This window comes from Actinoplanes sp. L3-i22 (genome assembly GCF_019704555.1).
GTDB lineage: Bacteria > Actinomycetota > Actinomycetes > Mycobacteriales > Micromonosporaceae > Actinoplanes.
In genome coordinates, this window is the sequence record NZ_AP024745.1 from 2,683,735 (window position 1) to 2,914,420 (window position 230,686).

Sequence of the window (230,686 nt, forward strand, 5' to 3'; positions counted from 1 at the left end):
TTGCGCGGTTTGCGCCGGGGCGGCTCGGTCGATCCGTGCCGCATCACCTGCAGCCAGACGCCGAGCTCGTCGCGGATCTGCTCGGGCAGATCGGCGGTGTTGACGCTGAACCAAGTTACGATCGCGGGCTGCCGGTCCTCGTCGAGCAGCCCGGCGTCGGCCAGCACGTCGGCGACCACGGCGGCGGAGTGTTTGATTCGCGACAGCAGCGCGACGTCGCTGCGCCGGATCGGCGCGCCCGGGGTGTCCTGGATGCCCGGCAAGATCCGCATGGCGCGGCGGACTCGCTCGATCTTGCTGCGCCGCCAGCCGTAACGTTGCGCGTGCTCGGCGACGAACGCAAGCAGCGCCGCTTCCCGGCCCGGGTGCGGAGGCGGCGGGAACCCGTTGCGCAGTCCCGCTTGCAGATCCCGGGCGGTGTCGAATAGCACGAGCTGGCGGTGCCCGACCGGGGTCAACAGCCGCATGTTCGGCGGCACGGTCTTCTTCACGTACTCGCGTTTGCCGGTGCCGTCCTGGTGCCACAGCCCGGCGATGAACAACTGTTGGCCGTTGCGGTTGGCCTCGGCCAGGCCGACATCACCGACCCGGCGCCCCAGCGCGTGGGCGAACAGGCTGCGCTGGCGGTGACACAATCGGCACGAGCCGTCCTCGTAGAGCGCCACGGTCTGTCCGCAGTTCGCGCACGCGGCGACGGTGCGGGTCGCGGTGCGCGCGGCAGGCCGAACACGTCCAGCCGTAGGTGCGGGTGACACCCCAGGCATGGCAGTCGGGGCAGGCGTCGATGATGACCCGCCGTTGGGCCAGCGGCCCGGCCAGTTTCCAGGCCGGGGAGCGTTGCCCGGGCGCGTGTGGATGACACCGGGCGCACAGGCCCGACATGTAGTAATCCACTGTGGACGCACACCTATAGCACGGCGGGGCGGTGACCGGACCGCCCGGCCAGCAGACGAAGCAGTACGGGATCTCCGGCATCGCCGGTGGCCGTACCCCGCAAACCGTGCACGGCTTCAACCGGCCATTCATGCCGGCGGGATCGAGGTGTGCCGCCCCAGCTGCGGGCTCAGCGTGCTCGAACTCCCGGAGGCGGTGTTGGTCTGCTGCGGACGGCGTGCGGCGACTTTCTCCGGCTCGCAGAGCAGCAGGTCGGCCGGGGTGCAGCCGAGCACCGAGCAAATCACGTCCAGATCGTCCAGCCGGATCGAGGTCGGGGTGCCGGTCCACAACGCTGACATCTTGCCCGCGCTGATCTCCAGACCGGCCTCCGCCAGCCGGCGGCGCATCTCGGTCGACTTCCAGATCCCCGTCTGCGCCGCGCGCATCCGCAGGTTCCACTGCATCCCATCACCCCTCAAGCGGTCCCAGCCGGGCAGCGGTCCGGGCGTTACTGGCGTTCCACGCCTGGGTCACGTGCTCGACCGGAACGTGGATGTACCGGGTCGTCGTCGACAACCACGAGTGGCCCAGGACCTCCTGGATCGCCTTCACATCCAAACCGTTGGCGTACAACGACGACGCGCAAAAATGCCGCAGCACGTGCGGCGTCAACCGGCCGTTCCAGGACGGCAGGCCACGCTGCACCGCAGCGGCCAGGCCGTCGCGCAGCGTCTGCTTGCCTGCCCGCGGGCAGCAGCCGGTCAACGGATCTGGGCTGCGCTCGGCCGGTAGCAGCGGCGCATCTGGGTTGGTGTAGTCCGGTCCGAACTGATGCCGGACCTCGACCATCCACCAGTCCAGCAACTCGCGGACCGAGTTGATGGCCGGGACCAGCCGCGTCTTCACCCCGCGCCCACGGCTGCCCTTGCCGAAGCGGATACCCACACAGCCGTACTCGCCCAGATCCCGGCGCCAGTCCCGGATGTCCAGCATGCAGCTCTCGTTGATGCGCAACCCGATCCGCCGCCACAACGAGGCCGCCAGATAGTCGCGTGCCGCAGGCAGGAACTTGCGCGCCTGCGGCAGCCACAACCGCCACGCCGCGAACAACGTCTCGACCTCGTCCGCCGACGGCGGTACCCGGGCCGAGCCGTAATCGGCCTGCGCCGGCCGGTTGAACTCGTCGATCACCTGCTCGACCACGACATCCGTCAACCGGTGGATGTCGCCCTGATACCGAACGACAAGGAAATCGAAGAAATGCGCCAACGCCCACGCCTTGTGCTGCACCGTCAACCGGGCCAGCCCCGACCGGCGCGCCGCAGCCAGGAACCGGTCCGCGTCACTCGGCCGAGCCGTCCACACCGGACGCCCCAGAAACCGGATGAACTCGAACAACACCGACCGGTCCGACGCCACTGTGCTGTCCACCGACCCGACACCCACCGCCGCGAGCAAGTACTGATCCACCAACTCCTGCTCGAAATCCTCGGCCTCGGTCTGGGACGACAGACGCCGCGGCGCGCCGAGCGACCGCACCACCGCCAGGCCCATAACCACCCCAGATCTCCGAAACCGACCGTTTATCGTGAATCACGGCGGCTATTCAGGAATCCCGACCAACTGTCAACAGTCGATCTCGATGGCAACGCATCGACCTGGTCAGCCACGACGGCCGGGGAACAGAACAAACCCCCGAAGGAACTCCGTGCAGTTCTGATAACCGGGATCGGCGAGGTGACCGCGTGAGCACCGCCCCGACCTGGCCCATCGACCTCGCGCACTGGGTTGTCGCCCGGACGTGGCTCGGCCTGGTGGCCGCCGTGCTGACCGTGGCCGGGGTGTTCGGCAACGACCAACTCCTCACCTGGCGGCACCGCCGCTTCGTCACCGGCGCCCGCTGGGTGACGATCGCCGCACCGCCGGAGGTCACCGCCGAGGCCGCCGCCGCGTTCTGGACCACCCTCGTCGGCGTGCTCACCCCATCGGTGTGGCGGCGCAGGATCTTCGGCTACCCGCACGTCGGCTGGGAGTACACCTGGACCGGCCGCGCCCTGGCCATCCGAGTCTGGGTGCCCGGCACCGTGCCGCCCGGCGCAGTAGAAGCGGCTGTCCGCGCGGCGTGGCCCGCCGCGACCATGACAGTCGAGGACGCGGACGCACCGATCCCGGCGAGGGCAGGCGAGCAGGCGGGCGGGGCACACTGGCCGCAGCACGCCGACGTGCTGCCGCTGCGCGTCGAGCACGACGCGGACCCGTTGCGGGCGCTGCTGTCGGCCGGGGCCGAGGTCTGGCACCGCGAGTACGCGTGCGTGCAAGTCCTGGCCCGGCCCGCGTCCGCCCGCCGGGTGCGGGCGGCCCGCCAGTCGGCAGCCAGCACCACCGGCGGCCACCCGGGCGGGCGGCCCGATCCGGCGACCCGCGCCGCCGCTGGCGCGGCCCGGCTGGCGATCGAGCCGCTGCTCTGGTTCCTCGAGATATTCCTTCCTGGCCCGTCCCGGACCCGCATCCCAGCGCACACCACGGCCGGGCGGGCGGCCGACAGAGATCCCGTGGCCGGGGCCGAGGCCCGCACGGTGGTGGACAAGGCCGTACGGGTACCGCACTTCGAGATCGCGGTCCGGTTCGCCGTCGCCGCCCAGCCGGACCGAACGCCGCCCACACCGGAACGGGCCACGCAGATCCAGCGACGGCTTGCCGGGCTGAGCCACACGATCGCCTCGGCCGCCGCCGCGTACACCGGCCCGAACCGGCTGCGCCGGATGAAGATGGCGCACCCGGTCGCCACCCTCGCCGGACGGCGGCTGCGGCGCGGCTTCCTGGCCACGGTGCCGGAGCTCGCGGCCCTCGCCGCGCTCCCGCAGGACCTGGCGGTGCCGGGCCTGGACCGGGCTCGGGCCAAGGCCGTGCCGGCCCCGGTGCAGGTGCCCGCCGGCGGCCGCGGCGTGAAGATGCTGGGCCGCTCGCAGGTCGGGCACCACAAAGTCGGGCTCAAGGTCACCGACGCGCGGCAGCACATGCACGTGGTCGGCAAGACTGGCGTCGGCAAATCGACGCTGCTGCTGAACCTGATCCTCGGCGACATCAAGGCCGGTCGCGGGACGGTGGTCATCGACCCGCGCGGGGACCTGATCACCGACATCCTCGACCGGCTCCCCGCCTCGGCCGCCGACCGGATCGTCATCATCGACCCTGACCAGGAGAACCCGGCGTGTTTCAACCCCCTCGATGACCAGGGCGATCCCCACCTGGCGGTGGACAACCTGGTCGGGATCTTCGCGAAGATCTTCGCCGGGCAGTGGGGGCCACGCATGGACGACACCATGCGCGTCGCCTGTCTGACGTTGATGCGGCACGCGAAACCCACCCTGAGCCTGGTCCCGTCGTTGCTACAGGACAAACAGTTCAGGGGCCGGTTCACCCACGGCCTCGACGATCCGGACGGGCTCGGCGGGTTCTGGCTCTGGTACGACGGCATCAACGAACAGTTCCGCGGCCAGGTGATCGCACCGGTCCTCGCCAGGTTGAGGGCGTTCCTGCTCAGGGACTTCGTCAGAGGCGTGATCGGCAACGCCCACAGCTCGTTCGACATGGGCAAGATCCTCGATGGCGGAGTGCTGCTGTGCCGGCTACCCAAAGGCCAGCTCGGCGAGGAAACCAGCCGGATCCTGGGCTCGCTGATCGTCGCTCGAGTCTGGCAGGCCGCCATCGCCCGCGCCGCCATCCCTGAGGACCAGCGCCGAGACGCCAGCCTCTACCTCGATGAGGTGCAGAACTTCCTCACGCTGCCCGGCAGCGTCGGGGACATGCTGGCCGAAGCACGTGGGTACCGGCTCGGCCTGATCATGGCTCACCAGGACCTTGCCCAGCTCCCGAAGGACATCGCCGCGGCCGTGTCGGCGAACGCCCGGTCGAAGGTGTTCTTCAACGTCGACCCGGCCGACGCGCGGGAACTGTCGCGGCACACCAAACCCGAGGTGGACGAGCACGACCTCGCCCACCTCGACATGTTCACCGCCACCGCGCGGCTGCTGGTCGGCAACCGTGAGCTTCCCGCGTTCACGTTCATCACCAACCCGCCCGCCGCACCGGACGGAGACCCGACCGCGATCCGGCTGGCGTGCGCCGCCGCGAACACTCCCGCCGGGGAGGAACCGCCGATGCAGCAGCTCGCCCGCACGGTGATGAAGCGGCGGATGGCCGACCGCGACCGCTGACCAGCGGTGCGTTCGGGGGCTCGTCCGGGTGCGGCATCGGGGGCTCGTTTGGGGGTGTCTGCGAAACGAGCCCCCAGACGAGCCCCTGTCCGTGGTCTGTCAGGTCCGTGACCTGCCCGGACACCGGCGGCGGCTGTCCCGCAGCCAAGATCGACATGTCCAGACTCCCTACAGGGTGTCCTCTCCACCAGGGGGTGATCACTATGCCGTTCTCGCGTACGGCCAGTCTGCTGGCCATCTATCCCCACATCACCCCTCGTGATCGTCTGCTTCTTCAGCTCCTGGACGACCACCAGGTTCTGACCACCGGCCAGATCCACCGGATGCTGTTCACCGCCCGACGGACCTGCCAGCTACGCCTCAACGAACTGGCCGCCCTGGATCTGATCGAGCGATTCCGGTTCTCGCGCGTCGGTGGCGGCAGCCAGCCCTGGCACTGGACGCTCGGCCACAACGGGCACCGCTTCCAGGCCGCCGCCCACGAACGGCCGGAGCCCACACCGAGGGCCAGCAACCAGACGGTGCAACGGCTGTCGGCGAACCCGAACCTGCCGCACCTCGTGCTGGCCAACGAATTCTTCGTCCAGCTCACAGGGCACGCCCGCCGGCACCCGGATACGCGGCTCGACCGGTGGTGGTCCGAGCAGGTCACCACCAAGCAGTTCCGGACCATCACCGCCGACGGGCACGGCCTCTGGACCGCCGGCCCCGTCACGATGGGCTTCTTCCTGGAAGCCGACACCGGCAGCGAGCCGCTCGGCCGCCTGGTCGCGAAACTCGACCGGTACGCCAAACTCATCCGCCGCGGCGGCCCGCAATACCCGGTGCTGTTCTGGCTGGGCACCGAGCAACGCGAAGAACATCTGCACCGGCAACTGCCCGGCCAGCACACCACCGTCCCGGTCGCGACCTCCGTACACGCCAGCGCGCCCGCCGCCCGCGTGTGGCTGCCGCGCGGCGCCACCGGCCGAGTCGATCTGGCCGAACTGCCGAGTGACCACGGCCAGCCGGTCGCGGACAACCCCAACTACGACGATGACGGCGTCTTCGTCCTCTGACAGCCGCTGACAGCTCCACGGCCGAACCTGTCAGCCCAGCTCAACGCCATGATCGCGATTCCTGACAGGAGCGACGCTGTCAGGTCACGAAGCTACGGTGCAGCTTCTTCTTTCTTTGTTCGCACCGCCGCCCGTCTGGCCCCTCTGCGGACTGCCCGCGCCCAGCCAGTTCACCCACAGCCCACCGTCCTGGTCGGCTCGTGATCTGCGCCTCGCGCACCTCTCGGCAGCCTTTCCGCCGGCCCAGACGCCGCGATCCGGTGGCACCACTCCCGCATCACCCCAACCCCTGAACCGCTTCGCGAAGGGAGCACCCCCGCCATGCCCACGAACATCCCGCTCACCAACACGATCGTCACCGTCTGCTTCAACCCCGGCGACGACGCCGACTGGTTCGCCGCCAGCGAGAAGGTCAACGACCTGATGCAGGTCAACGGCACCCCGGCCCGCCGGTTCCGGGTCCGGCACCGCCAATTCATCGGCTGGCTGACCCGTTTCTTCGGCTACTACCTGCTAGACGCCGTCCGCAAGTTCGGCGCTATCACCCTCGCCGCCGGAGGCCGCAAGAGCCGGCTCGACCTCCCCGGCATGTCGCAGGTCGCCGCGAACGACGCGATCGCCCGCTGGCGTGCGTGGAACATGCACATCAACGCCACCACTGCGAACGCCCGTACCTGGGAGGACTTCCTCGTCCTGCACCACACCGCCCCGAAGAAGGTCACCCTGGCCGAGGCGCGTCGTCGCTTCGAGCAGCAGCCGCGTGTACTCGCGATGCTCGCCTACGCCGGCGGGGATGTCTTCGACCCTTACGAGTTGTCGCTCTACCAGGCCGGTGAGGCGACCTACGCCGGACTTTACTGGCGCGTCGCGCTCATCGGCGACGCGCTGATCACCACCGACGGACGCGTCATGCAGGCCAATGGGGACTCGGTCGCCGACCGGTTCCGGTTCCTCAATGACGCCTGCGCCTACCTGCGCAGTCTCAACAATCGTGCACGGCTCTGCGCCGTCACCATCGCATAGCCGCACACCCACCCCGCACGCCTCGAAGACCGGTCACAGCCCCGCTGCGACCGGTCTTCGGCGTGCCCGCGACCCCCGGAAGGAGACCCCCATGCAATACCTCGACTTGGTCGAGAAGTGGATCGTCCGGACCACCGGCCGAACCCTCGACCAGCACGCCACCGAACCGATCCCGGCCGCCGCACATCTCCCCGCCGCCGCCGACCAACTGCGCGCCGCACGCGAACACCTCATGACGGACGTGGGCGCCCTGCGCACTGAGCTCATCAACGGCGACGATCTGACCGGCTCGGCCCAGTCAGTGACGAACGCGCTGGCCACGGTGGCCCTCGCCGCCAGCGACTACGAGTGCGCCCGGGTGAACATCGACTACCTCGTCGGCGACCCCGACCGCACGGCGTACGTCGCCACGAACCCGGCACAGCCGGTGCGGCGGCGCTACGTCAATCCCGGCGACACCGTCCTGATCGTGTTGCCCCACAGCGAGTACCTGCGCGGGCGGCAGATCGCCGGACGAACCGTCCGGGCGCAGATCAACAAGACCGATGTCGAACTCGACCTTGATGAGTACCCCGGCCCGATCTGTCTCACCTACCCGCTCGCCGGGATCTATTACGACACCGTCGAGCGCCGCTTCTACCACGTGCGCGCCATCGGCAAGCGGAGGGTCACCCGCAAGAGGAAGGCCTCCCGTAAGCGGTGGGATTCCGGCCGCTGAACGACCGGTGCGGCATTACACCCCGATCACCGGGCCGCGTACGCACATTCGCTGCGACGGCGCTGCTCTGCGCGCTCGTCCGGAAGCCGCTGCTGCTCGTCCCGGCGCACCACCCGCTCAGCACAGTCCGTGCCGGGCTCACCCCTTGTTCCCGAGAAAGGGAAACCCATGGAAAACCTGTCCCTGCCTCCTGCGACGCAGGCTGTCCTGAAGGCGTTAGTCGAAGCCGGCCAGGCCAACGTCCACGAGCTGATGGAACGGTCCCGGCAAGGCCCGCTCGACCACCGACAAGGCAATCAAGACCCTGACCGACGGCGGGCTGATCGTCGCCGTCGACACCGGCACTGACCCGGCCGAGGGCACGCCCACCCGGTGGACCCTGTCGGAGACCGCTGCCGCCGCGCTGGACGCGGCCGACCTCAGTGACCAGGTCACCGCCGGCACTGACGAGCCCGACGACCCGGACCTCGACGCCGCCGACCCGCCGGACGATGGTGACGCCGAACAGACCAGCGGCGAAGACGCCAGCACAACCCCGGAAACTGGCGACCCCGACGACGAGGTCCCCGCCAGGCAGGAGGCGTCCGGCCAGGACGCACCCGACGACGATGACGATGACGACACCGGAGCTCCGGCCAAGGAGCAACCGCGGTCGACCATCGTCACGCCGACCCGTCCCGGCGATCGCAAGGTGATGGCGATCAAAGGAGTCCTGGCCGACTACCCCGACGGCGCGACCATCGAGGTGATCGTCGCCGAAAGCGGCATCAGTGACGCGACGACCATTCGGCTGCTCGCCGCAATGGAGCAGGCCGACGCCGCCCGCCGCAAGCCGGGCATGGGCGCGCGGTGGATCGCCGGACCGACCAAGGCGTCCGAGGTCGACCCGAACCCGGAGCCGCCGCGCTGCGCACTGTGCTTCCAGGTCATCCGCGGCGTCACCACCATCCCGGAGGCTGCGGCGGCGGTGCAGAGCCTGATCCGCCCGGACGGAACCCTGCACATCGTCGGCCCGGACGACGAGGTCCACACCGTGAAACTGCCGACCCGGCTGGCCCCGCGCACGCTGAACAACACCCCGAGCACCATGACGCAGCGCAGCGATGCGACCGCCAACGCCGACGGCAACCAGCCCTTCGGCCGCGGCGAACTGGAGAAGCTGACCGTCGCGGAGCTAGCCGCCAACCCCGGCCGGCCCATGACTCCGCAGGAGATCGCCACCGCGATCAGCGCGCAGCTCAACGGCCGCATCGTGAGCTCCGGCGCGGTCCGCAACAACTGCACCAAGGCCGCCGCCGCGAGCATCATCCTGATGGTCTCCGAGGCGCCGCTGACCTTCGTCTTCCCGAAGCCCATCGTCAGCGAAGACGCGGCAGAGGCAGACGCCGAGCCGTCCGACGGTGACAGCGGCGACGGCGACACCAGCGGCGACGACGGAGCCGAGCAGAGCGCCAGCGACCAGGACGCCAGCGACACCCAGCAGTCCTGACCGTTTCCCATCCTCGCGGGGCCGAGCGCAATGCGCTCGGCCCCGCACCCGTTTGCACCAGGAGTGACAGCTATGACCGACTTCCACGAAGCCGATTCAGGCGCCCCGCCCGACAGACCCGAAGTAGTCAGCAGCACCGGACAACGCCACACGTCGGCGGGCGGCCGCTCGCGGCAGCCGTACGACCAGCTCGACAACGAGTCGGCGCAGCTGATGAGAGCCGTGGCCGAATACGGAACCATCACCCCGGAACAACTGGCCGTACGCACGGGGCTACCGCTGCGCATCGTGCTGCGGCGTTTGCCGCTGCTTGAGGTGGCGGACCTGGTGCACCGCCGCGATGGCGGTGTGGCTCTGACAAGGGGCGACGGCCGGGCTGATACGGCGATGTCCGACCTGGTCAGCGCCTACTGCGCCGCCAACCCCGGCCAGCCGCTGAAGCCGTACGAGATCGCCCGGGGCATCACGGCCGTGACCGGGCGTCACTTCGGCACCATCGCCATCCGCAGCTGCTGCCTGCTGCTGGCATCCGCTGGTCGCCTCGTCCAGGTTGCCGACGCGCCGATCGCGTTCGCCTTCCCGGCCGCCGGCACGCCGGCCGACGAAGACGACATCCCGCAGTCCTGACCACTCACGCATTCCATCGCGGGGCCGAGCGTCTGCTCGGCCCCGCACCTGTATCTGGAAGGAGAACCCCTATGCCACACGAACTCGAGAGGTTCGCCGACGGCACGACCGCGTTCGCCAGTGCCCGCCTGTCGGCCTGGCACCGGCTGGGCACCGTCACCCAAGACACCATGAAGGCCGAAGAGATCATGGCCGCCGCCAAGCTCGGCGACTGGGGCGTGCGGACCATCCGTACGGTCGGCATCGACATCGTCGACGGCGTCGAGGTGCAGATCCCCGCCGACAACAAGCAGATGACCGTGCGCCGCAACCCGGTCACCGGGACCACGGAGTATCTGGGCATCGTCGGCACCGACTACACCGTGGTTCAGAACGAGCAGTGCGCCGAGATGCTCGACCAACTCGTGGACCAGGTCGGCGGCGGCCACTTCGAGACCGCCGGCAGCCTACGGCGCGGCAAGAGCGTGTTTGTCACGCTCAAGCTGCCCGACGCGATGACCATCGCAGGAGTCGACCGGATGGACCTCTATTTGATCGGCACCACCAGCCACGACGGGACCGCGGCGCTGCGGGTGGACGCCAGCCCGATCCGGGTCGTGTGCGCCAACACCCAGCGGGCCGCGTTCGAGCACGCCGTCGGGCACTACACCTTCCGGCACACCTCGAACGTCAACTCCCAGATCAGCCAGGCTCGCGAAGCTCTCGGGCTGATGTGGAAATACATCGACACCTTTGAGAAGGCCGCTGAGCGGATGCTGAACACGACGCTGACCACGCGCGAGTTCGAGAAGATCGTCGGCCAGGTGTTCCCCGTCAAGGACGACGCGTCCGAGACCACACAGCGCAACGCCAAGCAGCGGCTCGGCACGCTGAAGTACCTGATCACTGAGGCCGACACCCAGAAGGCCATCCGCGGCAGCCGGTGGGCCGGATACCAGGCCATCACCGAGTACCTGGACCACTTCCAGCCCGCCAAGGACGACCTGGTTCGCGCCAACCGTGTGGTGACCGGCACCACCGGCGGCCTCAAACTGGTCGCCTTCGACCTGCTGAAGGTCTAGCCACCGCTACCGACTCACCGTGTCGGCTCGTGCCAGAAACGGCAACGAACCGACGAGGCATCACCTCTTACGCCCACGGCCCATTCCCTGCCCGGGTGGTTCCGTCGGTGAGTTCGGGATCCCGGATTTGAACGTCTAGAAGGAGGCATGCGCCTATGTACGACGGAAACAAAATCAATGCCGGTTGGGGAAACGCCTGGCCGACGGGCAACGACGTCACCAATCCCGAGCATGAGTACAGCCCGGTACTGCAAGCACCGGTGGCGAATCTGCTCGGCCACCCCTGGTACCTGGAATGCGGCTCGCCCGCCGGAGACTACGTCACCTGGCTCAACCTGCCGGGCGGCAGCCGCGTCGGAATCAGCCCGCATCCCGCTGAAGACGGCTGCATGCGGTGGGCCATCAGTATCAATGACGAGAACGGCAACGCCATCTACGCGGAGCACGAACTGCTCATCACCACCACGCCTGAGGACGTCGCCTCCCGGGTCCGCGCGGTGATGAACGAGCACGGCATCACCCAGCCCTGACGACACGTCATCCCGCCACGCGAGCCGACCGCGTGCCCACGCAGACCAAGTCCGACCTGCTGAAGGTCTGACCACTCCTACCCATTCACCCGCCCGGGGCATGTTGGCCCGGCGTGGGCCAACATGCCCCGGCTCGCACCGGAACGGACACGAGCCGATGACCACCCCGCACCTGCTCCATCCCCGCGATCCGCGCCAAGCGGTCTGCGGGATAGCCGCCGACCAGGTCCTCCGATGGGAGACCGACGACCCGCCCCGCGGCCACACCTGCGAGGAATGCCTCACTGACTACGAGGAGGCCGCCCGGCCGGACGACGCCAACCACCCGATCGGCGACGCGACCCTCATCGACACCCTCCGGCGCATCGCCGCCGACCGCCAGATACTCAAGGTCGACGGCGTCCTGATCGATGCCTGGTCCGCCAGCGTCACCGTCCTCATCTGGGATCAGCTGCGCGACGACAAACGGCAGCGCCTCCTGACTTTGCCGTCGCACGAACTAATCCTGCGGTGCGTGTGCATCTACACCACGCTCACCGCCAGGGGAAACGCGCGATGACCGACCGGCAGCCGCAGTGGTTCCACTTCGGGCCGTTGGTTTTCGACATCGACGCCGCGCTGGCGCTGATCGCACACGCGCCCCGCGATACCCGTCCCCTCGACGTCACGGCGTGGGCCACCGGGTATGGCCTCAACCGCCTCGACGACCCCGACCGCACCACGGTCAATCTCATCGGCCCCACCTCCGACAGCCTCGACCGGCTCTACGCGATGAGCACCGACCTGACCAACCCGGTACTGCTCGGCCTGGTCCGCATCGGCGACACGCCGCCTGCCGGACTGCTGATCGACGGTGTGCACCGGCTCTACCACGCCTGGCGCAAAGGCGTGCCGCACCTGCAGGCCTATCTGCTCACCGCCGAGGAGACCCTCCACATCCAGCAAGACAGGCTCCTCGGTCCCGGCGGCACCAGCTTCATCCGGCCATTGGCCTGACCCACCGCTCCATCAAGCACCTGCTGCGATCATCGGCGCTCGTCATCGCTAGCCCTCGCATCTGATCTCGACCGCTCATGGTGGGCCGCCCACGTGGGCGGCCCACGCCCTTTTTGTGTTTCACGACCAGAGGAGAACAGCCATGTATCGCACCCCTCGCCCCGCTTACGACCTCGCTTGTGACGGCAATTGCCCAGCCCATCACAGCCAGCCGCGTTCGACCTACAACAATCCCCGCTGCCACTGCCTCGCCACCTGCGCCAGCCAGCCAATGACCCTGCTCGCTCCGCAGATCGACGGCGCCCTGTTCCTCGACCGCGATGACACGCTCTGGTACGTGCCCGGTCTTCAGCCCGGTCACTGGGACTGGCGCCGCGCCGCCCCCGTACCCGCGGGCTTTCCGCTCTGCGAGGCCGGCGACCGGATTACCGATCTCCTCAGCGAAGCGAACACCGGGCTGTTCCCGTTCGCCGACCGCCTCTGACCAACCGCACCCCTTCGCCTCGGCCGGCCGGCTCACGTGCGCAGCCCGGCCTTTTTGTCTTCGCGGAAAGGCATCGCCTATGACTAGAGCAGTCATCGCCATCGTCGCCGTCGCCATCGTCGCCTGTCTCGGGCTGCCCATGCTGCTGATGTCCGCCGTCATGGGCGGGGGCTCCGGCCCCTGCGGCCCCGTTGCCGCCCCGGCCACCGCCGCCTCCGGGCAACCGGCGGCCGCCGGGCAGTGGGACACCGAACAACTCGCCATCGCCGCGACCATCGTCGAGGTCGGGGCCACCAAAGGTGTCGGCGCCTGGGGGCAGGCCATCGCGGTCGCGGTCGCCATGCAGGAATCCCGGCTGCGGAACCTGCCCTACCTCGGGGACGCCAACGATCACGACTCGATCGGCGTTTTCCAGCAGCGCCCGAGCCAAGGATGGGGAACTCCCGAGCAACTGGCCGAACCCGCCTACCAGGCAGGCAAGTTCTACGACAAGCTCAAGACGGTGCCCGGCTGGCAGACAATGCCCCTCACTGAGGCAGCCCAGGCAGTCCAGATCTCGGCGTACCCAGACGCATACGCGAAGTGGACCACCGACGCGATGCGCATCGTCGAGCAGTACGGCACCGAGGAGATCGCGCTCGACTGCTCGACCCTGGCGTTCGGCAGCGCCGAACCGGCGCCCCGCAACCCGGACGGCTCCTGGCCCGAAGAGACCTGCTCCATCATCCCCGACCCGACGACCGGCACTGGCTGCGTGACCCCGCGCCTGCTCCACCTCGTCCAGCAGGCCAGCGCCGCCGGCTTTCCGAAACCCGGGTGCTTCCGCGTCGATGACCACGGCGAACACCCACGAGGCCGCGCCTGCGACTGGATGATGACCTCCGGTGGCGAAGCCACCGGCGCGCAGAGAGCCCGAGGCGACGCGATGGCAGCATGGGCCGTCGCCAACGCGACCCGCCTCGGCATCATTTACGTCATCTGGTTCCGCCTGATCTGGACCCCAGAGCAGGGCTGGCACGCCTACAACAACCCATACGGCGGAAACGACCCCTCCGGCTGGCATACCAACCACGTACATATAAGCGTGTTCTGAACCAGCAACAGTTCACAGTCTTTGACTTACCGAGAAGCGGACGGCCTGATAGATGTCATAATGATATATACAAGGTCACTATCCGGTCTTGACGTAACCGTGCGTGCGAGGGGCGAGTGAGCGGGATTACGCCTTCTTCTTTTTGTTTCTGCTGGCGTACTCATCGCGAGCCTTGGTGATCTGCATTGGCGTAAGATTGTCCAAATACTTGATCATCTCGGACGACCACTTGACCAGTGAGACGTTGTCATCCTTCCAGCAGTATCGAGGATTTTCTTTAAGCTTATGGGAGTGCACCACGGCGTCAAACTCGTAGGCCGACAGTTTCGCTGCCAGCTTCGGCAGCACGTCCTTCCTTCGGAAAGGATGCGATGCATTCGGGTCGACTCGGCGATGAACGATAAAAGCATCGGCGCGATCCTCGGAGGTGACTCCAGCGACAATATCGGCTTTGTCAATCTTTTTGACCGAGTTTAGGGAAACATCGAATACCGTACAGAGGCGCCCCGTATCTACACCGCTTGCGCCAAGCTCGTCCGTCTTCTCCTGCATAAACGTGAGGAAGTCCTGGACCGCGCGGGTCTGGTCCGATGCCGTGCCCTTTCCCCTCATGAATTTCACCGGATCAACCGCCCCCGACATGCCCAATGGCATAATGCGCCAACCCATCTCGTCGCCAATATCGCGACCGAACACGGCTTCAGCGACGTCACGAAAGTTGATGATTGAGGTCTGCGACAGAGAGTAGATGACGGCACCAAAAGATCGGTTGTTATAGAAGTGGATCGCCTGATCTCGGTACACGGAGATCAGTTCGATATTTGCATCAACGGCACCGAAGGGAATCTTCTTGGGCCACAGGGGGGTGTGCGCAGCCCTCCAGAAGGCATCACGGCAGGTCAGAGTTCGATACGGCTCCCCGCGCTTCTTGGGGTAGTAAATGCGACCACCACTCTTGGAGACGATCGCCTTCAGTAGAAGTTCCCAAGAGTTGATCAGCAGAATGACGAACACTTCGTCACGGTAGGCGAAGCGCGGTTTATTGTAGATCTCAATCGCACCCAGCATTGCCGACATGGCGTTGCCGAGTAGTCGACGCCACGAGCCTCGAACGTTCACGACGTAGAAGCCTAGCCGAGGGGCAGATTGTCGGCGTGCCGATTTACGGGCAGGATGCCTCAACGGGGCGGAGTCGAAGATTGTCTATGGCCGGCGTGTGTGGTGACGACATTGGCACCCAGGCGTGCCTGCCTGCGGTGACGGCGCGTTGAGCGGCAGGTGGAGGTCAGCAGGGAGTCGGGCACCAAGCGGCTGAGGTCCAGCCGGGCCACCACGGGAACGACCTCTTGACCGCATCACCGGCGTGAAACGCAAAGTTGACTGTAGCCGGCGCAGACGCCTGCTGCGGCAACATCTATCACCGTGGCCCTCGGTGGCTCAGACGGCTGTTCGCAGGCCCTACCGAGGGCGAGAGCGCGAAGGCCGACGGCCAGTGGAGCCGACCCATTCACGCCATTGGAATATCCGCACTGACCCGGTAAACCGGCAACAATTAACACGCACCTATTTGGCGATTACGGTGCACTTGATCAAGTGTCTGGTCCACTGGCGTTCGCCCGTCAGAATTCAGACTTTGTATACCCGGAATATTGGCATCAAATTGTGTCCCGCCAGACCGGGATCTAACGCGATCGAACCTGATGTGATCCACCCACGCGACTACAGCAACGTTGCAGCTCGTCGACGGCCGCTGATTTCGGGACTGGGCGCTTCTAAGTCCGTTCTGTCGTATCTGTGTCCGGCGCGGTATCTGTGTACTTGGCCGTCTCCGCTCGTTGGCGAGTAATGAAGATTGTGGCGAGGGCAACCAAGTCGACCGTGCCTAGAATAGTACCGCTGATCTCGTGGTTCTGAGATATAAGCCAACCAGAGGTTATAAGGAACGCCAGCGAGAGAAGGAACGCGCTGACGATCCCTGCCCAAGCCAGGTACGCCTCCTGGCGGTCGAGCCACATTATGTGAGCCTCTTGCGGGCTGATGTGGGCAGCATTTGCGGACGCAGGTTGTGCACGCCGGCTGATCCCTTTTTGTGACGGTCTGCTCTCTGCCGCATCCGAGGTTTTGGTCATGAGAACCGCCTGCGCTCAGGGTGTGCAGGGAGTCGATGTGCCCGGAAGCGTATGTTCTGAGATCTTCGCTGCAGGTCTTCCACGGTGGAGCTCCGGCGCAGGCGAAAGGCGGTCGCGGAAAGGTCGAGCGTTCGCGCAGCCCCGCCAAGAATGCCCCACAGCACCCCGCGATACCTTGCTCTCTCGACCTTGCGTAGCGATTCGGCGTTGTTCTCGAAGACATCCGCCAGCGGCGTCGGCCGGTTCGGTTCAACCAGCTCTTCTTCACTTGTGCGGCGGGACCGGAGGGCCAGTGCGCGGGTAAGCAGCGTGTCGGCGAAACGGCGCTGGTCCGCAGTCAGGAGCGGGGCAGCGGCATAGAGATCTGTAATGATTGAGTCGATGTCGACCGTCCGGTCCTCGCTGATCGACACATAATCAAGCCACACGGTCGCCCGGATCCACTGGGCTTCGGCCCGGAGGTCGGGTGGGCTGACCGGGTGTGCGATTAGGTGGCCGGCCGCGGCCACTGTCGCCTTGAGGTCGCCTGGGTCGTGACGCTCATTGAAGCGGCGGTGGTGGGTTGCCGCCACGAGGTAGTGGAAATTCGGCTGGATCGTCGAGGGCAGACCGGCCGCGTCGACCGTGGCTAGTGCCGCGATGGCGGCATCCAGTTCCTCGACCGTCGGCGCGGCGGCGGAGTTGACGGTCGCGTCGGCGTATGAAAGTGCCAGCAGTGGATATCCCGATTCCTCACCCCAGGCGGTGCGCAGGATCTCGAGAGCCCGCCGATGGTGGTGCGCGTCTCCCCCGGCTCGGAACCGCTCCTCATAGAGGGAGCCGAGCCGCAACCACAGTGACGACCGTTCCGGCCAACCGGCCTGGGTTGCGGCCTGGAGGGCCTGCTCGGCCGCAGCGAAGTCGGCGGGCCGGTGGTACTTGATGTAACGGCCGATGAGCCGGTCGCCGAGGCTAACAACGGCAGCAGCCCATTCCGGCGATCCCGACGGGAGGCGCCGGGTCGCCTCGGTCATGATGTCGACGGCGCTATCGAGGTCGCCCGGCGCGTCCCGCAGCTGCAGCGCCTCGGCGACGAGATTGCGCACATTGATCTCCAGGCTGGGGTCGCTTCCCTTTATTCGCCGCAGCCGATCCAGGGCCTGTTGGCCGGCTGCCAGTGCCTGATCCAGGTCGTCGGGCGCGGAAGTACGCCCCGGGATTAGCGTGGACTGGATGTGCCGGAGAAAATGTAGCCACGCTCGGACAAAGAGTGCCGCCGCCTCGCCCTCGCCCTCGTCGAGCGGTGTCAGGTGCTCGATGGCCTCATCGATCACCGCGGGTGGCGTGTCCCGGCCAAGGTTTTCGAGGTTCCTGCCCCAGTCGTAGTCCACGTTAACCCTGGCACAACCCTGGTTGATGTCTCATCCTCACGCTCCGATCGAGGCTTCACCCGTCAGCGACAATTCCCGTTCAGCGTGGCAGTCGAACATTCTAACGCGGCCAACCTCCAGGCCGCGGCTACAGACAGCTCGCTTACGACTACCAGAAGTCTGATCTGACGAGCCGTCGGCCGCCCGGCCCGACCCATTCACAGCGTTGGAATATTTACACTTCCCCGGCAAAAGGACTGAGCCGTAGGTGATGGCCCGTCTGGTTCTGCTTGTGAGTTCTCACGAACATTCGGGCGGGGCGGGCCGACGAGGCGGCAGACTGCCCGGTCAGCGGCAGCGGGACGCGACGAGCCGGCAACGGCTTCGACCGCCCCGGTCCCCAGCGGTCGACCGCAGATGCACGCGGCGTTCCGGTGACGGTCATTTGTCATCCAGGCTAGTGCGCAGTTTGTGGGACAGCTCGATCGTGTCCTCGCGGGGCTCGGCGTCGAGGTCGGCGAGGGCCTTGGTGAGGGCGCGCAACAGAGTGCGGATGCCGTCAGCGTCGCGGAGCGCGTGGCGGGCGTGCATTGCTTTGGTGTAGAGCGCCTCGTTGTAGCGGTCCAGGCCGATGGCCTTGTCGAGCAGCTCGGACGCGGCTTGCGGGTCGCCGTCGATCAGGTCGTCGGCCAGCAGCAGGTGAGCTTCGGTGCCCCAGCGGCGTACGGTCTCGCGGTGGGGTTGGATCCATTCGTAGTCTTGGCCTTCGGCGAGCGGTGCAGAGGATAGATGGCAGGCGGCGGATAGTAGTTGCCGGCGGCGCGGCTCGGTGGCGATGGTGGCTTTGCGCATGAGGTCACGCAGGGTCCACACGTCTACGTCGACGGTTGCTGGATCGAGCCGATATCGTCCGGCCGATTTGACGACGTAGGCGTTCTTCGTCTCCGCGGCGCCGGCGCGGCCGAGGACGTGTCGCAGGTTCGAGGCGTTGGTGTGAACGCGCTGGTCGGCCTGGCTGACGCGGGCGTCGGGTTCGAGGTACTCGCCGATCTCGCGTGTGCTGGCGCCGTCGGGGTGGACGGCGAGGTAAACGGCCAGTTCGAGGGCTTTGGCTCGGAGTGGCCGGCCTTCGGCGGTGATGTCTTCGATGTGGGGTGGGCCGAGTATCCGCAGTCGTGCCCGGCCCTCAGCGGGCGATGCCACCCGGTCGGCGCGAGCAATGGCTTCGGCAGTCTCGGTGTGCTCAGTGGTTTCGGTGCGGCTGGTGTGCAGCGGCACGACGGTGACCAGGTTCGCCGGGGTGGCGATGACGGGCAGTTCGCCGGTCTGGGCTTCGCGCAGCGTGGTCAGGATTTGGATCGTCGGGTCCGGCTCAAGGACGGGCACCCGTGCCGGTACCGGTTCGACGGGCTGCCCGGAGACGAGCGTGGTGTGCCCGTCGTCGGTGATCTCGACGGTGGCGCCGTGAACCCATTCGCCGAGCAGCAGCGCCGACACCTGCAGCCCTTCGCCCAAGGCGAGGGCGACCTTGGCGCGCATTCGGGCACCGGCGGTCGGGGCCTTGGCGATGAGCACGACTGGCGGCAGCGCCTCCTCATCGGGTGCGGTACGCCGTAGTTCGTCGAGGTCGCTGAGGGCGTGCTCGTCGAGGATGCGGCTGCGGTGCAGCAGCCGGGCCTCGATTGCGGTGAGAGCGTCGTCGATCGTGTCGGCCACGTGCAGTCGCGGCCAGGGGCCGAGCTCTATCCCGTCCGGGCCGAGCAGATTAAGCAGCGTGGCGGCGTCGACGATGACCTCGGCCCGGATGTCGGGGTGGTGCGGGTCGCCGGAAGCCAGCACGCTGATGAGGGCGGCGCGGGCGGCTGCGGGTGCACCGGGGCCGACGAGGCCGGTGCCGCCGGGCGGGAGCGGCGCAAGGTCGGGCAGTCCCGGCGGGTCGGTGACGGGCGGCGTGCGCTCAGGGTTACGGTGCAGCTCACGGCTCAGTGTGGCCACCGGCCGGGGAAGCTCGGTTGGCGGGTCGCTATCGGGTTCGCCGGTGAAGCGGCGGCGGCGTTGCCGCCAGACCAGCAGCGAGGCGGAGCTGATCGCAGAGGCTAGCATCCACGAGACCCAGTTCCACGGCGAGAGTTGCACGCCGTGGACGTCGCTCGTTGCGGCCGGCGGTGCGGCCTCCGACGACGGCGGGGCCGCCGCTGATGAGGCCGCCTCGCCGGAGCGGGGCCCGGGCGCCGTAGAAGCCGTAGCGGACGGGCCCGGTGTCGAGGTCGCTGACGGGGCCGGTACCGCGGCGGTCGCCGACTTGCTCGGCGCGGCAGAGGCCGAATTGCCGGGGCCGGCTCCCGGGGCGTGGTTGACCGCGCTCGGCGCGGAGGTCGGTGATCCGGAGGTCGAGCCGGTGGACGGTGACGGCGTCGTTGCCGGGGCGCTCGCAGCCGGTTCCGTGCTGCTAGGCGTGGCTGGTGCGGTCGTTGGCGGCGGCTTCACGGATGGTCGATGGGTCGTTGACCGCGGTTTTGTGGCTTCCGGTTGGCGGGCGTCGGAGGGCAATCTCATTTTCCAGCCGGGGTAGATGAGGTCGCAGTCGGTGAGTTTCGCCCCGTCGGCCTGATGCCGATGCTTATTGAGATGGCAGATCTCGGGCCAGCGATCCGGGTCTCCTAGCCACTGCCGGGAGATCTTGGACAGGGTGTCTCCCCGCTTCACCTGGTACTCGTAGCTGACGTCACCGACCAGGACCGTTACCGTTCCTCCTTGCCGCAAGCTGCTTCCACCCGGCTGCTCAGTACCGGACACGGCTGCGCCCGCCGCTGGAAGGTGTCCGGGTTGGGCGCTGCTGTGGGGAGTCGTGACGAACGCGACCACAGCGGTGCCTGCCAAGCCGAATAGCAGTCGGTGTAGCGGAGCAGGCAGTCGCCACCGCGGGAAGCGACGTCCGGCGACCACCGTGAGAAGGCTGCCGAACAGCAGGATCATCAGAATTGCCCAGAGCAGCCACAGTCCAGCACCGGCCGCTGCGGCGGCGACTTCCGAAGTGCTCTCCGACCGTTGGCTTCCGAAGAATCCGGCCAGAGTGTCCCGTGACGGCATCAGGTCCGCCGGGCTGCCGAAGACGAGCACCAGCAACACCGGCGGCACCAGAGTTAGCGCAAGCACGCCCAGCAATGCACGCAGGACCGTAGCGACGCGCCGGCCACCCCGCTTCGCGGCATTCTGCCGAGGCGCTGCCGGAGTCCACACCGTGGGTTGCCGAGCAATTATGGCTGCTTTGCGCTGTACCGGGTCGAGCCGTTCGCCGTCGTCACTCATAGCCCGCCCTAAAGATCTCACCGAGCATCGATCTCTACCGGTCCGGTAAGGGCCACGGCCATAACTTTTATGAGTGTCTATCACCATCCGAAGAACGTGTCCGCGGGATCACTGTGCGTCGATCACTTTGAGACACTGCCCGGCATGGCCGTGAATGATCTTCATCTGGCTGTAGAGATTGGTGCTTGGTGGACCGCAGCGGTCTACGCGTGTGGCAACACCACACAGCCCCTCTACTTCGACGGACAGCCCCGCCTCCCCAGCGGCATCTACCAGTCGGAAAGTGGCGGACTGCTGACCGGAGTCCCCGCTTTGACGGCCGGCATGAATGATCCCGCCGGGTATCAGCCACATCCCATGGCGACGCTCCAAACTCCCGCCGCGCCCGATGGTGACATCGATCCCCTCGCAGCGGTTGCAGACGTCCTCGCCCACGTGGCAAACCTTGCGGCGGGACAAACCGGAAGCCCGGTCACCGCACTGACGCTCATCACCGACCGCGCCTGGGGTCCCCGCGCTCGGCAACGGCTGCAACAAGCCGCCATCAGCGCTGGCCTGCCCGACCCGCATGTCGTCACCGCAGCGGCAGCAGCCGCAAGCGTGGTCCAATCCGGGACAGAAGGGCCCGGACCGTATGTCGCGGTCGGAACTGGCGGCCTCGAGATGGCGATCTTGGACTGCGTGACCGGATATCACCAACTGGCACACCTGCCGATCCACGACTCCAGCGCCGAGAGCATCGATCGGGCCCTCGCCCAAGTGGCTGCTGAACGTGCTGCGGCAGACTCCGAAGTCCTGTTGGGGGACTGGCGCGTGATGCGCGAGATCCGGCTTGCTCGGAGCAGTCTCGCTGACCAGCCTCGGACGTCGATACTGCTTCCCGAGCCCTACCAAGCCGTGCTGCTGACCCGTTCTGACATTCACGCCGCCGCAGCGCCGTATTTTGACGACATCGAAGAGACGGTAAAACAGCTGGTCGCAGAGGCAGAACTCGAAGTCTCTGAGATAGGTGCCGTAGTGCTGGTCGGTGATGATGCCGTTATCCCTGAGTTGGAAGCGGCTCTCACGACAGCAGGACTTCCGCTTGCTGTCGTACTGCGAGACCCGCATGTGATCTCGTACGGGGCCTTGCAGCTGACACAGCCCTTGTACGCCGCGTCGCGCGGAACCGCTGCCACCGTCCGACTGCCACGAACGCGGCTAACGCTGGCCAACCTCGCTCGCGTTGCCGTTCTCGCCGCCTGCTCGGTCGCCCTGCTATGGCAAACGATCGAAACGGCGATCACCTGGAAGACGGGCAGCACCGTCACCGCCGTCTACCTGCCCCGAGAAAACATCGCCTTCGCGGCAGCTCTCGCGGCGCTAACCGGCTGGGCGGCAGCTCAACTCACGCCAACCACTTGGATTCTCTCCTCGCACGCCGACGACAACATCACCACCGGCGCACTCCTGCGCCGCGGTTACCTCGGCGCTGCCTCCCTCAGCCTTGCCCTCGCCGGCCTGTGGGGTCTCGGCATCGGCATCGGCGTGCACTACACCCCCGATCCCTACATCAAGATCACCATCCTCACCGCCGCCCCCTTCGCCGCTGCCGCCGCCATCATCGCGCTCACCGCGCATCGCATCCCAGCCTCGGCCCTTCCATCATGGCTCCAGCGTGTATCTCCGCCCGCACCGGCGATCGCTTTGGCCGCCGCCGGTGTCTTCGTCGAACAACTGGCTTTCTCTACCTCACCAACATATTTGTTCGATATGGCCGGGCTCTTCCAATCTGCGGGCGCCGCGATGCTCGGCGCGGGAACCGCTTTCACGGCAACCCGCCAACCATTGCTTCGCGGAATTGCAGCCGTTATCCTCGGCAGCGGATATGCCCTGGTTACCGGCTTCTTCACGGCCCGGTACCTAACCATCGCCTATATCGGTGTCCTCATCTGGTGGGCAATCATCACCACCGCCGCCACCGTCATGGCGAGCACCTCGCTCGGCGGATGGCTTAGACGCTGGCTAACTCCACCCGAATAGGCTGCGCTACTGCCGAAATGACGACACCTCGTCGCTAGCACCGAGAGTTGGCTGACCGCCTCACGGAGTATGGCCAAGCCTCTACTTGGGGTGTTTGTAGTAAACATGTCGCCGATGGCCCGGGGTAATCCCCGGGCCATTTTATGCCCAAAGGGCCGCGAGGAGGAAACATGCAAACTGTGATGCCGAAAGAAACGACTGCGGTAGGGGCCTTATTCAATCCCTTCGAATGGGCATGCTGCCTGAAGTGCCGCATCTTTGACCAGCGACAAGTTCTTTATGGCTGAAAGCGAACGTACCCGCCAGCCTGACGGAAGTCGGAAATCGAGCAGGCTTGACGCAAATGATATAAATGAATCGGAATGTCGAAAAACTGCCGGGCTAGATTCCGGCGACCGGGTGCACGTTTTTGTCCCTGATGATTGCCCGGATATTAGTGGTGCTGCAGCACGTGCGTTGCTGTCCTTGTTGGCCAAAGTCCGCCAGTCCGCAGAATCGGAAGAAAGTTTCGGGAGTTGAAAGCTTTATGAATGAATCCAGCGCTGAAACCAGGTTCGCTTTCTATGGCCGTGTCTCAACGGAGGACAACCAAGACCCCACGTCATCACGGGGATGGCAAATGACCCGGGCGAGCGCGCTTATCGATCCTCGCGGCGGCCGAATCGTGAAGGAGTTCTTCGACGTCGGGCAGAGCCGATCCTTGCCTTGGCAACGCCGCGAACAAGCGCAACTGCTGCTGGCTGAACTGCGGAACCCAAACCGTGGCTTCGGCGATGTGGTGATCGGTGAGCCCCAGCGAGCTTTTTATGGCAACCAGTTCGGCATGACCATGCCGGTTTTTGCGCACTTCCAGGTCCAGTTGTGGGTGCCGGAGATCGGCGGGCCCATCGACCCTGACAACGAGGCCCACGAACTGGTCATGCAGGTCTATGGCGGCATGAGCAAGGGGGAGCGCAGCCGCATCAAGCTTCGGGTGCGTACCGCAATGGCCGCACAGACAGAGTTGGAGGGTCGCTACCTCGGTGGTCGGCCGCCGTATGGTTACCAAGTAGTCGACCTTGGTCCTCACCCGAATCCAAGCAAGGCTTCTGTGGGACGCATGCTGCGCGGCCTAGTGCGTGACCCGAACACCGCACCGGTTGTCGAGGCCATCTTCGATTACTTTCTCCGAGGCTACGGGATTTTTGCGATCGCGGAACTCCTGACGGGTTCCGGGTTCCCTTCGCCGTCGGCATACGATCGAGCAAGAAACAAGCACCGGAGCGGTATCGCCTGGTCGAAGCAAGCGGTGCGGACCATTCTTACCAACCCTCGCTACACCGGATATCAGGTGTGGAACAAGCAACGTACAGATGAGGTCTTGCTCGATGTGGACGACGTGGCACTCGGACATAAGAGCATCATGCGCTGGAATCCGAACGATAAATGGGTTTTTTCCAGGAAGCCAAGTCACGAGGCCATAGTCTCCCGCGAAATGTTCGATGAAGTGCACGAGCTCCTCAAATCCAGGGCTCGATACAGCACTCCGCACCAAAAACATCGCACGCGACACCCGTACGTGTTTCGAGGCTGCGTCTATTGCGCGGCGTGCGAGCGCCGAATGCAGGGCCAGCACAGCAACAGTCTGGTGTACTACCGGTGCCGCTTTCCTAAAGAGTATGCAATCGCCAATCGAGTCGATCACCCGGACAACGTCTACCTCCGCGAAGACGTCGTGACCGGGCCGATCGACGCGTGGCTCGCTTCTGCCTTCTCGGCTACTAACTTGAATCACACCGTCAGCGCCCTCGTTGACGCCCAGGCGCCGGATGTCGCGGAGGTGGGCGCCGGTCAGGTTCAGCGGGCAATCGCGGCGTGTGATGCCAAGCTCGGGCAATATCGAGCTGCACTTGAAGCCGGCTCCGACCCTGTGCTTGTCACGGAGTGGATCACGGAGACGCAGACTGAACGTTCTCGCCTTGAGCGGCAGCTGGCGGATGCGGCCGCGCCGACGCGCCGTATGGGGATCGCTGAGGTCCGCGCGCTTGTCGAGTCACTCGGGGACGTCGGGGCCGTCTTGCGGCGGGCCAGCCCGGAGGATAAGGCTCAGGTCTATCGGGAGATGGGTCTGCGGTTGACCTATGCCCCGGAAACCAAAACGGTGCGTGCTGATGTCGATCTCAGCACACACCGTAGGGATTTGGTACGTGTCCGGAGGGGGACTTGAACCCCCACGCCCGATAAAGGGCACTAGCACCTCAAGCTAGCGCGTCTGCCATTCCGCCACCCGGACTTGCTCATACAGCTTAGCGGCACCCGTTCCCCCGCTGTTTGCCGGGGGTTTCGGCTGCCTTGTCGGCCGCACAGGAGAGAACAGTACACGGCCCCCGGAGTGCCCTGCAGCAGGGGTGGGTGGCCGGACATTGCGGGGCATAGCCGGGCGGAAGGGGATCCGGCCTGGTTTTGCGGGGGCGTACCGGGCAGCATGGCGGGGTGTCCCACCCCTCCCCGTTGACCCCGGCCCTGGAAAGGGCGCACTCGCTGGTCGCCGCTGGTGATCTGGCGGGGGCGGCCGAGCTGCTGGAACGTGCGATCGAAATCGGTCAGGCGACGCTCAGTCAGGATGATCCTGATGTGCTTGCCACGCAACGGGAGCTGGCGTCGCTGCGGCAGCAGCTGGGGGATCCGGCGGCGGCGCGCGGGGTGTTGGAGGCGGCGCACGCGGCGGGGCAGTTCAGTCTGGGCGACGATGACCCGCTGATGCTGCAGATCTCCTACGACCTCGGGGTGGTCGCCGAGGAGCTGGGGAATCGGGACGAGGCGCGGATCGCGTTCGGCCGGGTGGCGGATTTCGGGCCGATGATGCTCGGGCCGGGGCACTGGGCGGTCACCAGGGCGCAGGCCTATCTCGGACAGGACCCGACATCTCCGGTACGGATCGAGCCCGCGCACCAGGTGACGCAGAGTGGCCTGACCTTCCCGCCGCCGGACAACCATCCCACCGTCCTGTCGCCGACGATTCCCCAGCCCGGCCGGCAGCTTCCCCCGCCGCCACCGATCAGCCGGCCACCGGTCGCACCGCAGGACAGCCCGCACCGGGGTAACCCGTGGGCGTCACCACAGCGGCCCGCCCCGGTGGAGCAGGTGAATCCCGAGGCCCAACTTCCGCCGCCGCCCGCCGGGCTGTCGGGGCCACTGAACCCGCGGTCCGACGCCGATCCAGCGTCGAGCCCGGCGAAGAACGAGACGCAGGACACGTTCCGCCCGGAGTCCCCCTGGGGCCCGGCGCCGCGGATCGCCAAGGAGCCCGCGGAGACGCCGTTCCACCAGGTCAAGCCGGGAGTCTTCGGCATGCCCGAGCGGCCGGACACCGAGGCGGCCCCCGCGCTCTACCACCGCGGCGCGAACGATTCCGTGGTCGTCCACCGCCCCGACCCGGTGATCATGCCGCTGTCCCCGCCGCAGGCGCCCGCGCCGGAGGCGCGACCGGATTCGATCACCCCAGGCGATCCGGCTGCGGCTCAGACCAATGTCGCCGTACGGCCCGAGCCCACCCCCGTGCCCCGACCAGAATCGGTCACGCCGGGCGTGTCGCCCCCGCTCGAAGAAGCGACCACGACGCTCCCCACGGTCGAGCCCCGAAACGCTCCGCAGCAGCCGGCCGAGTCAGAAATGCCCGCGAACCAGGACCATCCGGAACCCGACGCCTTCACCGCGTGGCCCGATTTCAACCGCTGGCCCGGCGAGCCCCAGCCCACTCCAGTCACCCCGCCGGAACCGCTGTATCAGCCCGTCGAGCAGCCGTATCAGCCCGTCGAGCAGCCGTATCAGCCCGTTGAGCAGCAGGAACATCCGACCGTCTACCGGCAGCCGACGGATTCCGGATACCAGCAGCAGGGCGGAAACGCCGGCGTCTACCAGCGCCCCACCGAGAGCGCGGAGATCGTCCCCCGGACCACCTATCTCCCGACCGAGCACGCCGGCGTCTACCAGCCCCAGCCGCCCGCTCCCCACCCCGGCGTCTACCACCAGGCCACGGACGGAACCTGGCAGGGCACTCCGAACCAGATTTCACCCCAAGACCTTTCACCCCCATCGCCGTACGGCGAAAGCTCGAACCGCAAGCGAGGCATGGCGCTCTTCGCCGTGATCGCCGCCACGCTCGCCGCCGTGGTCGCGGTCGCCGCGATGGTCTTCACCCTGGCGCAACGCACCCATAAGGGTGAGGGCGACGACCCGCAGCCGGGCTCCCCGACGCTCGCCGGCGCCCCGCCCGGCGACGTGAAACTGTCCGATCTGGGCAGCAAGATCGACGTGTCCTGGAGCGACCCGACCGACGCCACGGTGAGCTTCATGGTCACCATGGCGCACCCGGGTGAGCAGTTGAAACCGGTCAGCACGGTGGGCCCGGGCAAGACCTCGCGGCGCATCGAGGGGCTCAGCCCGGCACTCGACTACTGCTTCGCGGTGGTGGCCGTTTACGGCACCAACAAGTTCGCCACGTCCCCGCAGGTGTGCACCGACCGCGGGAAAAAGTGATCTAGCTCGTTGTCCACAGGCGGGAACGGTGGGTATCGACGCTCGCCGCGATCCCGGTATGGTGGCCTGCGTCCTTGGCACGCCAGGCTTCATCAACGGGGAGGACGACCGCTGTGAGCAGCACGGACGTCGCGCCGGAAGGCGCACGTAAGCGTCGGTTACCCAGTCGTGGCTATCTGGTCACGATGGGTACGGTGCTGGCGCTCGCCGGCGGTCTCGGCCTGACCGTGCTCGGTCTCGCGAAGGCGGACGAGGCGGTGGCCAGCTTCGACGCGGCCTCGTGGGTGTGGAGCCGGTCCAAGGGCGAGGTCTCCCGGGTCAACGGCGTGACGGCGAAGATCGACACCCGGGTCGACGTGGGTCAGGCCCGCGGGCACAACCTGGAGGTCAGCCAGAGCGACCGGTTCGTCATCCTGCGCGACGTCAACACCGGCGCGATCGGCTCGATGGACCTGACCGACCTGCAGACGTTCTGGAACCAGCAGTTGTCGCCGGGCATCGGCGTGAGTGTCGCCCTGCACGACAACTCGGCGTTCGTGGTGGATTCGGTGCAGGGCAAGGTGCAGCAGGTCGATCCGGCCAGCCTGCAGGCGATCGGCCAGCCGGTCAGCTTCCCGCCGGGCATCAGCGGCGGCGACTTCGACGGCAAGGGTCGCTTGTGGATCGTGGCGCCGACCGAGGGCACGGTCACCGCGATCGCGCCGGTGGTGGCGCCCAAGACCGGCAGCCCGTCCGGCGACCCGCAGCTGGTCCGCACCGAGCAGGTCGGCGGCGCCAGTCACGACTTCCGGCTGACCACTCTGGACAACGGGGTCGCGATCCTGGACCGGACGACGAACGAGTTGTTCCGGGTCGGTGACACCCCCACCACGCACACGGTCCTCCCGCTGACCGGGCCGGGCACGCTGGCGCCGCACACCGACGGCAGCACCGTCGCGGTCACCGTGCCGGAGACGCGCCAGGTCGTCGGCGTCGACCCGCAGGGCAACATCAAGGCGAAGTTCACCGTCCCCGGTGGCACGTCCCAGCTGCAGCCCGCGGTCTCGTGGGAGGGCTTCTACTACGCGGCGGACGCCGACGGCGGCACGGTGCACGTCTTCGACCAGGCCGGCCAGCCGCAGAAGCCGGTCACCTTCAAGCGTCCCGGCGGCTCGCTCGAGCTCGAGGTCCGGGAGAACTACCTGTTCATCAACGCGCCCGGCTCGCCGATCGCCCAGGTGGTCGACAACCAGCACGGCGTCCGCCCGGTCGACAAGTACGCGGACGACGTGCTCGGCGGTGACCCGCCGGACGTGAAGACGCCGCCGGTCACCCCGCCGAAGAAGCGCAAGCCGAACAAGCCGGTGGTCGCCAAGCCCGGCGCGCCGCGCAACGTGCGGGCCGCGGCCGGCAACGCCGAGGCCCGGGTCACCTGGCAGGCCGCGCCGGACAACGGCGCCCCGATCACGAAGTACGTGGTGACCGGCAACAACCAGACGTTCGACGTCGGGGCGGACCAGCGGGCGCTGACCGTGACCGGGCTGACCAACGGCGAGACGTACACGTTCCAGGTGCACGCGGTGAACGCCAAGGGCAACGGGCCGGACCGGGCGAGCAATCCGGTCAAGCCGACGTCCGAGGTGCCCGATCCGCCGGGTACACCGGTCGCCGAGGCGAAGACCGACGGTACGGTGACGGTGACCTGGCCGGCGGCGAACGGGCAGGGCCTGGCCATCGACCGGTACACGGTGACCGCGGTCAGCGAGGGCGGCAGCGCCCCGATCGGCGACGCGAAGGAGGCGTCGCTGACGATCGCGGCCGGTCAGCTCGAGTTCGGTAAGCAGTACGCGTTCACCGTCGTCTCGATCAACGAGCGCGGCGCCGGGTCGAAGTCGTCCGCGGTCAGCAACAGCGTCGTCCCGTTCACCAAGCCCGACAAGCCGGAGAACGTCAAGGCCACCACGGTCGGCGACAAGGCCGGCGCGATCCACGTGACCTGGACGGCGCCCGCCGAGAACGGCCGGACGATCAGCAAGTACGTGGTGAAGGGCGGCGACAAGTCGGTCGACGTCACCGCCGCCGAGGCCGACCTCACCGGCTTCGGCAACGGGGAGAACGTCGCCGTGCAGGTGGTCGCGGTGAACGAGGGTGGCGAGAGCGACCCCGGGACCGCGACGGCCCGGACCCTGGCCCCGCCCACCATTACTCTCGGAGCGGTCGCCACGACCTTCAACACGGCGAGCCTGACGCCCACCGTGGACGCCGGTGGCGCCGGCACCGCGGATTGCTCGGTGTCCACGTCGGACGGGACCCCGGAGGGGACCTGTAAGGGTCTGAAGGTCACCGAGCTGATGGCGAACACCACCTACAGCTTCAAGGTGACCGCGAAGAACGCGGCCGGCACGGTCACCAAGACCGTCAACGGGAAGACCGACCTGCTCGGCGGCACCGCGACCTGCATCAACGGCAGCAGCGGCGACCAGAAGACGTATTGCGACGCCGACGTCGACGGCCGCAACGGCAACGAGATCTTCAAGGTCACCCGGCAGGTCGACAGTCAGCAGGCGGGCTGGGTGCCCAACGGGCGGCACCTCGACGCCTACTGCAAGGCGACCGGCGAGGAGGTGTACGCGTTCGTCTACAACGACAACAAGCGCAGCACCACCTGGATCCAGGTCAACTACGCGGGGAAGACCTACATCCCGCTGGCGTGGTTCAACCTCGACGGCGGCGACGTCAACCTGAAGTACCTGCCGAGCTGCTGATGAGGATCCCGTGACTCCCGAGCCGCTGCCCCCGTCGTACGTCACCGGCTTCGCCCAGGTCGCCCAGCAGCTCGCCGACCGGATCGGCACGGTCGTGCTCGGCAAGCCGGAGGTGGTCCGGCTGACCCTGACCGCGCTCTTCGCCCAGGGCCACGTGCTGCTCGAGGACGTGCCCGGGGTCGGCAAGACCACCCTGGCCCGGGCGTTGGCGGCGTCGGTCCGCGGCCAGTGGCGGCGCATCCAGTTCACGCCGGACCTGCTGCCCTCGGACGTCTCCGGCGTCACGATCTTCAACCAGGCGAGCCGCGCGTTCGAGTTCCACCCCGGCCCGGTGTTCGCGAACATCGTGATCGCCGACGAGATCAACCGGGCGTCGCCGAAGACCCAGTCGGCGCTGCTCGAGGTGATGGAGGAGCGGCGGGTCACCGTCGACGGCGTGCCGCACCCGGTGCCGCAGCCGTTCCTGGTCGTCGCCACCCAGAACCCGGTCGAGATGGACGGGACGTACCGGCTGCCCGAGGCCCAGCTGGACCGCTTCCTGGTGAAGCTGTCGGTCGGGTACCCGGACGAGGAGGTCGAGATCGAGGTGCTGCGCGGCGCCGCGGGCCGCTCGCCGGACACCCTGGAGCCGGTCACCGACACCGGCACGATCGGCGAGATGGTCAAGATGGCGCTGCAGGTGCACGTCGCCGACCCGCTCTACGCGTACGCGGTGCGCCTCGCCGCCGCGACCCGCAACCACCCGCAGGTCCGGGTCGGGGTCAGCCCGCGTGGCGTGATCGCGCTGACCCGCGCGGCGTGTGCCTACGCGCTGATCAACGGCCGTGGCTACGTCCTCCCGGAGGACCTGAAGACCCTGGTCGAGCCGGTCTTCGCGCACCGCGTCCTGCTGTCCGCCGACGCCCAGCTGCGCGGCGTGACCGCGACCGAGGTGCTCGCCGACGCCATCAACTCGGTGGCGGTGCCGCTGCCGGCGAGCGCGTGACCGCTCGCGGCCTCGGCCTGCTGGTCGCGGCGGCGGGCCTGCTGGCGGCCGGCTTCGCGTACGGCTATCCGGATCTCGCCCTGCTCGGCGCGGTCGCGCTGGTCGCGGCCGGCTGCGCGTTGGTCTTCGCCTACTGGCGCCCGCAGCTGGGCGTGCACCGGATCGCCGAGCCGGACCGGGTGGCCCGCGGCGAGCCGGCCCGGATGCGGCTCACCGTCAGCAACACCAGCCGGCTCCGGGCGGCCAGCATGATCGCCACCGACCGGTGCGGCGGCACGTCGGTGCCGGTCCCGCTGCTGCGCCTGCGCCCCGGCATGGACACCACGGTGGAGTACCCGGTGCCCACCACCCGTCGCGGCATCGTGCCGATCGGCCCGCTGCGGGTCACCCGCGGCGACCCGCTCGGCCTGGTCACCCTGAACCGGACGTACGGCGAGGTCGCCCACGTCTGGGTCCACCCCCGCATCCACCTGCTGCGCGCCACGCCGGCCGGGATGGCGCGCAGCCTCGACGGCCGCACCGACAAGGTCCCGCAGGGCACGATCACGTTCGACGCGCTGCGCGAGTACGTGATCGGCGACGAACTGCGGCGCGTGCACTGGCGCAGCTCGGCGAAGGTCGGCGAGCTGATGGTCCGCGAGCAGCTGGACACCTCCGAGCCGACGATCGTGGTGCTGCTCGACGACCGGGCGCGGGCCTACCCGGACCCGGAGGCGTTCGAGTCGGCGTGCGAGGCGGCCGCGTCGATCGTCGCCGCCGCGGCCCGCGAGGACCTGCCGGTCGGGCTGCACCTGGTCTCGGGCGTGACGACCGGGCCGTACCTGGACGTGCTCACCGAGGCCGGGCTGACCGAGGGGGACCTGGACGCGACGCTGCGGCGGCTGCGGGCGCAGCGGCTCGGCGACACCCTGGTGTTCCTGACCGGCCCGGGCGGGCGCGGTGACCTGGGCACGGTCAGCTCGCTGCGCGGGACGTACCCGGTGGTGCTCGCTGCCCTGCTCGGCGACCGCGACGGCGCCCCGGTCGCGGCCGGCGAACGGCTGATCGTGATCGAGGCCGTCGACGGCGCCGAGTTCGCCGGCGCGTGGGACGGGGTGCGCGGATGGTGAGCCGGCTGCGTGCGGTCGTCGTCCCGGCCGCGCTGATCGGGATGCTCGCGCTGTCCGGCCTGGCGCTGGGCCGGATCTACGCCGACGGCCTGCTGTTCCAACTGGTCGCGGGCGCCGCGATCGGCTCGGTCGGCGCGGGGCTCGCGACCCGGCGGTTGCCGTCCTGGAGCGCGGCCCCGGTCTCCACGGTGCTGCTGATCGCGTACGTCGGAATCGGTCTTGAAATTGCCGCCAGGCACGCCTCGGTGACCACGGCGTTTCCCGCCATGGTCCGGGATGCGCTGGTCAACGGCATTCCGCGGCTGCTCACCGCGATGATCCCGGTGGAGTCCACACCGGACACCGTGGTCGTGCCGGTGATCGCGACCTGGCTGGCCGGGCTGGCCGCGGTCGAGGTCGGCGTGCGCGCCCGGCGGGTGCTGCTCGGCTCGCTGACGCCGGTGCTGCTCTACGCGGGCGCGCTGTACGTGGTCGGGCCGAACGAGGGCGCCGCCGCCGGGGTGACGCTCGGATTCGCCGCGCTGGTGATCATCGCGCTCGCCGTCTCGGTGCCACGAGCCGCGCCGGGTGGCGATGGTCCGGGTCCGGCGACACCTGGGCGGAATCGGGCACTGGTCGGCAGTGCCGCCGGCCTGGTCGCGGTGCTCGGACTGGCCGCCGTGGTCGGGCCGTGGATCAGTGGCCAGGTCGTCGCGGCGCCGGTCGACCCGCGGCAGTACGTCGAGCCTCCGCAGGTCGACAGCCTCGACGAGAGCCCGCTCAACCGGATCTCCGGCTGGCTGCTCGCGCCCCGGCAGCAGCTCTTCGCCTACCGGCCGGAGACACCGCCCGACGGCCGGTCGAAAACGGTCAAGATCCGGCTCGCGGTGCTCTCCGACTACGACGGGGTGACCTGGAAGGTCGGCGGCCTCTACCGCAACGCCGGCCGGGTGCTCCCGGACCAGCCTTCGCTTGCGGGGGCGGCGATTTCCGACGTACGGCAACAGATCGTGATCGCCGGGCTGACCGGTCGCCTGCTGCCGGGCATGGCGACCCCGACCGCGGTGTCCGGGGCGCGCGTGGCCTACGACGCGGGCACCGGCACCCTGATCCGTCCCGAGGGTCTGACCAGCGGATTGACGTACACGGTCACGTCCCGCGTGCAGACCCCGGACCTGAACATGCTGCCCGGCGCGCAGTCCCCGTCCGGCGACGCGGTGGTGCGTTATCTGACCGTCGGCGCCGGCGCGCCCGAGACCGTGCAGCGGCTCGCCGAGCACCTCGCGGACGGTAACGGCGGGTCGTATGATCGGGCGCTCGCGATCCAGGAGTGGCTCGCCGAGCACTACCGGGAGACCGCGGACGCGCCGAGCGGGCACGCGTACCCGAATCTCGCCTTCTTCCTCTTCGGACCGCGCGGCCAGGGTGGGCAGGAGGGCACGTCCGAGCAGTTCGCGGCGTCGTTCGCGCTGCTCGCCCGGCTGACCGGGCTGCCCAGCCGGGTGGTGGTCGGGTTCGACGCGCCGGCCGCCGGTGGGGACGTCCTCGGCGGGAACGCGGTGGCCTGGCCCGAGGTGCTCTTCGACGGTCTGGGCTGGGTGGCGTTCGATCCGACGCCGACCACCGACGACCCGACGCCGGTCGAGCAGGACTTTCAGCCGAAGCCGACCACGCCGCCGACGACCGCGCCGCAGAACAGCACGCCGGCGGAGACGCCCTCGTCGGTGGCGCCGCTCGCCGCCGCGGCCGGGGACAACGGGGGCGGGGTGTCGGCGGGCGTGGTGGCCGGTGGGACGACCGGGGTGCTGCTGGTCCTGCTGGTGGTGGTGGCTTTTGTGGTGGCGCATCTGCGGCGCGGATTGCGACGGCGGCGACTGTACGACGGTGGGCCCGATCAGCGGATCACCGGTGCGTGGCTGGAGTTCACCGACGCGTTGCGGCTGGCCGGGCAGCCGGTGCCGGAGCATCTGTCGGCGACCGAGATGGCGTTGTACGCGGCGGAGCCGCCCGCGCCGCGCCGCAGCGGGTTGTTGCGCCGGGCGATTCCGGGGCAATTCGCACCGGCCGCGCGCTCGCTCTCGACCAGTGCCGATTCGGTGGGCCCGATCGCGGTACTCGAAGCGGGCGAGGCGAAAAGCGGAGCGGGCGCGGCAGGCGCAGAGAAAATGGCGGCGGGCGTGGCGGGCGTGGCGGGCGTGGCGGGCGTGGCGGGCGTGGCGGGCGTGGCGGGCGTGGCGGGCGTGGCGGGCGTGGCGGGCGTGGCGGGCGTGGCGGGCGTGGCGGGCGTGGCGGGCGTGGCGGAAGGCGCGGGCGAACACGCCGCGGCGCCGTTGCCGCCGCTCGACCAGCTGGTTGACGCGCTCAACACCGTCGGGTTCGCGCCGGGTGCGGCCGATGCCGGCCAGGCCGACCGGGCCGGGGCGCAGGCCCTCGCCTACACCGCGGCGCTGCGCGAACGGCGCTCCCGATGGCGCCGGATCTGGTGGAACGTCCACCCCGGACCGCTGCGATGGCACCGCTGACAGCCGGTTAACGACTCGGACCGCCCGACATTCCACCTGGTCACCCTCGGGGTGGGAAGCTGGTGTGTCGAAGATCCGATGTGCGGGCCGCCGCGTCTCGACCTTGGATAGTGATCCACGCCCGGATGCTGATCATGGCGTCCACGTACGGGGAGTGGACCACTCATGCAGAGCGCCGAATCCAAGTCGGTACGCCCGCGCCACATCGGCGCCGCCCTGGGAGCGGCGTTGTTGATCACCGTCGCCGGGTGCACCGGTGACGACGAGAAGCCGTTCGCGGGGGAGCTCCAGCCGCCCGGCGCGATCTGGCCGACCCTGGAGCCGCCGCACCCGGACGTGGCCGACGACGGCGGCCTCCAGCAGGAGCCCGGCACCGACACCCAGCAGGACCAGGCCGGCGCCGGCCAGGCCGGGAACGGTCAGGGCGGAAACAACGGCGCCGGCGGAATCGGCAACGCCCTCGGCGGCACGTCATCCGAAGGCGGCACGTCATCCGAAGGCGGCACCTCGTCCGGAGGCGGCACCTCGTCCGGAGGCGGCACCTCGTCCGGAGGTGGCACCTGGTCCGGTGGCGGCACCTGGTCCGGTGGCGGTTCGTCGACGGGGAACGGCGCGTCGACCGGGAACGGCTCCGCGTCCGGAAACGGTCACGCGGCGCAGGGCGACGGCCCGCGCGCCCTCGGCCCGAGCGGCAACGCCGTCACCGCCCCCGGCACCGGGTCCCACCAGGGCCTCGGGATGAACGGCACCGTGGTCGACACCCCGCGCGTGGTCGGCCCCACCGGCGGCGCCGTCGGCGGCCCGGGTCTCGGTGGCGCCACCCCCGCCCCGGTCCAACCGGCCACCGGCGGCCAAGCGCCCGTGCGGACCCAGCCGATCGTCGCCCACAACCCGCCGGCGCAGAACCCGCCCGCCCAGAACCCGCCGGCCCACACCACCCCGGCGCACAACGCACCGGCCCAGAACGTGCCGGCCCAGAACGCCCCGGCGCAGAACCCGCCGGCCGCCGCGCACAACCCGCCGGCCGACAACCCGCCCCCGGTCGAGCCGCCGGACGCCGCCGACCACTCGGCGACGCAGCCGGACCGCCCCGCGAACTCCCAGGACGACCGCCCGAGCCGGCATCGTCCCGCGTTCCAGCACCACACCACCCGGCACCGCCCGGCCTGGGTCCGCGACCTGGACCGGCCCACGTCCACGAACCACGGCCGGGACCGGTCCACCGCCACCGACCAGGACTGCCGGGACATCACCGACACCACGCTCGCCACCGGTTGGCTCAGCGGCTCGCAGCTCTGCCTCGACACCGACCAGAGCGACCTCGACTCGCAGGTCTACCTGCTCAATCACCCCAGCATGCCGATCGCGATGCCGCGGTCCGCGGACTGGCACGCGCTCCAGGCACTCGACCGGGACTCGTTCCCGTTCGGCGACGGTTCCGGGCGCGGCGACGGCTCCGGACGATGGGGCGACGGCTTCGGGCAGTGGGGTGACGACGGCTTCGAGCCGGGCGACGACGGTCACGAGCAGTGGGGTGACGACGGCTTCGAGGTCGGCAACGGCGGGTTCGGGCTGGGCGACGGCTTCGACGACATCGGCTTCGGCCGTCGCACGGGCGGCGGCCACGAGCGCCCGCGCCACAGGACGACACACCGTCACGAGGCGCAGCGTCACGAGGCGGACCGTCACGAGGCCGACCGTCACGAGACGGACCGTCACGAGGCGCAGCAGACCGCCCGGCACCAGAAGCCCCAGGACCTGGACGAAACAGACGCCCAGGGCAACGCCGACAACAGCGAAGCCCGCGAAAGCGACAAATCGCGAGACAACGTCGAAGCGCAGGACAGCAGCGAAACGCACGAGGAGAACCAGGCCACCGCCGCCACCGACACCCCGGACGACGACGGCGTAGCGATCGACGACGACACCACAGAAGTCTGACCGCTGAGCTGCCGCCCGGAGACCCCGGGCGGCAGCAAAAAACGCAGCAAAACGCAGCAAAAAACGCAGCAAAAATGCGGCAAGAACTCAGGCCAGGTGCGACAGCACCAGCCCGATAGCCCGCTCGATCGCGGCCCGGGACGTGTCGTTGTCGTCCTTCATGTCGAACGAGTGATGCCCGTCCGGCAGGTCCACGATCTCCAGGTTCGCCTTGGCCGCGGCCGCCACGAAGGCCTCCACCGCCCCGGCGAACGCCGGGTTCTCCTGCCCGACCCGGGTCAGCACGATCGGCAGGTCCCCGGCGTCGGCGACGGCCGTGATCGGGTCGAACCGCGGATCCGCCGGCCACCCCGGGAGCGGCGCCAGCACCGGATAGCTCATCGCCACCACCCGCAGCCAGGACGGCGGTTCCCGGAACCAGTCGGCCGCGAACAGCCCGGACCCGGAGTAGAACCAGAGCGCCAGCCGGTTCTCGTCCACCCGCGGGTCACTGCGCAGGGTCTCCAGCGCCGCTTCGACGTTGGCGGCGCCGGTCGCGTACTCCGCGGGGCTGTAGAGACGGTGATCGACGACGGCGCCGATCGCTCCACGGGCGGCGGCGAGCCGGGCGTACCCCTGGAAGACCGGCCAATCGGTCTGGATGGGCCGCACCTCGGCGGGAAGCGGCCCGCCCGGCACGACGAGGATCGCCGGCCGCGGCGCGGCGAGGTCGTCGGGCAGGTACAGATCCAGGAACTCGTGCCGCTCGGGCGTGCGGGCCTCGACGGGAAGAACAAAGGGCTTCAGGAAGTCCATCGACGGATTTTAACGGTTCTCAGTTCTCGGTGGGGGCGGGCGATGAGACAGGGGTGGAGCAGGAGCGTCTGCGGGCGCTGCACGAGTACCGGCTGCGGGACACCCCGCCGGACGACGAGTTGCGTGCCCTGCTCCGGGTCGCGGCGTCGATTGCCGGGGTGGCGTCGGCCAGTCTCAACCTGCTCGACGAGCACCGGCAGTACCAGCTGATCCGGATCGGCGGCGCCCCGGTCGAGTGTGCCCGCGAGGACTCGATGTGCGGCGTGCGGTTCACCGAGGAGACGTTCGTGCACGTGCCGGACGCCCGCGCCGACCCCCGCTACCGGCGCAATCCCTGGGTCACCGGCGAGCTGGGCCGGCTCCGCTTCTACGCCTCGGCGCCGCTGATCACGCCGCGGGGGCACGCGCTCGGCACGCTCTGCGTCTTCGACGAGGAGCCGCACGAGCTGGCCGCCGCCCAGCGGGCCCAGCTCACCGACCTGGCCGGGATCGTGATCGCGTTCTTCGAGCGGCGCCGGCAGGCCTGGCTCACCGCCGAGCTGGCCGAGGCCGCGACCGTGAAGCAGCAGTGGAGCGACACGCTGGTCGACACGATCGACGCCGCGGTGATCGCCTGCGACGCCCGGTACCGGGTGACGTTGTGGAACCGGGCGGCCCGGGAGTGGCACGGGCGCGACGGTGACGGCGACCGGACGTCGCCCGGCATCGCCCGCCGGTTCGGGCTGTTCGAGCCGGACGGCGTCACCCCGATCCCCGACGAGGACCTGCCGCTGCAGGTGGCGCTCCGCGACGGCGTGGTGCTCACCGGCCGGGAGATGGTGATCCGCCGCCCGGTCGGTGACCCGGTGAACGTGCTGGTCAATGCGAGTCCGCTGCGCGGTCCGGACGGCGAGCGGGTGGGCGCGGTCCTGGCCCAGTCCGACGTGACCGCGGACCGCCTGCGCCGCCGGGCGATCGAGGAGGCCCGGGAGCGGCTCGCCGTGGCGAACGCCGAGCTGGAGCGCTCGAACGCGGACCTGACGAACTTCGCCGCCGCGGTCAGCCACGACCTGATCGCCCCGCTCGCCGCGGTCGGCGGCTATCTGGAGCTGCTGGCCGAGGAGGGCTTCGCGGCGGCGGCGGCCGGCTCGGCGGAGGTGATCCGGATGCGTGACCTGATCGACGGGCTCCTGACGGACGCGCTCACCAGGCGTTCTTCAGGATCGGCCGTGGGCCGCCGATAGGGGAGAGGTGAACTCGGTCGCGCAGCTGGTGGACCAGCGGGAGGTGCGGCGCCTCGCCGCGCTGCACGAGTACCGGCTCCTCGACTCGCCGGCCGGCGACGAGCTGGAGGCCGTGGTCCGGGTCGCGGCGACGGTGGCCGGCGTGCCGACCGCCACGCTGAACCTGATCGACGAGAACCGGCAGTGTCAGCTGACCACGGTCGGTTTCGCCGGCGGCGTCTCGGCGCGCTCCGACTCGATGTGCGCGATCCGGTTCCTGACCGGCGAGTTCACCTATGTCCCGGACGCCAGCGCCGACCCGACCTTCCGGGCCAATCCGTGGGTCACCGGCACCCTCGCGAACGTGCGCTTCTACGCCTCGGCGCCGCTGATCACCCCGGACGGCTACGCCCTCGGCTCGCTCTGCGTCTTCCACGACCGGCCCGGGACGCTGAACGACGATCAGATCGACCGGCTCAAGGATCTCGCGCAGGTGATCGTGGCGCTCTTCGAGCGACGCCGCCAGGCCCGGATCAACGCGGAACTGGCCGCGATCTCCGAGGCCCGGCAGCGGTGGACCGACACGCTGCTGGAGACGATCGACGTGGCCGTGGTCGCCTGCGACCGGAGCGGCCATCTCACCCTGTTCAACCGGACCGCGCGGGAGTGGCACGGCCTGGACGCCGACCCGAGCATCGACCCGCGGGACTACTCGGACCGCTACGCGCTGTTCGAGACCGACGACGAGACCCCGCTGACGCCCGACCGGATCCCGCTGATGCGCGCGCTGCACGAGGGCTCGGTCACCAACGCGGAGATCATCATCCGGCGACGCAGCGGCGAGCCGATGCACGTCACCGCCAGCGGCCGGGCGCTGATCTCGCCGGACGGCACCCCGCTCGGAGCGGTCATCGCGATGAACGACGTGACCACCGACCGGGCCCAGCAGCGGGTGATCGAAACCGCCCGCCGCGAGCTGGCCACCGCGAACGAGGACCTGCGCCGCTCGAACGCCGACCTGACCAACTTCGCCGGCGCGGTCAGCCACGACCTGGTCGCCCCGCTCGGCGCGGTCGGCGGTTACCTGGAGCTGCTCGAGGACGTCGTCGACGGCCAGCCCCGGGGCTGGGTCGACGCCGCCTCCCGCGCGGTCACCCGGATGCGCGACCTGATCGGTTCGCTGCTCCGATATGCCCAGGCCGGCAGCGCCCCGATCCGCCGGGTCATGGCCGGCCTCGGCGACATCTTCGACAACGCGGTCGCCGACCTGCACGCCGAGATCACCGCCGCGGGCGCCTCGGTGACCGCGCCGGATCCGCTGCCGGAGGTCTCCTGCGACCCGGTGCTGGCCCGCCAGCTCCTCCAGAACCTGATCGCCAACGCGATCAAATACCGACATCCGGACCGTATTCCGCACGTCGAGGTAACCGCTGCCCGGGACGACAAGGGCTGGGCGATAACGGTCACCGACAACGGCGTGGGCATCCCGCCGGAACAACGCGACCGGGTCTTCGACATGTTCATCCGCGTCGAGGGCACGTCCGCCGCCGGCCACGGCATCGGCCTGTCCAGCTGCATGCGCATCGTCGACCGCCACGGCGGCACCATCCGCGTCGCCGAAAACCCGGCCGGCGGCACCCGCGTCATCTTCACCCTCCCCGACCAAAACCCATAAACCCTATTTGGTACGACCTGGGCCCACGCCCGCCGAGCCCCCCGGCCTCCCGGCCCACTCCGGGCCGACACCCCGCATCCGGGCTGGGTGCGGTGGAGACCTGGCCCGCCCACCGTCGCGGCGCCGGGCTCCGGCCTCCCCACCCGGCCGCCGGAACGGGCCGGGCGCGCTGACCGATCACGGCGCGCGGAGCATCATCGGATGATCGTGACGGCTCAGGCCGTACCGTAATCGGATTTTGAAAAAGATGGCGCCGGGGAAACCCGGCGCCATCGAGCGAGCCTGTGGAACAGCGGACCTAGAAGAGCTGGGTGCGGCCGGCGTAGCCGTTGGCGACGCGGATGCCCGGGTTGAGGCCGGTGCCCTTGCCGCGGTAGAGCCAGAGGCCGCCGGTGCTGGTCTGCACCGCGAGCAGGTCGGGGTAGCCGTCGCGGTCGAAGTCGCCGATGCCGACGAAGTCGCGCAGGCCGGACCCGGAGCCGATCCGGACGCTGGTCTGGAAGCCGCCGGACTTGCCCTTGTACAGCGACAGCGCGCCGGTGCTGGTCACCTTGACCACCAGGTCCTGGTAGCCGTCGCGGTTGAAGTCGCCCACGCCGACGAACTCGCTGCGGTTGTTCCAGTTGCCCTTCGCGACGACCTTGCGGGTGCCGAACTTCGCGCCCTTGGCCCCGGGGTACAGGTACAGGTAGCCGTTGCTGATCTGCTGGGCCAGCAGGTCCGGGTAGCCGTCCTTGTTGAAGTCGCCGATCGCGGTGAACTCGCGCAGCGAGCGCATGTCCTTGTAGAGCAGCTTGCGGGTGCCGAGCTTGCCGGTGCTCTTGCCGGGATAGAAGTAGACCGCGCCGGTCGACTTCTGCCGGGCGATGATGTCCTGGATGCCGTCGCGGTTCAGGTCCATCCGGACGATCTGGTCGTACCCGGAGAAGCTGCCGATCAGCGTCGCGGTGCTGGACACGACCGTGCCGTTGCCGGCGAACGAGTAGAGCTTCGAGCTGCTCTTGGTCTTGGCGAGGACGTCCGACCAGCCGTTGCGGTTCCAGTCGCCCTGCTTGGTCGCCGGCATCACCCGGAAGTCCAGGTAGTCGGTGTCGATGTTGATGGTGACACCGCCGTACGTCTCGGTGTGCCCGCCCTGGTACTGCTTCATCCGGCGGTGCCCGGCCCAGTAGGTCGCCGGGATCGCGGTGTCGTCGACGGTGGCCTTGTTGTCCCAGCGGGCGAAGTCGATGTAGTCCGGCCGCGAGTACCCGGACTTGTTGTAGACCGCGACCTGGTCGGCGATGCCGGAGCCGGCGCTGCTGTAGAAGCCGGACGCGTACCCGAGCGCGTGCAGGCGGTTCGTCCACGCGCCCAGGAACGCGACCACGCCGGCCTGGCAGGTGGCGTCCGAGCTGTCGTACGCCTCCATGTCGTAGATCAGCACGCTGTTCGGCGACAGGCCGAGCGACTTCGCCTGGACGACCGCGTCGGTGGCCGCCGTGACGCCCTGCGAGGCCGCGGACGCGTTGACGATCAGGGTCTTCTTGGTGACCTTGGTGCAGCTGGCCTGCGGACCGACGTAGAGCGGGATCAGGTGCCAGCCCCGGTCGATCTGCTCCTTCACCCACGCCGCGGTCAGGTTCGGCTGGGCGCAGCCGCGGCTCACGCCGCCGATGTAGATGCCGGCCGCGCGGTACGGCGACGACTTCAGCCAGGTGGCCATGGTCGCGCTGGACGGGGCGGTGCAGGCGTCGAAGCCGTACCCGGTGAAGTTGCCCGGCTGCGGGGCCAGGGCCGTCGCCGCGCCGGCGGTGTTCATGAACGCCAGCGGGGTCAGCGACAGCACCAGCACGACCAGGCCGGCCAGGCGCTTGCGGTACTGCACGAACCAACGGGAACTCATCCGGTGACGCCCGGCACGGGGCGCATCGCTCATCGGGAACCTATTCGTCGACGTGGTCGCGCGGCACAGAGAAGTGGCACAGAGCAGTGCCACAGAGAAGTGGCACAGAGAACTTGTGGATCGAATCAGGACGATGCGATCCTGCCAAGATCTGTTCGGCTGATCATGGTCCGGCCGAAGGGATGAGCTCGGTGACCTGTCCCACTTCGCCGCCCCGGCCCGGCCCGCGTCGCCCGCCGCTCAGTTCCGGCGGTGGCTGACCGATCGGGCTGGTGACCAAGCGATCGGCCAGTTGATTCAGGGTGCGCTCATGCCGAGTTTGTCTTTTGTTCACCATCCGCGGCCTACGCTTCGCCGATGACGGCCCCGAGCCTGCTTCCCGCGTCTGGATCTCCGGCTGAAACGTTTCCGGAGGGCCCGCTCAGCACCGCCGCGCGGATGTTCGCCGAATCCCTGATCGGTGGCATGGGCAACCGCTGGCTGCACACCACCGGGGTCGCCGAGCGCGCCGCCGGTCTGGCCGGCCCGCTCGGCGTCGACGGTGACCTGCTCACCGCCGCGGCCTGGCTGCACGACATCGGCTACGCCGAGGCCACCATCGGGACCGGCTTCCACCCGCTGGACGGCGCCGACCACCTGACCCGCAACGGCTGGCCGGTCCGCGTGGCCGGCCTGGTGGCCTACCACTCCGGCGCCCGGTTCATCGCGGCCGCTCGTGGCCTGAGCGAGCTGCTGGCGGCCTACCCGGACGAGCGCACGGTCCTGGCGGACGCCCTGACCTACGCCGACCAGACCGTCGGGCCGGACGGCGCCCGCGTCGACCCGGCCGGACGCTACGCCGAGATGCTGCTGCGGCACGGCCCGTGCTCGTGGAACGCCCGCGTCGACGCCGATCGCGGCCCCTACCTGCGTGGCATCGCCCACCGCATCGAATACCTGCTGTCCTTCGCCGCCTGAACCGGCCTTTCCGGTCCGGCCGGGCGATCAATGGCAGCTCTACCTGCGGGCCGAGGGCCGAGGCTACGTCGGCTTCGACTTCTCCGGCTGAACCGAGGGCTGAGCCCGAGGCTGATCCCGAAGATCATGGAGAAAGAGCGACAGGGCATCGAAGTACGGCTGTAGCGAGCTGATCTCCACATACTCGTCCGCGCCGTGCTGACCGTCGCCGGACGGCCCGAAGATGACCGCGCCGACACCGTGCGGGAAGTAGAAGCGACTGTCCGCCGACCCGTGCTTGCGCAGCAGCTCCCCGGACCCCCCGACCGCCCGCGCCGCCGCCCGCAACGCCACCACCTGCGGACTGTCCGGATCCGCCCGGTGCGGCGTCCCCACCGAGTCGACCACCACCGCCAGCCCGGTGATGCTCCGCAGGTGCGCCGCGATCTCCCCGGCCGACCGGCCGGTCAGGTCCCGGTCCTCGGGCGGATACCGGATGTCCAGCCGGGCGACCGCGTCCGCCGGCACCTGGTTGTCCGCCTCGTTCGACGTCTCCACCCGGGCCAGGTTCACGGTCGTGGTCCAGGCCTCCTCGGCCGGCACCGGGTAGCGGTCCATCAGCCGCTGGATCCCGGCGAGCAGCGTCAGCAGCGCGTTGGACCCCAGCCAGGGGTACGCCGCGTGCGCCGTCTGCCCGGACGCGATCACCCGAGCCCGGACCAGGCCCTTGGACTCGGTCACGACGCGCAGCCCGCTCTGCTCCCCGACGATCACGAAGTCCCCGCGCACGCCCCACCCGACCTGATGACCCGTCCCGTCGAAGCCGCCCACCTCCTCGTCGGTGACCAGCTGCAGCGCGATCGGGTACGGCAGCTCCTCCGCCAGCGTCCGGAACACGGTGGCCAGCACGAGCGCCGCCACCTTCATGTCGTGCGCGCCCCGCCCGTACAGCCGGTCACCCTCCCGGCGCGCCCGGAACTGCTCCGGCGTACCGGGAACGACATCGAGGTGACCGTTCAGGATCACCCGGGGCTGCCCCGGCCGGTCCGGGTGCGTGACCAGTACGCTGGGCTTGCCCCGCGACTCGAACCGGCGGATCTCGAAACCCGGCCCGACCACGTCGAGCGCGAGGCCGAGGGCCCGGTGCAGCTCACCGGGCCGATCGGCGGTGGACCGGATCCCGATCAGCGCTTCGGCCGGCGCGAGCAACTCATCCATGCACGCAAACTAGCGGGGAAGCCGCTCGCCCGCCTCCACGGCGATCGGCAGTCTGTTCCCGGCCGGCGGCAGCGGGCAGGTCGCGAACTCGGTGTACGCGCACGGCAGGTTCGTCGCCCGGTTGAAGTCCAGCACCACGGCCCCGTCCGGGTCCGGCGCCGGGATGGCCAGGCTGCGGTTGGCGGCGTACGTCGTCACCCCGGAAGTCGCGTCGGTGAACAACACGAAGAGTGACCCGGGGGTGCCGCCGTTGAACGCGGTCAGCGCCAGATCCTGCCCGCCGACGCTGAACTCGACCTTCCCCGGTGACTCGTAGACGTGCTCGAGCCCCTCGGAGACCGAGCCGACGGTCACCGGCACGGGCGCCTCGAACGGTAAAAATGTGCCGTTCACCGCCCACTTCTCGGTCGCCGGGTAGGCCGGCGTGCCGGTGTACTGCGCCAGCGTCTCGTGCGACGGGTGCCGCGGCCGCAGCACGTCGAAGCCGCCGCGCCGGGCGATCTCCAGCTTGGCGTCGCCGTAACCCACCGTGATGTCACCGCGCTCCGGGATCGGCTCGAACCGGTGCTCGCCGGCCCCGATGCCGTCCAGCGACTCGCCGTCGGCGAGCGTCACGAGCACGCCCTCCGGCCCGGTGCTCCACTCGCCGGGCGCGTCCGGGAAGCGCTGCGGCGTCGCGTCGAGCCAGTGCAGCCCGGTGATCGCCAGGAACCCGTGCGGATCGGCCCGCCGCTTCTCGTGCCCGTCGTGCCACCGCGCCCACTGCTCTTCAAAGCTGCTCATATATCGACCCTAATCCCTACTCTGGGGATGGGTTATGGCGTGACCATGTGACATCTGCTAATTTCCTTCGCAGGTCATGAGTGTCAGCGCGTAGCCCCGGCTTGCTGACCGGCAACCCTTGCGTTCGCGATGGGGTGCCCCGGGTGAGGACCGGGCCGTCGTCGCTCGACGCCGGCAAGCGCGGGCCCGGTGGGGTCCCTGACCTCAGCGGAGGTATGCCATGTCGGCTCTCGACATCGTCGGCGACGACCTGAAGACCGAACTTCCCACCGGCGAGACGGTACGTTTCGCCCACCTCGACTACGCGGCGTCCGCCCCGTGCGTCGAGGCCGCGGCCCAGGCGGTGGCCGAGCTCCTGCCGCGCTACGGCAGCGTGCACCGGGGGACCGGGGTACGGTCGCAGACCTCGACGGTGGCCTACGAGGTGGCCCGGGACGTGGTGGCCGAGTTCGTCGGCGCCCGCGCGGACGATCAGGTGATCTTCACGCGGAACACCACGGACGCGCTCAACCTGCTGGCCCGGGCCCTGCCGGCGGGCACCACCACGATCCTGTTCGACGGTGAGCACCACGCGAACCTGCTGCCCTGGCCGAATCCGCTCCGCCTGCCGGCCCCGGAATCAGCTTATGAGGCGATAAAGTCCCTCAAAGATGCGCTCAGCGTGACAAAAGGGACGCGGGTCCTGACCGTCACGGGCGCGAGCAACGTCACCGGCGAGATCTGGCCGGTGCGGGAACTCGCCGATATCGCGCACGCTCACGGCGTACGCGTAATTGTCGATGCCGCACAGCTCGCGCCGCACCGGCCGGCGAACCTGGACCACCTCGGCGCTGATTTTCTGGCCTTTTCCGGTCACAAGCTGTACGCGCCGTTCGGCGCCGGCGTCCTCGTCGGTCGCGCCGACTGGTTGGACGCGGCCGAGCCCTACCTGTACGGCGGCGGCGCCAGCGCGACCGTCGGCGACCGCCCCGGCGAGCTGACCTGGGCCACCGGCCCGGCCCGGCACGAGGGCGGCACCCCGAACCTGCTGGGCGCCGCCGCGATCGCCGCGGTGTGCGCGGCCCTGCTGGTCGCCGACCGGGACGCTCTGCACCGCCACGAGCAGGACCTGCTGGCCCGGCTGCGCGGGAGCCTGCCCGACGGCGTACGGGAAATGAGCCTTTTCGGTCCGGACCACCCGCGGGTCGGCATCGTCTCGCTGGCCCTGCCCGGCCATGATCCGGCCCGGGTGGCGCACCGGCTGGGCCGCGAGTTCGGCATCGGCGTCCGCGCCGGCCAGTTCTGCGCCCATCCGCTGGTGCGGCGGCTCACCAAAAGCGACGCGACAGCGACCTGCGAAAGCGGACAAAACGCTCTCTTGAGGGCAAGTTTCGGGCTGGGCAGCACGACCGAGGACGTCGACCGCTTCACCGCGGCCCTCGGCGAAATACTCCGCTCCTGACCGGCAACCACCGGGAACCTGCATCCGCCGCCGAACGATCCGATCAAGCGGATCGTGAGGACCTGGCTGACTTGGCTGCGGGACCGCCTGCCCACCGGCGGCGGCCTGCGCGACGAGGACTGGACGACACGGCATCGACTGCTGACCGTGTTGCTCGGCGTCGTCGTGCTCGTGGTGACCGTGTTCGGCGCGGTTCGCCCGGATCAGGGCACCACCCTGCTCTGGACCGATCTGCTGATCCTGCCCTGCATCGTGGCCGGCACCCTGCTCAGGGGCCGCCGGACGCGCTCGGTGGCGGTCGCGCTCGGCTTCACCGTGGCGTGCGCCGGCTTCGTCTCGCTGAGCAACGGCCTGACCGAGGCGCACTTCTCGTTCTTCGTCGCGGTCGCCGCGCTCGCCCTGTACCGGGACTGGGCGCCGTTCGGCGCGTTCCTGGTCGCCACCACCCTGCACCACGGGGTGTTCGGGCTGCTGACCGGCACGCACACCTACGACCACCACTCGGCGCAGGCGCACCCGCTGGTCTGGGCCGGGCTGCACGGTTTCGCGGTGCTGCTGGCGGCCGGCTTCCAGGTCGTGCAGTGGGGGCTGACCGAGGCCGAGGAGCGGCGCGCCGCCGACAACCTGGAGGAGAGCCAGGCCCAGCTCAGCGTCGCGTTCGACGAGACGCCGGTGCCGATGGCGATGTTCGCGCCGGACGGCCTGGTGCTGCGCTGCAACGCCGCCTACCGGCACTGGCTGCGCCTGCCCGACGAGCTTCCGGCCGGTTTCTCGGTACGGGACGTGCCGCTCGTCGCCGTGGATCCGGCCGAGGGCAGCGCCTTCCCGCGGATGTCGGCGTCGGTCGAGCCGCTCACCCTGACCCGGCAGTACCGGCGCACCGACGACGGCTCGCTGATCTGGGTCGAGCTGCACAGCACCCCGCTCTACGACAAGCAGGGCACCCTGCGGTTCATCTTCGCGCACTGCCTGGACGTCACCGGCGTCCGCAACCACGAGGAGGAGCTGCGCCGCCAGGTCCGGCACGACTCGCTGACCGGGCTGCTGTCCCGCAAGGCGTTCGAGAGCGACCTGTGCGCGCTGCTCCAGGGCCGGACCCCGGTCAGCGTCATCTACCTGGACGTGGACCGGTTCAAGTCGGTCAACGACGGCTCCGGGCACGCCACCGGGGACGACGTGCTGCGCGCGCTGGCCGCCCGGCTGACCCGGGCGGTTCCGGCCGGTGCGCTGCTGGCCCGGATCGGTGGCGACGAGTTCGTCGCCGCGGTGTCCGGCCCGCCCTCCGCCGGCCTGCGGGTCGGCCAGGAGATCCTGGCCTCGATGGGTGAGCCGCTGCTGGTCGGCGGCAACCAGCTGCCGATCTCGGTCAGCATCGGCGTCGCGTCCGAGCACGGCGCCGAGCACTCCGACGACGTGGTGCTGGCCGCGGACACCGCGATGTACACGGCCAAGCGCGCCGGCGGCAACCGGCTCGAGGTGTTCACCGAGGACATGCGGGTGTCGGTGCACGAGCGGCTGGCCGCCGAGGCCCGCCTGCGCCAGGCGCTCGCCGGGCACCTGCCGTGGACGCTGCCGCTCTGGTTCCAGCCGGTGGTCTCGACGGTCACCGGGCAGATCGTCGGGGCCGAGGCGCTGTGCCGGATGCGGACCCCGGACGGGCGGATCCTCAGCCCGTACCACTTCATCGGCGCCGCCGAGGAGACCGGGATGATCGTGCCGCTCGGCGAGCACGTGCTGCGCTCCGCGATCGACCACCTGATCTACTGGTCCGGGCACCTGGGCTACGTGTCGGTCAACGTCAGCCCGCGCCAGCTGGCCGAGCCGGACTTCGTGCCGATGCTGGCCGACCTGCTCGCCGCGCACCCCGGGCTGGACCCGTCCCGCCTGGTCCTGGAGATCACCGAGACCGCGCTGCTGGCCTCGTCGGTCGACGTGTCCGAGCGCCTGGCCACCCTCAAGCGGCTCGGCGTGCGGATCGCGCTGGACGACTTCGGCACCGGCTACAGCTCGCTCACCTGGCTCAAGTCGGTCCCGGCCGACATCGTCAAGCTGGATCGCTCGTTCGTGGCCGGTCTCGCGGTGGACCAGCGCAAGTCGTCGATCATCCAGGCGGTGCTCTGGCTCGCCCAGTCGCTGGGCATGTCCACGATCGCCGAAGGGGTCGAGGAGATCGACGACTGGGCTGCTCTGCAGGCCGCCGGCTGCCCCGCCGTACAGGGCTATTTCTTCAGTGAGCCGCGCCCCCCGGAGGAGTTCCAGGAGATGTTGATCAACCGGAAGTGTGTCACTCCTCTGGCGCAGTTCACCTGATTGAAACCACACGCGGGATCCTGGGCGGTTAGAGTCCCGGAATCCTGGACAACGTTGATCCCTTCATCGGCACCGCGGCGACCGACCTGCCTCGCGCACACGGTCTGGCCGCCACTTGGTGGTGGCCCAAGCCGCAGGTGGGTAACACCCACCCCGGCGCGACCTCGCCCCTGGGCATGGTCTCCGCCTGCGCCTACTCAGGCGCCTACCCCACCGGTTACGGCCGGTACGCGAAGAACACCGAGGGCGTGCCCGAGGAGATGTTCGAGCGGACCGAGGCCTCCGGCTTCACCCACTTCCAGCAGTCCGGGACGGGGGCGATCCGCAAGTACTACAACTACGTGCGGGTCACCCCGATGGTCCAGCCGCTGGACGATCTCGGCCAGTCCTGGGCACTGCACGACGAACGTGCCGAGCCCGGGTACTACGCCGCGAACCTCGACACCGGGGTGCGTTGTGAGATCACCGTGGGGGAGAAGGTCGCCGTCCACCGGTACACCTTCCCGGACCATCACAGCGCCCGGGTCGTCATCGACCTGTCGTGCGGTGGCCTCGCGATAGATCTGGGCCGCACGGTTCCGCTGCGTGCCCAGGTGGAGAGCATGGGCCACGGCACCGCGCAGGGCACCGTGGTGATGGAGGGCGTGCCGCTCTCCGTGCACCTGGAGGCGGACACCCCGGGCTGGCGGCAGATGCTCTGGTACGACCGGCGCCTGATCCCGGGCGGCACCCGGCTCGACTTCGACAGCATCCGGCACACCACGCTGCGCCCGTTCGGCCTGCTGTTCATGGGCTCGGCCCGGGCCGGGCAGACCATCGAGGTCCGGATGGGCTTCTCGCTGCGCGGCTGCGAGCAGGCCAAGCAGAACCTGCACCGGGAGTGCGGCACGTCCGAGCCGGCCTTCGAGAAGGTCCGGGCCGGCACCAAGCACCGGTGGCGCGACCACATCGACCGGGTGCAGGTCGAGGGCGGCACGCCGGCCCGGCGCACGGTGATGTCGACCGCGCTCTACCACTCGCTGATCAAGCCGTGCTTCGCCGACGACGAGAGTCCGTTCTGGCCGAACTCCGGGGCGTACGCGTTCGACATCTGCACCATGTGGGACATCTACAAGACGCAGATCCCGCTGCTGCAGGCGATCGCCCCGGACCGGGCCATGGACCTGCTCGAGTCGCTGATCCGGGTCTGCGAGGAGGAGGGCAACTTCCCGATCGGGTACCGGATGGCCCGCGGCGCCGACCGGTTCTTCCGGCAGGCCTCGGCGCTGGCGCACACCGCGATCGCGGACGCGCACGCGCTCGGCCGGTCCGGCGTGGACTGGGGCTGGGCGCTCGTGCACATGGTCGACGACCTGCGCCGGATGTACGGCGAGGACTTCTTCGAGCACGGCCTGGTGCACCCGATCACGCACACGCTGGACCTCGCGTACGCGCACCACGCCACCGCCAAGGTGGCCCGCGCGCTCAACGACCGCAAGCTCGCCGACGACCTGGAGCGCCGCAGCCACCAGTGGGTGAACGCGTTCGACCCGTCCACCGGCCTGCTGCGCGACTCGGAGTTCTACGAGGGTGGCAAGTGGAACTACTCGTTCCGGCTGCTGCACGACATGGCGGCCCGGATCGAGCTGTCCGGCGGGGACAAGGGCTTCATCGACAAACTGGACCGATTCTTCGGCTATGGCGCCGAACCGGTCAAACAGCCGGGAATCAGTCCGCAACCGGCGGAGATGGCGCTCGGCTACGCCCTGAACCGCTTCGAGGGCCTGAACAACGAGCCGGACATGGAGGCTCCCTGGGCCTACCACTACGCCGGCCGGCCCGACCGCACCGCCGAGATCGTGCACGCGGCGCTCACCTGGCAGTTCGGCACGGGTCCCGGCGGCCTGCCGGGCAACGACGACTCGGGTGGCCTGAGCGCCTGGTACGTCTGGGCGTCCCTGGGCCTGTTCCCGGTCGCCGGGCAGAGCCTCTTCCTGGTGAACGCGCCCGCTTTCGCCCGCTCGGCGCTGCAGGTCGGCGACGAGGAGTTCATCATCGAGACCAGCGGGCACCGCGAGACGCCGATCGGTGTCGACGGTCTCGACCGTGACCCGCCGCCCCAGTACGTTCAATCCGCCACCCTCAACGGCAAACCGCTGCACTCGGCGCACCTCTCCGCGACCGACGTGCACCGCGGGGGCCGGCTGCACCTCAAGCTCGGTCCCGAACCATCGACGTGGGGACACGGGATCCGCCCGCCGTCCCACTCCTTCACCCTCTCCACACCCCCTGCGACATCGAAGGAATGACCATGAGCCGTCCTACACGGAGACTCGTGATCGCGGTCCGCGCCGACCCGGTTATCTGCGGACACTCAGGTGAGGCCCGCAACCTCGCCGAAGTCGCCCTGCTCAGGGGCTTCGACGACGTGCGCCTGCTCACCTGGCCGATCCCCACGCTGCAGGCGGCCGGCCTGCCGCTGAAGCCGCTGGACCGGTTGTTGCCGTACAGCGAAGGAATCACCGTCGAACGCCCGGAGGCGGTCGGCGACTACCGCGTGCCGGACGGCCGGCATCTGGCCGGCCTCACCGGCCGCCTCGTCGAGCTGCTCAGCGACGGCGTCCCGACCGTGTGCCTGTCGATGTACCTGGTCCCGCACACCCAGGTGATCAACGACGCGGTCAACTCGGCCCGCGCCGCCGGGTTCAACCCGCAGGTCCACACGATCGCCAAGGCGGTCGGCTCGGACGTCACCAACGTGATCCGCTCGTGCCTGCGGGAGGGCCGGGTCGGCGCCGCCACCGTCCTGATGACCACGTTCCTGGCCAGCGACGAGGTGGTCGCGGTCTCGGAGTACACCAAGGACGAGATCATCGCGTCGGCCGAGGAGGTCGACCGGCACTGCGGCACGACCTTCGCCGAGCAGTGCCGGGCGCGGGTCGCGGTGAGCTACCCGCCGATCGACTCGTCGGCGTTCCTCGACCTGGACGACGACACCATCGACGCGGCGCTGCAGAAGCGCGGCCTCGAACGCGGGAAGTACATCCTCTTCCTGTCCCGGGTGGCCCGGGCCAAGGGCATCTACGACCTGGTCATCGCGTACGGCCAGATGCGTTGCCGGGACGACGTCCCGCTGGTCATCGCCGGCAACGGCCCCGCGCTGGAGCACGTGCGGGCGATGGCCAAGGAGGACGAGCGGATCATCTTCCTGAACGATGTGGACGACGACGAGAAGCCGCTGCTGATGGCCGGGTGCGCGGCCTACGCGCTGCCGACCAAGCCGGAGCCGGACTTCGTCGAGACGTTCGGCATCGCGCTGGCCGAGAAGATGCTGGCCGGCGGCGGGCCGATCGTGACGACGCTGACCGGCGGCACCGGCGAGGCGGTCGGCGACACCGCGATCATCGTCGAGGCCGGCGACATCAACGCCCTGGCCGAGGCACTCGACCGGGTCATCCTCGACATGCCCGAGGCGGAGAAGCGGGTGATGGAGGCGCGGGCCCGCGAGCACGCGATGTCCTTCGACCGGGTCGCCGTCTTCGACGACCTGTTCTGACCTTTCGAGGAGGGGCGGTGGTCGAGGCCGCCCCTCACTCCCTCTTCGCCGTGCTCACCCTGGGCGATTGCGGAGGTACGGCGTTTCCGACGGCTCCCTTGGTGAGCAGGTCGTCCAGCTTGGCGTAGCCCTCGTTGACGCCCGTCTCCATCCCGCTGCGCAGCCAGGCGTCCCGGCCCTCGAAGCTGTCCACCAGCGACTGCGCGTGCAGCCGGGTGCGGCCGTCGCCGAGGTCCTCGAAGGTCAGCGTCTCCAGGGCGACCCCCAGGGGTGCGCCCTCGAACGTGAACGTCTGCACGATCCGCTCCGGGCCGACCTCGTGGAAGCAGCCCCGGAACCCGAACTCCTCCTCGCCGCGCACGGCGGCGTACCGCCACGAGCCGCCGCTCGTCGCGTCCCAGTGGTCGATCCGGACGGTCGTCGAGTCCGGCCCGCACCACTGGGCGAACAGTTCCGGGTCGGTGTGCGCCCGGAGCAGCTGCTCCGGCGTACCGGTGAAGTCCCGGGTGATCCGGATGATCGGCAGGTCCTTGTCCGCCTCGATCTTCGCCTCGCTCATGGTCCTCAGCTCCTCTGCTCGTTCGGTTCTCCGGTGTCCCGCATGGTCCGCAGCACCGCGTCCAGGCGCTGGTAGCGCTCCTCGGCGCGGCGCCGGTACTGCTCGATCCAGCCACCGACCTCGTCGAACACGTCGGGCTCCAGCCGCACCGACCGCGGTTGCGGCCCCGGCGGGCGGCTCACCAGGCCGGCCTCCTCGAGCACCTTGAGGTGCTTGTAGATCGCCTGGAGCGACATCCGGTACGGCTCGGCGAGCTGGTTGACCGTCGCGTCCCCATCGGCCAGCCGGGCCACCATGTCCCGCCGCGTGGGGTCGGCCAGGGCCGCGAACACCCGCGACAACTCATCCGCCGGCATCGCGTTCCTCGTTTCAACTCATCGGTTGAAAGAAACGGTAGGCGGACCGCGCGAGGATGTCAACCAATTCGTTGAAAGAGCAGGTCAATGCTCGGACAGTACCGCCACCATGGCGGCGCGGGTGGAGACGTCCAGCTTGGCGAAGATCCGTCGCAGATGGGTGGAGACGGTCCACGGGCTGACCGCGAGCTTGCCGGCGATCGCGCTGGTGGTGAGCCCCATCGCGACCATGTGCGCCACCTCCCGCTCCCGGGTGGTCAGCCGGGACACGCCCTTGTTGCCCTGCGTGCCGCGGCGGGTGAGCAGGCACCGCACGCCGTCGATCTCCAGGTCGAGCAGCACCTGCCGGTCCGGCGTGTCCCCGGCCGGCGGCTCCTGGCACTGCCGCAGCAGATGGGCGCCCTCGGCCAGCCGGCGCACCAGGCGGCGCAGCTCGAACTGGATCTCGGACGGCGCCAGCAGCACGAGCTCGGGACTCGGATCCGCCTCTGGCCCCGCCTTCCCATCAAGTGTTTCGCCGATCGGATCGTCCGTGGTTTCAACGGCAGTCATCTGGGTATACCCCCTCACCTGGCGAGCCGGATAGGAGCGGCGGAGCGGGACGGAGCCCGTGCCCGCAGCGTATTCCCGGTACGCCCCAGGGGTGTCGCACGATCGAGCGACCCTTGTCAGCGCTCCCCTCATGTGGGTGCCCTTGACGGGCGACCTCGTCACGGGCAGCACCGCCGCGGACGCCGCCACGGGTGACTGTCCGGAGTCGTCCGGCGCGCCGAGACTGCCGGTACATGACCACTCTGACGACCACCCTCAGTCCGTCCCTGCATGCCGAGCACCGCGTCACGCACGCCCTGGTCGAGTACTCCGAGCTGCTGATATGTCCGCTGGACGAGATCCAGCGGCGGGTCGCGCGGGAGCTGGAGCGCAACCCCGCCCTGGACGCCCCGGACCCGGGAGGGCCCGCGCGCGGCGGCCGGAGCCCGGTGACCGCCGCCGGCGGGGCCCGTCCGCCCGGCCCGGCAAGTGACCGGTATCTGTCAATGGACGTGGTTGATCCGGGATCGGTCGCCGACGCCGTCGTACTGACCGACGCCGCCGCGCGCCTCGACGAGCCGGACCGGGCGCTGGCCGCCTGGATCCTCGGCGATCTCGACTCGCGCGGGTTCCTGGAGGGCGGCGCCGCCGGGGTGGCCGACCGGCTGGGCCTCCCGGCGGAACGGGTCACCCGGGTCGTCGAGGCGCTGCGCGCGGCCGGCCCGCCCGGGCTGTGCGCCGCCGACGCCGTCGAATGCCTGCTGCTGCAGCTGGCCCGGTACGAGCGGGCCGGGCAGGCGCCGCCGCTGGCCCGGCGGCTCATCCGCGAGCACCTGGCCGACCTGGGCGGCGACTCGGTCCGGCGGCTGGCCGCCACGGTCGGCGCCCCGGTGCCGGAGGTGCGGGCGGCGCGGGACTTCATCCGGACCCGGCTGCGGCCGTGGGCGGCCCTCGACGACCCGGCGCCCGCGGTGACCGTGGCCGCCACCGACCTGGTGGTGCGGTTCGCCGGCGACGGCACCGACGAGCTCGAGGTGGAGATCGTCGGCGATCCGGCGAGCCGGCTGCGCGTCGACCCGCTCTGGGCCCGGCTGGCCGAGGGGCCGGTGCTGCCCGCGCCGCAACGCCGGACCGTGCGCGAGCACGCCCGGCAGGCCCGGTCGTTCCTGGCCGCGCTGCAGGAGCGCGCCGACACCCTGCGGCGCATCGCCGGGTACGCCGCCGGGCGACAGCGCCGCTACCTGCGCGAGGGCGCCGCCGCACACCTGCCGCTGACCCGGGCCGAGGTGGCCGACGCCCTGAATCTGCACGAGTCCACGGTGAGCCGGGCGGTGAGCGGCAAGCGACTGCGACTGCCGGACGGCCGGGTCGTGCCGTTCAGCGCGCTGTTCGGCGCGACCGGGTCGGTGCACACCGTCCTGAAAGCGGTGATCGCCGCCGAGCAGCGCCCGCTCTCCGACGCCGATCTCGCCGCTGAGCTGCACCGGCGCGGCCATCCGGTGGCCCGCCGCACGGTCGCCAAGTACCGGCGGGAACTGGGCATCCCGGCCCACGGCCGCCGAAGCTGACTTCGCCGGCGGCCGCCGCGGCACGAAGCGCGGTTCGCGTCCCGGCGCCCGCGACCGGCCCGTCACCAGGCCCGCACCGGCTGGCACGGAACTTGCCACGGAGTGGCGAGAGACATCCACCCCGCACAGGCGAGGAGACCGCCGATGCACAACCTGGACCGCACACTCTTCGAGACCGGTGCGCAGGAGACCGGTGAGTACGAGTCGGAGCAAGAGGACTTCTTCGGCATCCTCGGATCGATGCTCAAGGGCGAGAGCGCCCCGACGGGCGAGTACGAGTACGGCTACGAGAGCGAGGACGAGGGGGAGCTCGAGTCGGCCGCCCGGCTGCTGGAGGTTCGTGACGAGGCCGAACTGGACCGCTTCCTCGGAGATCTGTTCAACCGCGCGGTGGGCGCGGCCAAGAGCGCGGCGGGCGCGGCCCGCAACTTCGCCGGCTCGCCGACCGGGAAGGCGCTCGGCGGCATCGTCAAGAAGGCGACCAAGGAAGCCCTGCCGGTGATCGGTGGTGGCATCGGTGGCTGGCTGTCGCCGGACTACGCCGGCGCCGGCACCCGGGCCGGCACGGCCATCGGCGACCTGCTCGGGCTGGAGCTCGAGGGACTGTCGAACGAGGACCGCGAGTTCGAGACCGCGCGCGCCCTGATCCGGTTCGCGCAGGCCGCCTGCCGCAACGCGGCGCAGGCCCCGCCCGGCGCGCAGCCCCGCGAGGTCGCCCACAAGGCCGCGGTCGCCGCCGCCCGTCAGCACGCTCCCGGCCTGCTGGCGAACGCTCCCGCCACCGCTGGCTCGACCACCTCCACCCCCACTGCCGCCAACGGCGGCCGCCCGGCGCAGCCCGGCGCGAAACGATCGGCGGCCCGCTCCGGGCGCTGGATCCGGCAAGGCAACTCGATCCTGATCCTCGAGAACTGAAAGGCGAGAAGACCATGACCACGTACGAGACGAGCAGCGAGTGGGAGACGCCGGAGCTGGAGTTCGGCGAGGCCGAGGGGGAGTCCCAGTACGAGTCGGAGAGTCAGTCCGAGGGCTTCCTGGGCGGCCTGCTGAGCTCGGTGCTGGGCGGTGAGATGGCCGAGTCGGAGAGCCCGCTCTCCGAGATCCAGGAGATGGAGGCGGCCAACGCGCTGCTGGAGACGCAGAGCGAGGAGGAGCTGGAGCAGTTCCTGGGCAGCCTGGTCAAGAAGGTCGCCTCGGGCGTCGGCGGCTTCCTGCGCTCGGGCACCGGCCAGGCGCTGACCGGCGCGCTCAAGAACGTCGCGAAGAAGGCGCTGCCGATGGTCGGCGGGGCGCTCGGCTCGTTCGTCGCCCCCGGCGTCGGCACCGCGATCGGCTCGAAGCTCGGCGGCCTGGCCTCGAACCTGTTCGAGACCGAGTTCGAGAACATGAGCGAGCAGGAGGCCGAGTTCGAGGCCGCCCGCCGGTACGTGCGCTTCGCCAGCTCCGCCGCCGCGAACGCCGCCAAGGCCCCGCGCAACGCACCGCCGCAGGCCGTGGCCCGGGCCGCCGTGGTCACCGCGGCCCGCAAACACGCGCCCGGCCTGGTGCGGGGCACGCCCTACCAGTCCGCCCAGTCCGCCCAGTCGTCGCGGCAGTCCGGCAGCGGCTCGGCGCGGCGGTCCGGCGGCCAGGGCGGGCAGGGCGGCCAGAGCGGACGGGGCCACGGCGGCCGGCGGCGCTCGACCAGCTCGACTAGTTCGGCCTACGGCTACTCGGTGGAGGGCCCGTCCTTCGTCTTCGACGACGGTTACCAGTCCGGCGACGACGGCTACGGCGAGGACCAGGGTTACTACGACGAGCCGGTGCGTCGCCGCCGCCGGGCGCAGAGCGGCCGCTGGGTCCGCCGCGGCCACAAGATCATGATTCTCGGGTCCTGACCATGAGCGGCATGGCCATCGCCTCAGGGCTCATCGAACAGGAGGCCCGTGCGCTGCTGACGCGGCTGGCCCGGGTGCGCCCGTTCGCCCTGCACGAGACGATGGTGCCGGCGGCCGCCCTGGCCCCGGCCGCCCAGGTGCGCATCGAGCGGTTCCTCATCGACGGCCGCGCGGATCTCGGGTGCCAGGTCGTGAACTTCCTGCGGTGGATGCGCGGACCGGGCCGGCAGGCGCCGGTGCCCGAGAAGCAGCGGCGCCTGACGCTCATCCGGTTGCGTTTCAACGACGTACTGTCGCAATTTGATCTTTTTACCGAAGTGATCACCCAACGCAGCGAGCACGAGACCGGAGTCTGGCTGTCCGGGCTGGACGTGCTGGCCCGGGACGCGCTCGGCCTGCCCGGCGACTACTTCGAGCCGCCGCCGGTGATCTGCTACCTGGCCCGCGGGCCGGGCGCGGCGATCCGGCGGGCCCGGACCCGCCTGCCCGGCGGCGACGAGAACCCGGTGGCCATCATCCGGGTGCCCCGCGAACGCATGGTCGGCCACGGCATCGGCGCGTCGCTCGTGCACGAGGTCGGGCACCAGGGGGCGGCCCTGCTGGACCTGGTCACGTCGCTGCGGCCGGCCCTGGCAAGTGCCCGCGACACCGGCCGTGGCCCGCACCGGGCGGCCTGGCCGTGGTTCGAACGCTGGATCTCCGAGGTGGTCGCCGACCTCTGGGCGGTGTCCCAGCTGGGCATCGGCGCGCCGCTGGGACTGATCGGCGTGGTCAGCCTGCCCCGCTGGTTCGTCTTCCGGTTCGGCGGCGAGGACCCGCACCCGGTGCCGTGGATCCGGGTGCTGCTGAGCTGCGCGCTCGGCGACGCGCTCTACCCGGACCCGCAGTGGCGGGCGCTCGCCGAGGGCTGGCGGGCGATGTATCCGATCGACGGCGTGGAGGCCGGGCAGCGGACGACGCTGGACCAGCTGACCGCCGCGCTGCCCGCCTTCGCCGACGTGCTGCTCGGGCACCGGCCGGCGGCGCTGCACGGGGCCCGCCTGGGTGACGTCCTGCGCCGCCCGGACCGTGGCGCCGGCGCGCTGCTGCACACCTTCGACACCTGGCGCGCCGATCCCGGTCTGCTGTACACGACGGCGCCGTCGATCACCTTCGCCGTGCTGGGCCAGGCCCGCGCGGCCGGCCGGCTGACCCCGGAACGCGAGAGCCGGATGGTCGGTGAGCTGCTCACCCAGTGGGCGCTGCGCAGCACTCTCGACACGTCGGCGATCTGCGCCGACCGCAACCTGACCCCCGCGCTTCCGGCGCGGGTACCCCTGTCCATCACCTGACCCGCCGGAGGCGCGGACGCCATGGCGTACCAAGGAACCTACGACTACCACACCATCTGCGAACACAAGCGTCCGGTCGTGGCCGGCACGGTGGTGAACTTCGCCATCGACCCCGAACCGGACTCCCGCAACTTCACCTTCGAGTGGCAGGTCGAGGGGCCGTTCACCGGCATGGTGCAGCGGTACCCGGGCCGCCGGACCTTCGACTGGGACACCGACGGGCTGCGGGCCGGCACGTACCGGATCTCCGCCCGGCTCTCCCCGGTCCTCACCGAGACGAGCTCCGAGAACGGCGCCGGTGACGGCGTCACCGGCACCTACGGCCTGTCCGGCTCGACCGGCAGCCGCGGCTTCTCGGCCGTGTCGGTGTCCACCCCGCCGACCGGGACCACGACGCCGCCCGGCGACTCGGAGACCGAGCCGTGGAGCATCCAGCTGACCCCGGCGCCGGCCGGCCAGGACGGGCCGCTGCCGGTCAGCCTGCAGCGCACCGCCAACGTCGAGACCATCGACCAGGCGCTGTGGGTGATCATCCGGGACCGGACCAACGCGATCGGCTTCCGGCCCTACAAGTCGTTCATCGACGACGTGATGGGCGCCGACAAGGTCAGCGCCAACGGCTTCGAGGTCGGCCCGCTGCCGTTCCGTGGCGGCGACGCCTACGCGCTGCTGAAGTTCGCCACCGACGCGTTCATCATGCAGGAGGTCGGCGTGCTCGACCCGCTCGGCGTGGTCCGGGCCGGCCTGGTCCAGCCCTCGGCGCTGGCCCGGCTCAACTCCGACCTGGCCCTGGAGAGCCTCTCGGACCAGCTCGACGACCCCACCCAGGCCGAGGCGCTGCGGACCCAGGAGGAGCGCCGGCTCGGCCGGCCGTTCAACCTCAACGAGCTGCGCCGGCTGCGGGACAGCTACTTCGTGGCGCTCAAGGACGAGATCCCGGACCCGCGGGTGCTGCCGTACCTGCGGATCATCCGGGAGCGGCTGGCCGACATCCCGCTCAAGCCGCCGGGATCGGTGCCGGACCGGTCGTACGGCATCCTGCGGTCGCACCTGACCGCGCCGCTGGCGATCGAGCTGTTCTGGTCGTACTGGCTGGAAGAGGGCATGCTCGCGCAGACCATGAACGCGGTCCTCGCCCGGTTCGAGAACCGCCGGATCCGCGCCGACGGCCGGCCGGACCCGCTCACCCGCTACGACATCGACCCGCTGCGGCCACTGTCCAACATCTTCTGGGGCTTCGCGCAGGACGAGGTGCACCGGCTCACCGTCCGGCGGCGGCATCTCGAGTACGAGCACGAGTACGGCCTGCCGCTGCACGGTCGCGCGCTGCGGGACGCGCCCCGGCCGGTGGACCGCCGGTCGCGGTTCCTGGAGTCGCTGCACAACCTGCTCTACCTGTGCCACGACTACTTCCGCCAGGACGACGACACCACGATCATCGCCGACGGGTTCCCGATCCTCAACGCGCTGCGCGAGACCCACCTGCTGCTGGCCGAGGGGGCACACAACCAGTTCGGCGACCTGCCGTCGACCGCGCGCTCCGAGATGATGGTCATGCAGTGGCTGCTGGCCCGGCCGGAGATGCGCGACTTCCTCGGCGGGCGGACCATGGTGCCGTACGAGGAGGCGTGGATGGACCGCGTCGACTCGATGAAGTCCATGCAGGACTGGACGGACGTGAGCATCACCCACTTCCGGGACATGGCGGTCTTCGGCGAACAGCTGCTGGTCTCCATCCGGTACGGCAACTGGAGCGTCGAGAACGACCCGCAGACCGCCGCGAACTGGGCCCGCTACTGGCGCGCCGAGATCCAGCGGTACGTGCACGCGTACCGGGCCGCGACCAGCGTGGACCTGACCGAGGAGATCGACGCCACCCCGCCGGCCGTGCTACTGCGCCGGCGCCTGGGTGACGGCGACCGCCCGCAGTTGGACGGCTCGCGCCGCCCGGCCCTGGACGGCTCCCGGCGCCCCGCGCTGCCGAGCCGGCGGCAAGGCGACCAGATGGCCTCGCGGGTGCGCTCGTCGGCGGGCGAACTGGAGCACGGGTGAACGTCGTCGACTTCACGTCGGCGCTCTACCTGGACCTGCGGCACCCGAGCCGCTGCCTGGCACCCTGGCAGCGGCTCACCACCGGGGTCCCGGCCGCGCTGGCGGAGGCCCCGGCCGTCGCGGCACTGTCGGCCGGGCTGGCCCGCCTGCTCGGCCGGCCGGCCGCCACTCCGGCCCGGTCCAGCCTGCATGCGCTGGTGGATGTGGTGGGGGCGCTCGGGGACGGGGCCACGGTCTGGTGTGACTCGGGCGCGTATCCGATCGCCGGGTGGGCGGCGCGGGCGGCTGGGCACGTGCCGCGCCGATTCGCCCACCACGACCCGACCGACCTGGCCCGGCAGCTTGCCGACCTTGCCCGGTCGGCCCCCGGTCGGCCGGCGGCCCTCAACCAGCCGGCGGCCCCCGACCAGCCGGCGGCCCTCAACCAGCCGCCGGACCCCGACCGGCCGGCGGCCTCCAACCAGCCGCTGGCCGCCGGCCTCGCCCGGCCCGGGGCCCCCGACCAGCCGCTGGCTGACGACCTTGCCTGGCCGTGGGGCGCCGGCCTCGCTGACCCTGCCCAGTCGTTGGCCGTCGGCCTCCGTCGGCAGCCCGCCGCCGGTGGCGGCCGGCCGCTTGTGCTGTGCGACGGCTACTGTCCCGGCTGCGGGCGGGTCGCGCCGATCGACGAATACCTGCGGGTGGTCCGCCAGGCCGGGGGCCTGGTGATCGTCGACGACACCCAGGCGGTCGGCGTACTCGGCCGGCCCGGCGGCGCCGGCACCCCCGCCTGGCTGGGCATTTCCGGGCCCGGCCTGGTGACGGTGGCGTCGCTGGCCAAAGGCTTGGGCGTGCCGATGGCGGTGGTGGGCGGCGACCCGCACGTCATCGCCCGGATCCGCGCCCGGGGCCCGGCCCGGCAGCACGGCAGCGCGCCGTCGGCGGCCGATCTGGCGGCCACGGCGTACGCCCTGAAGTGCAATGCCGCCGAGGGCGACCGCCGCCGGGAACGGCTGACGACCTCGGTGCGCCGCCTGCGCTCGACGCTGGCCGCTCGGGGCATCCGGCTCACCGGCGGTCTCTTCCCGGTGCAGTCCACCCCGGCGGGATCCCCGGCGGCCGCCGCGGCGCTCACCTCGGCGCTGCTCAGACGCGGTGTCCGGGCCGTCGCGCACCGACCGCAGTGCCGCCCCGGCACAGCCGCGGTCAGCCTGCTGATCACCGCGGCCCACACCACCGCGGACATCGACCGCGCCGCCACCGCCCTCGCCGCCGAACTACCCGCAGTCCGTAACGGACACAGCGGCCTCCTGGCGGGGGTCCGCTCATGAACACCGACCGAGCGGTGCACTCCGGCGCGGGCACCGATCAGGCCGCCGTCGCCCTTGCCGCTGAACTGCCCGCAGTCCGTAACGGACTCAGCGGCCTCCTGGCGGGAGCACGCTCATGAACGCCGGTCGGGAGGCGCTGCGGCGCCGGGTGTGCGCCGCGGTCGACGCGCACGCCCGCGAGCTGATCGCCTTCTCCCATGAGTTGCACGACCACCCGGAGACGGCCTACCGGGAGCATCGCGCGGCGGCGGCGCTGGCCGACCGGCTGCGCCGCGGCGGCCTGGCCGTCACCGCGCCGGCCTACCGGCTGCCCACGGCGGTGGCCGGGCACGCCGGCTCGCACGGGCCCCGGGTCGTGATCTGCTGCGAATACGACGCGCTGCCCGGCCTGGGTCACGCGTGCGGTCACAACGTGGTCGCCGCCGCCGGCCTCGGCGCGGGTCTGGCACTCGCGCCACTGGCCGCCGCCATCGGTGGACGGATCACCGTGCTGGGCACCCCGGCCGAGGAGGGCGGCGGCGGCAAGATCCTGATGGCCGGCCGCGGCGCGTTCGACGACGCCGCAGCCGCGATGCTGGTGCACCCCGGCCCGTACGAGACGGTCCGGCCACACATCAGCGCGATGACCGGCCTGCAGGCGGTCCTGCTCGGCCGCCCCGCGCACGCGAGCATGTTTCCCGAGCTCGGCGTCAACGCCCTCGACGCGCTGGTGCTGGGCTATCTCGGCGTATCCGCGCTGCGTCAGCACCTGAGCGGCACCGAGCGGGTGCACGGCGTGATCCGCGACGGCGGCCGCACGCCCAGTGTCGTACCGTCCCGCGCCTCGGCGGTATTCCTGGCCCGGGCCGCCACGATCGAGCAGGCCCACGCGCTGCGGCAGCGGGTGATCGCCTGCCTGGAGGGCGGCGCGCACGCCGTCGGCGCCCGGCTGGCCGTACGCACGCTATGGCCCGAGTACCGGGAGATGTGGCACAACCTCCCACTGGCCGCCGCGTTCACCGCCAACCTGCACCGGCTCGGCCGCTCACCGCTCCCGCCGGAACAGGTCCCGGCCAGCCGGTCCGGCTCGACCGACCTCGGCGACGTCAGCCAGTTGGTGCCGGCGGTGCACCCCAAACTCGCCATCAGCCCTCCGAACATCGCACAGCACACCCCCGAGTTCGCCCGCTGGGCAATCGCGCCGACAGCCGACCGAGCCGTACTCGACGGCGCCAAGGCCCTGGCCCTGACCGCCGTCGACATCTGGCTCGACGCACGCCTGCGCGCAGCCATGCACACCGCCTTCGGCCCAGAGCCGGCAAGCGCTCCCGACCCGGGTCCGGTCGGGGCTTTCGGCCCGGGGCTGGTCAGCGCTTTCGGCCCGGGGCCGGTCGACGACTTCATGCCGGGGCCGGTCGGCGTCTTCGCGTCGGCGTCGGTCAGCCCGAGTCCGCGACCGCTGACAGTGCCGCCCGGGCGTCGCGCCATCCCGCGCGGCGCAGTTGCAGCGCCCGCTCCGTGACGCCGAGGCGGGCGGCGGCCTGGCGCAGGTTCCCGCCCGCCTCGTCCAGCGCCACCCGCACGGCCGCGTCCGCGACCGCCTCGCGCAACTCCCGCAGGCCCATCCCGGATCCCAGCGCCCGCTGCACCACGTCGTCGAGGCCCCGCCCGCCGCTCTCGTCCGGCCCGTCCAGCGGCCGTTCCTCCTCCGGAACGTCACCGGCGGTGATCGGGCCCGGCCCGACGTGGCGGCTGCTGAGCCGATGCGCCAGCTGCCGCAGATCCCGCACGTTGCCCGGATAATCGCGGTGCACGAGCAGGTCACGCACCAGCGGATCCAGGCCCGGCGGCGTACCGTCCGGATTCAGCTCGGCCAGGAAGTGCTCGGCCAGCGGCAGCGTGTCGCCGGGCCGTTCCCGCAACGCCGGCAGGCGCAGCGTGGTCGCCGCGATCCGGTAGTAGAAGTCGCGGCGGAACCGACCGGCCGCCTGCTCGGCGACGAGATCCCGGTTCGTGGCGCAGACCAGCCGGAACCGGGTCGGCTGCCAGCGATTGCTGCCGACCCGTTTGAAGGTGCCCTCCTGCACGACCCGCAGCAGCTCCGACTGCAACTCCAGCGGCAGCTCACCGACCTCGTCGAGAAACAACGTCCCACCGTTGGCCAGCGCGAAGGCTCCGTCGCGAGCCACCGCCGCCCCGGTGAACGCGCCGCGCTCGTGGCCGAAGAACTCACTGCCCGACAGCGTCGGCACCACCGTGGTGCAGTCCACGATGACCAGCGCGGCGCGGCCCGGCCTCGGGTCCAGCTCGTGCACCAGCCGGGCCAGCAGCTCCTTGCCGGTGCCGCTCTCGCCGATCAGCAGCACCGGCGCGGTCGTGTACCGCGCCACCTCCACCACCCGGCGCAACACGGCCCGCCACGAGCGGCTACGCCCGATCAGCCGCCCGGCGATGGCCGGGCTGTCGAGCAGCGTGTCGACCTCGGCCCAGCGGGTGAGGCGCGCGACGACGTCGTCCGCCCGGTCGGGGTGCCAGCCGAGCACGTCCGCGGCGCCCGCGTGCAGCATCCGCCAGGCGTCGCCGGCGGCCGGCTCATGTCCGGGAGCCGACAGCACGAGCAACCGGGTCCGGCCGCCGTCGCTGAGCCGGGTCACCGCCGCGACCGCCTCGGTCATCGGCGCGGACGGGTCCAGCACCAGCACCCCGGGTATGCCGTCGCCCGGCTCGGTCCGCGTCACACCGCTCGCCACCAGGGCACTCTCGATGTCCGCCGGAACCGCGCCGCCGGCGACGGCGAACCACGCGCTGACCCCCACCAGGCCAGTCTCGTCCGGGCGGCGTGGGCCGGGAAGTGACGCCTTCACGCGTCCGCGTACATGCGTCGCACATTCTGACGACTGGTGGGGGTGACACGAACGGGTTACACCGGATGAGAGACCGGCGGCGCGGGCCGCTCGGCGCTCGGTGCCGGGGCGATGTCTCCCGGGCCGGCGCCGATGGGGGTCCACGCGGGCCGGCCGGTCCAGGCGAGGGGATGCCCTCGTGACCGGCCCTGGTGGAGGGCGGTCGGCCGGAGCGCTCCAGGGCGCCTCGAACCCGACGACCAACCAACCGGAGCAATGATCATGAATATTTTCGTCACCGAACCCCGAGATGTCACCTATAGGGAGGTGAAAGCAGCCGAGGAGATCGAGGCCGACTCGTTCGGCTCCGGCCCGCTGCCGGCGGACGTCATCAACGACTCCGGCAACGACCTGAGTGAGCGCGAGGTGAGCAAGATCGCGACCCGGCTGGACGATCCGGGGCTGGCGCCCCGGGTCCAGCTGCTGCTGAGCCGGGAGCGCATCTTCGGCACGTTCCTGACCAGCCTCGTCGCGGCGTTCCCCACCGCCGGCAAACGCAGCGTCGAGGAGAGCGCGGACTATGTGCTCGACCAGCTGGAGAACAGCGAACTGCTGGAGGAACTGGACAACAAGGTGTCCTACGCGGCGCCGGTCATTCCGGGCTCGCCCTGCGACGTCGGCGACATCGAACGGGGCAACCTGAAGGTCCCGCAGATCAGCACCGGCATCGACCGGGCGCTGATCGACGCCGCGGCGGACCTGGCCGACATCACCACGGTCGGCGACGCCATGGGCGTCTTCGCGGCTCGCACGGCGCTGGTCGACCGGTGGGCGGCCGGCGACTTCCGCTTCGCCGGCAAGGAGGTCAACCGATTCCTCTACTGCTTCCTGCGTGATCGGACGGACCTGACCGACGACACGCGGCACCGCGTGCAGGCCAGAGTCTTCGGCACACCGGGCGTGCCGGCGGGCACCGACGTCAACACGGCGTTCCCGGTGGCTTTCCAGCGGTTGCTGTCCGCCCTGGTGCGTTTCGACCAGGACAGCCGCACCAGCCAGTCCGGCAAGGAGCCGAGCCGGGCGCAGGCCAACATCGCGGCCGAGGAGGTTCGTTACAACCTCGATCAGGCGGTGACCGGGGTGACCGAACTCGAGATCAGCGACCTGCGCGCCGAGCTGACCCGGGCGCTGTTCGTGCTCGAGGACGACGAGGTGATCCAACAGGTCGCCGGCGGCGACCCGGACGGCATCTGGGCGGTGGTGAACCGGCTGCTCGACCGGAGCGGCTCCACCTCCCGTGACCTGGTCGCGCAGTTCGCGGCGCTGAAGGCCCGCCGGGACATCTTCGCCTTCCTCCGGTACGAGCCGGGCGGCGGCGGGCCGGGGGAGAACGCGGCCTTCGCCGCCGCGGTCGAGGCCGCCGTGACGCTGGAGACCATCGAGTCGGTCCCACGCCCCGCGCAGCTCGCCGGGGCGATGAACGGCCAGTCCGATTACACGGTCGACCGGCTCACCACGATGAGCCACTGACCCGAGCCGGTCCGGCGGCGGTTGCCGTCGGACCGGTGGCCCGACGCGCCGGCTTTGAACGGGCAGCTGGCCTACCGGCCACACGGGCTCGGTGAGGCCGGCCCTAGACACGGAGCACCAGCTTGCCGCCGGCGTGACCGGTCGCGCTCCGCTCCTGTGCCCGGCCCGCCTCGGCGAGCGGGAACGCCTCCGCCACGGTGAGCCGCAGTGTGCCCGCGGCAGCCAGCCCGGCCAGCTCACTCAGCGCGCCGGCACTCGGCTGCGACCCGCCGGAGAAGGTAACGCCCAGCTCCCCGGCGGTCGGGTCGGCGATCGTGACGATCCGCTCCGTCGTGCCACCGCGCACCTCGATCGAAGCGGGCAGCGCGCCGTGGCCGGCCGCGTCGAAGACCGCGTCCACCCCCTGCGGCGCGAGCTCGCGGACCCGGGCGACGAGACCGTCCCCATACGCCACCGGGGTTACGCCCAGCGATCGCAGGAAGTCGTGGTTGGCCGGAGCGGCGGTGCCGATGACGGTCACGCCCGCTGCCACGGCGAGCTGCACGGCGACGCTCGCGACCGCGCCAGCGGCCCCGTGCACGAGCAGGGTCTCGCCCGCCTTGACGCCGAGCAGCTCCAGCACCCGCTGCGACGTCTCGCCGGCGACCGGGAGCGCCGCCGCCTCGTCCCAACCCAGGCTCGCGGGCTTGCGCGCGGCCACGGTGGCCAGCGCATACTCCGCATACGCCCCGGTGTCGGTGAGGGCGACCACCTCGTCGCCGGCGCGCAGGCCGGTGACGCCCGGCCCCACCCGGTCGACCACGCCCGCCGCCTCCAGACCGGGGACGGCCGGGAACGTGACCGGGAACGCCTGCCGCATCACCCCGCTCCGGATCTTGAAGTCGAGCTGATTCAGCCCGGCGGTGCGCACCCGGATCCGCACCTGACCCGGGCCCGGCTCCGGAGTTTCGACCTCGGCGACCCGCAGCACCTCGGGCCCGCCGTAGTTCTCGAAGACGATCGCCTTCATGATCCCCACCTCTTCCGTTCGGCTCGTACAGCCAGATTGCCCCGGCCGGCGGGCGCTGTGGAGAGGACTGCTTTGTCTAGGATCGCCACTCCCTGGTTACGCCCGAAGCCGGCCGTTCTGCCTAGGATCGGCAGTCCCTGGCTACGCCCGGCGGCGCGAGCCACGATGGGTGCCATGGACCGACGCGAGCTCGCTGACTTCATCCGCCGCTCCCGGCAACGGCTCCGGCCGCAGGATGTCGGGCTGACCGCCGGGCCGCGCCGCCGCACGCCCGGGCTGAGGCGCGAGGAGACGGCGCAGCTGGCCGGCATGTCCGCCGACTATCTGATGCGCCTCGAACAGGCGCGCAGCCCCCAGCCCTCCACCCAGCTGCTCGGCGCGCTCGCCCACGCGCTGCGGCTCGACGAGGACGAGCGCGACCATCTATACCTGCTGGCCGGCCACCGCCCACCGGCCGGCCGTCTCGCCGGCAATCTGATCCGCCCGGCCCTGCGCACTCTGCTCGATCAACTGGTCGCCTCCCCCGCGCAGATCGTCACCGACCTCGGCGACGTGCTGGCGCAGAATCCGCTGGCCGACACCCTGTTCGGCGACATCTGCCCGGTCGGCCCGCACGACCACGAGCAGGATCACAACATCGTCTGGCGCTGGTTCAACGACCCGCGGATGCGCGCCTCGATCCCGGCCGAGGACCACGAATACTGCAGTCGGCTCTATGTCGCCGACCTGCGCGCCACGGTCGCCCGCCGTGGCACCGATCCGGTCGCCGCCGCCCTGGTCCAGCGCCTGCGCGACAGCAGCACCGAGTTTGCCGAGGTGTGGGACCGGCACGAGGTCGCCGTCCGCCGCAACAGCCGCATACGCCTGCAGCATCCGACCGTCGGCATCCTGGAGCTCGACTTCGAGATGCTGCTGACCCCGACCGACGACCAGCGCCTGATCCTGCTCACCGCCCCACCCGGCACCCCCACCGCGGAATATCTGGACCTGCTCAGAGTGGTCGGCCATGAGACCTTCCAACTCTCCTGAAAACCGTCCGCCCGGTGCGAGGCCGCTGCCGGCCAATCTCAACCCCTTCGCCGGTACGGCGGAAGAAAGATCCCCACCCGCACCAGTCCCGCGCCCCAACGGCAGGCCCACATCGGGCCCGGCCCGAGACGGGCCGCGCATGCCGTAACGGCCGCGCCGCCCCGGGTCGCGCCGCGCTGGGCTGCGCCGGGCCGGGTCGCGCCGCGCTGCGCCGGGCCGGGTCGCGCCGCGCCGCGCCGGGCCGCGCCGCGCCGCGCCGCGCCGGGCCGCGCCGCGCCGCGCCGCGCCGGGCCGGGCCGGGCCGGGCCGCGCCGGGCCGCGCCGGGCCGCGGTGCGCCGGGTCGCGTCGGGCTGGGCCGGGCCGGGCCGCGGTGCGCCGGGTCGCGCCGGGCTGGGCCGGGCCGGGCTGCGGTGCGCCGGGTCGCGCCGGGCTGGGCCGGGCTGGGCAGGTTGGTGTGGGGTGTTCGGGGTGGGAGGAGAGGGGTCTGGAGAGGACGGTGGGGGCTGTTAGGGTGACGGCAAGGTCATGAGTGCCAGCGTCAAGCCCCGGCTTGCTGGCCGGCAACCCTCCAGTTCGTGGGTGGGGTGCCCCGGGTGATGACCGGACCTGGCGCGCCGTGTGCCGGGTAAGCCGCGGAAGGGGTTCCTGCTGTGCTGCTCAACAAACTCGACGCGCCGGTTCTGGACGGGCGCCTGGTGCGCCTTGAGCCGTTGGAGCGACGGCACGCCGAGGATCTCGCCGTCGCGGCGGAGGAGGATCGTGCCGGCTACCGGTTCACCTGGGTGCCCACGGCGGGTGAGATGGACGGTTACCTCGACGCGCAGCTTGCCCGGGCCGCGGCGGGCGTGCTCCGGCCGTATGCGCAGATCTTGAAAGAGAGTGGCCGGGCGGTGGGCGTTACCGCGTTCTGGGAGCCGCGGCCCTGGCCGGACCGGGCAGAGCTCTACGCGGTCGAGGTCGGGTTCACCTGGCTGGGGGCGTCGGCGCAGGGTACCGGGGTCAACACCGAGGCGAAGTTTCTGCTGTTCCGGCATGCGTTCGAGCAGTGGAACGCGATCCGCGTCGATCTGAAGACCGACGCCCGCAATGCTCGCTCGCGGGCGGCGATCGAGCGCGTCGGGGCCCGTTTCGAGGGGGTGCTGCGGTGCTGGTCGCGGTCCTGGGCCCCGGGTGAGGACGGCCTGCTGCGGGACTCCGCGATCTTTTCGATCATCGCCTCGGAGTGGCCGCACGCTCGTGCCCACCTGGAGTCCCGCCTGCACCGCTGGTGAGGCCATCGCCACGCTGAGCTACCTGGAGGGCCCCGCGATCGCTTGCGCCGAGCCGCGTCGGGCTGCGCCGAGCCGGGCTGCGCCGCGCCGAGCCGGGCTGCGCCGCGCCGCGCCGGGCTGCGCCGCGCCGCGCCGGGCTGCGCCGCGCCGCGCCGGGCTGCGCCGGGCTGCGCCGGGCTGCGCCGGGCTGCGCCGGGCTGCGCCGGGCTGCGCCGGGCTGCGCCGGGCTGCGCCGGGCTGCGCCGGGCTGCGCCGGGCTGCGCCGGGCTGCGCCGGGCTGCGCCGGGCTGCGCCGGGCTGCGCCGGGCTGCGCCGGGCTGCGCCGGGCTGCGCCGGGCTGCGCCGGGCTGCGCCGGGCTGCGCCGGGCCGGGCTGGGCTGGGCCGCGCCGGGCTCGGCCGGGCTGCGCCGCGCCGGGCTCGGCCGGGCTGCGCCGCGCCGGGCTGGGCCGGGCTGGGCTGGGCCGGGCTGGGCTGGGCTGGGCCGGGCTGCGCTGCGCCGGGCTGGTCCGGCTGGGTCGCACCGCGCCGGGCCGGGGCGCCGGGGCGATGGCAGGACCCTCGGCGGCGCGGGCTACAGCGGCTTGAGATAGATCCGGTAGTCGGCCGGGCCGGCCAGCAACGGTGCGAGCTGGGGATACTGCTCCTCCAGGTGCCCGACCCGGTCCACCCGGTACCCGAGCCGCGTGTACCACTCGTGCAGGAACTCCTTGGCCGGCAGCACCCACCCCCGCGGCACCAGCAGCTCCAGCCGCATCGTCCGATCGCCGGCGGAGCGGCAGAAGTCCTCCGCCCAGCGGATCAGCCCGCCCCCGATGCCTTCCCCGCGACGCCCCGGGTCGGCGGCCAGCATCCCGAACTCGCCGATCCCGCCGGGCATCCGCCGCACCCGCACGACGCCGGCGAGCCGCCCGTCCCGGACATCGGCGGCCAGTTCCCCGGCCTGGGCGAGCGCGGTCACCTCGGCAAGGCTGGTCCGGCTGGCCCCGTCCTGCCACAGGCCCCGCTCGGACTCCCGGTAGACGAGATTGACCAGTTCGGTGGCATCGCCGAGATGTTCGGCACTGAGCGGCAAGATCACCCGCCCACAGTACGTCCGAGCGGCAGGCGCCTCCATTCGATCGGCACCCATTGATCAGCCAGGGCGGCGATAGGGTTGCCGCATGCGCATCTCCATCTGGCCCGGTGCAGGTCAGCCCTGGTCCGACATCGTCGAGGCCGCCCGTCACGCGGAAGTGTCCGGCTGGGACGGCGTCTGGATCGCCGACCACTTCATGCCGAACGCCGGCCCCGGCCGGGACGTCACGGCGCCGACCCTGGAGGCCGGTTCGCTGGTCGCCGGGCTCGCCGCCGCGGTCCCGCGGGTCCGGATCGGCACGCTGGTCTACGGCAACACCTACCGGCATCCGGCCGTCGTCGCCAACATGGCCGCCACCGTCGACCAGATCAGCGGCGGCCGCTTCACGCTCGGCGTCGGCGCCGGCTGGCAGGTCAACGAGCATCAGCAATACGGCATCGACCTGCCCCCGACCAGGCAGTTGCTGGACCGGTTCGTCGAGGCGCTCCAGGTCCTGCACGGCCTGCTCCGCACCCCGAAGACCACGTTCGACGGCGAGTATTACCAGCTCACCGACGCGCTCTGCGAGCCGAAGCCGATCCAGGACCCGCTGCCCATCATGATCGGCGCGAAGGGCGAGAAACGGATGCTCGGCGTCGTCGCGGAATATGCCGACCAGTGGAACACCTGGGGCCTGCCCGAGGTCATCGCCCACAAATCCGCGGTCCTCGACCGCTTCTGCGCCGAGCGCGGCCGCGACCCGAAGTCGATTGCCCGCACCGCCCAGGCCCTCGTCGTCGTCGACGGCCCGCTGCCGGAGGGCCTGCCGATGCCGATCATCGGCGGCACCCCGGCCAAGCTCGCCGACGCCATCGCCGAGTACCGCGCCGTCGGCCTCGACGAGCTGATCATCCCGGACGGTCTGCTCGGCACCGGCGCGGAAAAACTCAAGCACATGGACACGATCCTCAGCCTGGTCCGCGCCTAGCCGATCAAGATCAAATTCATCATTGCCTCGGCTGCGGCCAATAACTGATCGTCGCTCCCGCGGGGACCCTTCCGGGTCTCGCAAGGGCGCGGGGCGCCCAGAACACGAGACCCGCAAGGGCGACGTCCGAGGGTGGTTGCGGTTTCAAAGGACCCGAACCCCGGGCGCGGGGCTATGTCCGTACCAAAGCGGATCTTGAAGTTTGGGGTTGATGGTTTCAGGTTCGGAGCGGGGCGCTCCGGATCGCAACTCGAGGACCCTCACGTCGCCGGAGCCCGCGCCGACTTTGTCTTTCGACCCGCGAGGTGCGGGCCCCGGCGACGTGAAAGGCCGACAGTGATGGATCTGCCCGAGATCGGTTCCCCGATGTTCCTGGCGCTCGGGGACGGCGTGAACTTCCGGTCGCGGCTGGAGTCCGTGGAGGAGGACACCTTCAGCGTGGCCGCCCCGCTGGAGACCACCGGCCCCGAAGGCTTCCTCCCCGGGTACGAGTTCGACGTCTTCTGGGTCCCGCCGCGCAGCCGGATCGTGATGCCGGTCCTGCTCAAGGGCGTCAGCGACAACTCGCCGTTCCGCTGGACACTGTTCCCGACCGCCGAGCCGGTGATCAGCAACCGCCGGGAGTACGCCCGCGGCGGCGCCGGCGCCCCGATCCGCGTCTTCGGCGACTTCGGTCCGCAGTACCTGCAGGGCCGGATGCTCGACATCAGCGAGGGTGGCCTGCGGTTCTGGCTGCCGGACGCGAAGATGCTGCGGGAGGGCGACCAGATGCGCGCCCTGGTCTGGCTGGGCAACGGCGAGGCCGAGCTCAAGGGCAAGGTGTACGCGGTCCGCCCGGCCGGCGACGAGCCCGGTCACCACGTCGTGATGATCTTCAAGACCGTCGACCCGCTGGCCCAGATGATCAGGCAGTACGTGATCGCGTGGGAGCTGACCGAGCGCCGCCGGGCCCGTCAGCAGCACTGACCGCGGCCAGCGCCCGGATCCGGGCGCGAATGACCAGCAACGGGACGACGCCGAACACCCCGAACGAGATGTCGATCAGCTCCCACCAGAGCGGGAGCCCGCGGATCGGCCCGGCGATCAGGGCGAGCGGCACGATCGCCGCGCAGCAGACCATGCCCCACTCGATCACCCACAGGTTGCGTACGGGGTCCCGCCAGGGACCCCAGAACGCCGCCGCGATCATCAGGTGCGCGAAGGCCAGCCAGTCCGTCCCGTACGCGAGGAACGGATACCGCTCGCCGGTCACCGCCAGGCCCTCGTGCACCCGATCCACCCAGGCGACGAGCCCGTCCGGCGCGGGCAGCGCGTGCAGCAGCTCGGACAGCAACCGTGTCTCGGTGACCAGGGGAAAGGCCGTGATGCCGCTCAGTGTCAGCCCGATCAGGAACACCAGCAGCCAGGCGCGGATCGCTCTCATGATCGCAACCTAGGCGGCCACCTCATCACCACCAGCCGTGTGCACGGGACCTTCACAGGTCCCGCACCACACCTCCCTGAACCGACGCCAGCTTGTCCGGGTTGGCGGTGTTCAGGATCGCCGTCACCCGGCCGGCCGGGTCCAGGTCCAGGGTGATCGTGCCGAGCACCCGGCCGGCGCCGCTGATCACCAGGCCGGGCTCGCCGTTCAGGTCGACCAGCGCGGCCGCCATCTCGTCCGGCCGGACCCCCTGGTACGGCCGTGACCCCACCCCGGCCAGCCACGCCGCGACCCGCTCGGCGCCCTGCACCGGCCGCATCGCCTGGCGCACCTTCCCGCCCCCGTCGGTCCACAGCGTCACGTCCGGCGCGAGCAGCTCCATCAGCGTGTTGATGTCCCCGCCGGCCGCCGCCGCGAAGAACCGTTCGGTCACCGCCCGCTGCCGGTCCCGGTCCGCGGTGAACCGGGCCCGCTTCGACCGGACGTGCTCCCGCGCCCGGTGGGCGGCCTGCCGCACACTGTCCGGCGACCGGTCCACCGCCTCGGCGATCTCCTCGTAGCTGAAGGCGAACGCCTCCTTGAGGACGAACACCGCCCGTTCCAGCGGCGTCAGGTTCTCCAGCACCAGCAGCAGCGCGGGCGCCACGTCCGGCGCGTCGCCGCTGGTCAGGACCGGCTCGGGCAGCCACGGCCCGATGTAGGCCGCGCGCTTGGCGGACCGCAGCCGGTCCATCGCCACGTTCGTCACGATCCGCACCAGGTACGCCTTCGGGTCGGCGACCCTGGACCGGTCCGCCGCCGACCACTTCAGCCAGGTGTCCTGCACCGCGTCCTCGGCGTCCGCGGCACTGCCGAGGATCCGGTAGGCCACCGAGAACAGCAGGTTCCGGTAGTCGTCGAAGACGCTCATCGGGTGTAGCCGCCGCCGCGGCGCCAGCCGAGCAGCCCGATCCCGGGCGAGCGCAGGATCCGTCCGTAGGTCGTCCAGGGCGCCGAGCTCACCGTCTCCTTGTACCAGACCGCGGCGCGGCCGGACAGGTACATCCGCTTGGGCGTCTCGTCGGGGTGCACGAACTGGATCACCGCGTCCCGGCGTCCGAGACTGACCGGCTCGTGGAGGTACCCGAACCGGAACGGCCTCGGCGCCTTGCCGTCCAGCTCCCGGACGATCTGGGCGGCGGCGTGCGCCCCGGTCGGCATCCCGCTCTGGCAGGTCCCGTGCATCACGCCGTAGCGCTGGGTGATCGCGGCGGCGTCACCGACCGCGTACACGTCCGGGTGCGAGACCGAGCGCAGGGTGGCGTCGGTGACGATCCGGCCGCGATCGTCAACGGTCAGCCCGGCGGCCGCGGCCAGCGGCGACACGCGCACGCCGCTGGTCCACAGCAGCACGTCGGCCGGCGCGAAACCGCCGTCGGCCAGGTCGGCGCCGTCCGGCCGGAGCTTGACTATCTCGGCGGTCCGGACCGTGACGCCCAGCCGGCGCAGCGCGGCGTCCAGGTATTTCCGCGCCTTCGGCCCGAGGGCGCGCCCGGGCGCCTCCCGGCCGAGCAGCGTCACCGCCAGGCGCGGGTACCGTTCGGCGATCTCGGTGGCCGCTTCCAGGCCGGTCAGCCCGCTGCCGCAGACCAGCACGCGGCCTTCGCCGAGCTCATCGAGGCGGCGCGCGAACAGGCCCGCCTCGCTTGCGGAGTCCAAGGTGTACGCGTGGTCGGCCGCACCCGGAACGGCCGAGGTGTCCGCCGTGGCGCCGAGCGCGTAGACCAGCGTGTCGAATCCGAGCTCCCGCTCGTCGTCGATCCGCACCGTCTTCGCGGCGAGATCGATCCCGGTCACCCAGCCGATCTCCAGATGGTCCACGAAGCGCGCGATCGGAAGCTCCGCCAGCTGCTGCCCGGTGGCGGTCTGGTGCAGTCGCAGACGCTCGGTGAACCGCCCGGTCCCGTTGACGACGGTGACCTCGACGTCGGCGCGCCGCCGGGTCCGCCCGATCAGGCTGACCGCCGCGAGCATGCCCGCGTATCCCGCGCCGAGAACCATGATCCTGTGCATCGCCGTACCCCTTTTCCCGTGGTGTTTACCGCGAGACGACCGGGCGTACGGCGAGCGTGAAGTGCTGTGTTCCAGGTCACTACCCGGCCGCCCGTGGTGGCGGGCGGCCGGTCAGCGGGTGTTACTTCTTGACCATCGATCCGGTCCAGGTGCCCTTCTCGGGCACCGCGATGCAGGTGACGATGCGGTCCTCGGACCACGACTCGTCGGACGGGTAGACGTACCAGTACTCCGCGTCGGCGAACTTGCCCTTCGCGAACTTGTCGAGCGCGGCGTCGCAGCGCTTCTGCGCCTCGGCCTCGACCTTCTTCTCGCCCGGGTAGGCGCCCTTCGGGAAGCTCCAGACGTAGTACACCTCGCCGGCGTGCGGCTTGCTGCACAGGATCGTCGGGAACTCGCTCGCGCTGCCGTTCTCGTCGATCTCCGAGATGCAGTCGCCGGCGACCAGCTTCTCGGTCTGGACGGTGCCCAGGTCGTACGCGTTCTTCAGGCTCGACGCGCTCGGCGACGGGGTCGCCTCGGTGGTCTCCTCGATCGTCGGCCCGGTCCCGGACGCGAAGTCCGAGTCGGTCGTCGACGTGGTGCTCTGGGCGAACGAGCCGATCACGATCGCCGCGGCGATGCCGGCGATCCAGAGGCCGGACAGGCTCAGCCCCGCGATGGCCAGTCCCTTGCCCTTGTCACCGCGCTTCGGGATCTGGGTGAGGGCGACGATGCCGAAGATGACGCTGAACAGGACACCACCGAGGACCCCGAAGATCAGTGAGGCGATGGCGAAGCCGTTGGTCTTGACCGGCTGCCCGTAGCCCGGGTAACCGACCGGGTAGCCGGGCGGCGGCGGATACGCGCCGGGCTGCGGATATCCGGGCGGCGGCGGGTAGGCGCCGGCCGGCGGGTAGACACCGGGCGGCGGGAAGGCCCCGGCCGGCTGGTACGGCGCCGGTGGCGGGAAGCCCGCGGCCTGATCCGGCGGCGGCGGGAAGGCGGCCGGCGGGGGAAACGCCGCGGGCGGGGGGAAGCCACCGGGCGGGGGGAAGCCACCGGGCGGGGGGAAACCGCCGGGCGGCGGGAAAGCAGCCGTCGGGGGGACGTCCGCGGGTGGCGGATACATCGGAGCGGTGGGCGGCGCGGCCAGCGGGTCGCTGGGCGCCGGGCCGGCAGCCAGCGGATCGACCGGCTGCGGCTGCCCGGGAATTTCCTCGTTCACGCGGGGACGCTAACCCAGGAAACGATCTTTTCTGAGCCCGTGACGGTGTCGATTCCGTATCGACGAACGGGTGGGACCGGCGCGGCAACGCCGGTCCCACCCGTTCGATCGGACGACGCGGGTCAGCGCAGCAGATCCCGGTCGGCGTGCAGACGCGCCGGCAGCTCGATGGTGATCCACTCGTTGTTGTCCGCCTGGCCCTCGGTACGGCCGCTGGAGAACGGGAAGTTGTTGTCGTTCAGCACCGCGAGGTGGGTGTCGTCCAGGATCACCACGTCCTCGATGGTCTGGAACGGGAAGGTGAACGTGGTCCCGAAGCCGCCCAGTTTGCGGGGGTTGGCGATGTTCATCAGGTCCACCAGCAGCGTCTTGTCGAGCAGGCCGTCGTGGTTCCGGTCCCGCTTGTCGGCCAGGTAGAGCCGCTTGAACTTCGCGGTCGCGCCCTGCCCGCCGTCCCGCTCGATGACCAGGAAGCGGTTGTCGTCCACCGCGATGGCGTCGCCGATCGCGTTCGACGTCGACTCCAGCTGGTAGCGGTAGCGCTTGCCGGTGTACGTCTGCTTCCGGGTGTCGAACTCGTTCAGCCGCAGCTGACCGGGGGTGTCCCCGTTCACCGTGCCCTCCAGCAGGCCGTAGACGTAGCGCCCGCTCGGCGACGAGGCGAGACCCTCGAAGCCCTTGCTGCTGTTGGTGGTCGCCGGCACGCCGGTGCGCGCGGCGGTCTCCGGCGCGATCACGCCGTCCAGCGGGATCGGGGCGGTGAGCAGCCGGCCGGCCCGGTCGAAGTGCAGCAGGTACGGCCCGAACTCGTCACCGATCCAGAACGTGCCGTCCGTGGCCTTGACGATCGACTCGACGTCGAAGTCGGCGCCGGTCAGCACCCGGTCATCGCGGACCAGCTTCCACGGGACCTGCTCGTTCGGGTCGGTCAGGTTCAGGCCGCCGACCACGTCCACGGTGCCGGTCGCGAAGGCCGGGGCGAGCCGCTGGATGCGCAGCAGGAAGTCGGCCGAGTTGGCCTGGTTGCCGTACCCGTTGTCGGAGAGCACGTCGAACGTGCCGTCGTGGTTGTCGACGATGCCGGAGAAGCCCTGCACCGGCTGGTCCGCGAACGGCGCGGGGAACCCGTGCAGGTCGCCGGTGACCAGGGCGCCGGACGGCTCACTGCCGGGGACGAACGTGCCGGCCGGCAGCGCGGCCCAGCCGGTCAGGGTCGGGGCGGTGACCTTCGGGTGGCCGCCCGCGTGCGACGCGGTGCCGGCCAGAGTCACGGCGAGGACCAGCGCACCGGCGCCGGCGAGCGTGCGATTGACGATCATTCCCATGTGGCCGGACGTTAGGGAGGCCGGGTGAATGACCGGCAACACCCCGATGTCCATCGATCAGCGGGGGATGGACTTCAGCGGACCTTACCGGCGGCTCGGTCGAGCAGGTCGTCGGCGGGGCAGCGGCCCCGGTTCACATACATGTCGGTGAAGTCGGCGACCGCGTCCCGCAACTCCCGGCCGGCGCCCTGCCGGGCCAGCGCGCCGTACGCCGCCAGGAAGCAGGCGCGCGCCGCGTCGGCCAGGACCGGGTCGGTGAGCGCGTCGCGGGCGGCCCGCTCCCACAGCCCGGGCTCGGCGGCCAGGTGCGCGGTGGCGGCGTACGCCTCCTCGGCCGCGCGCGGGTCGTCGAGCAGCGCGACGATCACCGCGACCGGGACCCGCCAGCCGTGGCCGGCCTGCCGGTCGGCCACGTCGATCTCCAGGTGACCACGGGCGGCGACCGGCGGGCGCAGGCCGGTCAGGTGGCGGTCGAGATCGGTTTCGGTCAGGCGGGCGCCGGCACGGAACCGGTCGCGGAGACTGCGGCCGGTGACCGTGGTGGCGTCCATGACGTGCGTGGTCCACGACGTACGCGAATCGATCGTGAAGCCGAAGCCCGCCGCGAGTGAATCCGGAATCCGCTGCACCGGAAGGTGTTGATCTTGACCGGGCAGGACCGGGAGGTCGCGGCGCGCCGCCTGGCGGACGCTGCGCCAGCCGGTCGGGCGGCCGTCGCGCAGCGGCGCGTTGGCGAACGCCGCGGCCAGCACCGGGGCGACGGTGTGCGCGAGGACCCAGCGGCGCGCGAGGCCGAGCGGGCCGTTCTCGTCCAGTCCGGCCTCCAGGCCGACGCGGATCCCGGCAGTTTCCGAGATCTCCGCGGTCGCCTGCGCCGTGGCGAACGGGAGCACGGTGAGTCCGTGCTGGTCCATCACCCGGGTCGCGGCGGCGAGGTCGTCGGACGTCCGGCGGAGCGCGACCTCCAGGCCGGGCGACGGGGGAGCGCTGACCGCGACCACCCGCGGTGACCGGGGATCGAGGAAGCCGTGCCGCAGCGGGCGGCGGCCGGCCGGCGCGGACGCCGGATCGAGCAGCAGGTCGACGGCGATCCCGACGAACCCCGGCATTCCGGGAGCGAACGCCCGCGCCGCGATGAGCTCCTCGGCGGCCTGCTCGGTCAGGATTGTCACGCGATGCCTCCGCTGGCGCTCGAGAAGTACGGCCCGAACAGATATCGGCGGGCCGGGGCGTTTCTTCAGTTGCCGGGGCGGCGCCGGATGCGGTCGGAGCGCCTCTCGGCGTCTCCGCTGCTCCGGCCACCGGCCCCGTGGTGGCGAGCATAGCATTCCTATCTGCGTGATAGGAATAGCGCAGCGGACCCTTTCGGGATAGCCTCCTAGGATGCCTTAGGGGTGGAATCAGGGCCATCTCCGGGGAAGTGCCGGTGCTCCGCCCGTCCCGCCGGTCATAGCGTCAGCCCATGGCATCGAACTCGGTCATCGTCCGCCGCACCGCCCTCGCCGCGCCGCTCCTGCTCCTGCTCTACGGCGTCCTCCGCTTCGCCGACGGCCTCGACGGCCACCGCGGCTCCGGCTTCCTGTGGAACGCCGGTCACCTGGCGTTCTTCGCCGGCATGGTGCTGTTCGGCGTGCTCGCCGTCGCGGTCCGCGGCACCTTCCCGAAAAATCATCGGCTCGCCACCGCGGCCACCGGCCTCAACCTGGCCGGCGTCCTCTGCTTCCTCTGGGTGATCACCGGCGACCTGTTCCCGGCATTCGGCGACGCGGCCCCGCTGCCCGGCCCGCTCGAGGTCGCCGGCCCGATGCTCTTCCCGCTCGGCACCCTGATCCTTTTCGGCCTGATGGTCGCCGCCCGCCGCCTGCCGGTGTGGACCCCGCTGCTGTTCGGCGCCGGCATCGCCGCGATCACCGTCGACCTGGACCTGCTCCCGTTCGCCGCGCTGACGATCCTGCTCGCGCTGGCTCCGCTCCGCCGCCCCGCGCGCCCGCGCCACCTGCGCCCCAGCCCGGCCATGCTCCTCTGACCTCCCGGTCGGCCGGGCTTGCGGTCGGTTGGGTTTGCGGTCGGCCGGGCTTGCGGTCGGCCGGGCTTGCGCCATAAAACACCTATTTGGTACGGACATTGCCGCCGTTTTCGCCAGCTTTTTGATCGCCCGAAGGTGGGGCCTACCGTCGATCGCTACCGTCCGTCGCGTGAAATTCGCGCTGTGTCATGGTTCGGCAGGTCGAAATTGTCGTACGTGAGTGGGAGCATCCGCAGCATGGAGATTCTGCCCGGCAGGGGCGTCGCAATGGTGCGGGTCGGCGAGACACGAGCCGAGGTGGAGGCGCGCCTCGGTCCGCCCGCCCATCCGGGCATCCCGGCCCGCTCGGTCTACGACACCGAGCCGTCGCTGGTGGTCGACTACGACGGCGACGTGGTGGAGCTCGTCGAACTGGGCTGCTCCGGCGACGGCGGCGAGCAGGCCACGGTGGACGGTGTCCAGCTGACGTATCGATTCATGGACGAGGTCGTCGCCGAGCTGACCGAGCTCGGTCACCGTCCCGAGCCGTGCGACTCCGGCTACGCGTTCCGCGCCGGCTTCACCATCTTCTCGACCGGCTCGCGCCACGCCGCCGACCTCGACCCGCTCGCCACCCCGGACGATCCCCGCGAGATCGTCGAGGGCGTCGGCATCGCCCCCGCTGCCTTCTGGCTGGGCTGACCCGAGCCCGCCGCCTTCTGGCTGGGCTGACTTCGGGCCTGCCGCCTTCTGGGTGGGCTGACCTCGGGCCCGCCTCCGCCGCCGCCCTGGCTGGTGGCCGGGCGGCCCCGAGCCCGCCGGCCCCTGGCTCGGCCGGTGGCTGACCCCGAGCCCGCCGGGCCGTGGATCAGAAGTTGATGGTGACGCCGGCGGCCTGGCAGGCGGTGGTGAGGTTGCCGCTGAGCTGCGCGAATCCGGCGTCCGCGGCGGCGCTGATCGGGTCCGCGGCGGTCGCGGCCTTGGCCACCTCGTCGGCGACCGCCCGCGCGGCGACGGTCACCTCGGTGGCCTCGGCGAACACGAGCGACTCGTTCACCGTGGCGTGAAACGCCGTGAAAGCCTTCTTCGCGTCGGCCACCTCGACGTGGCCGTCCGCCTTCTGCGCCTGCGAGAGGCCGTTCTTCATCGTGCTCCCGGCCTTGTTGACCGTGTCGCAGAGCTCCTTGTCACCGGTCACCTTCCCGCCGGTGCCGGTGCCGCCGCCCGACGCGGACGGGGCAGCGGCGATCGCCGACGTCTTCGGGGCGGCGCTCTCCGTGTTCGAGTCGCCGCAGGCGGCGAGGCTCGCCAGACAGGCGCAGAGCAGGGCGACGGGAACGATCCGGGAACGCATCACGGCCACGGACGGTAGCCGACGTTCCTGAGAGCCCACCCGCGGGACCGGTCCGTCAGGGAAATAGTCGGCACTGCTCCCGCTTCTGCCCTTGGCAGATGAATGGCGGATCGGGCCCGGGAGCTTTCTATCCTGGGCGGGTGAGCGCGGAAGATCCCATGAGCGAGCTGTTGGCCGCGGAGCGACGCCTGCAACAGGCACAGCGAAACGGGGACGTCGACGAGCTGGATCGGCTGCTCGATGACCGGCTGATCGCCATCGGTCCGGACGGCGGCCGCCACACGAAGGACGACGACCTCAACGCCTACCGTTCCGGTACCTCGGTGATCGACACCCTGACCCAGGAGAGCCTGGAGTCGCTGATCGTCGACACCACCGGCGTGACGTTCGTCGTCTGCTCGGTGACAGGCACCTACGGCGGAAAGCCGGTCAGCGCCCACCTCCGCTACACGCGGACCTGGTCGTACAGCGAAAATGTCGGCTGGCGCATCGTAGCCGCCCACATCGCCACTCTCTGACCTCCCGGCCGAAGGTCTGTGCCATCAGACCCAAGAAGCCACCAAATCCCCGTGCCACCAACAGCCCGGCCCTGCCCGGCCCTGCCCGGCCCTGCCCGGCCCTGCCCGGCCCTGCCCGGCCCTGCTCGGCCCTGCCCTGCTCGGCCCTGCCCTGCCCTGCTCGGCCCTGCTCGGCCGATGCCGCTCTGTGGCCGGTGTTCATGAGGGCTTCGTGGCCGGGGTAGGGCACCCGGCTCGCGTTTTCTGTGGGACCGTCGTTGCCAGGTAGCGCGCGCTTCCGGATCATGACCCCCGGCTCGAACGCGGCACGGGCCAGCTCATATGCCGGAAATCCAAGGCAATGTCGGGTTCCGTGCTTCATTTTGGGAGTAACCGCCCGCCCACATCGCCTGCGGGCCAGCCGGTTGAAATGTTTCATTCACGGTGCGATGCTGACATTCCCGGATGGGAGCGCTCACCCTAGAATGCGTTTCAATCCATCGTTCAATTGAGGGGGCACGGGGTTGGCTCTGCAGCCGCGCAACGGGCGCGCGCCGTCGGTCAAGGACGTGGCGGCAGCCGCCGGCGTCTCCCTCGGCACGGTGTCCAACGTGCTCAACCGGCCCGCCGTGGTCAGCACCGCCACCCGCGAGCGGGTCGAGCGCGCCATGGCCGACCTCGGGTTCGTCCGCAACGAGTCGGCCCGTCAGCTGCGCGCCGGCACCAGCCGCGCCCTGGCGTACGTGATGCTCGACGGCGGCAACCCGTTCTTCCAGGACGTCGCCGAGGGCATCGAGAACGCCGCCGACGCCGCCGACCTGTCACTGTTCGTCTGCAACAGCGGTGGCCGCGCCGAGCGCGAGTCCAAGCACCTCGACCGCCTGGTCCAGCAGCGGGTCCAGGGCATCCTGATCACCCCGGTCGACCCGGACGCGGGACACCTGGTCGAGATCGCCCGTCGCGGCATCCCGTTCGTGATGGTCGACCGGCTCAGCAGCGCCGGCGGCCACTGCTCGGTCGCCGTCGACGACGTGCTGGGCGGCCGGATCGCCGTCGAGCACCTGATCGATCGGGGACACGATCGGGTGGCGTTCGTCGGCGGGCCGGGCACCATCGGCCAGGTCCGCGAGCGGTACCAGGGGGCCCGCGAGGTGTGGGAGGAGTTCGGCAAGCCCGCCGAGGACCTGATCCACCTGCCGACCGAGGCGCTGACCGTGAGCGAGGGCCGGTCCGCGGGCGAGCGGCTGGCCGGGCTGCCGTCCCGGCGGCGGCCGACCGCGGCGTTCTGCGCCAACGACCTGCTCGCACTGGGACTGCTGCAGCATGCCGTGACCGCCGGCCTGCGAGTGCCGGACGACCTGGCCATCGTCGGCTTCGACGACATCGACTTCGCGGCCGCCGCGGCCGTGCCGTTGACCTCGGTCCGCCAGCCCCGGCAGGAGCTGGGCCGGACGGCGGCCCGCCTGGTCCTGGACGAGGCGACCAATCCGGACCACGAGCACGAGCAGGCCACGTTCGTGCCGGCACTGGTGGCGCGAGCCTCTACGGGAACGATTCGTCGCTGATCAGTGACCTCCCCAGGCTTGGTCCGAAGTTGAGCTGAGCCGCCTCGCCCGGCTTGGCCCGGCGTTGAGCTCAGCCGCCTCGCCCGGCTTGGCCCGAAGCTGAGCCCAGCCGCCCCGCCCGGCTTGGCCCGAAGCTGAGCCCAGCCGCCCCGCCCGGGTCGGTCCGGCGTTGAGCTCAGCCGCCTCGCCGCGGCTTCACGCGGGCAATTCTAGGTCCGTTCCGCCGGCGGTTCGAGTTATCCACACCAATGGCTTGTCCACAGGCCCCCTCCCAAGATCACGCCATTCCGGGATAATGGAGCAGGGCAGGCCCCCGTGGTGGGTGGGGAATCTGCCGGGGTGGGCGGGGCCGCGGCGGGGCGATGATCGAAGTGGCCGGGATCCCGGCTGGCGGAGGTGTTTCGGGAGCTGGCAAGCTGACCGGCTGTGGAAGCACTCCGGTTGATCCTGCTCTTCGTGCACCTTGTCGGCTTCGCCCTGTTGCTGGGTGGGGCGATCTCGCAGTTCCTCTCCGGCACGTTCCGGATCACTCCCGCGGTCCTGTGGGGATCGATCATCCAGCTGGTCAGCGGGCTCGGCCTGGCGGCGCCGCTGCGCGGTGGCGGGGACCACGAGCCAGATCCGGCCAAGCTCGTGGTCAAACTGGTCATCGCCGTGCTGATCTTCATCATGGTGTTCATCCCGCGTAAGCGGGAAGCGGTCAACAAGGGCCACTACATCGGCATCATCACGCTGACCCTGGCGAACGCGGCAGTCGCGGTCTTCTGGCACTGAGAAAGCCGGCACCGCGCCCCGGGAAGTCGACAAACGAGGCCGCCGACCGGCCCCGGGAAACCGGCGCCCGGAGCCGGCGATCCGAGCAGAGACGCCGGCGGCCGAGTGGAAAGGCCGCCGGCGCCCCCTACCGGAACAGCGTCAGGAATGCGGGCAGGTGTCCCGGTACTCCTGGATCGCGGACCCCGACGGCGCCGGGCAGAGGAACTGCTCATACCGCGTGTCATTGTCGATGAAGCGCTTCAACCAGGAGATGCTGTACTTCGCGATGGTCACGTTCGCCGACGTAGGCGCCGAGTGGGTCGCGTTGTTCAGTTCCAGGTACGCCTTGTCCAGCGTGCTCGGCAGGCTGGTGTAGAACGCCTCCGCGTGCGACGCCACCGGCGCCGTGGTGTCGTTCTCCGCGCCGATGATCAGGGTCGGGACCTGGTCGGTGGTCCAGCTCTTGGTGGTGTGCCAGGGCGTGAGCGGAACCGCCGCCTGCAGGGACGGCCGGGTCTTGGATGCGGACAGGCTGCCGCCGCCACCCATCGAGTAGCCCATCACGCCGAGCCGGGTGGCGTCGATGCGGGTGCGGACCGTGCTGGTGCCGGTCAGGTAGTCCAGGGCGGCGAGCAGTTGCGTGCCCCGGCTGTCCGGGAAGTCGTAGACGCTGAGCGTGTCGATGACGATCACGACGAAGCCCTGCGAGGCGATCCGCGGCCCGAGCCAGGCGACCGCGGACTTCGAGTTGGTGTAGCCGGGTGCGATGGAGACCGCCCCGAACGTCCCGGCGCTGGTGTCGGTCGGGTAGTAGATCGTGCCGCCGCCGAAGCTGCTGGTCCGGGCGACGGTCGTGGAGGCGGTGGCGAACGGGCCGGTGGTGGCCTCGATGCTGGCGGTGGTCGGGGCCGGGCCCCGCTCGTACGGATTGGCCGCCTGCGCCGGCGCCGGCGCGAGCGTGACGACGACCGCCAGGACGGAGGCGGCCAGTAATGATCGGACGGACATGAGGACTCCCAACATCGGACGGGATGGGGAGACCGATCTAGATCGATACTAGTGAATATTATTAACGAGATCCTTACTCGCCGGTAATCCCGGCGGGTACCTGTCGCCGCGGTATGTCAGCGCACCGACCCGAGCTGCTTCACGTGCTTCAGGACCGGCGAGGACTCGATCCGCTCCACCCCGTCGAGCAGGCTGAGCCGCTCCGTCACGTACCGGTAGAACGACGGCATGTCCCGGCAGATCGCGGTGGCCTGCACATTCGTCGGCCCGGTGGTGGCGGCCGCGAAGACGATCTCCTCGTGCGCGCTCAGCGCGGCGCCGACCGACGCGACGCGGGCCGGCGCGACCGACAGCCACAGCATCACCACCGCGCGGAACCCGAACAGCTCCGGCTCGATCTCCACGTCGGTGTAGAGCGACCCCGACCCGAACAGCTCGGTGACCCGGCGGCGCACCGTCGACTCCGGCCAGCCGGTCGAGCCGGCCAGCTCGGCGTAGCTGAGCCGCCCATCCCAGGCGAGCGCCTCGATCAGCGGGGCGTCGGCCGCGGTCAGATGCGCGGCCGGGCCGGAGCCGGCCGGCCGCTCCGGGGTCAGCGCCGCGATCTGGTCCGCGGTCAGCGAGTCGTCGCGCAGGTCCGGCCCGACCGCGCCGCCGACGTAGTGGTGGATCACGCAGTGCGCGCTCACCGAGACCAGGCGCGGGGTCCGTGGCAGCTTCTGCAGCAGTAGCGACTCCCGGTCGGCGGACGCCGGCACGTGCACGCTCCCGGCGATCTCGGTGCCGCCGGACGTGATCGAGACCCAGGTGGTGTCCGGGCGGCGGGACAGGGCCAGGGCGATCGGCAGCGCCGCGTCGGGAGCGGCGCGCAGGCGGAGCGTCCAGGTCTCGTACCCAAGCTCGATGGGGTTTGGCAGACCGACCACCCGCAGCCGCGCCTCCTCGCGCAAGCGGCGATAACGTCGCGCGACGGTCTGATCGGAGACGCCGAGGACCGTGCCGATCTCGCGGTAGCCCGCGCGGCCGTTGATCCGCAGCGCGTGCGTGACCAGCCGGTCCAGCGTGTCGATTTCCACCATACGACGGTATCGGATGTCGAGATCCGCAAGGTAGAGCGATCTGATGCCGTCTCCGGGGAGAAAAACCGGCATCCTGCTGTGCATGCGCAAATGGTCACCACTGATCGCCGTCTGCCTCGGCACCTTCCTGCTGCTGGTGGACGTCACCATCGTCGTCGTGGCGCTGCCGTCGATCGCCGACAAGTTCGGGGCGGACTACTCCGACCTGCAGTGGGTGCTCGACGGATACGCCCTCGCCCTCGCCGCGCTGCTGCTCGGCGCCGGCTCCCTCGCCGACCGCTACGGCCGCCGCCGCACCTACCTGGTCGGCATCGGCGTCTTCGCGGTCTCCTCCCTGCTCTGCGCGATCGCGCCGAACGAGCAGGCCCTGATCGCCGCCCGGGTCCTGCAGGGCGCCGGCGGCGCGGCCATGTTCGCCTGCACCGCGGCCCTGCTCAACGTGACCTATCGCGGTCACGACCGGGGTATCGCGTTCGGCATCTGGGGCGCCGTCAACGGGGCCGCCGCGGCCGCCGGACCGCTCGCCGGCGGCCTGCTCACCGAGCACTTCGGCTGGCGCTGGGTGTTCCTGGTCAACCTGCCGATCTGCCTGATCGCGGTCTGGTTCACGCTCCGTGGCGTCGCCGAGTCGAAGGCGCCCTGGGGCGGCCGCTTCGACCTGCCCGGCACGATCACGTTCACGCTTGCGGCCGGGGCCGTGACGTACGGCCTGATCCGCGCCGGCGACGCCGGCTGGACCGACGGGATCGCCCTGACCTCGTTCGCCGTCGGCCTGGTCGCGCTGGTCGCGTTCATCGCCGTGGAACTCCGCTCCGACCACCCGATGCTGGACCTCGCCCTGTTCAAGCGGCCCGCGTTCGCGGCGCTGATCGTGGCGGCGTTCCTGACCCAGGCCGCGGCGTTCGGCTACCTGCCGTTCGGGACCGTGTGGCTGCAGCAGGTGCTCGGCTACGGGCCGGTCGACGCCGGCCTGTACGGCGCGCTGCCGATGGCCGCCGCCTCGCTGGTCGTCGGCGCGGCCGCCGGCAAGTTCCTGCAGAAGGTCTCGCCGCGCTGGACGGTCGGCCTGGGCCTGCTGCTGATCGCGGCCGGTGACCTGCTCCAGGCCCGCCTGCACGCGGACAGCAGCGGCTCGATCCTGATCCCCGGCCTGATCGTCGTCGGTCTCGGCGTCGGCTGCGTGCTGCCGTCGCTGTCGTCCGCGGTGCTCGCCGAGGTGCCCCGGGAGCGCAGCGGCATGGCCGGCGGCGCGCTGAACACGTTCCGCCAGCTCGGCTTCGCCCTCGGCGTCGCGGTCTTCGGCACGATCTTCGCCGACCGGATCGCCGACGCGCACGGGCAGCCGGCCGGCTTCGCCGACGGGCTCAACGCCACGCTCTACGTGGCGGGCGGAACCGCCCTGGTCGCGGCCGTGATCGTGCTGGCCCTGGTCCGGCGCCGGGCCACCGCGCACACCGGCGAGGGGGACCTTCGGCCCGCACAGTCAGGTGATCTGACCCGGGCATGACGACCGGAGAACGAGGAGTGTCTGAGGCAGAGAGATTGATGGAGGAGGAAGCGATGACCACCGTCGCAGCTCACCGCCTCGAGCACGTCGAGGCCCCGGGCGCCATGCTCACCAAGGCCGCTGCCAAGACACTCGCCGTTCTCCGGTTCGCGACCGGATTCGTCTTCCTCTGGGCATTCCTGGACAAGACGTTCGGCTTCGGCTACGCCACCCCGTCCGCCAAGGCCTGGATCAACGGCGGTTCACCCACCAAGGGCTTCCTGTCGAGCGTCGAGGCCGGCCCGTTCCAGAGCCTGTTCCACAACCTGGCCGGCAACGTCGTCGTCGACTGGGCGTTCATGCTCGGCCTGCTCGGCATCGGACTCGCCCTGATCCTCGGCATCGGCCTGCGGGTCGCCGCGGGTGCCACGACCGCCATGATGGCCATGATGTGGCTCGCCGAATGGCCCCTGGCCAGCGGCTCCAGCAACCCGATCGTCGACTACCACGTGATCTACGCCCTGGGCGCGGTGATCATCGCCCTCACCTACGCCGGCCACACCTGGGGCCTGGGCCGCCTCTGGGCCCGCCTCCCGCTGATCCAGAAGAACCGCTGGCTCATCTGAAAACCATCCCGCAAGCCCGGGCCGCTTCGGCCCGGGCTTCACTTCTTGCTTCGGTACGGCCGGTGCCCCGTCCCCAGCCCACCCGCCTTGACACACCTCCCCGCCGCGCGAAGGGTGGTCGCCATCGGCAGACAGGATGCGCACCCGTGAATCAGGAACGCCTGGGCGAGCGCGCCCGTGAGCTGTCCGACCTCGACGAGCTGCGCCGCCTGGCCGCCGCCGGCCACGACGCCGCCGCCGCGGTCCTGGCCGACCTCGCCGACTGACGGTCGGGTCGCTGAGCAGCGAGGAACGTAGGCGCCGTCCGTGGCTGACGCGAATGGCCCAAGGACAGCCTTGACCTCAGGCAGAACCGCTGCGTAATCTGTCGGTAATTCTGAAACGTTTCATAGAGCTGCCGGACTGACCTGAGGGACGCCATGACGAATGCCGCCGTCGCCGCGCTCATCGCGCGATCGAATCGCCTCGGTGCGGATCCGCGCACCACGAACTACGCCGGGGGGAACACGTCCGTCAAGGGCAGCGCCCTCGACCCGGTCACCGGTGCGGACGTGGACCTGCTCTGGGTCAAGGGCTCCGGCGGCGACCTGGGCACCCTGACCGAGAAGGGCCTGGCCGTGCTGCGGCTGGACCGGCTGCGCGCGCTGACCGGCGTCTACCCGGGGATCGAGCGCGAGGACGAGATGGTCGCCGCGTTCGACTACTGCCTGCACGGGCGGGGCGGCGCGGCGCCGAGCATCGACACCGCCATGCACGGCCTGGTCGACGCGCCGCACGTGGACCACCTGCACCCGGACGCCGGCATCGCGATCGCGACCGCCGCCGACGGCCCGGCGCTGACCAAGGAGATCTTCGGCGACCGGGTGCTCTGGGTGGACTGGCGCCGCCCGGGCTTCCAGCTCGGGCTGGACATCGCCGCCGTGCAGAAGGCGAACCCGCAGGCGATCGGCGTGATCCTGGGCGGGCACGGGATCACCGCGTGGGGCGCGACCAGCGACGAGTGCGAGGCCAACTCGCAGGAGATCATCACCACGGCCGCGGCGTACATCGAGGCGCACGGCCGCCCCCAGCCCTTCGGAATTTCCAAGATCAGCGCCCTCGTCACCACAGCCCGCCACCAACGCGCTGCCGAACTCTTTCCGATCATTCGCGGCCTGGCCTCTACCGACCGCCCTCAGGTCGGCCACTACACCGACAACGACGTCGTCCTGGACTTCGTCGGCAGCGAGCGCCTGGCCGAACTCGCCGCCCTCGGCACCTCCTGCCCGGACCACTTCCTGCGTACCAAGGTCAAACCCCTGGTTCTGGACACCGCCCCGGACGCGCCGCTGGACGAGGTCACGACCCGGCTCAAGGAACTCCACGAGGCCTACCGCGAGGACTACCGCGCCTACTACGACCGGCACGCCACCGCGGAGAGCCCGGCGATCCGCGGCGCCGACCCGGCGATCGTGCTGGTCCCGGGCGTGGGCATGTTCTCGTTCGGGGCGAACAAGCAGACCGCCCGGGTCGCCGGCGAGTTCTACGTCAACGCGATCAACGTGATGCGCGGCGCCGAGGCGATCTCCCGCTACGCCCCGATCGACGAGTCGGAGAAGTTCCGCATCGAGTACTGGTCCCTGGAGGAGGCCAAGCTCCAGCGGATGCCGAAGCCGAAGCCCCTGGCCACCCGGGTGGCGTTCGTGACCGGCGGTGGCTCCGGCATCGGCCGGGCGATCGCGCTGCGACTTGCCGCCGAGGGCGCCTGTGTGGTCGTCGCCGACCGCGACGAGCAGACCGCGGAGACCGTCGCCCGCGAGATCGGCGGCACCGACCTGGCGATCTCCACGAAAGCCGACGTCACCGACGCCGCCGCGGTCGAGGCCGCCCTGGACGCCGCGGTGCTCGCCTTCGGCGGGGTGGACCTGGTGGTCAACAACGCCGGGCTGTCCATCTCGAAGCCGTTGCTGGAGACCACCGAGCAGGACTGGGACCTGCAGCACGACGTGATGGCCAAGGGCTCGTTCCTGGTCGCGAAGGCCGCCGCGCGGATCCTGATCGCGCAGGGCATGGGCGGCGACATCGTCTACATCTCCAGCAAGAACTCGCTGTTCGCGGGCCCGAACAACGTCGCCTACGGCGCCGCCAAGGCCGACCAGGCGCATCAGGTGCGGTTGCTGGCGGCCGAGCTGGGCGCTTTCGGGGTACGCGTGAACGGCATCAACCCGGACGGCGTCGTCCGTGGCTCGGGCATCTTCGCGGCCGGCTGGGGCGCGCAGCGGGCCGCCGTCTACGGCGTGCCGGAGGAGAAGCTGGGCGAGTTCTACGCGCAGCGCACCCTGCTCAAGCGGGAGGTGCTGCCGGAGCACGTGGCGAACGCGGTCTTCGTGCTGACCGCCGGCGAGCTGTCGCACACCACCGGCCTGCACGTCCCCGTCGACGCGGGTGTCGCAGCGGCCTTTCTCCGATGACAAAGGTGACGCACCGGTTCGCCGCGGTCGACCTCGGCGCGTCCAGCGGGCGCGTCGTGGTCGGCACGTTCCGGGACGGCACGCTGGAGCTCGACGTCGTGCACCGGTTCCCGAACGAGCCGGTGCGCGCGGGCGGCACCCTGCACTGGGACATCCTCGGCCTGTACCGGGGGATGCTCGACGGCCTGCGCAAGGCCGGCCCGGTGGACGGCATCGGCATCGACTCGTGGGCGGTCGACTACGGCCTGCTCGACGCGGACGGGGCGCTGCTCGGCAACCCGGTGCACTACCGGGACTCGCGGACCGACGGGGTCGCCGCGCGGACCCGGGACCTCTACCAGGTCAACGGGCTGCAGACGCTGCCGTTCAACACGGTCTACCAGCTGCTGGCGGCGGCCGGCACCCGGCAGTACGCGGCCGCGCAGACCATGCTGCTGGTGCCGGACCTGCTCGGGTACTGGCTGACCGGGAACGTCGGCGCGGAGTTCACCAACGCGTCGACCACGGGGCTGCTCGACGTCCGTACCGGAAACTGGGCCTGGTCCTTGATTGAAGATCTTGGATTGCGGGCGGAGCTCTTCCCGCCGATCCGGCGGCCCGGCGATCTCATCGGACATTTCGAGGGCACGCCGGTGGTCGCGGTGGGCTCGCACGACACGGCGTCCGCGGTGGTCGCGGTCCCGGCAGAGCACAAGAATTTCGCGTACGTCAGCTCGGGCACCTGGTCCCTGGTGGGCCTGGAGCTGGACGAGCCGGTGCTGAGCGACGCCTCGCGGGCGGCGAACTTCACCAACGAGGGCGGCGTCGACGGCACCGTCCGCTATCTGCGCAATGTGATGGGTCTGTGGCCGCTGCAGGAGTGCATGCGGGAGTGGGGCTCGCCGGATATTTCCGACCTGCTCCGCGCGGCGGCCGCGGAACCACTGCTCGCCCACGTGGTGGACCTCGACGATCCGATCTTCCTGCCGCCCGGTGACATGGCGGGCCGGGTCACCCGATCGGCCGGTCTGCCGGCGGGCACCGACGTTTCCACGATCGTCAGATGCATCCTGGACAGCCTGGCGCTCGCGCAACGGCGCGCGGTGCGCCAGGCCCAGGAGCTGGCCGGATCCACCCCGGCCGCCCTGCACCTGGTCGGCGGCGGCGCCCGCAACGAGCTGCTCTGCCGGCTGACCGCCGACGCCACCGGCCTGCCGGTGCTGGCCGGGCCGGTCGAGGCCACCGCGCTCGGTAATCTGCTGGTGCAGGCGCGCGCCGCCGGAGTGGTATCCGGCGGGATCGATGCGATGCGCGCGCTGGTGCGGCAGACTCAACAGATCGTGCGCTACGAGCCGCGCGGCGACGACGCCCCCTGGCGGGCCGCCGCCGACCGGGTGAGGAGGTGACCGTGCGGATCGCGCTGTTCGCGACGTGCCTCGCCGACACCCTGTTCCCGGAGGCGGCCAAGGCCACCGTCCGGCTGCTGGAGCGGCTCGGGCACGAGGTGGTCTTCCCGTTCGAGCAGACCTGCTGCGGGCAGATGCACGTCAACACCGGTTACCAGCGGGACGCGCTCCCGCTGATTCGCAGGTATGTGTCGGTTTTTTCGCCCTTTGACGTTATTGTCGCTCCCTCGGGATCGTGCGTCGGGTCGATTCGGCACCAGCACTCCCTCGTTGCCGCCAAAGCGGGTGACGCCGGTCTGGCTTCCCGTGCCGCGGATCTGGGCGCGCGCACCTACGAGCTGTCCGAGCTGCTCATCGACGTGCTCAAGGTGGAGGACGTGGGGGCGTACTACCCGCACCGGGTGACCTACCACCCGACGTGCCACAGCCTGCGGATGACCCGGGTCGGCGACAAGCCGCTGCGGCTGCTGCGCAACGTGCGCGGCCTGGAACTGCTGGAGCTGCCCGCGGCCGAGCAGTGCTGCGGCTTCGGCGGCACCTTCTCGATCAAGAACGCCGAGACGTCCGCGGCCATGCTCGCCGACAAGATGACCAACATCGTGTCCACCGGCGCCGAGGTCTGCTCGGCCGGGGACGCGTCCTGCCTGATGCACATCGGCGGTGGCCTGCGTCGAAGGGATTCCGGAGTGAAGACCGTGCACCTGGCCGAGATCCTGGCCGCGACATGACGACGTTCCTCGGCATGCCGGCGACCGCGCCGCGCGGCGTCGGGCACCTGCGCGGCGACGAGTCGTTCCCGGCGGCGGCCCACAAGGCGCTCGCCGACGACCAGCTGCGGCGCAACCTGCGGCACGCGACCACCACCATCCGCGGCAAGTCCGGCCGGGTGATCGCCGAGCTGCCGGACTGGCAGGAGCTGCGCTCGGCCGGCTCGGCGATCAAGGCCGACGTGATGTCCCGGCTGCCGGAGCTGCTGGAGGAGCTGGAGGCCCGGGTCACCGAGCGCGGCGGGGTCGTGCACTGGGCCGCGGACGCGAACGAGGCCAACGCGATCGTGGTCGACCTGGTGCGGCGGACCGGCTCCGAGCGGGTCATCAAGGTCAAGTCGATGGCGACCCAGGAGATCGCGCTCAACGAGGCCCTGGAGGCGGCCGGGATCCAGCCGGTCGAGACCGACCTGGCCGAGCTGATCGTGCAGCTCGGCAACGACAAGCCCAGTCACATCCTGGTGCCGGCGATCCACCGGAACCGGTCCGAGATCCGGGAGATCTTCCTCGCGGCGATGCCCGGGGTCGACCCGGACCTGACCGACGACCCGCCGGTGCTGGCCGCCGCCGCGCGGAAATACCTGCGCGAGACGTTCCTGTCCACCAAGGTCGCGATCAGCGGGGCCAACTTCGGCATCGCGGAGACCGGCACGCTCGCCGTCGTCGAGTCCGAGGGCAACGGGCGGATGTGCCTGACCCTCCCGGAGACGCTGATCACGGTGATGGGCATCGAGAAGATCGTGCCGACCTGGCAGGACCTCGAAGTGTTCCTGCAACTGCTGCCGCGGGCGTCGACCGGGGAGCGGATGAACCCGTACACGACGATGTGGACCGGGGTGACGCCCGGCGACGGGCCGCAGAACTTCCACCTGGTGCTGCTCGACAACGGGCGCAGCGCGGTCCTCGCCGACCCGGCGGGCCGGTCGGCGCTGCACTGCATCCGGTGCTCGGCCTGCCTGAACGTGTGCCCGGTCTACGAGCGGACCGGCGGGCACGCGTACGGGTCGGTCTACCCCGGCCCGATCGGCGCGATCCTGTCGCCGCAGCTCACCGGCATCGAGGACAACGCGTCGCTGCCGTTCGCCTCGTCGCTCTGCGGGGCCTGCTTCGACGCCTGCCCGGTGAAGATCGACATCCCGGCGATCCTGGTGCACCTGCGGAACCAGGCGCCGCATCCACGGTCGGAGCGGGCCGCGATGCGCGCGGCGGCGTACACGATGGACCGGCCCAAGCTGTACGCGAGCGCCCAGCGCGCGGCCAAGCTGGCCCGGATCGCCGGGCGGCGCGGGCGCGGCCTGCCGCTGGGCGGCTGGACCGACGCGCGCGATCTGCCGGAGTTCCCGCAGCAGACCTTCCGGGATTGGTGGGCGTCGCGATGAGCTCGAAGGACGTGATCCTGGGCCGGGTCCGGGCGGCGCTGCGGGACGCGCCTGCGCCGGGCGAGGCGCCCCGGGAGTACCGGCGGGTGTTCCCGGCCGCGGATCTGGACGTGCTGGTGGACCGGCTGGTCGACTACAAGGCCACGGTGCGGCGGATCGCCGAGGACGCCGTCGCGGCGACCGTCGCGGAGATCGCGGGCGGGGTGGTGGTCGTACCGGAAGGGTTGCCCTTGAATTGGCGCCCCGAAGGGGCCCTGCCGGACGACGACCTGTCGCCGGACCGCATCGCCGGCGCCGACGCGGTCCTGACGGCGGCGGCCGTGGCCGTGGCCGAGACCGGGACGATCGTGCTGGACGCGTCGCCGGACCAGGGCCGGCGGATCATCACGCTGCTGCCGGACGTGCACATCGTGGTGCTGCGCCCGGAGCAGGTGGTGGCCTCGGTCCCGGAGGCGGTCGCGCGCCTGGACCCGCGGCGGCCGCTGACCTGGATCAGCGGGCCGTCGGCGACCAGCGACATCGAGCTGAACCGGGTCGAGGGCGTGCACGGCCCCCGCCACCTGCACGTCCTGATCCTGGAACCGGTCTGATCACGAACGGCCCGAACCTAGAGTGTTCGGCATGGCGACTGAGGGTGATCGGATCACCCGGTGGACCGTGGGGCGGATGCTGTCCGCCGGCTTCCTCCTCGCGCTGCTGGCCCTGGCGGTGGTCGGCACCAGCGCCTCGGTCCGGATCGGGGACCTGCTCAACGACCAGGACTCGATGGACCACTCGCACGAGCTGCTCGGCTACTTCGGTGGCCTGGGCAACGCGATCGACTACCTGAGCCGGGTCACCCGGGGCTACCAGCAGCCGATCGACCGGCACTGGGCGCAGGCCTTCGACGAGAACGCCGGCGACGTCGAGGGGCGGATCATCCAGCTGCGGGAGAAGTCGGCCCACGATCCGAGCTACCAGGATCACCTGAACCGGCTGCAGCCGATGATCGAGGACCGGATCGCCGCGGTCGAACGGGCGATGGAGACCGGCGCGCGTACCACCGACGCGAACTTCGACCCGGTGATCGACGCGCACCACACCATGCACAGCGCCGAGGACCGGCTGCTGTCCAGCCGGATCAAGCAGATCAAGGCCCGCGCCGAGCGCACCCGGCAGCTGATCCTCTGGGTCTCGCTGGGCACCGCCGCGCTGGTCGCGATCGGCGCGCGCAGCCTGACCCTGCGGATCACCACGCCGGCCCGGAACGTGACCGCGGCCGCCCAGCGGGTCCTGGAGGGCGATCTGAGCCGGCGCGCCGAGGTCACCGGCCCGCAGGAGCTGGCCCTGATGGCCCGCGCGGTGAACGCCTCGATGACCGCGATGGTCACCGCGCACGACGAGGCGGTGGCGGCGACCGCGGCCAAGTCGGCGTTCCTGGCGACGATGAGCCACGAGATCCGGACGCCGATGAACGCCGTGATCGGGATGACCGGCCTGCTGCTCGACACCGACCTCGACGACCGGCAGCGCGAGCTGGTCGGGACCGTGCACGCGAGCGGCGGCGCCCTGCTCGTGATCATCAACGACGTCCTGGACTTCTCCAAGATCGAGGCCGGCGAGCTGACCCTGGACGAGCGGCCGTTCGACCTGCGCTCGTGCGTCGAGCAGGCGACCAGTCTGGTGGCGCTGACCGCGGACGCCAAGGGCCTGCACCTGTCCAGCCACCTCGCGCCGGGCTGTCCGGAAGTGGTCACCGGGGACGCGGGCCGGATCCGGCAGATCCTGGTGAACCTGCTCGGCAACGCGGTCAAGTTCACCGACCACGGCGCGGTCACCGTGCACGTCACCGCGGACGGGCCGGCGGTGCGGATCGCCGTCCGGGACACCGGGGTCGGCATCCCGGCCGACCGGCTGGACCTGCTGTTCCGCCCGTTCTCGCAGGTGGACGCGTCGATCGCGCGCAGTTACGAGGGCACCGGGCTGGGCCTGGCGATCAGTCAGCGGCTGGCCGGGGCGATGGGCGGCGGCATCACCGTGGACAGCCAGCCGGGGCAGGGCTCGACGTTCACGGTCACGCTGCTGCTGCGCCCGGCCCTGTTACCGCGCGCCGCGCCGTCCGCCGCGCCGTCCGCCGCGCCGTCCGCCGCGTCGTCCGCCGCGCCGGACGCGCCGGTGGTCGCGGGCGGCCGGCCGCTCCGGGTGCTGGTCGCCGAGGACAATCCGGTCAACCAGCGGGTCGCCGAGCTGATGCTGGAACGCCGCGGCCACCGGGTGGCGATCGTCGCCGACGGCGCGGCCGCGGTCGCCGCGGTCCACCGGGACCGCTACGACCTGGTCCTGATGGACGTGCAGATGCCGGTCCTGGACGGGCTCGCCGCCACCGAGCGGATCCGCGCCGATCCGCCCCCGCACGGCGCGCCCCGGATCGTCGCCCTGACCGCCAACGTGATGGTCGACGATCAGGCCGCGGCCGCGCGCGCCGGCATGGACGGCTTCCTCGCCAAGCCGATCCAGGAGCCGGAACTCGACGCCGTCCTGTCCGACGCGGCCCGCCACGCCCCGCCGTTCCCCCTGCCCGAGGCGGGTCGCGTCGCCCCGCCGTTCCCCCTGCTCGAGGCGGGTCGCGAGGCCCCACCGTTTCCCCTGATCGAGGCGGGTCGCGACGCCACGCCGATCCGCCCGTCCGACGCCGCCCGCGCGGGCCTCGCCGCCGATGCCGCCCGGGCCGCGGCCGCCGCCGACGTGGCCGGCGCGATCGTGGTGCGGTCCTCCGGAGGCGTGACCGAAACTGACAGCATCCGCGCGTGCGTCGACGGCATCGCCGGATCCGCCTCCGCCGACCGGGCCCGCCTCGCCGAGATCCTGCACAACTTCGCCGACCGCCTACCCGGCACCCTCGACCGCATGGAACGCGCCGCCGCCACCGGCGACACCCGCAACCTGGCCCGCCTCGCCCACGGCCTGAAGGGCTCCTCGGCCACCCTGGGCGCCAGCCGCTTCGCCGCCCTCTGCGCCGACGTCGAAAGCCTCGCCCACCAGCACCCGGTCTACTCCATCGACCTCCTCCGCGACCTCCACCACCAGGGCCGCGAGGTCTCCACGGTGATGGAGACGATCTCCACGGAGCTCGCGTTTCAAAGCTGAAATTCTTCATTTCCGACGCTGCGGCCAATAACTGATCGTCGCTCCCGCGGGGACCCTTCCGGGCCTCGCAGGGCGCTGGCGCGCCCAGAACGCGAGACCCTCCAGGGCGACGTCCGAGGGTGGTTGCGGTTTCAAAGAACCCACGCGACCCGGTCACCGGGTCAGGGCCCAGCCGCGGCTCGCGGTCCCGGCTGGTGCTGAGGGCTGTCTCCAGGCCCAGGAAGAGCCATGAGCGCCAGCCGGAAGCGCGAGCCGCGGCTGGGCGCGGGGTCGCGGCGCGGGGCGCGGCTGGGCGCGGCGCGGCGCTGGGCGCGGCTGGGCGCGAGGCGCGGCTGGGCGCTGGGCGTGGCTGGGCGCGGCTGGGCGCGGGGCGGGGCGCGGCTGGGCGCTTGCTCGGGGCGGCCGGCGGGGGCTGGGGGTGGTTTCTGGTGGAGGGGGCGGTGAGCTGGGGCTGATCTGGGCATGTGCGGGTGCTGGGCGGGGCGCGTCGATACGCTGGGGAGGAGCGAGGGGGCCGGGATGACGTCCGTTCTGGTGGTCGACGACGATCCGACCGTGCTGGAGATCGTCGAGACCGTGCTGCGGTCCGGCGGCCTTGACGTGGACACCCGGCGCAACGGGCGGGACGCGCTGGTCGCGGCGCACGAGCACGTGCCGGACATCGCCGTCCTGGACGTGACGATGCCCGACATGACCGGGCTCGAGGTGTGCCGGGCGCTGCGCGACGACGCGGAGACCGCGGACATCCCGATCATCCTGCTGACCGGGCGGGGCCAGTGGCTCGACGTGGCGTCCGGCTTCGACGCGGGCGCCGACGACTACCTGGTCAAGCCGTTCACCGCGCAGGACCTGCTGACCCGCGTCGAAGCGCTCACCGGCCGTTTCTAGAGCCGGCCGTTTCTAGAGGGGCAGCAGCATCCGGAGGTAGGCGGTTCCGCCGGAACTGTGCACCCCGACGCTCCCGCCGTGCCGGCCCACCACCGCCCGGGCCATGATCAGCGCCATCGCGTTGCCGCCCGCCCCGGTCGAGGTGAACAGCCGGTCGGTGACCTGCTCGTCGGGCAGCGGGAAGGACACCTGCCACTCGCCGCCGACGAGTTCCGCCTCGATCTCGGCCGAGCCGCTCAGCGCCCGGACCGCGGCGAGCAGCCGGGTGACGACCTCGCTCAGGCGTTCCCGGTCGCCGAGGAACAGCCCGTCCGGCGGTGCGGTGGCGCAGTCCGCCCCGGCCGCCCCGGCCACCCGGCGGAGCATCCCGGGCAGGTCGAACTCGGTCCGGTCGAGCGGGATCGTCCCGCTCTCGATCCCGCTGATCGTGGCGATCTCGTTGGTGCACCGCTCGATCCGGCGCAGGTTGCGGGAGATCAGCGGCAGCGCCTCGTCGAGCAGTGGGTCACCGGTCTGTTCGGGCAGCATGTCGAGCATGCCGAGGGCGGCGGTCAGCGGGGTCCGCAGCTCGTGCAGCAGCGCGCTGACCAGTTCGGTCTTGGTGGCGGCGAGTTCGGCGAGCGCCCGGTTGTGACGGCGCAGCCGGCGGCGCATCTGCGCCTCGACGCTGGGTGAGGGTGCTTCCGGCGTACTCAAAGCGGTTTGTCATTCCCCCGGCAGGACGTCGCCCGGCGCGCCGTGCGGTTCCCGGGCGCCGCCGAGGTCGGTGCCGTGCGGCGTGAACGTGGTGGGTTCGTCCTCGGGCGTCTCCTCGCCGCCGCCGCCGGCCCCCGAGGGCCGCGCACCACCGCAGTCGCCGCCGGGGCCGCCCCCAGGCCCGCCGGACATCCCGCCGGGGCCACCGGACATCCCGCCCGGGCCGCCGGGTCCGCCGGACATGCCGCCCGGAGCGCCACCGGACGGTCCACCCGGGCCCATCCCGGACGGCATGCCGCCGGGCGCGCAGGACGACTGCGTGGCCGGGGTGTCCGCGGGCGTGTTCGTGTCGTCGGACGAATCACCGCAGGCGCCGATCAGGAGGGCCGCGGCCACGGCCGTCAGGGCCGCGGCGGCCCGGCGTACGGGCGTGGGGTGCTGCGTGCTCGGCAAGGGTGCTCCCGGGATTCTGGTCCGTTCGGGTACGTGAACAGCCACAATCTACGAATATGAGCAAGGTAACGGGGCAAATCCGATCTAAACGACGCATTCGGTGGATAGGCGCCGGCATCGTCGTGGTGGGAATCGCCGCCGGCGTGGCCCTCGGAGTCGTGCACAGCCGCCAGAACAGCGGGAAGTCCGCCACGATCGTCGCGGTCGCGGTGGCGAAGGGCGCGGTCACCCTGGACGTGGCCACCGCCGGCACGGTCGAGCCGGCCACCACCCGGGAGCTCTCGTTCGCGGTCAACGGCACCGTCGAGGCGATCAAGGTCCGGGCCGGCACCAAGGTCAAGGCCGGGGCGACCCTGGCGACCGTCGACGACACCGACGCGACCGGCGACGTGGACGACGCCGAGGGCACCCTGAGCGACGCCGAGGACCGGCTCGACGACGCCGAGGACCAGGCCGCCGCGGTCACCGCGTCGGCGACCGCGTGCGCCACCGCGACCACGGCCCGGGGACATCTGACCGGGGTCAGCCCGGTGCCGGAGGTGGCCGCGGCCGGCTGCACCACCCGCGGGTACCCGGACACCGGCAACGACTCGATCCTCAGCGCGCGGCAGGCGGTCAACAAGGCCTCGCAGGCCGTCGACAAGGCGCAGGCGGCCCTGGACGGCACGGTGATCCTGGCGCCGATCGCCGGGACCGTGGTCTCCGTCGCGGGCAGCGTCGGCGACACGGTGAGCAGCGGGAAGACGTTCCTCACCCTGGCCGACACGTACGACATGCAGGTCGAGGCGGACTTCCCGGAGGCCGACGCCGGCTCGCTGAAGGTCGGCCAGACCGGCACGATCACGCTCGCCGACCACGACGAGGCCCTGGACGGCACCGTGGTGCAGGTCGACCCGGTCGGCACCTCGGACGGCACGCTGGTCCGCTACGGCGTGGTGCTCTCCTTCAAGTCCGCCCCCACCGACCTGCTCGTCGGGCAGACCGCGCAGGTCAAGGTCCGGGTCGGCGAGTCCACGGACGTGCTGCGCGTGCCGTCCACCGCGGTGCACGACATCACCGGCGGATCGGGCACCGTGCTGGTCCGCAGCGGGTCGCGGAGCACCCGGAAAACCGTGACCGTCGGACTGCGTGGCGACCAGTACACCGAGGTCACCGACGGACTGGCGAGCGGCGACCAGGTCGTACGTTCTTGGTGATCAAGGAATACCGGCGAACACCCCACCACGAACCGGTCGCAGCGGACATGATGGCATGGTGAAAGCGCTTCGCACCCCGAGCACGGCGATCAACGCCCTGCTGGCCCTACTGATCGTCGGCGCCGCGATCTGGGGCGTCAATCTGATCCGGAGCACCTCCTCCGGCAACGAGGCGAAAGCCACCGACGTGCGCACCGTCACCGTCTCGCAGGGCACGGTCACCAAGACCGTCAGCGCGGACGGCACGGTGGCCAGCGCGTCGACCGCCGCCGCCACGTTCACCACCTCCGGCACGGTCACCGCCATCAAGGTCAAGGTCGGCGACAAGGTGACCAAGGGCCAGCTGCTGGCCCAGGTCGACGCCACCGACGCGCAGCGCGACCTGGACCTGGCGAACGCCAACCTGGACGCCGCGAACGACTCGCTGGACCGGGCCGACACCGCCGGCACCGACACCACCACCGCCGAGAACCAGGTCACCTCGGCGAAACTGGCGGTCGCCGACGCCGCGGCCTCGGTCGCCGGCACCAAGCTGACCGCCCCGATGGCCGGGACGGTCACCGCGGTCAACGGCTCGCTCGGCGGCTCGTCGTCGGGCTCGTCCTCGTCCAGCGCCTCGACCGGCACCGGCGGGAGCGGCGCGTCGTCGAGCTCGTCGTCGTCCTCGAGCGGCTTCATCGCCATCGAGGACCTGAGCCGGCTGCAGATCACCGCGGCGTTCTCCGAGTCGGACACCACCGCGCTCAAGGCCGGCCAGTCCGCCACGATCACCTGGAACGCCCTGGCGAGCGCGGAGACCACCGGCAAGGTGGTCGCCGTCGACCCGACCGCGACGACCAGCAACAGCGTGGTCACGTACGGCGTGACGGTCAGCCTCCCGGACCCGCCGGACGGCGCCAAGCCGGGCCAGACGGTCAGCGTCGCGGTCGTCACCGGCAGCGTCGACAACGCCGTGAAGGTCAACTCGGCGGCCGTCACGGTCAGCGGCCGGCGCTCCACCGCCACCGTGCTGACCAGCACCGGGACCCAGGAGGTCCGGCAGGTCCAGGTCGGCCTGGAGGGCGACGACGCCTACCAGATCACCTCCGGCCTGACCGCGGGGGAGAAGGTGGTCGTCCCGACCAGCAGCACCACGAGCAGCAACTCGAGCTCGCGCAGCGGGACCGGCTTCGGCAGCGGCACCGGCGGGTTCACCGGTGGTGGCGGCGCCCCGCCCGGCGGACGCTGAGCATGGCTACGACCCGGCCGGTCCTGGACGTCCGCGACGTACGCAAGCTGTACGGCGAGGGCGAGACCACGGTGCGCGCCCTCGACGGCGTGTCACTGGCGGTGGATCGCGGCGACTACGTGGCGATCATGGGATCGTCCGGGTCCGGCAAGTCCACCCTGATGAACATTCTCGGCTGCCTGGACATCCCGACCCACGGGTCGTACCTGCTCGACGGGGTGGACGTCAGCCGGCTCACCGACAGTCAGCTCGCGCTGGTCCGGAACCGGCTGATCGGGTTCGTGTTCCAGTCGTTCAACCTGATCCCGCGTACGTCGGCGGTGGCGAACGTCGAACTGCCGCTGGCGTACTCGGGGATGCGGGCCGCCGAACGCCGGCGCCGCGCCATGTTCGCGCTCGACGTGGTCGGCCTGGCCGATCGCGCCGAGCACGAGCCGAACCAGCTCTCCGGCGGCCAGCAGCAGCGGGTCGCGGTGGCCCGCGCGCTGGTCACCGAGCCGGCCCTGCTGCTGGCCGACGAGCCGACCGGCGACCTGGACAGTCACGCCACCGACGAGGTGCTCGAGGTCTTCGACGACCTGCACTCGGTCGGCCGCACCATCGTGATCATCACGCACGAGGAGGAGGTCGGCGCCCGCGCCGACCGGCTGATCCGGCTCCTCGACGGGCGGGTCACCTCGGACACCCGGCAGCTCCATCAGGGACGGCACGCGGCATGAGCGAAATTTCGCGAGAAATGGTGATTGAGGCGGGGGCGGCGGCGTGAACTTCGCGGAGATCGTTCGATTCGCGCTGCGCGGGCTGTCCGCGAACAAGCTGCGTTCGGTGCTCACCATGCTCGGCATCCTGATCGGCGTCGCCGCGGTGATCCTGCTGGTCGCGGTCGGCAACGGCTCGGCCCAGGCGATCGCCGACCGGATCTCCGCGCTCGGCACCAACACGCTGACCGTGATGAGCACCAGCCGCGGGACCAGCAGCGGCGGCGGGCTGACCCTCAAGGTCGCCGAGGCGCTCGACGACCCGGCCCTGGCGCCCGACGTGAAGTCGGTGTCGCCGGTGGTCAGCACGTCGGCGACGCTGACCTACGAGGGCAGCGACCACGACGTCAGCTCGTTCGTCGGCACCACGCCGGACTGGTTCGGCGCGTCCAACTTCCCGGTCAAGACCGGGGCGCTGTTCACCGCGGACGACGAGGCCCAGGCCCGCCGGGTGGTGGTGATCGGCCAGACCGTCGCCGACGAGCTGTTCTCCGGCGTCGACCCGGTCGGCGAGCAGGTCACCGTCGGCGGCGCGCTGTTCACCATCGTCGGGGTGCTCGACGAGAAGAGCTCCAGCGGCTTCAGCGACTCCAACGACACCGCGGTCGCGCCGATCGCCGCGGTCCGGCAGGTGCTGGCCGGTTACGGCACGCTCAGCTCGATCCTGGTCGAGGCGAAGAACTCCGACCAGGTCGACACGGTGCAGAGTGAGATCACCACGATCCTCGACCAGAAGATGCCGGCGAGCAGCGACGGGACCACGGCGTACCGGATCCAGAACGCCTCTCAGCTCCTGGCGACCCAGACCGAGACCGCCGACACCTTCACCACCCTGCTCGGCGCGGTCGCCGCGATCAGCCTCCTGGTCGGCGGCATCGGGATCACCAACATCATGCTGGTCACGGTCACCGAACGGACCCGGGAGATCGGCATCCGCAAGGCGCTCGGCGCGCCCCGGCGGGTGGTGCTGAGCCAGTTCCTGATCGAGGCGACGCTGCTCAGCGTGATCGGCGGCGGTCTCGGGGTGGCCGCCGCGCTGATCGGCAGCAAGTTCCAGATCGTCGGCGTCCAGCCGGTGATCGTGCCCAGCTCGGTCGTGCTCGCGCTGGGCGTCTCGGTGCTGATCGGGCTGTTCTTCGGCGGCCTGCCGGCGGCCCGCGCGGCCCGGCTGCGGCCCATCGACGCCCTGCGCTACGAATAGAAAGCCGAGAAGGACGAGGTCATGAACGACGACACCGAGGTTCTGTCGCGCACGCCGACCGAGGTCGAGCACGACGACCTGAACAGCGCCATCGCCCAGGCCGCGCCGCGTCGCTGGTGGAACCGGACCACGCTGGTGCTGGCCGGGGTCGGGCTGCTGGTCGGCGGGTTCGCCGGCGGCGCGCAGGTGCAGAAGCACTGGGGCTCGTCGTCGACGTCGTCGTCGTCGTCCACCGCGACGGCCGGCGGCGGTTTCCCGGCCGGTGCCGGGATGCCCAGCGGCATGGGCGGATTCGGGCAGAACCGGTCGGCCGCGCCGGCCGGTGGCACCGCGGGGACGATCAGCAGGGTCGACGGGAACACCGTCTATGTGCAGACCGCGGCGGGGGAGACGGTCACGGTGCGGGCCTCGGACACCACCGCGGTGAGCAAGACCGCCACCGCGAAGGTCACCGACCTGACCGCCGGCTTGAAGATCACGGTCCAGGGCGTCGCGGACTCGGAGGGGGTCGTCACCGCGACCACGATCACCGCCGCCGGGTGATTTATCCGGATATTTCTTGGCCAAGGTGGTTATTTCCTGTGGATCGGGTTTCAAAACCAGAGCTTGCCGTACGGCCGGCCGATGGTTCCCCCCGTCCGGGACGACAGGCGTCCCGGCAGCCACGGGGAGTCACGTTGACCGCGATCAGCAGCATCAGCAACTCGACGAACTACCAGGTGACGCAGGCCCAGTCGGCGTACGCCGGCCAGCAGAAGCCGCAGGACGACCCGATGGACAAGATCGCCGAGACGCTGGGCCTGAGCAAGGACGCGCTGAAGGACCAGCTCACCAACGGCAAGAGCCTGAACGACGTCGCCACCGGCCAGAGCGTCGGACACGAGGACCTGATCGCCGCGATCAAGTCCGGGATGCCCTCGTCCACCGCGATCACCGACGACGTCGCCGAGAAGATCGCCGCGCAGCAGAGCCAGGGCACCCCACCCCCGCCACCCGGCGGTCCCCGCGGCGAGAACGCCGGCCTCCAGGACTCCGGCAAGCTCAAGCAGGTCAGCGACATGCTCGACATGGACTCCCAGGACGTGACGAAGGCCGCCACCAGCGCGTCCAGCCTGGTCAGCCTCCTGCAGGACAAGGGCGTCGACTTCAGCCAGCTGAAGAACGTCCTCAACCGCACCGGCGACCTCCTCGACGTCAGCGCCTGAGCTCCGCGGTCCGGGCCTCCGGGCGCCGCCCGCCCGGAGCCGGCGACCACCAGTTCGCCCGGCCGAGCAGCACCATCGTGGCCGGGACCAGCAGCCCGCGGATCACCGTGGCGTCGATCGCCACCGCGACCGCCAGGCCGACGCCCATCATCTTCACCACCGGGGCCGGGCTGAGCGTGAACCCGGCGAACACGCACACCATGATCAGCGCCGCCGAGGTGATCACCGCGCCGGTGCCGGCCAGCCCGTCGCGGACCGAGCGGGCGTTGTCACCGGTCGCCACCCAGGACTCGCGCACCGCGGTCAGCAGGAACACCTCGTAGTCCATGGACAGTCCGAAGAGCAGCGCGAACAGCATCATCGGCACGTACGACTCGATCGGCACCGGCCCGTCCAGGCCCAGCCACGACACGCCCCAGCCCCACTGGAAGACCGCGGTCAGCACCCCGTAGGCGGCGGCGACCGAGAACAGGTTCATCACCGCGGCCTTCACGGCCACGACCGGGGCGCGGAAGGCGAGGAACACCAGGAAGGCGGCGAGCAGAACGACCACCCCGATGACGTACGGCATCCGCACCCCGACCCGATCGCCCAGCTCGGCCTTGACCGCCGTCGGGCCGGTGACGTGCACGGTCATCGCCGTGACGGGCACCGCGCGCAGTGCCTCGGCGGTAGCCACGGTCCGCGGGTCCGCCGGCGCGCTGTCCGGGACCACCCGGATCGTCGCCACCGCCCCGTCCGCCGAGACCCGGGCCGGTTGCGCCCGCGCCACCCCGGGCACCGCCGCGACCGCGGCCTGCAACGCCGGCACGTCCGCGCCGGGCCGCAGCTCGGCGACCACCGTGAGCGGGCCGTTCACCCCCGGCCCGAACGTGTCGCCGAGCACGTCGTACCCGATCCGGGTCGCCGTCCCGGCCGGATCGTCGCCCGGATCCGTCTGCCCCAGCGTCATCCGGGTCGCCGGCGCGGCCAGCACCAGCAGCAGCGCCACCGCGCCGAGCGCGTAGGCCCAGGGCCGCCGGGTCACCAGCGCCGCCAGCCGCCCCCAGCCCGACCGGCCCGGCACCCGGGCCGGGGAGATCCGCGCCCCCAGCACGGTCAGCAGCGCGGGCAGCAACGTCACCGCCGACGCCACCGCGACCAGCACGATCAGCCCGGTCGTCCAGCCCAGCGTCGCCAGGATCGGGATCCCGGAGACGGCCAGCCCGGCCAGCGCCACGATCACCGTCCCGCCGGCGAACGCCACCGCGCTGCCCGACGACGCCACCGTCGCCACGATCGCCGCGTGGCGTTCGCGGCCGTCCGCCAGCAGCCGGCGGTACCGGGTGATCAGGAACAGCGCGTAGTCGATGCCCACCCCGAGCCCGATCATCGTGGCGACGGTCGTCGCCACCTGCGGGATCGCGGCGACATGCCCGGCCAGCCCGATCGCGCCGATCCCGCAGACCAGCGTGATCAGCGCGGTGACCAGCGGCAGCCCGGCGGCGACCAGCCCGCCGAACGCGATCACCAGCACGATCAGGGCGACACCGAGCCCGAACGCCTCGCTGGCGTGCGTGCTCGCCTCGGACTGCGCCAGCGCCCCACCGGGCAGCACCGCCAGCCCCGCGGCCCGAGCCGGTTCCGCCGCGTCCAGCACCTCGCTGATCAGGCCACTGCCGACGTCGCGCAACCCCAGGTCGAACTGCACGGCGAGATACCCGGTCCGGCCGTCGGCGCTGAGCGATCCGCCGGCGGCGCCGGGCGGCGCCACCGACACCACGTGGTCCAGGTCCGCGATGCCGCGCACGGTCAGATCAAGGGCTTCGCGGTACGCGGCGGCGTCCAGCCGTTCGCCGGACGAGCGCAGCACCACCTGCCCGTTCGCCCCGTCCCCGCCCGGGAAGTGCGCCTCGATCAGGTCCCGTCCGCGCTGCCCGTCGCTGCCCGGCAGCGTGGTGTCGTCGTCCACCGGCCGCCCGAAGCCCAGCACCAGCCCAGCCACCACGACCGTGATCAGCAGCCAGCCGGCGATCACCGGCCAGGGCCGGCGGACCGCGGCGCGCCCGATCCCGGCGAACGCCCGATAGGTTCCGCTGCCCTCGTCCGCCGCGCTCATCCGCCGTACCCTTCGCAATTGTCGGTTTTTCTGTTGATCTTCTGTCCGCTGAGGGTGAGGTGCGTGCCGCCGACGGTGATCCGGAGTCCGTCCTCGGTGGCCTCGGCGCCCTGGTAGCCGAGCCCCGCGGGGAGCTCGGGCAGGCCGATCGTCCGAGGAGCGGCCCGGTCGCCCAGTTGCGCGGCGGGAATCCGGATCCCGACGGCGGGGATCTCCACCTCGACCGGCCGCACGACCAGGGATCCGCCGGTGACCTCCGGCGCGGCGTGCACGACCACCGGGACCTCGCGGCCCAGCAGCGGAGCCGTGGTCGCCAGCCGGAGCCGGCCCGCGCCGTCATAGCCCAGTCCGGCGGGGACGGTGATCTCGTCGTACCGAATGATCGCCGTGACCGTGAGGGAAGCGGCCCGGACCGAACCGCCGGCCGTGCGCACGTCCCGCGCCGTCGCCGCGACCCCGGCATGGAACCGGCCCACCGCGACCGCGTCCGCCTCGACCTGCACCTTCTCGAACCGTCCGCGCGTCAGCTGGGTCAGGAACGGCACGCCGCCGAGCGACACCTCCGGTGGCTCGGCGAGCCCGGCGGCGCACTGGAGTCGCTCGGCCAGCCGGTTCCCGGCGCCGGCCGCCGCCCAGCGATCGCCGGTCAGCCCGGCGGCCAGGAGCGCGCCCGCCACCGCGCCGGTGATGATCAATGATTTTCGCACCGGTTCATGTCACCAACCGGGCATGACGGCGCCACGTGAGCCGGATGAGAGTTCGTCAGGAACGCGGAAGCTCGAACCAGACGGTCGTGCCCGCACCCGGCGCCGGGTCGATCCCGGTCGTGCCGCCGTGGGCCCGCACCGCTTCGGCGACGATCGCCAGGCCCAGGCCGGCGCCGCCGGAGTGGGCCCGCGACTCGTCCGCCCGCCAGAACCGCTCGAACGCGTGCGCCGCGGTCGTGGCGGTCATCCCCGGACCCTCGTCGCGCACCGCGACCCGCACCCGGTCCCCGTCGAGCACCGCGCTGACCTCGGCGGGGGTGCCCGGCGGGGTGTGCGCGCGGACGTTGCCGAGCAGGTTCGCGAGCACCTGGCGCAGCGTGTCCGCGTCCCCCGCGACCTCCAGCGGCTCCGGCACGGCGGCGGTGAGCGGACGGTCCGGCTCGACCGCGCCGGCGTCCGCGACCGCGTCCCGGATCAGCGCGCCCAGATCGACCCGCGCCCGCCGGACCGGCGGATCCGAGTCCAGCCGCGCCAGGTAGAGCAGGTCGCCGACCAGCACCCCGATCCGCCCGGCCTCCTCCTCGATCCGCCGCAGCACGTCCGGTCGCTGCCCGAGATCGATCACCCCGGTCCGGACCAGCTGCAGGTACCCGCTGATCGACGTGACCGGCGTCCGTAGCTCGTGCGAGGCGTCCGCGACGAACGCCCGCATCCGCTCCTCGGACCGCTCCCGCGCCGTCATCGCCGCCTGGATCCGGCCCAGCATCCGGTCCACCGCGGCGGCCAGCCGGCCGACCTCGGTGTGCGCGGGCGCGGCGCCGACCCGGCGGTCCAGATCCCCCGCGGCGATCGCGGTGGCCGTCGCGGCGATCTCGTCCAGCGGCCGCAGCCGCCGCCGGACCAGCCAGTGCGCCAGCAGCGACAGCAGGACCAGCACCACCGCCCCGGTCAGCACGGCGATCACCACGAACCGGGCGACCGTGTTCCGGACCGGCGTCAGCGGCAGCCCGACCAGCACCCGGGAGCCGTCGGCCAGCGGGATCACCAGCACCCGGTAGCGCTCGCCGACCGCGCAGGTCACCGTCTGCGGCGCGGACCGGGCCGGGTCGGCCCGGTCCAGCAGCGGGTCGGGCGGCAGCTTGCCGCTGCTCTCGAACCGCACGGTATGCCCGTCGGCACGGCGGAACTCGATCAGGTACTCGGTCACCGAGACCACTGAGCGCAGCTCCGGTCCCTCCGGGGCCAGGGCCGGCGCGCGTTGCCGCACCAGCACGGCGGCCGCGGCGAGCTGGCCGTCGGTCCGTTCCAGGAGGTACGCGCGGAGGGCCACCGCCGCGGTCGTACAGGTCCCGATCAGGCCGGCCGCGGCCAGCGCCACCATCGACGTGACCAGCGAGAACCGCAGGGACCTGACCCTCATGGCCGGTCCCGGGAACGCAGCGCGTAGCCGAAGCCGCGGTGCGTGACGATCAGCGGCGGGCCGTGGCGGTCCAGCTTGCGGCGCAGATAGCCGACGTACGTGTCGACCACGTTGGAGACCGCCGGGCTCTCGAACTCCCAGACCGCGGCCAGGATCTGGGCGCGGGACAGCACCCGGTTCGGGTTGGTCAGGAAGTAGCGCAGCAGCTTGAGCTCGGTCGGGGAGAGCGACACCTCGGCCCCGGCCCGGTGGACCCGCAGGGTCTCCTGGTCGAGCTGCAGATCGCCGTACCGAAGGATCTGGTCCTCGGTCTTCGGCGGTGCGGCCCGGCGCAGCACCGCGCGCACGCGGGCCAGCAGGACCTCCACGTCGAACGGCTTGGTCACGTAGTCGTCCCCGCCGTAGGCCAGGCCGGCCACCTGATCGGCGCGGGCATCCCGGGCGGTGAGGAAGATGATGCCGGCGCCGAGCCCGTCGGCCCGCAGGCGCCGGCACACCGCCATCCCGTCCCCGTCCGGCAGCATCACGTCGAGCAGCACCAGATCGGGCGGCCGGCGCGCGGCCGCCGCGATCGCCTCGGCGGCGGTGGCCGCGGTGTCCACCACGAACCCGTGGAACCGCAGCACGGTGTCCAGCAGATCCCGGATGTTCGGCTGATCGTCGACGACGAGGACGCGAGGGCTGGCACTCATGGCGCACCCATCACAACACGCCCCGATGAGAGCCGGATGAGAACCCGGATCAGCCGGCGCCGGGCCGAGCGGTGAAGACGGTCAGGCGGGTGAGCGCCTCTTCCGGGGTGCCGATGGACCGGCGATAGGCGAGATAACTGTTGACGGCTCCGGTGATCGTGCTTCGGTCCAGGTCCGGCCTCTCCAGTAGGTCGGCCAGATCGCCCGGCGCGATCCTTGACCAGACCAGGTCGCCGAACTCGGCCAGTGCGCGTACCAGTCCGATTCGGAATTTGTTGTCGACCTGTTCCCGTGCAAACCTGGACACCATTTCCGGCATGACGATGATGTCGCTGAGCGGCTCTATTCGTGACGGTAGCCCCATGGCCGGGAAGAGTCGCTCCCCGTTTCTTTGGAGGGTGTCGGCAAGCATGAACTGCAAGGCATTCGGGTAATTGGTGATCGAATCGATGCGATCCGCGAATCGTTCGTCCGTGAGCAGGTAGGGGCAGCGGTGGGCGAGATTCAGCAGCACGTAGCTCTCTGCTCCGCCGTCGGCATCGAGCGCGAGGTCGACGAGTGACCTCGTCAGGTCGCGATCGAGGAATGGGGCGTCGTCGACCAGCATCGTGAGGAGAATGTGGACAGCTATCTCATCGACGCTGTCCCCCAAACGGCGCATCAGGTCGAGGATCGACTCATAGGCTCGCTCATCATAGGGCGTCATGCGATCCAGGGCCGGTACGGGCCACCGATTCGCTTGCAACTCCGTGATCTTTGTATAGAGATTCAGATGTGCGGAGTCCGCTGGTTCGACCCCACGCCATAATGCGTCTCCGGCAGCGGACCGGAGTTCGCTTCCGGAGTTCTGGGAAAGTCGGGCGAAGCTGATTTCTGGATGAAAAAAAGGGATGGTTTCTGATTCGTAGCTGACCAGGCCGTCATCCATGTGGAGTGATCCGAGAATGCTCAGCTGCCCGTCCTCTGTCAATCCAGCCCGCCACAACTGGACGGTAGAGGCCCAGTAATCGCTGGTAGTCAGGTCGCGAACCAGGAGGCTGCCGGACAAGGCGATCAACAGAGAGGCGAGATTTGCGGTATAGGTCGCGAGTCCGTTGATCACATCATGCGGAGCATGGCGGCCGACGTCGCCCCGGTTCCGTGGCTTGCGGGCTCGGTTGAACAGGTAGGCGAGCATGCCGGCCGTCGAGTCGACGGCATCCCGGGAGATGAGCCGCTGAGCGAAGCGGACCACCGGCTGTCGCGTGGTCAGGCATCGGTGGCTGAGCAGCGCGAACAGCAGATCATCGTCGAGTGAGTCGAGGCTGTCGCGGACGTTCAGTCGCTCCCAGTCTCCGGCCAGATAGCTCAGCTCACGCGCCACGTACTCGGCGACCAGGTACTCGCCGAAGGTGGCATGCAGGAACTCGTAGCTGCGGAGGCTCGACTCCTCGTGCTCCCGAGCCTGGCCGACGTGGATGAAGAAGAACGCCGCCACGGTTGACTTGGCCCGGGTCAACGGCTCGGCGAAGCCGGCCCGGCGTTCCGTCGGCGGCGCGGGGGCGAGGACCTTCAGGTCGTGGCTCAGCTCGTCCTCGGTGACGAACTGGCGTCCACGATTGAACATCGCGAACGCGGCGATCGACAGGTCTCGCCGGAGCGCGACCTCCCGTTTGCGCTGCTCGTCCGCGCTGATCTCGGCAGTGGCCTTCCCACGGACCTGCCGGGTGATGAACGAGTCGAGAAGCGCGCTGTAGAGATCGGCGCCCTGCAACGCCGGATCGGCCAATGCGCGATCGCCCGCACCGGCGGCGTAGATCGCGAGCAGGAACAGCAGGAGCGGCTGACGGCCCAGTTCCGCCTTGCTGAGCACGGTCTCGGCGGCGAGTGGGGCGAAGCCCGGAGAGTGCGTGTTCGCCAGGTTCCAGGTGGCGGTCCAGCGCCGGACCTGCTCCTCGGAGAAGTCCTCCAACCGGATCAGCGTGGTGCCCTCGGGCACCCGGACCCGGTCCATCACCAGGTGGCGGGAGGTGATGACGGTGATCACCGCGTTCCCGTCCGCCCATTCGTCGCGTTGGAAGTCGGTGACGCGCTCGATGTAATCGCTCTGGGTGGTCTCGGTGGCCTGGATCAGTTCGTCTAGCCCGTCGAAGATGACAATCTTGGTCTTCTCCGACTCCCGGACCAGCGAGCCCCAGCTCAGCGATTCCCGCGTGCTCTGCTCCAGCGCCACCTCGATCTGGCGGTGCGGGTCCGCCGCGGCGTCGACCTGGCGCAGTTTGACCAGAACCGTGGTGAACGACTCGGCCGGGATCCGCGCCGCAACGACCTCAGTGAGCAGCGTCTTCCCCGCTCCGGGATGGCCGAGGACGACCAGCGGCTGGCGCACGCTCCCCGGGGAGACCAGGTATTCGGTGAGGAAGCCGGCCAGGTCGTCGCTCGGCGGGATTCCGTCCCACCAGTCCTCGTTCGCCGGCTCGGACTCCTTCGTCATGACTGCCCGCCGGTACCGCGGACTGATGAAGCCGTCCTGGACGGAGGGGAAGGTGAGCCCCGGCGTTGCGGTTCGCCAGATCGGCTGGTCCAGGATGCTACGTGCCCGCCGGAACAACTTGCGCTCGACGTCGCTGGTCGCGCCCGGGAAACCGCCCAGCTCGGTCAGGCGGGCCTGCAGGCCGGCGAGCGAGTCGCCCTGGCTGTGAATCGTCGAGGCGAGGTCGGTGATCTTCTTCGCCGTCGCGGAGGTCGCGTCGAGCTGCACCCAGAAGCCGAACTCGGGGATGTCCACCGCGAACCGCACGAACTGCTCCCGATAGATGTCTTCGGCCTTTGCGACCACCGTGGTGCTCAGGGCCGACTTCGCCGGATCGCCCGGATAGGCCCGCTCCCACGCCTCGAGCCCGTCGAAGAACCCGATCAGGGTCGTCATCAGCCGATGGAACGCGTTCTCGATCCGCCCGAGGTTGTCTTCGAAGCCGCAGGTCGGTGTGGGCATCGGAAGGCTTCCGGATTGAAGTTCCCGGCCGAACGCCCCGGCGGGTGGGCGTTCGACGATCCGGTGTCTGTCGTCGTCGGTCACCTCGAGTCCGGTCACCTCGGTGAACGCCTCGAAGAACGCCGACAGGCCGATCACGGTGTGCGCTGCTTCGAGCAACTCGAAGTGGTGCTTGCCGACCGTTGACTTGATCCGTCCGGCGGCGGTCCCGGTCAGGTCGCGGATCAGCTTGATCGCTTCGCTCTTGGGGTCGACCAGTGCGAAGGACGCACCCAGGGTGAACGGCGCGGTGGCGAAGATCAGGCCGCCGAGCAGGGTGTCGAGCTTGCTGACACGTTGGTCGTCCTGGGCGACGATCCGCAGAGCCTCGGCGTAGCTCATCGGTCGGATACGGCTCACGAGGCAGGGTCCTTCCGCCACGGTGGACAGTCCGGGGCATCGACCCTGGCAGTGGCGGGACGCCGTGTCAACGACCCATCACCCGCCGTGGCGAGCGTGGTCAGCGGTGGGTGCGGCGGCGGATCAGGATGAGGGCGACCGCGGCGGCGAACAGGTCGAGGGCGATGAGCACGCCGACCCAGCCGAACAGGAGCATGACCAGGGGGATCGTGATGAACAGCAGGGCGCACAGGACCGGGACCGCCGGGGAGGGTGGCTCCGCCGGGACGCCGGCCAGGCCGTCCATCCGGGCGGTGAAGTCCGGGTCGTGTTGCAGGTGGCGTTCCAGATCGGCCAGGGCGCGGCGCTCGTTGTCGTTCAACATCGAAGTTACCCCCGGGAGGTCCAGCGGACTCCCCGGTGTTACCCCGGCGCCACGGTGCGCCAAACGCTGCTGCGAATTCTTATAAACCGGACGCGAAGAGGGCGGTGAGCAGCGCGATCCGCTCGCCGATTCCGGCGATCGACACCCATTCGGTACGGGCGTGCGCACCCCCGCCGCGCGGTCCCAGCCCGTCGACGGTGGGCCGCCCGAGCGCGCCTGTCGTGTTGGTGTCGGCCGCGCCGTCGGCGGGCCGGCCGTCGAGGGTCTGCCCGATCCCGGCGGCGATCGCGGCGAGCCGGGCGAGCAGCCGGTCCCCGGCCGGATCCGGTCGCCAGGTGGGCCGATGCGACAGCAGCCGGCTGCGCACCGTGGCCCGCTCCCGGACCGCCCGCAGCGCGGCGAGCTCGCCGAGCACCACCCGCTCGTCCTCCGGGTCGGCGAAACGCAACCCCAGGTCGGCGTACGCCTGACCGGCCACCACGTTGGTCCGCCCGCCACCGGTGACCGTTCCGGTGTTGACCAGCACCGGCCGCCCCGCCCCGAGCTCCCGCACGCGCAGCAACTGGTCGACGAGCTCGTCGATGGCGTTCACCCCGGCGTCCGGGTCGAGCGCGGCGTGCGCCTCCATACCGGTCACCTCGATCCGCGCCCGGGTGCTGCCGCGCCGGCCGGTCTTCAGGTCGCCGCCCGGATGCGGCGGCTCCATCCCGAGCACCGCCACGGCCCGCTTCGCCTCGGCCGCCACCAGGGCGGTCGCGGTGGGCGACCCGATCTCCTCATCCGCGACGACGATCACGCGCAGGTCAGGGGCCGGCCCGCTCAGGGCGGCGACCGTCGCGAGCAGCGCCGCGATCCCGGCTTTCGTGTCGTAGACGCCCGGCCCGCGGATCACGTCGCCGTCCACCCTCCACGGCATCTCGGCGAGCGTCCCCACCGGCCACACCGTGTCGTAGTGGGTGAGGATCAGAATCGGACCATCGCCACCACTGCCGGCCCGGCTCCAGATCAGGTGATCGCCGGTCGGATGCCGCTCCCGGGCCGTCGTGAACCCGGCCGCCGCCGCGTCCGCCTCCAGCATCTCGGCCAGCCCGGCCAGCGCCGTGACGTCACCCGTGGGCGACTCGGCCAGCGTGTACCGATGCAGCGCCGCGACCACCGGAGACGTCATATCCGCACGCTAAGTTGCGACCGACTGGTTGTCAACGTGCTCGGATAGGACCAGGATGACAGTCATACGATCGCTATCTTCAAGGAGTGCGGCAGTGAGGGAGGGCGGATGGACGTCACGGTCCGGGAGCTGGGCGGGATGGCCGAGTGGACCGCCGCCTGCGCCCTCTACCGCGAGGTGTTCGGCTACACCGCGCCCGAGTGGGGCCTCAACCCGCGCCTGCTCGCCGCGCTGAGGGAGAACGGCGGCACCGTGATCGGCGCGCTCACCGGCGACGGCACGCTCGCCGGCTTCTGCTACGGATTCCCCGGCATCGAGGCCGGCGAGCTCTACCACTATTCGCAGGCCGCCGCGGTCAAGGTGGGCTTCCAGGGCGGCGGCTTGGGGCGATTGCTGAAGTACGGGCAGGCCACCGTCGCCCGGCGGACGGGTGCGCGGACCATGCGGTGGACGTTCGATCCGTACGCGTTGCGCAACGCCCACTTCAACCTGGCCGTGCTGGGCGCCGTCGGCATCCGGTTCCTCCCCGACTTCTACCGCGAGCCGGGCACCGATCGGGTGCTCGTGAGCTGGGACCTGACCGATGCCGATCAGGGCGTTCCACGTCGTACGGAAAATGTGGGCGGACCCGGCGGCGGTCGTGTGGTGGCCGCGGCAGGGGAGGGTTTCGCGGCGCCGGACCCGACGGACCGGGCCTGGTTGCGGCAGGAGCTGGTGGCCCGGTTCGCCGCCGGGGAACGCCTGGTCGGGGTGGTCCGTCCGGAGGCGGGCGAGGGCCGCGCCGCCTACCTGTTCGAGGCGGTCGCGTGACCTCGCGGGGGACGCCCGCCGACCGCTTCGACCGCAACGTCCAGCGGCGCTCGGCGCAGGTGCTCAAGCAGCGGGTGCTGGACCAGCAGCGGGCCGAGTTCGATCAGGCGCTGGCGTGGGCCGCCGAGCACGAGTCGATCGAGCGGGCCGCGGCGCTGATCGTGTCGGCCCGCCGGCGGTACCTGATCGGCTCCGGCAAATCGCTCAGCTACGCGTCGCTGCTCGCGTCCGATCTGAGCGCCGGACTCTCCGCGGTGCACCTGGTCGACGGCGTGCCGTTGCGCGCGCTCGACGTGCTCAGCGACATCCGGCAGGGCGATCTGCTGATCGCCGTCTCGCTGGAGCGGTACCGGCGGGAGACGGTCGACGTCGCCGCCGCCTACGTCCGGCACGGCGGTGACCTGGTGCTGGTCACCGACGCCGAGGACGCGCCGCTGGCCGGGATCGCGACGGCGCGGATCGTGGTGGGGACCGGCAGCGCGTCGTACGTGAACTCGCCCACCTCGATCGTGCTGGCCCTGCACCTGCTCGCGACCCTGACCATCGCCAGCTCGAAGGGCGCCGGCCGGCGTCTGCGGGACCGTGACGCGCTCGCCGCCGAGCTCGGCGTCTACGTCGGCGAGCCGGGGGCGACACCATGATCCGGATCAGTCACGTGGAGCTGCGGCGGGTCCGGCTGCCGCTGGTCCGCCAGTTCCGGACCAGCTCGCACGCCAAGCGCGAGCTGGAGCACATCCTGGTGGCCGTCACCGATCAGGACGGCGTGACCGGGTGGGGCGAGATCGCGTCGCCGAGCGGGCCGTTCTACTCCGCGGAGACCGTGGAGAGCTGCTGGGCGGTGGCCCGGGATCACCTGACGCCGCTGGTCACGGGCGTGGAGTGGGAGCATCCGGCCGAGCTGGCGGCGGTGCTGGCGCGGGTCCGGGGGAACCAGTTCGCGCGGGCCGGGTTCGACATGGCGGCGTGGGCGCTGTGGTCGCTGCGGGCCGGTGTCCCGCTGGCGCGGGCACTCGGCGGGACCCGGGAGCGGGTGGCCGCCGGGGTCTCGCTGGGGATCGAGCCGACCATCGACGAGCTGCTCGAACAGGTCGCCGTGCGGGTCGTGGAGGGGTATCAGCGGGTCAAGCTGAAGATCGCGCCGGGGTGGGACGTGGCGCCGGTGCGCGCGGTGCGGGCGGCGTTCCCGGTGGTTCCGGTTCATGTCGACGCCAACGGCGCCTACCCGGCGGGGGAGCACGGCGTCTTCCGCGAGCTGGACGCGCTCGGCCTGGTGATGATCGAGCAGCCGTTCGCGCCCCGGGCGTTCGTCGCGCACGCGGAGCTGCAGGCGACCCTGACCACCCCGATCTGCCTGGACGAGTCGGTCGAGGAGGTGGACGACCTGGTCACCGCGCTGCGTCTGGGGGCCGGCCGGATCCTCAACATCAAGGTCTCGCGGATGGGCGGCCTCACCCCGGCGGTGCGCGCGCACGACCTGGCGGTGGCCGAGGGGATGCCGGTGTGGTGCGGCGGCATGCACGAGTTCGGCATCGGCCGCGCGGCGAACGTGGCGCTCAGCGCGCTGCCCGGGTTCACCCTGCCTTCGGACGTCTCCGGCTCGGACAAGTACTACGCCCGGGACGTCACCACGGCGCCGGTGGTGTGCGAGGCCGGATTCGTCACGGTTCCCGAGGTTCCGGGGCTCGGCTGGTCGCCGGATCCGTCGTTCCTGGCGGAGCGCACCGTCGCCCTGATCTGACAGCCTGTGCACAGCACTCTTTGAGGGGTCTCTGAGGTTCGTTCCGGTGGTCGGGGCCGAGGAAAGCGCTTACCGTAGCCATCGAAGTTCACCGATACGTAACCTTGCGGCCGGATTCCGTTCAGCGGACCGGCCGGGAACCCCCGGGAGGTCGCCCCACCATGCACCGGATCTTGCTCTTCGGGATAGATCTCCTGGCGGTGTGCGTGCTCGTCTTCGGACTCTACTTCCCCCGGCACCGCCGGCGGGACCTGGTCGTCGCCTACCTCGGGGTCAACGTCGGGGTGCTCGCGGTCGCCGGGTCGCTCAGCTCCAGCACGGCCGGCGCCGGCCTCGGACTCGGCCTGTTCGGGGTGCTGTCGATCATCCGGCTCCGCTCGACCGAGCTGGACCAGCACGAGGTGGCGTACTACTTCTCCGCGCTCGCGCTGGGCATCCTGGGGCCGCTGACCGTCGGCGAGACGTGGCTCGGGCCGGCCCTGATGGCCCTGATCCTGCTGGTCATCTACCTCGGTGACCACCCCCGGCTGTTCCGCTCCTACCAGCGGCAGGTGCTGGTGCTGGACGCCGCGTACACCGACCGGACCGCGCTGATCGCCCAGGTGGAACGCGTGCTCGGCGCCCGGATCCACGCGGTCGCCGTGGAGCGGGTCGACCTGGTCAACGAGACCACCGTGGTCGAGGTCCGCTACTCGACGGCCGCCGCCCTGGTCGAGGCGGTCCGATGAACGCGCTGGCCTGCCTCGGCGCGATCGCGCTGCCCGAGCTGCTGGAGAAGGCGGCGCTGCAGACCCGGGTCGACCGCAAGTACGTGCTCAGCCTCGACGCCGCGCTGGCCCTGCTGCCCGGGCTGGACCCGGCCACCCGGGTGCTCGAGATCGACGGGAACCGCACGTTCCGTTACCGGTCCGTCTACTTCGACACGCCGGACCTGGTGAGCTTCCGGCTCGCGGCCCAGCGGCGCCGGCGTCGCTTCAAGATTCGCACGCGTACGTACGTGGACTCCGGCCAGTGCTGGCTGGAAGTCAAGACCGAAGGGAGCCGGGGCGGCACCGTGAAGAGCCGCCTGCCGTATCAGCTCGCCGACCAGGACACCGTCGACCCGGGCCGCTGGTTCGTGGCGAGCGTGCTCGGCGAGCGGGCCGTCGCGGGGCTCGCGCCGACCCTGGTCACGCACTATCGCCGGACCACGTTCTATCAGCCGGTGGGTGACTCCCGGGCGACTCTCGACACCGACCTGAGCTGGACCGGGGCGGACGGCGCCGAGCTGCGCGTGCCGCACCTCGCGGTGATCGAGACCAAGACCGGCGCGGCGGCCTCCCCGGTCGACCGGCTGCTGTGGGCACACGGGCACCGTCCGGCCCGGATCTCCAAGTACGCGACCGGGCTCGCGGCTCTGCGCCCGGAGCTGCCGTCCGCCCCGTGGCGCCGCACCCTGCGCCGCCACCTCGCCCGCTAGCCGGGCCCAGCCACCTCGCCCGCCGGCCGGCCCGCGACCCGCACCGCGGTCAGGCACGTGCCGCGCTCGCCGGCCGGGACCGGGCGGCGCGGCTGGGCCTTGAGCCGGCGGGCGGCTCGCGTGGGTCCTTTGAAACCGCGACCACCCACGGACATCGCCCTTGCGGGTCTCGTGTTCTGGGCGCCCCGCGCCCTTGCGAGACCCGGAAGGGTCCCCGCGGGAGCGGCGATCAGTTATCGGCCGCAGCGTAGGCAACAAAGATCTTGATCTTGGTCTTGATCTGGATTCTTTTCGGCACGATCCCCATCCCCTACGGAAGGATTCACCATGCCCAGCATTCCCCGGCTGGTCACCCCGGTCGCGGTCGCCGCGGCCGCGCTCGCCCTGGTCAGCGCGCCCGCCCAGGCGGCCGGCACCGCGGCCGCCACCGCGCTCGCCGCGAACCAGGCGAGCCACGACAGCGCCGCCGACCGGGTCTGGAACGAATCGGACGTCGCCGCGGTCACCCTCACCGGCAGCGGCGCGAGCAGCACCAGCGCGAACGTCACGGTCTCGGGCACGACGGTGACGATCGGCGCGGCCGGCACCTACCGGTTCTCCGGCACGCTGACCAACGGCCAGATCGTGGTCAACAGCACCGGCGACGGCATCGTCCGCATCCTGCTCAACGGCGTGACCGTGACCAACAGCGCGGCCGCCCTGAACATCGTGGCCGCCGACGAGGCCCTGGTCTACCTGCCGGCCGGCACCACGAACCGGCTCACCTCGTCGGCCGGCAACGCGCTCGACTCGGCCGCCGACCTCACCGTCGACGGCACCGGCTCGCTGGCCGTCGCCAGCACCGCGGCGGACGGCATCAACAGCTCGGACGGCCTGGTCATCGACGCCGGGACGATCACCGTGACGGCGGGTGACGACGCGATCCGCGGCAAGGACTACGTGATCGTCAACGGCGGCACGATCACCGCCACCGCGGGCGGCGACGGGCTCAAGTCCGACAACGCCGAGGACGCCACCCGGGGATACGTCTACCTCGGAGCGGGCACCGCCGGCGTGACCGCGACCGGCGACGCGATCACCGCGGAGACCGACGTGCTGCTCGCCGGGGGCGCGATCACCGCGAAGTCGGGCGGCGGCAGCACGGTCACGCCCGGTGACACCTCGGCCAAGGGTCTCAAGGCCGGTGTGCTGGTGGCGATCAGCGGGGGCACGGCGAGCGTCGACGCCTCGGACGACGGGGTGCACTCGGACGGGGCGGTCACCGTCGACGGCGGTACGACCACGGTCGCCACCGGCGACGACGGGGTCCACGCCGAGGCGGCGGTCACCGTCTCGGCGGGCACGGTGAACGTGACCAAGTCGTACGAAGGGGTGGAGGGGCTCAAGGTCTACGTGACCGGGGGCAGCGTCAGCGCGACCGCCTCCGACGACGCGTTCAACGCGTCCGACCCGGCCTACGGCGAGATGCAGAACTCGCCGAACGCGCTGATCTCGATCACCGGCGGCACCGTCGTGGTCAGCGGCGGGACCGACGGGCTCGACTCCAACGGCGCGCTGGCCATCGGCGGCGGCACCGTGGTGGTCAGCGGGTCGGCCACCCGTGGCGGCGGCGAGGGCGGGCTGGACTCCAACGGGGCGCTCACCATCACCGGCGGGACGGTGCTCTCCACCGGAATCAGCGCCTCCACCAGCACGCTGCCCAGCTCCGGACAGGGCTGGGTGTCGGTCACGTTCAGCGCCAACCAGGCGGCCGGGACGATCGTGCACCTGGCGACCACGTCCGGGACGCAGATCGCGGCGTACAAGTCGACCAAGGCGTTCAAGGGCGTGGTCTTCTCGTCGTCGCAGATCACCCGGGGGACGACGTACGCGGTGTACACCGGCGGGTCGGTCGCCGGCACCGCGGTCGGTGGCGGGCTGTACACCGGGGGGACACTCTCCGGCACCCAGGTGACCACGGTGACCGCGGGCAGCCAGAGCAGCACGCGTCCCTGACCGGCCGGCCCCTGCGTCGCGTGGCGGCGCAGGGGCCACCCGGCCTCGTCGGATGTGATGGTTCTCGATACATTTGACCCGCATCAGACAGGGGAGGAACGCCAGTGAGCGGCACGGGGACGACACCGGAGGGCGATCACACGCCGGATCCGACTTCAGCACCGTCGGGGGGTGGGTCGCCGGATCCGACGTTCGCCGCGCCGCCCGCGCCGCCCGCTTCGCCTTCGCCCTCGGAGCCGGCGCCGCCGGCCGAGCCGGTCTCGGAGTGGGCGCGCCCGGCCGAGGGGGCCGCAACGCCGCCCGTCGAGCCGTGGACCCCGCCCGTTCCGCCGGAGAACGGCCCGCCCGCGCCGCTGTTCCCGTTCCCGCAGCCACCCCCGCCGTTCGGTGGCCAGCCCCCGGCCGGCGCCTATCCGCCGCCGGGTGGCTACCCGCCGCCCGCTCCGGGCGCTGCCTTCCCGCCGCCGGGTGGTGCCTACCCGCCGCCCGGTGGTGCCTATCCGCCGCCGCAGCAGGGTGGCGCCTTTCCTCCGCCACCGCCGGGGGCCTATCCGCCCGGCGCCTTCCCGGCCGCCGGTCAGTACGCCCCGCCCGGCTGGCCCCCGCCCCCGGCCTCCCCGGCCAGCCGCCGGCGCGGCGGTGTCCTGGCCGGCGTGATCGTCGCCGCGGTCGTGGTGATCGGCCTGCTCTGCGCCGGCAGCGTCTACATGCTCGCCACGGACCGGGGCAAGAGCTCGGCCAACGACGATTTCGGGCAGAACCAGCCGTTCGCCTGGCCGTCCGACTTCCCGTTCCCGTCCGGAGCGCCGACGACGGCGCCGGTCCCCGAGTCGACCGGGCCGCAGGCGGCCACCGCCCCGCTGAAGGACATCTACGACCTGAATCAGGTCTGCGACGAGAATGCCTTCTTCCCGGCCTCGCCGAAGCGCGCCGGCAAGGCCCCGCACCCGGTCGTCCTGCTGATCAAGGACGGTCCGGCCGCGGTGCGCTGGAACAACGGGACGTATTACCTGGAGGACGAGGGCACCAGCAAGTCGGACGAGAACACCTGGGCGCCCCGCACCCCGAAGACCGTCCAGCTCGCCGCCTGCCTGGACCGGACCACCGCCGGCGCGAAGATCCGCAGCTGCAAGTACGACGACCCGGAACCGGAGACCGTCGCGCTCTACCACGCGAACTGGCGGATGCGGGTGGTCGAGGTGGCCACCGGCAAGGTGCTGATGGACAAGAAGCTGACCGGCAACGAGACGACCTGCCCGTTCTCGGTGCTGGTCGGCCCGGACAAGAAGATCTATGCCGAGGTCAGCAATCACAGCCTGGTCACCACGTTGAAAAGCCTGGTAACGAAGTAGAAGGAGTGACCTGCCCGTCGCCACGCCGTTGGTCAACCTGTGACGGACGGCTTACGGTGGCGGCGATGGGCCGGTCGCCTGCGCAACCCCGAGATGGCTCCGCCGCCGGTCCCGCGACCGCGGCAGGCACCCTGGATGGCCGCCGACCCCGGCGACGACCTGGTGGAACGCACCACGCTCCAGGCCCGGCTGCGGGAGTGGCTGTACACCGGTGACGTCGCCCTGCACGGGCCCGGCGGCATCGGCAAGTCCACGCTGGCCCGGCAGGTCACCCGGGAGCTGCGCGACCGCTTCCCCGGCGGCGTGCTCTGGGCGAGCATCGGCCAGGAGGCCACCGGCCCGGCGCTCGCCGCGGTCATCGCCGACCTGATCCTGCACCTCACCGGCGAGCCGCCGGGCGTCGTCACCCCGGCGCAGGCCGGCGAGCGCCTCGCCGCCGAGCTGGCGTTCCGCCCGCCGATCCTGCTGGTCGTCGACGACGTGTGGACCCCGGAGCAGCTCGCGCCGTTCCTCGACGCCGGCTGCCGCCGGTTGATCATCACGCGGGTCGGCGGCGTGCTCCCGGTGGACCTGCCCCGGATCGACGTCGGCGAGATGACCCACGACGACGCGACCGCGCTGCTCACTCGCGACCTGCCCGGACTGTCGCTGCCGGACCTCGGCGCACTGCTCGCGCTGACCGGCCGCTGGCCGCTGCTGATCGCGATCGCCAACGGGATGCTGCGCCAGGGCCTGTCCGCGCACCAGCTGATCGACCAGCTCGGCGCGGGCGGCTGGGTCGCGCTCGACCTGACCGTGCCGGGGGAGCGGGACCGGGCCGTCGACGGATTCGTCGGCGCCGCCCTGGACCTGCTTCCGGAAACGGACCGGCGGCGCTTTCTGGAACTGGGGATCTTTCCGGAGCACGGTCCGATTCCGGACCCCGTCTCCGATTCGCTGTGGTCCGGCACGGGCGGTTTGTCACCCTTGGAGACAGACCATTTGCGTACGGCGTTGAGCCGCCTTTCGCTCGTCCGGCGAACGTCCGAGGGTTTGTGGATGCATGACGTGCTCCGGGCGTACCTCCGCAATCGCCTGCCGGACCCGGAAATCGCGCAAGTGAATCGCCGCCTGGTGGAAATGTCCCGTCCGCGCAGCGGCGGGCCGTGGTGGACGCTGCCGGAAGCGGACCGCTACCTCTGGCGGCACCTGGGGTTTCACCTGCGCGAGGCGCGCTGGTGGGACGAGCTGTTCGCGGCCGTCACCGACCTGCGCCGGCTCGCCGTGCAGATTCCGCTGCTCGGAGTCGCCACCGCGGTCGCCGACCTGGCCCGGATGCCGGATCCGCGGGCCGTCGCGCTGCGGGCCCGGCTGTCCCGCAGCGCCCACCTGCTGCACCCGATCCGGCCGGCCGAAGCCCTGACCGACGTGCTGCTCGCCCGCCTCGCCGGGGCCCCGGAGATCGCCGCGGACGTCGCCGCGCTGATCACCGCGCAGCGCTCCCGGGCCGGGCTGATCGCCCGCTGGCCGCTGCCGGACGTCGGCCCGGACAGCCTGACCAGGGTGATCGCCGGGGACGCCGGGTGGCTGGACGGCGTCGTGATCTCGCCCAACGGCGACTGGATCGCGACCGCCGGCGACGCCGGGGTGATCACCCTGCACGACTGGGTGGACGGCGCGGTGACCGCCCGGATCACCGGGCACCAGGGCGCGGTGAAAGCGCTTGCGGTGACATTCGACGGCGGTTATCTGGTGTCCGGCGGCAGCGACGGAACGCTGCGCGCGTGGGAGGTGGCGCGGCGCCAGGAAAGGGTGCTGTGGACCGCCAACGGGGAGATTCTCGGGCTTGCCGCGGCGCCCGGAAATCACCGGATCGCCGCGGTGAGCAGCACCGGAGAATTGATTGTCCTCGACGCCGCCGGGAATTGGCGAATTCTCGGGCACCAGGCCGGCGAGAAGCTGGTCGGATGCGCTTTTCTCGACGACGACCGGGTGCTGACGGTCAGCGAGGAAGGCGCGGTGGCCGGGCACGAGCTGCGCAGCGGGCGGCGGAAGGCGCTGGTGGCGGCGGGTCGGGCCGGGGTGATCGGGTTCGCGATCACGCCGTTGTGGGCCGCGATCGGGGGCATCGACGGGGAGATCCGGGTGCATCCGCTGCGGGAGGCCGGAGCGGTGGTCACTCTCGGTGGGCATCGGGGCTGTCTGGGGGCGATCGTCGCGTTCGGTGATCGGATCATCTCCGGTGGGGAGGACGGGACGGTCCGGGTGTTTGACCGGTACGGGGGTGAGGTCGCGGTGGTCCGGGCGCATCCGAGCTGGGTGACCGGGTGCGCGATCGGGCCGGATCGGCGGACGTTGGTGACCACGGGGAGTGATGGGTCGACGCGAGTGTGGGATCTGCCGCGGTTGGTCCAGGAGACGGTCGGGGGGCCGGTCGACTGGGTCAACACGTGCAGTGTTCAGCCTTCGGGTGCTTCGCCCGTCCATTCTTCGGGCGCGGCGCTGGTCAGTGGTGGGCAGGACGGGGTGGTCCGGCTCTGGGAGGGCTCGGCGAGCCGGCCGATCTGGAGCTGGGACGAGCCGGTGCTGCGGTGCGCGTTCGGCCCGGACGGGACCTGGCTGGTCGCGGTCTGCTCCAACGGCACCGCGTTGTTGCGGAATGTCGGTGACGCGTGGGCGGACACCATGCACGCCGGCGCGGTCGACTGCGCGGTCACCACGGATCTCTTCGCGCGCTGGGACGCCCGGGGGGAGCTGGAGATCCGCTCGGTCACCGGGCCCGACGTCTACCGGCGGGCGCACGAACACCCGATCCGGGCGGCGGCCTTCCTGCCCCGCGACCGGATGATCATCGCGGACGCCGGTGGGGCCCTCGTCGTCTGGCACTACACCAAGGATCGGACGCGGCCGGTGGCGCACGCGGCCTCCGGCGAGATCCGGGCCATCCATCAGGTCGCTGATCAGGTCGCGGTGATCAGTGGGTCCGGCTTGGAGCTTTTCGACGTACGAGGTCTGCGGCCGGCCGCCGTGGCCTCGTTCCCCGCGTCGGCCTCGACGTCGTCCTCTTTTTCGCTCGGTGCGGCTACCCACGGTGCGATTTCCTCGGACGGGGAGTGGCTCGCGACCACCAGTTCGGCGGGTGAGCTGCGGGTATGGCCGCTGGCCGGGCTCGGCGAGGATCCGGAGTGGCAGCCGGTGGCGGCGATGCGGGTCGACGGCGAGTTGTTCGAATGCGCCTGGCTGCCGGACAGCCTCGACCTGCACGCGGCGGGCCGTCGTGGCATGTATGCCTTCACGTTCCGGCCACCTCGGCCGTTGGGGTGAGGACTCGGCGGCGGGTTCTTGCGCTTTCCGGCGGCGGGTTCATGCGTGGCCACCGGTTCAGGCGGCGGCGAGTTCTTGCGTGGCCACCGGTTCAGGCGGCGGCGAGTTCTTGCGTGGCCACCGGTTTCAGGCGGCGGCGGGTTCTTGGGTGGTGGCCGGTTTCTCGCGGCGGCCGGTTCTTGCTCCGCGGCCGGTTCTGATCAGTGCGGTGGCGAGGGCGAGCACCGTCACCGCGGCGCCGACCAGGACCGGGCCGCGCGGGCCGGTGCCGGCCACCAGCAGGCTCGCGAGCCCGGCGCCGGCCGTGATCCCCACGTTGAACGCGGTGGACGTGGCCGCCGAAGCGGAGTCGGTGCGGCCCGGCGCGAGCCGCAGGATCAGCGCGGCCTGCAAGACTGTGGACCCGGACAACGCGGCGCCGGTCAGCGACACCGCGATGATCGCCACCACGACGTTCCCGCCGAACAGGAACTGCCCGCCCAGCGCCACCGCCTGCATCGCGACCACCCCGAACAGGCCCGGCCACGCGTATCGCCCGGCCGCCCACCCGGCGAACAGCACCCCGGCCAGCCCGGCCACGCCCCGGACGAAGAGCACCGGGCCGACCGCGGACTCGCCGACCCCGCTCACCTCGGTCAGGAACTGGTTCACATAGGTGAACGCGGTGAACGAACCCGTCACCAGCAGCGCGACCGTGACCAGCAGAATCCCGAACCGGCGCGGATCCGGATCGGTGCCCCGGTCGGCGTCACTCCCGCCGGGCGGCAGCTCCGGCATCAGCGCGGCGACCACGACCAGGACCACGAGCCCGATCCCGGCGAGTGCGAAGAACGCGACCCGCCAGCTCGTCTGCTGCCCCAGCCAGGTGCCGGCCGGGATGCCCAGCAGCGGCGCGATCGAGCTACCCCCGAAGAGCACCGACATGGCCCGGCCCCGCCGGCCCGGCTCGACCAGCGCGGCCGTGGCCGGGGTGATGACCGCCCAGAACACGGCCTGGCTCATGGCGACCGCGATCCGCGCGCCGAGCAGCACCGGGTAGGACGGCGCCAGCGCCGACAGCACGGTCCCGGCCACCGAGACGGCCAGCAGGAACGTGATCAGCCGGCGCCGCCCGAACCGGTGCGCGAACCGGGTCAGCGGCAGTGTGGTCAGCACGACCACCAGCCCGTATGCGGTGACCAGCAGTCCCGCGGCGGAGTCACTGACGCCGAGCCCCCGGGCGAGTTGGGGAAGCAGCCCGATCGGAAGGTTCTCGATCGTCACGTACAGGAAGGTGGAGAGCGCCAGCGCCCCGACCGTGATCCACACGCGCATGTGCTTCCCCCTTGACCATGGCTCGGTGGTAGCTACTACCGACGCTACCACCGTCCAGAGCTATGGTGGAAGCATGCGGATCGTCGGCGGCCACCCGGCCCTGAACCTGGCCAACACGGTCGAGCCCCGCCCACCCAGCCCCCCGCTGTCCGACAGAGCGACGGTGCCGCCAACGGTGATCGTGGAAACCGACCACCTGACCACCCCGCAAGCCCTGCTGGCCTGGGCCCTCCTGGCCGGCGTAGTCACCGAGCCCGAAGCCCCACTAATCGCGGCAGCCTGGGCACTGCCCCTCCCAACACCCCCGCCCGCGCAGCCGCAGCCCGCGCAGCCGCAGCCCGCGCAGCCGCAGTCCGCGCAGCCGCAGCCCGCGCCTGCTCAACCTGCACCGTCGCCCTTGGAAGCGGGCGAGGCTGCCCTGGCCGACGCGCGCGCCCTGCGCGCCCTGATCGACCCGGTGCTGGCCGGCGCCCGACTCCCCGAGCTGACCCACCGCTGGTCCCAGGCAATCGCCCGCTCCGAACTCATCGCCGACCGCGCCCGCTCCGAACTCGTCGCCGACCGCGCCGGCGCCGACCGCGCCGGCGCCGACCGCGCCGGCGCCGAACTCGTCGCCGATCGCGAAGCCCCCGCGCGCGCCCACTCAGAGCCGGTCGCCGCCCGCGATGCCGGCCCAGCGCACCTCCGCGTCGGCACCGATCCGGCCTGGATGATCCCGGACCGGCTGGCCGACGCCCTGGTCGATCTGGTGCGCACGGCGGACCGCAGCCGCCTGCGAACCTGCCCACTCGACGAAGGCGGTTGCGGCTGGCTCTTCCTGGACCGCAGCCGCAACGGCACCCGCCGCTGGTGCTCGATGGAGGACTGCGGTACCCACGTCAAAGCCCGCCGCCTGACCGAACGCCGCCGAGCCCGCCGGACGGGGTCCTAGGCGGTCAGCTCGCTGAGGGCCTGGTCGAAGATCTCGTGATGGCGGGCGACGTCGTCGAGGGTCGTCTCGGGGCACATCAGCGCCATGTTGTGGAACGGGGTCAGCAGCACCCCACGATTCGCCAGGTAGACGTGCAGGAAGTCCTCCAATTCGGCGTCAGCACTGGCCGCCGACTCGGTGCCGTTGCGCGGAGCCGGGGCGGCGAACCGATACTCCACCCGGGCACCGAGGCGACTCACCGACCACGGAACGCCGTACGCCGAAATGATTTTCTGAATGCCGTCGGCGAATGCCGACGCCGTCGTGATCATCGTGGCGAACGCGCCCTCGGTCAGCACCTCCTCCAGCGTCGCGCGGGTCGCGGCCATCGACACCGGGTTGCCGGCGAGAGTGCCGCCGACGCCGCCCATGTCGACCAGGTCGAGGTCGGCGCGGCCGGTCAGCGCGTCGGCCAGCTCCGCGGAAAGACCGTAGGCGCCGACCGGCACGCCGCCACCGATCGCCTTGCCGATGGTCAGCACGTCCGGCTCGAGATCCCAGAACCGGGTCGCCCCGCCCGGCCCGGCCGAGAACGTGTGCGTCTCGTCGTTGATCAGATAGGTCCCGTACTTCCTGGTCAGCTCGCGGACGCCGGCCAGGTAGCCGGGCTCGGGCAGCACGATGCCGATGTTGGTCAGCGCCGGCTCCATCAGCACCGCCGCCACGTCACCGTGCGCCAGCTCGCGCTCCAGCATGGCCAGGTCGTTGAACTCGGCGACCCGGCTGGTCTCGGTCACGTCGACCGGCGCGCCGACGTTGCCCTCGCGGCTGCGGCCGTGCCCGTCCGGCCCGACGACGATCAGCGACTCATCCACCGAGCCGTGGTAGCAATAGCTGTTGACCAGCACTTTCTGCCGACCGGTGACGGCGCGCAGGAGCCGGATCGCCCACCGGTTCGCGTCGGTCGCGGTCAGCGCGAAACTCCAGAACGGCAGCCCGAACCGGTTGGCCAGCTCGGCGCCGACCACCGCGGCGTCCTCGGTCGGCAGCATCGTGGTCGCGCCGCCCAGCTCGCCGAGGCGCCGGGTCACCGCGGCGACCACCGGCGCGGGGGAGTGGCCGGCCATCGCACCCGTGTCACCCAGGCAGAAGTCGATGAACTCGTTGCCGTCGAGGTCGGTCAGCCGATTGCCGCGGGCGGTCTTCAGATACATCGGGAAGCCGGCCGCGGTCTTGTTCATCCACGTCATCGGCACGCGCCCGAAGAGGTGGTCGGCGCGCCCATACGCCGCCGCGGAGCGTGGGTGACGCTCGGCGAAGGTGGCCCGCTCACGCTCGGCGAGCCTGCTGAGTTTGCCGCGATCGACGCCGGATTCCGTTGCCATGCGGCGAAGTTACCAGGCAATCCTCGCCGAAAAACCCTTCTAAAGAACTATTTCCGCTGCCACTCCATAGTGGTCGGATAGGTGCGCACGCCGCCCGCCGGGCAGGGCCACCTCGTCCCGCAGGGCCAGATCGGCGTGCGCGGTTCCGGCATTTCTGACCAGGAGGTGATCGAATGCGGGCGGATTCGGCCATTGCGGCGACGGGCGATAGGTCGGGCGGGTGTCCCCGGCCATCGCGTCGGCCAGCCCGGCGCGCTCCCGGAAATCGGCGAGGACCTCGGCATCCCGGGGCAGGTTGAGGTCGCCGGTGACCACCACCGGGCGGGCCTGATCGATCCCGGCCAGCTCGCGCGCCAGCACGTCGAGTTCACCACGCTCGACGACGGTGTACCGGTTGCCCGGTGACCAGTCGTCGTCGCGGTTCGCCGACAGGTGTGTGTTCACCACGACCAGGTCGCCGATCTCCGCGAACAGCGCGCCCTTGCGCATCAGGAACTCCGGACGAGCCGGCCCGGCCAGCGGAAACCGGACGAAACGCCAGCGGTCGATCGGCAGACGAGAAAGAAGGACCAGACCCCCTTTCAGTACGACCGTGCCGGCGCACGCCGAGTGCGGAAAGTGCCGCCGGAGCAGCGCCGCGTTGCTCCGATACATCACCTCCTGGAGGCAGACGATGTCGAAATCGGACTCCCGCAGGATCTCGCCGAGCGCCCGCAGCCGTGGCCGGACATCCCCGGTGAACAGGGTGTTGAAGGTCAGCAGGCGCATCCGGCGAGACTACCGGTCACCCCTCGGCGGCCTTCAGCACCGTGACCGCCCCGTCCCGCCCGGCCGTCACGTAAAGCCGCAGGCCGTCCGGCGACAGCGCGACCACCCGTGGGCTGTCGCCGACCTTGACCGTGGCCGCCAGCTTCTTGGTCTTCAGGTCCAGCACCGACAGGGTGTCCGAGCCCTCGTTCACCACGTAGGCGTGGACGCCGTCCGGCGACACGATCACCGCCTGCGGCAGCTTGCCGACCTTGTAACGCTGGGTGAGTTTGAGCGTCGTCGTGTCGTACGTCTCGACGGTGTTGACGTCGTAATTCGTTACCACGACTGTCTTCCCGTCCGGCGTGATCGCCACGCTGTGTGGCGAACGGCCCACCGACACGTTGGCCAGCACCTTCAGGGTCGCCGTGTCGATCACCGACATCCTGCTCGACTCGTGGTCCGAGGTGAAGGCGCGCTTGCCGTCCGGCGTGAAGTCGATCCAGTGCGGGTTCGGCGGGACACTGATCTGCGACTGCCTGGCCAGCGTCTCCCCGTCGTAGATCTCCACCCGCGCGCCGTTGTGGATCGGCAGCCAGACCCGCCCGTCCTGCGCGACCGCCGGCTCGAACGGGCGCGGCCCGGTCGGCACCGACGTGAGCACACTGCGCTTCGCGGTGTCGATCACCGCCATCGCGTTGGCGCTGAAGTCGTTCTCGAACATCGACACATAGAGCCGCGTGCCGTCTCCGGACAACGCCATGAACCGGGGCGTGTTCGGCACCGGGATCGAGCTCGCCTTGCCGGTCGTCGCGTCGACGAAGAACACGGCCTTGGCGCCCTGGTCAGCGACGTAGACCGTCCGGTTGTCCGGCGCGACCACGACGCCCTCCGGCTCCCGCCCGACGGCCTTGATCGTGTCCACCACGACCGGAACGCCGAGACTCGCCGGGATCGCCGCGGTCGGCTCCGTCGGGAGGGTGGTCGGCGCGGGCTGCTGGGTCACGGTCTGCGTCGGCGCCGCCTCCGGTCCGGGGTTGTTCTTGCGCCCGTTCGCGTAACGAATCCCCAGGTAGGCGCCGGCCGCGAGAATCAACGCGAGAAGCAGGATCCCGGCCACCCTGAGGCGCCGCCGGCCATGCGGCGGATTCTTTCCGTACGGGGCGTCGCCGCCCGCTACGCCCGGCGGACCGGCCGGTGGCTGCTGCCAGCTCGGCGAAGCCGGCCACCCGGCGGGCGAGGTCGGCCAGGCGTTGGCTCCCGCGCCCTGCCACTGGGGCTGCTCGGCGGGCGCTCCGGTCCAACCTCCCGGGCCGGGGACGACGGTGCTCTGCTCCCAGTCGCCCGGCCCGTCCCAGGTGACCCGGCCGGACGGCGATCCGGCGATCCCGCCGCTGGTCGGCGTGGCACCCGCCAGGCCGCCGGTCGGCGCCGGTCCGATCGGCGGGCCACCTGCTCTGGGCGAGCCGGCCAGGCCCGACGGGGGTTCCGCGGTCCCCGGCCAGCCGGTGTTCGGAACGGTCGTCTCGTCGCTCTGCTGCGCCGGGCGCGGCCAACCACCGGCCGCGGCCGCCGCGGATCCAGCCTCCCAGGAGGGCGCCTGGTGTCCGCCGGGCTGATTCGCCCAGGTCTCGTCGGGATCGCCGGCCCCCGGCCACTGCCCGGCATGGCCCGCATCCGTCCGCTGTTCCGGGAAGCCGGAGTTCGCGAGCGTCGTGTCCACCCCGGGACCGGGCCACTGTTCGGTGCTCGGCAAAGCTTCCGCCTGCTGCTCCGGGAAGCCGACAGGCGGTGGCATCGATCCCGGCCCGGCGCCAGGCCACTGCCCGGTGGTGCCCGCGCCAGGCACCGCCGACGTGGGAGCGGCGGCGGCTGCCGGTGGGGCGCTCGCCAGTGGCGATTCGGGAGCGGCGGCTGCCGGTGGGGCGCTCGACAGCGGCGATTCGGGAACGGCCCCTGTCGGTGGGGCAGTCGACAGCGGCGATACGTGATCGGTAACTGCCGGTGGGGCGCTCGACAGCGGCGATCCGGGATCGGTGGCTTGCGGCTCGCTGCTCGATGGTGTGGATGCGGCAACGGTGGTTGGCGGCTGCCATCCGAAACCGGGCTGGGCCTGGTCGAATACGCCGCGGCCCGCTGCCTGGTCACCGGGCCACGGTCCGGCGGGGGAGCTGGAGATCGACGGCGCGCTCTCGGATCCCGGGGCGTTGGGGATCCCGAAAACCGGCGCTCCGGTGGTCTCGTGGCCGTGGGCGGGCTGGAGGTCTCCGGACCGGTCCTGCTCGTGCGGCTGACTCGCCTGGGTGCTGGGCTGGTCGGCCTGCTCGTGCGGCTGACTCGCCAGGGTGCCGGGCTGGTCGGCCTGCTCGTCGGGGTGATCCGCCTGGTTGCTGGGTTGGCTCGGCGTCGACTGTGTGGCCAGCCAACTTCCGACGAAACCGCCGGCCGCGGCTCCAGCCGCTGCTACCCCGACCGTGCTCGCGTCGGAGCGCTTCTCGGCGTCGTCGGCGGACTGACGATCTGCCGGTTCTTCGAGGTTCGCGACTGCTTCCGTCTGCGCGACGGCAGACGGGACCGGCGACTCCTGGCCTTCAGCGGCCGGGTCGGGGCTGGTCCACTGGGTCTCAGGGGCGCTGGGTTGCCCGTTTCCGGTGCTACCGGGGCTTGTGGACGGGCCGCCGGAGGCGGCGTCGGACCAGGCCGGGGCGACGTTCGACCAGGTGGGTGCGGGCTCGGTCGCCTGCGGTTTGCCGTTCTCCGGCTGGTGGTCAGGTTCGAGAGGCTGGTGTTCGGTAGACGAAGTCTGCGCCGGTTGCGCATCCGTGGCCGGACCTGCGGCCGCGCCGGCAGCCTCCGCCGGGACCTCGGTCTCTGCTGGTGCGGTGAGAACCACCGGGAGCGCAGGTTCCACCGTGACCGCAGGCTCCACCGTGACCGGAGGCTCCGCAGGGACCGCGACGGCTGCCTGGGCCATCGGCGTCGCGGGCTCTTCCAGAGGCGCGGGCTCTGGCGGGGTCACGGGCTCTGTTTGGCTTGTGGGGGCTGCCGGGGCTGCCGGGGCTGCGGAGATCAACGGGGCCGCAGGTTCTGCGGGCGAGCTTGGCCACGGGCCGAGGCTCTCCGCGCTGGTAGCCGGTTCTGCCGGAGAGCCGGGCCAGATGTCCGCCGCCGAGATCCCTGCCGCTTCGGTGGGTGCGTTGTCGTGAGTGGGCTGTCGCTGGGCCGGGGGCTGGGGGCCGGCGTCCGGGACCTGGGCCCACCAGGTACCGCTCGGGCGGGACAGTTCCTCGGTGGCGCCGTTGGACCAGGAGGTGGCGGGGGTTCCGGGGCGGTGCGGTGCACCTGACCAGGGGCCGTGTGAGGCTTGCGGGATTGGTTCCGGTTCGGCTGGCGCCCGATTCTGAGGGCTGGGCTGCGCTGGAATCCCCGGGTACGGCACGGCGGAGGTGGGCCTGTCGGAGGCCGACACACTGCCGGACGGGACACCGGGTGACGGGGCACCAGATGACGGGATGCCGGGTGACGGGGCGCCGGAAGACGGGATGCCGGGTGACGGGAAGCCATATGAGGGGACGCCGGAATTCGGCGCGTTGGAGGTTGGTGCGTCGGGCCATGGGTCGACCGGGGTGCTCAGCGGCTGCTGATCTGCCCACGGCGCGCTCGGCGGTCCGGAGGCCGGCTGGTTGGGCCACCGTTCGGTGGGTGCGTCCGAGGTCGGCAGGGTGAATGCCTGGCCGGGCGGTGCCGGCTGCGGGGGAGGTTCTGGATAGGCCAGTGGCTGGCCGGGAGGGGCGGAGCGGCGTGGCTGGGCCGGGCCTCCGGGCTGGGTGCCGGGCCAGTTCGGCTGCGGGCCGACCGGCGCGCCGGGCCAGACGGGCTGGCCTGCGCTCGGCGCACCAGACGTGGGCTGGGCGGCAACCGGGGCGCCGGACCTGGGATGGGCGGCAGCCGGGGCGCCGGACGTGGGCTGGGCGGCTGCCGGGATGCCGGACGTCGGCTGGGCGGTGACCGGGACACCAGAGCTCGGCTGGGGGTTGCCGGTGGCCGAGCGGAATCCGGGCGCGCCGGCAGAGGGCGCGGCAGCGAAAGGCGTGGCGAGTCCGGGTGCGGCGGCAAGGGGACCGGCGCCTCCGGGGGTGGCGGCGAGGGGGCCGGCGGCTCCGGGGGCGGCGGCGGCAGCGGATGGGGTGGATCTGGGGGTGGCGGGGGTAAACGGCCCGGCGGAGTCGGGTGTGGCGGGGGCCGGGGAGCTCAGGGCGGGGGAACCCAGGGCCGGAGAACGCAGGGCGGGGGAGCTCAGGGGCGGGGAGCCCAGTGCCGGGATGCCCGGGGGCGGGGAGTCCGGGGCCGGGATGCCCTGGGTGGAGACCTCGCCGGTGACGGACAGGTGGGCGGAGCCGGCCGGGCCCTCCACGGTCACCTCGGCGGTCAACCGGCCGGCCGTCGGGAGCCAGGAGACCCGCAGCTGGTCGCCCTCCAACGTGGCGCGCACGGCGTCGACGGACGTGACGATCCGGGACGCGGCGATCAGCGGCGGGCCGGTGACCGCCACCCGTACGTCCAATTGTTTGCTGCCTGGAGCGACGCGGCCGAAATCGATCGCCGCCTCCGCGAGTCGGAGGGAGGTGCGGCGCAGCGCCGCGGTAGCGGCGGCGGCGACGCGGTCGTTGCCGGTGGCCAGGCGGGCCAGGGTGGTGCGGGCCTGGGCGGCCTGGCTCAGATCGGTGCCGGCGGCCGTGGCGGCCAGCTCGGCGATCAACCCCATCTGATCACTGCCGGGCTTGCGCACCTTGGACACGAACGGCTGGCGGCCGGATCCGAAGACCCAGTGGCGTACGGACGGATCCCGCTCCAGCAGGTGGTCGAAGACCTCGTCGATCCCGGTGTACCCGTCCCGGTTCCGGTCGGCGGCGCCGCTCCGGATGCCGTCGGCGAGCAGGCCGGCGAACGTGGGCGGCTCGGGCCGGGCCGCCGCCGTGATCACCACCCGGCTGCGGTCGCCCGCGGCGCGCGCGGCGGGGAAGTAGGCGCCGGCGTCGACCGGGCCGCCGGTGCGCCCGTCGAGCACGATGACGACCTGGCCGGCCAGGCTGCGATGGATCAGCGCGTCGAGCCGGGTCACGTCGACGGCGGTGTCGGCGGGACGCTGCATGACGGTGTCCGGGGTGGCCAGGTAGAGGCCACCGCTGGGGCCGGTGAGCAGGATGCCGCGGAAATAGACCAGCAGGCTGTCCGCCCCGGTCCGGCCGTCGCACAGGGCCTGCAACCGTTGGTAGACGTCCCAGGTCTCCGGATCCTGGAGGAACTCCACGTCGAATCCGCCCAGACCCGGGTCGCCCAGGGCGGCGGCGAGAGTTCGCACGTCCGCCGATGGCACCGCGTATCTGCGCAGGACCGGATCGTCATGGTGCTCGACCGTCACCACAACTGCCAGCCGTCGCCCGCTCATCGCATCACCCTCGGTCCATGGTGCGACGTTCGGAGCCGAGCCGGAACCCCTGGATGATTACGAACTGTCCGCGGGTGATGACCTTGCGTTGTTGATCTTTGTCGGGTTCCGGCCGTTGTGCGGCGATCTAGCTGGGCCGATGTGGTCTTGGACGGGCTTCCCGGGCGGTTCGCGGCGATGTGCCGTTTTCACCGGATCCGGGGGTGTCGGGGATCCGTCAGACGGTCACACCGGGGGAGGGGCTCCGTCGGGCGGTCACGTCGAGGGAGGGGATCCGTCAGACGGTCACGTCGAGGGCGCGGCCGAACGGCAGGTCCTTCTTGGTCTGCGTGGCCTGTACCGTCCGCTCCTGCGCGACGGCGGCACTCTCGGCCTGCACCGCGGTGGCGGCGACCTTTCCGGAGACGACGTCCCGGCCACCCTGGAGGCGGGCGAGCTCGGCCTCGGCGGCGGCGACGGCCGCGCGGTCGGCGGTGATGGTCTGCGCGTCGGCCTGTACCGGGATCAGGTCCTGGGCCAGCTGACGGCGGGAGGCCTGCAGCCGCGCCCAGGCAGCCTGGCTGTCGGACGACGACGCGGTGGCGGTGATCGTGGTCATCGGGACCTCCTGAAGAACTTGCTGGCAACCGGACAGCCCCTCACATCGGCGGGGGCGCTCCTGACTTGCTACTTCTTCAGGGTCAGTTTTCGCGACAACGTGGATCCGGCCCCCCGGAGGAGGCCGGACCCACCCGATCAGTTGGTGGTGCCGGCCAGTTCGCGGGCCTTCGCGGGCCAGGTGACCAGGCTCGCCGAGCCGCGCATGCCGGCCGCCGCGATCGCCTTCTTGAGGTCGGTCGCGTCCGAGTCGGCCAGCCGCGAGTAGGTGGTGATGCCGGCCGCGGCGAGGGCCATGGCGACCTTCGGGCCGATGCCGGGGATCTTGGTGAGGTCGTCCGGCTCGTGGACGTGCGCCGGCGGGAACTCCTCGACCGGGCCCGCGGCGGGCTCGATGATCGGGGACGCCTCCTCGGCCTCCTCGGGGATCGGCTCCTCGAAGAACTCCTGCACCGGGGCGGGCTCGGCGGCGACGGGCTCGGCCGCGGCGACCGGCTCGGGGGCGGCGACGGGCTCGGGGGCCGCGACGGGCTCCGGGGCAGCCACCGGCTCGGGAGCGGCGACGGGCTCGACGACCGCGACCGGCTCGACCGGCTCGTCAACCGCGACGGGCTCGGCGACCTCGGGCTCGGCGACCACGACCACGGGCTCGGGCTCGACGACCTCGGCCGAGGCGGCGGCCGGGACGACCCGCTCGGTGACGGTGTCGTCCGCGGAGGTCTCCTCGGCCGACTCCGGCGAGGCGACCGGGGCCGCGTCGATGACGGCGATGGACTCGGTGGACTCGGTGGACTCGACGACGGCGATCGGAGCGATCTCCTCAGCCGGCGAAGCAACCGAGTCGGACTCCTCCAGGGCCGACGAAGAGGCCGAAGAAGGGGCCGAGGTCGAAGAGGTGGAGGGGGCGGGAACGGTCTCGGTCGTCGCAGCCGGCGCAGCCACCGCGGGAGCCTCAGCCCCGTCGCGGCGACCACGAATGAACCATCCAGCTATCAGGCCGATCACGAGCCCGGCCACAAGGGAGAGAATTTCAGCCATATCGGGCCTCCGGGCAGGAGATGAGGGTGCATGTGGTAGCGGGCAGCTTCGCACATCACCATCAGTAGCCACGAGCAGGGTGCTCACTATGACGAATGGGTGGGATCGATTCGGGGTGCGGAACGGTGCACCGCGTACGTGATCGCCCACAGCACCACCCCGATCAGCAGCAGGATCCCGGCCACCTGATAGTCGGCGGCGGCCCGTCCACTGAGTGGGCTCGCCAGGAACGCGCAGGCCACCGCTCCGAGCACCGGGATCACCGTCGGCGCACGGAAGTGCCGGTGCGGGACCGGGTCCCGGCGCAGCACCAGCACCGCCACGTTGACCACCGTGAACACGCAGAGGAGCAGCAGCGCCGTGGTCCCGCCGAGCGCCGTCAGGTCGGCGAACCAGATCAGCCCGAACGCGATCAGCGTGGTGAAGACGATCCCCACCCAGGGGGTACGCCGGGACGGGTGCACCCGGCCGAGGATCCGCGGCAGGACGCCCTCGTTCGCCATGCCGTACAGCAGCCGGCTGGCCATCATCATGTTGATCAGGGCGCTGTTGGCCACCGCGAACATGGTGATCCAGGCGAACAGCCAGAGCGGGAACCCGGGCGCCCCGGCCTGCACCACCTTGAGCAGCGGGGTCTCGCCCTGACCCAGGTCGGCGGGCGGGACCAGGGCGACCGCCGAGATCGCCACCAGGACGTAGATCACCCCGGTCACGCAGATGCCGGTCAGCATCACCTTGGGGAAGGTCCGCGAGGGGTCCCGGGTCTCCTCGGCCATGTTGACCGAGTCCTCGAAGCCGACCATCGCGAAGAAGGCGAGCGCGGTGCCCGCGGTCACCGACAGCACCACGCTGTCGCCGGGCGGCGTGTTGAAGTCGCCGAGCCGGCTCAGATCGCCCTTCCCGGCGCCGAGCGCCCACGCCGCGACGCCGATCACGATCAGCAGCCCGGTCAGTTCGACGCAGGTCAGGACCACGTTCGCCTTGACGCTCTCGCCGACGCCGCGGAAGTTGACCAGCGCGATCAGCGTGACGAAGCCGAGCGCGACCACGGTCGGGAAGGAGTCCAGGTGCACGGCCGAGCCGAAGTTCCCGGCGAACGCCTTGGCCGCGCTGGAGGCCGAGGTCAGCCCGGAGCACATCACCGCGAACGCCACCATGAACGTGAAGAAGTGCAGGCCGAACGCCTGGTGTGTGTAGAGGGCGGCGCCGGCCGCCCGCGGATACTTCGTCACCAGTTCGAGGTAGCTGAACGCGGTCAGCAGGGCGACCACGAAGGCCACCAGGAACGGCAGCCAGACCGCGCCGCCCACCTCGTTGGCGACCTTCCCGGTCAGCGCGTAGACGCCGGTGCCGAGGATGTCGCCGATCACGAAAAGCAGCAGGAGTCCTGGCCCGATCACCCGATTGAGCGACGGTTCGGTGCTGGTCGCGGCAGTCATCACCGGGGATTACCCGTACCGGAAACAGAAAGAAACGCGGTGGTCACCCTCCGGAAGGAGGGTGACCACCGCATGGTTCAAAAGATCATCATTACGGTACGGCGGGGTACTGGTTGACGTACACCGGAACGCCCACCTTGGTGGTGTCCGCCGCGTCGCCCACGCCGTTGACGACGTGGTCGATCACGCCGGCGCTCAGGTTCACCGTCATGATGTGGTGCAGCTGCACGCCCGGTCGCTGCGGAGCCTCGAAGCCGTTCTCGGTGTGGATCGACGGGTTGTTCTGGTTGAAGACGTAGACGCCCGCCCCGTACAGCTGGTGGGTCTTGACCTTGTCCCCGACCTTGTAACCCGCGTAACCCTCGACCTTGCCGTTCATCCAGTCGGCCTGCGTCGGCGGGTCGTACGGCAGTTCGTTCTGGTAGAGCACCGTCGTGCCGCCGTTGCCGTTCCAGACGGTGTTGTACTTCTGGAAGTGCTCGACGAACAGGCCGGTCGCGGTGACGTCGTCACCGTTGATGATCGCGCCGTACGTGCCGATGTTGGTCTTCCACCGCTCGGTGTCGCCACCGGTGAAGCCCTCGACGCCGTGGTCGGCGCGCCACACCCAGGTGTGGTCGATCAGCACGTCGTCGCTGTTGACCTCGAGCGCGGTCGTGGCCTTGCCGACGTGCGGGCCGCCGACGCGGAAGTACACGTCCTGCAGCGTGGTCGGGTTGTTCGGCTGGGTCAGGAAGCTGTGCCCGCCCCGGCCGACGCGCAGCAGCGCGGACGACTTCTGCGAGCCGGCGTCGATCGAGATGCCGGCCACGATCACGCCGGGCACGTCCTCGATCTGCAGCGGGGTGGAGCCCTTGGTGGCGGTCAGCGTCGCGTGGCCGATGCCCAGCACCACGGTGTTCGGCCGCCAGATGTCGATGCTGCGGTCGATGTCGTAGACACCCGGCGTGAACAGGATGTTCTTGCCGAGCGCGGCGGCCAGGGAGATCTTCGCGGCGGAGTCACCGGGCTTCGCGACGAAGAAGTCGCTCAGCGGGATGTTCCGTCCCGGGGAGTCCCAGGTGACGCCGGCGGTGTCGCGCTGCGCGGCGGCGACGTGGACCTGGTAGCTGCCCTTGGCGTCGACGAACAGGTACGGCTTCTCCCGGCTGACCGGGGTCTTCGCCAGCGTGGTGTAGGGCGGGTTCGGGAACGCCGAGTCGTCCGGGGCGCCGATGACGCCCGAGAAGACCTGGTTCCAGACGCCGTTCGACCAGCTCGTGACCTCGCTGTTGCGGGTCAGCCACTGCTGCTGCGACCCGTTCACGATGGTCTGCGCCTTGGAGTCGGCGATGAAGCCGCCGGAGGCGTACTGCGGGCCGGCCGTGCAGTAGTCCATCAGCGACAGGGTGCCGTTGTTGAACTGGGTGCGGCGCAGCGAGACGGCCTGCGAGACGGCCCAGAAGTTGGCCGTCTGCCGGCAGCCGTCCTGGCCCGCCCCGTTGATGTTGACGGTCAGGTTGCCCACGGTCCGCCAGAAGTTGACCAGGGCCAGGCAGTTGCTGGTCCCGTCGTTCTCCAGGCAGCGGTTGTAGGTCTCGACCTTGCCGTTGATCACCACGTCGCCCGGGTTGGCACCCAGGCCGGCGATCTCGGTGTAGTAGCCGACCTTGATCTGCAGCGGCTGCGCGTCGGTGCCGTAGGTGCCCGGCTTGAACAGGAACGCGTAGCGGTCGGTGCCCATCTCGTTGCCGACCTGCTTGGCGTTCACCGCGTCCAGGGTGGCCTGGATCTGGCTGACCGGCATGCTCGGGTCGAAGACGGTGACGTTCGCGCCCAGGCTGGGCGCGGAGGTGGAGGTGTGAGCGGCGGCCGGCGCCGCTTGCGCCGTCACCGCCGTGAGAGCCAGGCCGAACGCGAACGCGCCGGCGGTGGTCCGGCGAAGCGCGGTGCGCCGGCGGGTGGAAGTCATGCGAAGGAGCCCCTTCCGAAACAAGATCGCAATGATCCAGGTCACGGAAGCAATCGGTCCGCCTCCATGTCAAGTGGCGTCCCAGCGCATACACCCGTCAATGCGGGCAAGCCGCCCAGGTTCCGGAACCATGTTGCCCGTTCGGGCCGGAACCGGTACCGAGAGCGCTCTCTTTCACCGGCCCTATGGCGTTGCCGTCGCGAAGACCACGATGTTGCTCCGATAGCTGCCCCGGTCGCGGTCGAACGAGCCGCCACAGGTGATCAGGCGCAGCGACGGGGTGGGCGTCGAGCCGTAGACCTCCTCGCTGGGAAAGGCCTTCTTCAGGTAGCTCGCGACTTTGACGACGGTGAAACGCACGACGGTACGGTCGGAACGCCGTACCGCGATGGTGTCGCCCACCTTGAGTTCGCGCAGGCGGAAGAAGACCGCCGGGCCGTCCCGCGCGGTGTCCACGTGCCCGACCACGATCGCCGGGCCGGGGTCACCCGGCGCCGGCGAGCCCCGGTACCAGCCGGCCGGCGCGTCCGAGCGCAGCGGCGGAGTGTCCAGGGTGCCGTCGTCCCGCAGGCCGATCGCGGTGATCGGGGTGTGCACGCCGATCGCCGCGATGTCCAGCCGGGTCGGTGGGCCGCGCTTCGCCGCCGGCTTCCGGGTCGCCGTGGTGGCGCTCGGCGCGGGGACGTTGTCCCAGGTCAGTGCCGCGGCCTCGGGCGGCGGGAGGGCGTCGTCGGTGAACAGGCCGAGCACGGTGACGGTGGCGCCGAGAACCGCGAGGACCAGGGAGAACGCCGCGGCGCGCGGATTGCGGATCCGGAGCGGGGAGCGCGGCGGCAGCGACATGTGGTGGCTACGCCGTCAGTCGCGCGCCGCGCGGCCGATCGCGAACCGCGCCGTGACCAACGCGGCCACCAGCAGGAACACCCCGGCGACCAGCAGCGACGACCGGCGCCCGGTCAGCCCGGCGCCGCCGCCCGCGTCCACGCCGCCGGCCGGTGTCGCCTTGGTGGTGGCCGGCTTCGTGCTGGGCTTCGGGCTGGGCTTCTTGCTCGGCGTGGCCGACTTGGTGGCCAGCGGGGTGGTGGTCGCCGGCGCCACGTTCTTGTCGCCGTCTCCGGTCGCCGAGGCGGCGGGCGACGCGGGCCCGGTCGTCTTCGGCGACAGGGTGCCCGGCCCGGAGACCGGTGGCAGCGTCTCGGCGGACCCGCTCGCGCCGGGCGCGGCCGTGGTCCGGTCGTCGGCGGAGGTGTTCTGACAGAACGACAGGGTGAGGGCGAGCAGGATCAGCAGCAGGGCTGCCGCGGCGAGCGCGATCAGCCAGCTCCGGCGTCGATCTGCCGCCGCGTGTTCGGCCATCGTGGACCTCCCCGGGGACGCCGGCCGGGCAGTGGGACCACGTCAGCGGGAGCCTGGCACGGCCCGCGCCGTATCCATCCATGATCGTTCACTGCCTTTGGTATCCATCAGGTACCCAATCCGGACGGATTTCAAGTCCGTTCGGCGGCCCTCGGCCCCTGTCCGGTCGCCGACACCGGATCCGGGCTGCTCGGCGACGGTGCGAGGGACCGGTGCCGCAGACCGGATCCGTGCTGCTCGGGCGGGGTCGGCGACGGGCCGGTGCCGGCGACGGGCCGGGGTCAGCGCAGGAGCAGGGCGTAGACGACCAGGGCGGCCAGGATCACCACGGCCAGGGTGGACAGCAGGAGCGGGTGGGTCAGCAGGCCGGCCGCGTGCCGGGCGGTCGGGCGCCGGTCCGGGTCCGCCGGGCTGCTCCCGAACGCGGACAGGGCGTCGGCGGGGGAGAGCGCCGGGTGGTCGTTGGTGAGGAACATCGAGGCCGGCGACGTGCCGCCGTCGACCGGTGGGATCGCGTAGTCGATCTGCTCGGCGGCCGGGGCCGGGAGGCCGCCGCCCGAGGCGGTCGCGGTCCGCGTCGCGGGGAAGGCCGCGCCAGCGGCGCCGGTCGACTGGACGGCGAAGATCTCCGCGGCGTCCGGGTCGGTGGGCACCACGGTGTGCGCGCCCGGCACCAGCGGGCCGGACGGCGCCGCCTGCGGGAAGTAGCCGCCGAGACCCGCGGTCGGGGGAAGGACGGCGGGGCCGGGCTGGAGGTGCTCGGTCCACTGCCGCCCGTCCCACCAGCGGGTCGCGGGCAGGCCACTCGGGTCGGCGTACCAGCCGGCAGGCTGCGCGGGGCTCGTCATCGGTGCGGTCTCCGTTTCCGTTCCGGTCCAGGGACGGCCGCATCATCGGGCCCCGCGCGCCCACCTTTAGAGAAGTCCGCGGTGACGAGCACGACGCCCTGGGGTTTTTCGGTAAACCGCAACCACCCTCGGACGTCGCCCTTGCGGGGTCTCGCGTTCTTGGCGCCCTGGCGCCCTGCGAGACCCCGGAAGGGTCCCCGCGGGAGCGACGATCTGCACCCCAGCGGACATAGGCAATAAAAAGCCTTTAAACAGATTTTTGGTACGCGCGGAACGTGCGCGTCGAGAGCACCACCATCACTCCCGCCAGGAGCAGCAGCCATCCGCCGCGACTGGCGACCACGCCCCAGTCCGGGGTGTCCCGCATGGCCGCGCGGGCGGCGTCGAGGGTCCAGTTCACCGGGTTGAAGTCGGCGATCCGGCGCATCCAGGACGGCATCAGCGTCGACGCCATGAACGCGGACGACAGGAACGTCAGCGGGAGCAGCAGCAACGTGTTGATCCCGATGATCGTCTCGCGCTGCCGGACCAGCATGCCGACGGTGTTCGACAGCGCGCTGAAGATCGTGCCGAGCAGCAGCGCGGAGACCATCAGCACGAGCAGGCCGAGCGCGCCGCCCGGGTACGCCGCCCCGGCGGCCAGCCCGAGCAGGATGATCGCCGCCACCTGCACGGCGGTCGACAGCGCCTGTTCGAGCACCATCGCGTTCATGATCGCCCCGCGCGCGACCGGCGTGGTGAGCAGCCGGTTCATCGTGCCGCGCTCGATCTCATCGAGGACGCCCATGCCGGACCACATGTTCGACGACACCGCGGTCATCGCGACGACGCCCGGGACGATGTAGTCCAGGTAGTCGCCGCCGCCGAAGCCGGGGATCTCGACGACCTTGCGGAACAGGTGCCGAACAGGAACAGCCAGATGGCCGGCTGGATCAGCATGATGACGATGAACGCGGGCTGCTTGACCAGCACTTTCAGCCGCCGGGCGGTCATCCACCAGGTGTGTGCGACAAGGGTTGTCATGCCGCGTACCTCCGTCCGGCGTGCCGCAGGTAGACGTCGTCCAGCGACGGGCGCGCCACGGTCACCGTGGCCACGCCGATGCCCGCGGACTCCAGGGCGGCGAGGGTTGCGGGGACGGCGGCCGCGCCGTCGTCGGCCCGCACGCTCAGCGTCCGCCCGTCCAGGGCGACCTCCCGCAAGCCGGCGACGTGCGAGATCGCCTGCCGCGCCTGCGGCTCGTCCGGGGGAAGGCGCAGTTCCAGGTGTACGGCGTCACCCCGCAACTCCCCCTTGAGCTGCGCCGGCGTGCCCTCGGCGACGATCCGCCCGCCGTCCACGATGGCCAGCCGATCGGCCAGCCGGTCCGCCTCGTCCAGGTAGTGGGTGGTGAGCAGGATCGCCATCGACTCGTCGGCGGCGAGCCGGCCGATCTCGGTCCACATCTCGGCGCGGCCCTCCGGGTCGAGCCCGGTGGTCGGCTCGTCGAGGAACAGCACGTCCGGCTTGTGGACCAGGGCGAGGGCCACGTCGAGACGCCGCTGCATGCCCCCGGACCAGCCGCGGACCACGCGATCCGCGGCGGCGCCGAGGTCGAAGCGCTCGATGAGGTCGTCGACGCGCTTTCCCCGTACGCCGAAGATCCGCCCTTGAAGTGTGAGGTTGTCGCGTCCGGTCGCCATCGGGTCCAGGGCGGACCGCTGCGGGACGACGCCGATCACCCGGCGCACCCGGTCCGGGTGACGCAGCACGTCGTGGCCGGCCACGGTGGCGCTGCCGGAGTCCGGCCGGGCGAGCGTGGTCAGGATCTTGACGGTGCTGGACTTGCCGGCGCCGTTCGGCCCGAGCAGGCCGAACACCTCGCCGGCGCGGACCGTGAGGGTGAGGCCGTCGAGGGCCCGTACCCCGCCGGGATAGGTCTTTCGTAGATCTTGTGCCGTTACGGCGTCACTCATGGTGATCCTTCGCGAGATCGCCACGGGCCGTGTCCCGGTTATCCTGGTTGCTGCTATACGCCTCGGATGAGCCGGGCCGTTCCCGCGGCCGGTTGATGGGGCATGGCCCCGGCCGGTGTTCCCGCACCGGCCGGGGCTTCTTTCCTTACGTCTCCGACATCAGGCCGGAGAGGTCGTCCGGGAGTTCCCCGGTCTCGTGGATCTGCCGCCAGGCGGTCATGCCCGGCATCCGGCCCTCGCGCAGGTCGCCGAGCAGCCCGGTGATCCAGGTGACCTCGGCCTCCCGCATGGCCAGGCGGAATTCCGCCTCGACCAGGAAGAGCCGCGGCACCTGGTCGACCAGGCCGCGCAGTTCGAAGCGCATCCGGTCGTTCTCCACGGCGAGGATGGCGAGTCGCTGGGTGAGCAGCTCGATCACCTCGTCGGGCGGGAGCACGCCGACGACCGAGAGGGCCGCCTGGAGCTTCGGAAACTCCGGCTCGGGGGTGCCGACCAGCTCACGCACCCAGTCGGACATCTCGTGCCGGCCGGCGTCGGTCAGCCGGTACACCGTGCGCTCGGGTCGACGGCCTTCCCGGACCGTCTCCGTCGCCTCGATGAAACCGTGCTTCTCCAGGTTCTGCACGACCGTGTAGAGCGAACCCCACTGGATCTTGATGTCCTGATCCTTGCCGAACGCCTTGAGCTGCGCGGCCATCTCGTAGGGGTGCATCGGCTGGATGCTCAGCGTCGCCATGATGTGCAACCCGAGCAGGTTGCCCACCTTGCGTCGCTTCGCCATGTGCGCTCCCTCGCCTCCGAATGCTCGTAGCCGAGTATTACGCAGCCGAGCAACCCAGCGCAACGGTCAGAGCGGACAACGCGGCTACTGTCTCCTCGTCCAGATCGGGATCGTCGGCCGTCGGCCACGCGCTGGTCTTGGCCACCACCACGTCCGCCTCCGGATCCACCCAGAGCATCTGCCCGTGGATCCCGAGCGCCGCGAACGCGCCACCGGGCAGTGTCCACCAGTGGTTGGCATAGCCGTAGTGCGACGGATAATCCGCCGGCAGGGTTCCGGGCCGCCGCTGGTCCCGGCTGCGATCAACCCACTTCGACGGTACGACGTAACGCCCGCCCACCTCGCCGCCGTGCGCCATCAGCAGCCCGATCCGGGCCAGGTCCCGGACCGAGCAGTTGAGCGACGCCCCGCCCAGCGCGACCCGCGGCTTACGCCGGGTGAGCACGTGGAACGCGTCGTGCTCGGCCCCGATCGGCGCCCACAGCCGGTCCGCGGTCCACGCCGCCAGCGACTTCCCGGTCGCCGCCTCCAGTGCCCAGCCGAGCACCTGGCTGTCCATCGTGGAGTAGTTGAACAGCTCGCCGGGCGGCGCGGCGCGCGGCACCGAGCGGGCCACGTCGAGCAGCGACCCGCCGGCGGTGACCGCCCGCTCGAAGGCGACGATCGCCGAGTCCGGGTCGTCGTAGTCCTCGGAGAAGCCCGCGCCGCTGGTCATCTGCAGCAGGTGCTCGATCGTCGCCCCGTCGTACGCGGTGCCGGCCAGCTCCGGGCAGTAGGTCGCGGCCCGCTCGTCGAGGGCGAGCGTCCCCTCCTCGACGGCGATCCCGACCAGGATCGAGGTGACCGATTTCGTCACCGAGAACAGCTGGAACCGGGCCCGCGGCGAGGCGAACCGCCCGGGGTACGACTCGTGCACCAGCACGCCCCGGTGCAGCACCGCGAACCCGGTGGTGAACGTCCGGCGATGCAGGTCGGCCAGCGTGCGCCGGATCCCGCCGTGCCGGTAGGCGACCTCGGCCAGCCCGCGCGGCTCGGCCCGCAGCGGCCGCGGGGCGCCGGCCCGGGGCACCGGCTCGCTCGGCAGCAGGTGCGACAGATGGGTGAAGGTCCACTCGTTGACCGGCCGGGACGTCAGGATCCCGGTCTGATGCCGCCACAGCCACACCGCGCCGGTCGCCCCCGCGGCCAGCGCCCCCGCCCACGCCACACGTCTCCGCATGCCAGTCCCCTCTCGTGGTCACGCGCCGTCAATTCTGGCCTACGCGGGCCCGCGCCGGAGGGATCGGGAGAAGCCGCGCGTCGAAATTCCGATATCAACCCAGAAGGCGGGCATAAGTCGCACGGGATGGCCCTTGCGAATAAACAGGTATCGACGGTCATGACATTTGTCATGGGCCCGCCCGTCATATCGTCAGGTACCTATATTTTGCCTTAGCCATCGTTTGATCCGTCCGGAAAATAGTCGCTCCGGATGTGGCGCATCTCGATGTGTGAATGACTAGTCTGCGAAAGATCGCCCGTGCGGCCCAAAGGCCGGCCGGGCGTCTCGACAACGGAAGGCAAGGGATGCGCAGAATCCTGGCGGCTACCGTCGCCGCCTCGGTCGGCCTGCTCGTCGGCGCGGGCACGATCCCGGTCGCCGCGGCGGCCCATGCGAAACATGACAACTCCGGCTACACGCCACCGGCCATCGACTGGGGCACCTGCACCCGGGCCAGCCTGAAGGCCCGCAACGCCCAGTGCGGTTTCCTGGTCGTCCCGCTGGACTACGCGAAGCCGGGCGGCACCAAGATCAAGGTCGCGGTGTCCCGGATCAACCACAAGTCCACCGCCGACAAGTACCAGGGCGTCATGCTGACCAACCCGGGCGGCCCGGGCGGTTCCGGCCTCGGCCTGCCGGTGATCGGCGAGACCGTGCCGAACGGCGCCGGCGACTTCTACGACTGGATCGGCTTCGACCCGCGCGGCGTCGGCTCCAGCGTGCCGGCGCTCTCCTGCGACGTCGACTACGCCGGCTACAACCGGCCGTACTACGTGCCGGTCACCAAATCGCTGGAGAAGACCTGGCTGAAGAAGGCCACCGACTATTCCAAGAAGTGCGACAAGGCCGGCGGCGCGCTGCTCGACCACGTCAAGACCACCGACTCGGTGGCCGACATGGAGAGCCTGCGCAAGGCCCTGGGCGCGAAGCAGATCAACTACTACGGCTTCTCGTACGGGACGTATCTCGGTCAGGTCTACGCCACGCTGCACCCGGACAAGATCCGCCGGGCGATCTTCGACGGCGTGGTCGACCCGCGGCGCGTCTGGTACGACGCGAACCTGGACCAGGACATCCAGTTCGACAAGAACATGGACGTCTACTTCGGCTGGGTCGCCAAGTACGACGCGATCTACCACCTCGGCACCACGGCCAAGGCGGTCAAGGCGAAGTACTACGCGGTGCTGAAGTCGCTGCGGACCGCTCCGGCGGCCGGCAAGATCGGCCCCGACGAGTGGAACGACATCTTCGTCTCGGCCGGCTACTACGTCTACGGCTGGCAGGACGTCGCCGACGCGTTCTCCGCGTGGGTGAACGAGAAGGACGCCACGCTGCTGCTGGCGAACTACGCCGAGCCGGGTGCCGTGGGCGCCGACAACAACTACGCGATGTACCTGGCCACCCAGTGCAGCGACGTGCAGTGGCCGACCAACTGGTCCAAGTGGCAGCGGGACAACTGGAAGATCTACGCCAAGTACCCGTTCATCACCTGGAACAACGCCTGGTACAACGCGCCCTGCCTGAACTGGGGCACCAAGCCGGGCAAGCCGGTCCAGATCAACGGCTCGAAGGCGCCCGGGTTCCTGCTGATCAGCGAGACGCAGGACGCGGCGACGCCGTACGCCGGTTCGATCGAGGTCCGTAAGCGCTTCCCGCGCTCGGTCCTGATCGAGGGCGTCGGCGGCACTACGCACGCCGGCTCGCTCAGCGGCGTGGCCTGCACCGACGACACGATCGCGAACTACCTGGCGACCGGCGCCCTGCCCAAGCGGGTCAACGGCAACCGGTCCGACAAGCAGTGTGCTCCGGTTCCGCAGCCGGACCCGACCGCGGTGAGCACCCTGAGCCGGAAGATCGCCGCCGGCGACAGCGCCCGGGATGTCATCCGGGCCGCGGCCGCGCACTGATTTTCCACGGAGCGCGGGCCACGCCGGGGGATCGGCGTGGCCCGCTTTTCCGATCCATGTGACCTCGACGCGAAGATAACTTCGTGGCCGATATATAGTGGCGACCATGCCAGATCCCATGCGGGAACCGACGTTCCTGATCCTGACCGCCCTGGCCGACGAGCCCAGGCACGGCTACGGCCTGATCACCGAGGTCGACCGGCTGTCCGACGGGCGCGTCGCGCTGAAGCCGGGCACCCTCTACGGCGCGCTGGACCGGCTCGCCGACGACCGGCTGGTCGCCCGCGACCGGGAGGAGGTCGTCGACGGGCGGCTGCGCCGCTACTACCGGATCACCCCGGACGGGGAGCGCGCGCTGCGCGCCGAGACCGAGCGCATGCGCCGGCACGTCGAGGCGGCGACCGCGAAGTTGAACGGCCTCGGCCAGGCCGGGGTGAGTTGGGCATGAGTGACCTGACCACGGCGTACCGTCGGCTGCTCGTCGCCTATCCGGCCCGCTACCGGCGCGAGCGCGGGGACGAGCTGGTCGGCCTCTACCTGGAGATGGCCGGCGACCGGCGCCGTCCGCGCCCGGCCGACGCCGCCGACCTGATCCGCGGGGGCCTGCGGGAACGCCTACGCGTCGCCGGGCTGAGCGGCCTGTCCGACGGGCTGCCCGCGGCCGGGGTGATCGCGCTGGCCGCGCTCGGCGCGATCGCGGTCTACTACCTGGCCACCGTCGAGGTCCAGCACCTCTGGCCCTACTCGTTCAACGCGCCGATCGGCCCGTTCCGGACGCCGGCCGCCCTGGCCTACCTCGGCTGCCTGGTCGCGGTGCTGGCCTACGCCGCGTTCCCGGGCCGGGTCGCCCGCGCGGCCGGTGCCGGCGCGGTCCTGCTGCTCGGGGCGTTGCTGCTGGTCCGCGGGGCGATCGGGATGCCGGTGGTGACGATGCCGGCCTACCTGTTGATCCCGCTGTTCGCGCTGAGCGCCCTGGCCCTCGGCGCCCCGCGCGCGCCGTCCTGGCCGGTCCGGCTGACCCCGCTCGCCGTCACCGTCGCCGCGGTGCTGGTGGCCGCCGCTCATCTGCCGGCGCCGCTCGCCGGTGAGTCCGAGCCGGTCGGCACCATCTGGGAGACGTCGACCTGGGGCTACAGCTTCTGCTGCAGCTATCTGTCGCCGACCACGCTGGTCCTGCATCTGACCGCGCTGGCACTGCTGGCGATCGGCGTCGTGGTGGCGCTGTGGGACGCGTCCGACGGCCGGGCGCGGGGCGCGTGGACGCTGTTGCTCCTGCTCACCCCGATCGCGCTGATGGAGGCGATGCGGCTGTACCCGGTCGAGCCGTTCTTCACGGTCGCCTCCCGGCTGGCCGCCTCCAACGAACTGCAGGTCTGCATCGTCGGGCTGCTGGCCGCCGCGATCACCGGGGTGCTGCTGCCGCTGCTCTCCGGTCAGGCCATCCGCCTGTCCCGCCGGCGCCGGGTCCTGGACTGAAAAAAGGACGGCCCGGATCGAGGTCCGGGCCGTCCCCATGCCGTCGGGCTACTTGGCCGCGGCCTTCTTGGCCAGCTGGATCTGCTCGTAGACCCGGGTCCGCAGCTCGACGAACCGCGGATCCGCCCGGGTGTGCAGCTGGTCCCGCTCGGCGGGCAGGTCGACGACCAGTTCGTCCTGCACGACGGTCGGCGACGACGACAGCATCACCACGCGCCGGCCCAGGTAGACCGCCTCGTCGATGTCGTGCGTCACGAACAGCACGGTCACCTTGAGCCGCTGCCACAGCGCCCGGACCAGGTCCTCCAGATCGGCCCGGGTCTGCGCGTCGACGGCCGCGAACGGCTCGTCCATCAGCAGCGTCGACGGCTCGTAGGCGACCGCGCGGGCGATCGCCACCCGCTGCTGCATGCCGCCGGAGAGCTGCCACGGGTACGCGGACGCGGTGCCGCTGAGACCCACCGCGTCCAGGGCCGTGTCGACCAGCTCTTTACGGCGGGCCCGGTCCACCTTCTTCTGCTTGAGCGGCAACTCGACGTTGTCGCGCACGCTCATCCAGGGGAACAGGCTGCGCCCGTACTCCTGGAAGACCACCGCCATGCCCGGCGGCGGCCCGGTGACCGGGTTGCCGCCGACCTTGACCTCGCCGGAGGTCGGCGTGAGCAGACCGGAGATGCAGCGCAGCAGCGTGGTCTTGCCGCAGCCGGACGGCCCGACCAGGCAGACCAGGTCGCCGTTGTCGACGGTGAACGTGAGGTCGCGAAGCGCTTCGACTTCCCGGCTGCCGGAACTGTAGACCTTCCGCAGTCCTTTGACTTCAAGCATCGTGGCCCTCCTAACCGGCCCGGCGCTGCGCCGCGCGCAGCCCCTCGTACCACCGCAGCGCCCACCGTTCGGCGAGCCGGAACAACAGCGAGAGCGCGAAGCCGAGCAGGCCGAGCAGGATGATCCCGCTCCACATCTCCGGAATCGCGAAGCTGCGCTGGAACTGCACGATCGTGAAGCCGAGACCGTTGCTGGACGCGAACATCTCGCTGATCACCATCAGGATGATCGCGATCGAGAGCGCCTGGCGCAGCCCGGCCGCGATCTGCGGCGAGGCCGACGGCAGGATCACCCGGGTCAGCCGGGCGGTGCCGGTCACCCCGTAGGCGCGGGCGGTGTCCAGCACCACGCTGTCGGTCGCCCGCACGCCCTCCACCGTGTTGAGCAGGATCGGCCAGACGCAGCCGAACACGATCACGATCACCTTCATGCCGTCGCCGATCCCGGCGAACAGCATGATCACCGGCACCAGGACCGGCGGCGGGATGGCCCGGAAGAACTCCAGGACCGGTTCCAGGGTCGCGCGCAGCCGCCGGTTGAGACCGATCGCCACGCCGAGCCCGACCCCGATCAGGGCGGCCAGCAGGTAGCCCGCGAGCAGGCGGAGCAGGCTGGGCGCCACGTCGGCGCGCAGCCGATCGAGGGTCCAGGTGTCGCCGAACGCGGTCAGGATCGTGCGCAGCGGCGGCGAGTAGAAGCTCTCGCTGCCGCTGCTGAGGAAGAACCAGCCGGCGAACAGGACAAGCGGAAGAGCAACGACAAAACCAATTCGCTTCAGTACGGCCATCACAGGCTCACCTCGCCACGAACCGACTGGTGCCAGGCGAGCAGGCGGCGCTCGCCGGTACGAGTCAGCAGGTTGATGACCACACCCAGGGCGCCGGTCACCACGATCAGCGCGTACATGGTGGCCACCGCGTCCGAGGCCTGCGCGGTCGCGATCTCCTTGCCCAGCCCGGGCGCGCCGATCACCAGCTCGGCGGTGATCGCCAGGACCAGGGCGACCGAGGCGGCCAGGCGGAACCCGGTGAAGACGTAGGGGAGCGCGGTCGGCCACAGGACGTAGCGCACCCGGCCCCACGCGGAGAACCGGTAGCTGCGCGCGGTCTCCTCGGCGACCGGGTCGACGTCCGCGACGCCGTACAGGACCTGGACCAGGACCTGCCAGAACGAGGCGTAGCAGACCAGCAGCAGGGTCGAGCCCAGCTCGGTGCCGTAGAGCAGCACGGCGAGCGGGATCAGCGCCACCGACGGGATCGGCCGCAGGAACTCCACGGTCGAGGCGGTCAGCTCGCGCAGCACCGGCACCGAGCCGATCACCAGCCCGGCGACGACCCCGGCGACCACCGCGATCAGCAGGCCGACGGCCCACGCGTAGAGCGTGTCGCCGAGCGACTGCCAGAACACCGCGGTGCCCACCTCGTCGGCGAGCGCGGCCGCGATCCGGCTGGTGGGCGGCAGGAACCGCTCGTTCACCAGGCCGAGCCGCGGCACCAGTTCGAGAATGAGAAGCAACCCGGCCAGCCCGGCGAAGCCGAGCAGAACCGGGTTGCCACGGCGAGCGGATGTCACGGCAGCAGCTTGCCCAGGTCCGGAGCGCTGCTGAAGATGCCGTCCTGGGTGCCGAGGTCGGCGACCTTCTGCACGGACGCCTTGTTGATCTCGATGGGCCACTTCGGCAGGATCACGGCGGCGCGCGTCTTGTCGTCGATCTTCGTGTAGGTGGTCAGGATCTGCCGCACCTCGTCCGGGTGCCCGTCGGCGTACGTCAGCGACTCGTTGATCGCGTCGGTGAAGCGCTTGACCAGGTCGGGGTTGTCGGCGATCAGCTTCTGCGAGGTGAAGTACGCCGCGATGGTCAGCTTCGGGTCGATGTCCACGAAGGTCGAGGCGATCTCCGTGCCACCGGCCGCCTTGATCGCGGAGAGCTGCGGCTCGACGACCCACGCGGAGTCGATGTCGCCCTTCTCCAGCGCGGCCTGCATGTTCGGGAACGGCATCTCGACGAAGTTGACCTTCTTGTCGTCGCCGCCGGCCAGGCGCACCGAGTTGCGGGTCGCGGTGTCACCGATGTTCTTCAGGGTGTTGACCGAGACCTTCTTGCCGACCAGGTCCTTGGCGGTCTTGATCGGGCTGCCGGCCTTGACCACGAGCGCGCCGAAGTCCTTCTTCTGCTCGCCGGTCGTCGAGACGCCGGCCGCGATCGCCTTGATCGGCACGTTCTTGGTCTGCGCGATCATCAGCGAGGTCAGGTTGGAGAACCCGAACTGGAACTGGTTGCTGACCACGCCGGGCACGATCGCCGCGCCGCCCTGACCGGCTTCGAGCTTGAGCTCGATGTTCCGGGTCTTGAAGAAGCCCTTCGACTGGCCCAGGTAGATCGGGGCGACGTCGATGATCGGGATGACACCGACCGTGACGTTGTCCACCCCGCCGGACGAGGTGCCGGAGCCGCCTGAGTCCTTATCCGAGCCGCAGGCCGCGACCGTGCTGGCAACCATCGCCAGCGCCAGGCCTGCGATCAAACGCCGCCGCATATCTATTCCTCCGTAAATCTGTGCGCATAACGAACGGAAGTTCTCAGAGAGAACGCTAAGATGTGGCTCGTGTCACGTCAACGATTTAGATCGATCATCCGATGACGCGGGAACCGTACTACGTTCAGTCGCTGGAGCGAGGACTGGCGGTGATCCGTGCATTTGACGCGGAACACCGCGAACTGACCCTCAGCGACGTCGCCCGGCAGTGCGGTCTGACCCGTGCCGCGGCCCGCCGGTTCCTGCTCACGCTGACCGATCTCGGCTACGTCCGGAGCGACGGCCGGCTGTTCTCGCTGACCCCCCGGGTGCTGGAGCTGGGGTATGCGTTCCTCGGCGGCCTGACCCTGCCCGAGGTGGCCGAACCGCACATGGAACGCCTGGTCGCCGAGGTGCGCGAATCGTGCTCGCTGTCCGTTCTCGACGGTGCCGACATCGTCTACGTGAGCCGGGTGCCGACCAGCCGGATCATGCGCGTGGCGATCAACGTGGGGACCCGGTTCCCGGCGTACGCGACGTCGATGGGCCGGGTGCTGCTGGCCGCGCTGCCGGCCGCGGAACTGGACGCATACCTGGAGCGGGCCAAGCTGGAGCCGCTCACCGACCGGACCATCTGCGCGCCCGAGCCGCTGCGGGCCGAGTTGCGGCGGGTCCGGGCGGACGGGCACTCGATCGTCGACCAGGAGCTGGAGGAGGGGTTGCGGGCGATCGCCGCGCCGATCCGGGACCGGTCCGGGGCGGCGGCCGGCGCGCTGAACATCTCCGTGCACGCGGCCCGGGCGACCGTCGACACGATCCGGGAACGCCTGCTCCCGCCGCTGCTGACCGCGGTCGCGGCGATCGAGGCGGACCTGCGGATCGCGGCGCCGCGACGTCCCGGGCAGCCGTGAGAGAGCGCTCTCGACGGGAGATATTCACAGGTGTGGTTTTCGCCACTCACGTCCGTACCGTGGACCGATTTTGATCTGTTTCTTGAAGTTTGACGCGTGGATAGTTGCACTGCGGATCGAAACCGTTCGATGATGAGCGCCTGAGGGGAGGCGTCAAAAATGTCCCTGTTATCCGCGCTCGATCACAAACACACCGTGGCACCCGAAGGTTACAGCCGGTGGCTGATCCCGCCGGCCGCGCTCGCCGTGCACCTCTGCATCGGCCAGGTGTACGCGACAAGCGTCTACAAGAACTCGTTCATCGCCCACTTCGACAGCAGCCAGACGTCGATCGGCATCATCTTCAGCATCGCGATCGTGATGCTCGGCCTGTCCGCCGCCGTCGGCGGCACCTGGGTGGAGCGGAACGGGCCGCGCAAGGCGATGTTCGTCTCCGCCTGCTTCTGGGCGGCCGGCTTCCTGGTCAGCGCGCTCGGCATCGGCACCGGCCAGCTGTGGCTGGTCTATCTGGGGTACGGCGTGCTCGGCGGCATCGGCCTCGGCATCGGCTACATCTCGCCGGTCTCCACGCTGATCAAATGGTTCCCGGACCGGCCCGGCCTGGCCACCGGCCTGGCGATCATGGGCTTCGGCGGCGGCGCGCTGATCGCCAGCCCGGCCTCCCGGCAACTGCTGTCCTACTACGACGCCGACTACGACCCGAGCGTGTCGACGTCGGTCGCCGACGGTCACGCCCTGGTGCTGCTCTTCCTCACGCTGGGTATCGGCTACTTCCTGATCATGATGTTCGGGGTCGCCAACATCCGGGTGCCCGCGCCCGGCTGGCGCCCCGCGGGCTGGGACCCCAGCACGGTCAAGGCGAAGTCGCTGGTCACCACGGCCAGCGTGTCCGCCGGGAACGCGATCAAGAGCCGCTCGTTCTGGCTGCTCTGGATCGTGCTGTTCTGCAACGTGACGGCCGGCATCGGCATCCTCGAACAGGCCAGCCCGATGATCCAGGACTTCTTCCGGGAGGACGGCGTCTCCGCGGTCGCGGTCGCCGCCGCCGGTGGCTTCGTCGGCGTGCTGTCGCTGTTCAACATGGCCGGCCGGTTCGCCTGGTCGTCGACGTCCGACCTGATCGGCCGCAAGCCCATCTACATGGTGTACCTCGGCGTCGGCATGGTGCTGTATCTCCTGCTGGCCACCGTCGGCGACTCGTCGATCCCGCTGTTCGTCCTGCTGGCCGGCGTGATCCTGTCGTTCTACGGCGGCGGGTTCGCCACGGTCCCGGCCTACCTGCGGGACCTGTTCGGGACGTACCAGGTCGGCGCCATCCACGGCCGCCTGCTCACCGCCTGGTCCGCCGCCGGCGTCGCCGGGCCGCTGATCGTCAACGGCTTCCTGGACGCCCAGGGCAAACCCGGCACCCTGACGTCGTCGGCCTACCAGCCGGCCCTGCTCACCATGGTCGGCGTCCTGGCCGTCGGGTTCATCGCCAACCTGCTGATCCGCCCGGTCGCGCCCGTCCTGCACGAGCCGGCCGCACCCGTCGCCGAGAAGGAGGTGGCGGCATGAGCGTCCGCCTGGCCGTGTCCTGGCTCCTGGTAGCCGTCCTCCTGGGCTACGGCATCATCCAAACCGTGATCACCGCCGCCAAGCTCTTCTGACCTGGAAGTTTGCGTACCCTGCAAGCTAACGTGCAGGGTACGCAAACATCGTGTGCCGCTAGACTTCGGCGGCCTGATCGTCGGTGATCGCCGGATCCTCGCCCGGGAGCGCCGACGGTGCTTGACCGCGCAGCAGAGTCCCGGCTGAGCCGATCATGCCGAGCCAGATGGCGGCCGGAAACAGGGCACCCGCCCTGAGCACGGAGACCCGTCCTTTGTCGTCGAGGTTCGGGGCGGCGCCGGTTCGTGCGCAGAATCTCAACCAGACACCGAGCGCCACGACGGGTGCGTAGACGGTCGCCACCACAACCGTGAGGGCCAGCGCAGCCAAAGCCATATGACATTCCCTTCCGTCTCGTCGTCGGCGTTGTGCCGGCGAGCCCCGTGACTGACCTGGCAAATGGCAGAGTGCTGCCTTGCCTGGACTCGTCGCGGTGACGATGGCAATGCGATGTGCTCGGCTAGCTCATGTGCGGGCTCCCCTGAAGCTGTGAACACAGTGGACTGGCGTGGCCGATGCTATCCGGCCGATAGATGCGCGGCCAAGGCTCCGGCGGGAGTGACCCGCCGGGCCCTGGCGTTTCAGCGGGTGAGGCGGAGGGTTCGGACTTCGAAGGGGGTCAGGTGGAGGGGGATTGCGGAATCGGTCAGCGGGAGGGGCTCGCCCTCGGGGTGCTCCAGCAAGGTGGCCGGGTGGGCCCCGGTGAACTCGGTGTGTAGGTGGAGGGTGCCGGTGGCGCGGCGGCCCTGGGACTCGTAGAGGCGGACGATCACGTCGCCGGAGTGGTCGTCGGCGAGCTTGATCGACGAGATCAGGAGGCCCTCGCCGGTGAGGGAGACCAGCGGGTCGAAGCCGTGGGCGCCCCGGACCACCCGCGGGGGGAGGTTCAGGGCCAGGCCGGCCTCGGTGGCCTCGGCTACCGAAGCGCCGATGACCAGGCCGTAGGAGCACGTCTGCCGGCCCTGGTCGGTCTCCGGGTCGGGGAAGCGCGGGGCGCGGAGCAGGGACAGGCGGACCGTGGTGGTGACTCCGGCGGACGGGTCCGAGTCGCGGGTGACGTCGTAGCCGTAGGTCGAGTCGGTGATCAGGGCGGCGCCGAAGCCGGGCTCCTCGACCAGCACGAAACGGTGCATGGACGCCTCGAACTTGGCCGCTTCCCAGCTGGTGTTCGTGTGGGTGACGCGCTTCTGGTAGCCGAACTGGGTCTCGGCGGCGACGTGCTCCGCCCGTACGTCGAAGGGGAATTTGACCTTGAGGAATTTCTCCGTCTCGTGCCAGTCGGTCTCCTGGTCGATGCGGAGCACGCGGCTGCCGGGGGCGAGGGTGAGCGTCTGGGTGATCCGGGACTTGCCGAACGCGCGCACGATCGTGACCGAATTGTCCGTGCGGGTCAGGGATTCGACGGCGCGGAGATCGGTGACGCGGTTGCGGTAGAAGCGGTCGACGTCCCAGGCGTCCCACATGTTCGGGAAGTCCTGGTGGAGTTGGAGGAGGTTCCCCTCCTGACCGGAAGCGATCACATCCCGGCCGGTCGCCAGGTCGATCGCCGAGGTGATCAGGCCCTCGTCGGAGATCGTCACCGACACGAGGTCATTCGATAGGATATTTCCGGAAAAAGGGGCAGTATCCACAACGGCCGCCACGCCGGCCCCTAGAGCCGCCACGCCGTCCCGCGCGAACGGCGCCGGGTTCAGCGTGATCTCCAAGGCGCCGGCGCCGGCGAGCGCGGAGCAGGCGGCGTCGATCAAGGCCGAAGCCGCGGAGCAGATCTCGGCGTACGCCGCCACCGCCTCCCGATGCACCCAGGCGATCGACGTCCCCGGCAGGATGTCGTGGAACTGATGCAGCAGCACCTGCTGCCACAGCCGGTCGATCTCCTCGTACGGATACGGCACCCCGGCCCGCACCGCCGCGGTCGCCGCCCACAACTCCGCCTCGATGAGCAGGTGCTCGCTGCGCCGGTTCCCCTGCTTTGTCCGATGTTGACTGGTCAGCGTCGCCCGGTGCAGTTCGAGGTAGAGCTCGCCGACCCACACCGGCGGGTGCGGCATCTCGGCGCGCGCCTTGTCGAAGAAGTCGTTCGGGTGCTCCCATTCGACCGTCGGGCTGCCCTCGAGGTTCCGCAGTCGCGCGGCCCGCCCGGTCATCTCCCGGGTGGTGCCGCCACCGCCGTCGCCCCAGCCGACCGGCGCGAGCGAGTGCGACGCGACCCGGCTCTCCCGGAACTGGTTGGTGGCCTTGGCCAGCTCGGCGCCGGAGAGCTGCGAGTTGTAGGTGTCCATCGGCGGGAAGTGGGTGAAGATCCGCGACCCGTCGATGCCCTCCCAGAGGAACGTGTGGTGCGGAAACTTGTTCACCTGGTTCCAGGAGATCTTCTGCGTGAAGAACCACTGGAACCCGGCCCGCCGGATCAGCTGGGGCAGCGCGGGGGAGTAGCCGAAGCTGTCCGGCAGCCACACCCCCTGGCTCTCCACGCCGAACTCCTCGCGGAAGAAGCGCTGTCCGTAAGTGAACTGCCGGACCAGCGCCTCCCCGGTCGGCATGACCGTGTCGCTCTCCACCCACATGCCGCCGAGCGGGATGAAACGCCCGTCCTTGACCGCCTTGCGGACGCGCTCCCAGACCTCGGGGCGGTGCTCCTTGAGCCAGGCGTACTGCTGGGCGCTGGACATCCCGTACCGGAAATCGGGGTCGATCTCCATCAACTCGGTCATGCCGGCGGCCGTCCGGGCCACCTTGCGGATCGTCTCCCGGACCGGCCAGAGCCAGGCCGAGTCGATGTGCGCGTGACCGATCGCGGACACGTGGTGGGCGCTGTGCTCGGCCGGCGCGGCGAGGACGTCCACGAGAGCTGAGCGGGCGTCAGCGGCGGTGCCGGAAATGTCCTGCAGATCCAGCGCGTCCAGGGCGTCGTCGAGAGCCTGCAGGATCCGCATCCGCCGCGGCGCCGTGGCCGGGAGCACGGCCTGCAGCTCCAGCAGCACCTCGATGTCCAGCGCCAGCTCGTAGACCGGCTCGTCGAAGAGCGCGAGATCCATCCGGCGGGTCGTGTACAGCGGCCGCGTCGACGACGTCTGGATGTCGCCTTCCTGGGTCGGCAGGAAGGGGTGGTAGTCGAGGAGCACCGGGTTCGCGGCGGCTTCCAGATAAAGGTCGATATCGTCAGAAGTGACGGGAATCCACTGGTTGCGCGGATTGATCGACTTCACCGGCGTGCCGTCGGGCCGGTAGACCAGCGCCTCGCACTGGAACCCGGGCATGTTGACGTCGAACCCGAGGTCGACCACGACCTCCGCACGCCGTCCCTGCCACTCTGGCGGCACCGAACCGCGCAGCCGGAACCAGGTGGTGTTCCACGCCGGCCCCCACGGCGTGCCGACGGCATAGGGGGCGAACTCCAGGCCCAAGCCCTCGGCCACCGGGATCGGTTCACCGGGAAGAGCATGGAAAGACACTTCCAGAGGTACGGCGTCGGTGTGGATCGCCGGCCGGACACGCTCGGTCAGGACGCGGGTCGCGCGCCCGACGGTGAGCGGGATGTCGTCGTGCATGGTCAGTGCCCTTCCTTGAGGACGGTGATGCCGCGCGCGGCGAGCAGGGCGGAGTCACCGATCGTGGACCTGCGGACGATCTGCGGGCCGGGGCCGTCGCCGGCCAGTTCGAGCCAGGTCCGGTAGAACCCGCGGGTGGGGCCGGCGGCGGCCCGGTAGCCGGGCACCGTGTCATCCAGGACGAGGGCGACCGGCTGCTGTTCCGGCACCGGCTTCCGCAGATCGGCGATCGTCTCGGCGAACCGGATCCCGGTCGGCTTGACCCTGCCGGAGCTGGTGATCAGGCCCAGGTCGTACTCCAGCTCGGGGAAGTCGAGCAGGTCCCGGGAGACGTCGTGGGAGCACCACCAGGTGATGCCGGACAGTTCGGGGATGCGGGCGACGTGGCGCAGGGTGGCCTCCAGGAAGTCCGCGGCATCCGGCTCGCTGACCACATTCGTCGGTGCGCCGACCTCCTGCAACCACACCGGGCGCGCCGGGTCGGAGTGCCAGGCGGCGGCGAGGCGGCACAGGTACTCGGCGTGCCGGACCGAGCCGGCGCCGAGACCGCCGTACGCCTGCGCCGCCCCGTTGAACACCCAGGAGTGCACGACCGTCTGGTCGCCGTGCGCGACCGCGTGCGCGGGGCCGAACGGCTGGGTGTCGTCGTACCAGGCGGCGTCGTACATGGCGTGGGTGACCAGCGTCGACGGCCGGACCTCGGCCCGCACCGCGTCGGTCAGCCGGGCCAGCCACACCCCGGCGCCCTCCTCGGTGACCGGGTGCGGGAACGGGTGCGGCGCCGCGGCGAACTGGTTGACCTCGTTGCCCAGGGTCACGCCGAGCAGGTTCGGCCGGTCGGCGACCGCGGCGGCGAGCGCCCGCAGGTAGTCGGCGGTCGAAGCGAGCACGTCCGGGTCGGTGAACATGTTCCGGCGGTGCCAGCTGGACAGCCAGGCCGGCACGAAGTCGAAGCTGGACAGGTGACCCTGTAGCCCGTCGACGTTGACGTCCAGGCCACGGTCGGCGGCGAGGTCCACGACGGTGACCACGTCGGCCAGCGCGCGCGGGCGGATCAGGCCCCGGTTCGGCTGGACGTGCGGCCAGAGCGGCATCAGCCGGATGTGGTCGACGCCGAGCGCGGCGATCGCCTCGAGATCCCGGCGGACCGCGGCCGGGTCGAAGTCCAGCCAGGAGTGGAACCAGCCGGCCGACGGGGTGTAGTTGACGCCGAAACGCATCGGGTGGGTCATCCTTTCACGCCGCCTTCTTCGACACCTTTGAAGAAGTAGCGTTGTAGTGCGCTGAACAGGATCGCGATCGGGATGAAGGCGATCATCGTGCCGGCCGCGATCAGGCGCTGGTCCTGGGTGAACGTGCCGGACAGGTACTGCAGGCCGACCGTCAGCGTGTACTTCTCCGGTGAGGTCAGCACGATCAGCGGCCAGAGGAAGTCGTCCCAGGCCGCGATGAACGCGAAGATCGCGACGACCGCCAGGGTGCCGCGGACGGCCGGGAGCGAGACGCGCAGCAGCCGTTGCGGGACGGTCGCGCCGTCGACGATCGCGGCCTCGTCGAGCTCCCGCGGCAGGGCCCGGAACGCGTTGTACATCAGCAGCACGTTCAGCGCGGCGACCATGCCGGGCAGGGCGACCCCGACCAGGGTGTCGGCCAGGCCGAAGTCGCGGACCGTGACGTACTGCGAGACGATCGTGACCTCGCCGGGCAGGACCAGCGTGGACAGGAACAGCCCGAGGACCAGGCCGCGGCCGCGGAAGCGCAGGCGGGCGATCGCGTACCCGGCGGTGGTGGCGAACAGGATGTTGCCGCCGACCGTCAGCGCCGCCACCACCAGCGAGTTGCCGATGTAGCGCCAGACCGGGATGGCGTCGGCCACCTTCGCGTAGTTGTTCAGCGTCGGCTGGTGCGGGACGAAGCTGGGCGTGGTGGTGTAGATGTCCTCGCCGGCGCCCTTGAGCGAGGTGGACAGCTCCCACAGGAACGGGCCGACGGTGATCGCCAGGACCAGGATCAGCAGCAGATAGCGCAGCGTCTTCATCGCTCGCTCCGGAGGTTCAGCCGGGCCAGCACGATCATCGGGATCAGCGTGACCACGAAGAGCAGCACGCTCAGCGCCGACGCGTAGCCGAAGTCGCCGTAGAAGCCGCCCGCGTACTGCTGGATCAGCATCACCAGCGACTGGTCCTTGCCGCCCGGGCCGCCCTTGCCGCCGGTCAGGATGTAGAGCTCGGAGAAGACCCGCAGCGCTGCCACACTCACCAGAATCGAAACCAGAAACATCGTTCCCCGTACGCCGGGGACGGTCACGGTCAGGAAGCGCCGCACCGCGCCGGCGCCGTCGATCGCCGCGGCCTCGTGCAGGTCCTTGCGCACGTTCCCGAGCGCGGCCAGGTAGACGATCATGTAGTAGCCGAGCCCCTTCCAGACGGTCAGGCTGATCGCGCTGATCAGCAGCAGCCACCGGTCGGTCAGGAACGGCACCGGCTCGGTGATCAGGTGCAGGTGCCGGGCCAGGTTGTTGATCAGGCCGCGGTCGTCGAGCAGCCAGGTCCAGATCAGGCCGACGACCACGGCGCTGGCGATGACCGGGACGTAGAACGCGGTCCGGAAGAACGCGATGCCCGGCAGCTTCTTCTCCACCAGCACCGCGAGCAGCAGCGGCAGGATCGTCAGCAGCGGCAGGCAGATCGCCATGTAGATCACGCTGTTCAGCAGGGCGGTCCGGACGTCGCCGTCGTGCAGCATGTCGGTGTAGTTGCGGAGGCCGACGAAGTCGACGTCCCCGCCGAGCGGCTTGGCGTCGGTGAACGACAGCCGCAGCGTGTTGATCGAGGGCCAGACGCTGAACACCAGCAGCCAGGCCAGCGCCGGGAGAACGAGCACCCACGGCGTGAACCATCGTTGAGTCTTCACGGGTTCCCCTCGGAGGGTGGCGGCCGGAAGGAACACGGGGGGCCTCCGGCCGCCACCTGCTTCTACTGCCGGCTCAGCATCTGGTTCATCTTGGCGACCGCGTCGTCGAGCGCCTTCTTGCCGCTCTCGTCGCCCTTCACGGCCAACGCGATCTGCTGGTCCAGCAACTTCTGCATGTCCGAGTTGACCTCGTACGGAATAAGGTTCTTGGCGTCCTTGAGCTCGCCGAAGGCGAGTGCCCGGGCCTTGCCCGCCGGCGTGCCGTCGTCCTTGCCGAAGTAGCTGTCGGAGGCCGAGGAAATGGTCGACGGGAAGATGTTGACCAGGTGGCCGAACTTGTTCTGGTTGTCGGCGTTGGTGATCCACTCGGCGAACGCCTTGGCGGTGGCGGGGTATTTGCTCTTGGCCGAGACGCTGACGCCCTGCACGTAGAGCGGCGGGGTGTCGAGCGCCTTGCTGACCGTGACCTGGCCCTTCAGGCTCGGGTTGTCCCGCTCGAAGTCGGCCAGCCCGGTCGCGCCGCCGGTGGTCCAGGCGACCTTGCCCTGCGTGAACAGCTTCGAGTTGCCCTGGTAGTCGCTGTTCAGCACGCTCGGCGGCAGGTAGCCCTTGGCGTACGCGTCCTTGTACTGGTCGACCAGCGCGGCGGCCTGATCGGTGTTGAAGACGAACTGCTTGCCGTCATCGCTGATGATCTTGATGCCGGCCCGGACGAAGTCCGAGACGTCCGGCTTGCGGCTCATCAGGAAGTTGTCCGGGCACTTCGCCTTCATCGTCGCGGCCTGGGTGAACAGCTCCTGGGTGGTGGCCGGCGGGGTGTTCGCGTCCAGCCCGCAGTCCTTGAACTGCTTGACGTTCCAGTAGTCCAGATCGGTGTTGAGGTACCACGGATACCCGAAAACCCCAGCAACCCCATTGAATTTGTACGCGTCGATCCCGCCCTGCACGTACGTCTTGCTCAGGTCGTTGTCCTTGCTGACATCGACGAGCAGTTTCTGCTTGGCCAGCGGGAGGGCGAAGTCGGGCGGCAGGTTGATCACGTCGGGCAGCGTGTTCGAGGAGGCCTGCGCGAGCACCTTCGCCGAGTAGCCGTCGCCCGGCTGGTCGAGCAGCTTGACGCTGGTGCCCGGGTACTTCGCCGTGAAGCCGGCGATGACCTCGTTCAGGTAGTCGGTGAACTTCGGCGTCAGCGCCCAGGTCTGCAGGGTGATGCTGCCGGTGATCTTGTCGCTGGTACCGCTCGTGTCGCTCTTCGCGTCGCCGCAGGCCGCGGTGGTGAGGGCCAGTGCCAGAGCCGCGGCGGCGGCCGTCAGGTTTCGGATTCGCATGGTTCAGCTCCTGTGCCATCGATCGGCGTCGACCAGGAAACGTCGGCGAAACATCATCGTGGAGAACTAAAGCGCTATAGTCAACGCTCGAGTTGATTCGGGTTTCCGCGCTGTTCTGCTGGCTAAAACGCTATAGCGGGAGTACTGTGCCGCCGTGAGTAACAGGCCCACCATCGCGGACATCGCCAAGCGCGTCGGGGTGTCGCCGGGTGCCGTCTCGTTCGCCCTCAACGGCCGGCCCGGCGTCAGCGAGCAGACCCGCGCGCGGATCCTCGAGGTCGCCCGCGAGATGAACTGGCGGCCGCACCGCGCGGCCCGGGCCCTCGGCGGCGCGCAGGCCGGCGTCGTCGGGCTGGTGCTCGCCCGTGACCCGCGCACGCTGGGCTCCGAGCAGTTCTACACCCAGATTTTGTACGGCATGCAGGACGTCCTCTCCGCCCGGTCGTCGGCCGTGCAGATCCAGATCGTCCGGGACACCGCCGCCGAGATCGACCTCTACCGCCACTGGGCCGCCGAGCACCGCGTCGACGGCCTGGTCCTGGTCGACCTGCAGCTCGACGACCCGCGCATCGCCGTCGTGCGCGAGCTCGGCCTGCCCGCGGTCACCCTCGGCCTACCCGGCGACTCCGACGAGCCGGCCTTGCTCGGCGGCTCCGACCGGCCTGGCGACCCCGACCGGCCTGGCGACACCGAGCGGCCCGGCGGCTCCGAGCGGCCCGCGGGTTCCGACCGGGCCGGAGGTTCCGAGCGGCCCACGGGCTCCGAGCGGCCCGGCGGCTCCGAGCGGCCCGGGGGTTCCGAGCGGCCCGGCAAGTCCGGCCGGCTGCCCAGCGTCTGGGCCGACGACGCCGAGGCGATGACGACGATCGTGGACTACCTGGCCACGCTCGACCACCAGCGGATTGCGCACGTCGCCGGGCCGCCGGTCTACCAGCACACCGCCCGCCGCGCCGCCGCCCTCGACGAACAGGCCGCCGCGCGTGGCCTGCACGCCGAATCGGTGCCGACCGACTTCAGCGACGCCCAGGGCGCGGCCGCCACTCGGGCGCTGCTGTCCCGCGCCGACCGGCCGACCGCGATCATCTTCGACAGCGACCTGATGGCGGCCGCGGGACTCGGCGTCGCGCTGGAGATGGGCATCGAGGTGCCGCGCCAGCTGTCCCTGGTGTCCTTCGACGACTCGGTGCTGACCAGAATCGTGCACCCGGCGCTGACCTGCCTGTCCCGGGACACCTACGCCCTCGGCGCCCAGGTGGCGACCAGCCTGCTCGCGGCGATCGACAACCCGGCCTCCCGGGAGAGCATCCGCACCGAGACCCCGCGCCTGGTGGTCCGCGGAAGCACCGCCCGCCCGGCGTGACTGCCCGCCCGGCGTGACTGCCCGCCCGGCGTGACTGCCCGCCCGGCTCAATCGCCGGCTCGGCGTGGCTCGCCTGCAAAGCGTGACCCGCCTGCTTAGCGTGACGCGGCTGCTCAGCGTTGCTGTTGCTGGCCGCCCGGCGCGGCCGGGCCGGGGACGATCACGGCGGTGCGGCCGCGGGCAGGGGCCCACCCTCCGGGGGCCCCCATCCCTCGAGATCACCGTATCGAAGATGGTCATGATCGTGTCGGTGGCCTGTGGATAACCCTCTGGTGTGGACAACCGGCTCGGCGGGCTCGCCCGGGGTTAGGATTTTTGGACCGTGCCCACCCTCGGACGTCGCCCTTTCGGCGCTCGCGTTCTGGGCGCGCCAGCGCCCTGCGAGGGTCGGAAGGGTCCCCGCGGGAGCGACGATCAGTTATTGGCCGCAGCGTAGGAAATGAAGTTCTTGATCTTTATGAGGAGGGCGCCCGGCCGACATTCATCAGTCAGGCGCCCGCCCGGGTCAGGGGAGGAGCGGCTGGAAGTGGCGCGGGGCGAGCGGCGCCGGGATGGCCTTCGCGCTGGTGGTCGCGGCCGGGGCGAGTGCCGGGACGCGGCCGATCAGGGGCAGGGTGAGTGAGCTGCCGCGGAGGTCAAGCTGGATCGTCGCGCCGGTGGACTGCGGGGTGGAGTATTCGTTGTCGCTGGCCTGCAGGATCAGGCCGAGCGTGTGACCGGCGGCGATGCGCTGGTCGGTGGCCTGCAGCGGGACAGTGATCGAGTACCAGCGGTCCGGCCGCAGCGGCGTCACGAAGCGTAGCGAGACGTGGTGCGCGGCGTCCTGCCATCCGCGGGTGATGATCGCGTGGCCGCTCAGCTCGACATTTTCCGCGGTGTCGCGGTAACAGGCGTCGTCGGCCGCGGTCGAGGCGCCCCAGCAGGACTGGGTGTCCAGGGTCCGGATGCCCTCGCCGCCGCTGAGGTAGTCGATCCGCTCGGCGTCGCCGTAGTCGACCAGCCGCGCGGTCAGCTCGGTGGTCGGTTTGTCGACCTTGACGCGCAACGTCACGGACGGTGAGCCGGAGATCCGCACGCCCTGGGTGAGCGGCGCGGAGACGATCGCGACCCGGCCGGGGACGGCGGCGCCCGGGTCGGCGACCGCCTCGGCCTCGGTCAGGTCCGGGTTGTCCGCCCAGGTCAGCTGGCCGGCGCCGAGCGGGATCCGGGTCGGCCGCGCGTCCCTGGCCGGCCAGGTGCGCTCGTTGACCCAGGTGCCGGGGGCGGTCTCGATGGTCGCCTGCGGCTCGCGGTCGATGCCGTTGTGCAGTCCCTGCAGGTAGCGGTCGAACCACCGGTGCAGGGTGTCCACCCACGCGCCGCGCCGGATGTCGAACGGGTCGACGTGGCCCTCCTGGGAGAGCCAGATCTTTTTCGGTACGTCCAGCCGGGTCCACCACTTCGCGAACTGGTCGGTGGTCACGTTGGTGTCGTTGAGGCCGTGCACGACGAACACGCTGGCGTGCACCTTGCGCGCGTCCGGCCGGAAGTCCCGTTCGGCCCAGTAGGCGTTGTAGTTCCCGGTCGCGTCGTCGCTGCCCTGATCGAGGTCGGTCAGGACGTCGGCGCACGCCTCCGCGGGCCGCCCGCTGACGTAGGAGTGCAGGAACTCCGGGTAGTCCGGGGCGCGCAGCACGCCGTTGTAGCGCTGGTAGTCGTACCAGCTGGAGATGGCCGAGATCGGCACGATCGTCGCCAGGCCCTCGACGCCGGTCGCGGCGACCCCGTTGGCGACCGAACCGTCCCAGGATTTCCCGATCATTCCGGTACGGCCGTCGGTCCAGCCCGTCGCGACCGCCGGCGTCCCGTCCGCGTGCCGGGCCGGGGCCCGCCCGTTCAGCCAGTCGATCACCGCCTTGGCGCCGAGCACCTCCTCCCGGCCGCCGACGTCCATGCAGCCGGTGGAGCGGTTCGTGCCGGCCAGGTCGGCGGCGACGAACGCGTAGCCGCGGGGCACGAAGTAGTTGTCGTAGAAGAGCGGCTCCTTGGCGATGACGCCGTTCGCGTCGTACGTCTTCAGCTCGCTCTCGTTGCCCCGCCCGCAGCAGGAGTAGTACGGCGAGCCCTCCATGACCACCGGCACCCGGAGGTGTCGCGCGGCGGTCTCGCGCGGCCGGACGATGTCGACGGCGATCTCGTCGCGCTTGCCGTCACCGTCGTTGTCCAGCGGCGTCTGCACCCAGACGCTCTCCCGGATCGCGTTCTCGTAGGAGTAGACCGGCACGGTCTCCCCGTTGCGGATGTGCGGGACCCCGGTGGCCGCGGCCGGCGCGGCGGTGACGGCCAGGGTGGCACCGACCCCCGCGACGACGGCCAGCGCCAGCCTGCGCATTCGTGTCACTGACATTGATGCATCGTAATCACTCGATGTCCGGGCGGGCATCGGTGCTATTGACATCGGAAAATAGTTTGTGGGCGGTGAGAATCCGGTATCTGCTCCACAACGCGTACGCGGTCGGCGGCACCATCCGCACGGTCTTCAACCAGGCCGACGCGCTCTGCGCGAACCACGACGTCGAGATCGCCAGCGTGTACCGGACCGCCGAGGTCCCGATCCTCCCGCTCGACCCGCGGGTGCGGCTGGTCTCGCTGACCGATTGGCGGGACGACGGCGCGCGGTGGACCGACCCGGCCGGCACGAACTCCCGGTGGTGGCGCAAGACCCGGCGCCTGCGCAACCCGATGCCGCACGGGCAGGACGGCCGGTACCGGCGCTGGGACCCGCTGCTCGACCTCAAGGTGATCCGCTACCTGCGCGCCCAGCCGGACGGGGTGCTGGTCAGCACCCGGCCCGCGCTCAACCTGCTGTCCGCGTGGTGGGCGCCCCGCCGGCTGATCCGGATCGGCCAGGATCACATGAACTTCGGGAGCTATCGCCCCGCCGCGCGGGCCGCGATGGTCCGGGCGTACCCCCGGCTCGACGCGGTGGCGGTGCTGACACGTGCCGATCTCGCCGCCTACCGGGCGGCGCTCGGCGACGCGGTCCGGGTGGTCCGCGTGCCGAACGGCATTCCGCCCCGTGCGGATGTGCCCGGCGGCGAGCGGGCCCGGGTGGTGGTGGCCGCCGGCCGGCTCGTCGAGCAGAAGGGTTTCGACCTGCTGATCGAGGCGTTCGCGCCGGTCCGTGCCCGGCACCCGGACTGGGAGCTGCACATCTTCGGCACCGGTCCGCTGCGGGCCGACCTGGCCGCGCTGATCGAGCGGCACGGCCTCGGCGGCGCGGTCCGGTTGCGCGGGCTCAGCCGGACCCTCGACGCCGAGTTCGCCCGGGCCTCGATCTTCGCGCTCAGCTCCCGCAAGGAGGGCCTGCCGATGGTCCTGCTCGAAGCGATGAGCGCGAGCCTGCCGGTGGTGTCGTTCGACTGCCCGACCGGCCCGGCGGACGTCGTGGACGACGGTGTGAACGGCCTACTCGTGCCGGCCGAGGACGTCGCGGGTATGACCGCCGGTCTGAGCCGCCTGATCGAGGATGCCGCCGAGCGGGCCGCGATGGGCGCGGCCGCCGCCACCACCGCCGCCGACTACGAGATGCCGGTCATCGGAGCCCGGTGGGAGGAGCTGTTCACCGGCCTCCGTCACGTTCGTCCCGGGCGGTCACACCCGGCGCTGCTCCACCAGGCCGACCAGGTTGCCCTCGGAGTCGCGGACGAAGGCCTGTAGCTCCTGGGTGCCGGCCGGGCCGAGCGAGTCGTCCTGGTGCGTGAAGATCACGTGCGGTTCGGACTCCACCTTCGTGCCGGCCGCGCGCAGCCGCTCCACCGTCGCGTGCAGGTCGTCGACGAGGTAGTAGTGCAGGGCCGACGGCGCGGCCCGTTCGAGCAGCAGCCGCTGCCCGTCCAGGTCGAAGAAGACCAGGCCGGGCGGGTCGAAGGTGGCCGTCGGCGGGGTGCCGAGCAGGTCGGTGTAGAAGGCGGCGGCGCGGGACAGGTCGGCCGCGTGCTGGGCGATCTGTGCAGCTCTCATGCCGCCGGACCTTACCGCCGGGTGGCGGGTGCCTACTACGCTCGGCGCGCCTGTGGCACCTGGTAAAGGAGCGACCGCCGTGCACATCACCGCCCATCTCGACGTGGAGATGATCGCTGTCGAGACCGATGACCAGGTCTCGCTGATGATCGAGCTGAGTGCCCCGCCCGCGCCGGCCGACGGCGTGCGCGCGCCGAACACGTTGCAGGTCGTGCTGGACCGCAGCGGCTCGATGCACGGCGGCCGGCTCGACGGGGCGAAGACCGCGCTCGCCGCGCTCGTCGACCGGCTCGACCCACGGGACAACTTCGGGCTGGTGGTCTTCGACAACCGGGTGGACGTCCCGGTGCCGGCCGACCGGCTGACCGACAAGGCGGCGGCGAAGCGGGCCATCGCCGGGCTGCGCACCGGCGGCAACACCGATCTGTCCGGTGGCTACCTGCGCGGGCTGCAGGAGGCGCGGCGGGTGACCGGCGGGTCCGGGGCCACCGTGCTGCTGATCAGTGACGGGCACGCGAACGCCGGGGTCACCGATCCGGACGCGCTGTCCCGGGTGGCCGCCGAGGCGTACGCGCACGGCGTGACCACCTCGACGCTCGGCTTCGGTCTGGGCTACGACGAGCGGATCATGTCGGCGTTGGCCCGGGGCGGCTCCGGCAACGAGCATTTCGCCGAGGAGCCGGACACCGCGACGGCGCTGATCGCCGGCGAGGTCGAGGGACTGCTCGCGCAGACCGCGCAGGCCGCGTCGCTGCACGTACGGCTGACGCCCGCGGTGCGCGGGGTCCTGGTGGTCAACGAGCTGCCGTCGAACGCGGTCGGCGACGGGCTGCTGATCGAGCTCGGCGGCTTCTACGCCGAGGAGACCCGCAAGCTGGTGCTGACGTTCGACGTCCCGGCGGTGGCCGCGCTGGGCCTGACCGAGGTGGCGACGCTGACGTTCACCTACGTCGAGCTGCCGGCCCTGGTCCAGCACACGGTCACCGTCCCGGTGCACGTGAACGTGGTGCCCGGCGATCAGGCGGCCGGCCGGGTGCCGGATCCGGTGGTCCGGACCGAGCTGGTCTACCTGCGCGCCCAGCAGGCCAAGCGGCGCGCCTCCGACCTGCTCAACAAGGGTGACTCGGCGGCGGCGCTGCGGGAGATCCGGCAGGCCCGGCAGGACATCGCGGACGCCCGGGACGACGCGCCCGAGTCGCTGGCGGCGGACCTGGCCGAGGAGGCGGCGACGCTGGACTACCTGGAGCGGGAGACCGAGCACGGATCCGCGTCGCGGGCCGGGAAGTACATGTCGGCCAGCTCGCAGCGCCGGTTGCAGAAGCGCGGCCGCAAGGACTCCGGCTCACCGTTGGACGAGGGCGAGAAATAGAGACATATGTCATCGTATATGCGTGCAACGCGCCGGAAACCGCTGGTCAACCGGCCGGAAACCGGAGTGACCACGCGGTAACAGAAGATCACATGCCACAAAGGAGGGGTCCAACCCCGTCTATGCGGGTGTGCAGGAGGAATCCGAGAAACGAGCCCCCCGCTGGCGCAGGGTCGTGACGGTCGCCGTCGCCGTGCTGATGTTCTGGACCGCCGCGGGGGTCGGTGCGGCCGAGGCGTACGTCGAATCCGTGCCGGTGCCCGGCGCCATGCCGGAGCCGCAGGCGTCGGTGCTCTACTACCGTGACGGCCGGACCATCCTGGCCCGGGTCGGCGCCACCGACCACAACGACGTGCCGCTGTCGGCGATCTCGCCGGAGCTGCGGCGGGCCGTGCTGCTCGCCGAGGACCAGGAGTTCTACGACCACGCCGGGGTGTCCATCCGGGGCGTGGCGCGGGCGATGGTGGCCGACGCGGGCGGCGCGCACCAGGGCGCCTCCACGATCACCCAGCAGTACGCGCGGAACGCCTTCCTCAGCCAGGCCGTCACGGTTGACCGGAAGCTGCGGGAGTTCGCGCTCGCGGTCAACCTGGAGCGCGAGCTCAGCAAGGACGAGATCCTCGACCGGTACCTGAACACGATCTACTACGGGCGCGGGGCGTACGGGATCGCCGCCGCCGCGCACGCGTACTTCGGGATCACCCCGGACCGGCTGGACTTCGCGCAGAGCGCGGTGCTGGCCGCGGTGATCAAGGACCCGTGGGGCTTCGACCCGGCGCACGACGCCAAGGCCGCCCGCCGCCGGTGGAACTGGATCAGTGCCCTGGGCCGGGCCAACGGCTGGGTCGACCCGAAGGCGCTGGAGTACCCGGCGATCCAGCCGGCCGGCTCCCCGATCGGCGGCCCGATCGGCCTGGTCGTCGACCAGGTGGAGCGTGAGCTGTCCACCCACGGGGTCACCTCGCAGCAGCTGCACACCCAGGGCCTGTCGGTGGTCACCACGCTGGACGCGACCGCCCAGCAGGCCGCGGTGACGACGGTGGCCGCCGGGCTGCACGGCCAGCCGAAGGGCCTGGAGGCGGCGCTGGTCGCGGTCGATCCGGCGAGCGGCGGCGTGCGGGCGTACTACGGCGGCGAGCACGGCAGCGGCTACTTCGACTACGCGTCGGCGCTGCACCCGGCGGCGTCGACCTTCAAGCCGATCGTGCTGGCCGCCGCGCTGGGCCGGGGCATCGCCTATCAGTCGCACTGGGACGGCAGCTCACCCCGGTTGTTCCCGGACCGGGGCGTGCCGCTGCGCAACCACGACAACCTGCAGTGCGCCAACTGCACGCTGGAGAAGGCGATGGTCGACTCGCTGAACACCCCGTTCTACGCGGTGACCGCGGAGATCGGCCCGAACCGGGTGCGCGACATGGCCGTCAAGCTCGGCATCCCGGAGAAGTACCAGGGCGCCAAGTCGATGGTGGACGTCAAGGGTGACCCGGCGCCCGGCAAGACCCGCGGCGACATCGCCCTGGGCCGCTACCCGGTCACGCCGGGGGACCTGGCCACCGTGTACGCGACGCTGGCCGGCAACGGCGTCCGCCACCAGCGCCACTTCGTGGAGTCGGTGACCGGGGCGGCCGCCGGGTACACCGGGTCGGACGCCGGCGCGACCGTGATCGACGCGAAGATCGCCGCCGACGTGTCCACCGTCCTGCGGTCGGTGGTGCAGGACAACGGGTTCACCCCGGGCCGTCCCGCGGCCGGCAAGACCGGCACCCAGCAGTACCGGGAGACCCTGGACAACCAGGACGCCTGGATGGCCGGCTACACCCCGGAGTTGGCCACCGCGGTCTGGCTGGGCCGGGCGAAACCCGGCCCGCTGCGGGACAAGGCGGGTAAACGCATCGAGGGCGACACGATCCCGGCCCGGGTCTGGAGCGCCTTCACCCGGTCGGCGCTGCAGGGGCAGCCGGCCACGCCGCTGCCGGCGCCGGCGCACGTCGGCCGCTCGGACGCGGGTGACTTCGGCAAGAGCCACGACGCGAAGAGCCCGGACACGGTCGCGAACCTGCACGCCCCCGCGGCCGGGTACGAACCGGTCGTGCACACCGAGCACACCGGCAAGCGGCTCGCGCTGACGTTCGACGACGGCCCGTCCGACTACACCCCGGCGGTCCTGGACCTGCTGGCGCAGTACCACGTGAAGGCCACGTTCTGCGTGGTCGGCGAGAACGCGACGTGGTACCCGCAGCAGGTCCGCCGGATCGTCGCCGACGGCCATCGGCTCTGCAACCACTCGATGCACCACGACGACCTGGGCATCATCTCGGCGGCGAAGAGCGCCGCGGACATCGCCGAGGCGGACGCCGCGATCGCCGAGGCCGCGCCCGGGTCGACGGTGACCTACTACCGCGCGCCGTACGGCGACTTCGGCCCCTCGGCGAAGGCCGGCGGGCTGGCCGGGCACACCCCGCTGGGCTGGGTCGTCGACCCGGACGACTGGCTGCTGCCGGGCGCCGACGTGATCGAGCAGCGGATCAAGCAGCAGCTCACGCCGCGGGCGGTGGTGCTGGTCCACGACGGCGGCGGCGATCGGAAGCAGACCGTCGAGGCGCTGCGCAAGCTGATCCCCGACCTGCTCGCCGACGGGTGGACCTTCGACTTCCCGGAGACCACCATCGCCAGCAAGCCGCAGGCCGGCCCGACCACCCCGGGCCCGTCGGCCTCGGTGTCGGCAACCCCGTCCGACCCGGTGCCGCCGGCGTCCTCGCCGACCCCGTCCGCGTCGTCGAGCAGCCCGGCGCCGTCCGATCCACCAGAGCCGCAGAGCACCCCATAACACCATTAAGGGCCCGCCGTCACGGCGGGCCCTTAAGTTTCCGGCCTATTTCCAAGTCTTTTCTTGACAACGTTGTCATCCGGGAGCGAGGCTCACGATCATTGATCCGGGCGATCCACTGTGCTTCCTCTCCGCTTGGAGTTTGCATGACCTCTCCGTTCCTGTCCCGACGGTGGATGGCCGTCGGCGCGGCGCTGTTGCTGCCCGCCGGGCTGCTCTCCGTTCCCACCCTGGCCGGCGCCGCGCCGGCGGCCGGCGACTTCCGATCCTCGTTCGAGACCACCGACCCGCAGCCCACGGCGAGCACCGCCGAGACCGGCGCGGACGGTAAGCCGGTGCAGGGCAACCTGACCGGCTCGATCCGTACCGGCCTGCCCGGCAGCGTGCTCGGCAAGGTCACCGCGGTGACCGCCAGCGCCGAGAACCCGCCGAACGAGATCGCGGCCCGGCTCACCGACAACGAGTCGTCGACCAAGTGGCTGGCGTTCACCCCGACCGGCTGGGCCGCCTACCAGCTGTCCGCTCCGGTGGCCGTCGTCAAGTACTCGCTGACCTCGGCGAACGACGCGGCCAGCCGCGACCCCAAGGACTTCGCGCTGCAGGGCTCCGCCGACGGCTCGGCGTGGACCGACCTGGACAAGCGAACCGGTCAGACCTTCGGCGGTCGCTTCGCGACGAACACCTACACCTTCACCAACACCACCGCGTACGCGTTCTACCGGCTGAACATCACCGCGAACTCCGGTGACTCGCTCCTGCAGCTCGCCGACTGGGACCTCAGCGACGGCACCGACGTCCGGCCGCCGGCCACCCCGATGGTCAGCGCCACCGGCACCGGCCCGGTCCGCGGCGCCAACCAGCGGCCGAGCGCCGGCTTCACTGGGGTCGCCGCGCTGCGCTACGCCGGCGCGGCCGAGGGCGACGGACGCTCGTACGCGACGAACAAGCTCTTCGACGTGAACCTCCCGGTCGGGCCGAAGTCCCGGCTCAGTTACAAGATCTTCCCCGAGCTGACCGCCGAGGACCTGCAGTACCCGGCCACGTTCGCGGCGATCGACCTGCACTTCACCGACGGCACGTACCTGAGCAAGCGCTCCCCGGTCGACCAGCACGGCAACGCGCTCACCGCGTCCGGCCAGGGCACCGCCAAGGTGCTCTTCGCCGACGAGTGGAACGCGGTGCAGGCCGACCTCGGCACGGTCGCGAACGGCAAGACGATCGACCGGATCCTGCTCTCCTACGACAACGCAGGCGCGAAGGCCGCCACCCGGTTCCAGGGCTGGATCGACGACGTCACGGTCACCGGCACGCCGGCCGCGATCGACAACGCGGCGCTGACCAACTTCGTCGACACCCGGCGCGGGAGCAACGCCTCCGGCGGCTTCTCGCGCGGCAACAACCTGCCGATCGCGGCGCTGCCGAACGGCTTCAACTTCCTGACGCCGGTCACCAACGCCACCTCGGACTCCTGGGAGTACGTCTACGCCCGGGACAACAACGCGGCGAACCTCCCGCTGCTGCAGGGCCTGGCGATCTCGCACGAGCCCAGCCCGTGGATGGGTGACCGCAACCAGATGTCGGTCATGCCGGTCATCGAGGGCGGCCCGCTGACCGGGCAGCCCAGCGGCCGGGCGGCCGCGTTCAGCCACACCGACGAGATGGCCCAGCCCGACCTGTACCGGGTGAAGCTGCAGAACGGCCTGGTCGCGCAGATGTCGCCGACCGATCACGGCGGCGTCCTGCAGGTCACCTTCCCGGCCGGCAAGGCCACCGGGAGCCTGGTCTTCCAGAACGGCACGTTCACGGTCGGGACCGACGGCACGGTCACCGGCTGGGTGGACAACGGCAGTGGCCTGTCCGCCGGCCGCAGCCGGATGTTCTACGCCGGCACGTTCGACCGGGCACCGACCGCGGCGGCGGCCACCTCGGCCACCTTCGACATCGCGACGGCCCCGCAGGTGACCCTGCGCTTCGCCACCTCGTTCCTCTCGGTCGACCAGGCCCGGAAGAACCTGGACCTGGAGGTCACCGGCCGCAGCTTCGACCAGGTGCACGCGGCCGCGACCGCGGCCTGGAAGGACCGGCTGGGCCGGATCGAGGTCAAGGGCGCGACCGAGACGCAGCTGGTCACGCTCTACTCGAACCTGTACCGGTTGAACCTGTACCCGAACTCGCAGTCGGAGAACACCGGCACCGCCGCACAGCCGCACTGGCAGTACGCGAGCCCGGTCTCCGCGGCCACCGGCGCGTCGACCCCGACCGCGACCGGCGCGAAGATCGTCGACGGCCAGATCTACGTCAACAACGGGTTCTGGGACACCTACCGCACGGTGTGGCCGGCGTACTCGCTGCTCTACCCGGACGTGGCGGCCAAGCTGGCGGACGGCTTCGTCCAGCAGTACCGCGACGGCGGCTGGATCGCCCGCTGGTCCTCGCCCGGCTACGCCGACCTGATGACCGGCACCAGCGCGGACGTGGCGCTCGCCGAGGCGTACCTGAACGGGGTCAAGCTCCCCGACCCGCTCGGCGCGTACGACGCCGCGGTCAAGGACGCCACGGTCGCCTCCGGCCGCAGCGCCGTGGGCCGCAAGGGCATCGAGACCTCGCTGTTCCTCGGCTACACGCCGACCACCACCGGCGAGTCGGTGTCCTGGGCCCTGGAGGGGTTCATCAACGACTACGGCCTGGGCAACATGGCCGCCGGTCTGGCCAAGGACCCGGCCACCCCGAAGGCGCGACGCGCGCAGCTCAAGGAGGAGTCGCAGTACTTCCTGGAGCGGGCCCGCAACTACGTGAACCTGTTCGACGGCAAGACCAAGTTCTTCCAGGGCCGCCAGGCCAACGGCACGTTCCTCAACGGTGACCCGCTGGACTGGGGTGGCGTCTACACCGAGACCGACGGCTGGAACTACGCGTTCACCGCGCAGCAGGACGGCCAGGGCCTGGCCAACCTCTACGGCGGCCGCAAGGAGCTGGAGAAGAAGCTCGACAAGTTCTTCGCCACCCCGGAGAAGGCCGACCACCCCGGTGGGTACGGCGGCACGATCCACGAGATGCTCGAGGCGCGGGCGGTCCGGATGGGCCAGCTCGGCATGAGCAACCAGCCCTCGCACCACATCCCGTACATGTACGACTACACCGGCGTCCCGTCCAAGACGCAGGCGCTGGTGCGGGAGATCATGCAGCGGCTCTACGTCGGCGGCGAGATCGGCCAGGGCTACCTGGGCGACGAGGACAACGGCGAGATGTCGTCCTGGTACATCCTCAGCTCGCTGGGCATCTACCCGCTGCAGAACGGCTCGTCCAGCTGGGCGATCGGCTCGCCGCTGTTCACCGAGGCGACCGTGCACCGCACCACCGGCGACATCGTCGTCAAGGCGCACGAGAACAGCGTCAAGAACGTCTACATCCAGTACGCCCGGGTCAACGGCAAGGACCAGAAGAACGTCTCGATCGACTCGTCGGTGTTCAACCGCGGCGGCACGCTCGAGTTCGTCATGGGCCCGAAGCCGTCGTCCTGGTTCACCGGCAAGAACGAGGTGCCGGAGTCGCTGACCAAGGGCGACGAGGTGCCCAAGCCACTGCAGGACGTGACCGGCCCGGGCCTCGGCACGGCGACCACCGGCGGCGGCCAGGACGCGGCGAAGCTGTTCGACGACTCGTCCGCCACCCAGCTGGCCTTCGACTCGGCCACCCCGCAGGTCGACTGGACGTTCCGGGGCGGTGAGCAGGCGCCGACCTACTACACCCTGACCTCGGGGGCGAAGGCCGGCGACCCGGCCGACTGGACACTGCAGGGCTCGCCGGACGGCGTCACCTGGACCACCCTGGACACCCGTGCGGGCGAGGTGTTCGCGTGGCGCAACCAGACCCGGCCGTTCAAGATCGACAAGCCGGGCCGGTTCACCCGGTTCCGTCTGGCGGTCACCAAATCGGCGGGCGCCGAGCAGGCCAACCTCGCTGAGGTGGAGCTGCTCGCCGGTGGCGACGTCCAGCTCGGCGGCGGCTCGGTCACGGTGACCGGGGCCGCGAACGTGGCGGCCCGCTCGGGCACCGCGGTCGCGATCCCGCTGGCTACCGTCACCGGGGGCACCCCGGCGGAGTACCAGGCGACGATCAACTGGGGTGACGGCACGCCGGCCGCTCCGGCCGAGACGGTGCTCAGCTCGCGGGCGGTCTACGGCGTGAGCGGGTCCCACACGTACGCCAAGCCCGGTTTTTATCAAGCGTCGGTCACCGTGACCGATGGCGACGGGCAGGACTCCGCGACCGTCGGGGTGGACGTGGCCTATGCGCCGCCGTCCGGGCTGACCGCCGCGTTCGACACCGTCTGCATCGGTGACGACGGGGTGCTCGGGGCCAACTGCGACGCGAAGAACTGGGCCTACTCCCGGACCGCGCTCGCCGCGGCCGGCGTCACCCAGGGCAAGTCGGCGACCGTGCCCGGGACCGCGCTGCGGTTCACGCTGCCCGCGACCCCGGCCGGCCAGCCGGACAACGCGATCGGCAACGGAAAGACGATCGCGCTGAACCTGCCCGCCGACGCCAGGAACATCTCGTTCATCGGCACCGGCACCCAGGGCAACCAGAGCACCACCGGCACGGCGACGTTCGCTGACGGCAGCACGGCGAGCATCCCGATCCAGTTCACCGACTGGACGATGGGCGCGAACCCGAACGCCACGCCGGCCTTCGGCAACGTGGTCGTCGCCAAGTCCGCGTACCGGCTGCACGGGACGGACCGGGACAGCGCCGTGCCGTTCCTGTTCGCCACCGCGCCGTACCAGATCCCGGAGGGCAAAACCCTCGTCTCGGTGACCCTGCCCGCCCAGTCCGGCGACCCCGGCTCGGCGGGCCGGATCCACCTCTTCGCGATCGCCGACGACGGCACGCCGCGGCCGGAGCTGGCGCTGACCGCGCCCGCCGATCAGACCGCGACGGCCGGCCAGGAGCTGACCGCGAAGCTGGGCTCGGTCGTCGGGGGCAAGCACGCCACCGTCCAGTGGGGCGACGGCACGGTGCTCGCCGACGCGGCGATCGACGAGGCCGGGGCGATCAGCGGGAAGCACACGTACGCCCGGCCGGGCGCCTACCCGGTGCACGTCACCGCGTGGGACGACCTCACCAGCAGCTCGGTCACCTTCACCACGACGGTGGCCGGGGCGGTCGCGGCGCACGCGAAGAGCGCCGACGTCGACCTGACCGCGGAGAGCGCGGCGCCGGTCTATCAGCCGGAGGCGAAGCTCTCCGTCACCGAGGGGCCGCGGGCCACGGCGATCACCGTCGACGGCTCCGGGTTCGCTCCGAACGAGACGGTCACCGGCAGCTTCGGCGCCGGGCTGGCCGCCACCACCCTGCACGCCAACGCCGACGGTGTGGTCTCCGGTGAGACCGTCAGCGTTCCCGGGGCGGCGATACCGGGCGCCACCGGCGTCACGCTGACCGGCGCCGAGTCGGGTGCCGCGGTCGAGCTGCCGTTCACGGTCACCAAGTAAGAGGTATCGCGGCCGCCGGTGAGCATGACCTGCTCACCGGCGGCTTTTTTCGACCCTGGAGGCCTCCATGCCCGTCTCTCGCCGTACCTTCCTCGCCGCCGGCAGCGGCCTGCTCGCCTCGATCGGGGTGGAGGCCACGCTCCCCGGGGCGGCCGCCGCGGCACCCCAGCCGGCCGCCGGTGACCTGGCCCGCTACCGGCCGGTCTCGGCGTCGTCCACCGCCTACGCCCCGGCCCAGCCCTCGTTCGCGGTCGACGGCCTGCCGCAGCTCGGGGTCCGCGGCTCCGGCTGGCGCGCGACCGCCGGCGATCCGCAGTGGATCGCGGTCGACCTGCAGACGCCCTGCCAGGTCGAGGCGATCACGCTGACGTTCGAGGCGACGCTCGCCGACGGGCCGTTCGACGGCGACTGGAACAACGCCGACGGCGACGAGATCCAGTCGAGCGCGGCCGTCGCGTACGCCATCGAAGTGTCTCTTGATCAAAAGGTCTGGTCGAAGGTCCACGAGACGAGCGACGGCCAGGGCGGCACGCAGGCGATCACGCTGGCCGCGCCGGTCCGGGCCCGGTACGTCCGGATGACCGCGACCCGCCGCGCCAACCCCAACCCGGTCGGCCTCAACGGCTTCCAGGTGTACGGCCGTCCCCTCGGCCCCCGCCCGGCCGCCACCGGCTGGACCGACTGGGCCGGCCGGAACACCGCGCCCGCCCCGGCCCTGACCGTCGCCGCCGACGGCACGGTCCCGCTGGAGAGCGGCTGGGCGCTGACCCTCGACGACTTCGCCGGCAGCACCGAGGGCAAGGAGCTGTCCACCGGCCGGCGCGACGTCCGGGACTGGCTGCCGGCGACGGTTCCCGGCACGGTCCTGGCCACCCTGGTCGATCGCGGTCACCTGCCGGACCCGGTCGCCGGCTTCGAGAACCTGCGCATCCCGGAGGCGCTGTCCCGGCACGCCTGGTGGTACCGGCGCGAGTTCCGGTTGCCCCGCGGCCTCGACACCGGCCCCGGCCGGCACGTCTGGCTGGAGTTCGACGGCATCAACCACCAGGCGCAGACCTGGGTCAACGGGGTCGAGGCGGGCACCGTCACGCATCCGTTCGCCCGCGGCGCCCTGGACATCACCGAAGCGCTGCAGGGCCGCACCGAGCACACCGTCGCGGTCCGGATCACCCCGATGCCGCACCCCGGCACGCCCGGCGACAAGACCCTGGACAGCTGGACGTTCCTGAACGGCGGCTCGCTCTGGCGGGACTCGCCGACCTACCTCGCGGTCTCCGGCTGGGACTGGATGCCCGCGGTCCGCGACCGGGTGGCCGGCCTCTGGAACCACGTGCGCCTGCGCAGCACCGGCGCCATCGTGATCGGCGACGCGTTCGCGACAAGCAAGGTGCCCGACCGCAAGAACGCCGACGTGACCGTCACCGTGCCGGTCCGTAACGTCGCCACGACGGCCACCACGGTCACCGTCCGGGCGACCTTCGAGAGCTTCCGGATGGAGAAGACCGTCACCGTGCCGGCCGGCGCGAGCACCGAGGTGAGGTTCATCCCGGTGCGGGTGACGAACCCGAAGCTCTGGTGGCCCAACGGTTACGGCGAGCCGCACCTGCACGACCTCACCGTCACGGCCACGGTCGGCCGCAGGGTCAGCGACACCCGGAAGATCAAATTCGGCATTCGGGAGTACGCGTACGAGTCCTTCCAGCCCGTGATCGTCAGTCCGCCCGCGATCCCGCCGCTGACCTTCCAGGACGGCCACGCCACCCAGACGGTCACGTTCGAGCGGACCACCCGGCGTCACGTGCGGATCCAGACCGGCGCCCGGGCCACCGGCTGGGGCGTCTCCCTGTGGTCGCTGGAGGTGCACGACGGCGCGGACGGCCCCGACCTGGCCCGGGGCCGCACGGCCACCGCCTCCACCCAGGGCTCCTCGGCGCCCGCGGCCGTCGACGGCGACCTGACCACGCGCTGGAGCTCGGACTACCTCGACGACCAGTGGATCCAGGTCGACCTGGGCGCCGCGACCGGCTTCGACCGGGTCACCCTGATCTGGGAGACGGCGTACGCGCTGGACTTCCGGGTGCAGGCCGCCGACGACGGCGACACCTGGGACGACCTGGCGTCGCGCAGCAACGAGACGCCGATCGGCAACACCGGCAAGCAGGTCGTCGACCTCGGTCAGCAGCACGCCCGGCACGTGCGGATCCAGGGCCTGCGGCGGGTCACCGACTGGGGCTTCTCGATGTGGACGCTGTCGGTGCGCCGGGCCGCCGACGCGGGCACCGACCTGGCGCGCGGGAAGTCCGTGACGGCGTCGTCGGCCGAGGGGTCCAACCCGGCCGGCAACGCCGTCGACGGCAACCCGCGGACCCGCTGGGCCTCGGACGCCGCCGACAATCAGTGGATCCAGGTGGACCTGGGTGCCGAGACCGCGTTCGACCAGGTAGAGATCGACTGGGAGGCGGCGTACGCCCGCGACTTCAAGGTCCAGATCTCGGCCGGCGGCGACGCGTGGACCGACGTGCGGACGGTCGACAACGCCGCGATCGAGCTGAAGGTCAGCGTCAACGGCGTGCCGGTCTTCTGCCGCGGCGGCAACTGGGGCTGGGACGAGCTGCTGCGCCGGACCGGGACGCACCTGATCCGGGACGCGGTCGCCATGCACCGTGACATGAACTTCACGATGATCCGCAACTGGATCGGCAGCAGCACCCGCGACGAGCTCTACGCGGCCTGCGACGAGTACGGCATCCTGGTCTGGAACGACTTCTGGGAGGCCGGGCCGTTCATCGACGGGTCGCCGACGTACGACGCGATCGTCGCCGACACCATCCGCCGCTACCGCCACCACCCGTCGATCGCGGTCTGGTGCGGCGCCAACGAGCAGTTCCCGCCGGCCGCGATCGACGCCGGGATCCGCAGGGCGGTCGCCGAGCACGACCCGGAGATCGTCTACGTGCCGTCCTCGAACGCCGGCGTGGTCAGCGGCAGCGGCCCGTGGCACTGGATCGAGCCGGCCGCCTACGCCGACCCGCTCAGCTACAAGGCCGGCGTGTTCGGCTTCCACACCGAGATCGGCATGCCGGTCGTCCCGCACGCCGAGACCATGCGCAACCTGGCCGGCTCCGAGCCGGCCTGGCCGATCGGCGAGGTCTGGGGCTACCACGACTGGGCGCGCAACGGGAACCAGCACGTCGAGGGCTACCGGCAGGCGATCGAGGCCCGGTTCGGCGCCGCGTCGTCGCTGGAGCAGTTCACCCGGCAGGCGCAGTTCGTCAACTACGAGAACCATCGCGCGATGTTCGAGGCGTGGAACGCGCACCTCTGGCAGAACGCGTCCGGGCTGCTGCTGTGGATGTCGCATCCGGCCTGGTACAGCACGGTGTGGCAGACCTACGACTACGACCTGGACGGCAACGGCGCCTACTTCGGCGCCCGTAAGAGCTGCGAGCCGCACCACGTCCAGGCCGATCCGGGCACGTGGCAGGTCCGCGCGGTGAATCACACGGCTGCGCCGCTTTCCAAGATCAAGATCACGGCTTCGGCGTACGACCTCAGCGGACGTCCCGTGGGCGCGGGCCACAGTCGTACCGTCGAGATCGCCGCATCCTCGACCGCGCCCGCCTTCGTCCTGAGCGCCCCGGTCGCGGATCTTCACCTGGTCCGGCTGGAGATGCGGGACCGGCACGGCGAGCTGCTCTCCGAGAACACCTACTGGCGGTACGAGAAGCCGGAAGACATGCGGGCGCTGACGACGATGCCGAAGACCCGGCTCAGCGTCAGCACGCGATCGAAGTCGGACAGCCTCACCGCCGAGGTGACCAACCGCGGCCCGGCGGTCGCCGCGCTGGTCCGCCTGGCGCTGCGCGACGGGCACGGCGACCGGGTGCTCCCCGCCCGGTACAGCGACAACTACTTCTGGCTGCTGCCGGGGGAGAGCCGCACGATCGCCGTCGACTGGCCGGAGCGGCTCGGCCGCCCGCCCGGCCTGACCGTCACCGCGGAGGCCTACAACGCGTGACGCCCCCGGGCGGTTTCCTCCCTCGGCCTTCTCGGGAGGAAACCGCTGGTGCGGGCGACGTAGGCGGCATAACCGGGCCGGCTGCCGGACAGGTGCCGCTCCAGCAGCGGCTTACCGGTCTTGCCGGCCAGGAACCAGGTCATCAGCACCGGCGACAGCACCGTGAGCCAGCCCGTCCAGTGCAGCGCGGCCAGGGCGAACAGCCCCCACCAGACGCACGCGTCGCCGAAGTAGTTCGGGTGCCGGGTGTATCGCCACAGACCGGTGTCGAGGACTGTGCCCTTCGACGCCGGATCGGCCCGGAACCGGGCCAGCTGAGCGTCGCCGACCGCCTCGAAGAACAGGCCGACCGCCCAGATCAGCACCCCGAGCACGGCGAGCGCGTTCAGCGGCGCGTAGCGGGCGGCGACCTGGACCGGCAGCGACACGAACCACAGGATGACCCACTGCAGCAGGTAGACGCTGCGCAACGCGTACCAGGTCGGGTTGCCCTTCGCCTTGGCCAGCATCTCCGCGTAGCGCGGGTCCTCGCCGGAGTGCGCCACCGAGCGCCGCCCGATGTGCACGGCGAGCCGGACACCCCAGATCGCGGTGAGCGCGGCGACCAGGGCGGCCATCGGCCGGTGCGCGTTCAGGCCGAACGCGGTCCCGGCGATCGCGGCGAAGCCCAGCCCCCAGGCGACGTCGACACCCTTGTGCACGCCGGTGGCCACGCCCACCGCGAACGCCACCAGCAGCACCACGAGCGAGGCCGCCGCGGTCGCCACCAGCATGATCAGCATCGGACGTCCGGCATCCCGCTCGCGCCCTCGGCGGTCCGGCGCACCGCGAGGATCTGGTCCACGCCCATCCGCCCCTCCTCGAAGGTCAGCGCGCCGCCGACCAGGTAGAGCCGCCAGACCCGGGCGACCGGCTCGCCGACCAGCGCGACCACCTCGTCCCAGCGGTGCTCCAGGGTGTCCAGCCAGCACCGGACCGTCCGTACGTAATGCTCGCGCAGGCCGTGCACGTCCCGCACCTCCAGCCCGGCCCGTTCGAGCAGCGCGACCGTCTCGCCGACCGGGCGCATGTGCATGTCGGGCGCGACGTACGACTCGATGAACGCCCCACCGCCGGGCGCGTGCGCGCCCCGGGACATCTGCTGGACGAGCAGCCGGCCGCCCGGCGCCAGCAGCCGGTGCAGGGTGGCCGCGAAGACCGGGTAGTTGCCCGCGCCGACGTGCTCGCCCATCTCGATCGTCGAGATCGCGTCGAACGGCCCGTCGTCCACGTCCCGATAGTCCTGCAGCCGGAACTCGATCGGCAGGTCCCCGGCGGCCTCGACGGCGTACGCCCGCTGCTCCTTGGACAGCGTCACCCCGACGACCGTCACCCCGTAGTTCCGGGCCGCGTGGATCGCCAGCGCGCCCCAGCCGCAGCCGACGTCCAACATCCGCATCCCGGGCCGCAGCCCGAGCTTGCGGCAGATCAGGTCGAGCTTGGCCACCTGGGCGTCTTCGAGGGACATCGCCGGGTCGGTGAAGTACGCGCAGGAGTACGCCATCCGCGGGTCCAGGATCAGCCGGTAGAAGTCGTTCGACAGGTCGTAGTGGTAGCTGATCGCGGCCCGGTCCCGCTCCCGGGTGTGCACCCGGCCGTCCAGCCTGGCCTGCGCCGGCGGGTTCGCCGGCCGGGGCCCGAGCACGCCCAGCCGCAGCGCGATCCGGGCGGCCCGCAGCCGGTCGGCGACCCCGACCCGGATCCCGCCGCCGGTCAGCCCGGTGGTCCGGGCGTGCCGCCACACCTGCCGCAGCCCGTCGGCCAGGTCGCCCTCGACGTCGATCTCCCCGGCGATGTACGCCTGGGCCAGGCCCAGCTCGTTCGGATGCCACAGCAGCCGGCGCAGCGCGTTCCGGTCCCGGATCACCAGCACCGGGCCGTCGGACGGGCCGCTCTCGCTGCCGTCCCAGGCCCGGATCCGCACTGGCAGCGCGCCCCCGGCCACCCCGGCGACGATCGTCGACAGTGCACCGGCGGCGCCGGCCTCCAGCATGGTCGTCATCGGGTCCGTCCCAGGATGAGCTGGCACACGTCGAGGTAGCGGGCCGCGAAGCCCGCCTCGCAGTACGCCAGGTAGAAGTTCCACGTCCGGGCGAACGTGGCGTCGAAGCCGAGCGCGGCCACCTCGGCCGGCCGCTCGTTGAAGGCCGCCCGCCAGCGCCGCAGCGTCTCGGCGTAGTCGGGACCGAAGTCCAGGCGGTCGGTCACCCTCAGGTCCGCCCGGCTCAAGGCCGCCTCCATCGCCGGTACGGACGGGATCAGGCCACCGGGGAACACGTACTTGTGGATCCAGGTGTAGGCGTCGCGGGTGGCCAGCATCCGATCGTGCGCCATGGTGATCATCTGCAGCCCGACCCGCCCGTCCGGGGCCAGGTGGTCGGCGAGCGCCCGGGCGTACGCCGGCCAGTAGTCGACCCCGACCGCCTCGACCATCTCGACCGAGACGATCGCGTCGAAGCCACCCGGAATCCGCTCGATCTCCCGGTAGTCGCAGAGCCGCACGTCGATCCGGTCGCCCACCCCGGCCGCGGCCGCCCGCCGCCGGGCCAGGGCACGCTGCTCGGCCGAGAGCGTCACGCTGACCACCTCGGCGCCACGCCGGGCGGCCCGCACGGCCAGCTCGCCCCACCCGGTGCCGATCTCCAGCAGCCGCGTCCCCGGCCCGGTGCCGGTCCGGTCGAGCAGCCGGTCGATCTTGCGGTGCTGGGCGGTGGTGAAGTCCTCGCCGGGCGTGGTGAACAGCGCGCTCGAATAGCTCATCGACCCGTCCAGGAAGAGCGCGAACAGGTCGTTGGAGAGGTCGTAGTGCCGCTGGATGTTGCGCCGCGAGCCCGCCAGGGTGTTCCGCTCCGCGTGCGGCGCCCGCACCCCGTGGAAGCGCCGCAGCCGCTGCAGGGCCGGCGGGATCAGTGTGCCCATCGACCCGGCCAGCACGGTCAGCACGCCGGTCAGGTCCTCGGCGTCCCAGTCACCGGCCTGGTAGGCCTCGCCGAACCCGATCAGCCCGGCGGTCCCGAGCCGGCTCAGCAGGACCCCCGGCCGCCGGACGTCCAGGATCGGCCCGCTCGCGCCGGTGACCGTCCCGTCCGGGTAGCGGACCCGGACCGCGCACCGGCTCATCGCCCGGCGGAACAATGCGCCGGCCATCGCGGCCCGCAGCGGGGCGTGCGGCACGGCGGTCACGTCCGGCCAGCGGTCCTCGACGCCGGCCGGGGCATCCTGGGTCAGTGTCACGACACGCCTTTCGTTCGCTCTTTTGTTCGGGGCACGACGGGCAGGCCGCGTAGGTAGAGGCGGATGCCCTGGATGCGGATCCGCAGCGCCACCGCGACGGTGACGAGCGGGTGGCGCAGCAGGGCGCCGGTGGTCGCCGGCCGGCGCCGGCCGCGCAGCGACGCGACGAACGGGCGGCCGCCGTCCCGGTCCAGCGCGACGGTCAGCGACAGCCGCTCGCCGGGCTCCGGCAGGCTCAGCCGGTAGTCGCCGGAGACGTCGTTGAACGGCGAGACGTAGAACGACTTCGCGGTGCTGGCCACGCCGCGCTCGTCGGTGCGCAGCAGGTAGCAGTGCCGCCCGCCGTACGTGTTGTGCACCTCCGCGACCACCGCGGCCAGGCTGCCGTCGGCCCGGTGGCACCAGTAGACGCTGAGCGGGTTGAACACGTACCCGAGCACCCGGGCGTTGGTGAGCAGCCGGATCCGCCCGCCGTCCAGGTCGATGCCGTGCCCGGCCAGGTAGGCCTCGACGTTCTGCCGGATGCTGCGCGCCGGGTCGCCGAAGTGGTCCCCGGCCCGGAACGAGGCGAGCCACCGGTCGCGGGGCAGCTCGTCCAGGTCGACGAACCACTGCTGGGTCCGGTAGGTGAAGGTGTGCCGCAGCGGTGCGGTCCGGGCGTGCCGGACCGTGCACTCGTACAGCGCCGGGCCGCTCACCACCGCACCCCCAGCGACTCGGCGGCGACCACCCCGCTGCGGCAGCCGTCCTCGTGGAAGCCCCAGCCGTGGTACGCGCCGGCGAACGCCGTCCGCCCGTCGTTCAGCCCGGGCAGGTCGATCTGGGCGGCGACCGAGGCGGGCGTGTAGATCGGATGCTGGTAGCTCATCCGGGCCAGCTCGCCGTCGTGCTCCCGGCCGGCGTTCAGTGTCACCAGGTAGTGCCGCTCGGCGCGCAGGCCCTGCAGCCGGCTCATGTCGTAGGTGACGACCGGCGGCCCGGCGCTCGGCGCGCAGCCCGGCAGCCGGTAGTTCCAGGACGCCCGGGCCCGCTCGTGCAGCGGCAGCACGGTGTCGTCGGTGTGCAGCACGGTCTCGTTGCGCGAGTAGGTGAAGGCGCCCAGCGTCCGGCGCTCGGCCTCGGTCGGATCACGGAGCAGCCGCAACGCCTGATCGGCGTGGGTCGCCACGACCACCGCGTCGTACCGGACCCGGTCGTCGGCCTCGACCCAAACCCCTTCCGGGGTACGGGACACGCCCGTCACCGGATGCCCGGCCCGCACCGCACGCAGATTCTTGGCGAGCAGGTCGACGTAGGTGCGCGACCCGCCCACCACGGTCCGCCAGGCCGGCGATCCGCTCACCGACAGCATCCCGTGATGGGCCAGGAAGGTGAACAGGTACCGCGCCGGGTAGTCGGCGACCACCTCCGGCCCGCACGACCACACCGCCGAGACCAGCGGCACCACGAAGTGCCGGACGAAGTGCGCGGTGTATCGGCCGCGCTCGAGGAACTCGCCGAGCGTGATGTCCGAGCCGGTGTCCAGCAGCGCCCGCGCCCGCCGGTGGAAGATCGGCACCTGCGCCAGCGTGGCCAGGTAGGCCGGGGCCGGCGGCTGGACGAACAGGCCGGCGGGGCCCTTCGCGCCGGCGTACTCCAGACCGCAGCCGTCGCAGCGCACCGACATGCTCATCTCGGTCGCCCGGGTGGGCACGCCGAGCTCGGCGAAGAGCCGGAGCAGGAGTGGGTACGTCCGATCGTTGTGCACGATGAAGCCGGAGTCGACGGCCACCGACGACCCGCCGTCGGGCAGGTCGTGCGTGTGGGCGTGCCCGCCGAGCCGGCTGTCCGCCTCGTACAGGGTCACGTCCCAGGCGTCGCGCAGGACGTAGGCGGCGGTCAGTCCGGACACGCCGGCGCCGATCACGGCAACGGATCTCATCCTCAGTCCTCCGGGGGTTCGGTCTTCGGGAGGGGATTCGGAGAAGATCGCCCGGCGGATTGGTGCGGTCTTCCGGCAATCCGGCCGGCTCTCCGGTCCGAATCACCGAGGTGACACCCCAGCAGCCAGCGCTTACCGTTCTCGGTCCGGCGGCGCACGCCCGGACCGTCGTCCTCGTCCTGCCCGGCGGCCGCGCCACCAGCCAGGCGCCCGCTCCGCGCGGCCTGGCCTGGGCGCGGATGCTGCCGTTCGCCCTCGGCGTCGCCCGGGACGACGTGGCGGTCCTGGTGCTGCGCTACCGGGTGCGGGGCTGGAACGGCGCCGCGCAGGACCCGGTCCGGGACGCCCGGTGGGCGCTCGCCGAAAGCCGCCGCAGGCATCCGGGCAGCCGGATCGTGCTGGTCGGGCACTCGATGGGCGGCCGGGCCGCGCTGCGCCTGGCCGCCGACCCGGAGGTGACCGGGGTGTGTGCCCTGGCGCCCTGGATCGAGGTGGGGGAGCCGGTCCACCGGGGCCGGGCCGACGTGCTGATCGCGCACGGCGACCGCGACCGGGTGACCGACCCGGTGCGGTCGGCGGCCTTCGCGGCCCGGATCGGCGCCGATTTCGTGCGCGTGACCGGCGACGGCCACGCGATGCTGCGCCGGCCGCTCGCCTGGCAGCGCCTGGTCACCGGATTCGTCCGGGAGCGGCGCGCGGCGGCGCACAACACACAAAGTTGACAATTGTCGATGCGGTCTTGTGTGGACGGTAGGGCGCCAGCAGGGTGGGTGCGGCAGTTTCCGACAGCCCCGGGGGACCCTGATGTCGTACCGTCGATTGCCCGCGCTGACCGCAACCCTGACCCTGACCGTGACCACCGCCCTGATGCCCGCGGCGGCGCAGGCCGCGCCGGCGCGCGGCCCGAACGCCGTGGTGGTCTGGAACCTCAACGCGCAGAACGAGATCTACGAGGTGGCGCGGCAGTCGCCGGCCACCGCGGCCCGCAGCTTCGCCATGGTTCAGGGCGCCGTCTACGACGCCGTGAACGCCGTCGCCGGCGTGCCCTACCAGCCCTACCTGACCGCGCCGAAGGCCCGGCACGGCGCCTCGGCCGACGCCGCGGTGGCCGCGGCCGCCTCGGCGGTCCTGCTCTCGCTCTTCCCGGAGCAGGCCGCGACCGTCACCGCGCAGTACGACGCGGCCCTCGCCGCGATCCCGGACGGCCGGGCCGAGACGGCCGGCGTCGCGGTGGGCCGTCAGGCCGCGGCCGCGATGATCGCGGACCGGGTCGGCGACGGCGCCTTCGACCCGGACAGCTGGAACATCAGCACCGCCCCGGGCCAGTGGCGGCCCACCCCGCCGACCAACATCCAGGACGGCGCGTGGTTCGCCGACCTGAAGACGTTCGTCCTGCCCGACGCGGCGATGTTCCGGACCGCCGGGCCGCCCGCGCTGACCAGTGCCGCTTACACCCGTGACTTCGCGGAGGTCAAGGCGATCGGCGGGGTGAACAGCACGGTCCGCACCCTCGACCAGACCCAGTCCGCGAAGTGGTGGCACGACCGGCGGCTCACCGAATGGGACATGAAACGGCAGCTCGCCGTGGACACCCACCTGAGCACGCTGCAGACCGCGCGGATGTTCGCGATGGTCGACATTGTCAACGCCGACGCGCTGATCGCCTGCTACAACGAGAAGAAGTACTGGAACTTCTGGCGGCCGGTCACCGCGGTCCAGGAGGCCGACCTGGACGGCAACCCGGCGACCGTCGCGGACCCGACCTGGATGCCGCTGCTGGTGACCCCGCCGTTCCCGGACTACACGTCCGGGCACACCTGCTCGTTCTCCGCGATCACGCTGACCTGGCAGCGGTTCTTCGGGCGAGACGACATCCCGATCGGCGCGTACAGCGCGGACTCCGGGACCACGCGGTCGTTCCCGAGCTTCTCGGCGGCGCTCGACGAGGTGGTGGAGGCGCGGATCTGGGGTGGAGTGCACTTCCGGACGGCCGATGTGCAGGGTCTGCGGATCGGGACCGGGACCGCCCGGTACGTGCTGGCGCGGGAGTTCCGGCCGCGCCACTAGGCATTTCGTCTCCTCTGTGGGCCGGCCGGATTCTTCCGGCCGGCCCGTCCTGTCTCTCACTCCGCGTCGTCACGGCGGTACGGAACCGTCGCAACGTAGACGTACGTGCGTTGACCCCCTACGCTGTGCCGAACCTGTGAAACGAGGAGGGCACTGTGGCCGAGTCCCCGCCAGAGCAACGAAACCCGACTGACCCGGCGTCGCCGCAGCTGTTGGTGATGCCGCACAGCGACGCGATCCCGTCGATCGCCTGGCCGGGGCCGGACGGCGCGCCGGCCTGGGCGATCCCGGTGCAGGTCCCGTCCGGGACCCGGGGGTACGCGCTGTTCATCCCGATGCTGCCGATCGAGACACCGGCCGCCGAGTCGACCGGGGTGGCCGCTGAGTCGACCGGGGTGGCCGCCGCGGTCGGCGCTCCCGCCGTCGTGGTCGCGCCGGCAGCTGTCCCGGCGCCGGTCGAAGAGGCCGCCGCCGAACCCGCTCCCGCGGTCTCCGATGTGGAGGAGCCCGCGGCTCCCGCCCCCGTCCCGGCCCCCGTCGCGGCTCCGGCTCCGGTCTGGCCCGTGGCGCAGCAGGTCGCTCCCGTTCCGGCGCCGCCCCGGCCGGAGCCCTGGGCCCGCCCGCGGACGGACACCCACCAGCCGTTCCAGCGGTACCAGGCACCCCCGACGCCGTGGCAGAAGTTCCGCGCGAAGCACTGGACCGGCCCGGCGAACGCCCAGGGCCGCGCGGCCCCGCTCGGCGTGCTGGCCGGCGCGCTCGGCATCGCCTGCTTCACGCCGCTGGACCGGACCGGCATCGGCTGGTTCCTCGGCTGGCTCGTGCTGACCGCCGGCGTCGTCCTCGCCGTGCGCCGGTCCGCCGACCTGTCGCACTCCGAGCGGTGGATCCGCTCCGGCTGGGCGGTCGCGTCCCTCGCGCTGCTCGCCGTCCCGGCATTCCGGAACGCGTGGTGGCTGGTCACGTTCAGCGTGCTCGGCGCGCTCGGCACGGCGACCCTGGCGATCGTGGGCGGCCGGCAGGTGCGGTCGATCCTGTTCGGGTTGCTGGCCACGCCGTACGCCGCCTTCCGGGGTTTGCCCTGGGTGCGCCGCCACCTTCGAGCGAACCGCGACCCCGGCACGGTCCGCCGGATCTTCTTCTCGGTCGGCCTCACGGCGGTCGTGCTGCTGGTCTTCGGCACGCTGCTGTCGTCGGCCGACGGGGTGTTCTCGACGCTGCTCGGCAAGGCCGTGCCCGACCTGAACATCGGCTCGGTGTTCCAGTGGATCTTCCTGGCCGTGGTCGGCGCGCTGATCGCGACGGCCGGCATCTACACGCTGTCCGCGCCGCCCGCGACGTCCAGCCTGGACACCCCGGGCCGGGGCCGGTTCGGCCTGGTCGAGTGGGCGCCGGCCGGCTTCGCGCTGGTGCTGCTGTTCGGCGGCTTCGTGGCGGTGCAGTTCGCCGTCCTGTTCGGCGGGCGGCGGTACGTGGTGGAGACCGCCGGGCTCGGCTACGCGGGGTACGCCCGCAGCGGCTTCTGGCAGCTGGTCGTGGTCACGCTGCTGTCCCTGGCGGTGCTCGCCGCACTGGCCCGCTGGGCCAAGCGGGACCAGCCGATCGAGCGGACCCTGCTGCGCGTCGTGCTCGGCCTGCTCTGCGCGCTGAGCGTGGTCATCGTGGCGTCCGCGCTGTCCCGGATGTGGGAGTACCAGCGGGTCTACAGCTTCACCGGCGAGCGCATCTTCGTGATGTCCTTCGAGATCCTGCTCGGCACGGTCTTCGTCATGGTCGCCGCGGCCGGCATCCGCTGGCAGGGCCGGTGGATCCCGCGGGCCACCGTCGGTCTCGCCGTGCTCATGCTGCTCGGCCTCGCGGTCCTCGGCCCGGAGGGCTACGCGGCCAGCCGCAACGCCCAGCGCTACCACGACACCGGCAAGATCGACGCCTGGTACCTGCGTGCCCTCTCCGCCGACGCGACTCCCGCTCTGACCAAACTGCCCGATCCGGTACGGCGGTGCACCCTGAGCTGGATCGCCGCCGACCTGGCGAAGCCGGACCCGTGGTACGCCTGGAACCTGGGCCGCGCCCAGGCCCGTGCGGCCCTGAAGAAGCTCCCGAAGTCCGCCATCGGCAAACAGTCCGACTGCCGAGCCGCCGACCAGTACGACCTCCCCAAGACACGCCGCTGACGAACGACGAGCCCGGTTCCGCCTCCGCGGGCCGGGCTCGTCGTCATCGATGGCCGGCGCGGACTCAGCTGCCGGTCGGGTAGGGGTGGGCGGCGGCGGTTGCCAGGGTCATGAAGGCGGGCAGGTTCAGGGTCCAGAACGAGGCCACGCAGGAGTACGCCGGGAAGAAGCCGCTGCACCCGGAGGCGTTCGGGCCGACCTCGACGGTGTAGCCGGGAACGCCCAGCGTGCCGTAGATCCAGTCGTCGGTGGCGCCCGGCGCGAAGTAGTTCAGGCCGCCGTCACCGTGGACCACGTCGTACCCGTTGGACCGGCCCATCGCCGTGGCGATCGTCTTCAGGTCGGTGTTGTTCGGGGCCAGCGAGTTGGTCCACCCGTACGGATAGATGTTGAGCTCGGCGTAGCTGTGCAGGGTGAGGAACGTGCCGGTGGTCGCGGTCGTCGCCGGGGAGAAGTCGGCGCTGGGCTTGGTGTCGCGGTAGATCTGGCCCAGGAAGCTCTGGATGCCCTGCGTCTCCGGCTCGCTCGCCGCGGCCGTGCCCGGGTAGGTCTCGCTGCACTTGGTGCCCTGGTTCACGTCCCAGTGGTAGCTCGAGTTCCGGTTGAGGTCGACCCCGAGGCCGGTGCCGGAACACCCGTTGGTGTGCGCGTTCTTGCGCTGGGAGATCGGCCGGGTCGAGTTCGACGAGACGATGTCGACGCCGTCCGGGTTGGCGATCGGGATGACCCACAGCTCGGTGGTGTCCATCAGCTTGGTCACCGCGGCGACCTTGCCGTAGTTGCCCACCAGGTAGTCGATCCACTTGTAGGCGAGCTCGCCGGTCGCCAGCTCGCGGGCGTGCATCTGGGCCATCAGGGTGAACTTCGGCTTCGCGCCGCTGGTGCTCGCCGCGCAGTCGCCCGTGACGATCTTGGTGATGCACAGGGCCTGGATGTCGTGGCCACCCGAGCCCTGGGTCTTCTTCCACGACTGCCCGATGGTGCGCAGGACGGCCAGGCCCGGGTTGGCCGCGACGACCGCCTGGTTGTGGGCCTCGTGCCCGGCCGCGGTGTGGTAGCCGCCGTAGTAGGTGTCGGCCGCCGCCTGGAACGACGACGCGACCGGTTGGTAGAGCGGCCCGGCGTACCGCACGGTCAGCCCGCGCTGCCGCAGCCGCTGGACGTCGGCGGTGGCTGCCAGGATCGGAACGCCGCTGGTCAGCGGCCCTTCCAGCACGTCGTAGCCGCGCCGGGTGAGGTCGGCGGCCAGCCCGCCGGCGGTGGCGGACGGTGACGTGACGTCGTAGTAGGCCAGGTCGGCCGGGTCCGGAACGGCTGCGGCGGCGGCGCCGGGCGTCGTGAGCCCGGCGCCGATCAGGACGAGCAGCACGGCTGCCCCGACGGCGATCAACCGCCGGAGACGCGAGAACCAGGTCATCGGTACCTCGATCGTGGGTGGGCCGGCACACGGCGCGCCAGGCCACAGTTAATCCACGATCTTCTATGCATCGACTCTCGTCAACGCCGCGGACCATACCGAAGAATGACCCACCTCACCGGGATGCAACCGCGACCACCCGCCGTGCGTCAGGGATCTGTGAGATCAATTCGACTGTCGGCCCTGGCCCTGCTCCTCGTTCTGGCCGGATGCGGGATCGTCGGATACGCGCTGGCCGGGCGCGGGAACGCGGTATCGGCGGAGCCGGCGGCGGCGACGCCCACGACCGCACCGGCCGCGCCGACGACCAGGCCCGCGGCGAAACCACCGGCCGCGGAGCGGATCACCTACCCGGCCACCGGCAGCCGGAAGTTCGCGATCGCGCCGGCCGAGACCGCGGCGCCGGCCGGCCGCAAGGGCACGCTGCTGCGCTACCAGGTCGCCGTCGAGAAGGACATCCGCGGCATCACCGCCGATCAGTTCGCCGCCGTCGTCACCAGCACGCTGCGCGATCCCCGGAGCTGGACCGCCGGCGGTGAGTGGCGGTTGAAGCGCGTCGGGCCCGACGACAAAACCGATTTCCGGGTACGACTCGTCACCCCGAAGACCCGCGACGCGCTCTGTGCGGGCGCCGCCGACGGCTACACGTCCTGCCGCACCCACGACGAGGTCGTCGTCAACGTCGCCCGCTGGGCGAAGGGCGTCCCGAAGTACGGCGCGACCCTCGACGTCTACCGCGAGTACGTGGTCAACCACGAGGTCGGCCACCGCCTGCACCAGGCCCACGAACTGTGCACCGGCCCAGGCGACCTGGCCCCGGTCATGCAGCAGCAGACCCTCGGCCTGCACAGCTGCGTAGCCAACGCCTGGCCGTTCCTGAACGGCCAGCGCCACCGCGGCACGATCGGCGCCTACGACGACCCGGTTCCGCCCCGTGACCAGGGACGTTCCTAGCCGGGTCAGGAATCGTGGGCGGCGCCAGCACGAACATCGGTGGGGGCTCGGCGAGCGGATTGCCGGGCCGGACCACCGATGTTCCCCCGTTCGCCGAGTGAAAGGCGCGCAGGACGGACGTTAGGGCTTGGGCGGGCCGGGCAAATCCGTGATGCTCCTTAGGGATCCACGGATATCTACCCGGAGGGGCTCCGAATGCACCCGATGTTGCAGCGCCTGGACGAGATCGCCGCCGAGCTGGCCACCCGTGCCGAGACCGTCGCGGTGCTCGGGCTGGGGTCGGCCGGCGCCCAGCGGGGCCGGCTGGACGGTCACTCCGATCTGGACTTCTTCCTGGTCGTCGACGAGGGCGCGACCACCCGGTACGCCACCGAGACCGACTGGCTGGCCGGCACCTGCCCGCTGGTCTGGAGTTTCGCGCACGAGCGGCACGGGCGGAAGGCGCTCTACGCCGACGGGATCTTCCTGGAGTACGCCGTCTTCACCGTCCCGGAGCTGCGCCGCGTCCCGTTCCGCGGCGCCCGGGTGGTGTGGCGTCGCGCGGACGCCCCGCCCGGCCTGACCGAGTCGGACGTGCCGGTGCCCCGCACGCCGTACGACACCGTCGAGTTCCACCTGAACGAGGCGCTCGCCAACCTGTACGTCGGCCTGCACCGTGACCTGCGCGGCGAGCACCTGAGCGCGGCCCGGTTCATCCAGGGTCACGCCGTCGACCGGGTGATCGCGCTGCTGCGGCTGACCGACGGCGAACCGCCGTACCGTGATGTCTTCGATGCCTCCCGGCGGGTCGAGCGGACCTATGCCCCGCAGGTCCTGCCGTTGGCCGAGATGGTCCCGGGCTATCGCGGCAACGCCGCGGCGGCCCGGACGATCCTGAGCTGGCTCGGCGCCCGGTTCCGCATCCCAGCGCCGATCGGCGAGGCGATCGAAGCGTTACTCAGATGAAGATGGGCAGGCCGGCGTAGTTCTCGGCCAGGCCGGTCGCGCCGGCCTCGCTGGACGCCACCCACCGCAACTGGGACAGCTGCAGCTCGGCGTCGAACGGGTCCCCGGAGGTGTGCAGCATCGTCGTCATCCACCAGGAGAAGTGCGTGCAGCGCCAGACCCGCCGCTGCGCGGTCTCCGAGTACGCGTCGGCGAGGCGCGCGTCGTTCTCCCGGAACCGGGCGACGAGTGCCTTGCTGAGCAGCGCCACGTCGGCGATCGCCAGGTTCAGGCCCTTCGCGCCGGTCGGCGGCACGATGTGCGCGGCGTCCCCGGCGAGGAACAGGTTGCCGTGCCGCATCGGCGTCTGCACGTAGCTGCGCATCGGCAGCACGCTCTTGTCGGTGATCGGGCCGGGGTTGAGCTTCCACCCGTTCTGCTCGTGGCCGAGGCGGGTGGCCAGCTCGTCCCAGATCCGGTCGTCGGACCAGGACTGCGGGTCGGTGCCGTTCGGGACCTGGAGGTAGAGGCGGCTGACGGTGGCCGAGCGCATCGAGTGCAGGGCGAACCCGTTCGGGTGCCAGGCGTAGATCAGCTCGTCGGTGGACGGGGCGACGTCGGCGAGGATCCCGAACCAGGAGTACGGGTAGACGCGCTCGAAGACCTTCGCCGCGGGGACGGCCGCGCGCGACGGCCCGAACGAGCCGTCACAGCCGGCGAGGACCGCAGCATCCAATCTGACGACATTTCCGGATTTGTCCGTGTAAGTCACGTAGGGCCGGTCGGATGAGACGTCATGCAACTCGACGTCCGACACTTCGTAGTGGATCTCCTGGCCGGCCGCGCGACGAGCCGCGATCAGATCCTTCTGCACCTCGGTCTGACCGTAGACCCAGACCGACCGCCCGGTCAGATCCACGAAGTCGAGATGGTGCCGCTCGTGCGGCCACTGCAGGTAGATCCCGCGGTGCTCGTCCCCCTCGGCCCGCAGCCGGGTGCCGAGCCCGACCGACTCCAGCAGCTCGACGCTGGAGTGCTCGAGGATGCCGGCCCGGATCCGGGCCGCGACGTACTCCTCCGAGCGGGTCTCCAGGACCACGGAGTCGACGCCGCCCTGGGCGAGCAGATGGGAGAGGAGCAGACCGGCCGGGCCCGCGCCGATGATGGCGACCTGGGTACGCATGCCCCCCACCTTCAGTGGCGGACGTCCCCCGGGCAAGGGGCTATTTCCACTGGACGGAAGCCAGCGTACGCCCGATGCCCCGCGCCGCGACCTGCAACGCCGACACCAGCCGGGGCAGCTGGCGCCGCAGATCGGGCACCACGATGCCGAGCGCGGCCACCACGTCGTCCCCGTTGCGCACCGGCACCGCCACCGAGCAGGCGCCCAGGCTCATCTCCTCGCCGGTGGTCGCGTACCCCTCGGCCCGCGCCCGGCGCAGCTGGTCGAGCAGCCGGGCCGGCTGCGTGATGGTGTACGCGGTGACCCGGTGCAGCCGGCCCAGCGCCTCGGCGAGCACCTCGTCCGGCGCGTACGCCAGCAGCACCTTGCCGACCCCGGTCGCGTGCAGCGGCAGCCGCGACCCGATCTTGCTGACCACCGGCACCGAGACGTGCCCGGCGAGCCGGTCCACGTACAGCACCTCCTGCCCGTCCCGGACGGCCAGGTGCACGGTCGCCAGGGTGGCCCCGTAGAGGTCGTGCAGGAACGGGCTGGCCGCGGTGCGCAGCTCGCTCTGCACCGGGGCGAGCAGGCCGAGCTGCCAGATCCGCCGGCCGATCACGTACCCGCCGTCCGGCTCGCGGGCCAGCGCGCCCCAGCGGACCAGCTCGCCGACCAGCCGGTGGGTGGTCGCGAGGGGCGTGCCGGAGCGCCGGGCCAGCTCGCTGAGCGTCAGGCTGCGATGCCCGGTGTCGAAGACGCCGAGCAGATCGAGCGCGCGAGCAGTGACACTCTTGGCCATCGGAACCTTTTCCATTGAACGGAAGCCGAGTATCGCCGTGGAGCCGTCCGACCGCCTAGCGTCGCAGTAATGAACACCCAGGCTGAGATCAACCAGGAGATCGAGGCGGCGGCGCAGCAGCCGGGCGGCCCGCAGCCGAAGATCGACTACGCGCCGTACCGCAGCAGCATCCTGCGGCACCCCAAGCAGCCCCTGCAGCCGATCGACCCGGAGTCGGTCGAGCTGTGGGCGCCTGCCTTCGGTCATCGGGACGTCGCCGACGACGAGGCCGACCTGACCATCCAGCACGCCGGCACCCCGCTCGGCGAGCGGATCGTGGTCACCGGCCGGGTGCTCGACGGCGACGGGCGGCCGGTGGCGAACCAGCTGGTCGAGGTGTGGCAGGCGAACGCCGCCGGGCGCTACCGGCACCAGCGCGACCAGCACCCGGCGCCGCACGACCCGAACTTCACCGGGGTCGGCCGGGTGCTCACCGGGCCGGACGGGACGTACCGCTTCCAGACGATCAAGCCGGGGCCGTACCCGTGGCGCAACCACCTCAACGCCTGGCGCCCCGCGCACATCCACTTCTCGATCTTCGGGACCGATTTCACCCAGCGCCTGGTGACCCAGATGTACTTCCCGGGCGACCCGCTCTTCAGGTACGACCCGATCTACCAGTCGATCACCGACCCGAAGTCGCGGGAGCTGTTGATCGCCCAGTACGACCACGACCTGACCACCCCGGAGTGGAACACCGGATACCGTTGGGACATCGTGCTCACCGGCACCCACCGCACTCCGCTCGACACCGAGGACAACGCATGAGCGCCGTGCCCGGGCAGACCGTCGGCCCCTTCTTCCACCTCGGTCTCGAGTTTCCGCAGATGAACGAGCTGGTGCCGCCGGCGCACGCGCGCGCGGTCCGGCTGCACGGGCGGGTCACCGACGGCGCCGGCGCTCCGGTGCCGGACGCGGTGATCGAGATCTGGCAGGCCGATCCGCAGGGCCACGTGGTGCGGCAGACCGGTTCGCTGCGGCGCGACGGCTGGACGTTCACCGGCTGGGGCCGCGCCGCGACCGACCCGGACGGCTTCTACTCGTTCGCCACCCTGGAGCCGGGGCCGGCCGCCGAGGGCCGGCCGGCGTTCTTCGCGGTGACCGTTTTCGCCCGTGGTCTGCTGGACCGGCTCTTCACCCGCGCCTACCTGCCGGACGACACCGACGCGCTCGCCGCCGACCCGCTGCTGTCCGCCCTCGACCCGGACCGCCGCGCCACCCTGCTCACCCGGCGCGCCGACCAGTCCCTGGTCTTCGACATCCGCCTGCAGGGCGAGGGCGAGACGGTCTTCCTCGCCTATCCCCGGTTGCGGGATTCCTGGGCATGAAGATCAAGTTCAAATTCCGCTTTTCCCGTACGTCGTGAGCGATCTCCTGTGGCCCGGCGATCACCGAGCCGGTGACCTGTTCAGCGACGCGGCCGTGGTGGCGGCCATGGTCCGGGTCGAGCACGCCTGGCTGACCGCCCTGGTCGACAGCGGTCTCGCCGACCTCACCGTGCCGGCCGACCTGGCCACCCTGGTCGGCCCGGAGGACCTGCCGCGGCTGGCGGTCGACGCGGAGTCCGGCGGCAACCCGCTGATCCCGCTGCTCAAGCTGCTCCGCGCCCGGCTGCGGGGGCGCAACACGGCCGCCGCCGGCTGGCTGCACAAGGGGCTGACCAGCCAGGACGTCGTCGACACGGCGATCGTGCTGTGCCTGCGCGACGCGCACGACCGGATCCGGGCCGACCTGCGGACCCAGATCGGCGCGCTGTCCCGGCTGGCCGGGGAGCACCGCGAGACCCGGATGGCCGGGCGGACACTGACCCAGCACGCCATCCCGATCACGTTCGGGCTGAAGGCGGCCGGCTGGCTCACCGGTGTCCTCGACGCGCGCGACCAGCTCGCCGCCGTGCGGTTGCCGATCCAGGTCGGCGGAGCGGCCGGCAGCCTGGCCGCGCCGGTCGCGCTCGCCGGGGACCCGGCCCGGGCCCGCGCCCTGGTCACCGCGACCGCCGAGCAGCTGGGCCTGGTCGCGCGCGAGCCCTGGCACACCAGCCGCGCGCCGCTGACCCGGGTCGCCGACGCGTTCGTGACCTGCACCGACGCGTGGGGCCGGATCGCCAACGACGTGCTGCTCGGGTCCCGCCCCGAGGTGCACGAGCTGATCGAGGGTGGCGCCGAGGGCAGGGGTGGCTCGTCCGCCATGCCGAACAAGCAGAACCCGGTCCTGGCCGTCCTGATCAAGCGCGCCGCGCTCGCCGGGCCGCCGCTCGCCGCCCTGGTCCACGCCGGCGCGGCGGCCGCGGTCGACGAGCGGCCGGACGGCGGCTGGCACGTCGAGTGGGCCACCCTGCGGACCCTTTCCCGGCGTACGGTGGTGGCCGGCTCCCAGGCCGCCGAGCTGCTCGCCGGGCTGCGGGTGGACACCGGGAAGATGCTTGCCACGTTGCACGGGGCGCGCCCGGAGATCGACGCCGAACAGCAGTCGATCACCCCGGGGGTGTCGCCGGACCAGCCGTATCTCGGGGCGGCCGACGAGATCGTCGACGCGGTCCTGGCCCGGGCGGCGGCGGGACCGCGCTGACCTCCGTACCCAAATCGGATTTTGATCTTGAAGGGAATGCCCTTGCTGACCGCGACCGTGTTCACCGACGCGCCCGACCGCCCGCTGCTCCTGCTCGGCTCGTCGGTCGGCACCTCCGCGGAAAGTCTGTGGACGCGGTGCGCGTCCCGGCTCTACGGCCGCTACCACGTGGTCGGCTTCGACCTGCCCGGACACGGCCGCAGTTCTCCGGCGACCGGCCCGTTCCGGATCGCCGACCTGGCCCGGGAGGTGGTCGCGCTGGCCGACCGGCTGCGGCCCGCCGAGCGGTTCCTGTACGCCGGCGACTCGATCGGCGGCGCGATCGGCCTGCAGGTGCTGCTCGACGCCCCGGACCGGGTCATCGCGGCGGCGCTGCTCTGCACCGGCGCCAGGATCGGTGAGCCGGCGGCGTGGGCCGAGCGGGCCGCGCTGGTCCGGGCGAAGGGCACCGAGGCGGTGGTGGCCGGTTCGATCGAGCGCTGGTTCAACCCGGCGTTCCCCGCGGCCGACCGGGAACCCCTGCTCGACGCCCTGCGGGCCACCGACGACGAGAGCTACGCGCGCTGCTGCGAGGCCCTGGCCGAGTTCGACGTCCGCGAGCGGCTCGCCGAGATCGGCACCCCGGTCCTCGCCGTGGCCGGCGGCCTCGACAAACCCACTCCGACCGCGGGACTGGAACTGATCGCGACCGGCGTGCCGCACGGCCGTCTCGTGGTCCTCGACGACGTGGCCCACCTGGCCCCGGCCGAGTCCCCGGAGGTCGTCGCGTTCCTCCTGGACCAGCACTTCGACGAGGCCCGCGCGGCCGGCATCGCGGTCCGCCGGGAGGTCCTCGGCCCGGCCCACGTCGACCGCGCGACCGCCGCGACCACCCCGTTCACCCGGGACTTCCAGGATCTGATCACCCGCTACGCCTGGGGCGAGATCTGGACCCGCCCCGGCCTGGACCGCCGCAGCCGCTCGATGATCACGCTGACCGCGCTGGTCGCCCTGGGCCACCACGACGAGCTGGCGATGCACGTCCGGGCCGCCCGCACCAACGGCCTGACCGTCGAGGAGATCAAAGAGGTCCTGCTGCAGACCGCCATCTACTGCGGAGTCCCGGCCGCCAACACCGCCTTCCGCATCGCCCGGCAGGCCCTCGACGACCTCTGATCCCCGGCCCGGTCCGCTGTTGGCCGCTGTTTCCGCCGCCCGGCGCCGTCGCCTCCGGTCGCGGAGCTTGCCGGCCGGCACCCGCCGCCGCTCACGGCCGCCGCCGCCGCGCACGCTCCCGGCTGGCGTTCAGGGTTGTTCCGGGAGCTCTTTACGACCGTGACCGCCAGCTCGCCGGGCTCGGCTGGTGTTGGTGGTTGTTGTGGCGGCTTTTTGCGACCGTGACTGCCAGCTCGCCGGGCCGAGCCGGCGCTGGTTGTTCGGGTGAGCGAATCCGGCCGCAAGCGGCGGCTGCGACAGCGACCAGAGGCGGGCGGTGCCTGGCAAGCTCAGTGACCGCAAGCGGACAACGCGCGCCCTGCCGCCGAGGACCGTGAGCGGATGCCGCTCGCGCCGGCTCGCCGAGGACCGTGAGCGGATGTCGCCCGCGCGGGATCGTCAGACGGGCTGCGGCTCGGTGACCGGGTGGCGCAGGCCGGGGTGGCCGGCCGGGAGGGTGCGCTGGATGACCCACCAGCTGACCGCGAGGCAGGCCGCGACCAACGGCCAGCTCAGCGCGATCCGGGCGGCGGCCAGCGTGGCCGTCCAGCCGGCGGCGTAGAGCGGGAGGAAGACCGCGACCCGGATGACGTACTGCAGGACCCACACCCAGCTGGCCCGCGAGTAGGCCCGGAGCAGCTCCGGGTCGCGCCGCCAGCGGGTCTTCTGGCCCAGCACCGCGCCGACCACCAGGCCCAGCAGCGGCCAGCGGACCACGATGCTGATCGCCCAGATCAGCACGCTGGCGCCGTTGCTGAGGATCTGCAGCAGGAAGAAGTCCTCCGCCTTGCCGGTGTGCAGCGCGATCAGGGCGGCCACGCACACGCCGAGCAGGCCGATCAGGACCGCCCGGGGCTTGTCGCCGCGGCGCAGGCGCCAGCCGACCACGCCCAGGGCGCAGATCAGCGCGCCCGCGGAACCGGCCCAGATGGAGTGGAAGACCAGCCAGCCGACCAGGTAGCCGACGGCCGGCCAGGACGCGTCGATGGCGGCGCGCCGCCCGTTGAGTAGTTCCGACAGCGACTCCGGCTGCGTCATGTCCACCCGCCCCGTTCTCAGTTAGGGCAGCCTAACCCTGGCCGGGCGGACGGGTCGATGTGGCCCGCCGGAACGTGATCCGAACGGGGCAGCGGCCGGCCGATGTGGAAGCCCTGCGCGTGCCGGTACCCGATCTCCTGGAGCCGCCGGGCCTGCGCCGCCGTCTCCACCCCCTTGGCGACCGCGTCGATCCCGAGGTCGTCGGCGAGCCGGGCGAGGGCCCGGGCCACCGCGGTGTGCCGCCCGTTCTCGGTGATCCGCTCGGTGAACGACCGGTGCACCTTGACCACCGCCACCGGCACCTCGGCCAGCAACGCCACCGACGCGCGGCCGATGCCGAAGTCGTCCAGGGCGATCCGGGCGCCGAGGTCCCGGATCCGGTGCAGGCCGGCCAGCGCGGCGGCGTCGTCCATCGCCGCCTCGGTGACCTCGATGACCAGCCGGTCCGGCGCGAGGCCGCTGATCGCCAGGGCGGTGGCCACCCGGTCGGCGAACCCGGTCTCGCGCAGCTCGCGCGCCGACACGTTGACATAGGTCATCGGGGCCTGGCCGCCGTCCCGGCAGGCGGCCCGGAGCACCCACTCGCCGAGCGGCACGATCAGGCCGCTGCGCTCGGCGACCGGGAGGAACTCCGCCGGCGGGACCGGGCCGCGGGCCGGGTCGGTCCACCGGACCAGCGCCTCGACGCCGGTGACCGTCCGGTCGCCGAGCCGGACGACGGGCTGGTAGTGCAGGGTCAGCCGGTCGTCGGCGAGGGCCCGGCGCAGCGCGGTGAGCGTCGCGGCGTGGTCGATCACCCGGGTCCGCATGCCGGGCCGGTAGTGGACGCACCGGCTCTTGCCGCCGTCCTTCGCCGCGTACAGCGCGATGTCGGCGTGCCGCAGCAGGTCGGCCCGGCCCCGGGCCACGCCGATGCTGGCGCGCGGGGTCAGCGGATGCCCGGCGGCCTCCACCGGCCGGGCCAGCGCGGCGACGACCCGCCGGACGACCTGCTCGATCCGCGCCTCGGCACGGTCCTCCAGCAGCACCGCGAACTCGTCGCCGCCGAGCCGGGCGACGAGCCCGCCGTCGGCCAGCGCGTCCCGGAGCACGCCGGTCACCGCGATCAGGAAGTGGTCGCCGACCTCGTGCCCCAGGGTGTCGTTGATCCCCTTGAAGTCGTCGAGGTCGATCAGCAGCACCGCCGGTGGGCAGTCCCCGGGCCGGGCCACGGCCTCGTCGACCCGGCGGGTGAACAGGGCCCGGTTGGCGGCGCCGGTGAGCGGGTCGGTGTCGGCGAGCTCCTGGAGGCGGCGTTCCAGCACGCGCCGCTCGGTGATGTCCAGCATCGCCCCGGACAGCCCGGTCACCGCGCCGTGCTCGTCGGTCAGCACGCCCTTGTAGAAGGTGACCTCGTGCCGGGAGCCGTCGGCGTAGACCACCGCGGCGTCGTAGACCTGCTTGCCGCCCGCGTCGAACAGGGCCCGGTCGGCCGCCGCGTAGACGTCCGCGAGGTCCTTCGACCAGATGCCGTGCACGGTACGGCCGATGATCCGGTCCCGGCTGACCCCGACGTACGCCTCGAACGCCGTGTTGCAGGCGCCGTAGACCCCGCCGGCGTCCTTGCTGAAGATCGGCGCCGGGATGTTGTCGATCGCGGTCTGCAACTGGTGGGTGGTGTGCGCCGCCTGCTGGACGGCGTCCGCGGCGAGCAGCACCTCCGCGACGCCGTCGAACCCGGTCGCGCGCAGCTGTTCCAGCTTCGCGACGGCTCCGGCGAGATCGTCGGCGGCGACGACGACGCGCGTGGGATGCGGCACCCGGCTCACGATTTTCCATCGGCCGCGGGCGTGCGGGGCTGAGGTGGGGTGACGGGGAGCGAGGTTGGGGCGGCCTCGCTCCCCGTCCTGGTGGTGCGGCAGCACTGCGTGGTGGCACGCGGGGGATTTGCTGCCTCCGTTCGTTCAGTCGGGGGGACGGCGGAATCTGGGAGCGCTCCCAGTTAACCGAACTGTAGCAATTGTTGCGCCGCCCCGCGAGAGGTCAGACCGCGGAGCAGGCGATCGTGGGCGTGCTCGGCGTCCCGGCGGCGATGAAGCCGAAGGTGGTGGAGCCCCCGGCGGACAGCGCCCCGTTGTACGCCGCGTTGGTCGCCTGTATCTGGTTCCCGCTGGTCAGCACCGTCGCGCTCCACGACTGCTGGACGGTCTGCGCCGCCCCGTAGGTCAGCGTCACCGCCCAGCCCTTGACCGCCGCGTTCCCCGCGGTCACCGTGACCGTCGCCTGGTAGGCGCCGGACCACTGGGAGGCCACCGCGACGGCCGCGCTGCACGCCCCGGTCACCGGGGGAGTGGAGGTGCTCGGCGAGGTCGAGGCCGACGGTGAGGTGGACGGCGAGGTGGACGGCGACGTGGTGGTCGAGGCCGACGGCGTCGGCGAGGAGGTCCCGCCGAAGTTCACGTCACTGCAGAAGTAGTACGACTGGTCCAGGTGGCTGGCCTGCCAGATGGTGTAGACCATCGCCCGCCCGGATCGCCCGGAGACGCTCACCGGGATGTCCATCTGCACCCCGTTGCTGAGCTGCTCGGTCCACTGCGCGGCCGGCGTGTTCGGCACCTCCTTGACCAGGTCCAGGTCGGACCACTTCAGTGCGGTCGTGATCGGGTTGTAGGACGGCTTGGTGACGTACACCCGGATGTAGTCCGCGCCGTGCCGCGCCCCGTCGAACAGATTCAGGGTGAACGAGTTGGCGAGGTTGGTGGCCTTCCAGTCGCCGATCGTGTCCATCGCGGCGTACCGGCCGTTCTGGGTCCGCCCGGCGCTGCACAGCTGCCCGTCCGGGATGGCGCCCTGGTGATCACCGGCGACGCCCTCGCGGTAGAGGCCGTTCCAGTTCCACATCGCCTGCGGATCGGCCTGCCAGGCCTGGTAACACATCGGATCCTCGGTGGCCATCTCCGGCGCCTGGAAATTGTCGCCCCAGCGCTCGAAACAGCCGTAGTTGCGCGACGCCGGGCTGAGGACGTTGCCGTGCGCCTCGGCGGGGGAACCCGGCGCGATCAGCACGACGAGGGCCGCGGTCAGGGCCGCGATCAGAGCGGAGATCAAGAACTTTTTGCGTACGACGTTGTGCATGCGAACTCAGCACTCCTGAGCTCAGGGCCGTTCCCCGCGTGGGGACGGCCGAGCGGTGAGGACGTCGGGAGCTGCCCAGGGCTCCCGTGCGCCGCGTGCGTCCCGCGGCAGTGCTGTCCGCCCAGAGTGCCGAATCGATCGAGTCAAGTCAATGCGGGGCGCTTGGTGTCGTACCAAATGGTGGGGTGAAAAATCGGATGCCGGGTGCGCCGGGCGGTCCTAGGTTGTGGGGATGTCCGCCGAAGCGGCTCGCGCCGCCGAGCTCCTCACGCAGCTGTCCAACCCCGTCCGCCTGCGGGCCTTCGCCGGTCTGGTGGCCCGCGGCGCGGAGGGGTTCTCGATCACCGAGATGTCGTTCCTGCTGGACATGACGAAGCCGGAGGCCGGCGAGGCGCTCGGCCGGCTGGCCGGGCTGGGGCTGGCCAGCGGCAGCGGCGACGGGTATTACCGGGCCAAGCCGGAGGTGCTGCGCGAGGCCGCCCAGGCGCTGGTCGGCACCCTGCCGATCGCCCCGCTGCTGAAGGAATATCCGCAGCTCAAGGGCTACTTCACGCACGGCTACCTGACCAGCCTGCCGCCGACGCTGAGCGAGCGGTACGAGCAGATCGCCGAGCTGCTGGCCCGGTTCCTGGCGGTCGACGGCGTGCTCACCGAGGACGAGGTGAACAAGCGCATCGCCGTGGTCGCCGAGGACGTCGCCGCGGTCCGCCGGATGCTGGTCGAGACCGGCTGGCTGGAACGCGACCGGGCCGGCACCACCTACGGCTCAGGCCGGATCTTCGTCCCCGCCGGCTGACGCCGGGCCGCGCAACTCGTCACCGAGCGCGCTGCGGGAGTAGACGACCATCCGCCCGTGCCGGGCCCGGTCCACCAGCCGGGCCTCGTGCAGGACGCGCAGGTGCTGGCTGACCGCGCCGGGCGTGACGTCCAGCCGGCGGGCCAGCTCGGTGGTGGACGAGGGCTCGTCCAGCAGCGTCAGCAGCCGGGCCCGGGGCTCGCCGAGCAGCCGCCGCAACGCCGGGAACGCCGGTGGCGGCCGCCGGTTCTCGGTCATCGTGGCCAGGCCGCGCGCCGGATACATGATCCACGGCCGCGGCCCGGGGTCGATCGCGGTGATCGCGCCGTGCGCGAAGCAGGTCGGGGTCAGCACCAGCCCGCGGCCGTTCACGTCGACCTGGCTCGGCTCGACCGGCGGCCGCCGGTCCCAGCGGATCGTCAGCACCCCGTCGTGCCACCGCAGCCGCTGGGCCAGGTCGGCGAAGAGCGCGTCGGCGCCGCCCTCGGCCAGGATCCGCGCCCGGTGGACCAGATCCGCCCGCAGCACCGAGCGGGCCCGCGGCCACCACTGCGGGGCCAGGCAGCGCTCCCAGTACTCGGCCAGCGCGTCCGCGATCCGCCCGAGCAGCGCGACCGGGTCGTCCAGCCCCGCCGTGAGCAGCGCCGGCAGCGCCCCGTCGTGTGGCAGGTAGGTCCGTTCCAGGTCCGGGCGGACCAGCTCGGGCGGGGTGGCGCGGAGCCGCTCCAGCTCGTCGGCGAACACCGGCCAGGTGGTCGCCGGGCGCGGCGTGAGCAGATCGGGGAGCCACCGGTTCGACGCGACCAGCGACACCAGCAGCTCCCGGCCGGCCAGCTCGTCGAACTCCGCGCGCATGCCCCGGAACCACGTCGTCTGCTCGGCGTAGCAGCCGGGATGGGTCCACATGCGCAGGCTCAGCGCCGCCTCCTGCAACGGGGAGCAGGCGAACGACGCCGACGCGAGGTCGGCCAGGCCGATCCGGAACTCGATCATTGAGTCCCAGCCTAAATCAGTTTCGGATGGTGCCGGATGCCGCTGGGATCGGGGCATGACATCGATGGTTGCCGAACGCCGCCTGCTGCACCCCGACCCGGTGGTCCGCCGGCTGTCCTGGATGGTGCTGGTCAACACGGTCGGCAACGGCATGTTCATGACCGCGTCGGCGCTCTACTTCACCCGGTTCGTGGGGCTCGGCGCCGGCCAGGTCGGCCTGGGCCTGACGGTGGCCGGGGTGTGCGGCGTGGCGGCGAGCATCCCGGCCGGGCGGGCCGCGGACCGCTGGGGCAGCCGCCGGGTGCTGCGCACGCTCTGCGTCGTGCAGGCGGCCGGCATGACCGCGTACGTCCTGGTGCACAGTTTCGCGGCGTTCCTGGCGGTGGTCTGTCTGGAGGTGATCGCGGACCGGGCCGCCTCGACCGCGCGCAACACCCTGTACGCCGACGCGCTGCCGGCCGACACCCGGGTGACCGCCCGGGCCTATCTGCGGGCGGTCACCAACGTCGGCATCGGCGCCGGCGCGGCCCTCGCCGCGATCGCCCTGCAGGTCGACACCCGGCCCGCCTACCTCGCGGTGATCCTCGGTGACGCGGTGACCTACCTGGCGGTGGCGGTGATCCTGCGGTGGATCCCGGCCACCCCGGCCCGCGTCCACGCCCGGACCGGGGAGTCCCGGCGCGGTGCGCTGTCGGACCGGCCCTACCTGCTGGTCACCGCGCTGAACGGGGTGCTGAGCCTGCAGTTCGCGGTGCTCACCATCGGCATCCCGCTGTGGATCGTGCGGGAGACCGCGGCCCCGCACGCCCTGGTCGGCGCGACGCTGCTGCTCAACACGGTGCTGGTGGTGGTCTTCCAGGTCCGCGCCGCGCGGGCCGCCCGGGACGTGCGGCAGGCGGCCCGGGCCTGCCGGATCGCCGGGCTGCTGCTGGCCGGGTACTGCCTGGTCGTCGCGGTCAGCCACGGCCTGCCGGCGGTTCCGGCGTCCGTGGTGCTGCTGCTCGCGGTGGCGCTCGGCACGGCCGGCGAGGTGCTCTCCCAGGCCGGTGCCTGGCTGCTCAGCTACGACCTGGCCGCCGACCACGCGACCGGCGCCTACCAGGGGGTCTTCAACGCGGGCACGTCCGCCGGCCTGATGATCGCCCCGGTGGTGGTGACCGGCACCGCGATCGATCACGCGCCCTGGGGCTGGGCGGTGCCGGCCGCGCTGTTCGCGCTGAGCGGCCTGGCCATGGTCCCCGCGGTCCGCTGGGCCGCCCGCCGCCGCACCCTGGCCGCCGCCCACCGGTGACCGTCCCGCCGCCGCCCTCGCTGCCGGGAACCGCATCCGCTCCCGGCCGCCGGATCCGTCCCTTGACCTCGGCAGCTGCGGCGGCGTGCCGTGACCGGTCGGTGATTCACGACCGCAGGCGGACGCGGTGGCTCAGTCGCTGGTGACGTTGAGGGCGGGGGCGGACTTCGGGACGATCCGCAGGACGGCGACGGCCAGCAGCGCCGTGGCGACGCCCAGGGCGCCGATGGCCGGGCGCAGGCCGCCGACGCCGGCGGCCAGGCCGTTGAGCAGCACCGGGGAGAGGAACTCGCCGATGAACAGGGCGCCGGTCCACAGGCCGGTGCCCCGGCCGCGCTCCTCGAAGCCGAGGTTGTTGGTGGCCCAGGTCAGCAACGTGGGCAGGAGCAGGCCGGTGCCGGCGCCGGTGACGACCGCGCCGAGGGTGATCACCGGGACCGACGCGGTGGCCGCGAGGATCAGGAAGCCGGCGGCGGCGAGTCCGAAAGCGATCGGCAGCAACTGCCGCGGGGTCTTCGCCGACAGCCTGGCGAACGAGCCGGCGGCGAGCGCGGTGGCCAGCGACATCAGGGCGCTGAGCGCGCCGATCGTGCCGGTCGCCTTGACCCCGACCTCGTCCAGCACGAAGGACAACTCGACGATCAGCGCGTAGAAGACGATGCCGCCGGCGAGCGTGACCAGGCACGGCGTCCGCAGCGCCCGCCACGGGAGCGGCGGAAGCCGGCGCGCACCGGCCGGGCCGGCGGCAACAGCGGAGCCGGCGAAAGCGGTGCCGGTCGAGGCGGGGTCGCTGCTCAGGTCAGGGTCGGCGGCGCGGGTGGGCTGCCAGATCAGCAGGGCCATCGGGACGGCCAGGAGCAGGGCGATCGTGTAGAGCCAGAACGGCGCACGCCAGCCGGACCCGCCGATCGCGCCGCCGAGACCGAGGAAGATCGTCGCCGAGACCGAGGCGAGCAGCGTCTGCAGGCCCAGGTAGCGGCTGCGCCGCCGCCCCGACCAGTAGTCCGCGATCAGCGTCGTGCAGCACGTCATGATCGCGGCCTCGCAGAGTCCGACCAGGACCCGGCTGCCGATGATCGCGGGCAGCGACCCCAGGTAGAGCGGCGCGGTCCCGCAGATCGCGTACCCGATCATCGCGGCGATCAGCAGCCGCTTGCGGTCCACGGCGTCCACGATGAACCCGGCGAACGGCGCGGTCAGGCCGATCACCAGGGCCGGCACCGTGAGGACGATCGGGACCAGGACGTCCGCGCCGGCGACCCCGGCGAAGTGGTCGGTCATCCGCGGCAGGACCGGCGCGATCAGGACCGCGCCGAGGACGGACAGGCAGCTGCCGGCGAGCAGCAGGATCAGTTGACCGGTCCCGGCGCGGCGCAGGGTGGCGACTTCGGACATGGCGAGCCTTCCGGAGGAGGAGAAGCCGGTGGCCCAGGTCACATCCGGCGGCCCTGAATATGGTCAGAGGCCCGGCCATCACGGAAGCCGCGATCCGCTGATGGCCGGTATCAGCCCGCCTTATGCCGCAGTGGGTCCGCCGCGCTCAGGATCAGGTCGCGGAACCAGGCGTGGGCCGGGTCGTTGCGGTACAGCGGGTTCCACCAGAACGCCTCGGCCACCGGCACCACGTCGAACGGGCAGTCCAGGATCCGCACCCCGGTGACCGGCGCCAGCAGCCGGGCCAGCCGCTCCTGGACGAGCGCCACCCGGTTCGTCCCGGTGACCAGGAACGGCATCTGCACGAACCCGTCCACCACCACGTCCACCCGCGCCTCGATGCCGAGCATCCGCAGCTGCCGGGCGGCCGGCGCGAACGCGGTCGGCCGGTCGAACACCACCACCCACGGCAGCGTGCCGAGCTGCTCCAGGGTCAGCGCGTCCCCGACCTCCGGGTGGTCGTCGGACACGATGCACACCCAGCGGTCCTCGAACAGGTCCAGATAGGGCAGCCCGGTGACGAAGCCGTGCGGGATGACCAGGCCGTCCGCGGCGCGCAGCGTGTCGGCGACGTGGTCGACCGCGTACGGCGTGGTCTGCTCCAGCCGCAACCGCACGCCCGGCGCGAGCCGCCCGAGCTCCCGGGACAGCAGCGGCCCGAGCACCGTCGCCGCGTAGTCCGAGATCACCAGCGTGAACTCGCGGTCCAGCTGGGACGGGTCGAAGTCGGCGGTCGAGTCGAAGACCCGGCGCACCCCGGCCAGCGCCGGCCCGGCCAGCACCGCCACCCGGGCGGCGAGCGGGGTCAGCTCGTACCGGTTGCCGACCCGGGTGAGCAGCGGGTCGCCGAAGTGCCGGCGCAGCCGGGCGAGCGCGCCGCTGACCGCCGGCTGGCTGACGCCGAGCCGCTCCGAGGTGCGGGTCACGTTCCGCTCGCGCAGCAGGGTGTCGAGCGTGACCAGCAGATTCAGGTCGAGATTGGCCAGCACCCGGTCCACCGCCATGGCGCCACTATAAGCCGCGCCGATGACGCACATCAGCAACTCGACCTTCCGTAATACCCCGGCCTCCGGCGACAGTGGTCCCAGTCACACGAAACGGGAGGGAAACCGCCGTGCCAGCAGTTCGTAACGTTCTGGTCGTCGGTGGCGGTGCCGCCGGCGCCGCCGCCGCGATCCTGCTCGCCGAGGGTGGCGTCGCGGTCGACCTGGTCGACGCCAAGCCCGACGTCGCCGCGCTCGGCTCCGGGATCACGCTGCAGGGCAACGCCCTGCGGGTGCTGCGCGAGCTGGACGTCTGGGATCAGGTCCGGGCCGAGGGGTACGCGTTCGACACGCTCGGCCTGCGCGCCCCGGACCCGGCCGGCACGCTGCTCGCCGAGCTCACCGACCTCCGCACCGGCGGCCCGGACCTGCCGGCCACGCTCGGCATGTACCGCCCGGCGCTCGCCCGGATCCTGCTCGAGCGGGCCGGGGAGGCCGGCGCGACCGTCCGGTTCGGGACGCGGCCCGAGGCGCTGGTCCAGGAGGGCGACGCGGTCACGGTCACCTTCAACGATCACACCACGCGGAGGTACGACCTGGTGGTCGGCGCCGACGGCCTGCGCTCGTGGACCCGGCGCGCGATCGGGATCGACGCCGAGCCCGGGCCGGTCGGCATGGGCATCTGGCGAACCTTCACCCGTCGTCCGGAATCGATCACCCGGACCGACCTCTTCTACGGCGGCCCCGCGTACATCGCCGGGTACTGCCCGACCGGGCCGGACAGCGTCTACGCGTACCTGGTCGAGGGCGTGCGGGACCGGTCCGGCCTGAGCCCCGCGCAGACGCTCGCGACGATGCGGGAGCTGTCCGGGGCGTACCACGGGCCGTGGGACGAGCTCCGCGAGCAGCTGACCGATCCGAGCCGGGTCAACTACACGGCGTTCGAGAGTCACGTGCTCGACGGGCCGTGGCACCGGGGCCGGGCCGTGGTGATCGGCGACGCCGCGCACAGCTGCCCGCCGACCCTGGCCCAGGGCGCCGCCCAGGCCCTGGAGGACGCATCCGTGCTGGCTGAGCTGTTGCTCCGGGACGACGCGGTCACCGAGGACCTGTGGAGCGAGTTCACCGCGCGCCGCCTGCCGCGCGCCACCGAGGTCGTCGAGGCCTCCCTGCAACTGTGCCGCTGGCTCCTCGATCACGAGCGCGGCGACGTCCCCGGCCTGATGGCCCGGATCTCGCACCTCGTGGCCGAGCCCGCCTGAAGTGGCCGAGCCCGCCTGAATCGGAGAGACACATGAACGACGAACGACTCATCACCCATCTGCGGCACGTGGACCTGGCCGTGCCGGACTACGAGAAGCAGCTGGAGTTCTACACGACGATGTGGGGGCTGGACGCCGAGACCACCGACGACGGGATCGCGTTCCTGGCCGCGGCCGGCTCGCCCGAGCAGTACTCGGTGCGCCTGCGCAGAGCCGCGGAGAAGCGACTGGATCTGATCGCGTTCGGCGCGAAGGACCAGGCCGACGTGAACGCGCTCGCCGAGCGGCTCGGCCGGGCCGGGGTCACGCTGGTCAGCGAGCCGGGCACGCTGGCTACGCCCGGCGGCGGGTACGGATTCCGCTTCTTCGACCTGGACGGCCGTACCGTCGAAGTGTCCTGTGATGTCGAAGCCCGCCGGCACCGCAAGGTGGCGGAGGGCGAGTCCGTCCCGGTCAAGCTCTCGCACGTGGTGATCAACTCGCCGAACCCGGAGGCGACCGTCGCCTTCTACGACCGGCACCTGAACTTCGCGCTGTCGGACACCCTGATGCATCCGCGGATGGGCTCGATGATGTGGTTCCTGCGGACCAACCGATGGCACCACAGCCTGGCGATCGCCCGCGGCCCGCACGTCTCGCTGCACCACGCGTCGTTCGAGCTGCGCGGCATCGACGAGTACCTGCGCGGCACCGGCCGGCTGCTGCGCGGCGGGGTCGAGAAGGTGTGGGGCCCGGGCCGGCACCTGGCCGGGAACAACACCTTCAGCTACTTCCTCGACCCGCACGGGAACACCATCGAGTACACCACCGAGCTGGAGGAACTCGACGAGGACACGTGGCACCCGCACCTCTACGACTTCTCCGACCCGGCCGTGAGTGATCAGTGGGGGACGGCGAACCCGATGAACGAGTTCGTCGCGAAGCAGTCGTTCAACGACCCCGACCGCGGCGTCTTCGTCGCCCCGCCGGTCTGATGAGGATCATTTCCTTCCGGTACGGGGGACAGGACCGCGCCGGCGTGCTCAGGGATGGTCTCGTCTTCCCGTTCGCCGACGACGTCACCGTGCCGCAGGTGATCGAACACGGTCTCGTCGACGTGCGGCGCGACGGCCTCCCGCTGGCCGAGGTCCGCCTGCTGGCGCCGCTGCGGCCGGCCTCGATCCGGGACTTCGTCGCGTTCGAGGAGCACGTCGAGGGCGTCCGGCGCAGCATCGACGGCGCGGCCGGGGTGCCCGAGGCCTGGTACGACGCGCCGACCTTCTACTTCACCAACCCGCACGCGATCTACGGCCCCGACGACGACGTGCCGTTCCCGGCCGCGTCCGTGGCGCGCGACTTCGAGCTGGAGGTCGCCGCGATCGCCGGGCCGGAGCAGACCATTTTCGGTTACACGATCTTCAACGACTGGTCGGCACGGGACCTGCAGAGCCGCGAGATGAAGGTCGGTCTCGGGCCGGCCAAGGGCAAGGACTTCGCGAGCAGTCTCGGGCCGTGGATCGTGACGGCGGATGAGCTGGAGCCGTACAAAATCGATGGTTTTCTTGATCTTCGGTGTGTGGCCGAGGTCAATGGCGTCGAGGTCGGGCGGGACCTGCTCAGCAACATGGGCTGGACGTTCGAGGCGATGCTCGCCTACGCCGCGCGGGACAGCGTGGTGCGGCCCGGGGACGTGCTCGGGTCGGGGACGGTCGGGAACGGCGGTTGCCTGGCCGAGCTGTGGGGCCGCGCCGGGGAGCAGGATCCGCCGCCGCTGCGGGACGGCGACGTGGTGACGCTGACCGTTGAGGGGATCGGCAGCCTGACGAATCGCATTATTTCTGGACAAAAAGGTGCGGAAGTTTCGGCCGCCCGGCGTCGGGATCCGGCACGAGCACGCGCAGAGAGGCTTTGATCAGGATGTTCGAGTACTTCCCCGGCAACTACGTCTGGAACCTGGGCGTGGTCGCCACCCTGAATAGCGGCGGCCTGATCGACGAGGTCGACCGGGCCTGCCGCCCGATCCGGGAACTCGGAGCTCAAGGCGCGGACGTCGGTACCAGGGAGTTCATGGCCTCGTGGGCGGCGGTCGCCGAGGATCTGGCGACCCGGGCGGCCGCCGACGAGGCGGCCGGTCACCTGCGGACCGCCGGCCAGAAGTACCTGCGCGCGACGAACTACCTGGCCCAGGCGGAACGGATGCAGAGTGCCAAGCAGCCGGATCGGAACGTCTTCTACCGGCGCTGCCTGGAGCTGCAGCAGAAGGCGTTCGACCTGATCGACCCGGCGACGACCCGGGTGGCGATCCCGTTCGAGGGCGCGCTGCTGCCGGCGTACTTCACGAAGGCCTCGGACGGGCCGGCACCGGTGATCATCATGTTCAACGGGCTGGACTCGACCAAGGAGCACATGTACTCGTCGGGCTTTCCGCAGGAGATGGCCGCCCGCGGCATCGCCACGCTGATGGTCGACACCCCGGGCAGCGGCGAGGCGCTGCGGCTGCTCGGCCTGACCAGCCGGGTGGAGAGCGAGGACTGGGCCACGGCCTGCGTCGACTACCTGCTCACCCGCGATGACGTCGTTGCCGAAAAAATCGGACTTGTCGGGTGGTCGCTGGGTGGGTACTACGCGCCGCGGGCCGCCGCGTTCGAGAAGCGGCTCGCGCTCTGCGTCGCCTGGGGCGCCAACCACGACTGGGGCGCGGTGCAGAAGCGCCGGCTCGAGCGGGAGGGGGAGAACCCGGTCCCGCACTACTGGGACCACGTGCTCTGGGTGTGGGGCGAGACCGATCTCGACACCTTCGTCAAGAAGGCCGAGGCGGTGAACCTCGACGGGGTGGTCGAGCGGATCACGGTGCCGTTCCTGATCACGCACGGGGAGAACGACCGGCAGATCCCCCTGGAATACGCGCACCGGTCCTACCGGCAGGCGGTCAACGCACCGCGGCGGGACCTGCGGATCTTCACGCCGGCCGAGGGCGGGGCCGAGCACATCGGGCTGGACCACTTCGCGCACGTTCGGACGTACATCGCCGACTGGATCGTGGACGTGTTCGCATGATCGATCGCACGGATCCCGAGGGCGCGATCGCGGCGGCCACGAAGCGGTGCTCGAACTGGGGGCGATGGGGGGCCGACGACGTACGGGGAACGATGAATTTCCTGACCCCGGCGCACCGTGCGCGGGCGGCGGCCCTGGTCCGCCGCGGGGTCTCCTTCTCGCTGTCGCAGTCGTTCGACGCGAACGGGCCGCAGAAGGGCTGGCGGCGGCGCACCAACCCGGTGCACACCATGCTGGACACCGGCACCGACGCGGTCGCCGGCGTGCAGGGGTTTCCGCACGGGCTGGGCGGCGCGGACGACGTGATCGCGATGCCGCTGCAGTGCTCGACCCAGTGGGACGGCCTCGGCCACATCTTCGACCACGGCCGGGCCTGGAACGGCCGGCCCGCCGACCGGGTCGTGACCAGCCTCGGCGACGGCGTCACCGGCATCGAGACGGTCGCCTCGGTGATCGCCGGGCGCGGGGTGCTGCTCGACGTCGGGCGGGCGCTCGGCGTGGACGGCGAGCTTCCGGATGGCTTCGCCATCACGGAGGAACACCTGGTGGAGACGATCGCGCGGCAGGGTTCGACGTCCGCGGTGGGACAGGGCGACATCGTTCTGGTACGGACGGGTCAGCTCACCCGCGTCCGCCGGAACGGCTGGGGTGAGTACGCCGGCGGTCCCGCGCCGGGCCTGTCGTTCACCACGGCCGACTGGCTGCACCGCACCGAGATCGCCGCGATCGCGACCGACACCTGGGGTTTCGAGGTGCGGCCGAACGAGTTCGACGACGCGTTCCAGCCGCTGCACCAGGTGGCGATCCCGCACATCGGCCTGTTCCTGGGCGAGATGTGGGATCCGGACGAGTTGGCGGCGGACTGCGCGGCCGACGGCGTCTTCGAGTTCTGGCTGACCGCCGCGCCGCTGCCGATCACCGGAGCGGTGGGCAGCCCGGTCAATCCGATCGCGGTCAAATAGGCGACGACCCGATTGGTGTCTCCCCGGATTTTCGCGACAGTGGGAATTCCGAACACTTTCCAGGGGAGAGGGCCATGCCGGATCAATTGGTGAAAATCGAAGACGCGACCTCGATCGGCGCTGTCATGGCGATCGGGTTGGAGCCGAATCCGAACGAGAATGCGATCACCGTGACCGTTCAGGGGCTACCCGCGGTGTCCTCCAGTCCGATCGTGTTCCTGCAGGTCGCGCAGTCCGACGGGGAGCGCATATTCCCCGATCAATTCACCACGCAGCTGATCTCGGTCGACCGGGAAACGCTGATTTTCCGCATCAAACGGGTTGACGCGCCGACCGGCTGGAAACAGCGATTGCAGATCAACATTCTGCTCTCCGGGCTGACCTGGGGATTCGGTGGGTGAGCGGGTCTCCGGTCTGGTCCGGGGATTCGGTGGGTGAATGCCGGGAACGGGGCGCGCCCGATCGGGCGCGCCCCGTCCTCGTGGCGGAGCTCAGGCGGTGGCGGCCGCCGGCTCCACTGCCGGGCGCCGCTTGGACACCCAGCGTTCAAAGATCAAGGTGGTGAGCGGGGGGATCGAGGCGGCCAGGGCGAAGCCGGTGCGCCACAGCGACCAGCGCTCGGCGCGGGCCACCCAGAGCGTCGCGACCAGGTAGGCGACGAACATCGCGCCGTGCACCCGGCCGAACAGCCAGACGCCCGCGTCCGTGGTGTGCGAGACGTGCTTCAGGTACATCCCCACCAGCAGCCCGGTCCACGAGAACGCCTCGGCGACCGCGGTCACGCGGAACACCCGGAACGCTTCCACCCGCCACCCCTTTCATGATCGACAGGATCCGGACGCTACCGGCCCGAAGTTGAGTGTTTCCTGGCAGCGGCGGCGAGGGCCGGCGGTCGCGGGCTTCCCGGTCTCGACGGCGGGTGTCGTCGGGGGAGGTGTGGATCACATCCGGATCGGGCAAGATCTAAATTCTCGGCATGTCGCTGCAAACGCATCGAAGCCACACCCGGGCCATTGCGCAATGGCCGGTGCTGGCGCCGCACCTGCAGGAGATCATTGAATCTCTTGCCGCCGGGGAGACGGCACGCGAGATGGCGGCCCGCCTGTACATCTCGCCCAACACCGTCAAGTCCCGGCTGAGGACGCTGTATCAGCAGCTCGGAGCCCGTGATCAGGCCCATGCCGTGGCCATCGCGTTCCGGATCGGGGTGCTCCGGGCGGCCGGCGAGCCGGAGCCCGACCGGAAGACCGTCATGATCGGCACCCTCGACCCGGACAGTCTGCGTGACACCATCGCCGATCTCACCGCTCTGCTGCGAATAGTGGAGCGGGTCCGCCAACTCGACGGCGGACACCTTCCCGACCTGCTCAGGCAGGTCGGCGAGCTGGCCTGTCAACCACACGAGGATCCACGGGACGCACTGGCCCGGATCGCGGAGATCGCCGCCGCGGCCGGGTTCGGCACGGATGATCCGGGCGCGGAGCCCGGTTCCGGACGATAATGGGCCGGTGGGTGACCGTCCGGCGGAGCGGATGCGACCGTGCCGTCGCTGCGGTCACCCGACCCGTGTGGACCGCATGGTGCAGGGCTACGGGCGCAATTGCGCGGCCTCGCTCGGCCTGACCGGCGGCACGGTGGACACCGGCCACTCCGGGCCGGACCTGTTCGATCTGCTCGAGGTCGAGCCGGAGGACTCCTGCGACGGGTGGGACCGGCCGGCCGACCGTCGCGGTCGTTGATTTTTTCTCTTCTTATGTAATTCCCGGCGGTACTCGCGCGCTTCCCCGGCGGCCGACGCCGGCCAGCATGAGCGACGCGCCCGGGTCGCTGATCGGCTCGGCCGGTCCCGCCGGATGCCAGCCGGGCCCGCGCACCACGCCCGGCTCGATCAGCTCCCACCCCTCGAACAGCGCGGTGAATCGCTCCTCGCCGCGCGGCACGAACGGCGTCCCGGTCCGGCTGTACAGGTCGGCGACCCGGGTCATCGCCTCCGGGTCCAGCCCGCCGCTGGCGTGCGACAGCGCCAGCAGGCTGCCCGGCGCGACCGCCTCGCGATAGCCGCGCAGCGTCGCGTCGAGCACCGGCCCGTCCGGCACGAAGTGCAGCACCGCGAACATCAGGATCCCGACCGGGCGACCGAGATCGATCACCGAGCGCAGCGCCGGGTCGCTCAGCACCGACGCCGGATCCCGCAGGTCACCCTGGACCACCACGGTCCGCGGGTCGTCGCCGAGCAGCCGGTGGGCGTAGAGCACCGCGGTCGGGTCGACGTCGACGTAGACCACCCGGGCCGCCGGATCGGCGGCCAGCGCGACCTCGTGCACGTTCCCCTCGGTCGGGATGCCGGAGCCGAGGTCGATGAACTGCCGGATGCCGTGCGCCAGCGCCCACCGCACCACCCGGTGCAGGAACGCGCGATTGGCCCGGGCCAGCGCCGTCATCTCCGGGACGATCTCCATGATCCGCGCCGCCACCGACCGGTCGACGGCGAAGTTGTGCGTGCCGCCGAGGAACACGTCGTACACGCGGGCGGAGCTGGGCCGGTTCGGATCGATGCTCACCATCTCGAAGATGCCCGGAATCCGGGGAATCCATGCCCGGAATTCCGGAAATTGGTAGTTTGGGGAGGGAGGGGACGGGTGTGGAGTCACGCATAGAGCTGCCGGGGCTCCTGATCGACACCGCCCCGGACGCGATCATCATCAGCCGCTCGGACGGCGTCATCACGATCGCCAACCGCCGCGCGCACGACATGTTCGGCTACCCGCCCGATCACCTCGTCGGGGTCTCCATCGACGAACTGGTCCCGGACGAGGTGCGCCCGGGGCATCCCGAGCAGCGCGCCGGCTACCTGGCCGCCGAACATCCGCCGCTGCGCCGCCTGCCCCTGCGCGGCCGGCGTCAGGACGGCACGGTCTTCGCGGTCGAGGTGTCGCTCTCCGGGGTCACCGCGCCCGACCGCGAGACGTACGTGACCGCGGTCCTGCGCGACGACACCACGCAACGCCAGGCCGCCGCCGCCCGGGCCCTGCTCGCCTCGGTCGTCCAGTCCTCGCACGACGCGATCGTCACCGTCGACCTGCGGAACCGGATCCTCTCCTGGAACCCGGGCGCCGAGAACCTCTACGGCTTCAAGGCCGACGAGATGGTCGGCACCTCGATCGACGAGATCATCCCGCCGGAGCGGCGCGCCGACGAGGAGCAGATCCGCGCGCTGGTCCGCCTCGGCGGCCGGGTGGACCGCTACCGGTCGCTGCGGCTCACCTCCGCCGGCCAGCCGATCGCCGTCGCGATGCTGGTCTCGCCCCTGCTCGACGAGCACGGCGCGCTGGTCGGCACGACCAGCACGGCCCGCGACATCAGCGAGCGGGAACGCACCGAGGCCCGGGTCCAGGCGATCCTCGACGCCGCGCCGGACGCGCTGCTCGGCGTCGCCGAGACCGGCGAGGTGGTGCTGGTCAACGCGGAGGCCGAGCGGCTGTTCGGGCACCCCCGGCACGACCTGATCCACATGGCGGTGGACCGGCTGCTGCCCGACGGCCTGCCGCCGGTCTCCGCGGTGCTGCGCACCGGCGACTCCGCCACCCCGCTCGACACCGAACGCTCCGAGGACGGCGAACAGCGCTGGGCCAAGCGCCGCGCGATCCGCAGCGACGGCGCCGAGCTGCCGGTCGACATCGCGGTCAGCGCGCTGCACGCCGACACCGGGGTGATCACCGTGGCCGCGGTCCGGGACATCACCGACCGGCTGGCCGCCGAGGCCGAGCGGCGCCGGCTGCGCGAGGAGACCGACCGGCAGAAGCTGGAGGCCCGCATGCAGCAGGCCCAGCGCCTGGAGAGCCTGGGCCAGCTGGCCGGCGGGATCGCGCACGACTTCAACAACCTGCTCGCGGTGATCCTCAACTACGCGGCGTTCATCATCGAGGACGCTGCCGGCAGCCCGCCCGCCGCCGACGCCGAGCAGATCGCCCGGGCCGCCCGGCGCGGCAGCGACCTCACCCACCAGCTGCTCGCCTTCGCCCGGCGCGAGGTGATCCGGCCCCGTCCGCTGGACCTCAACGCGGTGGTCACCGAGGTCCATCAGATGCTGGACCGGTCCCTGGGCGAACACATCAACCTGACGGTACGGACCACCGACCCGCTGCCCGCCGTGATGGCCGACCCGGGTCAGATGGAACAGGTGCTGGTGAACCTCGCGGTCAACGCCCGGGACGCGATGCCCACCGGCGGCCGGCTCACCATCGACACCGCCGAGGTCCGGGTCGACGCCGAGCACTCGGCCGCCCGGGCCGGCCTCAGCACCGGGCGCTACCTGCGGTTACGGGTCTCGGACAGCGGCACCGGGATGCCCAAGGAGGTGATCGACAAGGCGTTCGAGCCGTTCTTCACCACCAAGCCCAGCGGTCAGGGCACCGGCCTCGGGCTGGCCACCGTCTACGGCATCGTCACCCAGGCCGGCGGCACCGTGCAGATCTACTCCGAGCCGGGCATCGGCACCACGTTCACCATCCTGCTGCCGGTCACCGACGTGCGGGCGCAGGAGGTCGTGGCCGAGGAGACCGACGAGCGGCTGACCGGGCACGGGGCGACCGTGCTGGTCGTCGAGGACGAGGACGCGCTGCGCGAGGTGACCTCCCGGATCCTGGTCCGGGGCGGGTACACCGTGCTCGCCGCGAACGGGGGCGAGGCGGCGCTCCGGATCGCCGCCGAGAACCACATCGACGTGCTGCTCACCGACGTGATCATGCCGGGGATGCTGGGCAAGGACGTGGCCGACGCGGTGACCACCCGGTACCCGCGGACCAAGGTCCTGTTCATGTCCGGTTACGCCCAGCCGGTCCTGACCAATCACGGGACCCTCGCGGCCGATGTGCACCTGCTGGAGAAGCCGTTCACCAGCGCGGAGTTGATGCGCGCCCTGCACGACGAGCTGCAGACAAAGCCCTGACCCCACCGCCGGCCCGTCCCGCCGGCCCGTCCCGCCGGCCCGTCCCGCCGGCCCGTCCCGCCGGCCCGTCCCGCCGGCCCGTCCCGCCGGCCCGTCCCGCCGGCCCGTCCCGCCGGCCCGTCCCGCCGGCCCGTCCCGCCGGCCCGTCCCGCCGGCCCGTCCCGCCGGCCCGTCCCGCCGGCCCGTCCCGCCGGCCCGTCCCGCCGGCCCGTCCCGCCGGCCCGTCCCGCCGGCCCGTCCCGCCGGCCCGTCCCGCCGGCCCGTCCCGCCGGCCCGTCCCGCCGGCCCGTCCCGCCGGCCCGTCCCGCCGGCCCGTCCCGCCGGCCCGTCCCGCCGGCCCGTCCCGCCGGCCCGTCCCGCCGGCCCGTCCCGCCGCGCCGCCCCCGCCGCGCCGCCCCCGCCGCGCCGCCCCCGCCGCGCCGCCCCCGGCGCGCCACCGCCACCGCCGCGCCGCCACCGCCGCGCCGTCGCGTCCTGGCTGCTCGCGGCCTTCGCGGCAGCCCTGACCGTGGACCGCTACTCGCAGACGACGCCGTCGTTGTCGCGGTCCTGGTACCAGTCGTACTCCGGGTCGACGCCCTCGGTGTACGGCCCGTAGCCGGCCTTCTTCGCCGCCGCGCAGGTGGCATACCGCGGATCGGTGCCGCCGCCGCTGCCCGTCTCCGGCTTGTCGTCGGTGTCCGAGTCCCCGCTCTCACAGGCGACCCCGTCACCGTCCCGGTCGAGGGCCTTGCGGTAGCCGGGATCGTTCCTGCCGAGATCGGCGAGCCCGGCGTCATGCACCGCGTCGCAGTTCGCGTAGTAGACGGCCTTCGTCGTGGTCTTCGCCGGCGTCGGCTTCGTGGTCCTGGCCGGCGTGGCACTCCCCGCCGTGCTGCCCGCCGTCGTCGGGGTGGTACCGGCCGCCTCGGTGACCGGAACGACCGGCTCGGACGCGGCAACCGGATCAGTGGTCACCACAACCGAGGGACTCCCGCTCCCGGCCGTGTTGGTCCGGGCCCCGCCCGACGCGAAGATCGACACCCCGCAGGCCGCCACCGCCGCCACCCCGACCAGCCCGAGCATCACCTTGTTCAGCGACCACTTCCCGGGCGCTTTCCCCATCACCGCATACGGCCGAGTCCGCGGATACCCAGCCCCGCCAACCCCAGCCCCGCCTGCCCCCGCCCCGGGATAAGCCGCGCCGCCAGCCGCCCCGGGATAAGGCGTCCCTGCCGCCCCGCCCCCGCCATACGGCTGCCCCAGCGCCCCCGGCCCGGGGTAGACCTGCCCGGGCGGCACCGGCGACCCTGCCACGGTCTGCGGATAGGCCTGCCCGGGCGGCACCGGCGGCGCTGCCACGGTCTGCGGGTAGGCCTGCCCGGGCGGCACCGGCGACCCTGCCACGGTCTGCGGGTAGGCCTGCCCGGGCGGCATCGGCGACCCTGCCACGGTCTGCGGGTAGGCCTGCCCGGGCGGCACCGGCGGCCCGGGCACGGTCGGCGGCCCGTATTGCGGCGTTTCGGACGGACGGGCCCAAGGATCCTGCGGAGGCGGCAAACTCACAGCGAGAGCCTGATGTCCGAACCCGCCCATCGCCACCCGCCGATCGGCCCGTCACCGCTACGCGTGTCGATCCCCACCCTGACCGAAAGGTCCACTCACGCCAGTCGATCAACCCAGGCCGGCAGCCCCTCACAACGCTTGAGCCACTCACCGGGCACCCCGGCCAGCCCGGTCCGCGCCCCGACCACGCCACCCGCGATCGCACAGGTGGTGTCGATGTCCCCGCCGGCCGACGCGGTCGCCCACAGCGCCGCCGCCAGGTCGTCCTGGTGCCGGGCCGCGCACCACAACGCGTAGGGCACGGTGTCCGGCGCCGAGATCCGCAACCCGGACCCGACCACGGCCCCCACCTCCCGCGGGTCCGCGTCCCCCGGGAAGTCCGCGGCCCGCCGCAGACCGTCCGCCACCTGGCCCGCCGGCACACGCGCCACGACGTCGCCGAGCGACCAGTCCCCGCCTCGCACACTCAGCGCCGCGGCCACCGCCACCGCGACCGCCCCGGCGGCCGCCTCCGGATGGGCGTGCGTGACCACCGCCGACCGGCCCGCCTCGGCCACGACCGCGTCCAGGTCGCCGGCGAACCACGCGCCGAGCGGCGGAACCCGCATCGCCGCCCCGTTCCCCCAGGACCCCGACCCGTCGAACTGCCGCCGGGTCACCACCGCCCAGCCCTCCCCGGCACCGAACGCGGCGAGGACGTCATGCATCCCGGCGCCGTAGTTCCGATAGGGATCAGCCGCATACTCCGTCGCGAACTCCGCGGCCAGCACGTCCTGGTCGACCCGCCCGTGCGCCACCAGCACCCGGAGCAGTGGAAGCGCCATGGCGGTGTCATCGGTCCACGTCCACGGCCCGTCCGCCAGCCGCCGCTCGGCGAAGTCCCCGGCCGGCCGCCGGCACCACGTCTCCCCGAACGCGTCGCCCAGCCAAACTCCGCGCATCGCCGCCACCGCGGCCGCCGTGTTCCCCATCCGCCGATCATCCACTGCGTCTCATCCACCGCGCTCATCCATTGCGGCGGCCGGCGCAGCGGAGAGCCAGATCCCCATCCCCTCGTCCGTCAGCACCCTCCCGATGTCCTCGTTCCCCCGTCGCCTCCCCAAATCTGCCACCTCCCGGACCCCGCCACACCGGCCGGAAGAAGGGCGCCCCCGGCCGAAAGTAGGGGCGGCGGCGCGGCAGACACCGAAGAAGCACGAACCGACCCAACGGCCCCCACCGTCGAGTCCGGCCCGCCCGACGTGAAGCGTTCGACCGCCCCCACCGTCGATTCCGGCCCGCCCGACGTGAAGATCCCGAGACACCCGCAGACCGCCAGCACCACCGCCACCACGAACAGCACCACCGCCAGCACCAGCCCCGGATACTTCTGCGGCGGCGGCCCCAGCGCCCCCCGCAGGAACGCCAGCATCGGCGCCCGGTACTCCAGCTCCGCCGTCCGCCCCGGCAGCGCCACCACGGTGGTCTCCGCCGCCCCGATCCGGGACGGCAGCAGATAGGGGATGTGCACGTGCACGTGGTGCTCCCCGAACGCGACCGGCGTCGTCACCCGGCTCCACCCGGCCGGCACGTCTTTCCCGTCGATCTCCAGGACCGGCGTGAAGAGCCCGAGCACGAAGGCGAGCGGCGCGTACCGCATCGTCACCGCGATGGTCGCGCCGCCTTCGCCGCGCGCCGGGTCGAGCGGCGGGAAGCCTGGGGAGAATGGCCGGTAGGGCGGCGCCAGGATGGCCACGCTGCACCCTTTCCCTCGAAGTCCGCCGATGCAGGATATGCCTGTGAGCCCGGCCGGGAAAACTCCTCATGTCCACAGTGGAGCCGCAGGCCGGGTTAGGATGAGCCATGACGAGCGACCGGGTGGATCCGCAGACCGTCTCACCTGCTCGCCGGTGGAACTACTGGCTCGGCGGCAAGGATCACTACCAGGTCGACCGGGACTCCGGCGACCAGATCGCCGCGGTCTACCCGGCGGTCTGGACGGCCGCGCGGGAGGGTCGCGCCTTCCACAACCGGGCGATCCGGCACCTGGCCGGCGCGGCCGGCATCCGCCAGTTCGTCGACATCGGCACCGGCCTGCCGGCGCCGGACAACACGCACGAGGTGGCCCAGGCGATCGCGCCGGAGGCGAAGGTCGTCTATGTCGACAACGACCCGATGGTCCTGGCGCACGCCCGGGCGCTGATGTCCGGCGGTTCGACGACATATGTGGACGCCGACCTCCGCGACCCGGAGAAGATCCTGCGCGCGCCGGAGCTGCTGGCGACCGTCGACCTGTCCCGCCCGGTCGCGATCCTGCTGATCAACGTGCTGCACTTCCTGCTCGACGACGCGGAGGCGGCCGGCGTGGTCCGCACCCTGCTGGCCGGCGTCGCGCCGGGCAGTTTCCTGGTCGCCACGCACGGCACGGCGGATTTCGTCCCGCCGGAGATCTCGGCCCGGCTCACCGCGACCCAGCCGACCGGCCCGGCCGCGCTCGTGCCCCGCGACCGGGCCCGGTTCAGCGCGTTCTTCGACGGCCTGGAGCTGGTCGAGCCGGGCGTCGTGCCGGTGTCCGAGTGGCGCCCGGAGCAGGACGAGCGCCCGGCGCCCGTCGAGACCTCGACCTGGGCGGCCGTTGCCCGGAAACCCACGGACAAGTAACGCGTGAGGTCACACCGATAGGCGTCCGCGTCATCGTCCCGTAACGCGAGGACTAGAGTCCGGTTCGGGTGCCGAAATGCCTCAACCTCGGGAGACAAACTCATGACTAAGACACCGGTCACCGTCACCGTGACGGGCGCAGCCGGCCAGATCGGCTACGCGCTGCTGTTCCGCATCGCCTCCGGCCAGCTGCTCGGCGCGAACGTACCGGTCCGCCTGCGCCTGCTGGAGATCCCGGCCGCCACCCGCGCCGCCGAGGGCGTCGCGCTGGAGCTCGAGGACGGGGCGTACCCGCTGCTCGACGGCGTCGACGTGTTCGACGACGCGAAGGCCGCGTTCGACGGCGTCAACGTGGCGCTGCTGGTCGGCGCCCGCCCGCGTACCAAGGGCATGGAGCGGGGCGACCTGCTCGAGGCCAACGGCGGCATCTTCGGCCCGCAGGGCACCGCGATCAACGCGGGCGCCGCTGCCGACGTGCGCGTGCTGGTCGTCGGCAACCCGGCCAACACCAACGCCCTGATCGCCCAGCAGCACGCGCCGGACGTGCCGGCCGACCGCTTCACCGCGATGACCCGGCTCGACCACAACCGCGCGCTGGCCCAGCTCGCCAAGAAGCTGGACGTGCCGGTCGCCGAGCTGCGCAAGGTGACGATCTGGGGCAACCACTCCGCCACCCAGTACCCGGACGTCTCGCACGCCGAGGCCGCCGGTCGCCCGGTCAAGGACCTGGTCGAGCAGGCCTGGCTCGCCGACGAGTTCATCCCGCGGGTCGCCAAGCGTGGCGCCGAGATCATCGAGGTCCGTGGCGCGTCCTCGGCCGCGTCCGCCGCGTCGGCCGCGATCGACCACGTGCACACCTGGGTCAACGGCACCGCCGAGGGCGACTGGACGTCGGCCGCGATCGTCTCCGACGGCTCCTACGGCGTGCCCGCCGGCCTGATCTCCTCGTTCCCGGTCACCGCCCGGGACGGCAAGTGGGAGATCGTCCAGGGCCTCGAGATCAGCGAGTTCTCCCGCGCCCGCATCGACGCCTCGGTCGCCGAGCTCCAGGAGGAGCGCACCGCCGTCCAGGGCCTGGGCCTGATCAAGTAATTCACGATCAAAGGCCGCTTATTCCGTACGGAAATAAGCGGCCTTTGTCTTTTTCTAAACGCCCGTGACGTAGAGCTTCCGCAGCGGCTCCGACACGGTCCACACGGTCTTGGTCCCCGCCGTGAGGCGCACCAGGTCGCCCGGCCGCACCTCGGACGTCACGCCGTCGGCCTCGATCGTCGCCCGCCCGGCCAGCACCAGGAACGCCTCCTCGGCCTCGACGTCGCGGACCGCGCCGGTGCTCATCTCCCAGATGCCGACCTCGACGCCCAGCCCGTCCAGCGTCGTCACGGTGACCGCGCCGGTGGTCGGCGCCCCGGCGACGACCTCGTCCGGGTGACTTGGTTCGTGAACAACGGTGACATCGGCGAGGTGGTGGATCGAGACTGGGTCCATGAGCTTGCACGATAGCCGTACGCTGCTGTGCTAGATCGGCTGGTGGGGGCGCTCTCAGCCACCTGCCAGGCGGTGTTGTCAGAATTTCCGAGCAAGTCGGGTTAGCCGGACTACAGGAGAGGCATCGTGGTCTTCAAGAAGTTGCTGGGCGCCATGGGAGTGGGTGGCCCGAGCGTGGACACCGTGCTGGCCAACCCGAGCACCTATCCGGGCGCGCCGCTGACCGGCCAGGTCAACGTGACCGGCGGGACCCAGCAGGCGGACATCGAGCACATCACGCTCGCCCTGGTCACCCGGATGGAGGTGGAGGGCGGCGGCGGTGACTACCAGGCCACCGGCGACTTCTACCGGCTCACCGTGGCCGGGCCGACGCGGCTGTTCCCCGGCCAGCAGCTGGCGATCCCGTTCCGCATCGAGATGCCGTGGGAGACCCCGATCACCACCGCCTACGGGCAGCCGCTGCGCGGCATGGTGATGGGCGTGCGCACCGAGGTGTCGATCGCGCGGGCGCTGGACAAGGGCGACCTCGACCCGGTCTACGTGCACCCGCTGCCGATCCAGCAGAAGATCCTGGACGCGTTCGGCCAGCTGGGCTTCCGCTTCAAGTCGGCGGACATCGAGGTCGGCCAGATCTACGGTGTCCACCAGACCCTCCCGTTCTACCAGGAGATCGAGTACTGGCCCGCCCCGCAGTACGCGCACTCCATCAACGAGCTCGAGCTGACGTTCGTGACCAGCCCGCACTCGGTCGAGGTGGTGCTGGAGTTCGACAAGCGCGGCGGCCTGTTCCACAGCGGTCAGGACACCTACGGGCGCTACTCGGTCTCGCACCACGACGCGGACACCACCGACTGGCGCTCGGTCGTCGACGGCTGGGTCCGTCAGGCGGTCGACCACCGCAAGTCCCGCCCGAGCCACGGCGGTGGCCACGGGGCGTACGGCGCTCCCGGCTACCCGCCGCCCCCGCCGCCCGGTTACGGGCACGGCGCGCCGGCCTACGGGCACGGCGGCCACGGTGGGCACGGCGGCGGCTACGGCCACCACGGGCACTACCGTCAGGGCGGGCACGGCAGCGGCATGGGCGGCGCCATCCTGGGCGCGGTCGGTGGCCTGGCGGCCGGCTACGTGATCGGCGAGGCCGTCGAGGAGGTCTTCGAGGACTGGGGCGGCGACGACTGACCCGATCGTGAGGCCGATTGACGTTTAGGACTGCCGAAAAGGCGGGGGCGCACACGCGCTTCCGCCTTTTTGTATTTACCCAGGTCACGGTAATGATCTGAGTTATATCCCACTCACTCTATGGGAAATGTATGTGCTCTGGGTCACAAAGAGGCTGACGTGGTGTCGTCGGACGTTTACGTTCCTAGTCATGAAGCGAGACAAGCGCCTGACGCGGCGCCGCTTCGTCGACTACCTCCGGGTGTGCACCTGCGCCTGTTGAGCGTGTGACGGCGAAGCGACACCGCCCGCCGCCCGACACCTCCCCGCCGACACGGCCGCGACGCTGCCGCCGTACGCGGAAATCGCATTGACCCACGCCTTTGTCTTCGGCGACCGCCATCGGCGGCCGTCCGATGCACGCCACCCTTGTGAGAGCCAGGAGCCCTTCCGTGACCACTCGTCGAAACGCCCTCGCCGGCCTGCTGGGCGGCGCATTCCTGACCGCCACCGGACTCTCCGCATGCGGCAGCAGCGGGGCCTCGGCCTCCGGAAGCCAGGTCAAGGAACTGCGATATCAGGGCAACGTGGGCGCCGTGACGCTGCCCGAACTCGCCGCCGACCTCGGCTATCTGGGCGACGTGAAACTCAACTGGATCGGCAACACGATCAGCGGCCCGCAGGACATCCAGGCGGCGACCACCGGCGACGTCGACTTCGGCGGCGCGTTCAACGGCGCGATCGTGAAACTGGCCGCGAACGGCGCCCCGATCACCGCGGTGATCGGCTACTACGGCGTCGACAAGGACACCTACACCGGCTATTACGTGCTCGACGGCAGCCCGGTGAAAACCGCCCGGGACCTGATCGGCAAGAAGATCGGCGTCAATACCCTCGGCGCCCATCACGAGGCGGTCATCAAGACCTACCTGGCCAGGAACAATCTGACCGACGCCGAGATCAAGCAGGTCGAACTGATCGTCGTCCCGCCGGTCAACACCGAGCAGTCGGTGCGCCAGAAGCAGATCGACGTCGGCGCGCTCGGCGGCGTGCTGCGCGACAAGGCCATCGAGCGCGGCGGCGTGCACCCGCTCTTCAGCGACTTCGACCTGCTCGGCCAGTTCACCGCGGGCAGCTACATCTTCCGCGATGATTTCCTGAAGAAGAACCCGGACACCGTGAAAACGTTCGTCTCCGGTGTCGGCAAGGCCATCGAATGGGCCCGCGAGACGCCGCGTGATCAGGTCATCGCCCGTTTCCAGGACATCGTCAAGAAGCGCGGGCGCAGCGAGGACAACTCGACGCTGCAGTACTTCAAGAGCTACGGCGTCGCCGGTAAGGGCGGCGTGATCCAGGAGAAGGAGTTCCAGACCTGGGTCGACTGGCTGAACCGGGCCGGCGAGCTGAAGAAGGACGTCAAGGCCACCGACATCTTCGACAACAAATACAACTCGTACGCCGCCGGCGGTGCGGCGTGACCGACAAGATCGTCATCGAGAACCTCGGCAAGGTCTTCGACGCCCGCGGGACCACGGTCACCGCGCTGCAGGAGATCAACCTGACCGTCCGGGACGGCGAGTTCCTGGTCATCGTCGGGCCGAGCGGCTGCGGCAAGTCCACCCTGCTCGACCTGCTCGGCGGCCTGGCCCGGCCGACCAGCGGCCGGATCCTGGTGGACGGCACCGAGGTCACCGGCCCCGGCCTGGACCGCGGGGTGGTCTTCCAGCAGTACGCGCTGCTCCCGTGGCGCACCGCGCAGGGCAACGTGGAGTTCGGCCTGGAGGCCAAGCACGTGCCGCGCCGCGAGCGGGCCGCGAAGGCCCGGGAGTACCTGGACCTGGTCGGCCTGACCGGCTTCCACGACCGCTACCCGCACGAGCTCTCCGGCGGCATGAAGCAGCGCGTCGCGATCGCCCGCAGCCTCGCCTTCGACCCGGACGTGCTGCTGATGGACGAGCCGTTCGCGGCCCTCGACGCGCAGACCCGAGACGGGCTGCAGGACGAGCTGCTGCGGATCCAGAAGCTGACCGGCAAGACCGTCGTCTTCATCACCCACGGCATCGAGGAAGCCGTCTACCTGGGACAACGCGTCGCGGTGATGACGTCGCGGCCCGGGCGGATCAAGCAGGTGGTGGACATCCCGCCGCTGCGGCAGACCGACGACGTCCGCTCCGACCCGCAGTTCGCGCACTACCGGCACGAGATCTGGACCCTGCTGCGCGACGAGGTCACCAAGGCCCGTACCGAGGAACTGGAGGCCAATCGTGTCTAGCTCGACGTTGGTGGCGGCTAATCCCGTAACGGTTCCGGTCCAGGTGAAAAGGGCCGGCCGATTCTTCGGCAATATCGTTACCCGGAGCGTGGCGATCCTCGCGCTCGCGCTCATCTGGGAGATCTTTCCCCGGCTGGGCGTGGTCGACGCGACGTTCCTCCCGCCGCTCTCCGAGGTCCTGGTCGCCTGGTGGGACCTGGCCAGATCCGGCGAACTGTGGGAGCACACCCAGGCCAGCCTGACCCGTTCGCTGGTCGGCTTCGGCCTGGCGATCGTCGTCTCGATCCCGCTGGGCCTGCTGATCGGCTGGTACAAACCGGTCGCCAATCTGCTGACCCCGCTTCTCGAGGTGTTCCGGAACACCGCGGCACTGGCGATCCTGCCGGTCTTCGTGCTGATCCTGGGACTCGGCGAAACATCGAAAATCGCGATCATTGTGTACGCGTGTGCCTGGCCCATTCTGCTGAACACGGTCAGTGGCGTCCGCACCGTCGACCCGCTCCTGATCAAATCGGCGCGCTCGCTGGACCTCGGCCCGTTGAGCCTGTTCCAGAAGGTCGTCCTGCCCGCGGCCGTGCCGACCATCTTCACCGGGATCAGGCTGGCCGGG

Annotated in this window: 190 protein-coding genes, 1 tRNA gene, 1 pseudogene and 2 riboswitches (2 of these 194 running past the window's edge); of the genes and pseudogenes, 108 read left to right on the forward strand and 84 right to left on the reverse strand. The window is 71.2% G+C overall.

From position 1 onward, the window contains the following. The 3 genes from L3i22_RS12000 to L3i22_RS12010 form a co-directional block, all read right to left on the reverse strand. Positions 1-665, reverse strand: the start of a protein-coding gene (locus L3i22_RS12000) for a hypothetical protein (protein WP_255658142.1). 718 nt of this gene lie to the left of the window's left edge; 665 of the gene's 1,383 nt are visible here — the first part of the coding sequence; it begins with the start codon at positions 663-665; the stop codon falls past the left edge of the window. 357 nt (positions 666-1,022) lie between these two features. Next, positions 1,023-1,340, reverse strand: coding sequence for a helix-turn-helix transcriptional regulator (locus tag L3i22_RS12005; RefSeq protein WP_221327038.1), 318 nt, complete (start codon positions 1,338-1,340; stop codon positions 1,023-1,025). Positions 1,341-1,344: 4 nt separating this feature from the next. Beyond that, positions 1,345-2,430: a tyrosine-type recombinase/integrase gene (locus L3i22_RS12010; RefSeq protein WP_221327039.1), complete on the reverse strand. Its 1,086-nt coding sequence runs from the start codon at positions 2,428-2,430 to the stop codon at positions 1,345-1,347. Positions 2,431-2,621: 191 nt separating this feature from the next. On the opposite strand from L3i22_RS12010, the gene L3i22_RS12015 reads away from it, so the two are divergent. From L3i22_RS12015 to L3i22_RS12030, 4 genes are all read left to right on the forward strand, one after another. Further along, positions 2,622-5,093, forward strand: coding sequence for a type IV secretory system conjugative DNA transfer family protein (locus L3i22_RS12015; protein WP_221327040.1), 2,472 nt, complete (start codon positions 2,622-2,624; stop codon positions 5,091-5,093). A 107-nt stretch (positions 5,094-5,200) separates the two neighbouring features. Beyond that, on the forward strand, positions 5,201-6,151 hold the full coding sequence (locus tag L3i22_RS12020) for a replication-relaxation family protein (protein ID WP_255658143.1): 951 nt from the start codon (positions 5,201-5,203) through the stop codon (positions 6,149-6,151). Positions 6,152-6,472: 321 nt separating this feature from the next. Continuing rightward, complete coding sequence (locus tag L3i22_RS12025) at positions 6,473-7,174, forward strand: hypothetical protein (RefSeq protein WP_221327041.1); 702 nt, start codon at positions 6,473-6,475, stop codon at positions 7,172-7,174. 91 nt (positions 7,175-7,265) lie between these two features. Continuing rightward, positions 7,266-7,892 carry a hypothetical protein gene (locus L3i22_RS12030; protein WP_221327042.1) on the forward strand — a complete coding sequence of 209 codons (627 nt, stop codon included), beginning with the start codon at positions 7,266-7,268 and terminating at the stop codon, positions 7,890-7,892. A 216-nt stretch (positions 7,893-8,108) separates the two neighbouring features. Here the strand turns inward: L3i22_RS12030 and L3i22_RS12035 are convergent, their stop codons facing one another. After that, positions 8,109-8,261, reverse strand: coding sequence for a hypothetical protein (locus L3i22_RS12035; protein ID WP_221327043.1), 153 nt, complete (start codon positions 8,259-8,261; stop codon positions 8,109-8,111). A gap of 325 nt (positions 8,262-8,586) precedes the next feature. Between L3i22_RS12035 and L3i22_RS12040 the strand changes: the two genes are divergently transcribed. The 8 genes from L3i22_RS12040 (at position 8,587) to L3i22_RS12075 (ending at position 14,172) form a co-directional block, all read left to right on the forward strand. Then, positions 8,587-9,381, forward strand: coding sequence for a hypothetical protein (locus tag L3i22_RS12040; protein WP_221327044.1), 795 nt, complete (start codon positions 8,587-8,589; stop codon positions 9,379-9,381). 72 nt (positions 9,382-9,453) lie between these two features. Further along, on the forward strand, positions 9,454-10,008 hold the full coding sequence (locus tag L3i22_RS12045; protein WP_255658147.1) for a hypothetical protein: 555 nt from the start codon (positions 9,454-9,456) through the stop codon (positions 10,006-10,008). Positions 10,009-10,079: 71 nt separating this feature from the next. Continuing rightward, the gene (locus L3i22_RS12050; protein WP_221327046.1) at positions 10,080-11,069 is read left to right on the forward strand and encodes a DUF932 domain-containing protein; all 990 of its coding nucleotides are present in this window, start codon (positions 10,080-10,082) and stop codon (positions 11,067-11,069) included. A 155-nt stretch (positions 11,070-11,224) separates the two neighbouring features. Beyond that, on the forward strand, positions 11,225-11,599 hold the full coding sequence (locus L3i22_RS12055) for a hypothetical protein (protein ID WP_221327047.1): 375 nt from the start codon (positions 11,225-11,227) through the stop codon (positions 11,597-11,599). A gap of 157 nt (positions 11,600-11,756) precedes the next feature. Further along, positions 11,757-12,158 carry a hypothetical protein gene (locus L3i22_RS12060; RefSeq protein ID WP_221327048.1) on the forward strand — a complete coding sequence of 134 codons (402 nt, stop codon included), beginning with the start codon at positions 11,757-11,759 and terminating at the stop codon, positions 12,156-12,158. Further along, positions 12,155-12,595, forward strand: a complete 441-nt coding sequence (locus L3i22_RS12065) for a hypothetical protein (RefSeq protein WP_221327049.1) — start codon at positions 12,155-12,157, stop codon at positions 12,593-12,595. Before L3i22_RS12060 ends, L3i22_RS12065 begins: the two co-directional genes overlap by 4 nt. 142 nt (positions 12,596-12,737) lie before the next feature. Beyond that, positions 12,738-13,079: a hypothetical protein gene (locus tag L3i22_RS12070; protein ID WP_221327050.1), complete on the forward strand. Its 342-nt coding sequence runs from the start codon at positions 12,738-12,740 to the stop codon at positions 13,077-13,079. A 79-nt stretch (positions 13,080-13,158) separates the two neighbouring features. Continuing rightward, positions 13,159-14,172, forward strand: a complete 1,014-nt coding sequence (locus L3i22_RS12075) for a hypothetical protein (RefSeq protein WP_221327051.1) — start codon at positions 13,159-13,161, stop codon at positions 14,170-14,172. A gap of 126 nt (positions 14,173-14,298) precedes the next feature. Here L3i22_RS12075 and L3i22_RS12080 read toward each other — a convergent pair whose 3' ends face one another. The 3 genes from L3i22_RS12080 to L3i22_RS12090 all read right to left on the reverse strand — a co-directional run bounded on the left by L3i22_RS12080 (position 14,299) and on the right by L3i22_RS12090 (position 20,959). Next, positions 14,299-15,291 (reverse strand): DUF3644 domain-containing protein, encoded by a 993-nt coding sequence (locus L3i22_RS12080; RefSeq protein WP_221327052.1) that lies wholly within the window; start codon positions 15,289-15,291, stop codon positions 14,299-14,301. A gap of 1,006 nt (positions 15,292-16,297) precedes the next feature. Next, positions 16,298-17,671, reverse strand: a complete 1,374-nt coding sequence (locus L3i22_RS12085) for a hypothetical protein (RefSeq protein ID WP_221327053.1) — start codon at positions 17,669-17,671, stop codon at positions 16,298-16,300. A 420-nt stretch (positions 17,672-18,091) separates the two neighbouring features. After that, positions 18,092-20,959 (reverse strand): LysM peptidoglycan-binding domain-containing protein, encoded by a 2,868-nt coding sequence (locus tag L3i22_RS12090; protein WP_255658148.1) that lies wholly within the window; start codon positions 20,957-20,959, stop codon positions 18,092-18,094. A gap of 69 nt (positions 20,960-21,028) precedes the next feature. On the opposite strand from L3i22_RS12090, the gene L3i22_RS12095 reads away from it, so the two are divergent. The 3 genes from L3i22_RS12095 (at position 21,029) to L3i22_RS12105 (ending at position 25,187) form a co-directional block, all read left to right on the forward strand. Next, positions 21,029-22,981 carry an Hsp70 family protein gene (locus tag L3i22_RS12095; protein ID WP_221327054.1) on the forward strand — a complete coding sequence of 651 codons (1,953 nt, stop codon included), beginning with the start codon at positions 21,029-21,031 and terminating at the stop codon, positions 22,979-22,981. A 258-nt stretch (positions 22,982-23,239) separates the two neighbouring features. After that, positions 23,240-23,500, forward strand: coding sequence for a hypothetical protein (locus L3i22_RS12100; RefSeq protein WP_221327055.1), 261 nt, complete (start codon positions 23,240-23,242; stop codon positions 23,498-23,500). Between the two features lie 7 nt (positions 23,501-23,507). After that, positions 23,508-25,187 carry a recombinase family protein gene (locus tag L3i22_RS12105; protein ID WP_221327056.1) on the forward strand — a complete coding sequence of 560 codons (1,680 nt, stop codon included), beginning with the start codon at positions 23,508-23,510 and terminating at the stop codon, positions 25,185-25,187. On the opposite strand, the gene L3i22_RS12110 is transcribed toward L3i22_RS12105, so the two are convergent. Continuing rightward, positions 25,169-25,253: transfer RNA gene (locus L3i22_RS12110), tRNA-Leu, on the reverse strand. The two genes, L3i22_RS12105 and L3i22_RS12110, sit on opposite strands and share 19 nt — an antisense overlap. A gap of 200 nt (positions 25,254-25,453) precedes the next feature. Between L3i22_RS12110 and L3i22_RS12115 the strand changes: the two genes are divergently transcribed. The 6 genes from L3i22_RS12115 (at position 25,454) to L3i22_RS12140 (ending at position 36,779) form a co-directional block, all read left to right on the forward strand. Continuing rightward, entirely contained in the window at positions 25,454-27,499 is a 2,046-nt protein-coding gene (locus L3i22_RS12115) for a tetratricopeptide repeat protein (protein WP_221327057.1), read from the forward strand. A gap of 185 nt (positions 27,500-27,684) precedes the next feature. Next, positions 27,685-30,243, forward strand: a complete 2,559-nt coding sequence (locus tag L3i22_RS12120) for a fibronectin type III domain-containing protein (RefSeq protein WP_221327058.1) — start codon at positions 27,685-27,687, stop codon at positions 30,241-30,243. A 10-nt stretch (positions 30,244-30,253) separates the two neighbouring features. Beyond that, positions 30,254-31,228, forward strand: a complete 975-nt coding sequence (locus L3i22_RS12125; RefSeq protein WP_221327059.1) for a MoxR family ATPase — start codon at positions 30,254-30,256, stop codon at positions 31,226-31,228. Further along, on the forward strand, positions 31,225-32,337 hold the full coding sequence (locus L3i22_RS12130) for a DUF58 domain-containing protein (protein ID WP_221327060.1): 1,113 nt from the start codon (positions 31,225-31,227) through the stop codon (positions 32,335-32,337). The genes L3i22_RS12125 and L3i22_RS12130 overlap by 4 nt, the downstream gene beginning before the upstream one ends. Further along, positions 32,331-34,838 carry a DUF3488 and transglutaminase-like domain-containing protein gene (locus tag L3i22_RS12135; RefSeq protein WP_221327061.1) on the forward strand — a complete coding sequence of 836 codons (2,508 nt, stop codon included), beginning with the start codon at positions 32,331-32,333 and terminating at the stop codon, positions 34,836-34,838. The genes L3i22_RS12130 and L3i22_RS12135 overlap by 7 nt, the downstream gene beginning before the upstream one ends. A 165-nt stretch (positions 34,839-35,003) precedes the next feature. Beyond that, positions 35,004-36,779, forward strand: coding sequence for a hypothetical protein (locus L3i22_RS12140; RefSeq protein WP_221327062.1), 1,776 nt, complete (start codon positions 35,004-35,006; stop codon positions 36,777-36,779). 87 nt (positions 36,780-36,866) lie between these two features. Here L3i22_RS12140 and L3i22_RS12145 read toward each other — a convergent pair whose 3' ends face one another. Continuing rightward, positions 36,867-37,574 carry an alpha/beta hydrolase gene (locus L3i22_RS12145; RefSeq protein ID WP_221327063.1) on the reverse strand — a complete coding sequence of 236 codons (708 nt, stop codon included), beginning with the start codon at positions 37,572-37,574 and terminating at the stop codon, positions 36,867-36,869. Positions 37,575-37,627: 53 nt separating this feature from the next. On the opposite strand from L3i22_RS12145, the gene L3i22_RS12150 reads away from it, so the two are divergent. Then, a complete protein-coding gene (locus L3i22_RS12150) occupies positions 37,628-38,797 on the forward strand; it encodes a GAF domain-containing protein (protein ID WP_221327064.1) in 1,170 nt (389 codons plus the stop codon). 7 nt (positions 38,798-38,804) lie between these two features. Beyond that, on the forward strand, positions 38,805-40,451 hold the full coding sequence (locus tag L3i22_RS12155; protein WP_221327065.1) for an ATP-binding protein: 1,647 nt from the start codon (positions 38,805-38,807) through the stop codon (positions 40,449-40,451). Between the two features lie 298 nt (positions 40,452-40,749). On the opposite strand, the gene L3i22_RS12160 is transcribed toward L3i22_RS12155, so the two are convergent. Then, positions 40,750-42,336 carry a glycoside hydrolase domain-containing protein gene (locus tag L3i22_RS12160; RefSeq protein ID WP_255658150.1) on the reverse strand — a complete coding sequence of 529 codons (1,587 nt, stop codon included), beginning with the start codon at positions 42,334-42,336 and terminating at the stop codon, positions 40,750-40,752. 438 nt (positions 42,337-42,774) lie between these two features. Between L3i22_RS12160 and L3i22_RS12165 the strand changes: the two genes are divergently transcribed. Next, complete coding sequence (locus L3i22_RS12165) at positions 42,775-43,293, forward strand: HDIG domain-containing metalloprotein (RefSeq protein ID WP_255658151.1); 519 nt, start codon at positions 42,775-42,777, stop codon at positions 43,291-43,293. A gap of 63 nt (positions 43,294-43,356) precedes the next feature. On the opposite strand, the gene L3i22_RS12170 is transcribed toward L3i22_RS12165, so the two are convergent. After that, on the reverse strand, positions 43,357-44,490 hold the full coding sequence (locus L3i22_RS12170; RefSeq protein WP_221327068.1) for a M20 family metallopeptidase: 1,134 nt from the start codon (positions 44,488-44,490) through the stop codon (positions 43,357-43,359). A gap of 9 nt (positions 44,491-44,499) precedes the next feature. Continuing rightward, a complete protein-coding gene (locus tag L3i22_RS12175) occupies positions 44,500-45,273 on the reverse strand; it encodes a DUF1684 domain-containing protein (protein ID WP_221327069.1) in 774 nt (257 codons plus the stop codon). A gap of 72 nt (positions 45,274-45,345) precedes the next feature. Next, positions 45,346-45,460, forward strand: a riboswitch (SAM riboswitch). Between the two features lie 33 nt (positions 45,461-45,493). Between L3i22_RS12175 and L3i22_RS12180 the strand changes: the two genes are divergently transcribed. Genes L3i22_RS12180 through L3i22_RS12195 form a run of 4 tightly spaced genes read left to right on the forward strand, consistent with a single transcriptional unit; the run spans position 45,494 to position 52,559 of the window. Continuing rightward, positions 45,494-46,714 carry an aminotransferase class V-fold PLP-dependent enzyme gene (locus tag L3i22_RS12180; RefSeq protein ID WP_221327070.1) on the forward strand — a complete coding sequence of 407 codons (1,221 nt, stop codon included), beginning with the start codon at positions 45,494-45,496 and terminating at the stop codon, positions 46,712-46,714. A 54-nt stretch (positions 46,715-46,768) separates the two neighbouring features. Continuing rightward, positions 46,769-49,024 carry a bifunctional diguanylate cyclase/phosphodiesterase gene (locus L3i22_RS12185; protein ID WP_255658152.1) on the forward strand — a complete coding sequence of 752 codons (2,256 nt, stop codon included), beginning with the start codon at positions 46,769-46,771 and terminating at the stop codon, positions 49,022-49,024. Positions 49,025-49,068: 44 nt separating this feature from the next. Then, the gene (locus L3i22_RS12190) at positions 49,069-51,312 is read left to right on the forward strand and encodes a GH92 family glycosyl hydrolase (protein ID WP_304523476.1); all 2,244 of its coding nucleotides are present in this window, start codon (positions 49,069-49,071) and stop codon (positions 51,310-51,312) included. Between the two features lie 2 nt (positions 51,313-51,314). Further along, complete coding sequence (locus L3i22_RS12195) at positions 51,315-52,559, forward strand: glycosyltransferase (protein WP_221327072.1); 1,245 nt, start codon at positions 51,315-51,317, stop codon at positions 52,557-52,559. A gap of 34 nt (positions 52,560-52,593) precedes the next feature. Here L3i22_RS12195 and L3i22_RS12200 read toward each other — a convergent pair whose 3' ends face one another. The 3 genes from L3i22_RS12200 to L3i22_RS12210 all read right to left on the reverse strand — a co-directional run bounded on the left by L3i22_RS12200 (position 52,594) and on the right by L3i22_RS12210 (position 54,026). After that, positions 52,594-53,118, reverse strand: a complete 525-nt coding sequence (locus L3i22_RS12200; protein ID WP_221327073.1) for an SRPBCC family protein — start codon at positions 53,116-53,118, stop codon at positions 52,594-52,596. 5 nt (positions 53,119-53,123) lie between these two features. Further along, positions 53,124-53,474, reverse strand: a complete 351-nt coding sequence (locus tag L3i22_RS12205) for a metalloregulator ArsR/SmtB family transcription factor (protein WP_221327074.1) — start codon at positions 53,472-53,474, stop codon at positions 53,124-53,126. An 84-nt stretch (positions 53,475-53,558) separates the two neighbouring features. Then, positions 53,559-54,026 (reverse strand): helix-turn-helix transcriptional regulator, encoded by a 468-nt coding sequence (locus L3i22_RS12210; protein WP_221327075.1) that lies wholly within the window; start codon positions 54,024-54,026, stop codon positions 53,559-53,561. A 233-nt stretch (positions 54,027-54,259) separates the two neighbouring features. Here L3i22_RS12210 and L3i22_RS12215 point away from each other — a divergent pair, with 233 nt between their 5' ends. The 7 genes from L3i22_RS12215 (at position 54,260) to L3i22_RS12245 (ending at position 63,644) form a co-directional block, all read left to right on the forward strand. Further along, positions 54,260-55,573: a hypothetical protein gene (locus L3i22_RS12215; RefSeq protein ID WP_221327076.1), complete on the forward strand. Its 1,314-nt coding sequence runs from the start codon at positions 54,260-54,262 to the stop codon at positions 55,571-55,573. Positions 55,574-55,717: 144 nt separating this feature from the next. Beyond that, positions 55,718-56,488: a hypothetical protein gene (locus L3i22_RS12220; protein WP_221327077.1), complete on the forward strand. Its 771-nt coding sequence runs from the start codon at positions 55,718-55,720 to the stop codon at positions 56,486-56,488. Positions 56,489-56,502: 14 nt separating this feature from the next. Then, positions 56,503-57,450 (forward strand): hypothetical protein, encoded by a 948-nt coding sequence (locus tag L3i22_RS12225; RefSeq protein WP_221327078.1) that lies wholly within the window; start codon positions 56,503-56,505, stop codon positions 57,448-57,450. Positions 57,451-57,461: 11 nt separating this feature from the next. After that, positions 57,462-58,781 (forward strand): hypothetical protein, encoded by a 1,320-nt coding sequence (locus L3i22_RS12230; RefSeq protein WP_221327079.1) that lies wholly within the window; start codon positions 57,462-57,464, stop codon positions 58,779-58,781. A 21-nt stretch (positions 58,782-58,802) separates the two neighbouring features. After that, the gene (locus L3i22_RS12235) at positions 58,803-60,833 is read left to right on the forward strand and encodes a hypothetical protein (protein ID WP_221327080.1); all 2,031 of its coding nucleotides are present in this window, start codon (positions 58,803-58,805) and stop codon (positions 60,831-60,833) included. Beyond that, the gene (locus L3i22_RS12240; RefSeq protein WP_221327081.1) at positions 60,830-62,143 is read left to right on the forward strand and encodes an aminotransferase class I/II-fold pyridoxal phosphate-dependent enzyme; all 1,314 of its coding nucleotides are present in this window, start codon (positions 60,830-60,832) and stop codon (positions 62,141-62,143) included. Before L3i22_RS12235 ends, L3i22_RS12240 begins: the two co-directional genes overlap by 4 nt. Positions 62,144-62,258: 115 nt before the next feature. Continuing rightward, positions 62,259-63,644: an amidohydrolase gene (locus L3i22_RS12245; protein ID WP_221327082.1), complete on the forward strand. Its 1,386-nt coding sequence runs from the start codon at positions 62,259-62,261 to the stop codon at positions 63,642-63,644. Here L3i22_RS12245 and L3i22_RS12250 read toward each other — a convergent pair. After that, a complete protein-coding gene (locus tag L3i22_RS12250) occupies positions 63,562-64,938 on the reverse strand; it encodes a sigma 54-interacting transcriptional regulator (RefSeq protein ID WP_221327083.1) in 1,377 nt (458 codons plus the stop codon). The genes L3i22_RS12245 and L3i22_RS12250 overlap by 83 nt on opposite strands. Before the next feature lie 354 nt (positions 64,939-65,292). Between L3i22_RS12250 and L3i22_RS12255 the strand changes: the two genes are divergently transcribed. Continuing rightward, a complete protein-coding gene (locus L3i22_RS12255) occupies positions 65,293-66,495 on the forward strand; it encodes a hypothetical protein (protein WP_221327084.1) in 1,203 nt (400 codons plus the stop codon). A gap of 103 nt (positions 66,496-66,598) precedes the next feature. Here the strand turns inward: L3i22_RS12255 and L3i22_RS12260 are convergent, their stop codons facing one another. Beyond that, a complete protein-coding gene (locus tag L3i22_RS12260; RefSeq protein ID WP_221327085.1) occupies positions 66,599-67,504 on the reverse strand; it encodes an NADP-dependent oxidoreductase in 906 nt (301 codons plus the stop codon). A 174-nt stretch (positions 67,505-67,678) separates the two neighbouring features. On the opposite strand from L3i22_RS12260, the gene L3i22_RS12265 reads away from it, so the two are divergent. The 3 genes from L3i22_RS12265 (at position 67,679) to L3i22_RS54310 (ending at position 70,391) form a co-directional block, all read left to right on the forward strand. Further along, entirely contained in the window at positions 67,679-68,533 is an 855-nt protein-coding gene (locus tag L3i22_RS12265; RefSeq protein WP_221327086.1) for a helix-turn-helix transcriptional regulator, read from the forward strand. A gap of 522 nt (positions 68,534-69,055) precedes the next feature. After that, a riboswitch (SAM riboswitch) is annotated at positions 69,056-69,172 on the forward strand. Positions 69,173-69,184: 12 nt separating this feature from the next. After that, on the forward strand, positions 69,185-69,805 hold the full coding sequence (locus L3i22_RS12270; protein ID WP_221327087.1) for a GNAT family N-acetyltransferase: 621 nt from the start codon (positions 69,185-69,187) through the stop codon (positions 69,803-69,805). Further along, on the forward strand, positions 69,771-70,391 hold the full coding sequence (locus L3i22_RS54310) for a hypothetical protein (RefSeq protein WP_221327088.1): 621 nt from the start codon (positions 69,771-69,773) through the stop codon (positions 70,389-70,391). The genes L3i22_RS12270 and L3i22_RS54310 overlap by 35 nt, the downstream gene beginning before the upstream one ends. Here the strand turns inward: L3i22_RS54310 and L3i22_RS12280 are convergent. Continuing rightward, a complete protein-coding gene (locus L3i22_RS12280) occupies positions 70,378-70,884 on the reverse strand; it encodes a GNAT family N-acetyltransferase (RefSeq protein WP_255658156.1) in 507 nt (168 codons plus the stop codon). The two genes, L3i22_RS54310 and L3i22_RS12280, sit on opposite strands and share 14 nt — an antisense overlap. 82 nt (positions 70,885-70,966) lie before the next feature. On the opposite strand from L3i22_RS12280, the gene L3i22_RS12285 reads away from it, so the two are divergent. Together L3i22_RS12285 and L3i22_RS12290 are read left to right on the forward strand one after the other, a co-directional pair. Beyond that, positions 70,967-71,848, forward strand: a complete 882-nt coding sequence (locus L3i22_RS12285) for a TIGR03560 family F420-dependent LLM class oxidoreductase (protein WP_221327090.1) — start codon at positions 70,967-70,969, stop codon at positions 71,846-71,848. 339 nt (positions 71,849-72,187) lie between these two features. Then, complete coding sequence (locus L3i22_RS12290) at positions 72,188-72,814, forward strand: PilZ domain-containing protein (RefSeq protein ID WP_221327091.1); 627 nt, start codon at positions 72,188-72,190, stop codon at positions 72,812-72,814. Here L3i22_RS12290 and L3i22_RS12295 read toward each other — a convergent pair. The 6 genes from L3i22_RS12295 to L3i22_RS12320 form a co-directional block, all read right to left on the reverse strand. Beyond that, the gene (locus L3i22_RS12295; RefSeq protein WP_221327092.1) at positions 72,753-73,271 is read right to left on the reverse strand and encodes a hypothetical protein; all 519 of its coding nucleotides are present in this window, start codon (positions 73,269-73,271) and stop codon (positions 72,753-72,755) included. The two genes, L3i22_RS12290 and L3i22_RS12295, sit on opposite strands and share 62 nt — an antisense overlap. A 52-nt stretch (positions 73,272-73,323) precedes the next feature. Continuing rightward, on the reverse strand, positions 73,324-74,181 hold the full coding sequence (gene sigJ / locus L3i22_RS12300) for an RNA polymerase sigma factor SigJ (RefSeq protein WP_221327093.1): 858 nt from the start codon (positions 74,179-74,181) through the stop codon (positions 73,324-73,326). After that, entirely contained in the window at positions 74,178-75,323 is a 1,146-nt protein-coding gene (locus tag L3i22_RS12305; protein ID WP_221327094.1) for an NAD(P)/FAD-dependent oxidoreductase, read from the reverse strand. The genes sigJ and L3i22_RS12305 overlap by 4 nt, the downstream gene beginning before the upstream one ends. Before the next feature lie 121 nt (positions 75,324-75,444). After that, positions 75,445-76,530 (reverse strand): DUF4190 domain-containing protein, encoded by a 1,086-nt coding sequence (locus tag L3i22_RS54315; protein ID WP_221327095.1) that lies wholly within the window; start codon positions 76,528-76,530, stop codon positions 75,445-75,447. Between the two features lie 122 nt (positions 76,531-76,652). After that, complete coding sequence (locus L3i22_RS12315) at positions 76,653-77,855, reverse strand: esterase-like activity of phytase family protein (RefSeq protein ID WP_221327096.1); 1,203 nt, start codon at positions 77,853-77,855, stop codon at positions 76,653-76,655. 74 nt (positions 77,856-77,929) lie between these two features. Beyond that, positions 77,930-79,027, reverse strand: a complete 1,098-nt coding sequence (locus L3i22_RS12320) for a glutamate-cysteine ligase family protein (RefSeq protein ID WP_255658157.1) — start codon at positions 79,025-79,027, stop codon at positions 77,930-77,932. Positions 79,028-79,317: 290 nt separating this feature from the next. On the opposite strand from L3i22_RS12320, the gene L3i22_RS12325 reads away from it, so the two are divergent. Next, positions 79,318-79,881 carry a hypothetical protein gene (locus L3i22_RS12325; RefSeq protein WP_221327098.1) on the forward strand — a complete coding sequence of 188 codons (564 nt, stop codon included), beginning with the start codon at positions 79,318-79,320 and terminating at the stop codon, positions 79,879-79,881. Between the two features lie 237 nt (positions 79,882-80,118). Further along, entirely contained in the window at positions 80,119-80,562 is a 444-nt protein-coding gene (locus L3i22_RS12330; protein ID WP_221327099.1) for a hypothetical protein, read from the forward strand. Positions 80,563-80,728: 166 nt separating this feature from the next. Here L3i22_RS12330 and L3i22_RS12335 read toward each other — a convergent pair whose 3' ends face one another. After that, positions 80,729-81,217 (reverse strand): hypothetical protein, encoded by a 489-nt coding sequence (locus L3i22_RS12335; RefSeq protein WP_221327100.1) that lies wholly within the window; start codon positions 81,215-81,217, stop codon positions 80,729-80,731. 155 nt (positions 81,218-81,372) lie between these two features. Here L3i22_RS12335 and L3i22_RS12340 point away from each other — a divergent pair, with 155 nt between their 5' ends. The 3 genes from L3i22_RS12340 to L3i22_RS12350 all read left to right on the forward strand — a co-directional run bounded on the left by L3i22_RS12340 (position 81,373) and on the right by L3i22_RS12350 (position 84,050). Continuing rightward, positions 81,373-81,732, forward strand: coding sequence for a nuclear transport factor 2 family protein (locus L3i22_RS12340; protein WP_221327101.1), 360 nt, complete (start codon positions 81,373-81,375; stop codon positions 81,730-81,732). Between the two features lie 503 nt (positions 81,733-82,235). Next, positions 82,236-83,276 (forward strand): LacI family DNA-binding transcriptional regulator, encoded by a 1,041-nt coding sequence (locus tag L3i22_RS12345; RefSeq protein ID WP_255658159.1) that lies wholly within the window; start codon positions 82,236-82,238, stop codon positions 83,274-83,276. 426 nt (positions 83,277-83,702) lie between these two features. Next, entirely contained in the window at positions 83,703-84,050 is a 348-nt protein-coding gene (locus L3i22_RS12350; protein ID WP_221327102.1) for a hypothetical protein, read from the forward strand. Between the two features lie 141 nt (positions 84,051-84,191). Here L3i22_RS12350 and L3i22_RS12355 read toward each other — a convergent pair whose 3' ends face one another. Beyond that, positions 84,192-85,040: a dienelactone hydrolase family protein gene (locus L3i22_RS12355; RefSeq protein WP_221327103.1), complete on the reverse strand. Its 849-nt coding sequence runs from the start codon at positions 85,038-85,040 to the stop codon at positions 84,192-84,194. A 116-nt stretch (positions 85,041-85,156) separates the two neighbouring features. Further along, positions 85,157-86,116, reverse strand: a complete 960-nt coding sequence (locus tag L3i22_RS12360) for an Lrp/AsnC family transcriptional regulator (RefSeq protein WP_221327104.1) — start codon at positions 86,114-86,116, stop codon at positions 85,157-85,159. A gap of 85 nt (positions 86,117-86,201) precedes the next feature. Here L3i22_RS12360 and L3i22_RS12365 point away from each other — a divergent pair, with 85 nt between their 5' ends. The 9 genes from L3i22_RS12365 to L3i22_RS12405 all read left to right on the forward strand — a co-directional run bounded on the left by L3i22_RS12365 (position 86,202) and on the right by L3i22_RS12405 (position 98,226). After that, positions 86,202-87,626, forward strand: a complete 1,425-nt coding sequence (locus L3i22_RS12365; protein ID WP_255658160.1) for an MFS transporter — start codon at positions 86,202-86,204, stop codon at positions 87,624-87,626. A 53-nt stretch (positions 87,627-87,679) separates the two neighbouring features. Then, complete coding sequence (locus L3i22_RS12370; protein WP_221327105.1) at positions 87,680-88,231, forward strand: hypothetical protein; 552 nt, start codon at positions 87,680-87,682, stop codon at positions 88,229-88,231. Between the two features lie 419 nt (positions 88,232-88,650). Continuing rightward, positions 88,651-90,681: a bifunctional aldolase/short-chain dehydrogenase gene (locus L3i22_RS12375; protein WP_221327106.1), complete on the forward strand. Its 2,031-nt coding sequence runs from the start codon at positions 88,651-88,653 to the stop codon at positions 90,679-90,681. Further along, positions 90,678-92,066: a rhamnulokinase family protein gene (locus tag L3i22_RS12380; protein WP_221327107.1), complete on the forward strand. Its 1,389-nt coding sequence runs from the start codon at positions 90,678-90,680 to the stop codon at positions 92,064-92,066. The genes L3i22_RS12375 and L3i22_RS12380 overlap by 4 nt, the downstream gene beginning before the upstream one ends. Before the next feature lie 2 nt (positions 92,067-92,068). Next, a complete protein-coding gene (locus tag L3i22_RS12385; RefSeq protein WP_221329927.1) occupies positions 92,069-92,794 on the forward strand; it encodes a (Fe-S)-binding protein in 726 nt (241 codons plus the stop codon). Then, the gene (locus tag L3i22_RS12390) at positions 92,791-94,212 is read left to right on the forward strand and encodes a LutB/LldF family L-lactate oxidation iron-sulfur protein (protein WP_221327108.1); all 1,422 of its coding nucleotides are present in this window, start codon (positions 92,791-92,793) and stop codon (positions 94,210-94,212) included. Before L3i22_RS12385 ends, L3i22_RS12390 begins: the two co-directional genes overlap by 4 nt. Further along, positions 94,209-94,802: an LUD domain-containing protein gene (locus tag L3i22_RS12395; RefSeq protein ID WP_221327109.1), complete on the forward strand. Its 594-nt coding sequence runs from the start codon at positions 94,209-94,211 to the stop codon at positions 94,800-94,802. Before L3i22_RS12390 ends, L3i22_RS12395 begins: the two co-directional genes overlap by 4 nt. Positions 94,803-94,833: 31 nt before the next feature. Continuing rightward, the gene (locus tag L3i22_RS12400) at positions 94,834-97,338 is read left to right on the forward strand and encodes an ATP-binding protein (RefSeq protein WP_221327110.1); all 2,505 of its coding nucleotides are present in this window, start codon (positions 94,834-94,836) and stop codon (positions 97,336-97,338) included. Positions 97,339-97,857: 519 nt separating this feature from the next. Then, positions 97,858-98,226 carry a response regulator transcription factor gene (locus tag L3i22_RS12405; RefSeq protein ID WP_221327111.1) on the forward strand — a complete coding sequence of 123 codons (369 nt, stop codon included), beginning with the start codon at positions 97,858-97,860 and terminating at the stop codon, positions 98,224-98,226. A 12-nt stretch (positions 98,227-98,238) separates the two neighbouring features. Here the strand turns inward: L3i22_RS12405 and L3i22_RS12410 are convergent, their stop codons facing one another. Together L3i22_RS12410 and L3i22_RS12415 are read right to left on the reverse strand one after the other, a co-directional pair. After that, positions 98,239-98,922, reverse strand: coding sequence for a HAMP domain-containing sensor histidine kinase (locus tag L3i22_RS12410; protein WP_255658163.1), 684 nt, complete (start codon positions 98,920-98,922; stop codon positions 98,239-98,241). 9 nt (positions 98,923-98,931) lie between these two features. Further along, positions 98,932-99,375, reverse strand: a complete 444-nt coding sequence (locus L3i22_RS12415; RefSeq protein ID WP_221327112.1) for a hypothetical protein — start codon at positions 99,373-99,375, stop codon at positions 98,932-98,934. Positions 99,376-99,500: 125 nt separating this feature from the next. Here L3i22_RS12415 and L3i22_RS12420 point away from each other — a divergent pair, with 125 nt between their 5' ends. The 6 genes from L3i22_RS12420 to L3i22_RS12445 all read left to right on the forward strand — a co-directional run bounded on the left by L3i22_RS12420 (position 99,501) and on the right by L3i22_RS12445 (position 104,963). Then, positions 99,501-100,571 (forward strand): efflux RND transporter periplasmic adaptor subunit, encoded by a 1,071-nt coding sequence (locus tag L3i22_RS12420; RefSeq protein ID WP_370644445.1) that lies wholly within the window; start codon positions 99,501-99,503, stop codon positions 100,569-100,571. Between the two features lie 55 nt (positions 100,572-100,626). Next, on the forward strand, positions 100,627-101,799 hold the full coding sequence (locus L3i22_RS12425; RefSeq protein WP_221327114.1) for an efflux RND transporter periplasmic adaptor subunit: 1,173 nt from the start codon (positions 100,627-100,629) through the stop codon (positions 101,797-101,799). A 2-nt stretch (positions 101,800-101,801) separates the two neighbouring features. Further along, positions 101,802-102,518 carry an ABC transporter ATP-binding protein gene (locus tag L3i22_RS12430; protein WP_221327115.1) on the forward strand — a complete coding sequence of 239 codons (717 nt, stop codon included), beginning with the start codon at positions 101,802-101,804 and terminating at the stop codon, positions 102,516-102,518. A 43-nt stretch (positions 102,519-102,561) separates the two neighbouring features. Then, complete coding sequence (locus tag L3i22_RS12435) at positions 102,562-103,758, forward strand: ABC transporter permease (protein WP_221327116.1); 1,197 nt, start codon at positions 102,562-102,564, stop codon at positions 103,756-103,758. A gap of 21 nt (positions 103,759-103,779) precedes the next feature. Beyond that, positions 103,780-104,301: a hypothetical protein gene (locus L3i22_RS12440; RefSeq protein WP_221327117.1), complete on the forward strand. Its 522-nt coding sequence runs from the start codon at positions 103,780-103,782 to the stop codon at positions 104,299-104,301. A gap of 134 nt (positions 104,302-104,435) precedes the next feature. Then, positions 104,436-104,963 carry a hypothetical protein gene (locus tag L3i22_RS12445; RefSeq protein ID WP_221327118.1) on the forward strand — a complete coding sequence of 176 codons (528 nt, stop codon included), beginning with the start codon at positions 104,436-104,438 and terminating at the stop codon, positions 104,961-104,963. On the opposite strand, the gene L3i22_RS12450 is transcribed toward L3i22_RS12445, so the two are convergent. The 7 genes from L3i22_RS12450 to L3i22_RS12480 form a co-directional block, all read right to left on the reverse strand. Continuing rightward, entirely contained in the window at positions 104,953-107,061 is a 2,109-nt protein-coding gene (locus tag L3i22_RS12450; RefSeq protein WP_221327119.1) for an MMPL family transporter, read from the reverse strand. The genes L3i22_RS12445 and L3i22_RS12450 overlap by 11 nt on opposite strands. Further along, positions 107,058-107,768 (reverse strand): DUF2993 domain-containing protein, encoded by a 711-nt coding sequence (locus tag L3i22_RS12455; protein ID WP_221327120.1) that lies wholly within the window; start codon positions 107,766-107,768, stop codon positions 107,058-107,060. Before L3i22_RS12455 ends, L3i22_RS12450 begins: the two co-directional genes overlap by 4 nt. Before the next feature lie 55 nt (positions 107,769-107,823). After that, positions 107,824-109,188: a cell wall metabolism sensor histidine kinase WalK gene (locus L3i22_RS12460; protein ID WP_221327121.1), complete on the reverse strand. Its 1,365-nt coding sequence runs from the start codon at positions 109,186-109,188 to the stop codon at positions 107,824-107,826. Then, the gene (locus L3i22_RS12465; RefSeq protein WP_221327122.1) at positions 109,185-109,880 is read right to left on the reverse strand and encodes a response regulator transcription factor; all 696 of its coding nucleotides are present in this window, start codon (positions 109,878-109,880) and stop codon (positions 109,185-109,187) included. Before L3i22_RS12465 ends, L3i22_RS12460 begins: the two co-directional genes overlap by 4 nt. Positions 109,881-109,929: 49 nt before the next feature. Then, entirely contained in the window at positions 109,930-113,235 is a 3,306-nt protein-coding gene (locus L3i22_RS12470; RefSeq protein ID WP_221327123.1) for an NACHT domain-containing NTPase, read from the reverse strand. Between the two features lie 118 nt (positions 113,236-113,353). After that, positions 113,354-113,617, reverse strand: a complete 264-nt coding sequence (locus tag L3i22_RS12475; protein WP_255658165.1) for a DUF3040 domain-containing protein — start codon at positions 113,615-113,617, stop codon at positions 113,354-113,356. A 79-nt stretch (positions 113,618-113,696) separates the two neighbouring features. Continuing rightward, complete coding sequence (locus tag L3i22_RS12480; protein ID WP_221327124.1) at positions 113,697-114,785, reverse strand: M20/M25/M40 family metallo-hydrolase; 1,089 nt, start codon at positions 114,783-114,785, stop codon at positions 113,697-113,699. Between the two features lie 108 nt (positions 114,786-114,893). Here L3i22_RS12480 and L3i22_RS12485 point away from each other — a divergent pair, with 108 nt between their 5' ends. The 8 genes from L3i22_RS12485 (at position 114,894) to L3i22_RS12520 (ending at position 125,442) form a co-directional block, all read left to right on the forward strand. Then, positions 114,894-115,595, forward strand: a complete 702-nt coding sequence (locus L3i22_RS12485) for a GNAT family N-acetyltransferase (protein WP_221327125.1) — start codon at positions 114,894-114,896, stop codon at positions 115,593-115,595. After that, on the forward strand, positions 115,592-116,236 hold the full coding sequence (locus L3i22_RS12490; protein ID WP_221327126.1) for a MurR/RpiR family transcriptional regulator: 645 nt from the start codon (positions 115,592-115,594) through the stop codon (positions 116,234-116,236). Before L3i22_RS12485 ends, L3i22_RS12490 begins: the two co-directional genes overlap by 4 nt. Further along, complete coding sequence (gene menC / locus L3i22_RS12495) at positions 116,233-117,333, forward strand: o-succinylbenzoate synthase (protein ID WP_221327127.1); 1,101 nt, start codon at positions 116,233-116,235, stop codon at positions 117,331-117,333. Before L3i22_RS12490 ends, menC begins: the two co-directional genes overlap by 4 nt. A 161-nt stretch (positions 117,334-117,494) precedes the next feature. Continuing rightward, positions 117,495-118,061 carry a DUF4956 domain-containing protein gene (locus L3i22_RS12500; protein WP_221327128.1) on the forward strand — a complete coding sequence of 189 codons (567 nt, stop codon included), beginning with the start codon at positions 117,495-117,497 and terminating at the stop codon, positions 118,059-118,061. Further along, entirely contained in the window at positions 118,058-118,792 is a 735-nt protein-coding gene (locus L3i22_RS12505) for a polyphosphate polymerase domain-containing protein (RefSeq protein WP_221327129.1), read from the forward strand. Before L3i22_RS12500 ends, L3i22_RS12505 begins: the two co-directional genes overlap by 4 nt. Positions 118,793-119,119: 327 nt before the next feature. Next, positions 119,120-120,787, forward strand: a complete 1,668-nt coding sequence (locus L3i22_RS12510; protein ID WP_221327130.1) for a carbohydrate-binding domain-containing protein — start codon at positions 119,120-119,122, stop codon at positions 120,785-120,787. 104 nt (positions 120,788-120,891) lie between these two features. Further along, positions 120,892-122,139, forward strand: coding sequence for a hypothetical protein (locus tag L3i22_RS12515; protein ID WP_221330618.1), 1,248 nt, complete (start codon positions 120,892-120,894; stop codon positions 122,137-122,139). A 135-nt stretch (positions 122,140-122,274) separates the two neighbouring features. Next, on the forward strand, positions 122,275-125,442 hold the full coding sequence (locus L3i22_RS12520; RefSeq protein WP_221327131.1) for an NB-ARC domain-containing protein: 3,168 nt from the start codon (positions 122,275-122,277) through the stop codon (positions 125,440-125,442). Positions 125,443-125,568: 126 nt separating this feature from the next. On the opposite strand, the gene L3i22_RS12525 is transcribed toward L3i22_RS12520, so the two are convergent. After that, the gene (locus L3i22_RS12525; protein ID WP_221327132.1) at positions 125,569-126,756 is read right to left on the reverse strand and encodes an MFS transporter; all 1,188 of its coding nucleotides are present in this window, start codon (positions 126,754-126,756) and stop codon (positions 125,569-125,571) included. 73 nt (positions 126,757-126,829) lie between these two features. Here L3i22_RS12525 and L3i22_RS12530 point away from each other — a divergent pair, with 73 nt between their 5' ends. Beyond that, positions 126,830-127,687 (forward strand): CGNR zinc finger domain-containing protein, encoded by an 858-nt coding sequence (locus L3i22_RS12530; RefSeq protein WP_255658166.1) that lies wholly within the window; start codon positions 126,830-126,832, stop codon positions 127,685-127,687. Here L3i22_RS12530 and L3i22_RS12535 read toward each other — a convergent pair. The 15 genes from L3i22_RS12535 to L3i22_RS12605 form a co-directional block, all read right to left on the reverse strand. Then, a complete protein-coding gene (locus L3i22_RS12535; RefSeq protein ID WP_221327133.1) occupies positions 127,684-129,051 on the reverse strand; it encodes a transaminase in 1,368 nt (455 codons plus the stop codon). The genes L3i22_RS12530 and L3i22_RS12535 overlap by 4 nt on opposite strands. Before the next feature lie 39 nt (positions 129,052-129,090). Further along, a complete protein-coding gene (locus L3i22_RS12540; protein WP_221327134.1) occupies positions 129,091-129,819 on the reverse strand; it encodes an endonuclease/exonuclease/phosphatase family protein in 729 nt (242 codons plus the stop codon). A 16-nt stretch (positions 129,820-129,835) separates the two neighbouring features. Continuing rightward, a complete protein-coding gene (locus L3i22_RS12545) occupies positions 129,836-135,247 on the reverse strand; it encodes a beta-propeller fold lactonase family protein (protein WP_221327135.1) in 5,412 nt (1,803 codons plus the stop codon). A gap of 277 nt (positions 135,248-135,524) precedes the next feature. Then, positions 135,525-135,845, reverse strand: coding sequence for a hypothetical protein (locus tag L3i22_RS12550; RefSeq protein WP_221327136.1), 321 nt, complete (start codon positions 135,843-135,845; stop codon positions 135,525-135,527). A gap of 137 nt (positions 135,846-135,982) precedes the next feature. Continuing rightward, positions 135,983-136,786: a helix-hairpin-helix domain-containing protein gene (locus L3i22_RS12555; RefSeq protein WP_221327137.1), complete on the reverse strand. Its 804-nt coding sequence runs from the start codon at positions 136,784-136,786 to the stop codon at positions 135,983-135,985. 182 nt (positions 136,787-136,968) lie between these two features. Continuing rightward, positions 136,969-138,321 carry an APC family permease gene (locus tag L3i22_RS12560; RefSeq protein WP_221327138.1) on the reverse strand — a complete coding sequence of 451 codons (1,353 nt, stop codon included), beginning with the start codon at positions 138,319-138,321 and terminating at the stop codon, positions 136,969-136,971. A gap of 91 nt (positions 138,322-138,412) precedes the next feature. Beyond that, positions 138,413-140,272, reverse strand: coding sequence for an adenylyl cyclase (locus L3i22_RS12565; RefSeq protein WP_221327139.1), 1,860 nt, complete (start codon positions 140,270-140,272; stop codon positions 138,413-138,415). 183 nt (positions 140,273-140,455) lie between these two features. Continuing rightward, entirely contained in the window at positions 140,456-141,115 is a 660-nt protein-coding gene (locus tag L3i22_RS12570; protein WP_221327140.1) for a class F sortase, read from the reverse strand. 15 nt (positions 141,116-141,130) lie between these two features. Next, positions 141,131-141,628, reverse strand: a complete 498-nt coding sequence (locus tag L3i22_RS12575; protein WP_221327141.1) for a hypothetical protein — start codon at positions 141,626-141,628, stop codon at positions 141,131-141,133. 281 nt (positions 141,629-141,909) lie between these two features. Then, positions 141,910-142,476 (reverse strand): DUF2510 domain-containing protein, encoded by a 567-nt coding sequence (locus L3i22_RS12580; RefSeq protein ID WP_221327142.1) that lies wholly within the window; start codon positions 142,474-142,476, stop codon positions 141,910-141,912. A 247-nt stretch (positions 142,477-142,723) separates the two neighbouring features. Next, positions 142,724-143,296, reverse strand: a complete 573-nt coding sequence (locus L3i22_RS12585; RefSeq protein ID WP_221327143.1) for an ABC transporter permease — start codon at positions 143,294-143,296, stop codon at positions 142,724-142,726. Next, positions 143,293-143,499 (reverse strand): hypothetical protein, encoded by a 207-nt coding sequence (locus tag L3i22_RS12590; protein ID WP_221327144.1) that lies wholly within the window; start codon positions 143,497-143,499, stop codon positions 143,293-143,295. Before L3i22_RS12590 ends, L3i22_RS12585 begins: the two co-directional genes overlap by 4 nt. Further along, positions 143,496-144,431: an ATP-binding cassette domain-containing protein gene (locus tag L3i22_RS12595; protein WP_221327145.1), complete on the reverse strand. Its 936-nt coding sequence runs from the start codon at positions 144,429-144,431 to the stop codon at positions 143,496-143,498. The genes L3i22_RS12590 and L3i22_RS12595 overlap by 4 nt, the downstream gene beginning before the upstream one ends. Before the next feature lie 145 nt (positions 144,432-144,576). After that, positions 144,577-145,212 (reverse strand): PadR family transcriptional regulator, encoded by a 636-nt coding sequence (locus tag L3i22_RS12600; RefSeq protein ID WP_221327146.1) that lies wholly within the window; start codon positions 145,210-145,212, stop codon positions 144,577-144,579. Between the two features lie 37 nt (positions 145,213-145,249). Further along, positions 145,250-146,431, reverse strand: a complete 1,182-nt coding sequence (locus L3i22_RS12605; protein WP_221327147.1) for a serine hydrolase — start codon at positions 146,429-146,431, stop codon at positions 145,250-145,252. Between the two features lie 347 nt (positions 146,432-146,778). On the opposite strand from L3i22_RS12605, the gene L3i22_RS12610 reads away from it, so the two are divergent. The 3 genes from L3i22_RS12610 (at position 146,779) to L3i22_RS12620 (ending at position 149,856) form a co-directional block, all read left to right on the forward strand. Next, entirely contained in the window at positions 146,779-148,380 is a 1,602-nt protein-coding gene (locus tag L3i22_RS12610; RefSeq protein ID WP_221327148.1) for an alpha/beta fold hydrolase, read from the forward strand. Positions 148,381-148,486: 106 nt separating this feature from the next. After that, positions 148,487-148,828: a PadR family transcriptional regulator gene (locus L3i22_RS12615; protein ID WP_221327149.1), complete on the forward strand. Its 342-nt coding sequence runs from the start codon at positions 148,487-148,489 to the stop codon at positions 148,826-148,828. Continuing rightward, the gene (locus tag L3i22_RS12620; protein WP_221327150.1) at positions 148,825-149,856 is read left to right on the forward strand and encodes a hypothetical protein; all 1,032 of its coding nucleotides are present in this window, start codon (positions 148,825-148,827) and stop codon (positions 149,854-149,856) included. Before L3i22_RS12615 ends, L3i22_RS12620 begins: the two co-directional genes overlap by 4 nt. Positions 149,857-149,904: 48 nt before the next feature. On the opposite strand, the gene L3i22_RS12625 is transcribed toward L3i22_RS12620, so the two are convergent. Genes L3i22_RS12625 through L3i22_RS12640 form a run of 4 tightly spaced genes read right to left on the reverse strand, consistent with a single transcriptional unit; the run spans position 149,905 to position 153,218 of the window. Then, complete coding sequence (locus L3i22_RS12625) at positions 149,905-150,681, reverse strand: ABC transporter ATP-binding protein (RefSeq protein WP_221327151.1); 777 nt, start codon at positions 150,679-150,681, stop codon at positions 149,905-149,907. A 10-nt stretch (positions 150,682-150,691) separates the two neighbouring features. Next, positions 150,692-151,468 (reverse strand): ABC transporter permease, encoded by a 777-nt coding sequence (locus L3i22_RS12630; protein ID WP_221327152.1) that lies wholly within the window; start codon positions 151,466-151,468, stop codon positions 150,692-150,694. Continuing rightward, the gene (locus L3i22_RS12635; RefSeq protein WP_221327153.1) at positions 151,468-152,253 is read right to left on the reverse strand and encodes an ABC transporter permease; all 786 of its coding nucleotides are present in this window, start codon (positions 152,251-152,253) and stop codon (positions 151,468-151,470) included. Before L3i22_RS12635 ends, L3i22_RS12630 begins: the two co-directional genes overlap by 1 nt. After that, positions 152,250-153,218, reverse strand: coding sequence for an ABC transporter substrate-binding protein (locus L3i22_RS12640; RefSeq protein WP_221327154.1), 969 nt, complete (start codon positions 153,216-153,218; stop codon positions 152,250-152,252). Before L3i22_RS12640 ends, L3i22_RS12635 begins: the two co-directional genes overlap by 4 nt. Before the next feature lie 101 nt (positions 153,219-153,319). Between L3i22_RS12640 and L3i22_RS12645 the strand changes: the two genes are divergently transcribed. Then, positions 153,320-154,108, forward strand: coding sequence for an IclR family transcriptional regulator C-terminal domain-containing protein (locus L3i22_RS12645; protein WP_221327155.1), 789 nt, complete (start codon positions 153,320-153,322; stop codon positions 154,106-154,108). Positions 154,109-154,273: 165 nt separating this feature from the next. Then, complete coding sequence (locus tag L3i22_RS12650) at positions 154,274-155,665, forward strand: OFA family MFS transporter (RefSeq protein WP_221329931.1); 1,392 nt, start codon at positions 154,274-154,276, stop codon at positions 155,663-155,665. Positions 155,666-155,815: 150 nt separating this feature from the next. On the opposite strand, the gene L3i22_RS12655 is transcribed toward L3i22_RS12650, so the two are convergent. The 6 genes from L3i22_RS12655 to L3i22_RS12680 all read right to left on the reverse strand — a co-directional run bounded on the left by L3i22_RS12655 (position 155,816) and on the right by L3i22_RS12680 (position 163,550). After that, positions 155,816-156,088: a hypothetical protein gene (locus tag L3i22_RS12655; RefSeq protein ID WP_221327156.1), complete on the reverse strand. Its 273-nt coding sequence runs from the start codon at positions 156,086-156,088 to the stop codon at positions 155,816-155,818. Between the two features lie 251 nt (positions 156,089-156,339). Beyond that, positions 156,340-159,309: a glycoside hydrolase family 38 C-terminal domain-containing protein gene (locus tag L3i22_RS12660; RefSeq protein WP_221327157.1), complete on the reverse strand. Its 2,970-nt coding sequence runs from the start codon at positions 159,307-159,309 to the stop codon at positions 156,340-156,342. Positions 159,310-159,311: 2 nt separating this feature from the next. Further along, positions 159,312-160,541: a cellulase family glycosylhydrolase gene (locus L3i22_RS12665; RefSeq protein WP_255658170.1), complete on the reverse strand. Its 1,230-nt coding sequence runs from the start codon at positions 160,539-160,541 to the stop codon at positions 159,312-159,314. Beyond that, positions 160,538-161,347 (reverse strand): carbohydrate ABC transporter permease, encoded by an 810-nt coding sequence (locus tag L3i22_RS12670; protein WP_221327158.1) that lies wholly within the window; start codon positions 161,345-161,347, stop codon positions 160,538-160,540. The genes L3i22_RS12665 and L3i22_RS12670 overlap by 4 nt, the downstream gene beginning before the upstream one ends. Further along, positions 161,344-162,222: a carbohydrate ABC transporter permease gene (locus tag L3i22_RS12675; protein ID WP_221327159.1), complete on the reverse strand. Its 879-nt coding sequence runs from the start codon at positions 162,220-162,222 to the stop codon at positions 161,344-161,346. The genes L3i22_RS12670 and L3i22_RS12675 overlap by 4 nt, the downstream gene beginning before the upstream one ends. A gap of 62 nt (positions 162,223-162,284) precedes the next feature. Continuing rightward, positions 162,285-163,550: an ABC transporter substrate-binding protein gene (locus L3i22_RS12680; protein WP_221327160.1), complete on the reverse strand. Its 1,266-nt coding sequence runs from the start codon at positions 163,548-163,550 to the stop codon at positions 162,285-162,287. A gap of 154 nt (positions 163,551-163,704) precedes the next feature. Between L3i22_RS12680 and L3i22_RS53445 the strand changes: the two genes are divergently transcribed. Next, positions 163,705-164,910 (forward strand): LacI family DNA-binding transcriptional regulator, encoded by a 1,206-nt coding sequence (locus tag L3i22_RS53445; RefSeq protein WP_255658171.1) that lies wholly within the window; start codon positions 163,705-163,707, stop codon positions 164,908-164,910. 505 nt (positions 164,911-165,415) lie between these two features. Here the strand turns inward: L3i22_RS53445 and L3i22_RS12695 are convergent. Next, on the reverse strand, positions 165,416-167,296 hold the full coding sequence (locus L3i22_RS12695) for a Xaa-Pro dipeptidyl-peptidase (RefSeq protein ID WP_255658172.1): 1,881 nt from the start codon (positions 167,294-167,296) through the stop codon (positions 165,416-165,418). Positions 167,297-167,367: 71 nt separating this feature from the next. Here L3i22_RS12695 and L3i22_RS12700 point away from each other — a divergent pair, with 71 nt between their 5' ends. Continuing rightward, complete coding sequence (locus L3i22_RS12700; RefSeq protein WP_221327161.1) at positions 167,368-168,609, forward strand: glycosyltransferase family 4 protein; 1,242 nt, start codon at positions 167,368-167,370, stop codon at positions 168,607-168,609. On the opposite strand, the gene L3i22_RS12705 is transcribed toward L3i22_RS12700, so the two are convergent. Then, the gene (locus L3i22_RS12705; protein ID WP_221327162.1) at positions 168,544-168,912 is read right to left on the reverse strand and encodes a VOC family protein; all 369 of its coding nucleotides are present in this window, start codon (positions 168,910-168,912) and stop codon (positions 168,544-168,546) included. The two genes, L3i22_RS12700 and L3i22_RS12705, sit on opposite strands and share 66 nt — an antisense overlap. A 79-nt stretch (positions 168,913-168,991) precedes the next feature. Here L3i22_RS12705 and L3i22_RS12710 point away from each other — a divergent pair, with 79 nt between their 5' ends. The 4 genes from L3i22_RS12710 (at position 168,992) to L3i22_RS12725 (ending at position 182,621) form a co-directional block, all read left to right on the forward strand. After that, positions 168,992-170,281 carry a VWA domain-containing protein gene (locus L3i22_RS12710; RefSeq protein ID WP_221327163.1) on the forward strand — a complete coding sequence of 430 codons (1,290 nt, stop codon included), beginning with the start codon at positions 168,992-168,994 and terminating at the stop codon, positions 170,279-170,281. 175 nt (positions 170,282-170,456) lie between these two features. Beyond that, the gene (locus tag L3i22_RS12715; protein ID WP_255658174.1) at positions 170,457-173,108 is read left to right on the forward strand and encodes a transglycosylase domain-containing protein; all 2,652 of its coding nucleotides are present in this window, start codon (positions 170,457-170,459) and stop codon (positions 173,106-173,108) included. Between the two features lie 146 nt (positions 173,109-173,254). Beyond that, positions 173,255-178,603 carry a GH92 family glycosyl hydrolase gene (locus L3i22_RS12720; RefSeq protein WP_255658175.1) on the forward strand — a complete coding sequence of 1,783 codons (5,349 nt, stop codon included), beginning with the start codon at positions 173,255-173,257 and terminating at the stop codon, positions 178,601-178,603. Between the two features lie 67 nt (positions 178,604-178,670). Next, positions 178,671-182,621, forward strand: a complete 3,951-nt coding sequence (locus L3i22_RS12725; protein WP_221327165.1) for a discoidin domain-containing protein — start codon at positions 178,671-178,673, stop codon at positions 182,619-182,621. Here L3i22_RS12725 and L3i22_RS12730 read toward each other — a convergent pair. Genes L3i22_RS12730 through L3i22_RS12750 form a run of 5 tightly spaced genes read right to left on the reverse strand, consistent with a single transcriptional unit; the run spans position 182,609 to position 187,815 of the window. Beyond that, on the reverse strand, positions 182,609-183,403 hold the full coding sequence (locus tag L3i22_RS12730; RefSeq protein WP_221327166.1) for a DUF1295 domain-containing protein: 795 nt from the start codon (positions 183,401-183,403) through the stop codon (positions 182,609-182,611). The genes L3i22_RS12725 and L3i22_RS12730 overlap by 13 nt on opposite strands. Beyond that, positions 183,397-184,662, reverse strand: a complete 1,266-nt coding sequence (locus L3i22_RS12735; RefSeq protein ID WP_255658176.1) for a cyclopropane-fatty-acyl-phospholipid synthase family protein — start codon at positions 184,660-184,662, stop codon at positions 183,397-183,399. The genes L3i22_RS12730 and L3i22_RS12735 overlap by 7 nt, the downstream gene beginning before the upstream one ends. Continuing rightward, positions 184,659-185,894: a cyclopropane-fatty-acyl-phospholipid synthase family protein gene (locus L3i22_RS12740; RefSeq protein WP_255658177.1), complete on the reverse strand. Its 1,236-nt coding sequence runs from the start codon at positions 185,892-185,894 to the stop codon at positions 184,659-184,661. The genes L3i22_RS12735 and L3i22_RS12740 overlap by 4 nt, the downstream gene beginning before the upstream one ends. Then, on the reverse strand, positions 185,891-186,592 hold the full coding sequence (locus tag L3i22_RS12745; protein WP_221327167.1) for a DUF1365 domain-containing protein: 702 nt from the start codon (positions 186,590-186,592) through the stop codon (positions 185,891-185,893). The genes L3i22_RS12740 and L3i22_RS12745 overlap by 4 nt, the downstream gene beginning before the upstream one ends. Next, positions 186,589-187,815, reverse strand: a complete 1,227-nt coding sequence (locus tag L3i22_RS12750; protein ID WP_221327168.1) for an NAD(P)/FAD-dependent oxidoreductase — start codon at positions 187,813-187,815, stop codon at positions 186,589-186,591. Before L3i22_RS12750 ends, L3i22_RS12745 begins: the two co-directional genes overlap by 4 nt. Before the next feature lie 110 nt (positions 187,816-187,925). Here L3i22_RS12750 and L3i22_RS12755 point away from each other — a divergent pair, with 110 nt between their 5' ends. The 3 genes from L3i22_RS12755 (at position 187,926) to L3i22_RS12765 (ending at position 192,056) form a co-directional block, all read left to right on the forward strand. After that, positions 187,926-188,537, forward strand: coding sequence for an alpha/beta hydrolase (locus L3i22_RS12755; protein WP_221327169.1), 612 nt, complete (start codon positions 187,926-187,928; stop codon positions 188,535-188,537). 82 nt (positions 188,538-188,619) lie between these two features. Continuing rightward, positions 188,620-189,882: a vanadium-dependent haloperoxidase gene (locus L3i22_RS12760; RefSeq protein ID WP_221327170.1), complete on the forward strand. Its 1,263-nt coding sequence runs from the start codon at positions 188,620-188,622 to the stop codon at positions 189,880-189,882. A gap of 218 nt (positions 189,883-190,100) precedes the next feature. Then, on the forward strand, positions 190,101-192,056 hold the full coding sequence (locus L3i22_RS12765; protein WP_221327171.1) for a DUF4153 domain-containing protein: 1,956 nt from the start codon (positions 190,101-190,103) through the stop codon (positions 192,054-192,056). A gap of 64 nt (positions 192,057-192,120) precedes the next feature. Here L3i22_RS12765 and L3i22_RS12770 read toward each other — a convergent pair whose 3' ends face one another. Then, positions 192,121-193,473 carry a M14 family zinc carboxypeptidase gene (locus L3i22_RS12770; protein ID WP_221327172.1) on the reverse strand — a complete coding sequence of 451 codons (1,353 nt, stop codon included), beginning with the start codon at positions 193,471-193,473 and terminating at the stop codon, positions 192,121-192,123. 159 nt (positions 193,474-193,632) lie between these two features. On the opposite strand from L3i22_RS12770, the gene L3i22_RS12775 reads away from it, so the two are divergent. Both L3i22_RS12775 and L3i22_RS12780 read left to right on the forward strand, forming a co-directional pair. Further along, on the forward strand, positions 193,633-194,427 hold the full coding sequence (locus tag L3i22_RS12775; RefSeq protein WP_255658178.1) for a DUF3152 domain-containing protein: 795 nt from the start codon (positions 193,633-193,635) through the stop codon (positions 194,425-194,427). A 204-nt stretch (positions 194,428-194,631) separates the two neighbouring features. After that, entirely contained in the window at positions 194,632-195,372 is a 741-nt protein-coding gene (locus L3i22_RS12780) for a hypothetical protein (protein WP_221327173.1), read from the forward strand. Here L3i22_RS12780 and L3i22_RS12785 read toward each other — a convergent pair. Next, complete coding sequence (locus L3i22_RS12785; protein ID WP_221327174.1) at positions 195,365-196,534, reverse strand: 4-hydroxybenzoate 3-monooxygenase; 1,170 nt, start codon at positions 196,532-196,534, stop codon at positions 195,365-195,367. The genes L3i22_RS12780 and L3i22_RS12785 overlap by 8 nt on opposite strands. A gap of 40 nt (positions 196,535-196,574) precedes the next feature. Further along, complete coding sequence (locus L3i22_RS12790; protein ID WP_221327175.1) at positions 196,575-197,315, reverse strand: IclR family transcriptional regulator; 741 nt, start codon at positions 197,313-197,315, stop codon at positions 196,575-196,577. A gap of 69 nt (positions 197,316-197,384) precedes the next feature. Between L3i22_RS12790 and pcaH the strand changes: the two genes are divergently transcribed. The 5 genes and pseudogenes from pcaH (at position 197,385) to pcaC (ending at position 201,077) form a co-directional block, all read left to right on the forward strand. Continuing rightward, the gene (pcaH, locus tag L3i22_RS12795) at positions 197,385-198,122 is read left to right on the forward strand and encodes a protocatechuate 3,4-dioxygenase subunit beta (protein ID WP_221327176.1); all 738 of its coding nucleotides are present in this window, start codon (positions 197,385-197,387) and stop codon (positions 198,120-198,122) included. Then, the gene (gene pcaG, locus L3i22_RS12800) at positions 198,119-198,682 is read left to right on the forward strand and encodes a protocatechuate 3,4-dioxygenase subunit alpha (RefSeq protein ID WP_221327177.1); all 564 of its coding nucleotides are present in this window, start codon (positions 198,119-198,121) and stop codon (positions 198,680-198,682) included. The genes pcaH and pcaG overlap by 4 nt, the downstream gene beginning before the upstream one ends. 34 nt (positions 198,683-198,716) lie before the next feature. After that, positions 198,717-199,922: a lyase family protein gene (locus L3i22_RS12805; protein ID WP_221327178.1), complete on the forward strand. Its 1,206-nt coding sequence runs from the start codon at positions 198,717-198,719 to the stop codon at positions 199,920-199,922. 36 nt (positions 199,923-199,958) lie between these two features. Continuing rightward, positions 199,959-200,678: pseudogene (locus tag L3i22_RS54590) on the forward strand (alpha/beta fold hydrolase); the annotation flags it as partial. An 18-nt stretch (positions 200,679-200,696) separates the two neighbouring features. After that, positions 200,697-201,077, forward strand: coding sequence for a 4-carboxymuconolactone decarboxylase (gene pcaC / locus L3i22_RS54595; protein ID WP_370644538.1), 381 nt, complete (start codon positions 200,697-200,699; stop codon positions 201,075-201,077). Positions 201,078-201,515: 438 nt separating this feature from the next. On the opposite strand, the gene L3i22_RS12815 is transcribed toward pcaC, so the two are convergent. The 3 genes from L3i22_RS12815 to L3i22_RS12825 form a co-directional block, all read right to left on the reverse strand. Beyond that, on the reverse strand, positions 201,516-202,154 hold the full coding sequence (locus L3i22_RS12815; protein WP_221329940.1) for a DUF3159 domain-containing protein: 639 nt from the start codon (positions 202,152-202,154) through the stop codon (positions 201,516-201,518). Between the two features lie 17 nt (positions 202,155-202,171). Continuing rightward, positions 202,172-203,962, reverse strand: coding sequence for a bifunctional diguanylate cyclase/phosphodiesterase (locus tag L3i22_RS12820; RefSeq protein ID WP_221327179.1), 1,791 nt, complete (start codon positions 203,960-203,962; stop codon positions 202,172-202,174). 214 nt (positions 203,963-204,176) lie between these two features. After that, positions 204,177-205,268: a lytic polysaccharide monooxygenase gene (locus tag L3i22_RS12825; protein ID WP_221327180.1), complete on the reverse strand. Its 1,092-nt coding sequence runs from the start codon at positions 205,266-205,268 to the stop codon at positions 204,177-204,179. A gap of 232 nt (positions 205,269-205,500) precedes the next feature. Here L3i22_RS12825 and L3i22_RS12830 point away from each other — a divergent pair, with 232 nt between their 5' ends. After that, positions 205,501-206,064, forward strand: coding sequence for a DUF2087 domain-containing protein (locus L3i22_RS12830; RefSeq protein WP_221327181.1), 564 nt, complete (start codon positions 205,501-205,503; stop codon positions 206,062-206,064). On the opposite strand, the gene L3i22_RS12835 is transcribed toward L3i22_RS12830, so the two are convergent. Further along, entirely contained in the window at positions 206,035-207,057 is a 1,023-nt protein-coding gene (locus L3i22_RS12835) for a helix-turn-helix transcriptional regulator (RefSeq protein WP_255658180.1), read from the reverse strand. The two genes, L3i22_RS12830 and L3i22_RS12835, sit on opposite strands and share 30 nt — an antisense overlap. 55 nt (positions 207,058-207,112) lie before the next feature. Between L3i22_RS12835 and L3i22_RS12840 the strand changes: the two genes are divergently transcribed. Continuing rightward, on the forward strand, positions 207,113-208,348 hold the full coding sequence (locus L3i22_RS12840) for an MFS transporter (RefSeq protein WP_221327182.1): 1,236 nt from the start codon (positions 207,113-207,115) through the stop codon (positions 208,346-208,348). 132 nt (positions 208,349-208,480) lie between these two features. On the opposite strand, the gene L3i22_RS12845 is transcribed toward L3i22_RS12840, so the two are convergent. Both L3i22_RS12845 and L3i22_RS12850 read right to left on the reverse strand, forming a co-directional pair. Then, positions 208,481-209,743: an MFS transporter gene (locus L3i22_RS12845; protein ID WP_221327183.1), complete on the reverse strand. Its 1,263-nt coding sequence runs from the start codon at positions 209,741-209,743 to the stop codon at positions 208,481-208,483. Between the two features lie 110 nt (positions 209,744-209,853). Next, positions 209,854-210,786: a LysR family transcriptional regulator gene (locus L3i22_RS12850; protein ID WP_221327184.1), complete on the reverse strand. Its 933-nt coding sequence runs from the start codon at positions 210,784-210,786 to the stop codon at positions 209,854-209,856. A gap of 110 nt (positions 210,787-210,896) precedes the next feature. On the opposite strand from L3i22_RS12850, the gene L3i22_RS12855 reads away from it, so the two are divergent. The 6 genes from L3i22_RS12855 to L3i22_RS12880 all read left to right on the forward strand — a co-directional run bounded on the left by L3i22_RS12855 (position 210,897) and on the right by L3i22_RS12880 (position 216,426). Beyond that, the gene (locus L3i22_RS12855; RefSeq protein WP_221327185.1) at positions 210,897-212,027 is read left to right on the forward strand and encodes an FAD-dependent monooxygenase; all 1,131 of its coding nucleotides are present in this window, start codon (positions 210,897-210,899) and stop codon (positions 212,025-212,027) included. A gap of 32 nt (positions 212,028-212,059) precedes the next feature. Then, a complete protein-coding gene (locus tag L3i22_RS12860) occupies positions 212,060-213,001 on the forward strand; it encodes a VOC family protein (protein WP_221327186.1) in 942 nt (313 codons plus the stop codon). Then, positions 213,001-213,918, forward strand: coding sequence for a fumarylacetoacetate hydrolase family protein (locus L3i22_RS12865; RefSeq protein ID WP_221327187.1), 918 nt, complete (start codon positions 213,001-213,003; stop codon positions 213,916-213,918). The genes L3i22_RS12860 and L3i22_RS12865 overlap by 1 nt, the downstream gene beginning before the upstream one ends. 5 nt (positions 213,919-213,923) lie before the next feature. Next, positions 213,924-215,063, forward strand: coding sequence for a S9 family peptidase (locus L3i22_RS12870; RefSeq protein WP_221327188.1), 1,140 nt, complete (start codon positions 213,924-213,926; stop codon positions 215,061-215,063). Further along, the gene (locus tag L3i22_RS12875; protein WP_221327189.1) at positions 215,060-216,025 is read left to right on the forward strand and encodes a cyclase family protein; all 966 of its coding nucleotides are present in this window, start codon (positions 215,060-215,062) and stop codon (positions 216,023-216,025) included. The genes L3i22_RS12870 and L3i22_RS12875 overlap by 4 nt, the downstream gene beginning before the upstream one ends. Positions 216,026-216,099: 74 nt before the next feature. After that, positions 216,100-216,426 carry a hypothetical protein gene (locus tag L3i22_RS12880; protein ID WP_221327190.1) on the forward strand — a complete coding sequence of 109 codons (327 nt, stop codon included), beginning with the start codon at positions 216,100-216,102 and terminating at the stop codon, positions 216,424-216,426. Between the two features lie 90 nt (positions 216,427-216,516). On the opposite strand, the gene L3i22_RS12885 is transcribed toward L3i22_RS12880, so the two are convergent. After that, on the reverse strand, positions 216,517-216,831 hold the full coding sequence (locus tag L3i22_RS12885) for a DUF3817 domain-containing protein (RefSeq protein WP_221327191.1): 315 nt from the start codon (positions 216,829-216,831) through the stop codon (positions 216,517-216,519). A gap of 170 nt (positions 216,832-217,001) precedes the next feature. Here L3i22_RS12885 and L3i22_RS12890 point away from each other — a divergent pair, with 170 nt between their 5' ends. Together L3i22_RS12890 and L3i22_RS12895 are read left to right on the forward strand one after the other, a co-directional pair. Then, on the forward strand, positions 217,002-217,526 hold the full coding sequence (locus L3i22_RS12890) for a helix-turn-helix transcriptional regulator (RefSeq protein WP_221327192.1): 525 nt from the start codon (positions 217,002-217,004) through the stop codon (positions 217,524-217,526). 7 nt (positions 217,527-217,533) lie between these two features. Continuing rightward, positions 217,534-217,764 carry a hypothetical protein gene (locus L3i22_RS12895; protein WP_255658181.1) on the forward strand — a complete coding sequence of 77 codons (231 nt, stop codon included), beginning with the start codon at positions 217,534-217,536 and terminating at the stop codon, positions 217,762-217,764. A gap of 12 nt (positions 217,765-217,776) precedes the next feature. Here L3i22_RS12895 and L3i22_RS12900 read toward each other — a convergent pair whose 3' ends face one another. Further along, a complete protein-coding gene (locus L3i22_RS12900; protein ID WP_221327194.1) occupies positions 217,777-218,586 on the reverse strand; it encodes an SAM-dependent methyltransferase in 810 nt (269 codons plus the stop codon). A gap of 80 nt (positions 218,587-218,666) precedes the next feature. Here L3i22_RS12900 and L3i22_RS12905 point away from each other — a divergent pair, with 80 nt between their 5' ends. Then, a complete protein-coding gene (locus L3i22_RS12905; RefSeq protein WP_221327195.1) occupies positions 218,667-220,973 on the forward strand; it encodes a PAS domain S-box protein in 2,307 nt (768 codons plus the stop codon). Positions 220,974-221,489: 516 nt separating this feature from the next. Here L3i22_RS12905 and L3i22_RS12910 read toward each other — a convergent pair. The 3 genes from L3i22_RS12910 to L3i22_RS12920 all read right to left on the reverse strand — a co-directional run bounded on the left by L3i22_RS12910 (position 221,490) and on the right by L3i22_RS12920 (position 224,253). Then, positions 221,490-222,077 carry an excalibur calcium-binding domain-containing protein gene (locus L3i22_RS12910; protein WP_221327196.1) on the reverse strand — a complete coding sequence of 196 codons (588 nt, stop codon included), beginning with the start codon at positions 222,075-222,077 and terminating at the stop codon, positions 221,490-221,492. A 536-nt stretch (positions 222,078-222,613) separates the two neighbouring features. Continuing rightward, positions 222,614-223,489, reverse strand: coding sequence for an ADP-ribosylglycohydrolase family protein (locus L3i22_RS12915; protein WP_255658182.1), 876 nt, complete (start codon positions 223,487-223,489; stop codon positions 222,614-222,616). 89 nt (positions 223,490-223,578) lie between these two features. Further along, a complete protein-coding gene (locus L3i22_RS12920; RefSeq protein ID WP_255658816.1) occupies positions 223,579-224,253 on the reverse strand; it encodes a hypothetical protein in 675 nt (224 codons plus the stop codon). A 107-nt stretch (positions 224,254-224,360) separates the two neighbouring features. Here L3i22_RS12920 and L3i22_RS12925 point away from each other — a divergent pair, with 107 nt between their 5' ends. Together L3i22_RS12925 and L3i22_RS12930 are read left to right on the forward strand one after the other, a co-directional pair. Next, positions 224,361-225,158 carry an SAM-dependent methyltransferase gene (locus L3i22_RS12925; protein WP_221327197.1) on the forward strand — a complete coding sequence of 266 codons (798 nt, stop codon included), beginning with the start codon at positions 224,361-224,363 and terminating at the stop codon, positions 225,156-225,158. A 102-nt stretch (positions 225,159-225,260) separates the two neighbouring features. Next, positions 225,261-226,250, forward strand: coding sequence for a malate dehydrogenase (locus L3i22_RS12930; RefSeq protein ID WP_221327198.1), 990 nt, complete (start codon positions 225,261-225,263; stop codon positions 226,248-226,250). 54 nt (positions 226,251-226,304) lie between these two features. Here the strand turns inward: L3i22_RS12930 and L3i22_RS12935 are convergent, their stop codons facing one another. Then, entirely contained in the window at positions 226,305-226,646 is a 342-nt protein-coding gene (locus L3i22_RS12935; protein WP_221327199.1) for a cupin domain-containing protein, read from the reverse strand. A gap of 126 nt (positions 226,647-226,772) precedes the next feature. Here L3i22_RS12935 and L3i22_RS12940 point away from each other — a divergent pair, with 126 nt between their 5' ends. The 4 genes from L3i22_RS12940 to L3i22_RS12955 form a co-directional block, all read left to right on the forward strand. Then, on the forward strand, positions 226,773-227,825 hold the full coding sequence (locus L3i22_RS12940; protein WP_221327200.1) for a sporulation protein: 1,053 nt from the start codon (positions 226,773-226,775) through the stop codon (positions 227,823-227,825). A 431-nt stretch (positions 227,826-228,256) separates the two neighbouring features. Continuing rightward, on the forward strand, positions 228,257-229,282 hold the full coding sequence (locus L3i22_RS12945) for an ABC transporter substrate-binding protein (RefSeq protein ID WP_221327201.1): 1,026 nt from the start codon (positions 228,257-228,259) through the stop codon (positions 229,280-229,282). After that, positions 229,279-230,076, forward strand: coding sequence for an ABC transporter ATP-binding protein (locus L3i22_RS12950; protein WP_221327202.1), 798 nt, complete (start codon positions 229,279-229,281; stop codon positions 230,074-230,076). Before L3i22_RS12945 ends, L3i22_RS12950 begins: the two co-directional genes overlap by 4 nt. 88 nt (positions 230,077-230,164) lie before the next feature. Beyond that, a protein-coding gene (locus L3i22_RS12955; protein WP_255658183.1) for an ABC transporter permease crosses the window boundary here: on the forward strand, positions 230,165-230,686 show its 5' portion. The gene runs 207 nt beyond the window's last position; the window shows 522 of its 729 coding nt (coding positions 1-522); the start codon lies at positions 230,165-230,167; its stop codon lies beyond the right edge, outside the window.

Bases quoted from the DNA above. Each gene is read 5' to 3' on its own strand.
- L3i22_RS12005 (WP_221327038.1), bottom strand. From the start codon at position 1,340: ATGCAGTGGAACCTGCGGATGCGCGCGGCGCAGACGGGGATCTGGAAG.
- L3i22_RS12010 (WP_221327039.1), bottom strand. From the start codon at position 2,430: ATGGGCCTGGCGGTGGTGCGGTCGCTCGGCGCGCCGCGGCGTCTGTCG.
- L3i22_RS12025 (WP_221327041.1), top strand. From the start codon at position 6,473: ATGCCCACGAACATCCCGCTCACCAACACGATCGTCACCGTCTGCTTC.
- L3i22_RS12030 (WP_221327042.1), top strand. From the start codon at position 7,266: ATGCAATACCTCGACTTGGTCGAGAAGTGGATCGTCCGGACCACCGGC.
- L3i22_RS12040 (WP_221327044.1), top strand. From the start codon at position 8,587: ATGGCGATCAAAGGAGTCCTGGCCGACTACCCCGACGGCGCGACCATC.
- L3i22_RS12045 (WP_255658147.1), top strand. From the start codon at position 9,454: ATGACCGACTTCCACGAAGCCGATTCAGGCGCCCCGCCCGACAGACCC.
- L3i22_RS12050 (WP_221327046.1), top strand. From the start codon at position 10,080: ATGCCACACGAACTCGAGAGGTTCGCCGACGGCACGACCGCGTTCGCC.
- L3i22_RS12055 (WP_221327047.1), top strand. From the start codon at position 11,225: ATGTACGACGGAAACAAAATCAATGCCGGTTGGGGAAACGCCTGGCCG.
- L3i22_RS12060 (WP_221327048.1), top strand. From the start codon at position 11,757: ATGACCACCCCGCACCTGCTCCATCCCCGCGATCCGCGCCAAGCGGTC.
- L3i22_RS12065 (WP_221327049.1), top strand. From the start codon at position 12,155: ATGACCGACCGGCAGCCGCAGTGGTTCCACTTCGGGCCGTTGGTTTTC.
- L3i22_RS12070 (WP_221327050.1), top strand. From the start codon at position 12,738: ATGTATCGCACCCCTCGCCCCGCTTACGACCTCGCTTGTGACGGCAAT.
- L3i22_RS12075 (WP_221327051.1), top strand. From the start codon at position 13,159: ATGACTAGAGCAGTCATCGCCATCGTCGCCGTCGCCATCGTCGCCTGT.
- L3i22_RS12090 (WP_255658148.1), bottom strand. From the start codon at position 20,959: ATGAGTGACGACGGCGAACGGCTCGACCCGGTACAGCGCAAAGCAGCC.
- L3i22_RS12095 (WP_221327054.1), top strand. From the start codon at position 21,029: ATGAGTGTCTATCACCATCCGAAGAACGTGTCCGCGGGATCACTGTGC.
- L3i22_RS12105 (WP_221327056.1), top strand. From the start codon at position 23,508: ATGAATGAATCCAGCGCTGAAACCAGGTTCGCTTTCTATGGCCGTGTC.
- L3i22_RS12120 (WP_221327058.1), top strand. From the start codon at position 27,685: ATGGGTACGGTGCTGGCGCTCGCCGGCGGTCTCGGCCTGACCGTGCTC.
- L3i22_RS12135 (WP_221327061.1), top strand. From the start codon at position 32,331: ATGGTGAGCCGGCTGCGTGCGGTCGTCGTCCCGGCCGCGCTGATCGGG.
- L3i22_RS12140 (WP_221327062.1), top strand. From the start codon at position 35,004: ATGCAGAGCGCCGAATCCAAGTCGGTACGCCCGCGCCACATCGGCGCC.
- L3i22_RS12145 (WP_221327063.1), bottom strand. From the start codon at position 37,574: ATGGACTTCCTGAAGCCCTTTGTTCTTCCCGTCGAGGCCCGCACGCCC.
- L3i22_RS12160 (WP_255658150.1), bottom strand. From the start codon at position 42,336: ATGAGTTCCCGTTGGTTCGTGCAGTACCGCAAGCGCCTGGCCGGCCTG.
- L3i22_RS12165 (WP_255658151.1), top strand. From the start codon at position 42,775: ATGTTCGCCGAATCCCTGATCGGTGGCATGGGCAACCGCTGGCTGCAC.
- L3i22_RS12170 (WP_221327068.1), bottom strand. From the start codon at position 44,490: ATGGATGAGTTGCTCGCGCCGGCCGAAGCGCTGATCGGGATCCGGTCC.
- L3i22_RS12175 (WP_221327069.1), bottom strand. From the start codon at position 45,273: ATGAGCAGCTTTGAAGAGCAGTGGGCGCGGTGGCACGACGGGCACGAG.
- L3i22_RS12180 (WP_221327070.1), top strand. From the start codon at position 45,494: ATGTCGGCTCTCGACATCGTCGGCGACGACCTGAAGACCGAACTTCCC.
- L3i22_RS12195 (WP_221327072.1), top strand. From the start codon at position 51,315: ATGAGCCGTCCTACACGGAGACTCGTGATCGCGGTCCGCGCCGACCCG.
- L3i22_RS12200 (WP_221327073.1), bottom strand. From the start codon at position 53,118: ATGAGCGAGGCGAAGATCGAGGCGGACAAGGACCTGCCGATCATCCGG.
- L3i22_RS12205 (WP_221327074.1), bottom strand. From the start codon at position 53,474: ATGCCGGCGGATGAGTTGTCGCGGGTGTTCGCGGCCCTGGCCGACCCC.
- L3i22_RS12210 (WP_221327075.1), bottom strand. From the start codon at position 54,026: ATGACTGCCGTTGAAACCACGGACGATCCGATCGGCGAAACACTTGAT.
- L3i22_RS12215 (WP_221327076.1), top strand. From the start codon at position 54,260: ATGACCACTCTGACGACCACCCTCAGTCCGTCCCTGCATGCCGAGCAC.
- L3i22_RS12220 (WP_221327077.1), top strand. From the start codon at position 55,718: ATGCACAACCTGGACCGCACACTCTTCGAGACCGGTGCGCAGGAGACC.
- L3i22_RS12225 (WP_221327078.1), top strand. From the start codon at position 56,503: ATGACCACGTACGAGACGAGCAGCGAGTGGGAGACGCCGGAGCTGGAG.
- L3i22_RS12230 (WP_221327079.1), top strand. From the start codon at position 57,462: ATGGCCATCGCCTCAGGGCTCATCGAACAGGAGGCCCGTGCGCTGCTG.
- L3i22_RS12235 (WP_221327080.1), top strand. From the start codon at position 58,803: ATGGCGTACCAAGGAACCTACGACTACCACACCATCTGCGAACACAAG.
- L3i22_RS12245 (WP_221327082.1), top strand. From the start codon at position 62,259: ATGAACGCCGGTCGGGAGGCGCTGCGGCGCCGGGTGTGCGCCGCGGTC.
- L3i22_RS12260 (WP_221327085.1), bottom strand. From the start codon at position 67,504: ATGAAGGCGATCGTCTTCGAGAACTACGGCGGGCCCGAGGTGCTGCGG.
- L3i22_RS12265 (WP_221327086.1), top strand. From the start codon at position 67,679: ATGGACCGACGCGAGCTCGCTGACTTCATCCGCCGCTCCCGGCAACGG.
- L3i22_RS12285 (WP_221327090.1), top strand. From the start codon at position 70,967: ATGCGCATCTCCATCTGGCCCGGTGCAGGTCAGCCCTGGTCCGACATC.
- L3i22_RS12290 (WP_221327091.1), top strand. From the start codon at position 72,188: ATGGATCTGCCCGAGATCGGTTCCCCGATGTTCCTGGCGCTCGGGGAC.
- L3i22_RS12295 (WP_221327092.1), bottom strand. From the start codon at position 73,271: ATGAGAGCGATCCGCGCCTGGCTGCTGGTGTTCCTGATCGGGCTGACA.
- sigJ (WP_221327093.1), bottom strand. From the start codon at position 74,181: ATGAGCGTCTTCGACGACTACCGGAACCTGCTGTTCTCGGTGGCCTAC.
- L3i22_RS12305 (WP_221327094.1), bottom strand. From the start codon at position 75,323: ATGCACAGGATCATGGTTCTCGGCGCGGGATACGCGGGCATGCTCGCG.
- L3i22_RS12315 (WP_221327096.1), bottom strand. From the start codon at position 77,855: ATGGGAATGATCGTCAATCGCACGCTCGCCGGCGCCGGTGCGCTGGTC.
- L3i22_RS12325 (WP_221327098.1), top strand. From the start codon at position 79,318: ATGGCATCGAACTCGGTCATCGTCCGCCGCACCGCCCTCGCCGCGCCG.
- L3i22_RS12330 (WP_221327099.1), top strand. From the start codon at position 80,119: ATGGAGATTCTGCCCGGCAGGGGCGTCGCAATGGTGCGGGTCGGCGAG.
- L3i22_RS12340 (WP_221327101.1), top strand. From the start codon at position 81,373: ATGAGCGAGCTGTTGGCCGCGGAGCGACGCCTGCAACAGGCACAGCGA.
- L3i22_RS12355 (WP_221327103.1), bottom strand. From the start codon at position 85,040: ATGTCCGTCCGATCATTACTGGCCGCCTCCGTCCTGGCGGTCGTCGTC.
- L3i22_RS12365 (WP_255658160.1), top strand. From the start codon at position 86,202: ATGCGCAAATGGTCACCACTGATCGCCGTCTGCCTCGGCACCTTCCTG.
- L3i22_RS12370 (WP_221327105.1), top strand. From the start codon at position 87,680: ATGACCACCGTCGCAGCTCACCGCCTCGAGCACGTCGAGGCCCCGGGC.
- L3i22_RS12375 (WP_221327106.1), top strand. From the start codon at position 88,651: ATGACGAATGCCGCCGTCGCCGCGCTCATCGCGCGATCGAATCGCCTC.
- L3i22_RS12380 (WP_221327107.1), top strand. From the start codon at position 90,678: ATGACAAAGGTGACGCACCGGTTCGCCGCGGTCGACCTCGGCGCGTCC.
- L3i22_RS12390 (WP_221327108.1), top strand. From the start codon at position 92,791: ATGACGACGTTCCTCGGCATGCCGGCGACCGCGCCGCGCGGCGTCGGG.
- L3i22_RS12395 (WP_221327109.1), top strand. From the start codon at position 94,209: ATGAGCTCGAAGGACGTGATCCTGGGCCGGGTCCGGGCGGCGCTGCGG.
- L3i22_RS12400 (WP_221327110.1), top strand. From the start codon at position 94,834: ATGGCGACTGAGGGTGATCGGATCACCCGGTGGACCGTGGGGCGGATG.
- L3i22_RS12405 (WP_221327111.1), top strand. From the start codon at position 97,858: ATGACGTCCGTTCTGGTGGTCGACGACGATCCGACCGTGCTGGAGATC.
- L3i22_RS12425 (WP_221327114.1), top strand. From the start codon at position 100,627: ATGGTGAAAGCGCTTCGCACCCCGAGCACGGCGATCAACGCCCTGCTG.
- L3i22_RS12430 (WP_221327115.1), top strand. From the start codon at position 101,802: ATGGCTACGACCCGGCCGGTCCTGGACGTCCGCGACGTACGCAAGCTG.
- L3i22_RS12440 (WP_221327117.1), top strand. From the start codon at position 103,780: ATGAACGACGACACCGAGGTTCTGTCGCGCACGCCGACCGAGGTCGAG.
- L3i22_RS12450 (WP_221327119.1), bottom strand. From the start codon at position 107,061: ATGAGCGCGGCGGACGAGGGCAGCGGAACCTATCGGGCGTTCGCCGGG.
- L3i22_RS12460 (WP_221327121.1), bottom strand. From the start codon at position 109,188: ATGAGGGTCAGGTCCCTGCGGTTCTCGCTGGTCACGTCGATGGTGGCG.
- L3i22_RS12465 (WP_221327122.1), bottom strand. From the start codon at position 109,880: ATGAGTGCCAGCCCTCGCGTCCTCGTCGTCGACGATCAGCCGAACATC.
- L3i22_RS12470 (WP_221327123.1), bottom strand. From the start codon at position 113,235: ATGAGCTACGCCGAGGCTCTGCGGATCGTCGCCCAGGACGACCAACGT.
- L3i22_RS12475 (WP_255658165.1), bottom strand. From the start codon at position 113,617: ATGTTGAACGACAACGAGCGCCGCGCCCTGGCCGATCTGGAACGCCAC.
- L3i22_RS12480 (WP_221327124.1), bottom strand. From the start codon at position 114,785: ATGACGTCTCCGGTGGTCGCGGCGCTGCATCGGTACACGCTGGCCGAG.
- L3i22_RS12485 (WP_221327125.1), top strand. From the start codon at position 114,894: ATGGACGTCACGGTCCGGGAGCTGGGCGGGATGGCCGAGTGGACCGCC.
- menC (WP_221327127.1), top strand. From the start codon at position 116,233: ATGATCCGGATCAGTCACGTGGAGCTGCGGCGGGTCCGGCTGCCGCTG.
- L3i22_RS12500 (WP_221327128.1), top strand. From the start codon at position 117,495: ATGCACCGGATCTTGCTCTTCGGGATAGATCTCCTGGCGGTGTGCGTG.
- L3i22_RS12505 (WP_221327129.1), top strand. From the start codon at position 118,058: ATGAACGCGCTGGCCTGCCTCGGCGCGATCGCGCTGCCCGAGCTGCTG.
- L3i22_RS12510 (WP_221327130.1), top strand. From the start codon at position 119,120: ATGCCCAGCATTCCCCGGCTGGTCACCCCGGTCGCGGTCGCCGCGGCC.
- L3i22_RS12520 (WP_221327131.1), top strand. From the start codon at position 122,275: ATGGCCGCCGACCCCGGCGACGACCTGGTGGAACGCACCACGCTCCAG.
- L3i22_RS12525 (WP_221327132.1), bottom strand. From the start codon at position 126,756: ATGCGCGTGTGGATCACGGTCGGGGCGCTGGCGCTCTCCACCTTCCTG.
- L3i22_RS12530 (WP_255658166.1), top strand. From the start codon at position 126,830: ATGCGGATCGTCGGCGGCCACCCGGCCCTGAACCTGGCCAACACGGTC.
- L3i22_RS12535 (WP_221327133.1), bottom strand. From the start codon at position 129,051: ATGGCAACGGAATCCGGCGTCGATCGCGGCAAACTCAGCAGGCTCGCC.
- L3i22_RS12540 (WP_221327134.1), bottom strand. From the start codon at position 129,819: ATGCGCCTGCTGACCTTCAACACCCTGTTCACCGGGGATGTCCGGCCA.
- L3i22_RS12545 (WP_221327135.1), bottom strand. From the start codon at position 135,247: ATGAGCGGGCGACGGCTGGCAGTTGTGGTGACGGTCGAGCACCATGAC.
- L3i22_RS12550 (WP_221327136.1), bottom strand. From the start codon at position 135,845: ATGACCACGATCACCGCCACCGCGTCGTCGTCCGACAGCCAGGCTGCC.
- L3i22_RS12560 (WP_221327138.1), bottom strand. From the start codon at position 138,321: ATGACTGCCGCGACCAGCACCGAACCGTCGCTCAATCGGGTGATCGGG.
- L3i22_RS12565 (WP_221327139.1), bottom strand. From the start codon at position 140,272: ATGACTTCCACCCGCCGGCGCACCGCGCTTCGCCGGACCACCGCCGGC.
- L3i22_RS12570 (WP_221327140.1), bottom strand. From the start codon at position 141,115: ATGTCGCTGCCGCCGCGCTCCCCGCTCCGGATCCGCAATCCGCGCGCC.
- L3i22_RS12575 (WP_221327141.1), bottom strand. From the start codon at position 141,628: ATGGCCGAACACGCGGCGGCAGATCGACGCCGGAGCTGGCTGATCGCG.
- L3i22_RS12580 (WP_221327142.1), bottom strand. From the start codon at position 142,476: ATGACGAGCCCCGCGCAGCCTGCCGGCTGGTACGCCGACCCGAGTGGC.
- L3i22_RS12585 (WP_221327143.1), bottom strand. From the start codon at position 143,296: ATGACCGCGGTGTCGTCGAACATGTGGTCCGGCATGGGCGTCCTCGAT.
- L3i22_RS12590 (WP_221327144.1), bottom strand. From the start codon at position 143,499: ATGACAACCCTTGTCGCACACACCTGGTGGATGACCGCCCGGCGGCTG.
- L3i22_RS12595 (WP_221327145.1), bottom strand. From the start codon at position 144,431: ATGAGTGACGCCGTAACGGCACAAGATCTACGAAAGACCTATCCCGGC.
- L3i22_RS12600 (WP_221327146.1), bottom strand. From the start codon at position 145,212: ATGGCGAAGCGACGCAAGGTGGGCAACCTGCTCGGGTTGCACATCATG.
- L3i22_RS12605 (WP_221327147.1), bottom strand. From the start codon at position 146,431: ATGCGGAGACGTGTGGCGTGGGCGGGGGCGCTGGCCGCGGGGGCGACC.
- L3i22_RS12610 (WP_221327148.1), top strand. From the start codon at position 146,779: ATGCGCAGAATCCTGGCGGCTACCGTCGCCGCCTCGGTCGGCCTGCTC.
- L3i22_RS12615 (WP_221327149.1), top strand. From the start codon at position 148,487: ATGCCAGATCCCATGCGGGAACCGACGTTCCTGATCCTGACCGCCCTG.
- L3i22_RS12620 (WP_221327150.1), top strand. From the start codon at position 148,825: ATGAGTGACCTGACCACGGCGTACCGTCGGCTGCTCGTCGCCTATCCG.
- L3i22_RS12625 (WP_221327151.1), bottom strand. From the start codon at position 150,681: ATGCTTGAAGTCAAAGGACTGCGGAAGGTCTACAGTTCCGGCAGCCGG.
- L3i22_RS12630 (WP_221327152.1), bottom strand. From the start codon at position 151,468: ATGGCCGTACTGAAGCGAATTGGTTTTGTCGTTGCTCTTCCGCTTGTC.
- L3i22_RS12640 (WP_221327154.1), bottom strand. From the start codon at position 153,218: ATGCGGCGGCGTTTGATCGCAGGCCTGGCGCTGGCGATGGTTGCCAGC.
- L3i22_RS12645 (WP_221327155.1), top strand. From the start codon at position 153,320: ATGACGCGGGAACCGTACTACGTTCAGTCGCTGGAGCGAGGACTGGCG.
- L3i22_RS12660 (WP_221327157.1), bottom strand. From the start codon at position 159,309: ATGCACGACGACATCCCGCTCACCGTCGGGCGCGCGACCCGCGTCCTG.
- L3i22_RS12665 (WP_255658170.1), bottom strand. From the start codon at position 160,541: ATGACCCACCCGATGCGTTTCGGCGTCAACTACACCCCGTCGGCCGGC.
- L3i22_RS12670 (WP_221327158.1), bottom strand. From the start codon at position 161,347: ATGAAGACGCTGCGCTATCTGCTGCTGATCCTGGTCCTGGCGATCACC.
- L3i22_RS12680 (WP_221327160.1), bottom strand. From the start codon at position 163,550: ATGCGAATCCGAAACCTGACGGCCGCCGCCGCGGCTCTGGCACTGGCC.
- L3i22_RS12695 (WP_255658172.1), bottom strand. From the start codon at position 167,296: ATGTCAGTGACACGAATGCGCAGGCTGGCGCTGGCCGTCGTCGCGGGG.
- L3i22_RS12705 (WP_221327162.1), bottom strand. From the start codon at position 168,912: ATGAGAGCTGCACAGATCGCCCAGCACGCGGCCGACCTGTCCCGCGCC.
- L3i22_RS12720 (WP_255658175.1), top strand. From the start codon at position 173,255: ATGACCTCTCCGTTCCTGTCCCGACGGTGGATGGCCGTCGGCGCGGCG.
- L3i22_RS12725 (WP_221327165.1), top strand. From the start codon at position 178,671: ATGCCCGTCTCTCGCCGTACCTTCCTCGCCGCCGGCAGCGGCCTGCTC.
- L3i22_RS12730 (WP_221327166.1), bottom strand. From the start codon at position 183,403: ATGCTGATCATGCTGGTGGCGACCGCGGCGGCCTCGCTCGTGGTGCTG.
- L3i22_RS12735 (WP_255658176.1), bottom strand. From the start codon at position 184,662: ATGACGACCATGCTGGAGGCCGGCGCCGCCGGTGCACTGTCGACGATC.
- L3i22_RS12750 (WP_221327168.1), bottom strand. From the start codon at position 187,815: ATGAGATCCGTTGCCGTGATCGGCGCCGGCGTGTCCGGACTGACCGCC.
- L3i22_RS12760 (WP_221327170.1), top strand. From the start codon at position 188,620: ATGTCGTACCGTCGATTGCCCGCGCTGACCGCAACCCTGACCCTGACC.
- L3i22_RS12765 (WP_221327171.1), top strand. From the start codon at position 190,101: ATGCCGCACAGCGACGCGATCCCGTCGATCGCCTGGCCGGGGCCGGAC.
- L3i22_RS12770 (WP_221327172.1), bottom strand. From the start codon at position 193,473: ATGACCTGGTTCTCGCGTCTCCGGCGGTTGATCGCCGTCGGGGCAGCC.
- L3i22_RS12780 (WP_221327173.1), top strand. From the start codon at position 194,632: ATGTTGCAGCGCCTGGACGAGATCGCCGCCGAGCTGGCCACCCGTGCC.
- L3i22_RS12785 (WP_221327174.1), bottom strand. From the start codon at position 196,534: ATGCGTACCCAGGTCGCCATCATCGGCGCGGGCCCGGCCGGTCTGCTC.
- L3i22_RS12790 (WP_221327175.1), bottom strand. From the start codon at position 197,315: ATGGCCAAGAGTGTCACTGCTCGCGCGCTCGATCTGCTCGGCGTCTTC.
- pcaH (WP_221327176.1), top strand. From the start codon at position 197,385: ATGAACACCCAGGCTGAGATCAACCAGGAGATCGAGGCGGCGGCGCAG.
- pcaG (WP_221327177.1), top strand. From the start codon at position 198,119: ATGAGCGCCGTGCCCGGGCAGACCGTCGGCCCCTTCTTCCACCTCGGT.
- L3i22_RS12815 (WP_221329940.1), bottom strand. From the start codon at position 202,154: ATGACGCAGCCGGAGTCGCTGTCGGAACTACTCAACGGGCGGCGCGCC.
- L3i22_RS12825 (WP_221327180.1), bottom strand. From the start codon at position 205,268: ATGCACAACGTCGTACGCAAAAAGTTCTTGATCTCCGCTCTGATCGCG.
- L3i22_RS12830 (WP_221327181.1), top strand. From the start codon at position 205,501: ATGTCCGCCGAAGCGGCTCGCGCCGCCGAGCTCCTCACGCAGCTGTCC.
- L3i22_RS12835 (WP_255658180.1), bottom strand. From the start codon at position 207,057: ATGATCGAGTTCCGGATCGGCCTGGCCGACCTCGCGTCGGCGTCGTTC.
- L3i22_RS12840 (WP_221327182.1), top strand. From the start codon at position 207,113: ATGACATCGATGGTTGCCGAACGCCGCCTGCTGCACCCCGACCCGGTG.
- L3i22_RS12845 (WP_221327183.1), bottom strand. From the start codon at position 209,743: ATGTCCGAAGTCGCCACCCTGCGCCGCGCCGGGACCGGTCAACTGATC.
- L3i22_RS12850 (WP_221327184.1), bottom strand. From the start codon at position 210,786: ATGGCGGTGGACCGGGTGCTGGCCAATCTCGACCTGAATCTGCTGGTC.
- L3i22_RS12860 (WP_221327186.1), top strand. From the start codon at position 212,060: ATGAACGACGAACGACTCATCACCCATCTGCGGCACGTGGACCTGGCC.
- L3i22_RS12865 (WP_221327187.1), top strand. From the start codon at position 213,001: ATGAGGATCATTTCCTTCCGGTACGGGGGACAGGACCGCGCCGGCGTG.
- L3i22_RS12870 (WP_221327188.1), top strand. From the start codon at position 213,924: ATGTTCGAGTACTTCCCCGGCAACTACGTCTGGAACCTGGGCGTGGTC.
- L3i22_RS12875 (WP_221327189.1), top strand. From the start codon at position 215,060: ATGATCGATCGCACGGATCCCGAGGGCGCGATCGCGGCGGCCACGAAG.
- L3i22_RS12880 (WP_221327190.1), top strand. From the start codon at position 216,100: ATGCCGGATCAATTGGTGAAAATCGAAGACGCGACCTCGATCGGCGCT.
- L3i22_RS12890 (WP_221327192.1), top strand. From the start codon at position 217,002: ATGTCGCTGCAAACGCATCGAAGCCACACCCGGGCCATTGCGCAATGG.
- L3i22_RS12910 (WP_221327196.1), bottom strand. From the start codon at position 222,077: ATGGGGAAAGCGCCCGGGAAGTGGTCGCTGAACAAGGTGATGCTCGGG.
- L3i22_RS12915 (WP_255658182.1), bottom strand. From the start codon at position 223,489: ATGGGGAACACGGCGGCCGCGGTGGCGGCGATGCGCGGAGTTTGGCTG.
- L3i22_RS12925 (WP_221327197.1), top strand. From the start codon at position 224,361: ATGACGAGCGACCGGGTGGATCCGCAGACCGTCTCACCTGCTCGCCGG.
- L3i22_RS12930 (WP_221327198.1), top strand. From the start codon at position 225,261: ATGACTAAGACACCGGTCACCGTCACCGTGACGGGCGCAGCCGGCCAG.
- L3i22_RS12935 (WP_221327199.1), bottom strand. From the start codon at position 226,646: ATGGACCCAGTCTCGATCCACCACCTCGCCGATGTCACCGTTGTTCAC.